This window comes from Sulfoacidibacillus ferrooxidans (assembly GCF_022606465.1).
GTDB lineage: Bacteria > Bacillota > Bacilli > Alicyclobacillales > SLC66 > Sulfoacidibacillus > Sulfoacidibacillus ferrooxidans.
The window spans coordinates 692,057-922,742 of the sequence record NZ_JALBUF010000001.1; the positions used below are offsets into that span (position 1 = coordinate 692,057).

Annotated in this window: 228 protein-coding genes, 7 tRNA genes, 1 other RNA gene and 4 pseudogenes (1 of these 240 only partly in view); 49 read left to right on the forward strand and 191 right to left on the reverse strand. The window is 44.4% G+C overall.

The annotated features are described in order from the left end of the window. Positions 1 to 46 precede the first annotated feature (46 nt). The 32 genes from MM817_RS03405 to MM817_RS03560 all read right to left on the reverse strand — a co-directional run bounded on the left by MM817_RS03405 (position 47) and on the right by MM817_RS03560 (position 35,623). A tRNA-Leu gene (locus MM817_RS03405) sits at positions 47 to 131 on the reverse strand. Positions 132 to 243: 112 nt separating this feature from the next. Further along, positions 244 to 819, reverse strand: coding sequence for a lytic transglycosylase domain-containing protein (locus MM817_RS03410; RefSeq protein WP_241712025.1), 576 nt, complete (start codon positions 817 to 819; stop codon positions 244 to 246). A 52-nt stretch (positions 820 to 871) separates the two neighbouring features. Next, a complete protein-coding gene (gene coaE, locus MM817_RS03415) occupies positions 872 to 1,543 on the reverse strand; it encodes a dephospho-CoA kinase (RefSeq protein WP_241712026.1) in 672 nt (223 codons plus the stop codon). Positions 1,544 to 1,800: 257 nt separating this feature from the next. Next, positions 1,801 to 2,643, reverse strand: a complete 843-nt coding sequence (gene mutM / locus MM817_RS03420) for a DNA-formamidopyrimidine glycosylase (protein WP_241712027.1) — start codon at positions 2,641 to 2,643, stop codon at positions 1,801 to 1,803. A gap of 18 nt (positions 2,644 to 2,661) precedes the next feature. Further along, entirely contained in the window at positions 2,662 to 5,370 is a 2,709-nt protein-coding gene (polA, locus tag MM817_RS03425; RefSeq protein WP_241712028.1) for a DNA polymerase I, read from the reverse strand. Positions 5,371 to 5,575: 205 nt separating this feature from the next. Beyond that, entirely contained in the window at positions 5,576 to 6,847 is a 1,272-nt protein-coding gene (gene icd, locus MM817_RS03430) for an NADP-dependent isocitrate dehydrogenase (protein WP_419723366.1), read from the reverse strand. 150 nt (positions 6,848 to 6,997) lie between these two features. Beyond that, positions 6,998 to 7,900: a DMT family transporter gene (locus MM817_RS03435; RefSeq protein WP_241712030.1), complete on the reverse strand. Its 903-nt coding sequence runs from the start codon at positions 7,898 to 7,900 to the stop codon at positions 6,998 to 7,000. A gap of 38 nt (positions 7,901 to 7,938) precedes the next feature. Then, positions 7,939 to 8,358 carry an acyl-CoA thioesterase gene (locus MM817_RS03440; protein ID WP_241712031.1) on the reverse strand — a complete coding sequence of 140 codons (420 nt, stop codon included), beginning with the start codon at positions 8,356 to 8,358 and terminating at the stop codon, positions 7,939 to 7,941. An 81-nt stretch (positions 8,359 to 8,439) separates the two neighbouring features. Then, positions 8,440 to 10,191: a pyruvate kinase gene (pyk, locus tag MM817_RS03445; protein WP_272879610.1), complete on the reverse strand. Its 1,752-nt coding sequence runs from the start codon at positions 10,189 to 10,191 to the stop codon at positions 8,440 to 8,442. 39 nt (positions 10,192 to 10,230) lie between these two features. Beyond that, positions 10,231 to 11,190 carry a 6-phosphofructokinase gene (gene pfkA, locus MM817_RS03450; protein ID WP_241712274.1) on the reverse strand — a complete coding sequence of 320 codons (960 nt, stop codon included), beginning with the start codon at positions 11,188 to 11,190 and terminating at the stop codon, positions 10,231 to 10,233. Between the two features lie 141 nt (positions 11,191 to 11,331). Continuing rightward, positions 11,332 to 12,366 carry an acetyl-CoA carboxylase carboxyltransferase subunit alpha gene (locus tag MM817_RS03455; RefSeq protein ID WP_241712032.1) on the reverse strand — a complete coding sequence of 345 codons (1,035 nt, stop codon included), beginning with the start codon at positions 12,364 to 12,366 and terminating at the stop codon, positions 11,332 to 11,334. Beyond that, positions 12,356 to 13,225, reverse strand: a complete 870-nt coding sequence (gene accD / locus MM817_RS03460; protein WP_241712033.1) for an acetyl-CoA carboxylase, carboxyltransferase subunit beta — start codon at positions 13,223 to 13,225, stop codon at positions 12,356 to 12,358. Before accD ends, MM817_RS03455 begins: the two co-directional genes overlap by 11 nt. A gap of 26 nt (positions 13,226 to 13,251) precedes the next feature. Beyond that, a complete protein-coding gene (locus tag MM817_RS03465; RefSeq protein ID WP_241712034.1) occupies positions 13,252 to 13,452 on the reverse strand; it encodes a glutamate decarboxylase in 201 nt (66 codons plus the stop codon). A 79-nt stretch (positions 13,453 to 13,531) separates the two neighbouring features. Next, complete coding sequence (locus MM817_RS03470) at positions 13,532 to 14,761, reverse strand: NAD(P)-dependent malic enzyme (protein ID WP_241712035.1); 1,230 nt, start codon at positions 14,759 to 14,761, stop codon at positions 13,532 to 13,534. 115 nt (positions 14,762 to 14,876) lie between these two features. Continuing rightward, positions 14,877 to 18,320 (reverse strand): DNA polymerase III subunit alpha, encoded by a 3,444-nt coding sequence (gene dnaE / locus MM817_RS03475; protein ID WP_241712036.1) that lies wholly within the window; start codon positions 18,318 to 18,320, stop codon positions 14,877 to 14,879. Further along, a complete protein-coding gene (locus tag MM817_RS03480; protein ID WP_241712037.1) occupies positions 18,320 to 19,714 on the reverse strand; it encodes a sensor histidine kinase in 1,395 nt (464 codons plus the stop codon). The genes dnaE and MM817_RS03480 overlap by 1 nt, the downstream gene beginning before the upstream one ends. Further along, positions 19,711 to 20,394: a response regulator transcription factor gene (locus tag MM817_RS03485; RefSeq protein ID WP_336605144.1), complete on the reverse strand. Its 684-nt coding sequence runs from the start codon at positions 20,392 to 20,394 to the stop codon at positions 19,711 to 19,713. Before MM817_RS03485 ends, MM817_RS03480 begins: the two co-directional genes overlap by 4 nt. A gap of 16 nt (positions 20,395 to 20,410) precedes the next feature. Then, positions 20,411 to 21,715 carry a DRTGG domain-containing protein gene (locus tag MM817_RS03490; RefSeq protein ID WP_241712038.1) on the reverse strand — a complete coding sequence of 435 codons (1,305 nt, stop codon included), beginning with the start codon at positions 21,713 to 21,715 and terminating at the stop codon, positions 20,411 to 20,413. Between the two features lie 88 nt (positions 21,716 to 21,803). After that, positions 21,804 to 23,675, reverse strand: a complete 1,872-nt coding sequence (locus MM817_RS03495) for a bifunctional homocysteine S-methyltransferase/methylenetetrahydrofolate reductase (protein ID WP_241712039.1) — start codon at positions 23,673 to 23,675, stop codon at positions 21,804 to 21,806. Between the two features lie 46 nt (positions 23,676 to 23,721). Beyond that, positions 23,722 to 24,486 carry a TSUP family transporter gene (locus MM817_RS03500; RefSeq protein ID WP_241712040.1) on the reverse strand — a complete coding sequence of 255 codons (765 nt, stop codon included), beginning with the start codon at positions 24,484 to 24,486 and terminating at the stop codon, positions 23,722 to 23,724. A 66-nt stretch (positions 24,487 to 24,552) separates the two neighbouring features. Then, the gene (locus tag MM817_RS03505) at positions 24,553 to 25,032 is read right to left on the reverse strand and encodes a hypothetical protein (protein WP_241712041.1); all 480 of its coding nucleotides are present in this window, start codon (positions 25,030 to 25,032) and stop codon (positions 24,553 to 24,555) included. A 14-nt stretch (positions 25,033 to 25,046) separates the two neighbouring features. Next, positions 25,047 to 25,514 (reverse strand): helix-turn-helix domain-containing protein, encoded by a 468-nt coding sequence (locus MM817_RS03510; RefSeq protein ID WP_241712042.1) that lies wholly within the window; start codon positions 25,512 to 25,514, stop codon positions 25,047 to 25,049. 128 nt (positions 25,515 to 25,642) lie between these two features. Beyond that, positions 25,643 to 27,370, reverse strand: a complete 1,728-nt coding sequence (locus MM817_RS03515) for a phospho-sugar mutase (protein WP_241712043.1) — start codon at positions 27,368 to 27,370, stop codon at positions 25,643 to 25,645. Between the two features lie 31 nt (positions 27,371 to 27,401). Continuing rightward, positions 27,402 to 28,790, reverse strand: coding sequence for an amidase (locus MM817_RS03520; RefSeq protein WP_241712044.1), 1,389 nt, complete (start codon positions 28,788 to 28,790; stop codon positions 27,402 to 27,404). Positions 28,791 to 28,914: 124 nt separating this feature from the next. Then, positions 28,915 to 30,132, reverse strand: coding sequence for an aspartate kinase (locus MM817_RS03525; protein ID WP_241712045.1), 1,218 nt, complete (start codon positions 30,130 to 30,132; stop codon positions 28,915 to 28,917). Positions 30,133 to 30,316: 184 nt separating this feature from the next. Then, positions 30,317 to 30,925 carry a PspA/IM30 family protein gene (locus tag MM817_RS03530; RefSeq protein ID WP_241712046.1) on the reverse strand — a complete coding sequence of 203 codons (609 nt, stop codon included), beginning with the start codon at positions 30,923 to 30,925 and terminating at the stop codon, positions 30,317 to 30,319. 47 nt (positions 30,926 to 30,972) lie between these two features. Next, a complete protein-coding gene (locus MM817_RS03535) occupies positions 30,973 to 31,788 on the reverse strand; it encodes a heavy metal-binding domain-containing protein (protein WP_241712047.1) in 816 nt (271 codons plus the stop codon). 35 nt (positions 31,789 to 31,823) lie between these two features. Continuing rightward, complete coding sequence (locus tag MM817_RS03540) at positions 31,824 to 32,822, reverse strand: heavy metal-binding domain-containing protein (protein WP_241712048.1); 999 nt, start codon at positions 32,820 to 32,822, stop codon at positions 31,824 to 31,826. A gap of 42 nt (positions 32,823 to 32,864) precedes the next feature. Continuing rightward, positions 32,865 to 33,245, reverse strand: a complete 381-nt coding sequence (locus tag MM817_RS03545; protein ID WP_241712049.1) for a hypothetical protein — start codon at positions 33,243 to 33,245, stop codon at positions 32,865 to 32,867. 70 nt (positions 33,246 to 33,315) lie between these two features. Continuing rightward, positions 33,316 to 34,140: a hypothetical protein gene (locus MM817_RS03550; protein WP_241712050.1), complete on the reverse strand. Its 825-nt coding sequence runs from the start codon at positions 34,138 to 34,140 to the stop codon at positions 33,316 to 33,318. A 170-nt stretch (positions 34,141 to 34,310) separates the two neighbouring features. Further along, positions 34,311 to 35,150, reverse strand: a complete 840-nt coding sequence (locus tag MM817_RS03555) for a ferritin-like domain-containing protein (protein WP_241712051.1) — start codon at positions 35,148 to 35,150, stop codon at positions 34,311 to 34,313. Between the two features lie 170 nt (positions 35,151 to 35,320). Next, the gene (locus MM817_RS03560) at positions 35,321 to 35,623 is read right to left on the reverse strand and encodes a cbb3-type cytochrome c oxidase subunit I (protein WP_241712052.1); all 303 of its coding nucleotides are present in this window, start codon (positions 35,621 to 35,623) and stop codon (positions 35,321 to 35,323) included. A gap of 184 nt (positions 35,624 to 35,807) precedes the next feature. On the opposite strand from MM817_RS03560, the gene MM817_RS03565 reads away from it, so the two are divergent. Next, on the forward strand, positions 35,808 to 36,122 hold the full coding sequence (locus tag MM817_RS03565) for a DUF3243 domain-containing protein (RefSeq protein WP_241712053.1): 315 nt from the start codon (positions 35,808 to 35,810) through the stop codon (positions 36,120 to 36,122). A gap of 107 nt (positions 36,123 to 36,229) precedes the next feature. Here the strand turns inward: MM817_RS03565 and MM817_RS03570 are convergent, their stop codons facing one another. Both MM817_RS03570 and MM817_RS03575 read right to left on the reverse strand, forming a co-directional pair. Then, positions 36,230 to 36,913 carry a metal-dependent hydrolase gene (locus tag MM817_RS03570; protein WP_241712054.1) on the reverse strand — a complete coding sequence of 228 codons (684 nt, stop codon included), beginning with the start codon at positions 36,911 to 36,913 and terminating at the stop codon, positions 36,230 to 36,232. A gap of 2 nt (positions 36,914 to 36,915) precedes the next feature. After that, entirely contained in the window at positions 36,916 to 37,278 is a 363-nt protein-coding gene (locus MM817_RS03575) for a YlbF/YmcA family competence regulator (protein WP_241712055.1), read from the reverse strand. Between the two features lie 367 nt (positions 37,279 to 37,645). Here MM817_RS03575 and tkt point away from each other — a divergent pair, with 367 nt between their 5' ends. Both tkt and tal read left to right on the forward strand, forming a co-directional pair. After that, positions 37,646 to 39,676, forward strand: a complete 2,031-nt coding sequence (gene tkt, locus MM817_RS03580) for a transketolase (protein WP_241712056.1) — start codon at positions 37,646 to 37,648, stop codon at positions 39,674 to 39,676. Continuing rightward, the gene (gene tal, locus MM817_RS03585) at positions 39,676 to 40,773 is read left to right on the forward strand and encodes a transaldolase (protein WP_241712057.1); all 1,098 of its coding nucleotides are present in this window, start codon (positions 39,676 to 39,678) and stop codon (positions 40,771 to 40,773) included. The genes tkt and tal overlap by 1 nt, the downstream gene beginning before the upstream one ends. A 132-nt stretch (positions 40,774 to 40,905) precedes the next feature. Here tal and MM817_RS03590 read toward each other — a convergent pair whose 3' ends face one another. Continuing rightward, positions 40,906 to 42,312: a purine-cytosine permease family protein gene (locus tag MM817_RS03590; RefSeq protein WP_241712058.1), complete on the reverse strand. Its 1,407-nt coding sequence runs from the start codon at positions 42,310 to 42,312 to the stop codon at positions 40,906 to 40,908. 245 nt (positions 42,313 to 42,557) lie between these two features. On the opposite strand from MM817_RS03590, the gene MM817_RS03595 reads away from it, so the two are divergent. Continuing rightward, on the forward strand, positions 42,558 to 42,734 hold the full coding sequence (locus tag MM817_RS03595; RefSeq protein ID WP_241712059.1) for a DUF1540 domain-containing protein: 177 nt from the start codon (positions 42,558 to 42,560) through the stop codon (positions 42,732 to 42,734). A 56-nt stretch (positions 42,735 to 42,790) separates the two neighbouring features. Here the strand turns inward: MM817_RS03595 and MM817_RS03600 are convergent. From MM817_RS03600 to MM817_RS03655, 13 genes and pseudogenes are all read right to left on the reverse strand, one after another. Further along, positions 42,791 to 43,429: pseudogene (locus MM817_RS03600) on the reverse strand (SpoVR family protein); the annotation flags it as partial. Between the two features lie 59 nt (positions 43,430 to 43,488). Continuing rightward, positions 43,489 to 44,709: an NAD(P)/FAD-dependent oxidoreductase gene (locus tag MM817_RS03605; protein ID WP_241712060.1), complete on the reverse strand. Its 1,221-nt coding sequence runs from the start codon at positions 44,707 to 44,709 to the stop codon at positions 43,489 to 43,491. Between the two features lie 95 nt (positions 44,710 to 44,804). After that, positions 44,805 to 45,551 (reverse strand): sulfite exporter TauE/SafE family protein, encoded by a 747-nt coding sequence (locus MM817_RS03610; protein ID WP_241712061.1) that lies wholly within the window; start codon positions 45,549 to 45,551, stop codon positions 44,805 to 44,807. Positions 45,552 to 45,560: 9 nt separating this feature from the next. Beyond that, a complete protein-coding gene (locus MM817_RS17385; RefSeq protein ID WP_419723358.1) occupies positions 45,561 to 45,671 on the reverse strand; it encodes a TraR/DksA C4-type zinc finger protein in 111 nt (36 codons plus the stop codon). 1 nt (position 45,672) lies between these two features. Next, positions 45,673 to 46,062, reverse strand: a complete 390-nt coding sequence (locus MM817_RS03615; protein ID WP_241712062.1) for an ArsR/SmtB family transcription factor — start codon at positions 46,060 to 46,062, stop codon at positions 45,673 to 45,675. Between the two features lie 206 nt (positions 46,063 to 46,268). Beyond that, positions 46,269 to 46,688 carry an arsenate reductase (thioredoxin) gene (gene arsC / locus MM817_RS03620; protein ID WP_241712063.1) on the reverse strand — a complete coding sequence of 140 codons (420 nt, stop codon included), beginning with the start codon at positions 46,686 to 46,688 and terminating at the stop codon, positions 46,269 to 46,271. Positions 46,689 to 46,795: 107 nt separating this feature from the next. Beyond that, entirely contained in the window at positions 46,796 to 48,088 is a 1,293-nt protein-coding gene (locus MM817_RS03625; RefSeq protein ID WP_241712064.1) for an arsenic transporter, read from the reverse strand. 19 nt (positions 48,089 to 48,107) lie between these two features. Beyond that, a complete protein-coding gene (locus MM817_RS03630; protein ID WP_241712065.1) occupies positions 48,108 to 48,440 on the reverse strand; it encodes an ArsR/SmtB family transcription factor in 333 nt (110 codons plus the stop codon). Beyond that, positions 48,437 to 49,375 carry an ArsA family ATPase gene (locus tag MM817_RS03635; RefSeq protein WP_241712066.1) on the reverse strand — a complete coding sequence of 313 codons (939 nt, stop codon included), beginning with the start codon at positions 49,373 to 49,375 and terminating at the stop codon, positions 48,437 to 48,439. The genes MM817_RS03630 and MM817_RS03635 overlap by 4 nt, the downstream gene beginning before the upstream one ends. Further along, complete coding sequence (locus tag MM817_RS03640) at positions 49,359 to 50,234, reverse strand: ArsA family ATPase (protein ID WP_241712067.1); 876 nt, start codon at positions 50,232 to 50,234, stop codon at positions 49,359 to 49,361. The genes MM817_RS03635 and MM817_RS03640 overlap by 17 nt, the downstream gene beginning before the upstream one ends. 4 nt (positions 50,235 to 50,238) lie before the next feature. Beyond that, positions 50,239 to 50,538 (reverse strand): arsenite efflux transporter metallochaperone ArsD, encoded by a 300-nt coding sequence (arsD, locus tag MM817_RS03645; protein ID WP_241712068.1) that lies wholly within the window; start codon positions 50,536 to 50,538, stop codon positions 50,239 to 50,241. A gap of 20 nt (positions 50,539 to 50,558) precedes the next feature. Then, positions 50,559 to 50,831: a carboxymuconolactone decarboxylase family protein gene (locus tag MM817_RS03650; RefSeq protein ID WP_241712069.1), complete on the reverse strand. Its 273-nt coding sequence runs from the start codon at positions 50,829 to 50,831 to the stop codon at positions 50,559 to 50,561. A gap of 245 nt (positions 50,832 to 51,076) precedes the next feature. Beyond that, entirely contained in the window at positions 51,077 to 52,534 is a 1,458-nt protein-coding gene (locus MM817_RS03655; RefSeq protein ID WP_241712070.1) for a recombinase family protein, read from the reverse strand. 114 nt (positions 52,535 to 52,648) lie between these two features. Here MM817_RS03655 and MM817_RS03660 point away from each other — a divergent pair, with 114 nt between their 5' ends. Further along, complete coding sequence (locus MM817_RS03660) at positions 52,649 to 52,861, forward strand: hypothetical protein (protein ID WP_241712071.1); 213 nt, start codon at positions 52,649 to 52,651, stop codon at positions 52,859 to 52,861. Between the two features lie 65 nt (positions 52,862 to 52,926). Here the strand turns inward: MM817_RS03660 and MM817_RS03665 are convergent. The 7 genes and pseudogenes from MM817_RS03665 to MM817_RS03690 all read right to left on the reverse strand — a co-directional run. Beyond that, positions 52,927 to 53,745: pseudogene (locus MM817_RS03665) on the reverse strand (SpoVR family protein); the annotation flags it as partial. Next, positions 53,742 to 53,906, reverse strand: a pseudogene (locus MM817_RS17390) (sporulation protein YhbH); the annotation flags it as partial. The pseudogenes MM817_RS03665 and MM817_RS17390, both read right to left, overlap by 4 nt. Positions 53,907 to 53,920: 14 nt before the next feature. Beyond that, complete coding sequence (locus MM817_RS03670) at positions 53,921 to 56,056, reverse strand: penicillin-binding transpeptidase domain-containing protein (RefSeq protein ID WP_241712072.1); 2,136 nt, start codon at positions 56,054 to 56,056, stop codon at positions 53,921 to 53,923. A gap of 167 nt (positions 56,057 to 56,223) precedes the next feature. Beyond that, positions 56,224 to 57,561, reverse strand: coding sequence for a bifunctional folylpolyglutamate synthase/dihydrofolate synthase (locus MM817_RS03675; protein ID WP_241712073.1), 1,338 nt, complete (start codon positions 57,559 to 57,561; stop codon positions 56,224 to 56,226). 13 nt (positions 57,562 to 57,574) lie between these two features. After that, positions 57,575 to 59,473, reverse strand: coding sequence for a penicillin-binding transpeptidase domain-containing protein (locus tag MM817_RS03680; protein ID WP_241712074.1), 1,899 nt, complete (start codon positions 59,471 to 59,473; stop codon positions 57,575 to 57,577). A 144-nt stretch (positions 59,474 to 59,617) separates the two neighbouring features. Continuing rightward, complete coding sequence (locus MM817_RS03685) at positions 59,618 to 60,799, reverse strand: MFS transporter (protein WP_241712075.1); 1,182 nt, start codon at positions 60,797 to 60,799, stop codon at positions 59,618 to 59,620. A 61-nt stretch (positions 60,800 to 60,860) separates the two neighbouring features. Further along, positions 60,861 to 61,061: a hypothetical protein gene (locus MM817_RS03690; RefSeq protein WP_241712076.1), complete on the reverse strand. Its 201-nt coding sequence runs from the start codon at positions 61,059 to 61,061 to the stop codon at positions 60,861 to 60,863. A 105-nt stretch (positions 61,062 to 61,166) separates the two neighbouring features. On the opposite strand from MM817_RS03690, the gene MM817_RS03695 reads away from it, so the two are divergent. After that, positions 61,167 to 62,711 (forward strand): recombinase family protein, encoded by a 1,545-nt coding sequence (locus tag MM817_RS03695; RefSeq protein ID WP_241712077.1) that lies wholly within the window; start codon positions 61,167 to 61,169, stop codon positions 62,709 to 62,711. Between the two features lie 21 nt (positions 62,712 to 62,732). Here MM817_RS03695 and yhbH read toward each other — a convergent pair whose 3' ends face one another. Together yhbH and MM817_RS03705 are read right to left on the reverse strand one after the other, a co-directional pair. Then, positions 62,733 to 63,755 carry a sporulation protein YhbH gene (gene yhbH, locus MM817_RS03700; RefSeq protein ID WP_241712276.1) on the reverse strand — a complete coding sequence of 341 codons (1,023 nt, stop codon included), beginning with the start codon at positions 63,753 to 63,755 and terminating at the stop codon, positions 62,733 to 62,735. Positions 63,756 to 63,889: 134 nt separating this feature from the next. Continuing rightward, positions 63,890 to 65,788 (reverse strand): PrkA family serine protein kinase, encoded by a 1,899-nt coding sequence (locus tag MM817_RS03705; protein WP_241712078.1) that lies wholly within the window; start codon positions 65,786 to 65,788, stop codon positions 63,890 to 63,892. A 205-nt stretch (positions 65,789 to 65,993) separates the two neighbouring features. On the opposite strand from MM817_RS03705, the gene MM817_RS03710 reads away from it, so the two are divergent. Further along, positions 65,994 to 66,584, forward strand: coding sequence for a TetR/AcrR family transcriptional regulator (locus MM817_RS03710; RefSeq protein WP_241712079.1), 591 nt, complete (start codon positions 65,994 to 65,996; stop codon positions 66,582 to 66,584). A 35-nt stretch (positions 66,585 to 66,619) separates the two neighbouring features. On the opposite strand, the gene trmL is transcribed toward MM817_RS03710, so the two are convergent. Together trmL and MM817_RS03720 are read right to left on the reverse strand one after the other, a co-directional pair. After that, positions 66,620 to 67,090 (reverse strand): tRNA (uridine(34)/cytosine(34)/5-carboxymethylaminomethyluridine(34)-2'-O)-methyltransferase TrmL, encoded by a 471-nt coding sequence (gene trmL / locus MM817_RS03715; RefSeq protein ID WP_241712277.1) that lies wholly within the window; start codon positions 67,088 to 67,090, stop codon positions 66,620 to 66,622. A 14-nt stretch (positions 67,091 to 67,104) separates the two neighbouring features. Next, complete coding sequence (locus MM817_RS03720) at positions 67,105 to 68,049, reverse strand: amidase domain-containing protein (RefSeq protein ID WP_241712080.1); 945 nt, start codon at positions 68,047 to 68,049, stop codon at positions 67,105 to 67,107. A 148-nt stretch (positions 68,050 to 68,197) separates the two neighbouring features. Between MM817_RS03720 and MM817_RS03725 the strand changes: the two genes are divergently transcribed. Both MM817_RS03725 and MM817_RS03730 read left to right on the forward strand, forming a co-directional pair. Beyond that, complete coding sequence (locus MM817_RS03725; protein WP_241712081.1) at positions 68,198 to 68,968, forward strand: IclR family transcriptional regulator; 771 nt, start codon at positions 68,198 to 68,200, stop codon at positions 68,966 to 68,968. Between the two features lie 97 nt (positions 68,969 to 69,065). Continuing rightward, a complete protein-coding gene (locus tag MM817_RS03730) occupies positions 69,066 to 70,526 on the forward strand; it encodes a CotS family spore coat protein (RefSeq protein WP_241712082.1) in 1,461 nt (486 codons plus the stop codon). A 168-nt stretch (positions 70,527 to 70,694) separates the two neighbouring features. Here MM817_RS03730 and queG read toward each other — a convergent pair whose 3' ends face one another. Beyond that, on the reverse strand, positions 70,695 to 71,843 hold the full coding sequence (queG, locus tag MM817_RS03735) for a tRNA epoxyqueuosine(34) reductase QueG (protein WP_241712083.1): 1,149 nt from the start codon (positions 71,841 to 71,843) through the stop codon (positions 70,695 to 70,697). A gap of 17 nt (positions 71,844 to 71,860) precedes the next feature. After that, the gene (rnhA, locus tag MM817_RS03740; protein ID WP_241712084.1) at positions 71,861 to 72,304 is read right to left on the reverse strand and encodes a ribonuclease HI; all 444 of its coding nucleotides are present in this window, start codon (positions 72,302 to 72,304) and stop codon (positions 71,861 to 71,863) included. Between the two features lie 181 nt (positions 72,305 to 72,485). Between rnhA and MM817_RS03745 the strand changes: the two genes are divergently transcribed. Then, positions 72,486 to 73,226 carry a polysaccharide deacetylase family protein gene (locus MM817_RS03745; RefSeq protein ID WP_241712085.1) on the forward strand — a complete coding sequence of 247 codons (741 nt, stop codon included), beginning with the start codon at positions 72,486 to 72,488 and terminating at the stop codon, positions 73,224 to 73,226. A gap of 208 nt (positions 73,227 to 73,434) precedes the next feature. Here the strand turns inward: MM817_RS03745 and MM817_RS03750 are convergent, their stop codons facing one another. The 8 genes from MM817_RS03750 to bioB form a co-directional block, all read right to left on the reverse strand. Next, entirely contained in the window at positions 73,435 to 74,634 is a 1,200-nt protein-coding gene (locus MM817_RS03750) for a GerAB/ArcD/ProY family transporter (RefSeq protein ID WP_241712086.1), read from the reverse strand. A 43-nt stretch (positions 74,635 to 74,677) separates the two neighbouring features. Beyond that, positions 74,678 to 76,540: a spore germination protein gene (locus MM817_RS03755; protein ID WP_241712087.1), complete on the reverse strand. Its 1,863-nt coding sequence runs from the start codon at positions 76,538 to 76,540 to the stop codon at positions 74,678 to 74,680. A gap of 114 nt (positions 76,541 to 76,654) precedes the next feature. After that, positions 76,655 to 77,374 carry an endonuclease III gene (gene nth, locus MM817_RS03760; RefSeq protein ID WP_241712088.1) on the reverse strand — a complete coding sequence of 240 codons (720 nt, stop codon included), beginning with the start codon at positions 77,372 to 77,374 and terminating at the stop codon, positions 76,655 to 76,657. A gap of 12 nt (positions 77,375 to 77,386) precedes the next feature. Continuing rightward, positions 77,387 to 78,838: a bifunctional metallophosphatase/5'-nucleotidase gene (locus tag MM817_RS17205; protein ID WP_241712089.1), complete on the reverse strand. Its 1,452-nt coding sequence runs from the start codon at positions 78,836 to 78,838 to the stop codon at positions 77,387 to 77,389. A 30-nt stretch (positions 78,839 to 78,868) separates the two neighbouring features. After that, positions 78,869 to 79,444 carry an HD domain-containing protein gene (locus MM817_RS03770; protein ID WP_241712090.1) on the reverse strand — a complete coding sequence of 192 codons (576 nt, stop codon included), beginning with the start codon at positions 79,442 to 79,444 and terminating at the stop codon, positions 78,869 to 78,871. Between the two features lie 14 nt (positions 79,445 to 79,458). Then, entirely contained in the window at positions 79,459 to 80,124 is a 666-nt protein-coding gene (locus MM817_RS03775) for a DUF1054 family protein (RefSeq protein ID WP_241712091.1), read from the reverse strand. 10 nt (positions 80,125 to 80,134) lie between these two features. Continuing rightward, positions 80,135 to 80,503 carry a type I phosphoribosyltransferase gene (locus tag MM817_RS03780; RefSeq protein ID WP_241712092.1) on the reverse strand — a complete coding sequence of 123 codons (369 nt, stop codon included), beginning with the start codon at positions 80,501 to 80,503 and terminating at the stop codon, positions 80,135 to 80,137. A 63-nt stretch (positions 80,504 to 80,566) separates the two neighbouring features. Beyond that, a complete protein-coding gene (gene bioB, locus MM817_RS03785) occupies positions 80,567 to 81,562 on the reverse strand; it encodes a biotin synthase BioB (RefSeq protein WP_272879615.1) in 996 nt (331 codons plus the stop codon). Between the two features lie 113 nt (positions 81,563 to 81,675). On the opposite strand from bioB, the gene MM817_RS03790 reads away from it, so the two are divergent. After that, positions 81,676 to 81,975: a Dabb family protein gene (locus tag MM817_RS03790; protein ID WP_241712094.1), complete on the forward strand. Its 300-nt coding sequence runs from the start codon at positions 81,676 to 81,678 to the stop codon at positions 81,973 to 81,975. Between the two features lie 100 nt (positions 81,976 to 82,075). On the opposite strand, the gene MM817_RS03795 is transcribed toward MM817_RS03790, so the two are convergent. Beyond that, positions 82,076 to 82,903, reverse strand: a complete 828-nt coding sequence (locus tag MM817_RS03795) for an HAD family hydrolase (protein WP_241712095.1) — start codon at positions 82,901 to 82,903, stop codon at positions 82,076 to 82,078. A gap of 135 nt (positions 82,904 to 83,038) precedes the next feature. Here MM817_RS03795 and MM817_RS03800 point away from each other — a divergent pair, with 135 nt between their 5' ends. Next, the gene (locus MM817_RS03800; protein WP_241712096.1) at positions 83,039 to 83,659 is read left to right on the forward strand and encodes an RsfA family transcriptional regulator; all 621 of its coding nucleotides are present in this window, start codon (positions 83,039 to 83,041) and stop codon (positions 83,657 to 83,659) included. Positions 83,660 to 83,715: 56 nt separating this feature from the next. On the opposite strand, the gene MM817_RS03805 is transcribed toward MM817_RS03800, so the two are convergent. From MM817_RS03805 to mutY, 9 genes are all read right to left on the reverse strand, one after another. After that, positions 83,716 to 84,240, reverse strand: coding sequence for a DUF402 domain-containing protein (locus tag MM817_RS03805; RefSeq protein WP_241712097.1), 525 nt, complete (start codon positions 84,238 to 84,240; stop codon positions 83,716 to 83,718). Positions 84,241 to 84,283: 43 nt separating this feature from the next. Continuing rightward, complete coding sequence (gene ytvI, locus MM817_RS03810) at positions 84,284 to 85,408, reverse strand: sporulation integral membrane protein YtvI (RefSeq protein ID WP_241712098.1); 1,125 nt, start codon at positions 85,406 to 85,408, stop codon at positions 84,284 to 84,286. A gap of 14 nt (positions 85,409 to 85,422) precedes the next feature. After that, positions 85,423 to 86,886, reverse strand: a complete 1,464-nt coding sequence (locus tag MM817_RS17210; RefSeq protein ID WP_241712099.1) for a sensor histidine kinase — start codon at positions 86,884 to 86,886, stop codon at positions 85,423 to 85,425. 6 nt (positions 86,887 to 86,892) lie between these two features. Continuing rightward, a complete protein-coding gene (locus tag MM817_RS03820; protein ID WP_241712100.1) occupies positions 86,893 to 87,603 on the reverse strand; it encodes a response regulator transcription factor in 711 nt (236 codons plus the stop codon). 51 nt (positions 87,604 to 87,654) lie between these two features. Next, positions 87,655 to 87,834 carry a hypothetical protein gene (locus MM817_RS03825; protein WP_241712101.1) on the reverse strand — a complete coding sequence of 60 codons (180 nt, stop codon included), beginning with the start codon at positions 87,832 to 87,834 and terminating at the stop codon, positions 87,655 to 87,657. After that, positions 87,831 to 88,577: a FadR/GntR family transcriptional regulator gene (locus MM817_RS03830; protein ID WP_241712102.1), complete on the reverse strand. Its 747-nt coding sequence runs from the start codon at positions 88,575 to 88,577 to the stop codon at positions 87,831 to 87,833. Before MM817_RS03830 ends, MM817_RS03825 begins: the two co-directional genes overlap by 4 nt. Positions 88,578 to 88,589: 12 nt before the next feature. Further along, positions 88,590 to 89,243 carry a Bax inhibitor-1/YccA family protein gene (locus MM817_RS03835; protein WP_241712103.1) on the reverse strand — a complete coding sequence of 218 codons (654 nt, stop codon included), beginning with the start codon at positions 89,241 to 89,243 and terminating at the stop codon, positions 88,590 to 88,592. A gap of 259 nt (positions 89,244 to 89,502) precedes the next feature. Then, positions 89,503 to 89,679 carry a hypothetical protein gene (locus tag MM817_RS03840; protein WP_241712104.1) on the reverse strand — a complete coding sequence of 59 codons (177 nt, stop codon included), beginning with the start codon at positions 89,677 to 89,679 and terminating at the stop codon, positions 89,503 to 89,505. Between the two features lie 170 nt (positions 89,680 to 89,849). Further along, entirely contained in the window at positions 89,850 to 90,935 is a 1,086-nt protein-coding gene (gene mutY, locus MM817_RS03845) for an A/G-specific adenine glycosylase (protein ID WP_241712105.1), read from the reverse strand. A gap of 99 nt (positions 90,936 to 91,034) precedes the next feature. On the opposite strand from mutY, the gene MM817_RS03850 reads away from it, so the two are divergent. Beyond that, positions 91,035 to 91,214 (forward strand): hypothetical protein, encoded by a 180-nt coding sequence (locus MM817_RS03850; RefSeq protein ID WP_241712106.1) that lies wholly within the window; start codon positions 91,035 to 91,037, stop codon positions 91,212 to 91,214. Between the two features lie 63 nt (positions 91,215 to 91,277). Here the strand turns inward: MM817_RS03850 and MM817_RS03855 are convergent, their stop codons facing one another. Next, positions 91,278 to 92,399: an aminopeptidase gene (locus MM817_RS03855; RefSeq protein ID WP_241712107.1), complete on the reverse strand. Its 1,122-nt coding sequence runs from the start codon at positions 92,397 to 92,399 to the stop codon at positions 91,278 to 91,280. A 355-nt stretch (positions 92,400 to 92,754) separates the two neighbouring features. Between MM817_RS03855 and MM817_RS03860 the strand changes: the two genes are divergently transcribed. From MM817_RS03860 to MM817_RS03890, 6 genes are all read left to right on the forward strand, one after another. Then, the gene (locus tag MM817_RS03860) at positions 92,755 to 93,666 is read left to right on the forward strand and encodes a hypothetical protein (protein WP_241712108.1); all 912 of its coding nucleotides are present in this window, start codon (positions 92,755 to 92,757) and stop codon (positions 93,664 to 93,666) included. Between the two features lie 741 nt (positions 93,667 to 94,407). Beyond that, on the forward strand, positions 94,408 to 94,707 hold the full coding sequence (locus MM817_RS03865; RefSeq protein WP_241712109.1) for a hypothetical protein: 300 nt from the start codon (positions 94,408 to 94,410) through the stop codon (positions 94,705 to 94,707). Positions 94,708 to 94,872: 165 nt separating this feature from the next. Further along, on the forward strand, positions 94,873 to 95,601 hold the full coding sequence (locus tag MM817_RS16865; RefSeq protein ID WP_272879720.1) for a GntR family transcriptional regulator: 729 nt from the start codon (positions 94,873 to 94,875) through the stop codon (positions 95,599 to 95,601). A 51-nt stretch (positions 95,602 to 95,652) separates the two neighbouring features. Further along, positions 95,653 to 97,137 carry an MFS transporter gene (locus MM817_RS03880; protein WP_241712110.1) on the forward strand — a complete coding sequence of 495 codons (1,485 nt, stop codon included), beginning with the start codon at positions 95,653 to 95,655 and terminating at the stop codon, positions 97,135 to 97,137. A gap of 134 nt (positions 97,138 to 97,271) precedes the next feature. Continuing rightward, entirely contained in the window at positions 97,272 to 98,198 is a 927-nt protein-coding gene (locus MM817_RS03885; RefSeq protein WP_241712111.1) for a mechanosensitive ion channel family protein, read from the forward strand. Positions 98,199 to 98,265: 67 nt separating this feature from the next. Continuing rightward, the gene (locus tag MM817_RS03890; RefSeq protein ID WP_241712112.1) at positions 98,266 to 99,492 is read left to right on the forward strand and encodes a phospholipase D-like domain-containing protein; all 1,227 of its coding nucleotides are present in this window, start codon (positions 98,266 to 98,268) and stop codon (positions 99,490 to 99,492) included. A 10-nt stretch (positions 99,493 to 99,502) separates the two neighbouring features. On the opposite strand, the gene MM817_RS03895 is transcribed toward MM817_RS03890, so the two are convergent. The 3 genes from MM817_RS03895 to MM817_RS03905 all read right to left on the reverse strand — a co-directional run bounded on the left by MM817_RS03895 (position 99,503) and on the right by MM817_RS03905 (position 103,322). Further along, on the reverse strand, positions 99,503 to 101,020 hold the full coding sequence (locus MM817_RS03895; RefSeq protein WP_241712113.1) for a FumA C-terminus/TtdB family hydratase beta subunit: 1,518 nt from the start codon (positions 101,018 to 101,020) through the stop codon (positions 99,503 to 99,505). Between the two features lie 166 nt (positions 101,021 to 101,186). Beyond that, positions 101,187 to 101,723, reverse strand: a complete 537-nt coding sequence (locus MM817_RS03900) for a chromate transporter (RefSeq protein WP_241712114.1) — start codon at positions 101,721 to 101,723, stop codon at positions 101,187 to 101,189. A gap of 111 nt (positions 101,724 to 101,834) precedes the next feature. Further along, the gene (locus MM817_RS03905; RefSeq protein WP_241712115.1) at positions 101,835 to 103,322 is read right to left on the reverse strand and encodes a spore germination protein; all 1,488 of its coding nucleotides are present in this window, start codon (positions 103,320 to 103,322) and stop codon (positions 101,835 to 101,837) included. A 177-nt stretch (positions 103,323 to 103,499) separates the two neighbouring features. On the opposite strand from MM817_RS03905, the gene cysC reads away from it, so the two are divergent. Genes cysC through MM817_RS03925 form a run of 4 tightly spaced genes read left to right on the forward strand, consistent with a single transcriptional unit; the run spans position 103,500 to position 107,322 of the window. Then, positions 103,500 to 104,147 carry an adenylyl-sulfate kinase gene (gene cysC, locus MM817_RS03910; RefSeq protein WP_241712116.1) on the forward strand — a complete coding sequence of 216 codons (648 nt, stop codon included), beginning with the start codon at positions 103,500 to 103,502 and terminating at the stop codon, positions 104,145 to 104,147. A gap of 29 nt (positions 104,148 to 104,176) precedes the next feature. Next, on the forward strand, positions 104,177 to 105,349 hold the full coding sequence (sat, locus tag MM817_RS03915; RefSeq protein ID WP_241712117.1) for a sulfate adenylyltransferase: 1,173 nt from the start codon (positions 104,177 to 104,179) through the stop codon (positions 105,347 to 105,349). Positions 105,350 to 105,371: 22 nt separating this feature from the next. Beyond that, on the forward strand, positions 105,372 to 106,388 hold the full coding sequence (locus MM817_RS03920; RefSeq protein WP_241712118.1) for a DHH family phosphoesterase: 1,017 nt from the start codon (positions 105,372 to 105,374) through the stop codon (positions 106,386 to 106,388). Positions 106,389 to 106,431: 43 nt separating this feature from the next. Then, the gene (locus MM817_RS03925; RefSeq protein ID WP_241712119.1) at positions 106,432 to 107,322 is read left to right on the forward strand and encodes a sulfotransferase family protein; all 891 of its coding nucleotides are present in this window, start codon (positions 106,432 to 106,434) and stop codon (positions 107,320 to 107,322) included. On the opposite strand, the gene MM817_RS03930 is transcribed toward MM817_RS03925, so the two are convergent. From MM817_RS03930 to MM817_RS03970, 9 genes are all read right to left on the reverse strand, one after another. Further along, on the reverse strand, positions 107,319 to 107,744 hold the full coding sequence (locus MM817_RS03930; RefSeq protein WP_241712120.1) for an SCP2 sterol-binding domain-containing protein: 426 nt from the start codon (positions 107,742 to 107,744) through the stop codon (positions 107,319 to 107,321). The two genes, MM817_RS03925 and MM817_RS03930, sit on opposite strands and share 4 nt — an antisense overlap. A gap of 47 nt (positions 107,745 to 107,791) precedes the next feature. Next, positions 107,792 to 109,222, reverse strand: a complete 1,431-nt coding sequence (locus MM817_RS03935; RefSeq protein ID WP_241712121.1) for an aldehyde dehydrogenase family protein — start codon at positions 109,220 to 109,222, stop codon at positions 107,792 to 107,794. A gap of 83 nt (positions 109,223 to 109,305) precedes the next feature. Continuing rightward, positions 109,306 to 110,481: an iron-containing alcohol dehydrogenase gene (locus MM817_RS03940; RefSeq protein WP_241712122.1), complete on the reverse strand. Its 1,176-nt coding sequence runs from the start codon at positions 110,479 to 110,481 to the stop codon at positions 109,306 to 109,308. 17 nt (positions 110,482 to 110,498) lie between these two features. Next, complete coding sequence (locus MM817_RS03945) at positions 110,499 to 112,067, reverse strand: FGGY-family carbohydrate kinase (RefSeq protein WP_241712123.1); 1,569 nt, start codon at positions 112,065 to 112,067, stop codon at positions 110,499 to 110,501. Continuing rightward, positions 112,067 to 113,668 carry a glycerol-3-phosphate dehydrogenase/oxidase gene (locus MM817_RS03950; protein WP_241712124.1) on the reverse strand — a complete coding sequence of 534 codons (1,602 nt, stop codon included), beginning with the start codon at positions 113,666 to 113,668 and terminating at the stop codon, positions 112,067 to 112,069. The genes MM817_RS03945 and MM817_RS03950 overlap by 1 nt, the downstream gene beginning before the upstream one ends. Before the next feature lie 5 nt (positions 113,669 to 113,673). Beyond that, positions 113,674 to 115,281 carry an FAD-binding oxidoreductase gene (locus tag MM817_RS03955; protein ID WP_241712125.1) on the reverse strand — a complete coding sequence of 536 codons (1,608 nt, stop codon included), beginning with the start codon at positions 115,279 to 115,281 and terminating at the stop codon, positions 113,674 to 113,676. A 15-nt stretch (positions 115,282 to 115,296) separates the two neighbouring features. Then, complete coding sequence (locus tag MM817_RS03960; protein ID WP_241712126.1) at positions 115,297 to 115,941, reverse strand: GntR family transcriptional regulator; 645 nt, start codon at positions 115,939 to 115,941, stop codon at positions 115,297 to 115,299. Positions 115,942 to 116,295: 354 nt separating this feature from the next. Continuing rightward, positions 116,296 to 116,928, reverse strand: coding sequence for a DUF47 domain-containing protein (locus tag MM817_RS03965; protein WP_241712127.1), 633 nt, complete (start codon positions 116,926 to 116,928; stop codon positions 116,296 to 116,298). A 38-nt stretch (positions 116,929 to 116,966) separates the two neighbouring features. Beyond that, positions 116,967 to 117,944 carry an inorganic phosphate transporter gene (locus tag MM817_RS03970; protein ID WP_241712128.1) on the reverse strand — a complete coding sequence of 326 codons (978 nt, stop codon included), beginning with the start codon at positions 117,942 to 117,944 and terminating at the stop codon, positions 116,967 to 116,969. Between the two features lie 326 nt (positions 117,945 to 118,270). On the opposite strand from MM817_RS03970, the gene MM817_RS03975 reads away from it, so the two are divergent. The 5 genes from MM817_RS03975 to rbsK all read left to right on the forward strand — a co-directional run bounded on the left by MM817_RS03975 (position 118,271) and on the right by rbsK (position 123,026). Continuing rightward, positions 118,271 to 119,614 (forward strand): MFS transporter, encoded by a 1,344-nt coding sequence (locus MM817_RS03975; protein ID WP_241712129.1) that lies wholly within the window; start codon positions 118,271 to 118,273, stop codon positions 119,612 to 119,614. Positions 119,615 to 119,772: 158 nt separating this feature from the next. Beyond that, positions 119,773 to 120,645 carry a damage-control phosphatase ARMT1 family protein gene (locus tag MM817_RS03980; protein ID WP_241712130.1) on the forward strand — a complete coding sequence of 291 codons (873 nt, stop codon included), beginning with the start codon at positions 119,773 to 119,775 and terminating at the stop codon, positions 120,643 to 120,645. Position 120,646: 1 nt separating this feature from the next. Further along, positions 120,647 to 121,639 (forward strand): LacI family DNA-binding transcriptional regulator, encoded by a 993-nt coding sequence (locus tag MM817_RS03985; protein WP_241712131.1) that lies wholly within the window; start codon positions 120,647 to 120,649, stop codon positions 121,637 to 121,639. A gap of 28 nt (positions 121,640 to 121,667) precedes the next feature. Continuing rightward, positions 121,668 to 122,060, forward strand: a complete 393-nt coding sequence (gene rbsD, locus MM817_RS03990; RefSeq protein WP_241712132.1) for a D-ribose pyranase — start codon at positions 121,668 to 121,670, stop codon at positions 122,058 to 122,060. Positions 122,061 to 122,081: 21 nt separating this feature from the next. After that, positions 122,082 to 123,026, forward strand: coding sequence for a ribokinase (gene rbsK, locus MM817_RS03995; RefSeq protein ID WP_241712133.1), 945 nt, complete (start codon positions 122,082 to 122,084; stop codon positions 123,024 to 123,026). Between the two features lie 496 nt (positions 123,027 to 123,522). Here the strand turns inward: rbsK and MM817_RS04000 are convergent, their stop codons facing one another. The 7 genes from MM817_RS04000 to MM817_RS04030 form a co-directional block, all read right to left on the reverse strand. Then, complete coding sequence (locus tag MM817_RS04000; RefSeq protein WP_241712134.1) at positions 123,523 to 124,296, reverse strand: COG4705 family protein; 774 nt, start codon at positions 124,294 to 124,296, stop codon at positions 123,523 to 123,525. A gap of 363 nt (positions 124,297 to 124,659) precedes the next feature. After that, positions 124,660 to 126,078, reverse strand: coding sequence for a 23S rRNA (uracil(1939)-C(5))-methyltransferase RlmD (rlmD, locus tag MM817_RS04005; protein WP_241712135.1), 1,419 nt, complete (start codon positions 126,076 to 126,078; stop codon positions 124,660 to 124,662). Positions 126,079 to 126,102: 24 nt separating this feature from the next. Further along, entirely contained in the window at positions 126,103 to 127,002 is a 900-nt protein-coding gene (locus tag MM817_RS04010; protein ID WP_241712136.1) for a YegS/Rv2252/BmrU family lipid kinase, read from the reverse strand. 12 nt (positions 127,003 to 127,014) lie between these two features. After that, positions 127,015 to 128,448, reverse strand: a complete 1,434-nt coding sequence (gatB, locus tag MM817_RS04015) for an Asp-tRNA(Asn)/Glu-tRNA(Gln) amidotransferase subunit GatB (RefSeq protein WP_241712137.1) — start codon at positions 128,446 to 128,448, stop codon at positions 127,015 to 127,017. Next, entirely contained in the window at positions 128,448 to 129,860 is a 1,413-nt protein-coding gene (gene gatA / locus MM817_RS04020; RefSeq protein ID WP_241712279.1) for an Asp-tRNA(Asn)/Glu-tRNA(Gln) amidotransferase subunit GatA, read from the reverse strand. The genes gatB and gatA overlap by 1 nt, the downstream gene beginning before the upstream one ends. A gap of 44 nt (positions 129,861 to 129,904) precedes the next feature. Beyond that, positions 129,905 to 130,195, reverse strand: a complete 291-nt coding sequence (gene gatC / locus MM817_RS04025) for an Asp-tRNA(Asn)/Glu-tRNA(Gln) amidotransferase subunit GatC (protein WP_241712138.1) — start codon at positions 130,193 to 130,195, stop codon at positions 129,905 to 129,907. A gap of 49 nt (positions 130,196 to 130,244) precedes the next feature. Beyond that, entirely contained in the window at positions 130,245 to 131,204 is a 960-nt protein-coding gene (locus MM817_RS04030) for an MraY family glycosyltransferase (protein WP_241712139.1), read from the reverse strand. A gap of 167 nt (positions 131,205 to 131,371) precedes the next feature. On the opposite strand from MM817_RS04030, the gene MM817_RS04035 reads away from it, so the two are divergent. Further along, complete coding sequence (locus tag MM817_RS04035; RefSeq protein ID WP_241712140.1) at positions 131,372 to 131,509, forward strand: hypothetical protein; 138 nt, start codon at positions 131,372 to 131,374, stop codon at positions 131,507 to 131,509. On the opposite strand, the gene ligA is transcribed toward MM817_RS04035, so the two are convergent. The 6 genes from ligA to MM817_RS04065 form a co-directional block, all read right to left on the reverse strand. Next, a complete protein-coding gene (gene ligA, locus MM817_RS04040) occupies positions 131,493 to 133,535 on the reverse strand; it encodes an NAD-dependent DNA ligase LigA (RefSeq protein ID WP_241712141.1) in 2,043 nt (680 codons plus the stop codon). The genes MM817_RS04035 and ligA overlap by 17 nt on opposite strands. Beyond that, on the reverse strand, positions 133,532 to 135,736 hold the full coding sequence (gene pcrA, locus MM817_RS04045; protein WP_241712142.1) for a DNA helicase PcrA: 2,205 nt from the start codon (positions 135,734 to 135,736) through the stop codon (positions 133,532 to 133,534). The genes ligA and pcrA overlap by 4 nt, the downstream gene beginning before the upstream one ends. 63 nt (positions 135,737 to 135,799) lie before the next feature. After that, positions 135,800 to 136,252, reverse strand: a complete 453-nt coding sequence (locus MM817_RS04050) for a hypothetical protein (protein ID WP_241712143.1) — start codon at positions 136,250 to 136,252, stop codon at positions 135,800 to 135,802. Continuing rightward, positions 136,245 to 137,417, reverse strand: a complete 1,173-nt coding sequence (locus MM817_RS04055) for a 5-(carboxyamino)imidazole ribonucleotide synthase (RefSeq protein WP_241712144.1) — start codon at positions 137,415 to 137,417, stop codon at positions 136,245 to 136,247. The genes MM817_RS04050 and MM817_RS04055 overlap by 8 nt, the downstream gene beginning before the upstream one ends. A gap of 15 nt (positions 137,418 to 137,432) precedes the next feature. Next, entirely contained in the window at positions 137,433 to 137,942 is a 510-nt protein-coding gene (purE, locus tag MM817_RS04060; protein WP_241712145.1) for a 5-(carboxyamino)imidazole ribonucleotide mutase, read from the reverse strand. Positions 137,943 to 138,195: 253 nt separating this feature from the next. After that, a tRNA-Pro gene (locus tag MM817_RS04065) sits at positions 138,196 to 138,272 on the reverse strand. 167 nt (positions 138,273 to 138,439) lie between these two features. Between MM817_RS04065 and MM817_RS04070 the strand changes: the two genes are divergently transcribed. Beyond that, positions 138,440 to 139,201: an HAD family hydrolase gene (locus MM817_RS04070; protein ID WP_241712146.1), complete on the forward strand. Its 762-nt coding sequence runs from the start codon at positions 138,440 to 138,442 to the stop codon at positions 139,199 to 139,201. 19 nt (positions 139,202 to 139,220) lie between these two features. On the opposite strand, the gene MM817_RS04075 is transcribed toward MM817_RS04070, so the two are convergent. The 9 genes from MM817_RS04075 to MM817_RS04115 form a co-directional block, all read right to left on the reverse strand. After that, entirely contained in the window at positions 139,221 to 140,006 is a 786-nt protein-coding gene (locus MM817_RS04075; RefSeq protein ID WP_241712147.1) for an SIMPL domain-containing protein, read from the reverse strand. Positions 140,007 to 140,102: 96 nt separating this feature from the next. After that, positions 140,103 to 140,393, reverse strand: coding sequence for a YerC/YecD family TrpR-related protein (locus tag MM817_RS04080; RefSeq protein ID WP_241712148.1), 291 nt, complete (start codon positions 140,391 to 140,393; stop codon positions 140,103 to 140,105). 36 nt (positions 140,394 to 140,429) lie between these two features. Continuing rightward, positions 140,430 to 140,852, reverse strand: a complete 423-nt coding sequence (locus MM817_RS04085; RefSeq protein ID WP_241712149.1) for a Fur family transcriptional regulator — start codon at positions 140,850 to 140,852, stop codon at positions 140,430 to 140,432. A gap of 163 nt (positions 140,853 to 141,015) precedes the next feature. Beyond that, the gene (locus MM817_RS04090) at positions 141,016 to 142,302 is read right to left on the reverse strand and encodes a dihydrolipoamide acetyltransferase family protein (RefSeq protein ID WP_241712150.1); all 1,287 of its coding nucleotides are present in this window, start codon (positions 142,300 to 142,302) and stop codon (positions 141,016 to 141,018) included. A gap of 17 nt (positions 142,303 to 142,319) precedes the next feature. Beyond that, positions 142,320 to 143,324 carry an alpha-ketoacid dehydrogenase subunit beta gene (locus tag MM817_RS04095; RefSeq protein ID WP_419723359.1) on the reverse strand — a complete coding sequence of 335 codons (1,005 nt, stop codon included), beginning with the start codon at positions 143,322 to 143,324 and terminating at the stop codon, positions 142,320 to 142,322. After that, the gene (gene pdhA, locus MM817_RS04100; RefSeq protein WP_241712152.1) at positions 143,311 to 144,354 is read right to left on the reverse strand and encodes a pyruvate dehydrogenase (acetyl-transferring) E1 component subunit alpha; all 1,044 of its coding nucleotides are present in this window, start codon (positions 144,352 to 144,354) and stop codon (positions 143,311 to 143,313) included. The genes MM817_RS04095 and pdhA overlap by 14 nt, the downstream gene beginning before the upstream one ends. A 22-nt stretch (positions 144,355 to 144,376) precedes the next feature. After that, the gene (locus tag MM817_RS04105; RefSeq protein ID WP_241712153.1) at positions 144,377 to 145,156 is read right to left on the reverse strand and encodes an enoyl-CoA hydratase/isomerase family protein; all 780 of its coding nucleotides are present in this window, start codon (positions 145,154 to 145,156) and stop codon (positions 144,377 to 144,379) included. Between the two features lie 13 nt (positions 145,157 to 145,169). Then, entirely contained in the window at positions 145,170 to 145,475 is a 306-nt protein-coding gene (locus MM817_RS04110; protein WP_241712154.1) for an EthD family reductase, read from the reverse strand. Between the two features lie 174 nt (positions 145,476 to 145,649). Next, the gene (locus tag MM817_RS04115) at positions 145,650 to 145,856 is read right to left on the reverse strand and encodes a helix-turn-helix transcriptional regulator (protein ID WP_241712155.1); all 207 of its coding nucleotides are present in this window, start codon (positions 145,854 to 145,856) and stop codon (positions 145,650 to 145,652) included. A 72-nt stretch (positions 145,857 to 145,928) separates the two neighbouring features. Here MM817_RS04115 and MM817_RS04120 point away from each other — a divergent pair, with 72 nt between their 5' ends. The 3 genes from MM817_RS04120 to MM817_RS04130 all read left to right on the forward strand — a co-directional run bounded on the left by MM817_RS04120 (position 145,929) and on the right by MM817_RS04130 (position 148,809). Then, positions 145,929 to 146,504, forward strand: a complete 576-nt coding sequence (locus tag MM817_RS04120) for a GNAT family N-acetyltransferase (protein WP_241712156.1) — start codon at positions 145,929 to 145,931, stop codon at positions 146,502 to 146,504. Positions 146,505 to 146,640: 136 nt separating this feature from the next. After that, a complete protein-coding gene (gene proS, locus MM817_RS04125; protein WP_241712157.1) occupies positions 146,641 to 148,089 on the forward strand; it encodes a proline--tRNA ligase in 1,449 nt (482 codons plus the stop codon). Between the two features lie 177 nt (positions 148,090 to 148,266). Further along, positions 148,267 to 148,809: a helix-turn-helix domain-containing protein gene (locus MM817_RS04130; RefSeq protein WP_241712158.1), complete on the forward strand. Its 543-nt coding sequence runs from the start codon at positions 148,267 to 148,269 to the stop codon at positions 148,807 to 148,809. On the opposite strand, the gene pepF is transcribed toward MM817_RS04130, so the two are convergent. Continuing rightward, positions 148,793 to 150,598 (reverse strand): oligoendopeptidase F, encoded by a 1,806-nt coding sequence (pepF, locus tag MM817_RS04135; RefSeq protein WP_241712159.1) that lies wholly within the window; start codon positions 150,596 to 150,598, stop codon positions 148,793 to 148,795. The genes MM817_RS04130 and pepF overlap by 17 nt on opposite strands. Before the next feature lie 194 nt (positions 150,599 to 150,792). On the opposite strand from pepF, the gene MM817_RS04140 reads away from it, so the two are divergent. Further along, a complete protein-coding gene (locus MM817_RS04140; protein WP_241712160.1) occupies positions 150,793 to 151,575 on the forward strand; it encodes a cobalamin-binding protein in 783 nt (260 codons plus the stop codon). Between the two features lie 143 nt (positions 151,576 to 151,718). Here MM817_RS04140 and MM817_RS04145 read toward each other — a convergent pair whose 3' ends face one another. From MM817_RS04145 to MM817_RS04155, 3 genes are all read right to left on the reverse strand, one after another. Continuing rightward, positions 151,719 to 152,948: an aminopeptidase gene (locus MM817_RS04145; RefSeq protein ID WP_272879621.1), complete on the reverse strand. Its 1,230-nt coding sequence runs from the start codon at positions 152,946 to 152,948 to the stop codon at positions 151,719 to 151,721. A 98-nt stretch (positions 152,949 to 153,046) separates the two neighbouring features. After that, the gene (locus tag MM817_RS04150; RefSeq protein ID WP_241712161.1) at positions 153,047 to 153,523 is read right to left on the reverse strand and encodes a flavin reductase family protein; all 477 of its coding nucleotides are present in this window, start codon (positions 153,521 to 153,523) and stop codon (positions 153,047 to 153,049) included. Between the two features lie 95 nt (positions 153,524 to 153,618). Further along, the gene (locus MM817_RS04155) at positions 153,619 to 155,031 is read right to left on the reverse strand and encodes a hypothetical protein (RefSeq protein ID WP_241712162.1); all 1,413 of its coding nucleotides are present in this window, start codon (positions 155,029 to 155,031) and stop codon (positions 153,619 to 153,621) included. Positions 155,032 to 155,219: 188 nt separating this feature from the next. Here MM817_RS04155 and MM817_RS04160 point away from each other — a divergent pair. The 3 genes and pseudogenes from MM817_RS04160 to MM817_RS04170 all read left to right on the forward strand — a co-directional run bounded on the left by MM817_RS04160 (position 155,220) and on the right by MM817_RS04170 (position 158,615). Next, positions 155,220 to 156,214, forward strand: a pseudogene (locus tag MM817_RS04160) (asparaginase). Positions 156,215 to 156,262: 48 nt separating this feature from the next. Next, the gene (kynU, locus tag MM817_RS04165; protein ID WP_241712163.1) at positions 156,263 to 157,543 is read left to right on the forward strand and encodes a kynureninase; all 1,281 of its coding nucleotides are present in this window, start codon (positions 156,263 to 156,265) and stop codon (positions 157,541 to 157,543) included. A gap of 181 nt (positions 157,544 to 157,724) precedes the next feature. Then, complete coding sequence (locus tag MM817_RS04170) at positions 157,725 to 158,615, forward strand: diguanylate cyclase domain-containing protein (RefSeq protein ID WP_241712164.1); 891 nt, start codon at positions 157,725 to 157,727, stop codon at positions 158,613 to 158,615. Positions 158,616 to 158,650: 35 nt separating this feature from the next. Here the strand turns inward: MM817_RS04170 and MM817_RS04175 are convergent, their stop codons facing one another. The 22 genes from MM817_RS04175 to spoIIE all read right to left on the reverse strand — a co-directional run bounded on the left by MM817_RS04175 (position 158,651) and on the right by spoIIE (position 177,733). Continuing rightward, positions 158,651 to 159,562, reverse strand: coding sequence for a DMT family transporter (locus MM817_RS04175; protein WP_241712165.1), 912 nt, complete (start codon positions 159,560 to 159,562; stop codon positions 158,651 to 158,653). 48 nt (positions 159,563 to 159,610) lie between these two features. Beyond that, positions 159,611 to 160,513, reverse strand: a complete 903-nt coding sequence (gene trhO / locus MM817_RS04180; protein ID WP_241712166.1) for an oxygen-dependent tRNA uridine(34) hydroxylase TrhO — start codon at positions 160,511 to 160,513, stop codon at positions 159,611 to 159,613. Positions 160,514 to 160,712: 199 nt separating this feature from the next. Continuing rightward, positions 160,713 to 160,786 (reverse strand) — tRNA-Gly (locus MM817_RS04185). A gap of 43 nt (positions 160,787 to 160,829) precedes the next feature. Next, positions 160,830 to 160,906 (reverse strand) — tRNA-Arg (locus tag MM817_RS04190). A 12-nt stretch (positions 160,907 to 160,918) separates the two neighbouring features. Continuing rightward, positions 160,919 to 160,995, reverse strand: a tRNA-Ile gene (locus MM817_RS04195). An 8-nt stretch (positions 160,996 to 161,003) separates the two neighbouring features. Then, positions 161,004 to 161,078, reverse strand: a tRNA-Gly gene (locus MM817_RS04200). Positions 161,079 to 161,266: 188 nt separating this feature from the next. Beyond that, positions 161,267 to 162,751 (reverse strand): lysine--tRNA ligase, encoded by a 1,485-nt coding sequence (gene lysS, locus MM817_RS04205; RefSeq protein ID WP_241712281.1) that lies wholly within the window; start codon positions 162,749 to 162,751, stop codon positions 161,267 to 161,269. Positions 162,752 to 162,836: 85 nt separating this feature from the next. Then, positions 162,837 to 163,313 carry a transcription elongation factor GreA gene (greA, locus tag MM817_RS04210; RefSeq protein WP_241712167.1) on the reverse strand — a complete coding sequence of 159 codons (477 nt, stop codon included), beginning with the start codon at positions 163,311 to 163,313 and terminating at the stop codon, positions 162,837 to 162,839. 267 nt (positions 163,314 to 163,580) lie between these two features. Further along, a complete protein-coding gene (gene dusB / locus MM817_RS04215) occupies positions 163,581 to 164,549 on the reverse strand; it encodes a tRNA dihydrouridine synthase DusB (RefSeq protein WP_241712282.1) in 969 nt (322 codons plus the stop codon). A 47-nt stretch (positions 164,550 to 164,596) separates the two neighbouring features. Further along, positions 164,597 to 164,797, reverse strand: coding sequence for a helix-turn-helix domain-containing protein (locus MM817_RS04220; protein WP_241712168.1), 201 nt, complete (start codon positions 164,795 to 164,797; stop codon positions 164,597 to 164,599). Then, positions 164,752 to 165,279 (reverse strand): 2-amino-4-hydroxy-6-hydroxymethyldihydropteridine diphosphokinase, encoded by a 528-nt coding sequence (gene folK / locus MM817_RS04225; RefSeq protein ID WP_241712169.1) that lies wholly within the window; start codon positions 165,277 to 165,279, stop codon positions 164,752 to 164,754. Before folK ends, MM817_RS04220 begins: the two co-directional genes overlap by 46 nt. Before the next feature lies 1 nt (position 165,280). Next, positions 165,281 to 166,123, reverse strand: coding sequence for a dihydropteroate synthase (gene folP / locus MM817_RS04230; protein WP_336605145.1), 843 nt, complete (start codon positions 166,121 to 166,123; stop codon positions 165,281 to 165,283). An 18-nt stretch (positions 166,124 to 166,141) separates the two neighbouring features. Further along, entirely contained in the window at positions 166,142 to 167,068 is a 927-nt protein-coding gene (cysK, locus tag MM817_RS04235) for a cysteine synthase A (protein ID WP_241712170.1), read from the reverse strand. A gap of 36 nt (positions 167,069 to 167,104) precedes the next feature. Further along, a complete protein-coding gene (hslO, locus tag MM817_RS04240) occupies positions 167,105 to 167,998 on the reverse strand; it encodes an Hsp33 family molecular chaperone HslO (protein ID WP_419723367.1) in 894 nt (297 codons plus the stop codon). Positions 167,999 to 168,108: 110 nt separating this feature from the next. Next, positions 168,109 to 169,992, reverse strand: coding sequence for an ATP-dependent zinc metalloprotease FtsH (gene ftsH, locus MM817_RS04245; protein WP_241712171.1), 1,884 nt, complete (start codon positions 169,990 to 169,992; stop codon positions 168,109 to 168,111). 107 nt (positions 169,993 to 170,099) lie between these two features. After that, positions 170,100 to 170,642, reverse strand: coding sequence for a hypoxanthine phosphoribosyltransferase (gene hpt / locus MM817_RS04250; RefSeq protein ID WP_241712172.1), 543 nt, complete (start codon positions 170,640 to 170,642; stop codon positions 170,100 to 170,102). Between the two features lie 54 nt (positions 170,643 to 170,696). Next, the gene (gene tilS / locus MM817_RS04255) at positions 170,697 to 172,097 is read right to left on the reverse strand and encodes a tRNA lysidine(34) synthetase TilS (RefSeq protein ID WP_241712173.1); all 1,401 of its coding nucleotides are present in this window, start codon (positions 172,095 to 172,097) and stop codon (positions 170,697 to 170,699) included. After that, entirely contained in the window at positions 172,087 to 172,515 is a 429-nt protein-coding gene (locus tag MM817_RS04260) for a threonine/serine exporter family protein (RefSeq protein WP_241712174.1), read from the reverse strand. Before MM817_RS04260 ends, tilS begins: the two co-directional genes overlap by 11 nt. Before the next feature lie 40 nt (positions 172,516 to 172,555). Continuing rightward, the gene (locus tag MM817_RS04265) at positions 172,556 to 173,320 is read right to left on the reverse strand and encodes a threonine/serine exporter family protein (protein WP_241712175.1); all 765 of its coding nucleotides are present in this window, start codon (positions 173,318 to 173,320) and stop codon (positions 172,556 to 172,558) included. A 58-nt stretch (positions 173,321 to 173,378) separates the two neighbouring features. Further along, positions 173,379 to 174,362 (reverse strand): protein kinase domain-containing protein, encoded by a 984-nt coding sequence (locus MM817_RS04270; RefSeq protein WP_241712176.1) that lies wholly within the window; start codon positions 174,360 to 174,362, stop codon positions 173,379 to 173,381. Continuing rightward, positions 174,352 to 175,098, reverse strand: coding sequence for a vWA domain-containing protein (locus tag MM817_RS04275; protein WP_241712177.1), 747 nt, complete (start codon positions 175,096 to 175,098; stop codon positions 174,352 to 174,354). The genes MM817_RS04270 and MM817_RS04275 overlap by 11 nt, the downstream gene beginning before the upstream one ends. A gap of 64 nt (positions 175,099 to 175,162) precedes the next feature. Further along, positions 175,163 to 177,733 carry a stage II sporulation protein E gene (gene spoIIE, locus MM817_RS04280; RefSeq protein WP_241712178.1) on the reverse strand — a complete coding sequence of 857 codons (2,571 nt, stop codon included), beginning with the start codon at positions 177,731 to 177,733 and terminating at the stop codon, positions 175,163 to 175,165. 235 nt (positions 177,734 to 177,968) lie between these two features. Between spoIIE and MM817_RS04285 the strand changes: the two genes are divergently transcribed. Together MM817_RS04285 and cmpA are read left to right on the forward strand one after the other, a co-directional pair. Then, positions 177,969 to 178,409: a ComE operon protein 2 gene (locus MM817_RS04285; RefSeq protein ID WP_241712179.1), complete on the forward strand. Its 441-nt coding sequence runs from the start codon at positions 177,969 to 177,971 to the stop codon at positions 178,407 to 178,409. 34 nt (positions 178,410 to 178,443) lie between these two features. Next, positions 178,444 to 178,578, forward strand: a complete 135-nt coding sequence (gene cmpA, locus MM817_RS04290; protein WP_241712180.1) for a cortex morphogenetic protein CmpA — start codon at positions 178,444 to 178,446, stop codon at positions 178,576 to 178,578. 163 nt (positions 178,579 to 178,741) lie between these two features. On the opposite strand, the gene MM817_RS04295 is transcribed toward cmpA, so the two are convergent. From MM817_RS04295 to sigK, 30 genes are all read right to left on the reverse strand, one after another. After that, complete coding sequence (locus MM817_RS04295) at positions 178,742 to 179,149, reverse strand: S1 domain-containing RNA-binding protein (protein ID WP_241712181.1); 408 nt, start codon at positions 179,147 to 179,149, stop codon at positions 178,742 to 178,744. A gap of 80 nt (positions 179,150 to 179,229) precedes the next feature. Beyond that, a complete protein-coding gene (locus MM817_RS04300; RefSeq protein ID WP_241712182.1) occupies positions 179,230 to 179,565 on the reverse strand; it encodes an FtsB family cell division protein in 336 nt (111 codons plus the stop codon). 11 nt (positions 179,566 to 179,576) lie between these two features. After that, on the reverse strand, positions 179,577 to 180,209 hold the full coding sequence (gene yabQ / locus MM817_RS04305) for a spore cortex biosynthesis protein YabQ (protein ID WP_241712183.1): 633 nt from the start codon (positions 180,207 to 180,209) through the stop codon (positions 179,577 to 179,579). 12 nt (positions 180,210 to 180,221) lie between these two features. Beyond that, positions 180,222 to 180,518, reverse strand: coding sequence for a sporulation protein YabP (gene yabP / locus MM817_RS04310; protein ID WP_241712184.1), 297 nt, complete (start codon positions 180,516 to 180,518; stop codon positions 180,222 to 180,224). Positions 180,519 to 180,608: 90 nt separating this feature from the next. After that, positions 180,609 to 180,914 carry an RNA-binding S4 domain-containing protein gene (locus MM817_RS04315; protein WP_241712185.1) on the reverse strand — a complete coding sequence of 102 codons (306 nt, stop codon included), beginning with the start codon at positions 180,912 to 180,914 and terminating at the stop codon, positions 180,609 to 180,611. After that, positions 180,915 to 181,187, reverse strand: coding sequence for an HU family DNA-binding protein (locus MM817_RS04320; RefSeq protein WP_241712186.1), 273 nt, complete (start codon positions 181,185 to 181,187; stop codon positions 180,915 to 180,917). Positions 181,188 to 181,258: 71 nt separating this feature from the next. Next, on the reverse strand, positions 181,259 to 182,725 hold the full coding sequence (yabN, locus tag MM817_RS17215; RefSeq protein WP_241712187.1) for a bifunctional methyltransferase/pyrophosphohydrolase YabN: 1,467 nt from the start codon (positions 182,723 to 182,725) through the stop codon (positions 181,259 to 181,261). Positions 182,726 to 182,739: 14 nt separating this feature from the next. Beyond that, positions 182,740 to 184,383, reverse strand: a complete 1,644-nt coding sequence (locus MM817_RS04330) for a putative polysaccharide biosynthesis protein (RefSeq protein ID WP_241712188.1) — start codon at positions 184,381 to 184,383, stop codon at positions 182,740 to 182,742. A gap of 148 nt (positions 184,384 to 184,531) precedes the next feature. Beyond that, positions 184,532 to 185,074, reverse strand: a complete 543-nt coding sequence (gene spoVT, locus MM817_RS04335) for a stage V sporulation protein T (RefSeq protein ID WP_241712189.1) — start codon at positions 185,072 to 185,074, stop codon at positions 184,532 to 184,534. 163 nt (positions 185,075 to 185,237) lie between these two features. Next, positions 185,238 to 186,191 carry a peptidylprolyl isomerase gene (locus MM817_RS04340; protein WP_241712190.1) on the reverse strand — a complete coding sequence of 318 codons (954 nt, stop codon included), beginning with the start codon at positions 186,189 to 186,191 and terminating at the stop codon, positions 185,238 to 185,240. Next, entirely contained in the window at positions 186,181 to 189,711 is a 3,531-nt protein-coding gene (gene mfd, locus MM817_RS04345) for a transcription-repair coupling factor (RefSeq protein ID WP_241712191.1), read from the reverse strand. The genes MM817_RS04340 and mfd overlap by 11 nt, the downstream gene beginning before the upstream one ends. A gap of 175 nt (positions 189,712 to 189,886) precedes the next feature. Beyond that, entirely contained in the window at positions 189,887 to 190,114 is a 228-nt protein-coding gene (locus tag MM817_RS04350; protein ID WP_241712285.1) for an anti-sigma-F factor Fin, read from the reverse strand. 59 nt (positions 190,115 to 190,173) lie between these two features. Beyond that, positions 190,174 to 190,740 carry an aminoacyl-tRNA hydrolase gene (pth, locus tag MM817_RS04355; RefSeq protein ID WP_336605146.1) on the reverse strand — a complete coding sequence of 189 codons (567 nt, stop codon included), beginning with the start codon at positions 190,738 to 190,740 and terminating at the stop codon, positions 190,174 to 190,176. Between the two features lie 10 nt (positions 190,741 to 190,750). Next, positions 190,751 to 191,698, reverse strand: coding sequence for a ribose-phosphate diphosphokinase (locus MM817_RS04360; RefSeq protein WP_241712286.1), 948 nt, complete (start codon positions 191,696 to 191,698; stop codon positions 190,751 to 190,753). 5 nt (positions 191,699 to 191,703) lie between these two features. Beyond that, a complete protein-coding gene (glmU, locus tag MM817_RS04365; protein ID WP_241712193.1) occupies positions 191,704 to 193,107 on the reverse strand; it encodes a bifunctional UDP-N-acetylglucosamine diphosphorylase/glucosamine-1-phosphate N-acetyltransferase GlmU in 1,404 nt (467 codons plus the stop codon). 172 nt (positions 193,108 to 193,279) lie between these two features. Then, positions 193,280 to 193,564, reverse strand: a complete 285-nt coding sequence (gene spoVG / locus MM817_RS04370; RefSeq protein WP_241712194.1) for a septation regulator SpoVG — start codon at positions 193,562 to 193,564, stop codon at positions 193,280 to 193,282. A gap of 327 nt (positions 193,565 to 193,891) precedes the next feature. Next, positions 193,892 to 194,278 carry a RidA family protein gene (locus MM817_RS04375; protein ID WP_241712195.1) on the reverse strand — a complete coding sequence of 129 codons (387 nt, stop codon included), beginning with the start codon at positions 194,276 to 194,278 and terminating at the stop codon, positions 193,892 to 193,894. Positions 194,279 to 194,327: 49 nt separating this feature from the next. Next, positions 194,328 to 195,149, reverse strand: a complete 822-nt coding sequence (purR, locus tag MM817_RS04380) for a pur operon repressor (RefSeq protein ID WP_241712196.1) — start codon at positions 195,147 to 195,149, stop codon at positions 194,328 to 194,330. A 99-nt stretch (positions 195,150 to 195,248) separates the two neighbouring features. Continuing rightward, positions 195,249 to 196,097: a 4-(cytidine 5'-diphospho)-2-C-methyl-D-erythritol kinase gene (gene ispE / locus MM817_RS04385; protein WP_241712197.1), complete on the reverse strand. Its 849-nt coding sequence runs from the start codon at positions 196,095 to 196,097 to the stop codon at positions 195,249 to 195,251. An 89-nt stretch (positions 196,098 to 196,186) separates the two neighbouring features. Continuing rightward, a complete protein-coding gene (gene cphA / locus MM817_RS04390) occupies positions 196,187 to 198,835 on the reverse strand; it encodes a cyanophycin synthetase (protein ID WP_241712198.1) in 2,649 nt (882 codons plus the stop codon). After that, positions 198,832 to 199,656, reverse strand: coding sequence for a cyanophycinase (locus MM817_RS04395; RefSeq protein ID WP_241712199.1), 825 nt, complete (start codon positions 199,654 to 199,656; stop codon positions 198,832 to 198,834). Before MM817_RS04395 ends, cphA begins: the two co-directional genes overlap by 4 nt. Before the next feature lie 103 nt (positions 199,657 to 199,759). Continuing rightward, positions 199,760 to 199,942: a small, acid-soluble spore protein, alpha/beta type gene (locus MM817_RS04400; RefSeq protein ID WP_241712200.1), complete on the reverse strand. Its 183-nt coding sequence runs from the start codon at positions 199,940 to 199,942 to the stop codon at positions 199,760 to 199,762. 142 nt (positions 199,943 to 200,084) lie between these two features. Further along, positions 200,085 to 200,363, reverse strand: coding sequence for a biofilm formation stimulator Veg (gene veg, locus MM817_RS04405; protein ID WP_241712201.1), 279 nt, complete (start codon positions 200,361 to 200,363; stop codon positions 200,085 to 200,087). 150 nt (positions 200,364 to 200,513) lie between these two features. After that, complete coding sequence (yabG, locus tag MM817_RS04410) at positions 200,514 to 201,377, reverse strand: sporulation peptidase YabG (RefSeq protein WP_241712202.1); 864 nt, start codon at positions 201,375 to 201,377, stop codon at positions 200,514 to 200,516. 79 nt (positions 201,378 to 201,456) lie between these two features. Continuing rightward, complete coding sequence (locus MM817_RS04415) at positions 201,457 to 201,936, reverse strand: ribonuclease H-like YkuK family protein (protein ID WP_241712203.1); 480 nt, start codon at positions 201,934 to 201,936, stop codon at positions 201,457 to 201,459. After that, positions 201,893 to 202,834, reverse strand: a complete 942-nt coding sequence (rsmA, locus tag MM817_RS04420) for a 16S rRNA (adenine(1518)-N(6)/adenine(1519)-N(6))-dimethyltransferase RsmA (RefSeq protein ID WP_241712204.1) — start codon at positions 202,832 to 202,834, stop codon at positions 201,893 to 201,895. Before rsmA ends, MM817_RS04415 begins: the two co-directional genes overlap by 44 nt. Continuing rightward, complete coding sequence (rnmV, locus tag MM817_RS04425; protein WP_241712205.1) at positions 202,831 to 203,385, reverse strand: ribonuclease M5; 555 nt, start codon at positions 203,383 to 203,385, stop codon at positions 202,831 to 202,833. The genes rsmA and rnmV overlap by 4 nt, the downstream gene beginning before the upstream one ends. A 13-nt stretch (positions 203,386 to 203,398) precedes the next feature. Next, positions 203,399 to 204,169 carry a TatD family hydrolase gene (locus MM817_RS04430; protein WP_241712287.1) on the reverse strand — a complete coding sequence of 257 codons (771 nt, stop codon included), beginning with the start codon at positions 204,167 to 204,169 and terminating at the stop codon, positions 203,399 to 203,401. A gap of 5 nt (positions 204,170 to 204,174) precedes the next feature. After that, a complete protein-coding gene (gene metG / locus MM817_RS04435; protein ID WP_241712206.1) occupies positions 204,175 to 206,202 on the reverse strand; it encodes a methionine--tRNA ligase in 2,028 nt (675 codons plus the stop codon). A gap of 223 nt (positions 206,203 to 206,425) precedes the next feature. Then, positions 206,426 to 207,166: an RNA polymerase sporulation sigma factor SigK gene (sigK, locus tag MM817_RS04440; protein ID WP_241712207.1), complete on the reverse strand. Its 741-nt coding sequence runs from the start codon at positions 207,164 to 207,166 to the stop codon at positions 206,426 to 206,428. A gap of 255 nt (positions 207,167 to 207,421) precedes the next feature. On the opposite strand from sigK, the gene MM817_RS04445 reads away from it, so the two are divergent. Further along, positions 207,422 to 207,670: an AbrB/MazE/SpoVT family DNA-binding domain-containing protein gene (locus MM817_RS04445; RefSeq protein WP_272879623.1), complete on the forward strand. Its 249-nt coding sequence runs from the start codon at positions 207,422 to 207,424 to the stop codon at positions 207,668 to 207,670. A 28-nt stretch (positions 207,671 to 207,698) separates the two neighbouring features. Here the strand turns inward: MM817_RS04445 and rsmI are convergent, their stop codons facing one another. The 8 genes from rsmI to MM817_RS04485 form a co-directional block, all read right to left on the reverse strand. Continuing rightward, entirely contained in the window at positions 207,699 to 208,580 is an 882-nt protein-coding gene (gene rsmI / locus MM817_RS04450) for a 16S rRNA (cytidine(1402)-2'-O)-methyltransferase (protein WP_241712208.1), read from the reverse strand. Positions 208,581 to 208,613: 33 nt separating this feature from the next. Next, positions 208,614 to 208,928, reverse strand: a complete 315-nt coding sequence (locus MM817_RS04455) for an initiation-control protein YabA (RefSeq protein ID WP_419723360.1) — start codon at positions 208,926 to 208,928, stop codon at positions 208,614 to 208,616. Positions 208,929 to 208,956: 28 nt separating this feature from the next. After that, positions 208,957 to 209,904, reverse strand: a complete 948-nt coding sequence (locus MM817_RS04460; protein ID WP_241712209.1) for a hypothetical protein — start codon at positions 209,902 to 209,904, stop codon at positions 208,957 to 208,959. A gap of 20 nt (positions 209,905 to 209,924) precedes the next feature. Next, positions 209,925 to 210,371 (reverse strand): YaaR family protein, encoded by a 447-nt coding sequence (locus MM817_RS04465; protein WP_241712210.1) that lies wholly within the window; start codon positions 210,369 to 210,371, stop codon positions 209,925 to 209,927. A 21-nt stretch (positions 210,372 to 210,392) separates the two neighbouring features. Next, positions 210,393 to 210,722, reverse strand: a complete 330-nt coding sequence (locus tag MM817_RS04470; protein ID WP_241712211.1) for a cyclic-di-AMP receptor — start codon at positions 210,720 to 210,722, stop codon at positions 210,393 to 210,395. Next, on the reverse strand, positions 210,713 to 211,363 hold the full coding sequence (gene tmk / locus MM817_RS04475; protein ID WP_272879624.1) for a dTMP kinase: 651 nt from the start codon (positions 211,361 to 211,363) through the stop codon (positions 210,713 to 210,715). The genes MM817_RS04470 and tmk overlap by 10 nt, the downstream gene beginning before the upstream one ends. Before the next feature lie 8 nt (positions 211,364 to 211,371). Beyond that, positions 211,372 to 212,844 carry an aminotransferase class I/II-fold pyridoxal phosphate-dependent enzyme gene (locus tag MM817_RS04480; protein ID WP_241712213.1) on the reverse strand — a complete coding sequence of 491 codons (1,473 nt, stop codon included), beginning with the start codon at positions 212,842 to 212,844 and terminating at the stop codon, positions 211,372 to 211,374. A gap of 83 nt (positions 212,845 to 212,927) precedes the next feature. Next, positions 212,928 to 213,137: a sigma factor G inhibitor Gin gene (locus tag MM817_RS04485; RefSeq protein WP_241712290.1), complete on the reverse strand. Its 210-nt coding sequence runs from the start codon at positions 213,135 to 213,137 to the stop codon at positions 212,928 to 212,930. Between the two features lie 190 nt (positions 213,138 to 213,327). Between MM817_RS04485 and MM817_RS04490 the strand changes: the two genes are divergently transcribed. Next, positions 213,328 to 214,968 (forward strand): putative polysaccharide biosynthesis protein, encoded by a 1,641-nt coding sequence (locus MM817_RS04490; RefSeq protein ID WP_241712214.1) that lies wholly within the window; start codon positions 213,328 to 213,330, stop codon positions 214,966 to 214,968. 175 nt (positions 214,969 to 215,143) lie between these two features. Here MM817_RS04490 and MM817_RS04495 read toward each other — a convergent pair whose 3' ends face one another. The 9 genes from MM817_RS04495 to tadA all read right to left on the reverse strand — a co-directional run bounded on the left by MM817_RS04495 (position 215,144) and on the right by tadA (position 220,455). Next, entirely contained in the window at positions 215,144 to 215,413 is a 270-nt protein-coding gene (locus MM817_RS04495) for a pro-sigmaK processing inhibitor BofA family protein (RefSeq protein ID WP_241712291.1), read from the reverse strand. Between the two features lie 37 nt (positions 215,414 to 215,450). Further along, the gene (locus MM817_RS04500; RefSeq protein WP_241712215.1) at positions 215,451 to 215,756 is read right to left on the reverse strand and encodes a DUF2508 family protein; all 306 of its coding nucleotides are present in this window, start codon (positions 215,754 to 215,756) and stop codon (positions 215,451 to 215,453) included. A gap of 67 nt (positions 215,757 to 215,823) precedes the next feature. After that, complete coding sequence (gene recR, locus MM817_RS04505) at positions 215,824 to 216,426, reverse strand: recombination mediator RecR (RefSeq protein ID WP_241712216.1); 603 nt, start codon at positions 216,424 to 216,426, stop codon at positions 215,824 to 215,826. After that, positions 216,426 to 216,737 (reverse strand): YbaB/EbfC family nucleoid-associated protein, encoded by a 312-nt coding sequence (locus tag MM817_RS04510; RefSeq protein ID WP_241712217.1) that lies wholly within the window; start codon positions 216,735 to 216,737, stop codon positions 216,426 to 216,428. The genes recR and MM817_RS04510 overlap by 1 nt, the downstream gene beginning before the upstream one ends. A gap of 17 nt (positions 216,738 to 216,754) precedes the next feature. Then, entirely contained in the window at positions 216,755 to 218,530 is a 1,776-nt protein-coding gene (gene dnaX, locus MM817_RS04515) for a DNA polymerase III subunit gamma/tau (protein WP_241712218.1), read from the reverse strand. 5 nt (positions 218,531 to 218,535) lie between these two features. Next, entirely contained in the window at positions 218,536 to 219,666 is a 1,131-nt protein-coding gene (locus MM817_RS04520; RefSeq protein ID WP_241712219.1) for a two-component system sensor histidine kinase NtrB, read from the reverse strand. A gap of 69 nt (positions 219,667 to 219,735) precedes the next feature. Continuing rightward, positions 219,736 to 219,835, reverse strand: an RNA gene (gene ffs, locus MM817_RS04525) — signal recognition particle sRNA small type. A 34-nt stretch (positions 219,836 to 219,869) separates the two neighbouring features. Then, positions 219,870 to 219,959: transfer RNA gene (locus tag MM817_RS04530), tRNA-Ser, on the reverse strand. Between the two features lie 28 nt (positions 219,960 to 219,987). Next, entirely contained in the window at positions 219,988 to 220,455 is a 468-nt protein-coding gene (tadA, locus tag MM817_RS04535; protein WP_241712220.1) for a tRNA adenosine(34) deaminase TadA, read from the reverse strand. Positions 220,456 to 220,589: 134 nt separating this feature from the next. Between tadA and asnB the strand changes: the two genes are divergently transcribed. Continuing rightward, the gene (asnB, locus tag MM817_RS04540) at positions 220,590 to 222,440 is read left to right on the forward strand and encodes an asparagine synthase (glutamine-hydrolyzing) (RefSeq protein WP_241712221.1); all 1,851 of its coding nucleotides are present in this window, start codon (positions 220,590 to 220,592) and stop codon (positions 222,438 to 222,440) included. Between the two features lie 115 nt (positions 222,441 to 222,555). On the opposite strand, the gene gmk is transcribed toward asnB, so the two are convergent. The 3 genes from gmk to MM817_RS04555 form a co-directional block, all read right to left on the reverse strand. After that, the gene (gene gmk / locus MM817_RS04545; RefSeq protein ID WP_241712222.1) at positions 222,556 to 223,188 is read right to left on the reverse strand and encodes a guanylate kinase; all 633 of its coding nucleotides are present in this window, start codon (positions 223,186 to 223,188) and stop codon (positions 222,556 to 222,558) included. 133 nt (positions 223,189 to 223,321) lie between these two features. Then, a complete protein-coding gene (locus MM817_RS04550; protein WP_241712223.1) occupies positions 223,322 to 223,546 on the reverse strand; it encodes a hypothetical protein in 225 nt (74 codons plus the stop codon). A 179-nt stretch (positions 223,547 to 223,725) separates the two neighbouring features. Further along, entirely contained in the window at positions 223,726 to 224,220 is a 495-nt protein-coding gene (locus tag MM817_RS04555) for a PaaI family thioesterase (protein ID WP_241712224.1), read from the reverse strand. Positions 224,221 to 224,440: 220 nt separating this feature from the next. On the opposite strand from MM817_RS04555, the gene MM817_RS16880 reads away from it, so the two are divergent. The 7 genes from MM817_RS16880 to MM817_RS04585 all read left to right on the forward strand — a co-directional run bounded on the left by MM817_RS16880 (position 224,441) and on the right by MM817_RS04585 (position 230,086). Beyond that, complete coding sequence (locus MM817_RS16880) at positions 224,441 to 224,566, forward strand: hypothetical protein (protein WP_272879625.1); 126 nt, start codon at positions 224,441 to 224,443, stop codon at positions 224,564 to 224,566. A gap of 132 nt (positions 224,567 to 224,698) precedes the next feature. Next, positions 224,699 to 224,851 (forward strand): hypothetical protein, encoded by a 153-nt coding sequence (locus MM817_RS04560; RefSeq protein ID WP_241712225.1) that lies wholly within the window; start codon positions 224,699 to 224,701, stop codon positions 224,849 to 224,851. 49 nt (positions 224,852 to 224,900) lie between these two features. Further along, positions 224,901 to 225,803, forward strand: a complete 903-nt coding sequence (locus tag MM817_RS04565; protein ID WP_241712226.1) for a ubiquinol oxidase subunit II — start codon at positions 224,901 to 224,903, stop codon at positions 225,801 to 225,803. A gap of 47 nt (positions 225,804 to 225,850) precedes the next feature. Further along, positions 225,851 to 227,821 carry a cbb3-type cytochrome c oxidase subunit I gene (locus MM817_RS04570; protein WP_241712227.1) on the forward strand — a complete coding sequence of 657 codons (1,971 nt, stop codon included), beginning with the start codon at positions 225,851 to 225,853 and terminating at the stop codon, positions 227,819 to 227,821. Positions 227,822 to 227,824: 3 nt separating this feature from the next. Further along, positions 227,825 to 228,451 (forward strand): cytochrome (ubi)quinol oxidase subunit III, encoded by a 627-nt coding sequence (locus tag MM817_RS04575; RefSeq protein WP_241712228.1) that lies wholly within the window; start codon positions 227,825 to 227,827, stop codon positions 228,449 to 228,451. A gap of 1 nt (position 228,452) precedes the next feature. Next, entirely contained in the window at positions 228,453 to 228,818 is a 366-nt protein-coding gene (locus MM817_RS04580) for a cytochrome o ubiquinol oxidase subunit IV (RefSeq protein WP_241712229.1), read from the forward strand. A 95-nt stretch (positions 228,819 to 228,913) separates the two neighbouring features. Further along, the gene (locus tag MM817_RS04585; RefSeq protein ID WP_241712230.1) at positions 228,914 to 230,086 is read left to right on the forward strand and encodes an alpha-hydroxy-acid oxidizing protein; all 1,173 of its coding nucleotides are present in this window, start codon (positions 228,914 to 228,916) and stop codon (positions 230,084 to 230,086) included. Positions 230,087 to 230,167: 81 nt separating this feature from the next. On the opposite strand, the gene MM817_RS04590 is transcribed toward MM817_RS04585, so the two are convergent. Then, positions 230,168 to 230,686 carry the 3' portion of a histidine kinase gene (locus MM817_RS04590; protein WP_241712231.1) on the reverse strand. Its footprint extends 1,812 nt past the window's final position, so 519 of the gene's 2,331 nt are visible here — the last part of the coding sequence; its start codon lies off the right edge, out of view — the gene reads right to left on this strand; it ends in the stop codon at positions 230,168 to 230,170.

Sequence of the window (230,686 nt, forward strand, 5' to 3'; positions counted from 1 at the left end):
TGCGCAGGAACACCAATATCTTCTAAATATTACTGTTAGACTTTTTTGGTGTCGAGAGCGGGACTTGAACCCGCACGGGTTACCCCACACGCCCCTCAAACGTGCGCGTCTGCCAATTCCGCCATCCCGACATGGATGATTGCATCAACGTTGATAATATATACGATTTCACCACAATTGTCAAGTAATGAGCCACCAGCAAAACGGCCATTGTCCATGTTGGTCTTATGCAAAATGAGTAGTTTAACTGCCGTAGAAACGGGTAAATGTTTCAAATGTATAGAGGACACGCGCGACGAAGTGCCTCGTTTCACGAACGGGGATGTCGTTGATAGTCATCTCTTCACCTGACCATGTTCCATTGCGAAGCCATCGGCGTACTCGATTCGGCCCTGCATTGTATGCCGCAACTGCTTCCGGCAGGTTGCCGTGAAACGTGCGAATCAAATACATCACATACCACGACCCCAATCGCACATTGACACTTGGCGTTGCGAGATCGGCTCGGGAATACCTCTTCATCCCAATCCGTTGTGCAATCCACGATGCCGTATCAGGCATCAATTGCATAAGACCGATGGCACCCGCATGGGAAATATCATCTTCGCGAAAGTGACTCTCCACTCGTACCAACGATGCAACGAGAAATGGATCGACATGCACAGTCCTTGCTTCATGTTGAATAACCGGATAGTAATAGATAGGATATACAAGAGTCCAAAATGACGGAATATACGTCATACCCATGACACATACGAGGAGAATTGCCGCCACAAGTGAACGCATTCGAATAGCCAGAATGATATTGCGTCCCTTCACCAGTTTGTCGTCTCCTCTCTATGATAAGCTTGTTAGATGTCTATACGTCCGTCTATTGTATAACAAATGGCCGCACAACGCTTCTATCAAATGTTCCATCTGAGCGAGCCCCATCTCGCGCCAGATTCTTCAAATATTCGTAGAGTTCACAAGCTAAACGCGTGACCTCACTCTCATTGCCACTATTGTCGACGATCACATCTGACTGTGCTCGTTTCTCTTCCATTGAAAGTTGTGCCGCGATGCGTCTTTGCGCTTCCTCTTCATCAAATCCATTACGCTTCATCAAACGAGAGAGCTGCGCGTGTTGTGGGGCAAATACTAACACGGTCACATCGACCAATCGATGCGTCCCCCCCTCAATCAATAGGGGAACATCCAGAATGGCTATGCGTGATGCATCTTGCTTCACATAGTGATGCGCTTGACGCCACATTTCCTCGCGCACAAGCGGATGCACAATCCCATTGAGTTGCAGACGCGCTGTCTTGTGTTGAAAAATATATTGTCCCAATCGCTCGCGGTTTAGCTGTCCATCAGCCTGTAGATATTCTTCCCCAAACGCCTCCACAACGGCACGCAATCCGCGCGTACCTGGCTGCACAACTTCTCTTGCAATCACATCTGCATCTACAAGAAACGCACCCAGTTGTACAAGCGCAGTAGACATCGAACTCTTCCCTGAAGCAATGCCACCTGTTAGTCCAACAATCACAAGGCTCACTCTCTTTCCACTTCAACCAATCATCAGCTACATTTGAGTAATAGATGCTTTATCTCTCACAATCTACTTGTGCACACTCATTTCCAAGCATTGCTTATCTTATGACTTCATGTTCTGACTACAATAGCATATAGAGGTATCTTCAGGCTTGTATCCCCTATAAGTCAATCTATGCGACATGTGTATATGAAAGCCCATTAGCTCTACTATGACATTGCCATGATCTACTCCCAATCATGTGCCATAGCCCAATCCACTCATCTTCGCGTTTTTCGAGGCAGCTTTTGACATATAGGACATACGTGCGTTCCACGACCTGCAACCCGACTTTTTACAATCTCACTTCCACAAACCACACAGGCTTGTCCTGTACGTCCATAGACATTAAGCGAAAACTGATATTGCCCTGGTTCCCCAAATCCATTGACATAAGACTTCACAGAACTCCCCCCGTGCACAATCGCATCAGCGATCACCTCTTGCGTGGAGGCCACGATCCGCCGCAAAGCTTGCATCGATAGCGACTGCGCACTTTGTGTCGGATGTATCTTGGCCCGAAACAAGATTTCGTCGACATAAATATTGCCAAGACCAGCAATAATCGTCTGATCCAGTAAAGTAGCTTTAATGGAAGTTGTACGTTTTTTAAACACATCGCGCAGATAGGTAGGAGTGAAATTCTCCTGCAAGGGTTCTGGTCCAAGCAAGTGCAAAGGAGCAAAGTGAGGAATGTGATCGCTTAGCAGTAGATCCATCGTTCCAAACTGTCGTACATCCTGATAGCGCAATTCTTGTCCCCCAAGCAAGTGAAAGATCACATGCGTATGCGGCAATAGCGGTTCCGATGCCAAAAATACACCATAGTGTCCTTCCATGCGAAGATGTGAGACAAGCGTCCGCTCTCCAAGGTCGAGCAATAGATACTTGCCCCGCCTGCGCACTTCGACGATCCTTGCGTTCTGTAACTCATGCACAAACTCATCGACACTCGGTGAGCGAATAATGCGTGGCAACCGCACGTCCACCCACTCGATCACCTGTCCTGCCACTAAACTTTGCAGACCGCGCCGCACCGTTTCCACCTCTGGCAATTCAGGCACGCAATCACCCTCCTGTAGCTATTTTGCATCATACCAAGACGTACCCGAGTGGACATCCACTTTTAGCGGTACAGACATCACGGCTGCACCTTCCATTTGTTGGCGCACCAACTGTGTGAGCGATTCAAGTTCCGCAGTAGGACATTCAAAAATAAGTTCGTCATGAACTTGAAGTAGCATCTTTCCGGTAAACTGCTTCTTTTTTAGATCTTCCCGCAAGCGCACCATAGCCACTTTAATCACATCTGCTGCTGTCCCTTGAATCGGCGTATTCATCGCTGTCCGTTCTGCAAAACTGCGATCATTAAAATTGCGACTGTGAATCTCTGGCAAGTACCGTTTACGCCCAAGCAACGTCTCTGTATATCCGAGATCGCGTGCCTTTTGCACAGACTCTGCCATATAGAGCTTAACACCAGGAAATTTTGCAAAGTACTGCTCAATAAATTGTGCCGCTTGCGCTCGCGAAATATTTAAATTCTGCGATAATCCGTAGTCACTTATGCCGTAAACAATACCAAAGTTGACCGCTTTTGCTTGTCTGCGCATGAGTGATGTCACTTCCTCAGGCGCAACCTCAAATACATCGCTTGCCGTGCGCGTATGGATGTCCATATCCGCTAAAAATGCCTCAATCAACGCCTCATCTTGTGACAAATGAGCAAGAATGCGCAGCTCCACTTGTGAGTAGTCGGCAGACAGCATCACCCACTCCGGATCCGTTGGAACGAATGCCATCCGCAACCGTCTTCCCTCCTCCATCCGAATGGGGATGTTCTGAAGATTGGGATCTGCACTAGACAATCTCCCAGTCGCTGTCATCGCCTGATGAAACGAGGTATGCACCCGAGATTCCGGTTGCCGCACTACGCGCAACAACCCTTCCACATACGTCGATTGTAGCTTAGCCAATTGGCGATATTGCAAAATGTGCGTCACAATCTCACTGTGTGGCGCCAATTTTTCTAAAACATCAGCGCTAGTCGAATAGCCTGTCTTTGTCTTTTTCACAGGTGGTAGACCCATCTTATCAAATAAAATTTCACCTAATTGTTTGGGTGAATTTATATTGAACTGCACTCCTGCCAGTTCGTAAATCTCACCTGTCAATCGCTCCAGTCCCTGCGCCAGTTCTGATCCAATCACTTGCAAGCGCGGTACATCCACTTTTACACCATATAACTCCAAATCAGCCAATACTGCCGCCAGTGGTAGCTCCAGTTGCACATATAGATTTTCCAGTTGAAAGCGCACAAGATTCGCTTGCAATCTCTCATAACCTGCATAGAGTCGTAAAGCACAGTGAACCAATGCAGCCGGCCGCATACTTCCCCCTTTTTCAATACCAGTCTTCACCCATTCTGGCGTTTCAATATCTCCATCTGCTTTTTCAATCACATCAATAAGACTTGGTTCTCCCTCTGATGTGTAAATGAGATACGTGACAAGTAGCGTATCGAAAACTGGAGCAATGACTTGTTCCACATCATCTGACAACCCGTAAGAAACACCGCGAACCATGATCGCCTTCGCATCGTATACAATTTTAATCACTTGGTCATTTTGCAAAAATGCTCGAATGTGCTTTTTAGCCTTTTCTGTCTGAAGTTGTTCTTCAGACAGCGGAACATAAAATGCCCCTTGCGGTCCAGCCACTGTGAAGCCATTCCACTTGCCCGTTTGATACTCGCCTTCCACATCAAACAATACCGCACATCGTTCACCAAGTGAACCGAGGTGTTCTGCAAGCTCGTCCAACTCCATCTTTACATATGCACCGTTTGTACTCTGTTCCTTAGCATCAAGAGGTGCACTCCCTGTCGCTGCAGACTCCCCGGATTCTGTTAGAGCAGCACTCTCTTCTTTGCCAAGCCGAGTCAGCAAAGAACGAAACTCATAGGTTCTAAACACTTCTCGCAAATTGACTGAATCATACCCATGATACACGAGGTCATCGATCGAAACGGTAAGTGGAACGGCACGATCAATGGTTGCTAACTTCTTTGACAACAAGGCTAGATCGTGATGCTCGCGCAAGCGCTCTTGTAACTTTGCACCCGAGACATCTCCTGCATGTGCTAAAACATCTTCAACCGTGCCATACTGAGTCAATAACTTAATCGCAGTTTTTTCACCTACTCCAGGTACACCTGGAATATTGTCAGACGTATCGCCCATCAGTGCTTTTAAGTCAATGATTTGAGTGGGGGCTAAGCCATATCTCTCCATCACCGCTGCTGGATCATACCTCACCACATCCGTTGTTCCTTTGCGCGTCATCCCAGCTGTGATCCGCTCTGACACAAGTTGAAAGAGGTCTTTATCTCCTGAGACCACAAAGACCTCATACCCATCTTCGTCCGCTTTTGTAGCAAGCGTACCGATGATATCATCTGCTTCATACGATTCAAGTTCAAGCGACGGAATATTGAAATGAACCAATAGATCTCGCGCAAGTGGGAATTGACCGATGAGTTCTGGTGGCGTACTCTGTCTTTTTCCTTTATATTCGGGGAAATACGCGTGACGAAAAGTCATTTTGCCTTTATCAAATGCCACGGCAACATGACTTGGTTGTTCTGCCTGAAGCAAGTTTAGCAACATCATAGAAAACCCATAAATGGCATTGGTATAGATCCCTGATGATGTCGATAACAGGGGAACTCCATAAAATGCACGATACAATACACTGTTACCATCGATTAATAATAGCTTTTTACTTCTCATCCGCTTGTCCTCTTGGGTCAAGATTTACCACTCCATTCTCATCTTGCACGTCCGTTCGATCTATCTTTAATCATTTTACCACAATCGTTTTACACCTCGAATACATAAATAATGGGCACACAGCGTAACTTTCTCGCCATGCACCCACCATATCGTTGGTATGCTACTTTCTATACCCTTACGTCACATAGATCTTGATTGCAAATTACAAATTGCGAATTACGGCATCCGCAAATTGCGAAGTTTTCACTTCTGTTGCCCCATCCATCAAACGTGCAAAGTCATACGTAACAACCTTTTGTTCAATCGTCTTTTGCAATGCTGTAACGATCGCATCTGCAGCTTCTTGCCAGCCAAGATGTTCTAGCATCATTACACCGGAGAGAATCACTGATCCTGGATTAACTTTATCAAGATCAGCATATTTGGGTGCTGTACCATGAGTAGCTTCAAATACTGCATGCCCAGTCAAATAGTTGATGTTTGCACCAGGTGCAATTCCGATCCCACCAACTTGTGCCGCTAATGCATCGGAGAAAAAGTCTCCATTTAAGTTCATCGTGGCGACTACTTCAAACTCCGCAGGTCGTGTCAATACTTGCTGCAAGAAGATGTCTGCAATTGCATCTTTCACGATGATCTTGCCAGCCGCTTCTGCAGCCTTTTGCGCCTTATCAGCTTCTGCCGCACCAGACTTCCCTTTAATGCGATCATATTCAGACCACGTAAATGTCTGCTCCGGAAATTCCCGCTCTGCAAGTGCATAACCCCAGTTTTTAAAGGCACCTTCTGTAAACTTCATGATGTTACCCTTATGCACCAAGGTGACGCTTTTGCGGTTATGCGCAATCGCATACTCAATGGCTGAACGCACCAGTCGTTCTGATCCCTCTTTTGATACAGGCTTAATGCCGATACCGGATGTTTCAGGGAAGCGAATTTTCTTGACGCCCATTTCATTTTGTAAGAAATGAATTAGCTTGTGTACTTCCGGCGTGCCTTCGGCCCACTCGATCCCCGCGTAGATATCTTCCGAATTTTCCCGGAAAATAACCATATCCACCAACTCAGGATGTTTTACAGGTGAAGGTACTCCATCGAAATACCGCACAGGGCGCAAGCACACGTAAAGATCTAACTCTTGGCGCAATGCGACATTTAAACTCCGAATACCCCCACCAATCGGTGTCGTCAACGGTCCTTTAATACTCACTAAATACTCTCTCAATGCGACGAGCGTATCGTTTGGCAACCACTCACCAAATTTGTTATACGCTTTTTCCCCTGCATACACTTCAAACCACTCAATTTTACGCTTACCGCCATAAAGTTTTTCCACAGCTGCATCAAGAACACGAACAGATGCACGCCAAATATCGGGTCCCGTTCCATCTCCCTCAATAAAAGGAATGACTGGATGATCAGGCACCTGTAAACCTGCACTACTCATCCCAATCTTATCGCCGCTATGTGGCATCTCCAATTTTTCGAATAAAGACATCCAAAACAACCCCTTCCTATATGATCAATATCATCGAGTTATAACTATCCGCCGTCCTCATCAAATCCATTGACTATCATAGCACACAGAAACACACCCGGCAACGGAATTTTTCATACTACGAACCTATGTTTCACTTAGCGAAACATTCGTATGATAAGCCGATCGCAGAAATAAAAGGATTCCACTACTGACTACTATTGCTCCAACAAACCAAATCCAAGGAATCGTCGCATGAAAAAACACATACGCCAACAAAGTAGCACCGATCGGTTCACCCACAATACTCATCGCAATGGTTGAAGCAGGAAGATACTTTAACAGTGTATTGAACAACGTATGTCCAAACACAGTTGGAACGAGTGTTAATAGTACAAACAGTTCCCAATCAGAGCGGGGATAATCCACGAGTGAATGCCCGCGCATTAGACTGTAAAGCATCAACAAAAATCCGGTAATCACATATACGAGAAAGCTATAGTGTACAGAGGATAGTGTGTGCCGCAAATTTTTACCAGACAACAGATATGCAGCAGCAGCGATTGTCCCAACTAGCGACATAAAGTCACCTAATAGCGCAGTTTTACCAGCATGAATATCATGCCAACCGATCACCACAGTCCCCGCGATCGCAATTAACGCGTACAGCCATGTCATTGCGCCAACGCGTTCTTTAAAGAAGAGTGTCTCACCCATCAACACGAAGATGGGCTGTAAGGCGAGCATCAAAGTCGAACTCGCCACAGACGTAAAAAAGAGTGAGTGAATCCAAAAAATAAAATGCAGTGAAAGCGCAAGCCCACTTACAGTGAGGATCAGCCGTTCACGATTCGACAGTTTGCGTATAGCCGTTACTATGCCCCGCGCAGCAAAGGGACTGAGTAGAACAGCTGTCATCAGCATCCGATACATAGCGGTGATCGATGCAGGCGCTGTCGTCATCTTAATAAAAATAGCAGAAAATGAAATGGCAACAATGCCAACACCTAGCCAACCGTAAGCACCTATTGGACGTCTAAAGGATGTCATCCACTATATCCCCAAAACCACATGGTTCTACATACCATCTACTCATCTCCAAGCAATAAGCGATGAATATGCGGAGCACTGCGCACAAGGCGTATGGGTTTTAAACTGCGATCAGTAAACACATGCTCGGTTTCTCCAGTAGCTAGTAGCTTTTCGCCATCTGCTAACAAAACAGAATAACTAAACGTCAGGCGCAACCCATTGTATTCCTTGATCATTGCATCCACGTATAGAAGATCGTCGTAATGTGCTGAATGTAGATACTCACATCCCACGCGTAACACAGGAAGCATAATCCCCCCGTCTTCCAAATCGCGATAGGATAAGTTTTCCATGCGTAACCAGTCTGTACGTGCTACTTCAAACCACTGAACATAATTTCCATGCCATGCCACACTCATCTGGTCGGTTTCTTGATAACGCACACGAATGGTTGATCGCGACTTTGTCATATTCATCAGCTTGTCCCCTCCGACTGCTATTTTAGCATGCGGCAGGATCCTTGTAGTAACTAAATATGCAGTTCTATTGATAGCAGATTATAATACTTGAGTTTTTCCGCGATACAAGAATCCACGAACGGTATCTACCGTGATCACTTCGCCATCTGTTACCACTTGTGTAGCACCTATGGCACCTACAATGACGGGAATGCCCAGTGATAATCCTACTACTGCGGCATGAGAAGTAAGTCCACCTTCTTCTGTAATGACTGCTGCGACCTTTTCAAATGCAGGCATCATATCACGATCCGTCATGACAGTCACTAAGATATCTCCAGCCTTAACTCTTTCTAGAATATCGCTCGACTTTTTAGCAACGATCGCTCGTCCAACTACACTTTTCATCCCCACGCCCGTTCCCCGCGCTAACACATCACCGATCGTATGAATCTTAAGTAAATTAGTAGTTCCAGCTTCACCAACAGGTACCCCCGCTGTGATGACAATCAAATCTCCGCTGCTCACAAGTCCACTTGCAAGAGCTCCGTCTACCGCAACCGCAAGCATTTCATCCGTAGACTCGATCGATTTGACGAGCACAGGATAGATACCCCAGCAAAGTGTGAGACGTCTCGCCACGTCTGCATGTGGAGTCACTGCAATGATGACACTTTGTGGGCGATGCTTCGCAACCATACGCGCTGTAAATCCACTCTCTGTAGACGTTACAATCGCTCTTGCCTCTAGATCCTCTGCAATACTGCGCACTGCATTGCTAATAGCATCCGTTTGCGTTCGCTCGACACCTTCACGATGACGGCCTGTCACTTCATGCGTTCTAAGCGCCTCTTCCGCGCGCATCGCAATGATTGACATCGTTTCGACAGCTTCTACAGGGTATTTGCCAGCAGCTGTTTCGCCACTTAACATAATCGCATCCGTACCATCAAAAATGGCATTGGCCACATCCGTTGCTTCTGCTCTTGTAGGCCTTGGATTCCTCTGCATAGAATCGAGCATTTGCGTAGCTGTAATGACCATTTTACCAGCTTTGTTGCAACGCTCAATCAATAATTTCTGAGCAATCGGCACTTCCTCCGTCGGGATCTCAACACCTAAATCGCCACGAGCAACCATCAATCCATCAGAAACCAAAAGAATCTCATCGATGAGATCAAGTCCCTCTTGCGCTTCGATTTTCGAGATGATATCACACTGCACATGATGATCTTCTAGCAACTTGCGAATCTCTAAGACATCAGATGCTTTGCGAACGAAAGAAGCTGCAATGATATCTACACCTTGCTCAATACCAAAAAGAATATCCTCAACATCCTTCTCCGTTACTCCTGGTAAACGCAATTTCACACCTGGTGCGTTGATTCCCTTGCGATTTTTCAGCATGCCACCGTTTGTGACGACACAATAAATTTCTCGATTGTCCACTTTCTCTACGCGCATACCAATGAGACCATCATCAATTCGTATAATTGATCCTACAATTACATCTTCTGGTAGCCCATCATAACTAATAGAAATGCGTTCTTTAGTACCTAGCACCTCTTCAGTCGTCAAAATAATATGATCGCCATCATTAAGTTCGACACCGTCATTTTCGATAAGCCCTGTTCGAATCTTAGGCCCTTTAATGTCGAGCATGATGCCGACAATTTTTCGTTCTAAACGCGCTGCTTCACGAATTGTTTCAATCATTTTGCGATGATCGTCATGTGTTCCATGCGAAAAATTCAACCGTGCAACGTCCATCCCCGCTCGAACAATCATTCGCATTTTCTGTAATTCGCTCGTTGCTGGTCCCATGGTACAAACAATCTTTGTTTTCCTCATTTTATCCGCTCCCTTTTTACGATCAAACGCCCCACACAACTAAATCGACAAAATACCCGCAAGTTCGTAAATTGATAAGTCCACTTCACGCATACTATCAAGTGCCGCATCAATATCTGTTGCAATCATCTTCTTACCCTTAATCCCAACCATCATGCTAGTCTCACCTTGAATCAACAAATCGACAGCCATCGCACCCATACGTGACGCTAACGCGCGGTCAAAAGCTGTTGGCGAGCCGCCACGCTGCAAATGCCCGAGTACGGTCACGCGCACTTCCCATCCCGTGCGCTGTCCAATTAGTTCGCCGATCTTCATACCTTTACCCACACCTTCAGCAACCAATATGATACTATGGCGCTTCCCGCGTTCCACACCACGTTCTAATTTGTCAATGATTTGGTCCATATCATAGGGAGCTTCCGGAATAAGAATAGATTCAGCCCCACCTGCTAATCCAGATATCACAGCAATATCGCCAGCGTTTCTACCCATAACCTCGATGACGAAGGTGCGCTCGTGTGAAGTCGCTGTATCTCGAATCTTATCGATCGCATCAATCGCTGTATTAATCGCTGTGTCAAAACCAATAGTATAGTCTGTGCAAGGTAGATCATTATCAATCGTACCAGGCACCCCTATGGTTCGAACTCCGCGATGCGATAATGCCCGCGCCCCACGAAACGATCCATCCCCTCCGATCACTACAAGCGCATCGATATCATGCTTTTGCAGCATGGCAACACCTAACTCTTGCCCTTGGTCTGTGAGAAATTCAGGGCTTCTTGCAGTGTATAATTTGGTTCCACCACGCTGAATAATATCTGCTACCGATCCGAGGTCCATCTCCTCGATCTCTCCTGCCATCAGCCCTGCATAGCCATGTCTAATCCCAGACACTCTAAGTCCGTGATACACGCTCTTGCGCACGACAGCCCGAATAGCAGCATTCATACCTGGTGCATCTCCGCCACTTGTCAAGACACCAATATGTTTCACTGGGCTTTGCAACCGTAGCGCATCCTTTTCATTCACCATACATTCCCCCATCATCTATGGGCCATTCATATTTAGACCCTTATGGACATTTAACGTCCCGCATCGGGCACACTCACTACAAACATGTAGTGAGTGAACTCGTTAACTCGATAGATTCTGTAAAGTAACGTCCTCTTCTATAGCTTCCACCGTAGCGACTTCCTCCGCTACTCTTGTTTTTTTCACTTCTGTATACACGCCCATCTTGCGATACTTCTCGTAACGTGATGATGGTAAATCTTTAAATGGCACTTGATGGAGTTCAACTAAGGCGCGCCATACTGCATCCTTCACTGTCGCGATCATCGTTAAAGGTTCTCGTTGTGCACCACCGAATGGTTCAAGCAAAATTTCATCCACGATGCCAAAGCGAGATAAATCCTGGGCGGTAATGCACATCGCATCTGCCGCACGCTGTCCCTGTGTGGCATCTTTCCACAACAAGGCAGCCGCTGACTCAGGTGCAATGACGGAATAATATGCATGCTCCAACATCAAAATCTTATCACCCACTCCGAGACCCAGAGCTCCACCGCTTCCACCTTCACCAGTCACCACGCAAACAACAGGAACTGTAAGTGCGGCCATCTCAATGAGATTGCGTGCGATGGCTTCGCCTTGTCCACGTTCCTCTGCCGCTGCTCCAGGGTATGCTCCTGCAGTATCGATAAACGTCACAATAGGGCGTCCAAACTTTTCAGCCTGTTTCATGAGACGAAGGGCTTTGCGGTACCCTTCTGGATGGGCCATACCAAAGTTGCGAAAGATATTTTCCTTGGTGTCACGACCCTTTTGTGTACCTATTAAAGTCACTGCCATGCCCTCAAGGCGTCCAATACCACCGACAATTGCTGCATCATCACGAAATGATCGATCTCCGTGTAATTCAATAAAATCGTCACACATACCACGGATGTAATCAAGCGTTGTAGGGCGTTCAGGGTGGCGAGCAATTTGCACCTTTTGCCAAGGTGTAAGATCGCGATAAATCGCTTCCGCTAATGCCTTGGCTTTTGTTTCAAGCGTCAATACTTCGGCGCTCATATCAATGCCCTTCTCTTCAGTAAAACGTTTTAACTCCTCGATTTTCAGACGCAATTCGATGAGCGGCTTCTCAAAGGGCAGTTCAACGGCCACTCCATTCTCCCCCTTTATCATGTAGCGAAACAAGCGTTCCTAGCACCGCTCGCAAATCCTTGCGATGGACTACTTGATCAATCATCCCATGTTCCATCACAAATTCGGCCGTTTGAAATTCATCAGGTAGCTTTTGGCGAATCGTCTGTTCGATAATTCTACGCCCTGCAAATCCAATCGTTGCGCCAGGCTCTGCAAGATTGACATCTCCCTGCATGGCAAAACTCGCCGTTACTCCCCCTGTCGTAGGATGTGTCAGCACTGAAATGTAAAGCAAACCCAAGGCATCAAGACGTGCTAGTGCAGTCGACACTTTTGCCATCTGCATAAGGGAGAAAATACCCTCTTGCATACGAGCCCCACCTGAAACAGAAAAAATGATCATTGGAGCCGCATCCGCAATCGCTTGCTCGATCGCACGAGTCAATTTTTCACCTACCACTGAGCCCATACTCCCCATAATAAAGCGAGAATCCATGGCAGCGATCACCACTTTATAGCCAATAATCGTGCCTGTACCTGTGAGCACAGCATCAGTAAGGCCTGTTGCTTGTCTACTGCGCTCTACTCGAGCTGGATAGTCTGGGAAGTGCAGTGGGTCGCCCGACAAAAGATCGTCATCAAACTCCACAAATGATCCTTCATCAAGCGTCAATTGAATGCGCTCTGGTGCAGATAATGTAAAATGATATCCACAATGCGGACATGTCTTTACCTGCTTTTCTAACTCCTTAGCAAACAGGATCTGTCCACACTGCTTGCATTTCTCCATCAAACCTTCTGGCACCTTATCGCGAGCACTTGTATTCGATGCCACTGTTGCATAACGCTTTTTTTTAGGAAATAGGTCCTTTAACACTCTGTCACCTCAGGGTTTCTAAAACTTCAATCAGACAGCGAAGCATGCACGATATCGTTTAACGATTCTCGCACATCTTCAAGTTCATACTCAGGCACTAAAATCTCAAATTGCTGTTTGGAAGCACTAATCTGTCTACGCTTTACCAAAAAGCCTTCTGCCATTAGCCTTTTACATATATTTTCCGCTAGCCGCAAACTAGGCGTTATGTAGATTACTGTCCACATATCGTCAACAACCTCCTAGTTGGCCCCCATTTCATTTCATTTATCTTACCACTAAAAATTGAATAGGTGCAACCAAACGCTAATCTTGAATATGTGCCAATCGGCGTGTTCGTAAGGCGATCTCTTTAGGATCTACCCGCACTCTGGCAACCCCGCTCACCATGGCAGCTTCTGCTACTGCTTGCGCAACACGTGGCGCGACACGTGTATCAAAAGGCTTCGGAATCACGTAGTCAGGTTGGAGTTCCTCTTCTTCGATCAAATTAGCTATGGCATATGCAGCAGCTACTTTCATCGGTTCATTAATAGTCGTTGCACGCGTATCTAGCGCTCCTCTAAAAATCCCCGGAAAAGCTAGTACATTATTGACCTGGTTAGGATAATCGGACCGTCCCGTCCCAACGATCTTGGCTCCAGCAGCCTTCGCGTCAATAGGTGTGATTTCCGGATCAGGATTGGCCATCGCGAAAATAATGGGATCGACAGCCATCTCACGAACCATATCTTGCGTAACCGTATTGCCAACTGACACTCCGATAAACACATCTGCTCCTTGCATCATCTCTGCAAGCGTCCCTTTACGCTGTTCAAAGTTTGTATTTTTTGCAATCAGATCTTTCAATGGATTCATATGCTCGCGACCTTCGTATATTGCACCTTTCGTATCACACATGACGACATCGCGCACGCCACAAGAAAGTAACAACTTCACTGTAGCAATACCTGCAGCTCCAGCCCCACTCACAACTATCCTAATATCTTGAAGACTCTTATGGACGACCTTGATTGCATTAAGGAGTGCTGCAAGCGTCACGATAGCCGTGCCGTGTTGATCATCGTGGAAAACAGGAATGGATAACTCGCGCTTGAGTCGCTCCTCAATCTCAAAACAAGCTGGTGAGGCAATATCTTCTAGATTGATTCCGCCAAATGTTGGAGCAACCATCTTCACGAAATCCACGACTCGATCAACTTCTGTTGCCGCGATGCATAACGGCCACGCATCCACTCCAGCAAAACTTTTGAATAAAACAGCTTTTCCCTCCATGACAGGCAATCCTGCCGTTGGCCCAATGTTGCCAAGTCCCAAAACTGCCGTTCCATTAGAAACGACAGCAACCGTATTGCCTTTAGCCGTATACTCATAGGCCAGTTCCTCATCGCGATATATCTCTTTACAAGGTTCAGCTACTCCTGGAGAATACGCTAAACTCAAATCTTTGGCATTAGCGACGGCTACTTTAGCCTGTAACGCAATCTTTCCTTTGTGTTCTCTATGTAACTGCAGTGCCTCTTCGTACAAATCCACGTATCTCATCCTTCCATAGTACGGGGTTTGCGATCTCCGTTTTCGAATTTGTGTGTATTTTATCATTATATCATGGCGTTCTTACAGCGGTAGAGATAATTTCACACTCACTGCTTTAGCGAATGCGTACGTTGCCCTCTCCAACAATCTGTTGCAAGGCCACTATGAGTTCATCCGATAGAGCTACACGCACCACATCGAGTAGTCGCTGTTTGCCACTCTCATAAACAAGTATTACAGATAGTGGACCACTATGCGCAACTAAAAGCGCACGCAAAGCGAGGAGACTCTTAGCATCCTGTTCAAGCTTCTTATCAACGCGAATATAAACCCGCTGTGGCGCATGATGCACTGCTTGCTTTTCATCGATTGGCATGGGTTGATTTGCTTGCGTCATCTCGTGTAACTTGACGGCAATCCACCCTTTTCCTTTGCTGGCATCTCGTTTTACTGTGACACTCATCATCTCATCCACTTGTATCTTTGTTGCCCATTGACGAAATAGAAGTGGAAACACGACCACTTCCATTCTCGCCGTTCGATCTTCAAGTGTGATAAATGCCATCATTTCACCTTTTTTTGTACTCACAGAACGAATAGTCGCCACTTTCCCAAGTACATGTGCCACTTCATTGACTGGTATATTTTTCGCATCAACATGCTCACTTACTTCCTGTAGCGTCTGCACATGTAATCGTTGCTGTGCTGCAGTGATAGCCTCATAGGGATCAAACGACACAGAGAAGCCAATGAGCTCGCGCTCCCATTGCGCGCATTGTTTAGGATCGTCTGGTAGGTTGCCTATCCCCTTAGCACGTACATTTTCTTGCGCGTCTTCTACAAGACCATGCAGTGTCATTTGTCCAACATGCACAGTCGATCTTCCTCCACTCGTTGCACGCTCTATCTCTAGTAAAAGCTGTCTGCGGGAAATGCCAAATGAGTCACATGCACCACTTTGCACTAAGCTCTCCAGCACGCGACGCGTCAGTGCACGAGAATCTATACGTGTAATGATGTCTTGCCATGATTGAAATGCGCCCTCTTGCTCGCGCACCTTTACGAGTTGCAAAATGGCCGATACCCCGACATGTTTCACTGCAGATAGCCCTAAGCGAATCGCAATCTCCCCATCTGCAAGTAACTCCGGCACACAGGCATCTTCACTACGGTTTACATCTGGACCTAAAACGCGAATCCCCACTCGCGTACATGCAGTTGCATATTGCTCCAATTTTTCCGGTCGAGACACCACATCGGTCATGAGCGCCGCCATAAATTCTGCGCGAAAATTGGCCTTTAGATAGGCTGTTCGGTGCGCAAGAACCGCGTAGGCCGCCGCGTGTGATCGATTAAATCCATAGTCTGCAAAACGCACAATTAAGTCGTACACATCATCTCCGATTTTTTTTGTGTGCCCGCGCGCGATGCATCCCGCAACAAACGCCGCTCGTTCTGCATCAAGTACATCGCGCTGTTTTTTGCTTACCGCGCGACGCAATACGTCAGCTTCACCTAGTGAAAAACCTGCCATCGCAGCGGCAATTTGCATAATTTGCTCTTGATATACGATAATGCCGTATGTGGATTGCAAAATAGATTCTAATTCCGGAACTTCATATAGAACAGGGATGTCACCCCGTCGCGCCTGAATAAACGTCCCAATTTGCTCCATTGGACCAGGTCGATAAAGAGAAATGACCGCAATGAGGTCTTCCAACGTTGTAGGTCGCAAGTCGCGCAATACACGCTTTACTCCTGTCGATTCCAACTGAAAACACCCATCCGTATCGCCTTGTGCCAATAACTCGAGTGTCTGCTCATCCATCGGCAAGCCCGAAAATTGCACATCTACGCCACGCGTACGCAAAATATACGCTTTTGCACGATCACAGATCGTTAGCGTTCGCAGTCCGAGAAAGTCCATTTTCAGCAACCCAATCGCCGCAATATCATCCATTCCGTACTGGGTAGCTACGACATATTCCCCACCGCGCATCAGTGGCACAAGATCAGAAAGAGGGTCACGACTTATAACGATCCCTGCAGCGTGTAAAGAAGCATGCCGAGGTAACCCTTCAATTCTTAGAGCGAGATTCACAAGCCGCTGCAAAGATGGCATGTGCAATAATACCTTTTGCATCTCTTCCTGTGTATCGATCGCACCTTGTAGTGTGATGCCAGGAGCAGTAGGGATCGCGCGTGCCAAACGGTCGATGTCTACTTGAGGTGTTTGTAATACGCGACCCACATCACGAACAGCTGCCCGCGCCGCAAACGTGCCGAGCGTTCCAATGTGTCCGACATGATCCCGCCCATACTTTTGCGCTACATAGGCAATGACTTCGTGCCGCCTCTCGGCCTCAAAATCAATGTCAATATCCGGCCAAGACACGCGCTCCGGATTGAGAAAGCGCTCAAACAATAGATTTTCTGCAATCGGGTCTACGTCTGTAATGGCAAGCGCATAGGATACAAGACTACCGGCAGCAGATCCTCTACCAGGGCCCGTAGATATGCCTTGCTCATGCGCATAGTGCATAAAATCCCACACAATCAGGAAATATCCTGAAAACCCCATGGAAATAATCACATCTAACTCTCTTTTCAGTCGTTGCTGATACCGCTCATCGTCCGCCACTTTGCGCCATATCAGCCCTCGTTGCGCCTGATATACAAGTTCATCCGCTTCTGATCGGCCTTGTGGCAATGGAAAGTAGGGCATGGACCACTGTTCAAGGGGCAATGAAAATTTGGCTTTACGAGCAATCTCTGCCGTAGCGCGTAGTGCTTCTGGATAATTTGCGAAAAGTGACTGCATCTCCTTTGTCGAACGAAAGTAAGATGTGGCACCTTGTTCACGATATGCGCTCGCAGCTTCTATATCGACCCCTTCGCGAATACCCGCCAAAATATCCACGACTTGTAAGTCTGCTTTATCTAGATATCGCACTTCACTTGTCGCAACGATCGGTATTTGCATGGATTTTGCTAATTCAGCAAAGAACAGGTGTTCTTCCTCTTCGCGCATAAGTCCTTGACTTTGCAATTCAACGTAGATGTGACCTTCTCCGTAAATGCGCATTAAATGCTGCAAGATGCGCTGTCCACTTTCTATATCTTTGGTTCGTAACGCGAACTCAAGCGGTCCTTTTGCTCCGCCTGTGAGACACAATAATCCTGTCGCATACTCCGTTAGTTCCGTCCATGTATTAAACATCGTTCCATCACCATCGCGCAGTGCAGCCACTGAAGCAAGCTTAGTTAAGGACTGATACCCTTCCATCGAAGTGGCAATCAAGACGATTTCAGAGCGTTCCTGGGATTTTCGCGAGGAACGTTCCGACGTGACGACTATGGTTTGCCCCATAATAGGCGTCAATCCCGCATGTAAAATGTCTCGATAACAACTCAGCGCTCCATACATTCCGCCGCGATCAGACACGCCAAGAGCGCTCATTCCCTCTTCTTTAGCACGTTCTATCACTTGATCTATGCGCGCTGAACTATACAATAAACTGTATTGTGAGCAAACGCGTAGATGTACGATCGGATCCATCACGTTGACTCCTTTTCTATATCCATTGCAGGAAAGATCATTTCCACCTTTGTTCCTTGTCTTGTTTGAGCATCACCTAATAAAAAGATTCCATCGTAGTGCTCAACGATTTCTCGACAAATAGCAAGCCCTAATCCAACTCCTCCCTCCTGTCGACTTCTCGCCTTATCGGCTCGATAAAAACGTTCTGTCACATAAGGTAAATCCTCTGGAGGAATACCCTCCCCTTCATCACAGATCACGATATGTACCTGAGAATCTACCTGAGTAACAACGACTTCGATCGAGTTCCCTTTTGGCGTATACTTGCACGCATTATCTAACAATGCTCGAATGACTTGCTCTAGCCTCACTTCATCGATGCGAACAAAGGAATTCTGTTCCGCATCAATAGAGACTACCCATGCATACTGTTCAAATAGCCGCTGCCATTTATGAACTACACGTTTGACAATAGGAGCCACTGCTATCGCACGACAACTATGTATAGACTCTTGATCGATGGCCGCAAGAGTCAGTAACTGATTGGTCATGTTGTGTAAATGTCTAACTTCCTCTTCAATCGCCACCACTGCCTCGTGACGCACTTCCTCATCTTCCCATCCCCATCGTCGCAACAAATGAACATAGCCATCCAATACTGACAGCGGCGTACGAAGTTCGTGTGAAGCATCTGCAATAAATTGGCGTTCACGTGAGAAAGCCAAAAAAATGCGATCCAGCATCGCATTATACGTGTTTGCAAGTTCAGTTAATTCATCTTTTCGACGTGGCACTTCAATTCGACTACTTAGATCACCAGGTGTAATAGCTCGCGCTGTTGCGATCATCTCACGAATCGGAAGTAATGAATAGCGCGCCAAAAAATAGCTAGACACAGCCGCTAGCGCGAGGCCACCAATAGACCCAGTAAGTAACAGGTAGAATACAAAGGCAATACTATGATCCAGTGAGGCGACATTTTCTAACCACTGCAATGTCACATTGCCCTCTTTCACATGTATAAGTACACTCGCTACAAGTATGCGATGATTCTTATAATCGTACAACACGACACCATGCCCAAGCATCTGACTTGCTGCCAATCCTGATGGCACCCACTGTTTTGGGAAATAAGTTGCTGTGGATGTTACTACTTTCCCATTGGGTGTGAGTAAGCGAACCATTTGCCGTGGATCTGGAACAATCTGTCTAACTTCTTCTACTGCATGAGCAAGAGTTCCCTTATCCATCCTCCGATCTAGATCAGCAAGACGAGTGACAACGATTTGACGTTCATTATCAATCGTCACATTCATAAACTCTAAGTACACAAATGCATTAAAAAGAAAAAAAATAATCGCCACAACAAGTGTAGATAGCGCCACAAAGCGAGTCGTAATCGTCAGTTTCATGGCTTGCGCAACACGTAGCCAACGCCGCGGATGGTGTGAATCAGTGGCGTAGTAAATGGTTCATCCACTTTCATTCGCAAATAGCGAATATACACATCAACTACGTTTGTCTCCCCCTCAAAGTCATATCCCCAGACACGACGTAAGATCACATCGCGAGATAATACTTTATCCATATGGATCAATAAAAAGTGTAAAAGATCAAACTCACGTGTGGTTAATTCAAGCTTTTGCCCAGCTCGAACTACGCGCCGCTCCTCAGGAAACAGTTGCAAATCACTTGCCACTAGTTCCTCCCGTGCCATTCCTTTTCGAAACGCAGCACGCACCCGCGCCAATAATTCATCCGTCACAAACGGCTTTGTTACATAATCGTCCGCTCCCGCATCAAGGCCAGCCACTTTATCCCCTGTACTATCGCGCGCAGTTAAAATAATAATCGGTGTTCGTTTTTGTTTCCGTAGCATTCTGCAGACCTCAAGCCCGCTCATGCCAGGGAGCATGAGATCGAGCAAAATCACACCAAAATCCTTTTCCAAGGCACGGCGCAACCCAGTCGTTCCATCAAATGCAATTTCAACCTGAAAACCTTCGTGAACCAGTTCTAATTCTATTAAACGCGCGATACGCCGCTCGTCTTCTACGACAAGCACCGAAGACTCAGATCCAGCCCCGTTCACGCTTGCCACTCCCCTCTTAGCGCTCCAGCACTTGGATAGTAACAAGCGCTTTCCCTACAAGCTCTTGCCCACGAAATAGCTCCACGTCCACTTTGCCCATTTTTCTACCCGAATCAATCACACGCGCACGTGCATCCACTTGTTGATCAATTTGCACCGGTTTCAGAAAATATAAGGTGCTATTTTCAATTAACATATTGGCATCTCGCACTTTTTTTAGCGCCTGCATTGCCGCTTCCGAAATGATCATAGTAAATGCACCAACTGATAACGACCCGTGTGGCGTAGACATCTGCGGTGTCACTTCACCTGAAAGCTGATAGACTTTATCTTCTACATGTGCAACAAACCGCCCAAGTACGATATCTTCGATCGTATCTCCCATCTGCGGCTGCTTTTGATTATATTGCAATGCTTTAATGACGTCCTGTCGACTAATTACTCCAATGAGCCGTTTAAATTCAATCACTGGAAGTAACTCTAGCCCTTCCCACACCATCATATGAGCCGCCGCTGCCACCGATGTTTTCGCTGTGACGGAGATCGGTTGCTTTGTCATGACCTTGTCCATCAATGTTGTGGATTCTTGTCCATATATGTCTCGTGCAGCTACGACACCAACTAATTTGCCATCACTTTGCAACACAGGAAAGCGCGAATGTCCCGTCTGTGTCACAAGCTGTCGATAGTCAGCAACCGTGCTTTCCGCCGTCAAAATAGCCGGTGGATCTTGACCAAGTAAATCTTCGACAAGCAATACTTCTTTTTTAATCAAGCGGTCATAAATAGCACGATTGATCAGTGAAGCGACAGAAAAAGTATCATATGCTGATGAAATGATCGGCAGATCTAGCCGATCGGCCAAATGAATGACAGCTGCATTGGTAGTAAAGCCACCAGTAATGAGTACAGCCGCCCCATGTTCTATAGACGCCATGTGCACCGCTTCGCGATTGCCTACAATCACAAGTGCACCTGGATCCACATACTTCACCATATCTTGAATCTCCATCGCCGCTATCACGAATTTTTGTAGCGATTTGTGAAGACCCCCGCGTCCACCAAGTACCGATCCATCAATAATATTGACAACCTCAGCAAAGGTAAGCCTATCGATATCTCGTCGCTGTTTCTTTTCTATGCGTACAGTGCCTACTCGTTCAATGGTTGTAACTAATCCTTGACCTTCAGCTTCCTTAATCGCTCGATACGCTGTACCTTCACTAACTTCTAGTTGTTTCGCCACTTGTCGCACAGAAATCTTATGCCCAATCGGCAATTCTTCAATGTGTTTTAGGATTTGATCATGTTTTGTCGACATACTGTTCCTCGCCCTCAGATCACTGTACCTATTATACAACAGGCACAAAAAAAGTGTCCTTTTCTTATAAGAAAGGACACTTCACTATCTATTGGGGTGATGTTTTTGCTTTTACATAACTTGTTAGCTGCGCTGTCATTTCATAGCGTAATAGCGGAGTGATCAGATAAATGCCTTTAAATTGTTCGATTGCAGCATCGAGTAACTCCTGTGCAATTGCAATCCCCTCTTCTCGTGCTCTCGCGCCTTTGTGCAGCGCCATGCGTTCTCGAACATCATCGGTTAGAAAAATGCCCGGAACTTCATTGTGCAAAAACTCTGCATTGCGTTGACTTAATAACGGCATAATCCCAACAAATAAGGGCACTGGAAGATGCTTTGTAGCATCGCGCAAGACTGCAAAAAAGCGTGGATCATAGATAGGCTGAGTCATAATAAAGTCTGCGCCTGCCTCCACCTTGCGTTCTAAGCGTTTAATCGCTTTATCAAAATGGCGAACATGCGGATTAAAGGCCGCTCCCACAACAAATGTAGACGGCACATCCATCGTTTTACCTGAGAAACCCGTTCCTTGATTAAGTTGTTTAATCATCTTAATCATATCAAAAGATGAAACATCAAATACAGACGTTGCACCAGGCAAATCACCAAAGCGGGAAGGATCCCCAGTCACAACTAAAATTTGCGAAATCCCAAGTGCGTGCAATCCCATTAAGTGAGACTGTTGTCCTATAAGATTGCGGTCGCGACAAGAAATGTGTAACAGCGGTTCAACGCCTTGTTGCTTCATCAGTGCACCGAGTGCCATATTGCTCATGCGAATCATGGCAAGGGAATTGTCAGCAAGCGTGACTGCATCAGCCCCAGCAGACTGTAATGCTTTTGCCCCTTCCAAAAATGCAGTCGCATTCAGATCTTTCGGTGGATCTAATTCAACGATCACCGTATGCGTATGGAGTACCTTTTCATGGATAGGTTCTTGACTAGCTTCCATTTCACCTGCATTTTTCTCCAACACAGCACGCATCGCAGAAGATCTCACTACAATTGCAGACTCAGCTTTTTGTCTGTGTTTGATTTCTATGGGGGGTAAATTGCCTACAGCATGAGCCATCGCAGCTACATGGGCTGGTGTTGTACCGCAGCATCCCCCAATAATGCGCACGCCAAGCTCGCGAAAATCAAGTGCTGCCGCCGCGAAATATTCCGGTTCAGATGGATACGCATAGTGACCATCTGTCATGCTAAGCAATCCAGCATTAGGATACACAGAAAGTGCCGCATGTTTAGGAATTTCAATCCCTTGTAACACTCGCTGCATATCTGCTGGACCAAAGCGACAGTTCAGCCCAATGACATCTGCTCCTTCATCAAACAAGATCCGAAACGCATCTTGCACAGGCTCGCCATCACGCGTAACCGCCAGGTCAAGAAGAGCAAGTTGTGCTATGACGGGTTTGTCTGTGAGTTTTCTCACCACTTGTAAGGCTAGTCGCAGCTCTGCAAGATCAAGAAAAGTCTCAAGTAAAATAGCATCTGGTCCCTCATTCAATAGGGCCATGGCCTGTTCTGCATAGGCATTTGTAAGGTCAATGGGGGGTGCCAACTGTCTTTTAGCACCTGTGATTGCTCCGATCGTGCCAGCTACGTATACTCCGTCTCTCGCTTCTTGCCTTGCAAGACGAACCGCAGCGCCGTTGATCTCTTCCACTTGTCCTTCTAATCCATAGCGTGCTAATCCAGCTCGATGCGCACCAAATGTATTGGTTTCAAGTAACATAGCACCTGCCTCTACATAGGAACGATGGACAGAGGCTACAACCTCCGATTTTGACACGCACAGTTCCTCATAGCACACTCCTACAGGCACACCCATTCCGTATAGTTGGGTCGCCATCGCACCATCACCTATGATGATACGTTCTTTGATCACATCCAATAACCCTTGTCTCTCTTGCATGCTTCCCTTTCCCCCTACTAAAACCCCAATCTATTTCTTCTTATCTTCAGTGGAATACAGTAATCCCCATCTGAATCGAGAGTACGACTGCCGCAATAAGGAATAAGGGTCGAATCAATCGTGCTCCCCGTTTCACAGCAATGCGGGAGCCCACACGCGCTCCAATCATCATGGCAATTCCCATAGGCAATCCGAGCGTATAGACCACTTTCCCACGTACTGCAAACAATAACAAGGCTGCCACATTACTTGTAAAATTTAAAACCCGTCCATTTCCTGCCGCTTCAAGAAAGTCAAAACGAAAGACAGAGAGAAAAGCAAACAATAAAAAGGAACCTGTGCCTGGCCCAACAAAGCCATCATAAAACCCCAAAACAGCCGCCACGCACATAGCCAAGACAATGACTCCCAAACGGATACCCCTAAATGCGTTAGTCTTACCCAGATGACGCTTCCAAAGGGTAATCACCGTGATTGAGACAATAGCTATAAATATAATCATCTTAAGATATCGTTCGTTCACGTTTAAAACGGTATCTGCACCAATAAGAGCTCCAATAAAAGTAAAAGGAATCATCCACTTTAATAGCGGAAAATATAGTTTTTTCGATCGGAAATACGTAAATGAACTGGTCGAAGAGGCAAATGTTCCTGCCAACTTATTGGTTCCAAGAGCAAGATAGGGTGGCATCCCTGTCCACAGCAGAGTAGGCAGAGTAATCACACCTCCTCCTCCAACAACAGAGTCGAACAGCCCAGCAATAAATCCTCCAACGATTAATGCAAGTAAAACAATCAACGTATGATGCACAAGATCACCCCTGTATCCGCGTATTTGTCACTCGTACCTCTCTATAGATTGCGGATACGTGAGTCGTCAATGAAACTCAATCATCACATCTTCACCAGTCAGTGTCACATACCCATCTCCTAATGTGAGGCTCGCTGCGTTCATTAAAAATAAGGGCCGCAAGACTTCGCTCATATCAATGAGCACAACCGTGCCGACTGACACTACTCCTGTAGCCATTTGAGAAGTGACACGTTGTAACATGTGGGCAAGTAACCGGCGTGGTACGCGAACATACTTCGAAACATCAACAGTAAAAGCAACGACACTTTCACTCATGCTCTCTCTTGCACGGGAGATGGCTCCATCGTCACGGTCAATTGGATCGCTTAGATTGATCATTTTGACCGTGACATCTACAGGAGTCCATGGGGTTTGTAATGTGGCAAATATCCCATGCGTCATTACATGTACATTGGATAGCGAGTATCCATGATCCAGGTGTTCATTTACTGCAGATTGCACTTCATCTTGACTCATCGATAGCTGGACAGAGTGGAACCTCAACTTGATCCTCCCGACTATTGGTGTAGCAGTTTTTCACGTATCTCTTTGAGTTCGCTAATACCTAATTCTAATTTTTCTTTTTGATCCAAGATCAACTGTAAATTTTCCTGCAAACTACTCATGCTTTTATCAATCTCGTCAATCATAACAGACAATTCATCAGCGCCTACAGTTTCAATACCAGACAATACTTTATATAGTTTAAGCCCTGACAGCGCAGCAGACGTTGCAATATTGGAAGCTGCAAAAGCAACACCCGGTGCTGCTGCCCGAACGCCTGCACCACCAATACTAGCAAGCCAACTCACAGCTTTTCCAGTACGCGAACTGCGACGATTTAAGAATGCTTGTAAATCTTCCTCTTTCACGAGATATTTGCCACTTGTGTCATCTGCTTTCAATTGTCCTGTGCGAATCCAACGACGAACCGTTTCCTCTGAAACATTCAACCGATAAGCGATTTCATACGTAGTAAATTCCATCATCACATCACCCTTTATCGTAGAATAGACGATGTGGGTGTGTCATGTACATGTGCACAACACCCACGTGTTCGTGCACATATTATACCACACAGCGTTTGTGCGCACATACGTACACGTGCGCATATTTATCTTAAAAAAGGAGTAATCCGCTGTTGTACTGCCTGAACAAGAGCAACTCGCTTTTCCTCAGCCTCATGCTTTGTACTCGCTGTGACCCCAATGTATACTTTTAATTTTGGTTCTGTTCCAGATGGTCGTATGGCAATCCAATGGCCCTTGGCAAAACGAAAAATGAGAACGTCCGATGATGGAAGGTGTAACTGCGTCGTACTCCCATCTTGAACATGTGTACAGATAAGAGAACGGTAATCTTCTATCGATTCTAAATGAAATCCGGAAACCTGTAACCCATCTTCTCTAAACGTTTCCATGAGAGCCTTCATTCTCTTCGTTCCCTGTAATCCCGTAAACAGGTAGCCACTAAGATCATCTGTAAAGTACCCAAACTGTTCATAAAGCTGTTCTAACTGTTCACTCACACCACCTGACTCGCGCTTACAAGAGACGACCATGTTGGCAATAGCAACAGCCGTTTGTACTGCATCCTTGTCTCGCACAAACGGTAACACTAGATATCCGACGCTCTCTTCATACCCAAATACAAACGCACGTTCTCCAGATTTTTCATACTGACCAATCTTATCTCCAATATATTTAAACCCCGTCAGCACGCGTTCAGTAAGTACCCCGAAACTCTTGGCGACTACTTCTCCAAATCCAGACGAAACAATGGTTGTAATCGCCGTAGATCCTGCACGAAGCTCACCGTTGCTACGGTTTTTCAAGAGATCGTAGAGTAGCAACCCTCCAACCTCGTTACCCGTTAATAACGTGTACTCGCCACTTGCAGTACGTACCATCAGACCCACTCTGTCCGCGTCTGGATCGGTGGCCAGAATGATATCTGCGGATACCGACTTTGCAAGTGCTATCGCCTCCACATAGGCGGATGCATCTTCTGGATTAGGACTTTGCACATGCGTAAATGCGGAGTCTAAAGGCATTTGCGATTCCACACATATAACTTGTTGATAGCCTGCTTGATGCAGTGCTGCAACGACTGGTTGCGCACCTGTGCCATGTAATGGCGTATAAACAATCGTTACCTTGCGTTTCTCCGCATCTGGCTCAGCGTGAAATAGTGATGATATCTGCTGATAATAAGCTGTTTCGATCTGAACACCGATATCATGTACAAGATTGGCGACTTGCATGTCGTCTATCGAAAGCCTAGGAATGGAAAATAAATCACCGCAACCCTCCATCTCAGAGATGATTTGCCGTGCGTCTGCTTCTAGCACTTGCCCTCCGTCGCTTCCATAGACTTTATAGCCGTTATAAGCAGGTGGATTGTGACTCGCCGTAACCATCACACCACCACCACAACCGAGTTCCCTCACAGCAAACGATAGAAACGGTGTTGGACGCGCCTCTGTAAAAACATAACTATGTACTCCAAAAGCAGCTACTACGCAAGCCACTTCTTGTGCAAAACGTTTAGAATCGCGACGACCATCATAACCAATAGCTAACTTCCACATATGTTTTGGACGATGATGCACAATCCATTGCGCTACTCCATAAGAAGCCTTACGTACAGTATAAACATTCATGCGATTGGTTCCAGGTCCCATCTTTTCACGCATGCCACCAGTGCCAAACTGCAAATCCTGCATAAAACACTCTTGTAATTCTGTCTCTCGTCCATCTTCAATCATCTGTTCTAACTCTTGTCGCAGTGCAAGATCAAGTGTCTCTTGTTGTAGCCATGCAGACCATCTGTACTCGTTCAAGCAGATCCCCCTCATGCAGTTATGCTCATCCTCAATCAAAAAGCGGTGGTATTCTCGTGGGGTATCCCTGCTCAATCCACGCTCCAACTTGTAGTAACAGCGCTTCAGAAAATGGCTTTCCAACCACTTGAACTCCGATTGGCAAACCTTCTTTTGAATACCCACAAGGTATCGATAGAGCAGGAAGGCCACATAGATTGAACGGATTGGTAAAGCGTGTTAGATTCGATCGAATAGGCTGCATCACATCGCAAACAGCTACCTCTCGATCGCCTATAGGCGTCGCCAGGAAAGGAATGGTTGGTGAAATCAATACGTCAATATGAGAAAACAACTCTTCCCATACTCGTTGTAAATGCAACCGTACATCAAGTGCATGCGCATAATCTACACCCGTATATTGGCTTCCTGAGGCCAATCGCTTATATACATCTGCTCCGTAGCGTTCTGGTGTCTCAGCCATCCACTCTTTGTGCAAATAAAGTGCTTCTGATGCAATCACCACATTTTGTGCAAATGCCCCATCAGACAAATTAGAAATTTCTACAGATTCTACTTGTGCGCCGAGCTCCGAACAGAACGTAAGAACCTCTCGCGTTCGCTCCTCTATTTGTGGATCAGTTTGTGCAAAGAAAAAGGATTCGTTATATCCAATACGCAACCCAGACAATGAGTTCCCTATCATGCGATCATACTGCTCATTTTGACTGCGTACACTCGTCGAATCTTGCGGATCATAGCCTGCAATCAGTTGCAACAACAACGCTGCATCGCGCACCGAACGAGTTATCGGCCCTACATGGTCAAGTGAAAATGCAAGCGGAACGACACCCTGTTTACTCACTAACCCAAAGGTCGGTTTTAATCCGACGACACCTGAACAAGCGGCAGGAATGCGAATCGACCCACCCGTATCCGTCCCTAATGATGCCGGAGCCAACTCAGCCGCTACTGCCGCTGCACTTCCTCCGCTTGATCCTCCTGCAATGCGCATGAGATCCCACGGATTATGCGTTGCACCATAATGTGGATTTTCCGTTGTCGTACCATACGCAAATTCGTGCATATTAGTCTTCCCTAGCAAAAGCGCTCCGGCGTGCTTTAAACGCGTCCATACATGTGCATCCGTTGTTGGAACATCATTTTCTAATTGTTTGGAACCAGCTGTCGTTCGTACACCTTGCGTCCAAAATACATCTTTCAGAGCAAAGGGTATCCCATGTAACACACCTGTCGCCCTGCCCAATGCCATATCATGATCTGCTACCTGTGCAGCTTTTACAACTTCTTCCGAACACACTGTAATAAAAGAGTTAAGTACACCATCATACATCTCAATTCGGTCTAAGTACCGCCTAGTGACCTCTTCACTCGACACCTGTTTTGCATAGATTAGCGAACTTAATTCTGTCAAGTCCATGCTCGTTTCACCATCCTACACAATCATCAGTTTACACACTGCATGGCCACTTTCGACATTCATTACGCATCTAGCATACTGCAAAACTAGTCAGGCAACCACTAGTGAATGACTTATATCATGATCACTCCAGCGCATCAAGTGCAAATGTCTGATGTACCTGATTGACCACTTCAGATAAAAAGCGGCTTGGTATCACGCAAGACACTTTAATTTCAGATGTACTGACCATTTTAATCTCTGCACCTGCTGCCTCGATTGCCGCAAACATCTGTGCGGCCACACCAGGATTTGTAATCATTCCTGCCCCAACAATGGATACTTTAGATAATCCTAACTCCTGCAAAATCTCACGGTATCCTAGCACTGACTGTAAGCTTTCGCACATGCGAATCGCGTGTGTGGCATCCGCTTCTGCTACAGTAAAGGAGACATCCACCTCTCCGGTTTTGACAACGCTTTGCACAATCACATCGACATTGACCTGCTCTTGTGCGAGTGCCTGAAACATTGCACTTAAATGATGTTTCGATATTTGTATGCCAAGCACTGCAATACGCGCTACTTCTTTTTCCACTGCAACACCTGTTACCATCCTCATGCCTTCCATCGAGCCCATCTCTTTAATCACCGTTCCCTCCGCTTCTGAAAAGCTAGATCGCACTACAAGTTGTACGCCATGTTGTTTAGCTGTCTCGACCGCTCGCGGATGCAATACTTGCGAACCAAGAGTTGCTAATTCCAACATCTCCTCGTAAGAAATTGCAGATAACTTTGAAGCCTTTGCTACGATCCTGGGGTCTGCTGTATATACACCATCTACATCTGTATAAATTTCGCAGCTCTGCGCATGAATCGATGCAGCTACTGCTACTGCAGTCGTATCAGAACCTCCCCGGCCAAGCGTTGTGACATCTGTACCATGAATTCCTTGAAAACCTGCGATCACAGGTATGATGCCGTTGTCTAATAATTGCTCGATGCGCCTCTGATCAATCGACTCGATGCGCGCTGCACCATGAACTGCTTCAGTATTAATTCCCGCTTGCCATCCTGTCAGCGACTGAGCATGGACTCCACGTGCAAGTAATGCCATCGCAACAAGAGCAATCGAGACCTGTTCACCCGTGGCTAATAACACGTCCATTTCTCGTTGACTTCGCACAGGAGCTATCTCATTCGCCAAATTCACAAGACGATCTGTCGAGTGACCCATGGCAGATACAACAATCACACAACGAGTTCCATCTTGAACTGTCGCGGCAATGCGATCAGCCACTGCACCTATACGTTCTGCCGTTCCAACAGACGTACCTCCATACTTTTGTACAATCACTGCCATGATTCCACTCCTATCTCTCTTTCACAAAACTGCATAGTTATGCAAGACATCCTACCACATTTCTACGTGCACGCTACACCATTCCACGTAAGAATTTGAACAATATACAAAAATCCGAGCTGCCCTAAAGAGATCTAGGCAACACGGATCAGATTACCTTTCAGATACGATTGTATCCACTATACTAGTGATCATCCTTTGTCTCGCGCAATAACCGTTCAAATTCTTGATCGATAGACTGTGTTAATTCTGTCTTCGCCTCAGCCACGCGCGCCTCATCTTGAACTGCAGTGAGTGCATGATCTTTCGCGTCCTGTGCTAATGTCATCGCTTTTTGAACAGCGAGTACACCTTGTGCTGATGCTAAACGAGTTTGTGCATCATCTCTTGCATCGCGAAAATCTTTTACGTGTTCACTGAGCTCTTCTTGCGCATCCTTCAGGTGCTCTAGCTTACCCCGTAATTCTTTCTCGTGCTGACGCAAACCTTCTATCTTTTCCTTGACCTGTTGCCGTTTTTGCAAACGTTCACGCGCTCGAGTTTCATCGCCTTGTACAAGAGCTTCTTTTGCTTGTGTTTCATAATCAGCTAGTTTAGCCTCAAGTTGTTCAATTTGCCGCTGCAATCGCAACACTGCAGCTGCAATCTCACCGACCATGCGCTTCACTTCACCAACTTGCACAACCATCTCTTGAAACGTCATTTGTAGCTCGGCATGCGGATCTTTATGTTGTTCCTTATAATCTTCCGCATGTGCCTGCACAATTTTTGCGGCGCGTTTAAAAATCCCCATGCTGTCCGCCTCCTTGCATTGTCATCCAGCATACTTCATGATGAATGTCAGTCGTTTAGCGATAGCACAATTTGCGGCGTAGGAATCGTATGATCACTTGATGTAGGTACAACCGCTGTTCCTACAGCAAAAAATTCAATCACATGACTGCCCCAACCATGACTTTTTTCGTGTAAATTGACACCCACAATGCCTTCTGCCTTCACCGTGTGCGCTTCCATCTGCATCCGTTCCATCGCAAGCTCCCGAGCATCGTACAGCGCCTGTGTAAAATTGGTCATCTCACAGTTTTGACCAGCTGTGCGCAAGAACTGACGGAATCCTTGGTGCGCCACATGATACACACAACTTCCCATGACAAGCGAGAGCGGTCGATACCCTGCGCGCAACAGCGCCCAAAAATCTTGACCTGATAAATCACTCGTGAATGGCTTCCCATTAGCCATTTTATAGTTTCCTTTATTGCGTGCAGCCACAGCCGTTCCAATTGCGATAAATTCCGCCAGATCTTCGCCCCACTCATAACGACCAACCTCTAGTCGAACGCCGACAATACCATCTGCGCCAAGTGCCTGTGCCTCTTCTTCCATACGAGACATCGCCAGTTCGCGCGCGTGATACATCGCCTGACTAAGCACCTGTAATTCTTCATTGTTACGGTAACTAGCTTGTTGAAACCCAATATGATAAATAGAACTACCTACCACCATGCCAATCGGTTCAAAGCCTGCTTCCCGCACAAGTAAAAATTCATTAACTGTTAAATCACTTGTGAAAACCCCACCTGGATGATTGGCATCGCGCAACCCTGCAAGTCGTTCAAGTGCGTGTTTAGGTAAATCATTAAACTGCTGATCTGCCATGGATCAAACCCCCTTATGTACTTACATCGTCATTGCTAGGAATTTAAATCAAATACTGATTCAATAGTTAACCGCTCAGATGAATGTGGTTCCACTTGTAATACTGCGGTCCCCATCATTACCACTTCAAGAATATGATCGATGATCTCTTCGCCCTCTTCAGTTGCCTCACCGCGCGATGTTTCTTCTACACGCATTGTAAAGTCAGCGCCTACAACTCCTGTTGCTTTCATCTTCCCCATGTCCTCACGCAATTTGCGCACAGCGAGGTGTCTCGCTTGATACACACCTTGCGTAAATCCTTGCATTTCTTGGTTATACCAACTGCGCTCTTGGCTCATATCATACCAATCAGTTTGCAGATAATAGACTGTAGCACCTAGTGCTAATCCTACAGGCAATTGACCTGCCGCAATCAGTCGCACAAAATCTTGCCCAGATACAGAACACACAATCGGCGTCTCAGATTTCGGCAAATCTTCCACACGCACTGCCGTTCCATAACACACAAATTCTATCAAACCGTCTTTCGGTTCATAACCTTTTTCATCCATACGAAAACCGACCACTGCGTTAGCGCCAAGCATAGTCGCTTCTTGCAATAATCTAGCAATCGCTCGTTTGCGTCCCTCATACAGCGCTTGAGTCGGAGCCTGAAGTTCTCTCGATGCAGAAAAATATCCGCCAAACCCAGAAGCGTTAGGTGTACGCACGTAACCAATCTGATAATACGTACTCCCCATGACCTGCCCTAAAGGATGCAACTTATACCGCTTAAGCGACAACCATTCATTCACACTAAGATCACTTGTCCACGGTAATTGTCCTTTTCCCTGATCCGTTAATCTCGCAATGACATTGGGTGGCAATTGTCCATGCTCAAGCGCTTGTAGGGATCGTTCAGATCGCGCAATCCCTTCTTGCCGTAATCTTTGCAAATCTAACTTAGGCGGAAGAGAAGCACTGGAAGACATCGTTCCTGCTGATTGATCCTCTTTTTTCCCAGACAAAAATCCGAAGCGAAAACGAAACATCGACTCACCTCCATACATTCCACCGGATGTCTTTCATCGCCATTACAGTAAGAAATCTTCAAGCGATTGTCTCGTCTCCTCGTGTTCGCTCGCATAAACCCCAATGGCACGAGACACTTCGTCAAGCCATGCTTTCATTGTTAACGTTTCACTAGACAATACGATTCCCCGCACTGCTTTAGCCTTTGTAGCAACGATACGCGCACCATCAAGTGTTAGAATATAGCTATCCGTCCCTAATTGTAATTCGATTTTTGCCACATGATGTACCTTACTAAATAGTTTTTTTTGACGGGTAACTACTACTAGATCCGGAAGCGATTGTTCTAGACGAACTGCGAGTGCCTCGATGTATGCCAGTTCATCATCGTGACTATGGCGCCATGATGCGGAATTTAAATCAAACTGAAGATCGTCCTCCATCGTCGTCCTCACCACCCTAAAAGCAACTGCATACATGCTACTTTACATACGCATAATACGCCAAAAAGTTTCATCGTTTCTTTTTTGCATCTTTATCTTGACGCAGTTTTTTTTGTTTTCGCAGATAATCGATCGCACCATCAACGTCATCCCATGAGTTTTGAAAGACTGCTGTATAGCGAATAGCTTCAGATTCATCGCCTGGAAGCGCTTCTCGAGGCATCTTTTGAGGTAGCTGACGCACATTCAAAAGATAATCCAGCACGAAAACATTATGTCTGCGAGCCGCTAAAAATGCAGATCGCGACATCAATGAATCGCCCTGCAATGCAAAAATAGCTAATAATCGTCCGTAAAGAAACACAGTCGATTGCTCGTTATCGTAGCTATCAATCAAATCATAGGCATCTTGAAAGCGGTGATCATCGAGCATAGCTTTTAATAAAATATATCGTATTCCTTGTGGATCTGTGCGATTTAATTCTAGAGATTCGCGAAATATGCGCACGGCCTCATCTCGCTCGCCGATCTCCCAAAGGATTTGCGCATATGCCGATCGCGCTTGCATATAAGGCCGAGTTTCAGGTATATCCCAAAACTTCCCTTTCCATTCTTCCATTCGTAACGCAAATAACCGATTCCCAGCTTCTACTGCTTGATTCAAATATTCTTTACTCTGTTCAAAATTTTCTGCTGCATCTTGCGCCAACATCAGCCATGCCTCGATACAATTACGAGAGATGACCAGTGCCTGTTGCGCAATATCCGCTCTCCGTTTTGGATCAGACTCTCCAATCGTTGTTTGCAATACATCATATGCTTCTGTTAATAAAGCCTTCTCATCGTCTTGCCCTGTTTCTAAAGTTTCTGCTTTAGATGGTGCTTTTTTTACCACAGATTTTCCTCCTACCGTCCGACATCTCTACATTTCATTGCACATACATGCGAACCCATGTCAGACCACTTCCTCTTATCGTACGTATCTTTCTGTATCTTACCCTTTCTATCTGTCATGACACAAGAAAACTCTCCATGCACAAGCACGAAGAGTATCAGAAATACTGATTATTCATTTGACAACAATATTTCCTCATCAGACACAGCCATGAGCGCCAAATGTTCCCGTTCTTCCTCTTCGCGCAAGGCTGCTTCCCGTTCATCTTGATCCAACCCCATGACATGAACTTTTTTCTCAACGTCATGAGTTAGTTCTTGCAAAATTTCATACCCATCAATCCCTACAACACCCGCTTCATCCTGCAATTTGTGCAACATCTCATGCATAATAAACAATAGATCATCACGCATAGAAAGCAGGCGGTCGCGCACCTCATGTGGCATCTCATCACGCATAGCGCCAATGTAATGCTCAGCAAAAGCCTGATGTCGAGCTTCGTCCAGTATAATTCGCGTAGATAACTTCCCAAATAACGTATGAGGGAATGTTTTGCGAAATGCACCATAAAAGTTTTTGGCAAATAAATCGCTAATCAGAATACCAAATAACCAATCAAGGCGATTTTTGGATTTTAACAAACGATAATGATACCGAAACATCTCTCTTAGATTCCGTACCTCTAATGGCCTTCTGTCTAATAACCGGTATACTTTCGTCAGCATCTCAAAATGGCGCGCCTCATCTAACATAAACGTAGTAATATACAACTGTGCACTCGTCTCATGGGCCTCTGCAAAGTGCGGCAAAATCGTCGATGCTCCGAGCATTGCTGTTTGTTCACCAAGATATACAGGAGTTAAGATGTGGGCAAATGCAGTTGCTTCTGCTTCATCTAGATGGAAAGGTAGCTCCCAATCAAAGTCATTTGAAGACCACTGACCTTTCACACCTTTATGAAACAACTGTAAAATTGGGTCGTTTTCTTTGAGATCAGGATATATCCGCAACGTAATCGCCCCCTCGCGCGAACCTCTATTGTATCATTTTACTCCGTGAACAGGGGACAGACAACATTCACACATGATCTGACTCAAAATACACACATACCCCTATCGCCTGTAGTCCACATGAAGATCTGTGAGAATCGATTACGCGATCTTCATCTCCTAATGAACACCTATCCTCTCATCTGTCGTTTTTGTTTTGGCCTCTCTCCTTCACCAGGAGTAGCTACGACTTGTCGTACTGGCAAGAACGTTTTAGACCGACTCGCCCTCCGTTCCTTATCTGCACCTACTAAAAACCACAAATTAGCTCCCATGACTAACAATGCAAACCCTATCCACAAGATCATAAAAGCCCCAGATTGATTCCACATAAAACGAGGTAGTCGAGGAATCATGAGATACAACATACCTAGCACAGCGATCACATAAGCCAAAGATACACTTTTTTTTGCATGTTTAGTCGGTCGAAACACAGTACGCCCCCCATTTCTTCATAAGACAAGTTCTCTGGCTGATACATATGCAACACCTTTGTGATTTTAGACTTCATTTGTTCACATGTGATCATTCGTACAACAATCATCATGCATAAAGGGCATTACTGGGGCAAACAATAGCACAGAAATCAATGATTATGAAGTCCAAGGAGGTAACGAGATGAATCAAACCCCAGAAAGTAGTATTAAAAACTCCGTGGAGCGAGCAGTCAACTCAGGCGAGGTCCTTGATGACTTTAGCAGATGGCGTGAGTTCCTTGGAGCACAGGTGCAACGCGCAGAGGGCATGGGTGTGTCTGAACAGCACATTGACGATGCCGCCTTTAAACTAGGGGATTATCTTGCGGATAAAATTGATCCAAAAAATCCACAAGAACGACTTCTAAAGGAAATGTGGGACTGCAGCCCAAAAGAAGACCAACGTGCACTTGCACGCATCATGGTTAACATGGCATCAAGTCACACGACCCATTAAAAGACATACGCTCGATCAAACTAATTGCGTTAAAAACAGTAAGAGCAAAGATGATCGGCACGATCGTGCTGATCATCTTTGCTCCTTTATCACATGTATGTCGGGGATTAAACAGTGAATGATTCCCCTGGCTTTAACACTTTTCCGTCGATACCCTTATCTGCAAGTTGGTGCACAAAAGATGCTGCATCTTGTGCGATCAATGGAAATGTATCATAGTGCATAGGAATCACAGTCTTTGCCTTCACCCACTGCGCAGCAATCAAGGCATCCTCTGGACCCATCGTAAAATTATCTCCAATGGGCAAAGCTGCAACGTCGATGTCATTGAGTTCACCAATCCATTTCATATCCCCAAATAACGCCGTATCCCCTGAGTGATAAAACGTCTTACCTTCTGCTGTAAATAAAATTCCAGCTGGGTTCCCTCCATAGATCATGCCCGATTCGGTTTCAATGGCTGAACCATGGAAGGCTAATGTCAATTTAACACGACCAAACGGAAAAACATGCGATCCACCTAAATGCATCGGATGTGTCTTCACACCTTGTGCTGCTAGCCATGCAGCTAGCTCATACACAGCAACAACAGTTGCTCCTGTGCGCTTTGCAATAGCAACTGTATCTCCCACATGGTCGGCATGAGCATGTGTCAATAAGATGGCATCTGCCTTTACTTCATCAGCTGCAATCGACGAATTAGGATTACCCGATAAAAATGGATCGATCAACAGATGATGAGACTTTGTTTCAATCGCAAAACTGGCATGCCCCAAGTATGTAAGTTTCATTGTCATACACTTCCTTCTGTCAGTTCTGGCATGATCGTTATTTCTTCAAGCGCATCAGAAAGGATTTTTTGAATGTCTTGAATAATCATCCCGAATTGATACTCTGCGCGCAAATAATCGCGAACGGCAGTGTGCAGTTGTAAAACGTCGTAAAGTTTCTGTAAATCTTCTTGATCTTCTTGCGTTGGCTCTTGACCCAATAACCGGTTGCGTTCAAATTCCAACTGCTTCATATGAAAATCGGTAATCATTCGTTTAGCTTGATCATCACCAGAAACTTGGTCTACTGATTGTTTCATCGTTCTGTATTCTTCTGATTCGCGTAGTGCACGTACTAACTCATGTGCTTTATCGTAAGGATTCATCGAATGCCCCCCACACGTCTTCATTCTCATTCTTTATAAGTATAATCCATGTTTTCGCAACAACAAAGTTAAACATATCGACCGTTGTTTCACTCATTCCATAATCATTTTTATAGAGGTTGTTCAAAAAGGGATCAGAACTCCCCGGCGCATTGCAGCGTCAGCGCCAAGAACGCTCCCTCACGTACCCAAAACGTACGCTCAGTCCACATTCTTGGCTCGCTTCCTTGCACTGCGCGGGTCTTACCTGCCCCCTTTTTGAACAGGCTTTTAAAATAAAGAAAAAGTTTCTTTGTCCACGTCTTTATTTCTGGCATAATAGAGTCATTATGGTGAAGTAATATCTCGAGGAGGACGACCCCACTTTATGCAAGATCATTCTGTGATGACAGCATTAGATGAATTGACGATTACTACTTTGCGTACACTGTGTATCGACAGTGTTGAACGAGCAAACTCTGGTCATCCTGGCCTTCCTATGGGAGCCGCCCCGATGGCATACACGTTGTGGCATTCCTTTTTACGGCACAATCCTAAAAATCCTTCATTCGTCAACCGGGATCGCTTTGTCTTATCTGCAGGCCATGGCTCTACCCTCCTGTATAGTCTTCTCCATTTATTTGGATACGATCTATCCATTGATGATTTAAAACAGTTTCGTCAATGGGGGAGTAAAACACCTGGGCATCCAGAACGCGGCCATACACCTGGCGTAGAGACCACTACTGGACCATTAGGACAAGGAATTGCAAATGCAGTGGGAATGGCCATGGTCGAACGGTTTCTTGCCGCTACATACAATCGCAAAGACTTTCCCTTATTTGATCATCACACCTACGCTCTTGTTGGAGACGGCGACCTCATGGAAGGGATCTCCTATGAGGCTGTTTCATTGGCAGGACACCTTGCTTTAGATAAGCTCATCGTCCTCTACGATTCGAATGACATCTCCTTAGACGGACCAACAGATAAAGCATTTACAGAAGATGTTCGCGCTCGATTTATAGCTGCACAGTGGAATGTTTTACGCGTTGATGATGGAAACGATGTAGTGGCTATAGAACAAGCATTACATACTGCACAGGCGCAAACTGGCCACCCAACCTTAATTGAAGTGCGAACCACCATTGGTTTTGGTAGCCCTGCACGCCAAGGCACTTCAAAGGCACATGGTATGCCACTTGGTAGTGACGAGGCGCTTCTAACAAAAAAAGCATACGGATGGAACTATACAGAAAGTCATACAGTTCCAGACGAAGTGCGCCAATATCTTGCACCATCCATTGCAAAAGGCATTCAACTTGAACGCGAATGGAATGAACTACTGCAACGTTATACCGTACAGTACAGCGATTTGGCACGCGAAATTGAACTTATCGTCCATGGTCGTCTTCCAGAAAACTGGGATGCCGATCTTCCTACCTACACGAAAGATTCATCGGAATTAGCTACGCGTCAAGCATCTGGTCAAGCCATTAACGCTCTTGCAAAACACATACCTAACTTATGTGGAGGTTCTGCCGACTTAGCCTCTTCCAATGAGACGACCATGAAAGAGGAGACTGTGTTCTCACCGGAAAACTACGGTGGACGCAATATTTGGTTTGGCGTGCGCGAACATGCGATGGGGGCTATTTTAAACGGGATGGCTGCACATGGCGGCGTACGCGTTTATGGTGCCACCTTTCTTGTCTTTTCTGACTATCTACGCCCTGCTATTCGTTTAGCTGGCTTGATGAAATTACCCGTAACTTACGTTTTTACTCATGATAGCATCGGTGTAGGCGAGGATGGACCGACACATCAACCGATCGAACAACTTGCATCATTGCGTATGATACCAAATGTCATTCTTATTCGCCCAGCTGATGCCAATGAAACCATTGCGGCTTGGCGCTATACGATGAGTCAACAAGAACATCCAGTTGCGCTTGCACTAACACGTCAAAAGTTGCCGATTCTCCCTGGCACCGATCAATCTGCAACAGATGGTGTCGCACGAGGAGCCTATATCATCAGTCCTGAGCATAAAGAACACATTGATGTCATTCTCATCGCTTCTGGATCAGAAGTAAGCCTTGCCTTGGAAGCAAAAAAACAATTAGAACAACAAGACGTATCTGTTCGCCTTGTAAGTATTCCCTCCTTTCAACTCTTTGAGATGCAAGAACAGGCGTATCGAGAATCTATTTTGCCAACACAAGTCACTGCTCGAGTTGGCATCGAGATGGCACATCCTTTTGGCTGGGATCGCTATGTTGGTTCAACGGGTGAAATCATTGCCATTGATCATTTTGGCGCTTCGGCCCCGTTACCTGAATTGATGAAGCACTTTGGTTTTACAAAAGAGGCAGTCATACAGGCTGCGCTTCGCAGTATGGAAAGGGGTAAAGCATAGTGGCTTCTTCTACACGCTTGCAAGAACTGATCGCTCTTGGACAGAGTCCTTGGCTTGACTACATTCGTAAAGACATGTTGCACAATGGAGAATTGCAACAACAAATTGCACAAGGACTCTGTGGAGTAACGTCCAATCCGTCCATTTTCGAAAATGCCATTGCAAAAAGTGAATTGTACAAAGAAGATATTCAGCAACTTGCACAGTCTGGTGCCACTTCTATTGACATTTACGATTCCTTAGTAAAGGCAGATATTTCTCTTGCGGCAGATAGTTTACGCCCTGTATACGATGCATCAAAAGGCGCAGACGGTTATGTAAGCTTAGAAGTACCACCGGATTTATGTGATGACCATGAGCGAACAGTTGCTGAAGCAAAACGATTATGGCAGTGGATCGACAAACCCAATTTGATGATTAAGGTCCCTGCTACTTCGCAAGGATTATTAGCCATCGAAGAACTCATTGGCGAGGGCATTCCCATCAATGTCACGTTGCTCTTTACGATGAATGATTATCGACAAGTAGCGAGTGCCTATTTGCGAGGATTAGAACGACGTGCTGCAAGTGGTCAAGAACTCCACTCCGTAGCATCTGTTGCAAGTATTTTTGTGAGCCGTTTAGACACTGCCATTGAAGGATTGGCAGCGGAAAAGGACGTCGCGGACTTAATTGGCAAGGTTGCTGTGGCCAATAGCCGAGCCATCTACAGAGAATTTTCTCGGATGTTTTCCAGTCATCGTTTTGCAAAGTTACAAGCACTTGGCGCACATGTGCAACGTCCGTTGTGGGCATCTACCGGTACGAAAAACCAAGCATTATCAGATGTACTTTATATCAATGAACTTATTGGACCAAACACAGTCAATACGATGCCCCCCGCAACATTAGCCGCATTTTTAGATCATGGTGTAGCTAAGCTAGAAGTGGATCAACATGCTTCTGAGGATGTCGGAGTGCTTGCACAATGTGAAAAAGCAGGCATCGATATCGAAAGTCTAGGACAAGAACTAAAGCAAAAAGGACTTGTTCAATTTAAAGATTCATTTACTCATCTCATGGCTGCAATTGAAGAGGCTATGGCTAAACATAGCTAATGTCCTACACTTAGATTGTCTTGGCATGGCATCAATACTATAGAAAAAGAGTAGCAGTTTCGCCTATCTTGTGCGAAACTGCTGCTCTTTTTGCATCTCTACTTTAGAAAGCACATCGTGTACTACAACGAATTATGCTACTTTTGCCGTGCGATCCACTTGTGGTCTTTTTCCTAGCTTTGAAAATGCCATATATAGAACAGCGGCAACAACAAAACCTACATAGTAAGAAATATCACCGAGTTGAGGTAATTTTGAAGCAATCAAACCTGTAAATAACGTTTGATTAAAGAAGAGACTAGAAACGGCAATCGCAATAATAAACGACCACAATCCCGCTCGCACCCGCCCACTGCCTTCGTAAAAGTCACGAATATTGTGGCTGTTCTTTCTGTGCATAACATAGTCGACAATCACAATAGCAAGCCAAGGGCTGACCCAATAACCGAGCAATAACAAAAAGTTATTATAACTGTTGTAGTAACCTTCTGCCCCTGCGAGATATGAGAGAACGCCTCCAAAAACACCGAGTAATAAGGCCGCAACCCAGCGTTTTGGAGCAATCGCACGCACCCACTTCACGTCGATGGCAAGCAGCGATAATGATCCAGAATAAATATTGAGGACATTGGCAGTTACTGTACCTAAGATAATGGCGAGCATCGCTAGAACTACTAAGAAATGAGGCATCAACCCAGTAACCAAATCTGTTGGTGTTGTAATATTTTTCACGGTAGCTAAGCCAGCACCTAAAAACTCAAGCCATACTGCTGGAATCACATTACCCCAAAAAGCAGAGTGAAATGCTTTTGCAGATGATGTATTTTGGGGAAGATAGCGACTATAGTCAGAGCTAAAGGTTAACCACCCCATCATATACGACAACGAACTACCAATTGCTAATACAAATGATCCAAATAAACCACTATAGAGCGGAGCTTTCACATTTACAGGAATCGAAAAATGAATATGTCCCATTGCATATGCAGTCACTACGATAAATATAACGGCTAGAAATAGGGCGGATATACGCTCCACAAAATGAATAAGATTATGTCCATATACACTTACGACCGCTTGAATAATAATCATGATCAGCAAATCAGGTGCAAACCCAATCGGGAGCAGCCACTGCAATGCAAATACCCCTAATACAGTATTGACAGCATACCAACCAATTCCGGAAATAAAATTAAGTAATGAGGGAAGAAAATTACCGTAAAATCCAAAAGCACCTCGAGACTGAATCAACTGAGGAATGCCCCACTTATAGCCAAATGTAGTGAGAAATCCAATGGCTGCAGCGCCAACCATGGTGCCTACAATAATTGAAATGGCCGCCTGTGCCAAATTCAAACCAAACAGACCTACAGACAATGCACCTAAAGTTAAGGTCGCGAATTCTAAATTGGCGCTAAACCACAGCGTAAACAGGTTACGCGCTTTGCCATGTCGTTCATTTGAAGCAATCGGATCAATGCCATGGGGCTCTACATGCAGGACTTCTTCTCCATAATAGTTCTCATTTACTGACTCCATGGGAACCTCCCTCATTTTATAAAGATCTTTATTTGTCGCTACTTATTATGATACGGATCTATTGGATTCAGTCAATAGAAAACACGAACATATCCAGATAAAATTTAATAATCGTTCGTATAAATATTAGATTCCTTATAAAAAATATGAAATTATACCTTAATAAGGATTAAATTTACTTTTATGAGTTCCGCATATTGTTACATCCTTTTACACAATCTATTTTTACGGGAGGTGGTTCAGCTATGCTGAGTGGAGTAAAGTGTACCGTGGATCAATGCGTATATAACCAATCCCTACATTGTACAGCTGCATCGATTCTCATTAAAATTCAAGGAAACGATGTAGTAGGGACAAGTCGTGGAACATTGTGCGATACTTTCTCCTATCGGAATCCTGATCACCATAATACCCATACGTAACCACTATACGCCGGAAGGGTATTTACCCCTCCGGCGTATAGTTTATAAACCGAACCTCATAAAAACTTGCGCGACATTTTTTTGCCGTCATACGTAAAGAGTACAGCTCTTCCTTCAACAACTGTCTCTAAATGAATGGGTCTGCCCCATAATCGATAAATATAGGGCAATGTTTTCTCTGTATATTTCACATCAAGTTCCATTCCCTCATACGCATGATGCAAATACAATTCTCCTGACAACTGATAGTCTCCATTTTTCACTAAAATTACTGGATACCCACCATTGACACGAGAAGCACTGAGTTTATCCCGTATTTTTTCCCAATCCTTTTCAACGACTCTCCATTCGCTGCCTACCTTCTGGTAAAGATACAGATCAAGTTCTTCGACTAATTCTCGTGTCAAGTAATTGCGTATAAACGAAGCGTCATTTTCAGTTTCCCGAACCTCAAACATTTTTGCTCGACCTTGACCTTTTTTTCTGCCAAATCGTTTTTGTTCTTCTTCTGTTGGGGAATCATATCGTTTTTCAATATCTTCCCATATTTTTACTCCAAGCAGATAGGGATTGACACTCGTTCTAGATGGCAGAACCACGCCAGAATGCGTATGTGCAAAATCAAGCCCCTCTGCATCAGTTAATTCTATTTCTCGCATAATGCGCAAGTGCCAGTACGTCGCCCAGCCTTCGTTATGCAAATATGCTTACAGAATCCCCTGATGCATGAGCGCCGTAGATCTGTAGTTGTTTTCTATTCCTGCAACCGACCAAGATAGAGATTGAGCCATTTTTGCATAATCTCTGGCGGCATCTTGCCTTTAAAACGAAGTAAGAAATCATCAAACGCAGTTTTCATATAACTGGATATAGCCCCGTAATATGCAATATCCATTGTTCCTCCATATAAAGTATTCGACCGGATCAACATCGCCTTACGTTTACCCATGTTCATAATACAAAAAATTTCTGGTTCATACGACGTAATCTTACCACTACCTGTTATTTCTGCGCGAATGATACTTGCAACTGTATCACCTTGCGCTACAGCTAAATGTCCAAGTTTTGGAACTGTACGTGCAGCTCCATCCCCGATAGCAAAGATATTCGGGTAGTCTAGATGGCGAAAGTTTTCATCCGTGGGGACAAAGCCAACTTCATCACCCAATTCACTTTCTACAATCACATCAGCTCCGCGATAAGATGGAATTAATACCGTCAAAGCAGATGGCAATGAACTACCGTCTGTAAACATTACTTTGTCAACTTCTAAATGATCAATCGTTTTTTTAGTTACGACACCCACTTCATGCTTCTTGGCAAGTGCCCCAAATGCCTCATGAACTTTGTCTCCAACATCGTCAAAAAAGATTTCGGCTGGACTAAAGCAAGTAATCGTCGACTGCTCGCGAAGCCCACGTTTACGAAGTTCTACGTCGATCATAAACGCAATTTCCCCAAGTGGACCCTCACACGCAGCTTCTAAGAAGGGGACATCCGGTGTGCGCGTTCCTTGCACCATCGGAGCAGAACCCAGAACAACATCTCCGCCTTTAAAGTTTTCAATGGCAGTATATAATTGCGGAGCCAAGATATCGGTGCACATGGAGTATCCGTATTCTGTGAAACCTTCAATGCTTGAAAAATCTTTCTTACCTCCTAAAGCGATAATCAGCGTATCATAGGCAACCACTGCTGCATCCTCAAGGTACACCCGTTGCGCTTTTGCATCAATCCGATGTACGCGACCTCGAATAAACTTCCCGTAGGATTCAATCACTTTTCGCAAGGGAAAAACTACATCTCGCACCGATTTTTCACCGAGCGCAACCTCTGGTAATGATGGCTTAAGTAAAAAGGTTTCTCTTTCATCAATGACCGTAATGTGAACATCATGAGACGATGCCCATGTGGCCAAATGATGAAAAACGGTCATGCCGCCAAACCCGGAACCCAAAATTACAATTTGATGCATAGGGTAACATTCCTTTCTATATCATGAACTTTCTTATCTAAAGAAAGTATCTTCAAGTTGGCATGATGCGATGCGATAAAGCTTGTTCTAATAAACTACATTATTGGAAGAAGAAGTTTTATGCCAACTCCTATGAGTAACACGCTGTAAGCGTATTTGACCCACTGTGGTTTTGCCTTTTTAGCCATGAGCGTACTTCCGATAAAAGCTGCAACAATGACTGCTACCGATAGAACGCATATAGTAACCCACGATGTATCTACATGTCCGATTCTTGCTACAAAACCTGATGCACTGGACAGCGTCACAATGAATGCAGATGTGCCGACTGCACGCTTTGTAGGATATCCCAGCCACATCAATAATGGACTAATGAATGTTCCTCCACCAAGTCCTAACATAGCGCCCACAAAAGCAGCAATCCCAGCAACAAAGATACCGATTAAACGATGCTTGGTTGTCAGAGTATACGCCTTAGGCTCTATCTTTTTGGCACTGATCAATGTGCGAATGCTTGCAAAAAATATCATGAGGACAAGTAAAAAAATTAACAACTGATCATCTACCCTATGCGCTACTATGCTACCAAGTGGTGCAAGAATCAGTGCCGCTAATGACATGGGCCAACTCCCACGCCAATCCACCAGCTTATTGCGCGCATACGTGATCAGTGCAACGAGTGTTGTCAGCCCATTTAACAAGATCCCTATCGGTTGCGCCACTGTCTTTAGAGGGTAGCCAAACCACAACAGGATGGGGACATGAAGCATCCCCCCGCCCATCCCAAGCATGGCAAAAAGTGCTGACACGATAAAAATGAGAGAAGTGGCATAAACCAGCATCTACAATCACTATCCTCTGCGGTTGACGTGAGCACGAAAGCATGTGTCGCAATACAACTGGCCGTCAAGTTCTTTCTCGTATCCCTTAACAACCATTTCTCCACAATCGGAGCATTGCACATCATTTGTCTATCTTCTGAATCTGTCCTGAAAATGGAAGATAACTTAGGATATCGCGCTGACATTGATAGATAGTAAACTTACCCTCACGCCGACCTTGTATGACGCCTCCTTTGACAAGCACCTGTAAATGATGATTCATGGTTGAAGTCGGTACATCTAACCCGTCAACCAATTCGCAAAGACACAGATCGCGAATCAGCAGAAGTGCGATAATCTTCAAGCGCGTCTCATCACCGAGTGCCTTATACATAAGCGCCAAGCGATGAAGGTCTGAAGTATCGTGTGAAGACAGATACGTTTCCTGTGCTTCTTGCACAAGCAGAGACATCTCTTCTCCCAGTACAGGGCAAAAGCTTTGGGATATATCGTTCTCTTTGGATGTCATCATTCATCGCTCCCTACTTCATTACTATACAACTATATTTCTAGTTTTATAGTGTTATTACAGTGAAGAAACCATGGCTAAAGCTTGTCGATAGCCTCTTGTTATCTATCACTTTTCACACAACAGACGCAGATCTACATCACGTTGGTCCTAGTAAAGGCGCTAAGCAGCATTCTGCTAGCGCCTTTATCTATTCAACACATGCTCTTTTATATAAATTCAATCAGAAATTCCTGAAGTTGCTTTGCGATAGCATCGCGCACTTCGCGAAACTTAGCAGCAATCTCCTCTTGCGAACCAGTGGCGCGTGCTGGATCTTCAAAACCCCAGTGTAGCCGTCTCACATGTGGGGGAGTCATGGGGCACCGATCATTGGCATCACCACATAGTGTGATCACAACATCAGCGCGATTGAGCAGTTCATCATCAATTAATTTTGATGTATAGTGTGAGATATCGATGCCTATTTCATTCATGGTAGCCACTGCCAGCGGATTCAATCCGTGTGCTTCGATTCCTGCACTAAAAATCTCCGCTTTTCCTTGTGCGATATTCTTTGCTAATCCCTCGGCGATTTGGCTGCGACAGGAGTTCCCTGTGCATAAAAAGTAAATGATAGGCATACTCATATTCTTTATCTCCTTTTATCAGCTACAGATTATGGATCTACGAAGAGGCAAACCATCAACAACTTCATCACATCGCACAGTACTGGACACTCTAAGCTAAGCACTTGTTATCCGATGATCGTCATCCAAAGATATAATCCAGATAATGTGATGAACAATGTCGGTATCGTCAAGAGAATACCCGTTTTAAAATACCTGCCCCACGTGATCGTAATGCCTTTTTTACGCAACACATGCAACCATAACAGTGTCGCTAACGATCCAATCGGTGTAATTTTGGGTCCTAAGTCGCACCCGATGATATTGGCATATACAAGCGCTTGATGAAGCACACCTGTAGCAGACGTAGAATGAATGGCCAACGCATCAATCATCACAGTCGGCATATTGTTCATCACACTAGAGAGACCCGCCGCAATCAATCCAGTCGCCACTGTCCCCGCGAAGATCCCGCCATGTGACGCACCTTGTATGACATGTCCTAACAGAACAGTTAATCCTGCGTTACGCAACCCGTATACGACAACATACATACCAATGGAGAAGACTACAATGGCCCATGGCGCTTCTCGAATGATATTCCACGGTTTAATCACATCCGTTTTTTTACCAGCTATGAGAAATACAATCGCGATCGTTCCTGCCACAAAGGATACTGGAATGTGCAAAATCTCTGTAAAAATATAGCCAACTAGTAACACAGCAAGGACAATCCAAGAAAAGCGAAATAATCCTTTATGGATAATGGCAGATGAGGCGTCAGGTACATCCTTTGGATCATACCGCCTAGGTATATCGCGTCGAAAATAGAGGTAAAGCACAGCGATACTCGCAATGAGTGAAAATAAATCAGGTACAATCATATGTACCGCATACCCAATAAATCCAATGTGGAAATAATCAGCAGACACAATATTGACCAAATTACTAACAATGAGTGGAAGTGACGTGGTGTCTGCAATAAAACCACTCGCCATAATAAATGGCAACATTTTTTTCGCATCAAACTTGAGAAGCTTTACTTTCTCAAGCACAATTGGCGTGAGAATAAGCGCCGCACCATCATTGGCAAAAAAGGCCGACACCATGGCTCCAAGTACAATGACATAAAGAAACACTTTGTGTCCATCACCTTTTGCAGCGTGCGCCATTTTTAGCGCCGCCCACTCGAAAAAACCGATCTTATCAAGAATGGTTGACGTAATGATGATAGCTACAAAGGTAAGCGTAGCATCCCATACAATGGTCGTAACGGTCCACACATCGCTAAAGGTGACTACATGAAACAGGAGTGCAAGGACTGCTCCGCCAAGTGCACTCCACCCAATCGATAACCCTTTAGGCTGCCATATAACAAAAACTAACGTGACTAAGAAAATCCCAATTGCAAGTTCTGCCATCTCATGTCTCCTCACTCATTTACAGGTGACACTGTACACGCAGTCCCTGTGTTTGTAACCTGGCGATTTCCTCTGACACATCTGGTAACTCGCCAATGAGTTCCTTCATCATAGGAAATGTCGATTCGTCAAGTGCATAAAATACCCACTGTGCCGTTTTTCTTTCTGTGACAAGTCCTGCTTGGCGCAACTTGCGAAGATGTTGTGAAATACTTGGTTGCGACATATCAAACACTGCAACGAGTTCACATACACATAGCTCTTCTTTAGCTAAGAGAGCCAATATGTGCAACCGAGTCTTATCAGCTAACGCTTTATACACATCTGCCATCTCTTCAAAAGGGTCAGTCATCTCTGCACATACCCCTCTATCTTCTCATCGCCAATCATGTTCATGCCAAACTCCCGTAACAACTGGGGTCCTATCACTTCTTCATCCTGTAACGGGGCAATAGCCAGTGCAACTCCCTGATGACGCAAGCGAAGTTGTGTGATCTGTTTCTGTTGCTGTAAAAGTCTTTTCCCAAATAGTCGACTACTTTGCGCTTCAGGTGGAAGCACCTGATTGACAATGATCGCCTGTGTGGGCACATCCGTGCGATTCAGATCTGCAATGGCTCGCTCCATTTCTGCAATCGGCGTTGTTTCCGCCAATGTGACAAACATAATCCCTGTCTCTTCAGGGTTTTGCAGAGTAGCAATCGCCGCTCGCATGCGCGCTAACTGTGCTTCATCAAGTGCGGCTGTTTCTGCCGTAAACGCTTCTTTGCGCTCCAAATCGGCTTCATAGTCAAACGACAACTGTAACAGTCGAATGGTATGACCAGTCGGTGCCGTATCAAACACAGTCACGTCAAATTCCTTCTGTAACAGGTAGTCTAAAAACTCTTGAAAAACCGCTACTTCTTCCGTACAGGGGGAGTTCAACTCCTCCCCCACACGCAACACCGTTTGCTCATCGCCAAACTGCTCTTTCACCGAATGCAACACTTGCTGTTTATAAGTGTCAAAAGCAGCTTTTGGATCAATGCGAGCCAGCCACAACGTCGATTCTGAAAAACGCGTAGGCGTTGACGTGACGGGCATTCCAAATAACTGCCCTGTGTGTGCAGCAGGATCGGTCGTCACAAGAAGCGTATGATATCCCTGTTCGGCCAAAAACATCGCGGTAGTTGACGCTACCGTAGTTTTCCCGACGCCACCTTTCCCGGCAAAAAATATCCTTCGCTGTCTTCCCTTTTGAGGTGCAATCAATGCTACCGGAAGTTTGTCATAAGATAATAGCATGGTGTAGATCCTCCGAAACTTGGTGTAACATCGTTAATCCTTTTACCTCATCTGCATAAAGCGGCATCTGCCCAATGGGTCCTTCAAAGCGCTTCCTGACGTCCACTAGATATGGAATTTGTTTTTCGTATCTGCGCCCTGAATACGGATGTGAACGTTCATCTTCTGGAATCACGCCGTTAATAATCACTTGTTGATTGACGATACCAAGCCGATGTATCTCCTCCGAGGAACGCAGCATTTCCTCGACAGACAGTTTAGCAGCCTGTGTTACAAAGACAAACGTAGTGCTATCTGGATCTTGCAAAGTCTGTACAGCGTGATCATATTGCGCTTTCGAGGCCATCAATGAATCGGCACTTCCAATGCAGGTCTGACCGCTCCCCTTTGCACTCTCCTCAATATGAATACTCCAACTCCCAGGCAATTCTAATAGGCGAAGCGTATGACCTGTAGGTGCCGTATCAAACACGACATAGTCATAATCAGGTTCATTCATCCGCGCAATAAATTGATCAAACGTTGCAATCTCCTCTGTGCATGGGCCACTCATTTTTTCTTCCATAGAACGCAGCACTGCTTCCGGAAAGCGTCCTGCAAGTGGTGCTAATGCACGGTCCTTATAAGCGCGCAACGCATCTTCAGGGTTAATCTCTTGTAAAAATAGATGGTTTACCCCAGCCACTGGTTGCGCTTCTGCCCCTATGGATTGTTCAAAAACATCCCCAAGATTGGAAGCCGGATCGGTTGTCACAAGCAAAGTTCGCGCACCATCCGAAGCGAGCATCAGCGCTGTGGCACATGAAAGGGACGTTTTCCCAACACCGCCTTTGCCCGAAAATAAGATAAACTTTGTCATGACCTCAGGACTCCTTAACGGCTATGATCTCATCAAGCGTGGGATACCTACCACTACTATACAGTTCTCCATCTACAGTCACGATCGGCAAACATGCCATACCTTCTTGTAGCACCCGTTTGTAGACCTGTTCCTGTTGTGTAAATTGCTCGGGATTTCGGCTGAGCATATACCTTACTACCTCGTGTCCATGTTGCTTTAACCACTCTACCATCTCACCCACACGAATTAACTCCGGATCAGGAGATGCACCACAAACACCTGTTTGGCAACACATTTCTGGATCGTACAATTCAATGTTCATCCTTATCACCCTTCCCAACATTAGCAATTGCCTGATCCACAACCGCAAGAAGATCCTTGTACTTCGATGACCTCTAATTCCTCTACTTGCTGGCGAACCATCTTCGTTGCAAGCTCATCGAATGTCAACGTCGCTGTAAGTTTAACTCCGCGCACTGTTGTCAATACTTCTTGCAATTCATGCTCTGAAATGCCTACCTGTTTCGCCGCGGCGATTTGTTTTTCTAGGCAAGATTCACATCCCAAGGCAAATGCTGCCGCCACTTGTAGTAACACTTTCGTATGTTCATTCATCGAACTCTCTCCTTCATATTATTATATAATTACATACTTATATAATAATGCGCAGCCCCCAGGCTGTCAATCACCATTTTCACTTCTCTATTTTTTCACGTTATGATATTTCCATCCTCGTTTTTTGCATTCTTTCTACACTATGAACAACAAGTGAAGAACAACAAATTCCGCCATTTGTTTGGCTGCTACCTATAATCATCGGTCTACTCTTATGATCAATTAAAGACCGCGGCAAATCGTCTCTACAACCGCAGACGGATTTCAATGTTTTCATACGCCAGTATGACGACACGGTCAATCAACGTTTGCAATTTTGCTTTTGCATCGGCAATCGGAAGACCTTCGACTGCACTGGCTACATCTTGCGCAGATGTCATTGCTTCACGTTCGATCGCTGCATACTGAAGATCTTGCAACGGCTGCTCTGGAACTTTATCGCTCACAATCATTGCTTGCTCTAGTGCCTCTTTTTCTTTTGCCAAGTCACCGAGCTCAATGAGTCCTGCTGTATACGCTTCAACCTGCCGATGATACCGCCTTTTCGCAGCTTCCATCCGCCTTTCATTGTCCTGTTTTGCAGTCATCGCAAGGTGCAATTCAACCTGAAGCGCTGTGTTGTCAATCGCCTCAAATAATTGTATGAGCCCCTGCATAAACCACGCCTCCACGTCATCCGCTCGATAGGGCTTACTCTGACAAGTCCCCTTGTTCGTATAACCCGAACACCGGTATACACGATGGCGTTTGGGCCATCCAGACCACCCTATGGACATCGTTGCTCCACATTGCCCACATCGAAGCAATCCACCTAACAAATGCGGACTAGTCTTTGCTCGAGGCGCAGTCGTCCGTACTTTATTTACCCGCTGTTGCACTTGATCCCATACATCTTGATCGATAATGGCTGGGTGCGAGTGTGGAATGACAATCCACTCTTCCTCGTCTCGCACTCTTCTTTTTTTCGTGCTTGAATCTACCCTATTCCATACGAGCGTCCCGCAATAGGCAGGATTAGTCAACAACAACTTGACTGCACGCAGTGACCATTCTTTATTCTGACGAGAAGGGATGTTTTGATCATTTAACCATTTTGCAATCGCAAAATAACCCAACCCCTGATCTACAAATAACGCAAAAATCCTTCGCACAATGAGCGCTTCTGGTTCATACACGACTAATTGTTTTTGCTCTAAACGGTAGCCGTATGGATGCTGTGTCAACCACTTCCCTGACTTTGAAGCGTGCAACATATTTTCAACTACGCGCTCCCGTATGCGCTCTCGCTCGAATTCTGCGACAGCACCTAGTACTTGTAATGTCAATCGACCAGACGGAGTATCTGTATCAAATGCTTCGCTTGTAGAAACAAAGGCGATGTGATGATGGTGAAACAGCTCAATCAAGGTAAGCAAATCAAGCAAACGCCTACTCAATCGATCTAACTTAGTTACCATTAATTTTGAAATCATGCCGTTCTTAACATCGCAAAGTAATCGTGCTAAAGCTGGACGTTGCATATTTTTCGCTGAATAACCATCATCGATATACTCGACAATCTCTACTGTCCATCCCATCGCCACGCAGTAGGCAGTTAACCGCGTCCGCTGCTCGTCCAGAGAAACCCCTTCTTTTGCTTGTTCATCTGTCGAAACGCGACAATAAATCGCAACCCGTTTGTGTGCGCTCTCTTGCTCTGCCAACGGATGCCCCTCCCGATCAACTACACTCCTCTCTCATGTATATGTTTTAGTTTTTCTGGGATTTACGAAAGCCAGGATAAAAACGTTCATAGGATCTATGGGAGGGGATCACGAGTGAGTGTAACGATTCGCTATACAGTCGTGTGGGATTCGGAGGAAACTTCATTTACTTCACTGGAATGTATCGAGGACACAAAACTTCATCAGTCACTACAAAGTCATTTATTCGCCTTTAGTCAATCCATACGAGCACTCGCTGTGCGCTCACTGATTGCCAAACAAACAGATCAGCACACAGCAGAATCCGCACGTATCTCTTTTTATTAAGGCATGGTCTTTTTAGCGCTCTCAACACTTTTTACGCGATATACCTGGTCTTAAGCATCTTTGCGATACGAGGGCCAGCCTTCGTTCATGATCTTAGTTTCAACTTGTGGCCAAAAGTATAGCATTTCCTCGCGAATGACAGTCAGGATGTCGCGTTGCCAGTCATCCAGTACCTTACTGTGGTTAATGAGGAATAAAACTAGATCTTTATTTAATTCCATCTCCGTCAATTTAGAGGATTGACTAGGTACAACAACAGGTTCACCCGAAAGCACTCGAAGGCGCTCATCTAATGCGAACATATCCTCGAAAGGGGATGTCTTTGGCGTTTTCTCTGATGCTTCTATTTTTTGATCCCGCAGACGTTGCCGACGAAGCGCTGTGCGTGAGGCATCCACATGCTCTTGAATGGCCAGTGCGGCATCTAGTACTTGTTCTACAGCTTCTTTTCCGTGCTCCATCTCATACTCGCGAAATCTTTCCGCACTAGCTGCCATCGAGTTCACCACATTGCGGGCTGTGTTTGAAAACATCGCATTGTTTTTGAAAAAATCACAGTGCGCAAGCACATGCGCACTGACTAATTTATTTTGTACAAGTGTATTGTTGTCGAGCAAAAAAGCATAACAAGGATCTGAGTTAATGACAAGTTCATAGATGCGACTCAGACCCAAGTCATAATCCATTTTCATCCTATGATAGGCCTTTCCAAACGTCCAGTGTGAAAAACGGGTCGGCATCCCCTGATAGGCACCAAATGTGTATAACACATCTGCTGGGACAATTTCAAAACGCATATCGTAGAAATCTAATCCAAATTCTTTCGCCATCGCGGTCATTTGCTCGATCGAACGTTCTAATTCTTTTACTTCATCTTCAGTCACGCAGATTCACCGCCTTCACGACCAACTTCGGCGCTAAAGAATGTCCGCAATGCCTTATAGACCTCACTCTTCTCATGGATCAGGGCGTTGCGAAAACGCGGGGTATGAAAATGCCGATACGCAGTCATCAACGTGGAGCTACGATTGTATTGATAGAGTTGCACACCCTATCCACTTATCCATTCGCTGTAGTTGAAAAGTCCACCTTAATTGTCGACCCAATCGGAACTGAGCGGCTCGCAGGGATACTTTGACTTGTCGCAAAGCCAAACCCAGAAGGTACCAGATGCAAACCAAGTGATGAACACACGCGCATTGCTTCTGTCATCAACATTCCTTTAAAATTTGGCACAATAATCGTCGACATATCTGCTCGCTTTACTTCAATCTCAACTGTCGATCCATCTGTCACTCGCATTCCTGCACGCGGCCACTGATCTACGATCATACCAGTACCGCCAATCACCGTGCCTTGTAATCCTAGATCGCTTAACTTGTGCAATGATTGACTTGAAAGTAAACCCACCACATTTGGAACAGACACGTACTGTATCGCATGCTGTGATGTCTGTGTCTGTTGCTGCTTCTTCTGTGCAGTGGTCAAATGCGGAGGAATAGCTAGATACTTGAGTGTTCGCGATATGACGTACTTAGCCGCTGGCGTCGCGACCCAGTCACCCCACTGTGCTGTATGTAGCGGTTCATTGACAGACACGTATATTTCAAATTGTGGATGATGCGCTGGCACAAACCCTAAAAATGATAAATTATATAGGTTTGCATAGTATCCCCCACCTGGTTTAGGAATCTGGGCAGTTCCTGTCTTCCCGGCAATATTATATCCGGGAATCTCTCCAACATTTCCTTGCGGATCATCGTCTACTACCTTAATCATTGCATTCGTAACTTTGGTCATAATCGAACGTGGCGCCACATCTCGTACGACATGAACGTGATGTGTAAAAATAACTTTACCATCTGGCGCGACAATCTTTTGTACAAGATAGGGTGTCAATAAATCCCCGCCATTTGCAATAGCTCCAATGGCCGCCACTTGTTGAATCGGTGTCACTGCAAGTCCTTGACCAAACGTCATTGTCGCAAAGTCAACCGGATTTAAATTTTTCTCAGGAAAAATAATGGAGTGACCTTCCCCTGGAAGATCTATGCCTGTCCGATGATTGAAGCCAAATAACCGCCAATAATCATAGAAGTTTTTTACACCTTCTGCTTGTCCAATATGAATAAGACCTACGTTACTTGAGTAGATCAATGCTTGCTCATAAGTAAGACGACCCCATCCATATATATTCCAGTCATGGATAGGTACACCATTTACGTAATCCACCCCAGACATATACGTTTGATTCATGCGTATGCTGTGCGTCGCTAACGCTCCAACGAAAACCTCCGGCTTAAACGTTGATCCAGGTTCAAATGGATCGCTAATAGCCCAGTTCGTATAGAGCGTTGACGCAGGATACTCCCAGTATTCATTTGGATTAAATGTAGGTAAATCAGCCATGGCAAGAATGGCTCCGGTATTAGGATTGGATACAATAATCGTTGCGTGCTGTGGAGTAAATCGCTTTTCAATCGTCGCGAGTGCCTTTTCAGCATAGCGTTCAATGACTGGATTCAACGTCAAATATACATTGTCCCCATTTTGCACTGGTTTTGTAGTCGTGGGGTAAAACGGAATGGGATTCCCAAAAGTATCTTGAGTAAACTCGCTATATCCAGGTTTGCCAGCCAGATACTTATTGTAGGAGAGTTCAATCCCAGCGGCACCTGTGCCATGTTCATTGAGAAATCCAATCACATGCGAGGCCAGTGTTTGATTGGGATATTGCCGAAGATACGCTTTATAGACGGTCAAATCATTGCTAAGATCCAATTGATCAAATAGCTTTTCGACCTTATCTTTCGTAAAGAGCGACACATGAATCAGATAGGGATACAATTGTAACCAAGTAACGCCGGGTCGGTTAATCGCAGACAACATCGTAGTTGGACTTACATGGACGATGCTTGCTAAGCCATTGGCCACCGCATCTAGTTTGTCCTTTTTGCGAATGGCGTGAAGGTCAATATCAATCGTATATGCTGCTGCACTATACGCTAAAATACCTCCTGTTGAATCATAAATCGTTCCTCGAACGGGTTGAATGACATCATCTGCATCCCACTCTGCTTTTGCACGTTGATAAAGAAACGTATCCGCCGTTTGCACATACCCAATTCTTGCAAGAACGATCACAACAGCGACTACAAAACCAACTTGTAAACTTCGTACGCGGAACTTCTGCACTGCACATCTTCCCTGTCAACTTGTATTTGGGCGCATAAAAAGCCCAGCATACGTCAACTATAGGACACATAAACTCATATTGTCCATAAAGTACTTTATCATAAATGAACTTTAGCGGAATGATAAATTTGTATATGCAGTAACATAGTCACTTATATTACACATTACTACAAATCTCGTGTGTTCACTCCAAAATACATGAGTGCTTCCCCAACCAGTGATTGCGTTCCCACAATGGCAACAAGACCATCTGAGCCAACTGTTTTGGAAGCTTGTTCAATGGCCTCTTTCACATGCTGCACCTCATGTGTCGTTACAAATAAAGAACCTATCTCTCGCGCATCTTTTGGAAAAGCTAGATGCGGATTATGGACGGTAGTGATCCATAACTCCTGACATAGTGGCGCAAGAACGTGCAGTACCCCCTGGTAATCCTTATCTTGCGGAACTGCAACGATCAGATGCAAGCGCGAGTAGCGGAGTGTATGAAGTACCTCACGTACATACTCGGCACTTTCTCGATTAATCGCACCATCAATCAGCACTTTAGGAGTGCTATCTAACATTTGACATCTGCCGGGAATAGCCACTTGCATCAAGGCATTTTTTACATTTTGCACATCGAGTGCACCACCCACAAACCACTCGACCACAGTAATCGCAACAGCTGCATTATCTGCCTGATGCCTTCCTAATAACGGCACTTGCACATCTTTATATTCTTCATGCTTGGTATGTACATCAAAGATGGTAGCATATCCTGTTGTCTGAACATGGACGACATCCATATCTGATCCCAGAGCTTGCAATGGCACTCCGTTACGGGAACTTTCAGTACGCAAAATGGAATCGGCAATATTCACCTGTCGACCAATCACCACACCAGATAATTCGGGCGTTATAATGCCTGCCTTATTATGTGCGATGTCATCTAATAACGGACCTAATTGTTCTGGATGTTCATACATAATGGGAGTAACTACTGCAAATTCTCCCTGCACCATATTGACATCATCATAGCGTGCACCACGCCCCAGTTCGATCACATTGACATCAGTGTGACACTCTGCAAAATAGAGCATCGCAACAACAGCAGTGAGACCCACAGGACCAAAGTACTCATGCGGTTGCATGTGCTGTAGCATGCGTTCTATCGGTTCCTCTATATCTGATAGTAAGCGCATAAAGTCTGCTTCTGGGATTGCTTTACGATCGATGCGAATACGCTCAGTGAAATCGATTAAATGGGGGCTTGTAAAAAGTCCAACACGATAGCCTTGCTCCTCGAGCAACTGCGCAATCATGCGAGAAGTTGAGCCTTTCCCTTTACTGCCGGTCACTTTAATATTGCGTTGTACTCGATCAGGACTACCCACCGCATCTAACAATAGTCTCGTATGCTGTGGATTGCGTGTGTCTCGGTCTAAACCATCAACACGATATGGTTTAGACCGAGAATAACTTGAAAAAACATACGATACGGCATCGTAAAACCGCGTGAACACGATGTGTAACCCCTTATGAATGTGTGGATTTTGCCTTTGCTGCAAGTTGTGCCTGCTGTGCAAAATAAGCATCGATGACTGTTTTCGCCATTGGAGTTGCTGCTCTAAAACCTTCACCAGTCACGTTTGGAATAACAGCTGCAACTGCAATCTCTGGATTATTATACGGTGCAAAACCAATAAATACAGAGTTATTACGCCCGGGAATCCCGCTCTCAGCAGTCCCAGTTTTTGCTGCCACATTAATTGGATCGTTGCCAAAAAAGTATGTGGCTGTCCCAAGTGAGCCATGTGTTGCAAGTTCCATTCCCTGTTTAATGAGATTGATATACTTTTGATCCACATCCACTTTATCAATCAAATGTGGTTGATACACTTTGACCACATGTCCTGTGGACGAGGTGATCTCGTGCACCATCTCTGGTTGATACCGGTACCCACCGTTTGCAATCGCTGCAACATACGTGGCTAGTCCGATCGTAGAATACGCTTCTTCCTGACCGATAGCAGCAGCTGGAAGATCGTATAACGTAGGTGGATTCGCAATGGTAACGTAGCCAGTCGCCTCATCTGGAAGATCAATACCAGTTGGGCTTGTTAGTCCAAACTGCTTGCCCATCGAAGAGATTTGCTTCAGTGCAGCAACCCGCGGTCCTGTCAACCAAGACTCCATATTTTGTGGTGGATTATTGACATTAAAATGGCCCATGTCAAGCCCTACTTGATAAAAATACGTGTCATCTGACACTTCTAGCGCTTCACGCAATCCAATAACACCAAAACCAGCCTGGTTCCAGTTCTTCATATAGTATGTCCCGATTTGCAAACCACCCGTGTCATCTACCTTTAAGGTAGGTGAGATCTCATGATTCATCAGGGCTGCAAATGCTGTTAGCGGTTTTTCACAAGAACCTGGCATATAAAGTCCAGACACTGCAGTATTTAACCCTGCATCATTTTGTAGATATTCCTGATAATGCTGTGGAGATATCCCGCCCATCCACCACTCTGGTTTATATGTCGGGTAACTGGCCATAGCAAGTACAGCACCAGTATGCACATTTAATACCACAATCGTACCGGAGTATACATTAGGTTCACCCAATGTATGCAGATAATTAATTCGATCGATCAAAGCCTTCTCAGCTACTTTTTCAAGTGGCCCATCGAGATTTAGTACAATATTATCCCCTGCATGCGCTGGTAAATGAATTGTACCTCCAGCTAATGGCACACCAGCTGGATCCACGGGGATCTTTTCAGCACCAGCTTTTCCACGCAGTACGCTCTGATACTGCTCTTCTAAACCAGATAAGCCCACCAAAGAATTAGGATCATATCCTTCGCTTGCATACTGTGCAGCATCTTGTTGTGGGATTGGGCCAATATACCCGATCTCATGTGCCGCTTCATAGCCTTTTGGATACACGCGTACAGGAGTTGTAATCATGGTCACGCCAGGCAATGAATTGCGATGCTCTGCCACATAGGCTAGCTCTACCGGCGATGCATTTTGGACAAGCGTCACTGTTGCAAATCCAGGTTTGGAAGTCGTCATATCATATAGCAACGTGTTTGCAGGCGTTTTTAATACAGGTGACAATCGTTTTGCAATCAATGATGCAGACGCCAGATCATTTGGATAACGGATAAATACGATATTGAAATCTGCTTTATCAGCAGCTAGTACATTACCTTCGCTATCATAGATCCAACCACGCGGTCCAGGAATTGGAATGGTATCGTAGTTTTGCGTAGAGACCTGTGATTGAAATAGTTGGTTTTCTGTGATCTGCATATAACCTAAACGAACCAATAGCGCACCACTTGCCAACACGGTTGCGAGAAACATACCTTGAATTCGCCTTGGCATACGGCGTTTCACCGGACGTTCTTCGCGCCTTACACTCACTCGATTATCCCCCTTGGCAACACTTATATAGCCTGATCCATACATTCTACCGTAACTCTACGAGACTGTCATGGAACTATCCTATAGTTTACCTTTGAAAGATGTAGCAAGTATGTGACAACATGTTGTGCAGCATGTCAACCATTAGCTATGGCGCACATTGACGATGACATTTGCCACAGCAATTCCCAAAATAGCCACCGTAACGATACCAAATATAGCGGGCATTACAATCACGAGCGGACCAAGTACAGGCGGTAAAATCGCAACTCCCACATTAGAAGCCATGCTAAACCCTGCCGTTTGCACACCAGCACCGCGTGTCTCTCGTGCCGCTTCGGCAGTCGCACTGAGCGATAGTGCGTAGCATCCATTCCCAAATACTCCGAGCAAGAGAAAAATAAGTTGTATAGCAGCTACCGAGACGACCCATACTCCTGTAAATTCAAGAACTACGAGCAAAGTCAGCAATGTCGTCAAAGCAATAAGTACTACTTGCCAAACACCAGAACGTCCCATAAAGTCAGCTAGCAGAGGGAAGAGAATGGCCCCAATCCCCGACCCTAGGAACGTTAATGCAGTCAATGTAGCGCCTAGTCGTGGTGCATTGGCTACGTGCAGATGCAGTAGCGCACTCACGGCAATGCCACCAAACATAACACTTGTCGCAGCAATGGCGAGTCCCACCCACCACCACCGCGGCGAACCAAATACGATTCGCATCGGTTCCGACGCAGGCTCTTCAAACCTTGGCAAATGATTGAGGGACACAAATAAGAAAAGTCCAACAATAGCATTGACAAGCCATACGACGACGAGAACTCCTGTATATCCAAAAAGGGCATGCAAGGTAGGACCCATATAGGCACCAGCTGCCATCCCAAAAAACAGCATGCCAATCGTAAGTCCTGTGACTGTCTTAACGTGCGTCATATGAGCTTGCCGCACCACAGCACCTACTGGAGAAATGAGTAGTGGATAAGCAATCGCTGCGATCGCTTGCGCGACGAGGTACCAACTATACGATGGAGCAAAGATACGTCCACCTAACCCGACAAATGAAAGAACAATAGCCGCACGCAACACAGGTGCAATTCCGTCTTTGCGCGCCCACCAAGCAGCTGGCATACTAAATACAATCATAGCGAACCCATAGAGTGATAAAAACATGAGCACAGAGCTCAAGGAAGAGTGCAGATGCCCGATCAGTTCTGGAACAATCGGAGCCATAATAAACCAAGCAGATCCTATAGTAAAAGCAAATAACACGTACGCAACCACAAATATAACAGGAGAAGATCCCCGTTCATCGTTCAACGTTGCCACTTGTCCGTACCCCCTTACACTCTTTTATTTGATGACAATACCATGAAAACACTGAAAAATACTAGTCTTCTGACCTATCTTCAACACTCCCTTCTAAAAGAATGCACTTTGCAAGGTCCACAAATTCTTCGATCCACAGTGCGCCACTCTGTGCTTCGTGCGCCGTCCATGCCAATTGCTCATCAAACGTATGTGCAACTAGCGACCCATGCACTGTTATCACAGTATTTCCAATACAATGCTGCCGTTTTGGCATCTCCATTCTAGATACCCCCTACTATTGTAGTGTATGAGACAAGTTCCTCTTGTTGAATAGAGAAATAATCCTTCAATGGATCGCGTACAGTGTCAAGAAGGAGTGATGCAGGTGGCAAACTATCCAATCAATCTGCATGCTGTAGCCCTTTATTTGCGTAAATCACGTGCCGATCTGGAGGCTGAGAAACGCGGAGAGGGTGAAACTCTATCGAAACACAGACGGGCATTGTATACTCTTGCAGCAAAGTATAACTATCCAATTGTAGACACTTTCGAGGAAATTGTCTCAGGTGAACGCATCATTGACCGTCCAGAAATGCAACTACTACTCCATGAAGTCGAGCAGAATCGTTATCAAGCCGTCCTATGCATGGATATTGACCGCTTAGGACGTGGAAATATGATGGATCAAGGCATGATTCAAGATCTCTTTAAACGCACACAAACACTCATCATCACGCCGCGTAAAGTCTACGATTTGCAAAATGAGATGGATGAAGAGTGGAGTGAATTTGAAGCATTTATGGCTCGTCGTGAGCTAAAAATGATTACGCGCAGAATGCAGCGTGGAAGACGTCAAAGTGCCCTTGAAGGAAAGAGCGTGAGTCGCAAACCACCCTATGGTTATCTGCGTGACGCTACTCTACATCTTGTACCAGATCCAGTTACTGCGCCAATTGTGCAGATGATCTATTCACTTGCAGTAGATGGGCACGGCGCCCAATATATCAGCAACCATTTAACGAAACTGGGCATCAAATCCCCCAATGGCCATGATCATTGGGATCGTTCCACCATTTATTCCATCTTAAATAATCCGGTCTATCAAGGACATATTCGTTGGGGACACTATCGTCACCAGAAAAACACGAAAAGGAATACTGGTTATGTGCGCACACTTGCAGATGAGCAAACTAGAGTCATGACCTATCACGCACATGAGCCGCTAGTCGATTCGCAAATGTATAGTCGATACTTAGAAAAGCGCAGCAAGCAGCCTAGCGTCCCCCTTAGTAAGACGCTAACAAACCCATTAGCAGGACTGGTCATTTGCGCACTGTGTGGTCGTACCATGATGAGAAAAAAAACATACAACCGTCCGCACAATCGTCTGCTTTGTGCAACTCCAGGGTGCAAGACTCGCGGCACCCATTTCGAATGGGTAGAACAACGCGTCTTACAAACGGTACAAGAGATGCTTTCTGGAATGCAATTAGCGCCAGACATCCTACTAACAACGAGCCACTCAAAGCAACCGGAGTTTACGTGGTTTGATCATCACATTCATCAACTTCGTGCTATGATCACACAAACTCAAAAACAGTTAGTACACCTTCACGATCTTCTGGAACAAGGAGTATATGATTCTTCTACTTTTGAGTCTAGACAAACGTTATTACAACAGCGGTTGTTACTTCTAGAACATGATCTAGTCATTGCCACGGACGAGCGCGAACAGGTCGTACACGCAGATACGCTACCACTTACCCACAATCTACAAGACTTAAACCCATGGACACTGTACCAAATGACACCTTCTTGCGAATTCAAAAACAAACTCCTCAAACTTTTTATTACACGCATCACCTATACACGAGAAAAAACGTGGAAAGAACCTGATCACTTTCACCTAGACATCTTTTCAAGATGGTAACGATCCATGTGGTGTACCTGTTTACTTGTATTGATTGATTTCACCGTACCCAAACACATTACACACGTCCATCAATTCCGTAACAAGTTTTACACAGCGTTCATTGTCAGATGATAAATTGTCTCCATCCGAAAAATGAACCGGATAAATATTGTATAGCTGCGGTGAGTAGCGATCGGCAATCAGATTCAGTGCTAACTGATAGGCTGAGGAGCAGATCGTTCCACCGCTTTCCCCTTTAGTAAAAAACTCGTGTTCGGTCACCAGTTTCGCCTCTGTATGATGAGCGATAAATTCGATGCCTACATGCTCGTATTTCGTGCGCAAAAACCTCACCATCCAAAAGTAAAATGTGCGCGCGATATATTTCTCAAACGTACCCATGGAACCGGATGTGTCCATCATCGCGATGACGATCGCTTGCGATCGTGGAATCTGTACATCATCCCATGTTTTATAACGCAAATCTTCAGGAGTGATGGGATGCAATCCGGGATTTCCTACACGTGCATTGCGTTTCAATGTCTCTAATATGGTTCGTTTCTTATCGATGTTACTTTGCAGTCCTTTTTTACGCACGTCGCGAAATTCAACATCCTCAACGACCATTTGATCTTGAGCCTTTTGCACAAGATAGGGCAATTCCAATTCAGCAAATAAAACGTCTTGAATTTCATCCACAGATACTTCAGCCTCATAATAATCCACACCTGGCTGATCACCGGCTCCATCACCTTGACCAGGCCCTTTTTGTGCACCTGGTTGCGGATCTCGTGCTACCACATCCCCAACAGCTGCATCACCATCGCCTTGTCCTGTCTGTTGACTTTTATTGTAATTAAATCGAAAGCGATACTCATCGAGGGAGCGAATAGGCACTTTCACAATTTGCTTACCATCCGTCATGATAATACTTTCCTCACTGACGATATCGGATAAATTATTGCGGATGGCTTCTCTTACTTTTTGCTTATGTCGCGCCTGATCCTGCTGCCCCTTACGGTGAAGGGACCAGTCGTCCTGACTTAGTGTAAATAACCCCATGTCTCTCACCTCTTCAGATTTTTGCGCAGGTATTGGAGATACGAGCAGGGCGTGAGTCATTCGACGCACCCCCTACAAACTCATATGACATGACATACTTTCATTTCGCTACTCTGTATTGCCCTTCATCATGACTAGCGGTTGAGCAGACTTCCAGTGTATTGCAGTAATTCATTTGCACACGAAGCGCAATATCCATGTTCCTCCATTAATCGTTTGCTTACTTCATTGATTTTCTTCAACTGATTAGAATCAGGAGTTTTCGTCGATGTAGTAATTTTTACAACATCTTTTAGATCATCAAATAGCTTTTTCTCAATGGCCTCACGTAAACGCTCGTGTGAATGATAATCAAAACGCTTGCCCCGCCTTGCATAGGTAGAGATCCGGATGAGTATCTCCTCACGAAATGCTCGTTTTGCATTTTCAGATATCCCAATTTGTTCCTCAATGGAACGCATTAATTTTTCATCTGGATCCATTTCTTCACCCGTAATCGGATCTTTCATTCGTTGCCAATTACAATACGCTTCGACATTATCTAAATAATTATCAAGTAATGTCTTCGCTGATTCTTCGTACGAATATACAAAAGCTTTTTGTACTTCCTTTTTAGCCATTTCATCGTATTCTTTTCGTGCAATCGCTATAAAATTCAGTAATTTTTCTCGATCCTCCTTACTAATCGATGCGTGTTGATCAAGCCCCTCTTTCATTGCACGCAATACATGTAATGCGTTAATGCAACTTGTATTTTGCCTGATCAACGCACTAGAAATCCGGTTAATGACATAGCGAGGATCGATCCCTGACATCCCTTCATCAGGGGATTCTGTGCGTAATTCATCCACATCTTTATCCTTGAAACCTTCCACATTGCGACCATCATATAGATACAATTTTTTGAGTAAATCCATCCCTTGCTTTTTAGACTCCTTAAGTCGTGTCAGCACTGAAAAAATGGATGCGGTCATCAATGCGTGTGGGGCGATATGCACATCTCTCAAGTCGCTTTGCTGAACTAACTTTTCGTAAATCTTGACCTCATCCGTAATTCGAAGATTATACGGAATGGGCATGACAATCATCCTGGATTGGAGTGCCTCGTTCCGCTTATTGCCGACAAATGCGCGATACTCCGTCTCATTGGTATGAGCAATAACCATTTCATCTGCTGAAATTAAGGCAAACCTTCCTGCCTTAAAGTTACCCTCTTGCGTTAATGACAACAGATGCCACAAAAATTTTTCGTCACATTTCAACATTTCCTGAAATTCCATCAGACCTCTATTGGCTTTATTTAACTCTCCATCAAAGCGATAGGCTCGCGGATCACTCTCTGACCCGTATTCAGAGATCGTAGAAAAATCAATACTTCCTGTTAGATCTGCAATATCTTGAGACTTTGGATCAGATGGGCTAAACGTACCAATGCCAATCCGCTCATCTTCAGACAACAAGATGCGCTCAACAATCACATCCTCAATTCGCCCGCCATATTGAGAGTCTAGTTTCATACGGCAACTTGGACACAGATTTCCTTCTATACGCACTCCAAACTCAGTTTCAAAATCAGAGCGCAACTCTAGAGGAATGAGGTGTAAGGGCTCCTCATGCATCGGGCATCCCTTAATTCCATACAGTGCACCTTCATCAGTCCGTGAATAGCTCTCTAAGCCGCGTTTCAATGCTGTGACAAGTGTCGATTTACCCCCGCTAACAGGTCCCATGAGCAACAAAATCCGCTTGCGTACATCCAGGCGCTTGGCCGCAGAATGAAAATACTCTTCCACTAAGCGTTCTAGAGATAAATCAAGCCCAAAGATTTCATTGGAAAAAAAGAGATAGTTCTTATGCCCGTGATCATCGACGGTTACACCAGCTGATTCAATCATGCGATAGACGCGCGAGTGAGCTGATTCAGCGATAATCGGCTGTTTTCTCACAAGTTCCATATAAGCTAGGAAGTCACCTTCCCAGGTTAACTCTTCTTCCCTCGCGCGATATGCAGCCAACCGGTTAAGAATATCCACACGTTTTCCTCCCTCTTCTAGGCACCGATCAATGGATGCCGACTTTCTATACGTTTCATCGTCTACATGCGGCAAACATACAAGCGCGGTAATTTGCGCTGTAGTGTGTTACTATGCTTATGCGATAGTCAAGCTGTGGTTGCTCTAAAGTTTATGACAGTCTCACACCCGCGCAAGAGTTACACAAAGGCAGGTATCAAATCAGATGAATTCGTCAAAAACCAGAATGATTTTTGAGGCAGCCATAGATATTTTTTGTGAACGAGGCTTTGAAAAGGCTACAATGGATGATATTGCCACAAAGGCCAATGTAGCAAAGGGAACTATTTATTACCATTTTAAAAGTAAAGAAGAGTTGTTTGTCTTCCTAGTTGAGGAAGGAACCAACCTTCTCCGCGAACACGTTCTCGAAAGATTATCGGATCAAATGACTCCTACCGATAAAATTCGCGCCATTATCCATGAACAATTAACTTTCTTTAAAGATTATAGAGATTTGTGCATTATTATTCTTCGCGAAGCGTGGGGAGAAGAGCAACGTCAACTACAATTTCGTAGAATGCTTGTCCATTATGTGCGAGCCATTGAGGAAATCGTCATTTCAGGGATTCAAACTGGGGAATTTGCGGAAATCGATAGCCAAACTGCGGCATGGTCTATTTTTGGTGGGTTAAGCATTACAGCACTTAACCACCTATATGCAGATCCAAGCTTTAACTTACCAATGCTTGCACCATCTTTTGAGCAAATGTTATTCCATGGGCTAACAGGACGACATGAACCAATAGACGAGTAACACTACATGACGAGGATGGCTTAGAGCCATCTCCGTTATGTAAGACCAGGAAATTTCAGTTGACGAAGTGCTTCATACAAAGCAATAGCCACTGTATTGGACAGGTTTAAGGATCTCATAGCTTGTCCCATAGGTAACCGCAAACACGACGAAGCATAGGATTCGTGCACAAAAGAAGGTAATCCAGTGGTTTCTTTACCAAATACTAAATAATCATCGGTTTGATAAGCTATATCCGTATAGTGATGTGTGGCGAATTTCGTAAAAAAATACATATTTGCACCCGCTTGTTTGGCCTCATCAATCACCTCTTGTAAATGATCATGTAACCGAGTATCCACTAGGTGCCAATAATCTAGTCCCGCCCTACGCAAAGAACTGTCATCGATTTTAAATCCTAGTGGCTGTACGAGATGCAATACAGTCCCTGTTGCAGCACATGTTCGTGCGATATTCCCTGTGTTGGGTGGGATTTGTGGTTCAAATAAAACGATATGCATGTCTATTCCTCCATCGTTCCTTAATCATCTACATGCAAAAACAAGTAGCGCGTTTGTTCCGTCCAAGCGTGACTGTCTTCATAGGAATAGTGACGCATGCGGCTATTCACCGTATGAGCATTGACTAGCGGATCACCGTTTCCATCGAAACCCGTAACGACAGTCATATGATGGTATGTTCCAGAGCCACGCCAATCGTAACTAATCATATCCCCAAGTTGCAGTTGTTTTGGATCATGTACTTCAGATGCATGAACGTACTGAGATGTTTTACGCAAATAATTCACTAACGCATGTGTCACTGACCAAGAATAACTCCAATTCGGCTTTGGCTCTGCGCGAAACCACCAACCTGTCTCTCTTTTTTCTGTGACGTGCATGGGGATATTCCCAGAATATAATACTTGAGAAACAAAATTGGTACAATCCTCATGGAATCCTAGATAATCAGGATTCACTCGATCCCACCATAACTCTGCATAGCGAGTAGCTAACGTGCGCTGATAAGGAACTCGTGGGCGATGATCTCTATATGCCCTAAAATTCAGAGTGTCATGCCCATCGTCTAAAGATTCAAAAGCTGTCACTGCTTCTGCCCGATGGCGATGAGCGATCAACTCCACTTTACCAGGCGATACATGCCAAGTTAGCACATGATCTATGACGCGCTGTTCATATTCAAGTGTACCACGCAACTCGTAAATAAATCGTATCGATTCACGAGCTAAAACCTCATAATCATGTGTACTTTGACCCAGGGTTCGCACTTCGAAAATATCGACATCTGTAATTGTTTTTTTATCTACTGCATTACGTTTAGAAAACAACTCAAATCGTCGATCCATCTCTTCAACAACCGGTTGAATGCCATGCACTGTATACAATAATTCATAATCACGTGCTATCCAATTATCATTTCTGCGCCAAAACCATTCCTTCGTAGCGTTCACAATGTGATCTTTCACGTTGCACCCCCGATGATCTAGAGTATTCATAGATAAACAGTATGCATAGAAACGTTCACTTAGCGATGTTTGGCAAGCCCATTTTCTATGATAAACTAAGCAGATAGCGTATCTCGAAATGAAATAGACTTATCTAGAGGTGACACACATGGACCATTTGCCTGCAAAGGAACAAGCTACTGACCGCAATACAGTCCGTGCAGTCGAGCGTGCGCTGGATATTCTATTATGCTTTGGCACAGATCGAGATCTAGGTCTGACTGAAATCTCAAGTCGTGTGTCTCTTCACAAAAGCACGGTACATCGCCTTCTTGCCTCGCTTGAAGCAAAAGGGTTCGTAGAACGCCATCAACAGAGCGATCGTTATCGACTAGGATGGGGCGTATTGGAATTAGCAAGCCAAATGTTTCAATCGGATGATTTAGTCTCTCGTGTACTTCCAGAAATGACAGCATTGCGCGACAGTATTGGTGAAACGATCAGTCTGTATGTGCGTTCAGGAATTGAAAGGATTCGCATTCAAGCGATTGAAGGCGTTCATCCCGTACGAAGAGTAGCTAATATAGGGAAACGATTCCCGCTCTATGTGGGCGCATCAGGTAAAGTCCTTCTTGCATTTTCTTCTGACAACGTACTAGAAGAGCTTCGAACATTAGGTGCCTTCCCAGAGGAACTCGATATATCAGAGCTTAAACTTCAGTGTGATCACATTCGTCAAGTGGGGTATGCAGTAAGTATTGAAGAGCGTGAAGTTGGAGCTGCAGCAGTAGCTGCACCGATTTTTGATCGACAGCATAAGTGTATAGCGGCTCTCTCCGTTTCTGGACCTGTGGATCGGTATACTCCTTCTGAAGTCATTCACTTTGCAAAGTCTTGTATGGATACATCGGAAGCGATCTCACGCTATCTTGGGCTGTGAGGAGCGTTCTTTACACACAAAGATGTCAGTTCAAGAATAGAATACCTCAGAGAAGATAGGCGCTAGGAATCGCGCTTTTTCTTTGGAGGTGAAAACAATGGATAAACATTCACTACCACCATGGCTAAGACAAGTGTGGGACGAACTAACGAAGCCACCTGCTGTCTTAAATAAATCGACTATGACTACGCGAAAACCGCGACAAGAGACTCAACAAGAAGAAGTGGATGAAGATGACTCTTATTACGACAGTCCAACAGACCCTCCGCTAACAAGAAAAGCGCCAAAAGGAACGGCTCAAACGGCTGCGAGAGCATCTCGCAAATATTTTGTACCACGTAAATCGCAAAGTCATCGCACAATGACTAAACCGCGTCCACGCAAACCACTAAAAACACAAAAGCGCGCACAGACATTACCTTTATCAGACAATATTATTCAGGTTGGACAAACAAGGCAACCACCTCTTCAATCAATAACCGCTCAAAAAGCATTACCCCATTCAGAACGTACGATTCGAACAAGCCAGGACATGACATCAAAAGCAGAGACCAAAACAGCAAAACGTTATTTTGAACAAATATACAATGTTGAATCTACAAACGGCATTTGGAAAATCACTTCTTCAGATGGTAAACAATATGCATTAAAGGCCACTCAACTGCCTATAGAGCGCATCACTTTTATGGCGGAGGCACTCGATGAGCTTCGTCGTCGGGGGTTTACTCGCGCCGCCCGTATCATACGTACGACAGAAAGCAAAAAACCCTATGTGATCGATGCTGGGCAAACGTATTATGTATCCGAATGGCTACCCGGTCTACCTGTACAACTAGCGTCTATACGTCAATTAAATGCAACTGCAAAAACGCTTGCAAGGTTCCATGAGCGATCGGTCAATTATGAATATGCTTCATTTCAACCCCCACACGCCTTTCGCGTTTTTGAACATTTATTAAGTCGCAAACAAGACTTACAACGCCTCTATCAAAGCATTGAAAAACGCCCAGAAAAGAATGCGTTTGATGAACTATGTTTGCAGTATTTTGCAAAAGCAGATAAGCAAGCCACAGAATCACTATCTCTTTGCAAGCTTCCCGAAGTAGAGGCTCATATCAAGCAATCTCTAGAGCATCCAGGGCTGTGCCATTTAGATGTCACTCGCTCCAATCTCATCGTTCATCCTGCCGGTTTTGTTCAATTGATTGATTTTGATACCATGACATTTGGTCCAAGGGTAATTGATCTTGCTCACTTACTAAGACGTGCCATGCAAGCACAAGGTAGCTGGTCTAACGAAACTGCCCTCGTTCCACTAATCGCCTATAACCGCGTACAACCACTTGTACAAGGAGAGTACTTACTTCTTGAATCACTATTGACATTTCCTCATCGGTATTGGCGTATCGCACATACGTACTACACAGCTCCACCAAAACAAGCACAAGCCTATCAAATAATGCTAAAAAATCTACAGGAATCGATTGCTCTGGAGGATCAACGCGAAAAATTTTTACAATCTTTTTCCCGCCAAGTCACACGAAGAACTCGCTCTTAAAAAGCCTGTTCAAAAAGGGGGCAGGTAAGACCCGCGCAGTGCAAGGAAGCAAGCCAAGAATGTGGACTGAGCATACGTTTTGGGTACGTGAAGGAGCGTTCTTGGCGCTGACGCTGCAATGCGCCGGGGAGTTCTACCCCTTTTTGAACAACCTCTTAAACGGAGAAATTAGAGCGAAGTATGATCATCACATGCCCATTGCATCTCAGATTTCACGTATGGATCTGATTCCATAGAATATGCTTTTGCAACGATCTCCCTAACTATTTCTGGAGCAATCCGCGAAAGCGCCCAAGCCGTCATTGCGCGGATCTCCTCACGGGGATCCGTTAGGAAGGGGACTAGCTGCCAGATAGCTTCTTTTGCGCGCAAATTGCCTAGAGCCATAATGGCATTGCGCCGCCATACATAATAACCTCTCCACGCAGTTGCAGTATGCCCAAATTCGCGCATAAAAGCACGCCTTGAGAGGCTCAAGATGTGTAATAGTTCTGGAAAACTAAGATCTGCCACAGGTGCAAAAGATGAATCACTGCCAAGCAGTGTTACGTTATTTTTGGGACACACATTTTGACATACGTCACAGCCCCATAGTCGCTTCCCTATGGGTTCCCGATATTCCTCGGGAATGATGCCCTTACTTTGTGTTAAGTATGATATACAGCGTTGTCCATCTAAAATGTAGGGATCCACTAACGCCCCCGTTGGACAGGCAGTGATACACAGCGTGCACGTCCCACAAGAATCGAGTTGTTCCACTGTACTTTGTGGTTCAATCAAAAGATCTGTTAACAATGATCCAAGAAATACCCATGATCCATATGCTTTCGTAATCAACATTCCATTTTTCCCAATCCATCCTAGGCCTGCGCGTACAGCCACCGCCCGGTCTACTAACGGGGAAGTATCCACACCCATTTGATAGTCAATCTCCCGCCCTACATACTCAGTGAGCAACAGCACAAGGGATTGTAATTTTTTCTTCAATACACGATGGTAGTCATGACCAAAAGCATACATCGACACACTTCCACGAAGTCCCTTAGGCCGTCTAAGCCGCATGGTTTCTTCGATTCGATATGGTACAGCAATGGCAACAATGCTCTTTGCACTAGGAAGGTTTGCCACAGGATCCACTCGTTGTTGAGAATAGGGATGTTCAAATCCAGTCTGACGTCCTTCCGCATAATACCGTTGTAATTGCGGAACTACATCATGAAATACATCTGCAGTGGTTACACCAACTACTTCAATACCTGCTCTGACTGCCAATTGTTGCAAGACGTGGAAAGGCACATCATATCCTGTGCAACTCATGTGTTGATTCCCAGTACTCATCTTTTTACAGCAGCACGTGCCAATGCATCGCAACGCTCATTATAGTGGTGCCCACTGTGTCCTTTTACTTTACCAAATTGCACATCATGAAGGTCTAATTGCTCGATGAGCAGCTCCCAGAGATCGCGATTCTTGACAGGTTGATTGCTACTATTCACCCATCCGGTCCGCTGCCATTTGACATACCATTTCTGTGTAAAACAGTTAACTACATAAGCCGAATCGCTATAGACTGTCACTTTACATGGTCTTTTTAGTCCGCGCAGTCCTTCAACTACTGCTTGAATCTCCATCCGTTGATTAGTGGTATGCGATTCTCCACCTGATAATTCTAGTTCACGTTCACCCCATACAAGGATGGCAGCCCAACCACCCGGACCTGGATTGCCACTACACGCCCCATCTGTATAGATGGAAACTGCGGTTAATTCATCTTCCACGTTTATTTCCCCCGAAGTAAAGACATCTTAAGTATTATCTGTTACTTAGTCACTTACACGCAAGCGCAAATTTATACAACTGCAGTCAGTTATTAAGCGGATGTTAGCAAAGGATGGTGTAGCACATGTTCACATCTAATTTCACTAGCTACCTTATGAGTCGTCCGTGGGGACTGAATTAATGGGGAATTTCTTTCTCGTTGGGCTACTCACCACGCTTGCTTTAGGCCCTCTTGCACATGTTACAACTCCCGTGCATGGTCATCAATACTGGGAAAAACGATCTCCCGGTCACATTGTTTACTCAGTGGCGACCACAAAAAAATGGGTTGCTCTCACTTTTGACGATGGACCGAACCCTAAATACACGATGCGAATCATGGATACACTTAATCACTACCATGCTCATGCAACATTCTTTGTGCTCGGTCATTTAGTGCGTGAGCACCCGGCGATTATTCAACAACTCGCTGCTCATGGTCAAGAAATTGGTAATCACACTGATCAGCATTTAAAAATGGATCACCTCACAGTGACTGATGTGACAGCTTGTGACCAGGCGATCATGCAGGTTATTGGAAAACGCCCATTGTTCTTGCGTCCACCTGGCGGAGGATTATCTGAACATCTTGTGCAAGTGGCCGAACAAACCAAACATATAGTCATTATGTGGTCATGGGATGTTGATTCAAAGGACTGGTCACAACCTGGTGTCCAAAAAATTGTGGATCGCGTCATCCATCATGTGAAGCCAGGAACCATCATTATTCTGCATGATGGCGGTGGAAAAAGAGAGCAAACGGTGACTGCATTAAACGAGATTCTTAACCAACTAACGAAACAAGGATACCAATTTGTTACGATCAGTCAATTGCTCACTCAGTGGAAACCATATCTTCCATATCCCTCGTCAAGTCATTGACGTGTTTATGTATTTAGGACATCATCTTATAAGTAAAATAAGTAAGAGTGCCTCCGCATGACACAATTAACAACAACATTACTCCGGCGGCACCCAAACGACGGTGCTGCCTCCACAACCATTTCATAAAGCTAATGAGATACACTGTAACCAGTATTGGAGCAACGAACGTAACTAATACATTAATCGTATTCATATTCTCATCCCTTCATCGAACAAGTGCGCGCCTGCGGAAACGAAAGCGTCCAAAACCTTTTTTTACAGCTTGCTCATCTTTGGCGTCCACTTTTTTCTTACCTCCCCGATGAGAAAAATAGTCTTTGCCAGCAGCAAGGAGCGCTAAAATCACTGGTAAGGCCACGCTTATAGTCCAGCCATATGGTTCAAATACTTGCGCAGAGATCGCGAGAACGCTAGGAAAATCAGGTGGTAAAAACGAGAGGACATAAAGTAGTAAAGCTAGTGGCGCTAACAAGGGACGATATACTGGCATATTGAACGCCTGTGCATACAAGTAGGCTGCCAACCAAAGTCCAAACCCCATTTTAATCACAGCTGCAGCAACCCAGAGGAAAACAAAGATAGATTCTAATCGTTGTACAAATCTCCCTACATAAATCACACGAGCCAATTGATACATAGGAAACGGAACTCTACCAAGTGGAGCCACAGCAAATGTTCCGATAAACACGATCAAAACAATACTAAAGATTAGCGAAGCAAGGATAATACTTACGACTCCAATGTATTTAAACTGCTCCCTATTACGAATGGCAGGATACATAATGGACAATATGAGCACATTGCAAAAAAGACTTGTATTAATGGATCCAAACCACAGCGTATGCATGATCCCTTGTCCAAAAAAGGGAAGTAATAAGCTTGCATTAAACCAGGACAATGGCAACAAGAGCAAAATAGCTAGACCTGTTAAAAAAAGGTAAGAAAAAATCATCGCTGTCCGCGTTAAGCCTTCAAGCCCTTTGTGCGCGTAATAAATAACAACAACTAAAAAAGATAGAGTCACCACTGCAGTTGGCGTAGCAGGCAACACGGTTGTCACGACTGTCTCAGTAAATTCCCTCATCACAAGAGCTGTTTGTGTGATGAAAAATAAAACGAAAAGGAGCGCAACAGGTACTGTTACATATCGACTAAATAAACGCGTCATGACTTGTAATACATTTTCCCCCGGAAATCGTTTAAAGCACATGTGTACAATGAAAAAAGCAAGCAAAACAATTGCACCCGATATGAGTGGGATTGCCCACGCCATACTTTTGCCTTCCGCAGCGACACGTGAAGGGAAGCTCAAAAATACATCTGTCGCAGTATAAATCGTCAAAAGTGCTGTAAGTTCAATCACACCTACGCGTCCGATATTGATCTCTTTTAGCTGTTTAGCCATCTTTTATTACCCCCAACAGAAAAATCATCACACTACAAAAGACTTATTTTTTTAATTTTCGCATCGAACGGACTCGTGGACTCCATGGTCGCGTTATATCTTCTTGACGTTTTGTATCCTGTGATCCAAAGGCAGCAGGACGTGTCTCCATAGTAAATACTTTTCCACGCGCTATGACATCAGGTGAAGATCGCTGCCATGGTGCAATAGGGGATAGAATGGGTACACCAAAGCTACGAATGCTCACAGCATGCATGATAAGTACCATAACGGCGAGGGCCACTCCATAAAAACCAAAGAAAGCAGCTGCCAAGATAAATCCAAATCGCAAAACGCGAATAGAAAATGATAGATTATAATTTGGCATTGTAAATGACGCGAGTGCTGTTACAGCCACCACGATAATTAACAGCGGGCTAATAATGCCTGCCGCTACCGCAGCTTGACCTAGAATTAAGGCACCAACAATCCCAATAGTAGGTCCTATCACTGATGGGATTCGAATACCTGCTTCACGAATTAATTCAAGCGAAAACTCCATGACTAAAATTTCAAAAACAACAGGAAATGGCACGCGTTCACGTGATGCTGCAACGGCTAACATGAGATCTGTGGGGATCATCTCTGGATGATAATTGGCCACTGAAATGTATAATGCAGGGAACAAGAGGCCTATGATGACTGAAATCATGCGAATCGATCGCACAAATGTACCAAAAGGCCAACGCAAATATGCATCCTCTGAGGTATGCAGTAGTGACCAAAACAGAACAGGGGCAAGAATCGCGTATGGACTTTGCCCAACAAATATAGCTACTTGCCCTTCTGTTAGTCCAAATGCTACACGATCTGGACGTTCCGTCGATAAAAATTTAGGAAATACGCTAATTGGGTCATCTTCCATGAACTGTTCTAGCAGTCCGCTATCAGGCATATAATCAATTTTTATACTTTTTAAACGTTTCTTCACTTCTGCAATCAATCGCGGATTAGCTAGTCCATCAATATACATAATGGCAATATCTGTACTAGCCAATTCTCCTAACTGCCTCATCTCCGTGATTAACCTTGTCGATCGTAGTCTGGCTCTTACAAGACCTGTATTTGCCCGAAAATTCTCAGTGAATGCATCGTGCGGCCCGCGCACAACTGCTTCAGTTTGGCTGATCCCCACTGTCCGATGTTCCCAGCCCTTGGTCTCTACAGATAACCCTATAGCCATCCCCTCAAAGAAAATAACCGTACTTCCGGCCAGAATATTTTCTGTTGCATCCTTCCATGTTTTGATCTCCATCACTTGGTTGCCAGGTAATAACGTCTCTTTAATCCAATTCATGATGACTGTTTCAGATGCACTTGCATCAAATGAGGACAAAATCATAAGCGGTTCAAGAATATGATTATTAATAATGATCTTATCTGCTAATCCATCCATAAACACAGCGAACGCTTCTATTTGTGGTGATCCACCTACTTTAAAGGTTCTCACTACTACATCTGCATTCTTTGGCATATGAAACGTTTTCTCAAGAATTTTTCTATTGCCACTCAAATCATACTGTATTCTAGTTGGTAGCTCAGCTTGCCACGCGTCATTGACTTTTCGATTCTGCGCTCGATCATTAGCACGCGCACGTAATGTTGCCATGGTCACAGAGCGAATAGAGCGTTTTCCAAACACTTGTGCATTGACTTTATTTTTCTTTGAATCTGGATAATGTTCGCCATAAAAAGAATAGGTGGCCTTTAAACGCCACCGCGATCGTTGTCCTCGTCTAACATGTACTTGATCCTCATTGTCCTTATTCTGTTCTTCGTCAGCCATATTTTCTGGAGTTAAAATAAACTGTTTATCAAGAAGTGAATCGTCGACCGTTAACCAACGCCATAGTCGCCGTATTTGCATCATCGCACACTCCCACTAGAGTCGTTCTTTCACAGAATAAGGTTCCCTTTTCTTTCCTCATTATGCAAAAAAGACAGCCCATGATGAGCTGTCTTTTTGCCTATACATATTCCATTAGGAATGGTTTCCTACACCTGAAGAATCATCAGCATAGATAGAAACTGCTTTAGCTCTACTTCGCGCTTTTCCGCGAAGTTTTACTTGTGTCTTAAAATACCGGCAAAAAGGAGCAAGCGTACAAATTTCACATTTGGGGCTACGCGCCATGCATACCTGTCGTCCATGATAAATGAGCCAGTGATGCGCATCAGACCAACGATCCATCGGAATGCGTTTCATCAACTGCTGCTCTGTCTCAAGTACATGTTCGCTTTGCGCTAAACCAAGCCGATTCGACACGCGTTGAACATGAGTATCTACCGCAATGGCAGGAACTCCAAATGCATTAGACAGCACCACATTCGCAGTTTTTCTCCCCACACCAGGTAAAGAAATTAATTGTTCCATTTGATTAGGAACGATCGATTGATATTCTTCTACCAGACGTTGACTTGTCCCTATAATATTTTTTGCTTTCGTTTTAAATAATCCACACTCCATAATCAATGTTTCCACTTCAGCAACATCTGCCTGTGCTAACGCCAACGGAGTGGGAAATTTCAAAAATAGTCGCGGCGTGATCTCATTGACACGTTTATCTGTGCACTGTGCAGACAAAATGGTCGCGATGAGCAACTCAAACGGATTTGTATGATGCAGTGCACACTTTGCATCTGGGTATAATTCCTCCAAAGTCCGCAAAACATCAGCCGTTGCAATGCGTGGCAACGTCATATCTCCATCCCCTTAGTTTGCATCATCATTGATCCACCGGTACCTTTGCTTATGTGCTCCTTCTACGAGATTACCATTGCCTAAAGCACGGCCTAAAAAGGTACGAATGAGTGGTTCACAGTAGACATATTCATATCCATGTAGTGATTTATACATAGGAGATAATGCTATGTATTCGGAGGTAACCACTGTATACATACGCATGGGATCAAGCTGCTGCATACCAATAAGAACACGCACAATAGTAGCCGTCTCTCCGCTCTCCCTGGAGTCCATCTCTGCAATCGTGACGTGTGCCCCAGATACATGTAAGCGACCGACGAAGTGCCCGCGAAATCCAAATCCAAACCCTTGTCTTCTAATTAATTGCTCCTGATTGCCCTCGCTAATTAACTGTAACAATGCATGTCCTGGAACATTCATCTTCACAGGACGCATCGGAGTTCCGCAAATAGCTAACAGATCCTTCTGCCGTATCGTACCTGCAAGATACCCCGCAGTAATCACACCACCATTTAGAAAAGCGAGCTGTGCGGATAATTCAATTCGCAATTCATCACATAACAAATTAACGAGTTGAGACTCTCCAAATAGCGAATGACTCAATGGCACTGATATAGTTGCTACTGGACTCTGAAGCCACTCTATGGCTTTATCGTGCAAAGATGTTATAGCTGTCTCTACCTTCTCATCTGGATCCCCTGTAAAATCTGTATATTCGAGTGATGAAGTAACATTCGTTACATGGTGGTTCTCATCGACATGCAATACAGCGTGACCAAATGCATATGCATGCTTACCGGCCTGTAAAATCCATATTCCTGATCGCAAGTCCCCACCATCGAGAAAATGATGCGTATGTGCACCGATAATGACATCAACGGGCAACCCTTGATCCGCCAATAACTGGTCCATATGGTATCCTAAATGGGAAAGCAAGATGACAATCTCTGCTCCATGTTCGCGCATCTCACTAGCCATTTGAAAAGCCACTGCAACAGGGTCTTCCGCTTTTATGCCCAGTGTAGCAAACGACTTTTCATACTTCACAGTAACGCCAAATACGCCTATCTTCACTCCATCTATCTCATAATACTGGCCATGCACAAGATTACCCTGCTCGTCTTGGTTCAATCCTGGCACAGTTAAATTAGAGCAAAACAGTGGGACGTTCGCCAAACGGATAAGATGAGCCCACTCTGATTGATCTATAGTAAGAGTTTCATTATTTCCAAATACCCATCCATCATAGGGAAGTGTTTGCAAAATACGCGCATTCACATGTCCTGCAGTGGCGTAAGAAAGAGGGTTTGACATATCTATGTGATCGCCTAATTCAAAACACAGGACCGGCTGTTCCCGATCCCGTAGCTCATCATAGCGAGCACGTAAGTGTTTTGCCAAATAGGAAAACCGCTCAAGTTCACTGTGTACATCATTGGTATGAAGGATGTGAAGTTCCACTAGTTACAACCTCCATCCACTAAAATCAACTTATCCTTCTATTCCTCGCAGTTCAAGAACATCAGCTGCCTGCTGTAGTGCTTGGATCACAAAGGCAATATGCTCATCTAATTCAATGCCGAGCTCCTGTGCACCTTGATAAACATCTTCACGGTTCACTCCTTTTGCAAATGCTTTATCCTTTAACTTCTTTTTCACACTTGCAACATCTACGTCAAAAACGCTTTTGGTCGGCCTTACCAATGAAACAGCAGTGACAAATCCACTCAATTCATCACAAGCAAAAAGGCATCGCTCCAATAATGATTGCCGCTCAATTCCATTATAGTCCGCATGCGCTTGAATCGCACGAATGATATGTGGTGGATATCCTTCATCTGCGAGAATCTTCGCACCAATAATGGTATGTTCCTCTGGGGTGGGATAGCGCTCATAGTCAAAGTCATGCAATAATCCGACGACCCCAAATTCTTCGACGTCCTCATGATACTTTACCGCATATGCACGCATTGACGCCTCTACGGATAGGGCGTGCTTAAGTAAACTCTTGTTTTGTGTATACTCAGTCAATAGTTGATACGCCTTTTCTCGATTGCGAAAATCCAATTGGAACTTGCCTCCTATAATTGCGCTACTGTAAGCACATATAATTTTGCTAAGGGAATCATCGCAGTCTTCAATTGATCTAGTAACTCTTCCCCAGACATCTGTAACACTTCTTCTCTCATCAAAGAAATGCCAAATAACAAATCCGCATTCTTCTTCTCTATCACACGTGTGGCTATGTGTTCAAACTGGTCACTCGATAACTGATCCAGCGCTACCCCTTCTGGTTTCATATGATCAGGGTACATTCGATAGTTACTCGGCAATAATTCAAGAACACGCTTGGATTCCGTTAAAATAGCGCGCCCAAAATCCGCCTTATAAGGCGATTCGTAAATGACGCCAAATTGCACGAATACATGTGTCTGCCAAGCTCCGATCATAAAAGTTGGCCACTTCTTATATCCTCTTTGATTGAATGAAAATGCAACCCACGAATCATTGGGTGGATTGGTTTTTCTTCGTGCATGTTTTGCCACATGAGCATAAAATGGCTTCTCAATCCATTCCGACAAGAGGGGAGCCATATACTCCCCAATCCCTGTCAGTTTCGGGCGTAAATGTGCCTTTAGCGCTTCCATTCTCATCTCTAAGCCAGGTACTGCAAACACATCAAAATCAGCTTCATCTATACCTGTAAATGGCGCTGTTAATGTGTCTGACGTGATATCAACGACCATATCGTTCACCTCAGTCTATCTTACTGGATAACCACTTAGCTAAAATGGACTCTATATCCATTTTAAATGCAGCACTTGAATATACCTGATCACAACCCTCGTGTTCTGCCATAACAAATAAATCACCCTGTGCGTGCGGAGCAAAAGCTACGACCTTACTACCACTTTGCCGACAGAGGGACACAATGTTAGAAATCTCGCCACCCACTGCTACTAGATCCAGAATCACTAATGCGGGTAATACCTGCTGTAGGCGAGACTGAAAATCCTGTATGTTGGATGTAAATGCAACCGATCCATTTTGCTTAGCTACGGCTTCACGCAATTGGACAGAAAACATTGAATCAGGAACGAACGCAAAAACTGCTTGCCCAGCCATCCTAATCCCTCCATATGGCATTCTATTTAGCGTAGTGTATCACAATTTTAACGTAGAAACAGATCATTGTGCATATTCTTCAATCTCAAATCCAAGATCCTCAATCATCTTCCAATCAGATGTAGGCTCCTGTCCCTGCGTGGTTAAATAGTCTCCTACAAATATCGAGTTCGCAGCATACAATGAAAGTGGTTGTAAACTACGCAAATTCACTTCGCGACCTCCTGAAACTCGAATCTCCTTTGTAGGATTGACATATCTAAACAATGCTAACGCTTTTAAACAATATCTTGGATCCAATTCTTTTAATCCTGCAAGAGGAGTCCCATCAATTGAATTTAAAAAATTAACAGGAATCGAGTCAACATCCATCTCGCGTAATGCAAAAGCTACATCAACAACATCCTCATGCGCCTCACCCATACCAATAATCACCCCAGAACACGGTGACATCCCTGCTTGTTTCGCATATGTAACCGTGTTCACTCGATCCTGATACGAATGCGTATGACAAATTTCTTCATACCTATGTTCACTAGTATTTAAGTTATGATTAAAACGCTGTACCCCAGCTTCAGCCAACTCATGTGCATCTTCTTGAGAAATTAAACCTAAACAAGCACAAATTTTTAAAGACGTCGTTTCCCTGATCGTTCTTACTGCAGACGCTACATCAGCAACTTCTCTCTTACTTGGTTTCCGGCCAGACATCACGATACAGTAAGTTCCTGCCTTTCTTTGCAATGCCTCTTTAGCACCATCAATTAACTGATCTCGATCGAGCAAAGCATACTTTTCTACAGGTGCTTCAGACACAATAGACTGAGAGCAATAACCGCAATCTTCTGGGCAAAGGCCACTCTTAGCATTAATGATCATGTTGAGTTTTACTTTATTACCAAAATATGATTTCCTAATTCGATAAGCGCCTGCCAATAGTTCAAGTAATTCATCATCTGGAGTGTTCAGCAATAAAAGAGCCTCTTCTTTACTAATTAATTTACCCCTTAACACCTCGCCTGCTAATAAACTATATTCTAGATGAGATTGACTTATCATCATTTGCCTCCTCACAAAGCGTATATACCAAATACCACAATTACCTGTAACTCATTTCTTGTTATACTATACTAGAATAGCTTAAAATGCTTAGGATGGGGGGAGTATCATATATGATCGAACATATCATTATTTTTAAATGGAAAAGCAATATACCCGATGAGGAGAAGCAGGACATTCTCACATCCTTACTTAGTCTAAAAAACACAATTGAAGGTATCTTAGAGCTGAGAGTTGGCCACAACTTCTCAACGCGCAGTAAAGGTTACGATGGCGGATTAGTCGTTACTTTTGCTGACCAAAAGAGTTTAGATGATTATGGACCGCACCCATTGCACCAAGAAGTCGCAAAACGACTAAATGCAGCCATTGATGATTTGCTAGCCCTAGACTTTAAGCCTATTGTGGACTAACTGAACTTTCATTGAATACACTGTAGGCCAGTGTCTACGTCTGGCCTACTCCTCATCACACGTCCTCGGAAAGAGAGGCATCCATTTTGTAAGTACACTTCTATCCCTTTGAAATGACACTTTTCCCATCTAGCACATGCTGTTCTAAAAATATAGCAATCCCATCTTGATCACATGATTCTGTCACAAAGTCAGCCATATTTTTTACAACCTCACGAGCATTCCCCATAGCAACACTTGTTCCCGCATATAACAGCATATCTAGATCATTTAATTCGTCTCCAAATGCGATAATTTGTTCTTTTTCATAGCCCAAATGGCGTGCAACAAATTCTACTCCAGATGCTTTAGAAGCCTTTTTATTTAAAATCTCAATCGTCCTTTGCGGATCTCCCCAATCGCGAACTGTCAGCAAGTGAGAAAAGTTATTTTGTAACTCATCGAATAACCGCTGTGCATGTGTAAGACGAGGGTGAATTGTGAAACTAGTGACATCCGTTTGAATCAGTTGTCTTAAATCTCCAATGGCTACAGCAGATAATCCATCGACATCAAGTGCCATATTCATTTTCCCTTGTTTGTGCATATAAAAATCGTGTCTGACTTCCGCCAGAACATTCTCAATTCCTAGGTCATAGCAGATTGCGAGAACCTCATTTGCAGTTTGTTGTGAAATTGGGAGATGTTGTTCCCTAGTCTCTTCATAAGGATCATGTACAATTGCACCATTTAAATTAATAAGAGGAGTCTGCAATTCTAACTCTTTAAAATAACTTAGACTAGTACGTTTAGGTCTACCAGTAGCAATGACTACATCATTTCCAAGTTGTATCATACTTTGCAAGGTTAGCTTTGTACGATTAGAAATTTTTTTTTGCGTAGTAAGAAGCGTGCCATCTAGATCAACGGCAATTAGGTAATGGTTCATGCCACATCTCCTCTCACGTATGCACCAGTTGGGTCTATAAACATACCATATCTTATCGAAGTTAACTGTGCCATGTATCTTTCTTCCAAAAATCGGACATAAAGATACTATCAAGGTTTGGAGGGATTACTCGAAATGGAACTAATGGAAAGGTGGGCATCTCGTTCAGACGCATGGACTCCTGAAGATGATGTCACTCTAGCAGAACTCGTTTTAAAGCATATTCGTGAAGGTAGCACGCAACTTGTTGCTTTTGATGAAGCTGCTAGTCTTCTAGGGCGCACCTCTGCAGCCTGTGGTTATCGTTGGAATGGCGTAGTACGCAGACACTACGAAGATACCATACGCGAAGCAAAGCAAATTCGCCGCAGAACACTAGAAGATCGGCGTAACAGGCGACCAAATCGCACCCAAATCACACTCGGAGCTGGCGACGATCACGAATTCACCCTTGATCTATTAATCCGAGGACTTCGCGACTTTGAACGTCGTTATCATGAATTACAAGATACCATCACAGTTTTGGGTGATCAAAAACGACTTTTAGAGGAACAACTAGATCAAATTAGATTTAAAACTGTTCGCGAGCATGCTCCAATGCCTGCGACACCCGAACAAATCGAAGAAGATTCACGCATGTTACTAGCTATTATGGAACGCGCACGAAAAATTATTGAGGCTGAAGGCGAGTCCCCTAAAGCCAGATTTCGCATGGACACAGAAGGTAATGTAGAGCGTATTATGCAACAGGAATGAATGGCCACAAAAAGTTAATCGGCAGCGTCGCGGGATGATCATCTATTCCTACGACGCTATTCGTATGCTTTATGCGAAAATACACCTAGTCGATTGCTTGCCATTTTCTGAAGATCGTCAAGATCTCGCAAAACACCATCCACCATAGCAGCTGGATACTGATAGTGAAACTTATTGTCCTCGAATTCTTGTTGATCTACCACCCTCATAGCCCCAGAAGCATCTACTAATAAATCTACATCCAAATCCACAAAATTCACTTCCCGCTCTATCTCATCAATCTTGGCAATGGTGCAGGAATTACAATAATATTCAGTGCCGCCCTCTTTTAGAAGAACCATCACTTGATAATACTTTTCAGCAAAAAAGCACGCTATCACATCGTATGGGCTGCTCCAATTCTTACCGCTTGCTTCAACTACTTTTGTACGGGCTGGAATAAGCAAGGAAAGATGAGGCATAAACTCATTAGAAAATAACGAATTCATCTGTTGTGGATAAGCGCATGTCCAGAGGCGATGAAAACTCCCATCATACTTCTTACTACAAATCCTCCACCGATGTTCTTGATCAAAGAGCACCACACCACCTCCCACTATCACTCATAACGTTTAGGATGGATCATCACTTTATGTCTTGATCGCGCTGACGAAAGGACTGACCAACCATACGCTCCGGGAAAAAATCAATGAACATTCGCACGCGAAGCAATGATCGAATGGCAATTAAGGCGATGGGTCCAAGCAGTAATCCAATAAATCCAATGCTTGTAAGCCCAACATACATGCCAAACAAAGTAGGAAAAGTGCCTAACCCCATGTTGGATGCAAGAATTTTAGGCTCGATCGTATGTCTTACTAACGATGCAATAGCTTGTAAGAGTATCACTTTAATAGCAACTACCACATTGCCAAGCGCAAATGCCCCGATAGCCCAGGGGATTGTAATAATGCCCGATCCTAAGATAGGAACCCAGCCAGTAAGCCCAATAGCAATCCCTAGAATTAATGCATAATGAACATGCATAATCGTCAGACCAACCACACAAATCATACTTGTCACAGCGATTAATACAAGTTGCGCACGTAATAAACCAGCCAACGCATTGCCGACGTCTTTTGCCACTACTTCCAGTTTGATACCCCAACCTGGGGGAAGCAATATACGCAACCAATTTAAAAGAAGAGTTCGTTCTGCCATAAAGAAATATGCCGCAATTACAGAAATTACAATTACAAAAACGAGGTCTGGTAAAACAGTCACCCCACCAATGAATGCACTTAAAGCAGACAACGCTAGCTCTCTACTCTGTGCGATAACTGATCCTACTGATGACTGTAAGGGACTTACCATTTTAGGTGGCAGATGTGCGTATACAATAGCACTTTGATCAATGAGATTTTCTGCCCAAGCTCGCCACGAAACAAAGTACTGTGGAATCACTTGATAAAGACTGGTCGCTTCCTCTGCTCCTTGAATGACTAAAAATAGAAGTAAAGATAGCAGTCCACCTAAAATGACGACAAGTGTTGCCACAATGGCTGAACGTCTTGGCATACCTTGATGTTCCAGAAATCGCGCAATCGGCAGTAAACTAACAGCAATTAAAAATCCTATTACAAAAGGCAGAATATAATTTAAAATACGTAAAAATATGTATGTGCTAACCACTAGAAATAGTAATAATACTGCAACCTCAAGTAGATGAGCCAGATATGCTTGCAGATCTTTACGGGAGTTCATTGGCATCCGTTCAATCTCCTCTATCGCGGCAACTCAATGATAAATCTAGCGCCACGTTCATCTGCTTTTTGCACATAAATTCTTCCATGATGCTTCTCAACAATTGCTTTTGCAATGGGTAATCCTAATCCCGTATCGCCCTTAGCCCCATGAAAAAAACGTTCAAATACACGCTCATACTCTCCATCTGCAAGACCATCCCCGTCATCTTCTACAATGATCACATAGCATTCTTCCACCCGTAAACGGATAAATACTTGTCGTCTAGCATGTCGCACAGCATTGGCTACCAAGTTAATCAATGCCTGTACCATTTTATCTCGATCAACTGTTGTTATAGCTGACTCATCTGGAATATCACAAAGTAAGCGAACACCTTTTTTTTGAGCTAATGGATGTATTCTTTCAAGGGTTTGATAAATTAAATTAGATAAGTCCACTTCTGAAAATGCATATACATCTTCAAGTGTCTCCAATTTTGATAAGTAAATTAATTCATCCACTAGATTTTTTAGACGTACACTTTCTGAAGCAACAATATCTAAAATTCGCGAAGCTTCTTCAGGAGCAAACACACCATCACGCAATCCTTCAGCATACCCTCGAATAGCCATAAGTGGGGTCTTTAATTCATGTGATGCATTTTGTAAAAACCGCTTTTGCCCTTCATCAAATGCACGTAGCGACTGTACCATCCGTTCAAAAGCATGTGCTATATCTTCGAGCTCATCACCCGTTTTAATTTGAATTTTCGTGTGAAAATCTCTGTTTTCTACTTGACCAATCGCCTCTTTCAATTCACCGAATGGTCTTACAATACGCCTCATCATCACGAGTCCAACGATGGCTGCAACAAGACTTGCTATAATTAATCCTTGTGCTACTGCCAGCCAAATTTGCGATGTAATTCTCTGCAAATCAGAAATGCGAGCAAAAAGTACAATGACTTTTGTGTTTACACCATTTGAAATAATTCCACCAGGAATGGAGATTACCTGTGGTCCACTGCCATGAATGACTTGAGGAGTAAAGTTATTTGTAGGGAGTGTGAAGGGAATAGCTGCAAACTCAAAAACAGGATCACCTGCTGGATATGTTCCTGTTGCCGCATGTCCCTGCAGTGCCAATGCAATTACATTAGGTATATGATGCAACAGCGGATAATCTGCTCGAGAGAACGTGTCCCATAGGACCGTTCCTGAAGGGTTTACCACCACATATTCTCTCGCAACACTGCCAGCCGCTACTGAAAATACGCGTGGTGCAGAAAAATTCTTCTTTACATTACCTCGTTCTTCAAATTTCTCTTCTCGCTGTATACTCGCAATGAGATGGTGTCCATCCCGCATGAGGCTTTCTCGAGTCGATTTTAAGACGTAGTCTTTAATGGCTCCATTTGCTAGTAGTCCATTTAATCCAAGTGACCCAACAACAACAATTAAGTACACAAAAACAACTTTTACAGCTATAGAAGTTTTGATCACATATGCTTACTCCTCACCCTCTAGCTTATAACCAAATCCCCACACCGTTACGATTTCTGCTCGAGAATTGGCCATCGCCAACTTTTTACGCAACCGTTTTACCAGATCATCGATCGCACGTTCATCACTAATAAATTCGTATCCCCATACCTGTGTTAACAATTGTTCACGAGTAAATGCCTGGTGTTTATGCAAAATTAGATGAGAAAGTAACTCATATTCCTTTGCAGTCAAAGTTAAATCATGTTGATCAGACACGATGCGATGCTCACTATTGCGTAACACAAGTCCACCGCATGTTGGCAAAGAAGGAACTTCCTTAACGTCATTTGCAGGAGTAACTGCGGGGCGCATACGACGAAAGACAGTTCGTACACGAGCCACCAATTCTCGTGGTGAAAATGGTTTTGCCAAATAATCATCTGAACCTAGTTCAAGTCCCAAAATGCGATCTACTTCCTCATCGCGAGCAGAAACCATAATGATTGGCAAATCACTACGGGCTCTGATCCATTTGCAAAACTCGTACCCATTCATATCAGGTAACATGACATCTAATATGATCATGTCTGGAAGTTCATTTTCCATAGTCTTTAGCGCTTCTTCCGCAGCAGGAAAAACTCTCACGATGAATCCTTCACGAATTAAGTACCGATCAACGACCATTCGCACATTCTCATCATCATCGACCACATAGATTAGTTTACGTGGTTCCAACAGTTCCCTGCCCCCCCAAAATGCTCACATACCAAACCATTTTCGGGTATCTTAATTGGTTCGCAAAACTCTTGCTTTAATGACAAAACCAACGACCGCTAGAGCACAACCTAACCCTACGACAATAAGCCCCTCAGTCATATTCAAAGCCATTAGCAGTGATCCTCCTGCAAGTATAGCCATAACCACTAATGCCAAAAAAAAGAATCCAATTTTCGCCCGTTTACTCATGATCCTATCACTCCCAATGATTGAATGTCACTATTTACTGGAACGTCCCGTAACTGCGATGCGCGATCTTGTAATGTACGCCTATAGATCTCAATTTGCCTTGCTGCAGCTTGTGCATCCATGTTTAAAATACTGCCGTACAGTGCACGATGTGTCGAGATCATTATATCTTGAATCGGTTCGTTTTTCCCTAGCAACAATAAAATACTAGACAAGGGATGATAAAGAATTCGCAGTAAATTGCTAGCCATCGCATTTCCTGCAGCATCTACCATCCCCATGTGAAACATGCGCTCTCCTTCAACCACAAGTTCCATATTACCGCGCCCAGATTCCATATAAAACAAAGATTCTGCGAGAGCTTCACAATCTCTTTCAGATCTTTTCATCGCAGCTGAAGCTGCAATTCCTTGCTCCAGCCACAAACCAACTTCGAGCAAGGCTCGCAAATCAGACTGAGCTAAAAGTAATGCGGCATGCACAGGACGCAATACACTATCGAGTGTTAACGTTTTTACATATGTACCGTCGCCATGACGCAATTCGAGAAGTCCTGCACCTACCATGACACTACAGGCCTCCCGAATGACTGCTTTGGAAACGCCAAAACGCGTGGCTAGATGTGAGAGCGGAGGAAGTTTCTGCCCCGGTGTCCATTCACCACGCATAATCGACGTTTCAAGTTGCTGTGCAATATCAAGATACAAAACTACTTTCCCTGTGTGTTCTTTGTCTTTATTCATCTGCTGTTCACGCTAATCTCTGCTTGAACGAGCAGCATTTAGCCCGAATAAACGCAAGATAAAAAGAAATAGATTAACGAAATCCAAATACAATTGAAGAACGACCATAGGCACTTGTTCAGGTGAAACTCCGTAACGAGTAAGCCTGTTGACATCAAACAACATATACCCTACAAACACAGCTATTCCAAGATACGTGAATCCAAATGAAAAGCTTGTAGAGAAGGGAACAAAAATATTTACCAGTGATAGTCCAACCAGCACTAGAATACCAGCAAACAAAAACTGACCAAGCCAACTAAAATCTAATGACTTACGCGACGCAATAAATGACGTTACTGCAAATGTGGCAGCTGTGATCAAAAAAGCTTCTTGTACGATGTGCACACCAAGCATTTGTGTGTAATTGTAAAGAATCGGCGTAAGTGTCATTCCTGAGATAAACGTAAATCCCAGAACAAATCCCCACCCTGCCATCTTTCTTCTTCTCACCATCGATGCAGCAAACAGCATCACAAATTCAATAATAACAAGTGGCATGTAAAAAACGGGAGGTATAAACTGACCTACGTATGTCCCCACGCTAGCTGCCAACAATGTTACAAATAACCCGAGCATAACCCGACTCTTTACGAGGCGGTGCTCAACACTTGGATATCCATACATCAATTACGCCCCCTTTGCATGGCAAAGTTATTATAGAGGTTGTTCAAAAAGGGGTCAGAACTCCCCGGCACATGGCAGCTTCAGCGCCAAGAACGCTCCCTCACGTACCCAAAACGTACGCTCAGTCCGCATTCTTGGCTTGCTTCCTTGCACTGCGCGGGTCTTACCTGCCCCCTTTTTGAACAGGCTCTTATAGTTGCATTGTACATGTTTTAGGACAACCTGTCACTTCTTGTGTTACAATAAAATCAAACTTTGTTTAACACTGACTATCGCCAGCACCTTCACTATGAATAGCAAAGCTGTCCTCATACTCATCATATTCAACAATCAGCGGTTCTTGCGCAAGAGATGCTGTAAATGGGTCAAGAATAATAGGAACTCCATGAATAACAAGTACTTCGTCACGTTCCGATCGCTCATCCAGAGCCATCATAAAGCGCATACCACCTCAGCCAGGGGCTGCTGATATGCGAATGTCAAATGCCTCTGCATTCTCTTCCTGACGAATATCAAGTATACGCTGCGCAACTTTTTCTTCCATAAGTACTTTTGCCATAACCAATAACACCGTCCTCTCTACCCGTACGCTAGAATCCATCCACATCAACTAAGATCAGTAAATATCTTATTAAATACCTGTCCAAACGTATACTTTTGTTGCTGATCTACTTCCATCCATGTATAAGGAGATTGCGCTGTCCATGTTACAGGCTCATCTACCGAGAAAAGTGACATATTCCAAACCACATGAGAAAATACGTGATGATAATCGCTCACAAAGGACATTTGCGTAGCTTCAAACCCAGTGATCTCTTCAATCGCTTGTAAAACTTCAGTTTGTTGCACTGCCATTGACTGCAAAGACTCTGTCTGCATCGGGGCCATATTGCGTTTTAACACGTGCGGCAATTCCCACAACCCTGCCAATAGCCCTGTGGTTGGACGCTGCCTAATCAAGATACTCCCTTTTATATCGCGCACAAGCAAAACTATACGCTCTTCTATACGAGGTGCCTTTTTACTTTGTTTATGCGGTAATTCAGATTCTCTACCATCCTGATGTGCTTGACAAAAGTTCACAACAGGGCATTGTATACACTTAGGGGTACGAGGAACACAAACGGTTGCGCCAAGCTCCATCAGTGCCTGATTAAAATCACCGGCACCCTCTGTAGGAATAAAAGTAGACACTATGTTTTCAACCATTGTCTTGGTACGCGCACTACCGATGTCCTCTTCAATAGTACATAGTCGGGCGAATACTCGAAGCACATTTCCATCTACCGCAGGGATCGGTAAATCATAAGCAATCGATAGCACAGCGCCAACAGTATAGGATCCCACCCCTGGAAGTTGAAGCATTTCCTCAACCGTTCTAGGAACTTCTCCACCGTATTTTTGTTCAACTTCTCGAACTGCAGCGTGTAGACGCCTCACTCGAGAATAATACCCCAGTCCTTCCCAATATTTAAGTACATCTTGCTCCTCCGCTTTCGCTAGCTCAGCTACTGTAGGATAACGCGTCATAAATCGTTCAAAATAAGGAATGACAGTCTCTACTCGTGTTTGTTGTAACATGACTTCAGATACCCATATAGGGTAAGGATCATGGTTTTTACGCCAGGGTAAATCTCGCTGTATTGCGCGATACCAATCCAGTAACGCCATGACAAACGCTTGTTTATCCATACGTTCTCCTCTAAGGCGTGTGCCGTGATTCATATGAAGTATAGAATGCTCTTCAAAATGTCATACTGGTAGATAATTCTAAACAGGAGGAATTCATTATTGAACCCATATACAGACTATAAAACAGCCCTACTCTCTGCGCAAACCCTGTCCGCCCTTAAACATATTGAACAGGATCTTTCTGCGCAAGAAGGACAGCCCATTGTTCTTGTAGCATATACTCAAGATGAGTTTAAAAAAGATTCTATCCAGTCTTTACATGCTGTTGAACAGCAATAACATGGACAAATGCGTGTCCAATAGGACAGAATTGCACCCTTTTGGACACGCATGTACCGAAGCTCAGGATTGTAAGTGCTCAGGATTTAGTTGATCTAATTCCGGAATAACAAACCGACCATCTTTGCGAATCAAACGATCATCAAAGTAAATTTCACCACCACCATACTCCGGTCTTTGAATACACACCAAATCCCAATGTATGGATGAATGGTTTCCATTATAAGCCTCATCATAACAATTTCCAGGAGTAAAATGGAAACTGCCGTCTATTTTTTCATCAAATAAAATGTCTTTCATGGGTTCTTTAATATACGGGTTAAGTCCAAAACTAAATTCTCCCACATAACGTGCACCTTCATCTGCATCAAAAATGTGATTGATTCGCTTTGTATCATTTGCTTCAGCCTTTATTATCTTTCCATTTTCAAATGTTAATCGGATATTTTCAAACACATACCCACGATAAGGCGATGGTGTATTGAATTCGATGACTCCATTGACTGATTCGCGGACAGGAGCTGTAAATACTTCGCCATCCGGTATGTTCAATTCTCCTGCGCAAGGGACGGCTGGAATTCCCTTTATGCTAAAACGCAAGTCCGTTGCACCAGGACCGACAATATGAACCTTATCCGTTTGTTCCATAAGTTGCTTTAAGGAGTTCATGGCTACTTTCATCCGACTATAATCAAGCGTACATACCTGATAATAAAAATCCTCGAATGCTTCTACACTCATATTGGCAAGCTGAGCCATTGAAGCGTTAGGATAACGTAGCACACACCATCTGGTTCCTTTTACTCTTGCCTCACTATGAACAGGCGTTCCATAAAACGTATCAAATAACGCCATTTTATCACTTGGTACATCTGCATATTCATTGATGTTTTCACTTCCGCGAAGTCCTACATAGCAATCCATCTTCTCCATCAATGCTCGATCTACCTCTGACGCAATATGTAACTGTTCCTCAGTAATTTCCATTAACCAATCTCGCCATACACGTTGCTCTCGAATGTGTACAAAAGGCAACCCGCCCGCTTGATAAGTAGCTTTTACAATTTCTTTTCCTAGATCAGTGGATGGTCCGAACATTTCAATCAATATTTTTTCACCGGGTTTTACAGCACAAGAATATTCAACAATTAATTTTGCAAGTTTTTGCGCTCTCGCATCTGCCATTTAAAATTGCCTCCCCACATCACACTCATCATTACACTTGTAATGCTACGTATTGTACCATAAGCCACCTCTGAACATGAGCGATTCCATAATCCTCCTTAGCTATGAATAGCCTCTCGGCATTGGATTTTTATTGATTCCTCAAGAGATTTCAAACTTGAGGTTTTTCTATTTCCTCCACTTAAAAGGCGCTCACCTTCGCTTGCGTCCGTAGGAAATTGGAAAAAGTCATATTTGGATGGGTAAAAATCATGGTCAAATTCCTGCAAATAACACTTGACATTTAAAAACTACCCCAATAATCGCGACGGAGAGCTCACAAACTCTATCCTCGACGAAAGGGGTAGTCCCCCTCATGTTACCTGTAATTCGCACGCACGACCAGTACCAATCTTTCGTTCTCGAACAATTACGTACCCATTACTCTGGCGGCATTCTCATGCTTGTCGCCAAAGACTGGACATTCATCGAGAAGTTCTGGCTACTCGACCTCTCCGGCACTTCATCTTTATTGAATAGTCAGTACGCCACTCGGGGCATTCAAGCCACTGACCCCGCCGATCTGCTACGCGCTTACCTGCTCATGGTACAAGTCGGTCAGACCTCCATCACGGCTTGGGTTGACGAATTGCGACGGGTGCCGCTTTACGCCATCATCAGTGGTTTTAAGCCCGGTCATACACCTGGTGTCGGTACCTTTTATAACCTCTTCGCTCGTTTTTGGCCCCTAACTAGCTCTCATATCTCTGGCCAAATCAAACCAAAACGCAATAAGAAGCCAGTCAAAGGCAAGAAGGGTGAAAAAGCACCAACGACTACACCCAAAAAGGTAGAACGATTGGTCAATCGACTCCTTGTGCGCCGCCCTGCACCCAGAGCGTTACCTACCGACATCCTTATGTCGTTATTTCGCGAGCAGTTTGTAGAAGTCTCCGCAAAACTTGGACTCATCGGTGATGTGTCGGCGCTCTCGGTCGCTGGAGATGGAACACCGATTCGGACGGCTGCCTTTCCTCGCAGGAAGCGCATTTGCTCCTGTCGGGTGCAAGGAATCCAGGATTGCACCTGCAATCGCCTCTATTCACAACCCGATTGCACTATCGGCTGGGATAGCCATCGCAACTGCCATTACTTTGGCTACCATCTCTACATGTTCACCGCTTCCGACAGCCACGCAGACCTGCCACTGTACCCGAGACTTGGACCAGCCTCCCGCCATGACTCGGTCTCACTGGTCGTTGGCATCAAGGAGTTTGAACAGTATTAACCAGACTGGCATTGGAAGAGGGTATTACTCGACGCTGCACATGATGCCATGCCCTTTTACCGCTATTTTGAGTCCAAGGGTACCATCCCTTTCATCGACCTAAACAAGCGCCAAACGGGTAACAAGAAATACAAAGACAACATCTCAGTTTCCTCTTCGGGCGTACCCATTTGCCAAAAGGGTCTGGCCATGAAAGACAATGGCTACGACCGCAGTCGTGGGCGACGCAAGTACCGTTGCCCCTTGATGCAAAAGGGCGTCTGTACTTGTGATGCACCTTGTTCCAACTCGTCTTATGGTCGCTGCGTGTACACCTACACCAAGGACAATCCGCGTTTGTTTCCACCTGTGGCACGTGACAGCGACATGTGGAAGGATGTCTACAAACGTAGAACGTCCGTTGAGCGTTCCAACAAGCGGGAAAAGGTAGACTATAGACTTGAAGCCGCCAGGCATCGCAGTACCAAAATGTGGATCACACGAATCTTCGGGATCATGATGTGTCAGCACCTGGATGCTTGGCATCAGGAGATTGACATCGATCTGAAGTCGACTCTTTTGGTAGCCTGAGCCACACAAAAATCCCGGAGCAGCCACGCTGACCTTTTCAAAAAAGATTCGAGCCGTGGCTTATTTGCCATGCCCAATTCCCTATGGAAACCAGCCCGACATCCCCGGGGCACCCCATTTCCAGTAAACAACTTGCATAATTACCGTCATTGCTCATTTAGGAACGTCTCAATGCCGAGAGGCTATATTGGTATAACAGCACACTTCTGGTATAACCCTCCTTCCCTCACGATGCATGAGCACAAGCGCTCTGCACAAGCTATTGGTGGAGGTGTTGCGACCATGTGGGATATGATGCAAAACGTAAAACGTCAAATGACGAAACCACCCAAACGGCAGTCGTCGATGGGCACACTACCAGCCTTACTCCTTGGAGCGGGGGTTGGCATCGCCACTTGGGAACTTGTTCGACGGCGCAATCTAACAACACCAGAATACGATGTTACTCCTATGAGCGCCCATATGGAGTAGCCCTTTGACCATGATAGACCCGTATACGGGTCTATCATTTCATAAATTGTTCAAAACTAACATTCAACTAGAATCCTTTATACGATTACAATAAGGTATAAACGTCATAACAATACGATGTTGTATCTAATTTGCTTTTACGAAAGGTGGGGAAGTTGCTTGGTCATGGCGCGCGCCGGATACCCGCTGTATTTGCAGCTTAAATCCTGGCTTATAGAGCGCATTTCATCTGGAGAATGGCCAGAGGGAACCATGATTCCAACTGAACAAGAATTAATGTTGGAGCATGGTGTTTCCCGTACAACAGTTCGTCAAGCTGTGCTCGATCTCGTTTCATCTGGTGATTTGATTCGTCGTCAAGGAAAAGGAACCTATGTTGCTCGACCCGATCACATTTTCACTTCTTCACCTCTTTATGGATTTAAAGAAGAATTTGATTATTTAGGACGCCATGTAGATATTCTATCTCTACAGATCGATCTCGTCCCTGCAGACATCGCTATTGCCACACACTTACGAGTAAGCATCGGGACGCCAGTCATTCATGTTGGCCGTATTGTCAGTGAAGCAGGCGATCCCATCTTTGCTGATGAAAGCTACTTACCAGAGTCTTTACGCCATGTCTGTTCTGAAGAACAATTACGTCATGGATCGATCTTCTCTGCTTTAGAGGCACACGGTATCGCGATTGCTTCTGGAGAACAAATAATTAGTGCAGAAAATGCAAGTACTGAAACTGCTCAAAAATTGCATTGCGCCGTCGGAGATGCAGTCATTCATATTATGAGAACCACAAAAAATGGTGGTGGGCAACCCATTGAATATTCTATCGCCCGTTATCGTGCAGATGCCTATGAGTACCGCATTCGCCTTGCCCGCACACTAAAAATGTAACGTACGTATTAGAGAGGAGGCCAAAGCTGTGAGACAGCTTTGGGTGAAGCGATGACAGACAATTCAACAGAAGCAACGCCTAGGTTTCCATTAAAGTTTTTTACTTCTAGGCCAAACTATCACTGGTATGTTGTCGCAACCGTATGTATCGGTGCGTTTATGGCAGCTCTTGATGGAAGTATTATCACAGTAGCACTTCCTACCATTGATAGAGAATTTAACGTAAATGTAAGCGAGAGCGCTTGGGTAGCGCTTGCCTATTTACTTACACTAACAGCACTTCTCGCCATGTTTGGTCGAATCGCAGATATTGTTGGAAGACGACCTTTATATACGATTGGATTTAGCATATTTATTATCGGCTCGGCGCTGTGTGGTGCATCACCCACACTCAGCCTACTCATCGGTTTTCGGGTTTTACAAGGAATTGGTGCTACCATGCTACAAGCAAACAGCGTAGCTATTGTTACTGCGGCCGTACCTCAAAAAGTACGAGGGAAAGCCATTGGCATTCAGGGATCCGCTCTTGCTGTAGGTCTTTCTCTTGGCCCTGCCATCGGAGGGCTGCTCATCGGTTTTTTTGGATGGCGCTCTATTTTTTATGTAAACGTGCCTGTAGGTATTATCGGAACCGCACTTGCAGCCATGATTTTGCCAATAGACTTGCATAAAGACGCAAGTGCAAAGTCAAACTTCGATTTTCTAGGCGCTTTTTTACTGGCTGTTAGCCTTATTGCCTTTTTACTTGGATTAAATCAGGGCAATGATGACGGCTGGGGCTCTCCTATTATCATTGGTTACTTTGTAGCGACAGTTCTTTTTGCCGTCCTTTTCTACTTTCAAGAAAAAAGGCATACTTCTCCACTCATTGACTTAGGGTTATTTAAAATTGAGCAACTTACCTGGGGTAACATTACTGGCTCCTTATCTTACGGTGTCATGTATGGAGTTTTATATATTGTTCCCTACTTTTTTGAAGATGTTCTCCACAAACCGTCATCGGCATCCGGCTTACTCACTACACCGTTGCCTATTGGCATGATGCTGCTAGCTCCTGTTGCAGGCAAAATTGCAGATAAATTCGGATCAAAATTGCCTACTGTCACTGGTATGGGGATTGCTACTCTAGGTACTATAGCGCTTATCTTTGTAGATGATAAAACAAACCTATTATTTATCATCATTGCACTATTTTTTGTTGGGGTCGGCATGGGGGTATTTACGCCGCCTAATAACAGCTCTGTGATGGGAAGCACGCCTCCCAATCGTCTTGGCGTTTCATCTGGCATGCTCAACATGTCGAGATCGCTAGGACAGAGTGTAGGAATTGCCTATGCGTTTGCTATTTTCCAGGGAGTTATTTTGATTTATCACTTTACTCCCAAAAATGCACCCGTAGGCCCACTTATTGCGGGATTTAAGTGGACGTTCATCGGTGTTGCTATCTTTGGTGCCGTTGCACTCTTTATCTCTCTCTTTAGAGGAAATGTAGAGAAGGTTGCTTTACCAGAAGAAGCGCATATCATTGAACTATAATGATCATCATAAAAATGGCGGGCGCCGAAAGGTTGCCCGCCATTTTTATCCTTTGAGTCAACTTTCAACAAAAATCATGATATGCTAGGCATGACTTATCCCTTTTAGTTATACCCTGAAAGGAGAGCATAGACATGCCTCGTCACAAAAATAGCACGCAATCACTCAATGTAAATTGGAAACGCACGGTCATCTGGATGATTGCATTGATCATTTTAGGTGTCTTTCTCACCATCTTACTTAGTCCAAACTCAGGGCTTTTAAAAACGGTTCCCACTGGATTCAAAGATATATTTCGTTTGATTATCGTCCTAGTCATCGGGGCTCTCGTCACAACATTCTTTGAACGTCATATTTTTCGCTTGTCTGTAGATCGATTGGGTTCGCAATCAGCAACATCGATTCGTTATGCCGCGCGCTTAATGATTTATATTATTATTGCATTATCCGCGTTAGGTGCAGTCGGTGTCGGCCTAACAAGCGTAGTATTTGGCGGAGCCTTTCTAACAGTCATCATAGGACTTGCAGGTCAAACCATGTTCTCTAATTTAATAGCGGGCATATGGATTATTGTGTTTCACCCCTTTCAAGTGGGCGAATTTATCACATTCATTACATGGCAATATCCTGTACTGATGCCTAGCTTTCCACATGAATCACTAAAACCTATGTATACCGGTTATGTAAAAGATATCAATCTAATGTACACTCTCATAGAAACACAAGAAGGTTATCCACAGGTCATTCCAAATGGCATTCTCGTTCAGGCTGCCATTGAAAATCGTTCAAGCACTGTGATGCATACAGCGCGTATACGCTTTGACGTTTCATACGATGTGGAGGCAGCCGTTCTGATCGATCGCTTACGTGAACGATTGCAACCATCACTTGCACATTCTTGGGTCGTCACTCCACAAGTTATGGTTGCAGATCTATATCCAACAAGCTACTCTGTCTTAATTAAGGTGCAAACTGACGAACGCGATGATGATGTGCGAAGTGCTGTTTTAATGGAAGCTTCAAAGGTCCTCGCATCTCTAAAAGTACACAGCCTCTCTTAGTGAAAGCACAGTACAAGCAATCATGGTAAACTGTAAACGTTTGGTTACGTAATAAGGAGCGATGAGCATGTCTCTCACTACGCACCTTGAAGATGGTTTTTTTATGGCGATTGGCATCATTATTATCTTACAAGTGATCGTAATCGTAAGTTCTGCGATCAGTACCCGCTTTCGCCGTCGCCGCCGAGCGGTCTCACTTGGCCGATTACATCTTCCTGAAATTCTCGTTAAGGAGAATCGCGTTCAAATTTATACCTATGGCATGACTCTGTATGAAGCGATGCTCGAAGATATTCAAGCAGCAAAGCAAAGCATTTGTATTGAGTCATTTATCTGGAAAGGTGATCGCATAGGATCTGCATTTAAGCAGGCTGTTTGCAAAAAAGCGCGCGAAGGCGTCGATGTTTATGTCATATTCGACAGCTTTGCTAACATGGTAGTTCCTGCGGAATTTAAACGATTCCCACATAATGTTCATCTTTTGCAATACAAAGCTTGGAGAAGACTTTGGGATGTGTTTGACCCTCGCAGATTAGCACGTGACCACCGCAAATTACTGGTCATCGATCAGCAAATTGGCTATGTCGGAGGCTATAATATTGGAGATTTATATGGAGCTAAGTGGCGAGATACCCATGTAAGAATAAAGGGAGAAGCAGCTAAAAACCTGTATTCATCATTTGTGGATTTTTGGAATACTCATGCATCTACCGATCAACATATCGAAAAAGAAACAGCATCCCTTTTTCCGTATATTCGTTTGTACGCAAACGATGCAACTAGGCTAATGTTTCCTATTCGCTCTATGTATATTGAAGCGATTGATCTAGCGAAGGACCGAATTCTTTTAACAACACCATACTTTATACCTGATCGTTATGTATTAAACTCCTTGATTCGCGCTGCTACAAGAGGTGTCGATGTGCGACTTATGGTTCCTCTGCAATCAAATCATTTACTTGCAGACTGGCTTGCGCACACTTACTTTACAGAATGCCTCCGTAAAGGCGTTCGCATCTTCCTATACCAAGGCGCTATGATTCACGCTAAAACAGCAACGATTGACGGAACTTGGTCAACCGTTGGAACAGCCAATCTGGATCGCCTTAGTTTACTAGGTAATTTTGAACTCAATATCGAATTTCTTAACCCTGAAGTAGCTGAACAAATGGACATCGTTTTTGTTTCTGACTTACAACACTGCAAGGAACTACATTTAGAAGAATGGGTACAACGCTCGATTCTACACAAATTGGGAGAGCTTGTGCTCTCCCCCTTATGGCCATTTTTATAATTGCAAAGACTTACTGATAGACAGGTGCTGCAAATGCCTCTAACTTTTTCATTGAGTCATTTGCAATATCTGCATGTAGACTATTGCCATGTGCGTCCATTGTTACAATAGCTGGGAATGCCTTCACTTGCAGATGCCACATGGCTTCTGGAATCCCAAATTGATCAAGAAAATCTACTCCATCCACTCCTGTAACTGTGCGCGCATAGTACTGGGCAGCTCCACCAATGGCATTTAAATAGACTGCACCTTGCTTTTGCAAACCTTGTAGCGTTTTAGGTCCCATACCACCTTTGCCAATCACCGCGCGAATCCCGAATTTTTCAATAATGTCCGCCTGATAGGGTTCTTCTCGAGAACTCGTTGTCGGTCCTGCGGCCTTCACATGCCATCCTGATTCATCTTCTAACATTACTGGACCACAATGATAGAGAACTCCACCATTCATATCTACTGGCGATTCATGCTCCATTAGATACTTATGAAGCGCATCTCGTCCAGTATGCATGGTACCATCTATTAATACGACATCCCCAACTTTTAGCTTACGAATCTGCTCTTCGCTAATCGGTGCCTTTAGCACAACTGCATGATCAGTGGAGATACCCCCGCGATTGGCAAAGGTTGCTGAACCTTCTTTGTACAACCACGAAGTGATCTTGCCGGTTGTGGCATTCAAATGGACACCTTGGCGGCGAAATGCCCAACAATTATAGGCAACCGAAACAAAAAAGCTAGCAGGAAGACGGTTCTGCACGCCAATCTTGCAACCAAGTAGTGTGACTCGACCACCAAAACCCATGGTTCCAATACCAAGCTGATTGGCCTTATCCATGACGTACTCTTCTAATTCTTTCAATTCTGGAATGGAGTTCTCGTCTTCAAGAGAGCGAAAAAGCTGTTCTTTTGCATGCTGATATCCACTTGTACGGTCTCCACCAATCGATACACCGACTACTCCAGCGCTACAGCCCTGTCCCTGCGCCTGATATACAGCATGTAGTATACATTTACGTACACCATCTAAATCACGACCTGCTTTACCTAATCCTTCGATTTCCATCGGTAAGCTGTATTGAATATTTTTATTTTCACAGCCGCCACCCTTTAAAATCAACTTCACTTCAACATCATCGCGCTCCCACTGATGAAAATGGATCACTGGAGTCCCAGGGCCAAGATTATCTCCCGTGTTTTTCCCAGTCAGTGAGTCAACCGAATTGGTTCGTAACTTCCCAAGTCGTGTTGCTTCGGCGACTGCTGCTTTAATTTCTCGTTCCATGACGATCTGATTAGCACCAACTGGCGTATGCACTTCAAATGTAGGCATACCTGTATCTTGGCAAATAGGGCCTTGATCAGATTCAGCAGTCCCTACATTGTCTACAATCGTGTCAAGTGCAAGTGCTGCCCGGCTTCCCATTTCTTCACGTAACTGCGCCCGAGCCAGTGCCCTTCTTACATCAGGCGGCAAATTGGTCGATGTATCTACGATCAATTCTAAAATACTCTGTTGGAAATATTCCATTTCTCTACACCTACCTCAATTTGTACCCTGCCATGCTACCTATCTATTATACTCCAAGCAGCATCGCTCATCGAGATCAATAAATTACATGATATTGAAAATAATAAGAGAAGCGATAGAGCATCCAACTTTTCTTGGACCATCTATAGCTTCTCTTATTATGCCTTCACTTTGCCGGTACAAGTACAAATGCTCCAACAATCATCGCTGTTAGGATTACGAGTGGTGCTGAGAATCGAAATACAAAGAGTGCTAATGCAGCAAGTACCGCTACGGCAAACATTCTCCAATCAGGAAAGGAACCCTTAGATGACATCCATGCAGTCTGTAGTAGGAGCACAACGACTACTGGTCGCACACCTGCAATGAGTCCAGCTAAATGAGGATTGCCCTTCAACAATCCTAAAAGATTGACTAGCAAAACAATTCCGATTGAAGTAGGACCCACCATTCCAACTAATGCCACAAATCCTCCTAAAAGACCACCAGTTTGATAGCCAATAAAGGTAGCTAGTTTTGTAGCTATGGGACCAGGCAACGTATTTGCCAGTGCTAACGCATCTGTAAATTGTTGCTGTGTCATAAAGTGATAGCCTTCAACCACCTGCGATTGAATAATAGGAATGGATGCAGGACCACCACCGTATCCAAGTAATCCCGACTTTAACATCGCAAAAAATAGGTTCCAAATTGTTTTCCCCATGTCGCCCCCCCACCCTGCTAACTCTTATCTACTATTTTACTTGGAAACCTCTACAATCGACAAGAGTTTTCCACCATAGAAGGGAGACAAAGAGGGGGCTGCTGCTACTAGCTAGTCCTTGGGATTAAATACAGATGCCTTTTTCTTTACTTTATATAATGGAGGACGAATCAGCAGTCCTTTAACGCCTTTCCAATTAAATGGGAATAAAGGCCATAAATAGGGTATGCCTAACGCTCGTGTCCGCCCTAGCAAAACGATAATGAACACAATGCCTATCAAAAAACCAATACCACCAAATATCCAAGATAACACGATTAACAACAGACGCATAAGTCGATTTGCAGAAGAAAGTTCTCGTGAAGATGTTGCGAACTGAGCAATTGCCGCACCGCCCATAAACACAAGTACTTCTGGTGATACCAGATTCATCATTGTAGCAAATTGGCCAAATACTAAGCCTGCAACAATACCTATTGACGACGCGAGTGTTGCTGGTGTATTGATAACAGCCCGCTCAAATAAATCGACACCAAGTTGAGCTAATAAAAATTGAAATCCTAGTGAAAACGGTAATGGTTTGGGTGTACCTAAAAACGAAATGGCTTTTGGCAAATGATTATGTTCTGCTGCTAAGACAATAAATACACCTGGTGCTAATACAGAGATCAGACTTGCCAATATAATTCCAACCCGCAGATACATCCCTACTGCAGGATAAGAGTGATAATCTTCAGGATGATGCAAATGATGAAACACAGTAGTAGGACCTACAATAACCTCAGGCGTAGTATCGACAATCACCACTACTTGCCCTTCGAGCAGACCTGTAGTAGCTACATCGGGCCGCTCAGTATAGCGGACGATCGGAAAAGGATTCCACCCGATCTTACCAAGCCATTCGGTAACAGGTTGCTCTCCCATCGCGACCATATCATTTGGAATCGTTTTTAATGCATGTCGAAAACGCTCCACTAACTCGTCGTTCGTCACATCCTGTAGATACATCAGACTCACATCTGTTTGCGATCGGGATCCAATCTGTAATAATTCTACTCGCAACCTCGGATCGCGTAACCGCCGACGAATTAACGCAACATTCATCAGCATCGTTTCCACAAAACCATCTCGCGGTCCGCGTACTACGCGTTCTACTGCAGGCTCATCAATCCCACGCATGGGATAAATCCGCGTATCTATGATGAGGACATCGGCGTAGCCTTCTAAAAATATGACAAGCGGCCCAGAAAGTATAAACCGTACTGCATCCGCCATTTTTTTTACGATTTGAACCTGAACAAAACTAATGGTTACATTTAAATGGTTCACAAGTTCATCTAGCGTAAATGATCCTTGTGGATGCTGCGCCACAAATTCTTTAATCGACATCTCTAAGTTCTCCACGATCAAAACCATGTCAATCGTTAAAAAATAACCATTCGCAGTATAGGCTGTCATTTTAATATCTTCAAACACAAATGCTTTTGCAATTAAATCCCAACTTACACCTATCCCTAATAATTCTTTTAAAAACGCATCATTTTCCTCTAAACGAGAAGAAATTGGTACGTCTTGAAGTGATTCCATAGCCGTTGTCATCGCTTTCACTCCTCCACAAGAAGTATGCGAAATTGGCAGGAACACTATACACATTCATATTTTGTAATCCTATCTCTTCAAAAATTAATACGTTTGTAAAACAAATTTAATCAGAATTACAGTTACATCGCTTAACATGGACATTAATGAGTCCATACTGCAAAGATAAGGGAGGTATTGACCATCGACGAGAATGTAATGTGGCAAAAAACAAAGGTAAACCGTGTAGCACGTGAAAATTTGCACGAACACAAAGGTGCTGTCGTTTGGTTTACAGGACTCTCCGGTTCAGGAAAATCAACGATTGCTGCAGAATTGGAATGGCATCTGTATCGACAAGGTATCCACACCTACCTATTAGATGGAGACAATGTCAGACTCGGATTGAATGAAGACTTGGGTTTCTCCATGCGAGATCGCGAAGAGAACATTCGACGTGTCGGTCATCTCGCAAAATTATTTGTCGATGCAGGCATGGTCGTCATTGTAGCTATGATATCCCCCCTGCGCAAAGATCGCGAATGGGTACGCAGTCTCTTTGCACAAGGAGAATTCATCGAGACATTTATCGACTGTCCCCTTGATATCTGCATCGAAAGAGACCCTAAAGGATTGTATAAGAAAGCTCTTGCTGGATCGATCCCTGACTTCACAGGCATTAGCTCACCTTATGAACATCCGATCCACGCGGATTTAACCATCCGTACTAACCAAGTGCGTATCAGTGAAGCGGTGTCTACGATTGAGACCCATCTTGTTGCACAGATCATTCCTGAACGAAGTTCGCAAACATTACAAAAGACACATGTACTTCATCAACGCTAACCAACCATCATGATTCAGGAGTGAACGCAGTGACTGCTTTATCCCCACACGGTGGAGTACTTGTTCATCGACGCATCGGTCCATATACAGACGAATCGTATTCAAACAACCTACAGCGCGTCATCATCGACGATGTTGCCATCAGCGATCTTGAACAAATGGGTATGGGAGCCTTTTCTCCGCTTGTTGGATTCATGGATGAAATGGACTACCATTCCGTTGTCACGCAGATGCGACTGGCCAATGGCATCGTATGGCCATTGCCCATTGCTCTTCCCATCTCTGCCGATCAAGCACAACTAATTACACTTGGTGAAACAGTGCTTTTGATCGATGAGCATGGTACACCACACGCTACCATGGTTGTCACAAGTAAGTATCAGGTAAACTTGAATCATGTAGTGAACCATCTTTATCAAACCAATGATTCTGCACACCCAGGAGTCATGCGAACATTGGAACGAGGAAGCGTTCATCTGGGCGGTCCAGTGTCTGTGTTTACAACAACCACACAGGATCATTATGCCAGCTATCTACGCACGCCACAGGAAACGCGACAGCTGTTTGAAAAAAAGGGTTGGAAAACGATTGTCGGATTTCAAACACGCAATCCTATTCATCGAGCGCATGAATACATTCAAAAATGCGCGTTAGAAACGATGGATGGTTTGTTTATTCATCCTCTGGTTGGGCCTACGAAAGCGGATGATGTTCCAGCACCACTGCGCATGCGTGCATATGAGACAGTCATTGAACACTACTATCCTAAAAACCGCGTTGCACTGGGTATCTTTACTGCTGCGATGCGCTATGCTGGGCCACGCGAAGCCATCTTACATGCATTGGTTCGAAAAAATTTTGGTTGTACACATTTTATTGTAGGTCGCGATCACGCTGGAGTAGGCAACTATTACGGTACGTACGACGCTCAAAAAATATTCTCGCTATTTACTCCTGAGGAGATTGGCATCTCGCCCATGTTCTTTGATCATGCCTTCTATTGTAAGGAGTGTGGAGGTATGGCCACGGAAAAAACGTGTCCTCACGATGAAAAGGCACACGTGTTTCTCTCTGGCACCAAAGTTCGCACCATGCTTAAAGCGGGAATCGTGCCTCCTGAAGAATTTACACGCCGCGAAACTGCACGTGTATTAATGGAGTTTTATGAAGAGGCTGTTTTGCCAATCGCATCTGAAAACTAAATTATAGTGGGGGTTAACACATTTGAGATGCTCACATCTTCTCACTCCTTTACTTGAGGCACAGGAAGTTCACATATACACACATTTGCGTGGCGATCCTGACTCTGCTAGTGCCTTTGCTTTAGCTGAAGCATTGCGTCAACTTGGAAAAGTCGTGAGTGTTGCACATGATTTACCCGAATATCTGGATTGGCTCATCCCTGAATTTCCTTACACTAGCACGCATTCACCACATGCACTAAAAGTCGCTGTAGACACGGGCAATTACGCTAGACTAGCGTTTGCGCAGCCTATCTTAGAACGCATTTCGCAACAAATATTGCGTTATGGATCTGAATCGTCTATTCCTACAGATGACTTATGGTCCATCGAGTCGATCGATGTAGTTATTGATCACCATGAAAGTAATCGTGGGTATGGGAAGATCAATTGGGTTGTACCCGAAGCGAGTTCAACAGCAGAATTACTGACTGAATTAATCCAAGAGTTAGAACAGGTGACAGGACGTACTCTCTTTTCGAAGGAAGTCTGTAGGCAACTCTACACAGGGATCATCTCAGACACACAGTGGTTTAAAAGAGACGTCACGGCGCATACCTACGCGATGGCAAGCATGCTTGAGCAACGGGCACTTATCGATAAAGTTGCTCTATATGAGCAACTTGAGCAGCGTTCCATATCGTATTTCCGCATGGGTGAGATGTTGCGTGCAAACTTTAAACAATACGACGATGTTCTTGTCTCCTTTTTAGACTTACCCACCATCTCACAATTGGGTATTTCAAGTGAAGAGGCTGCGCAGACCATGGAAGAATTAGAACGTCTACCCGGTCGTATTTTTTTACTATTTATCGAACTACCTTCTGGAGATATTCGCGTGCGTCTACGAGGTAAAGGAATTCCAATCCTCCCGCTAGCGAAACAATTTGATGGTGGTGGGCATGAATTTCGCGCGGGTGCAACGATTCACTCTTTTTCTCAGATGGAAGATGTCATTACTGCCGCTAAACATGTGCTTACAGAAGCTATCTCTGTCTAGCAAATCACGTGAATATTCACATATCAAGGAGAGATGATCTACTTTGTTACCCCATTTTTTACTTGTAGGAGCCGCTAAATCTGGGACAAGTTCACTAGATCGCTACTTAGCAGAACATCCTCAAATCTATATACCACCTAAAAAAGAAGCTCATTATTTTAGTACCCCAAGTTTCCCTCCGCAATTTAAAGGGAAAGGCGACGAAGGCATGAATACGGAGACCATCCGGCAACGCGAGCAATATGAGCGGCTATTTGCTGCAGCACATGAAAGCCAAATTGTTGGAGAATCGTCTGCATTTTATCTCTATTTTCCTGACACGGCTGAACGCATCGCTGCTGACAACCCTCATATGAAGATCATCATTACTTTGCGCAATCCAGTCGATCGCGCCTATTCTGCATACATGTACCTCCGCCGCGACGAGCGCGAGGAGCTTCCATTTGAAGCAGCGCTCGAAGCGGAAGAAAAGAGAAAAATGCAGGATTATGAACCCATGTGGCTATATAAAGAATTGAGCCTTTACCACTCTCAAATCAAACGTTATTTTCAAGTATTTCCTAAAGAACAAGTCAAAGTTATTCTTTTTGAAGATTTTACATCTGATACAAGACAAACCATGCGAGACGTGTATAGCTTCTTAGGTGTTGATCCTACATTTACAGCAGATACCTCCATACACTATAACGAATCAGGGCTACCAAAGTCTCGTGCATTATTTAATTTTATTTCTCAACCAAATGGCTTAAAAGAGTTAGTCAAACCCTTGATTCCAAGTGCTCTTCGCGAGAGGCTGGGTAATCGAGCAAAATCTATGTTACTTGAAAAAGTGAGTATGAATCCAGATACGCGTACTGCCTTACGCGATTATTTTCATGATGATGTTATGAAACTACAAGACTTGCTTAAGCGTGATCTTGGCGCATGGCTCTAATTAAGAATTTCTGTGCGCCCATCTGTGCGCAGGAATTCTGCATACATAGCATACGATGGCTTAATCGCAGGTAGTAACTTTAATGCTTTGGGAATTGGACCTTTCGCTACAATTTGCCTTCGTGAAAGTGCAGATAGCAAATTGACTTTTCCCAACCAAAATTGATGTGCAACATCTGCCTTCATCGTCATAAAGATTTCCGGCTTAATCTCTGTAGGTCCGAGAATAACCGAAAAATATCCGCCATCAGGATCTTTTTGCGTTGCATCAATCGTAACAATACCCTCTGGGTCAGAATATTCCCATTGAACGATAATGTGTGAACTTTGAATCTGTTGACCCATCTCTGACTCAAACTTTATTTGATTAAAAAAGCGCCCAAACACATCATAGAGTTCATCTGAATTTTTAAATACACTCATCCTGTGCACACTCCCTCAATGTAGTTACACCTAGACCTTGCTATGCACTAATCGTACAAATACAAAATTTCGTCTTCTAATTCAACGTACACATTTTTTACTTGCGTGTAATCTAATAGTCCTTCTATCCCGAGTTCTCGACCCATACCAGATTGTTTATATCCACCAAACGGCGCTTCTACGCGTAACATGCTATAATTATTGATCCACACAGTACCTAGCTGTAAACGGCGCGCCATGCGAAGCCCTTTTTTTATATCCTGTGTCCACACTCCGCCTGCCAATCCATACTTCGATTGATTGGCTAGAGCAACTGCCTCTGCCTCCCCAGAAAACGGTAAAATAACAATAACTGGGCCGAATATCTCCTCTTGACAAATGTCTGCATCTGCTGGTACATCAATAAATACTGTGGGCTCATAGAAAAAACCCGCGGCAAGCTCTGGATCAGTTGGGCGTTTGCCACCACACAATAGGTGTCCGCCTTGAGCAATTCCACGCGAAACAAAGTACTCTACTTTATCCAGTTGCTGCTGTGAAATAAGCGACCCCATGTTTGTATCCCAAGATAGTGGATGGCCTACTTTTAGTTTTTTCACGCGTGTAAGAAATTGAGATACAAATTGATCCCAAATAGGACGCTCCACATATACTCTCGTTCCTGCAATGCACACTTCTCCTTGATTCATAAAAGCTCCAGTCATCACTCCGCTGACAGCCTGATCTAGATTACAATCTGCAAAGACGATATTAGGTCCTTTACCACCTAATTCTAACGTAACTTTTTTTAGTGTTTTTGCACATAGCTCCATAATTCGCTGTCCTGTGGCTGTTGATCCTGTAAAAGACACTTTATCTACTTCAGTATGTTGGACAAGCGCCTCTCCGGCATCTTTTCCAAATCCTGTAATAACATTCAATACCCCATCCGGAATGCCAATGCGATTACAAATATGAGCCAATTCAAGAACCGTCAGTGGCGTATATTCTGATGGTTTTAAAACGATTGTGTTTCCCGCCGCAAGTGCTGGTGCCACTTTAAAGGAAGCAAGCAATAAAGGAAAATTGAAGGGTACAATCATCCCTATCACGCCAATCGGTTCACGCAGGGTAAAATCCAGCACCTGCTGTGCAAGTGGTACTTGTCTGCCTCCAATGTGTGAAGCTAGATCCGCATAGTAAGAAAAACAATCAGCTGCTAGATGGATGTCAATCATACTAGTTTCCATGATCGGTTTACCAGATGAGAGCGATTCTAACTCCGCCAAACGATCCACTTCTTCGTGTAAGATGGTCGCTATTTTACGTAGATAATCCGCGCGAATGGGTGCATTTAAGTAACTGGACCATTCATCTTTATCAAACGCTTTACGCGCAGCTTGCACAGCTACATCTACATCATCACTATTAGCTTTTGCTACTGTTGCCACTAAGCTCTGATCAGCAGGGCAACGTACCTCCATCGTTTCTTCGCTCACCGAGTGGACCCATTGTCCGTCGATGAACATGTCATATACTAACGCCAATTGCCTCACGCTCCACATCACTCATGTTGTAATAATCACTTCATCATGTGTTCATACATCTTCAAAAGGTCATTCTCTTCGGCCATTCTGGGATTATATAATAAGCTTCCATCTTCACTAGCACGCTCCACAAGAAGGGGTATCTGCTCATAAGAGACACCTGCTGCAGACAATGTAGAGGCAATCCCGCTTTTCGCGCAGACATCTGCTCGCAACTGTGCAATAGCTACAATAGACGCTTTTGCTGTAGCTTGAACATCATTTTGGACATCGACAAATCCTGCACGCACGCCTATTTCTGCGATCCTTTCAGGTACTTCCTCCATATTAAATTGAAGGCCTTCGACAAGCATTAAACTATTGGCTACACCATGGGGCACTCGTGACACTCCTCCAAGCGCATGTGCAAGTGCATGAACAATGCCAACCATACTATGATTAAAAGCAATACCTGCCATCGTGGCCGCCATTTGCAAATGAGTTCGTGCCTCTTCGTAACCATGATCATCAAGTGCACACAACAGCTGTTCGCGAATGATCCTAGCCGCCTCAACAGCGTACAGATCACTAAACGGTGAATGCTCTACATCAATAAACGCTTCTATTGCGTGGGTTAAAGCATCCATTGCAGTCGCTGCCACCAAGCTTTTTGGCAAGCTAAACGTCACTGCTGGATCGAGTACAGCTAGTGTTGGTGCTAGTCGATAATCCACGAAGGTTAGTTTCCTATGATCTGTCGCATCAGCAATAACAGAAACCATCGTCACTTCTGACCCAGTCCCTACTGTTGTCGGTATAACAATAAGAGGAAGTAAAGGTTCGGTAAGTATATGTGCCCCCTGATACTCCAGTAGATCGCCTGCGTGAGTCAGTACAATATTTACCGCTTTTGCAGTATCCATGACACTTCCTCCACCTATAGCAATGAGCAGTTCACATTCCATGGGACGTAAAGCATCGCGCACAGTATGTACAACTTGCACATCACTATCTTGCGGAACACTTTGATAACTGGCTACGACTTGGATGTTTGACTCCTCTAAGCTCGTAAGCATCTGCTGATAAGCGGGTAATGTACATATGACCGCATCAGTAATGACTGCTGCGCGCATCCCAGTAAAAGCTGCTAATTCTGGTGCCATGGTTTGTAGAAAGCCTGGCTCCCCACCAACAATTCGCGTAGGCACTTGGAACTGAAAGAAATCCATCATCAGGATCCGTTCTCCTTTTAACTTTCTTTTTTTTGCAACCCTGACATTGCGCGATACAATGGTCGCAATCTACTGTACATGCGACGATACTGATGCCTATATACTTGATCGTACACTTGTACTTGTTGCTTACGCGGTTCAAATGACTCGCCCTGACCAGTCATCGCTCTTACCGCTATGTGTAAGTCTGCATGCCATCCAACACCAACTGTCGCAAGAATCGCTGCCCCTAACCCTGATGCTTCATGAATTTTTGTTCGAACAACGGGCATACCTAACACATCTGCCGTAATTTGCATCATCTGATCGCTTTGCGAACCGCCACCGCATATAAACATCTTCGTTAATAGAGTGCCGGTTTTACGCTCGATGCGTTCTTTCCCTTCTCGCATACTGTAAGCAAGTCCTTCAAGGAGTGCCTTATATAGATGTGCCTTTGTATGACCTGCATGGAATCCAATGACTGCTCCACGTGCTTCAAGCCCAGGATAGCGAACTCCTGCAGACCAATAGGGTTGGAGCAATAACCCGTCAGCCCCTGCCTTCACGTCAGCAATCTCCCGATCTAACCATGCCTCTACCGGAATTCCACGTTCTTTTGCCATTCTCTGCTCTTCTTTTGCAAATTCATCTTTAAACCAGGACACTAACCAAAAGCCGCGAAAAATTTGAATTTCCATTTGATACTGACCTGCAGCTGCACTCGGATAAGCTGGTTGTAAAAAGACAGGCTCTTTATAACGAGCAACATTCACGTTAATCGTAGCTGTCGTACCATATCCAATGCATCCTTGACTTTCATGGAGGCACCCTGCACCAAGCGTTTCACACGCTTTATCAGATGCGGCTGCAATCACTGGCAATCCAACAACTAATCCAGTGCACGCTGCAGCTTCTACTGTTACATAACCTAAGATGCCACCTGGCTGTACTAATGTGGGTAACCATTCTCTTTTAATAGGGATCGCTCGCCACATCCAGTGTGAGGCACGCGGCCAAGTTTGCGCTTGATAATCAAATGGGATGTACCCCACTTGACATGCTGTCGAATCCTTGAACTCTCCCGTCAATTTATAGGTTACATACCCAGATAAAAAAATGTATTTTTTGATCTTTGCCCACAGATCAGGTTCATGGAGTAGCAACCAGTTGGCTTGTGCGCTTGCTTGCAGCGCACGCACACTTTTTCGTAGTCGGGTAAAAAAAAGCAATGCTTCCATAGTTGCACCGACAGTTGGAACAAGCTCTGCTTTGCGCTGATCCAGCCACAACATCGCTTTGCGAAGCGGAACGCCGTGTTCATCCAAAGGGACAATCGTTGCACGTTGCGTTGTCACAGCAACACCTGCAATTTCATGTGCCAAAACATCTCCTGTTTTCCATAACTGCTGACATGCATCTGCTATATACCGCCAAAAATAATCTGCATCCTGTTCTGCAAACCCTGGTTTAGCACTTTCGTACGGCTGGTCATAATGCAATTGTACGCCCGCTATAAGATTTCCCAGTGCATCAAATGCAAGCGCCCGCACACTTTGCGTCCCCACATCAATAGCGAGCACTTTGTCTGCAATCACTGCTTTCATCACCCTTTTTCATGTGATTGTACAGAGAGTAGGCGTGGACTATAGGCACTTTGCCATAGATTCTGATATCGCGTTACCTCTGCTGTCCACATCTCTTCTCCCCACCCTAACATCGATGCAATCGGTTGTTTAAGTTCAGGAAGGAGCCCTACTCCACCCTCGTGAACGATCAACCCTAGCCTTGTTCGTCGCCACAATAAATCGTCTAAATGAACCACCTGTTCAGAGCGAGCTGCATACATCAGTTCGGCGAGGGAAATCCCAGTGCCTGCAAGACTCTCTTGTGCCTCCAACGATGTATTCCCCCATATTTCCCTTACAACGTCATCCTCATAGCGTTGCATGAGACGATGAACACTTTGTAGTTGCCCATGTCCATCTATTTTTTCTAAGGGTGGTATCTTAATTTCCTGCACATTGCTTTTGCGAGCTACACCATAGCTACCTCTCAACCACAACTTTGCTGCATGCAAAACAGCAACTGCAAGCTGGCGATACGTAGTCAACTTTCCACCTGTCACAGATACAAAGCCAGAATCAGCCCAAATAGCATGCTCCCGCGACTCCTCCGATGGGTTTTCCTTCCCAGTGTCAATCACGGAACGCACTCCTGAATATACGGAGAGTACATCTTCCACGCGAAGCTTTGCATGAGGGAATTGTGCTGTAAGTGCTTCAAATAAATAGGTTCCTTCAACACCCGTCATGTGTGGTTCAGTATCAAGAGACTGCATATGCTCAATGTCTGTTGTACCGAACAAGATGACACCTTCCCATGGATATGCATACACAGGACGCGAATCTCGTGGATGAAAAAAACTGACAGCCCCTTGAAGTGGTAATCGATGCTGTTGAAGAAGCAAATGACTACCGCGTAACTTACGCAATGGCGGACCATTTTGAACAGCAAATGGTGGTTGATCAGTCCATATACCCGTACAATTAATGACAAGCGACGATTTTATCTCTGCGTATTGGCCAGAACATTCATCGCAAACCGTGACACCTAGAATTTGGCCTTGTCGATCTCGCATTAACTCTGTCACTTTTGCATAATTGACACTACTTCCACCATGTTGCTGACCTTCTTCAATCACCCGCAAAACCAGTCGTGCATCATCTGTCTTTGCATCTTCAAATTGATAACCGCCAAAACAAGAAACGCTCTCCATACCAGGAATCTCTCGTAACACTTGTTCTGCTGTGCGAAAATGGTGCGTTCTTCGTCCAGCCATCAAATCATACAAGGACAACCCTGTCTTTAACGTGATACGCGATGACACAGAAGCAGATGCAAGCGGCATTAAAAAAGGCAGTCGTTCAACCATGCCAGGGTACCGCGCAAGCAAATGCTCACGTTCACGCACAGACTGAAGTGTCAGTTTGATCTGCCCCTGTTTTAAATAACGCAGTCCACCATGGACTAATTTGCCCGATCGACTGGACGTCCCCGATGCATAATCTCGTTGCTCAAGTAATAAACAACGCAATCCACGACGCGACGCCTCAGCAAATACACCAGCACCTGTTATCCCTCCCCCAATGACAATAAGATCCCATGACTGTTGCAATTGACTCCATACCTCTTGACGCTGCCTCATAGGCCTCACTCCATCAATTTGCCTGGGTTCATTAATCCTTTTGGATCGACTGTCTTTGCAACTGCACGGAGCATCTGCAACCACAGTTCCCCTTTTTCCACTTCTAGATATGGCCTGTGGTCTAACCCGACTCCATGTTGATGACTAATCGTGCCACCTTGCTCCACAATCGCCTGACTAGCAGCTGACTTCAAGGTTTGCCATCGAGCAAGCGTGGCATCAGCCGTATCGGCTAAACGAAAAACATACGTGGTGTAAATGCTCGAACCCACCGCGTAGACATGTGACACATGTGTAAATACATGTACTTGTTCCTGTTGAAGGCGCGCGGCATTCTTTAGCGCATCTTCAATCGCAGCAATAGTCGTTTTCACTTTTGACCAGATGACAGAAGTCTCCAATGTATCAATGGCATACCCTGCTTCCCATAACGTATTGCGCAGATACGGTGATTGAAAGCGTGCCTTTTTCCACTCTTCACCAAATTTTTGCCCTACAAAAATGCCACCCTGCTGTTTTATGATCCTGCGAGCACTTAGCAATCCTTGTGATACAGCATCTGTCGACCCGGCTACTCCGTAGAGTAAGAGGCATTTTTGATCCTTGACACCCCATAATGACAATCCCAGCTTCACAAAGGACAGCACCTTTTGGTGTGACGCCAATGCAAGGGTAGTTTCCGTTTCAGCTGCTAAACTAAGCCGTATCATCGTCATATGCAGATCGGCTTGTGCCAATTCACGAACAGCTGTAAGTGCCGTTTCCGCATCTTTAAAAAATGCTGCATGTACACGCTCCTGTTTAGGGAGTCTTGATACTTTCACGGTACATTCTGTTATAATCCCAAGTCGTCCCTCTGAACCCAGAACAGTCTGGCGAAGATCAGGTCCTGCCGCTGATGCGGGTATAGGTTTTAACACAAAGGAACCTGCCGGCGTCTCCAATCTCCCTCCAACAAATAAAGAATCCATGCGTCCATATCCTAGTGAATACTGTCCTGCAGAACGTGTGGCTACCCATCCACCCAGTGTTGAATACTCAAAAGATTGGGGATAATGGCCAAGTGTATATCCCCTTGCTTGTAAACAATCCTCAATCTCTGGACCGCTTATCCCAGCTTCAAATGTGGCTAATTGCTCCATTGGATCAAAATGAAGAAGCTGATTCATCCTGCGCATATCCACTGTGACTACTGGTTGTAATGAATCTGGCACAGTGAGATGACCAACTACACTTGTCCCTCCACCGTATGGGATCAATCGAATATCATGTTCACTCGCCAAGTCCAATAATGTCCGTATTTCTTGTGCACTTTTGGGATACGCCACCGCATCTGGAAATCGCTCAATAAGTCCCATACGCAACCCAATCCAATCAGGCAAACTTTGACCTACTGCGTGTAATGCTCTATCTTTTGCATCACATGTCATGTCACAGCAAGCTAATAACTCATGCTGTGTAAGTCGAGAAGAGGGAACGAGTGCTATTAGTTCGTCAAATGTGAGTGAATGGCTTGTTTTGGCTAATCCTACATGCGCTTGCAAGTATTCAAATGCTATCGGATTAACTTTTTGGAAAACGCTTTCTTCTCCCCACCCATTCCACCTTCGCATATCACCACCTCCTTCTTACTTCATCAATCGCAAAAAACGTAAGGCACTTTCCTCCATCACAACACGAACTAGTTGTTCCGCGTCATTAGCCCTTCCCTCACTCACCGTTTGAAGAAGCTGACGATAAAACTGTGAAGAATACTGACGTTGATCGCGTAAAGAAAAATAATAATTGCCATGTGCCTGATAAACAGCAGCCAAACTATTGACTAAAAACAGATAGATAGGGTTTCCCGACCCTTCTGCTAACACTTTTTGAAGTTGAAAATCATATAGAGCATATGTGCCCGCATCATCGTGTAATAACGATGAAGAACGAAGAAAATCTTCCAATTCATCCGTGTTACGTCTCATGAGATTGCTAATCCAGAGAGGTGCTAGTTGACTTCTTATCTCTAAAAAATACTCAATAAAACTAGAAGATAGCTGCTCGCCAAGCTGCACAAGTTGCACCAATGTGGCAAGATTCCCGGTTTTTCTATAGTCTAGTACAAGGGCTGGCTGGCCTTTGCGCGTTTGCACAAACCCATCGCACGCCATTCTTTGTAAAGTTTCACGTACAGTAGAACGCGATACTCCAAGCAATAGAGCTAACTCACGTTCTGGAGGTAACACTGTACCTACTTCCAGTTCTCCATCAGCAATTTGACGAATGAACATCGACTCTAAGCGATCAGATGCTGATCCTTCATGTATGTATTGTAAAATCTAGGGATCCCCCTTTTGCTTCAATCACATTTCCGTTGTTTTGTGGTCTGACCACCACACTATATGAAATTTTCAAAATTGTAAAGATGATTTTTAGAAAGCATAATTACATTGTCGCCCGATACACATGTCCCGTTCATGTGATACCCACATCGCTTGAGCTTCTCTATGTACGTGTTCCCCCCACATACCAAAAGGGTCGTGTATGGTTCACAGGGAGAGAACACACTTCTCACTACCCCCCTTGAACAACACACGACCTAGCACTACCATCACCGATTTTTTGTAATCCGTTCATCAAAAAACTCAAGCAAATGATTTTTTAATGACAATCGAGTTCATAATATTAGCTACTGCATCAACGCGATCGGCGGCATTACTCAAGTGTCTATACACTTCGCGAATCTTGATCATATAAGGAATATCTAACTCGTTAGACAGGTGTGCAATTGCCTTTCGATAGATACCTTCAATTTTGTTTTCAAGAGACTTAGCCTCCATACTTGCTACATTACAACCTCGATTGTCTTGCCCCAATAAACGCGATGCTTCCAGTAACTTACCAACCGATTTGTGCAGATGATCTACCATATCCGTTACATAGATATCCGGTTTAATTTCATAAACAGAGATTTCTTTGATGGTATTCTCGCTATAATCACAAATGTCATCAATGGCGCAGGATAGATGATTGATATCTTCACGATCAAATGGCGTGACGAAAGTCTGAACCAACCGATCCACGAGTGCTTGTCGAATATCATCCGCCTCGTGCTCTAAATCAGATGCTTTTTCTTTGATGCCAGCTTCCTCACCAGATCCATGAATATGAACATAATCGCGAAGTAACGCAGTCATCTCATGGGTTAACTCCAATTGACGGATTAATAAATCTTGAAAAACAGTTGATGATCCAGTAAGTAAATTTTTCCAATTCATGCTGCTCACCTCGATAAAAAGATTCTAAAACCCATGTATTACATGAAAAGTAGAAGATCAGTACTTAGCCATCCTACAATCAATGCAAGCGGCAAAGTCAATGCCCATATCTTTACGATCTTTATGGATGTTGCCCAGTTAACCGCATAGGGGTTACGGGCAGTTCCCATCCCAAATAAACTCCCATTGGTTGTCTGTGTTGTGCTCACTACTAAGCCAAATACAGATGCTGCACTTACAGACAAAGCCACTGCTGTCTGTGCACTAAGCGCGTTAATAGGTCCGAGCTTGACGACTCCCTCACCTAGCGTACGTGCAATTCTAGAACCGCCTACAACTAATCCAATCGACCAAAAAATTAGCGGGAAAAGAATAGCAATAAACGACACATGATATCCAGTCGTATGAAAAACAAGTGCAATAGCTACAGCCATTAATCCAATGGCCTTCTCTTGGTCATTAGCTCCATACGCCAAACCCTGAAAAAAAGCAGTGACATATTGCCCATAACGCAAGCGTCTCATCCACGTCATCGACATACGTGAGAAAAGTATCCACAGTACTTTAGTCAACAAATATGCTACGATAAATCCTACAAAAACGGAGCCGATAAATCCCGTAAATACTTTGACTACGCCGATCCAATGAATGGATGATATACCGTAGTGTGCTAATGCCGAGCCAACTGCCCCACCAACCAATGCAATCGTTGTACTCGTAGGTATTTTTAATCGCCACGTGATCAATAGCGTCAACAAGGAAGCAAATAGAGCTGTACAAAGAAGTTGTAACCCCATACGATGAAAATCCACAATTTCCACGGCTATGGTATGCGATACTGCCGTACCAAACACGAGTGGTCCAAGACCTACGCTGATGATCAAAAGGGGTACAATCAGCCTGGCAGGCAGAACACCAGAAACTAAAAAACTTGCAATAATGCTCCCACCATCATTAAACCCTGACACTAAAGCGAAAAGAGCAATAAGAATAAATACACTCACAGAAAGAAGCATCTGCACCCCCCTCTGTCTCATCTGCCTTTGTTTTCTGTATCTCACTTATGGATATCAACTATCTCGCACGTCAGTGTAATAAACCAACGATCCTTTACAATTCCTTTACATTAACTTTAGAAGAACTTAACATAGATTCGCCATTTTATCAACGTATGTTTGCGGATATTGATCCATTCTTCTACCCTATTACTGTTCAAAATATATTGACAGATCTATTCTTAGCTCATTACAATGTGCATGTGGAAACCTTTCCACATGAAAGCCCTTACTTATATTAAGTTTACCATTTGTACCTATTTACCATTTTGAGGAGGTGTATCTGATTGAATGAAGTAGTAGCAGGTAAGAGCAGAATACGCTGGATGATGATGGGCATGGTTTTTTTGATTGTCGTTGTCAACTATCTGGATCGTGCAAACATTGGTGTAGCAGAACCACTCATTACTTCTGCTTTGCACTTTAGCCCACTACAGATGGGAGTCATTTTTAGTGCTACTGTGTGGGGATTGTTTTTAGGTGAATTACCTGGTGGCATTATGGCATCTGTTTGGGGGCCACGCAAACTCTATACATTTGCTCTCATTGGTTGGTCAATCTTCATGGTTCTTCCTCTTCTAACCACATCTTTCACTGGATGGATGTGGATTCGTGTAGGATTTGGATTTTTTGAAGGTATGACTTGGGGTATAGCCTCCATGGTTGGTGTGCGTTGGTTCCCTACAAAAGAACGAGGGAAAGCAATGGCATTACAAAACATGGGTTTAGCAGTAGGTTCGGCCATTGGGGCTCCACTCATTACATTACTCATGCTCGTTTTATCTTGGCAATGGGCTTTTGTCATTATTGCCGCACTCGGTATCATTATGGCACTTGTCTGGTGGAATCTCGCATCTGACTTTCCCACAGACTCTACAAAAGTTAATCATGCAGAGTTAGAATATATTATTCAAGGACAAGAAAAAGTTGAAGATCAAGGTCAAAAACCTGCAGTTCTAAAAACACTACAATATGTAGTAAAAAAGCCTTCACTCTGGGCACTAGTAGTAGCAAATTGGACACTAGCATACTTTTTATTTACATTAACTTCATGGCTACCAGCTTATCTCCATACTGCGCGGGGACTTAGTTTACCCAAAACAGGTCTTGTAGCAGCTCTACCGTGGATCTTAGCTGCCATTAGCATTCCTTTTAGTGGCTGGCTAACAGACCATCTATTAGCACGCTATGGTAGCTATCGTTGGGCTCGGGCAATCCCCACATCGGGCGGGTTATTTGTTGGCGGTATCTTGCTATTTCCAGCCATTTCGGTCCACTCTGTTGCACTTGGAGTTGCCTTATTATCTATTAGTTTTGCATTTGTATTGATGCAACTTGGACCAGTGTGGACCATTCCGACAGATGTCGGTGGTACATTTGGCGCAGGTATTGCAGCAGGCTTCGCAAATACGCTTATCCAAACAGGTGGCATTATCGCGCCATTACTCATGGGCTATTTAGTGCAGACCACAAACAGTTATAGTTTAGGTTTTGAAATTACTGGTGCTATTGTTTTTGTTTCAGGAATATTGTTTCCTATTCTTTACAGAGGCCCAATTGATTTTCACGAGGGACATCCAGCTCGCATAGCACTCTCGATCGATACTCCCACGAGTATTTCAAGATCCTGAATCCAACCATTACCCATTGATTTAGAGTGTGATTCTATCCATCGTATGTGGAGTTTGTTTGGGGGATGTGGAAACGTTTCCCGAACAAACTCGTCACGATCTATAAAAAATACACTTTTTTCGCTATCATCATCTTATTAAATAAAAGGAGGATCAGCATGAAAATTGCTAAAGAATGCTCACAATGTTTTGAACAACAACTATCCCGTACCCTAGCCAAACGAGCAGCTGATAACGAATGCAAACAACTACACAAAACCATTTTGGCATCCATACAGGCCTATTCTTCATCTGATAGTCCTGCCCTACCATTGACTACTCTATATGATTCGGTGCAAAAAGAATTACAAGATGGTGATCCGTATGAAGAAGAAAAGAAATCTGCCAATCAGTTTGCAGAAACTTACCTACTCACTCTGGATCATACAAAATCCATGACTATTTCAGATTGGCTCTTACTTGCAACCGCCGCTAATATGATCGATGTTGGTCTAGAATCTGATTCTGAAGTCATGATACAAGGCTTTTTAAAAGCAAGTGCCCAGGGATTTATGCGCAATGACCTTTCTATGTTAGAGATTTCTCCACAAAAGCCTATGAAGATCGTCTATCTGCTAGACAACTGTGGGGAGGCCGTATTTGATCGCGAAGCTATTCGTTTACTCGTACAACAGGGTCATCAGGTCACTGCTGTAGTCAAAAGTTTTCCTTTTCTTAATGATGTTACATTAAAAGAAGCGCAATCTATTGGATTATTTGATACAGGGGCTACAGTCATAGAAAATGGACTTTCAGGAGTTGGTATGTTACCTACTGTAGCTCCTCAGCATATCTTAAATCTTTTCGAAGATGCCGACCTAATCATTGCAAAAGGGATTGCACACCTCGAAAGTGTGACTGAGTTTTCTCTAGGGATACCCATCATTTTCCTCTATCGTACAAAATGCATGCCAAGTGCGCGATTCGCTGATGTGCCCTTTGGAGAGAATGTAGCATACTTACTACAACCCTCTCTAGTAGGCAGGACCTGAGATGACCCACACGATTAAAGATGTCGCAAAACTAGCTGGCGTAGGAATTGCAACAGTCTCGAGAGTCATTAATCAAAATGGATATGTTAGTCCAGATACAGCAAAGCGTGTTATGAAAGCTATGGCAGAGCTTGACTTTACTCCAAGTCCACTAGCTCGCGGACTGGTTAGCCGCAAGACAGCTACGATCGGACTTGTTATTCCAGATGTCGCAAACCCTTTTTTTGCTGAGGTAGCACGTGGTACTGAAGATGCAGCGATCGCCAAAGGGTTTACAGTCATTCTTTGCAACTCAGATTGGAAAGCGGAGCGAGAGAAAATGTATAGTAAGTTACTTCGTCAAAAATGGGCTGAAGGTGTAATTGCTGTTGGTAGTCGTAGTTCTGAATCATCCTTAAGAGAGTTAATTGATCCATTGCCCATGGTATTTGTAGATCGTTTCACCATGCTTCCTGGGAGTGACTCTGTATGGAGCGACAATAAAAAGGGTGGTTTACTAGCTACCCAACACTTGATAGATATGGGATGTAGAAAACTAGCCCATATCTCTGGGCCAACACATTCCCCTGCCTCTATTGCTAGACAAAAGGGATTTCTTTTAGGGATCAAAGAGGCTAACGTCAGTTGGGAAATAGTAAAAGGTGATTTTCGCTATCGTTCTGGGTATGATGCGGGAATGGAACTCCTTACTCGAGATGTTCCTCCAGATGGGATCTTTGCAGGTAACGATCTCATGGCAGTAGGGATCTTACAAGCCGCCGCTTCACTGCATATCCGTATTCCAGATGATCTTTTAGTGATTGGTTACGACAATATTGCCATGGCAGAGTATGTTGCACCACCACTAAGTACAGTTGACCAACCTGCTTATGAGATGGGACGTATTGCTTTCGATATGCTTCATAAAAAAATGCAAGATGAGACGAGAGAGTCTCGCAACGTAAGAGAGTTTGAACCACTCCTTATTTTGAGAGAATCTACGAATAGAAAGTAATATAACGAGATAAAGGAAGTAGATGAATGTGAAACGTAGTGGCCTACTGCATGGCGAATTATCAAAAATTGTAGCACGGTTAGGTCATGGTCAATCTATCGCTATAGCTGATTACGGACTACCTATCCCAACTCACATACCTGTCATTGATTTAGCGGTTGCACCAAATATGCCACCACTACTTTCAGTACTTCAAGCGATATCTAGTGAACTCGACGTGGAATCACTCATTGTAGCTGAAGAATTGGCCAATACACTTCCTCAATTCCTTGAAGAGATCGTACATATCTTTCCTACTAATATGGTAAAAGTACCTCATGACATGCTTAAGCAGAAGCTACATGATGTCGTTGCTGTTGTGCGCACAGGTGAATGGACTCCTTATGCAAATGTCATTCTTACAGCGGGTGTGGTATTTTAATCATAGCTAAGGAGGATTTACATGGCTCATATTTTAGTTGTAGGTAGTATCAATATGGATGTCGTTTTGCGTGTCGCGCAACTTCCTTTCGCAGGGGAAACCGTAAGATCAGCGGAGATCGGGTATGTTTGCGGTGGAAAAGGAGCCAATCAGGCCATAGCTTCTGCACGCGCAGGGGCGCGTGTTACCATGGTTGGTGCAGTGGGCCATGATGAGATGGGCCAAACCCTTTTGAGTAAACTTTCTGCAAATGGAATCGATGTTTCCCATATCGAACAAAAGCAAAGTTCCACAGGGCTTGCATTTATTAGTGTCAATGAATCAGGTGAAAATACCATTGTGTTACATGAAGGTGCCAATGCAGAACTATCTGTACGCGATGCGCATCTCCATCAAGCATTTGATAGTAAGCCGGACGTTCTCATCGTTCAAAATGAAATTCCATTAGATGTTACTAAAGCGGTTATGCAACAGGCGCACCAACTTGGCATACCAGTATGCTTCAATCCAGCACCTGCTCAGGACATCCCAAAAGATATTTTTGAGTGGGTGGATATCCTCATTGTAAATCAAGGTGAAGCATCCTTATTAAGCGGGCTAACTCTCGTTCAAGGCAAGGACATCTCATTAGCCGCCAAGCATTTTATCGACCTTGGTGTCCATGAGGTTATGATTACACTTGGAAACAAAGGCGTCTTTTTTGTCAACGATAAGGGGCTATCTCGAAAAATTGATGCTCATAGGATTGATGTAGTCGACTCGACAGGAGCAGGCGATACATTTGTGGGATTTTATGTTGCACTTAGGGCCGCATTATATCCGCCACAGCACGCATTATGCTATGCAAATGCCGCTGCAGCACTGAGTGTTACACGAAGTGGTGCAGAACCTTCGATCCCTTCATTCTCTGAAGTAACCACGTTTTTAAGTGAGCAACAGTGGATGAACTGTAAAAACGTCGAATGATGAGCCACTTGAATACCCACACGCAAAAAAGATAGGATTAACGATAATCACGTCACTGCATGCTACTCCTGTCTCAACTGCCCCCAATCGACGTAGAAGTGTAAGTACTTGCTCCACCGTATCCATGTTCGTACTGGCTTACTATCGAATTCCTGCTTCATTGGCACTTCGCACAACAGTGTACATGTGGAGGTTAAGTCATCCGCTTCGACAAGCAAGTAGAATACATGATCAGGATGCCCTGCTAGAGCAAAATGAACTTTCACGCCTAACTCCTGGCAACGATTTGGCATGGTTTGCAAAAATTCTTGTAACCCGTGCCTCACCTCGTCGTTATACATTCCACAGTTATCCATGTCGTGTCATGCCGTTACATGGAACAGCAAACACCACACCTCCTGTCGTAAGTGAGCTTTACTCTCCATGCTCATACCCCAACAATTTACTTTCCTCAGTCATGAGCGACCGAACTCGTCCTGTACCCATGTCTTTCCTCTTAACGCTGGACATCCCTTTTACTAACCGTCAAATAGCCCACGGAAATTACGATCAACACAGTGAATACTGCCGCAACAATCCCGTCTCCATATCCCAACCCTGTGATACTCTGCGGCTTGCTGAACCAATCTGCGAATGAAGCTCCAAGTGGTCGCGTGATGACGTAGGCAAACCAGAATGCAAAGATCGGATTGAGGCGGAACAGAAAGTAACCGATTCCTGGTAGCAGGAACAACACGATAAACAGAATTCCCGAAAGAAAATAGCCCAGATGGAATGTCGTCGCAGTCATATCACCAGTTGCGGTTCCCATCGCAAAAGTTGCCAACACAGCCGCCCAGTAAAACATTTCCCTACGACGAGTATAAATACTGTGGATGGATAACGTCCCCTCCACCTTGTACCAAACCGTGAAAACTACGGTCAGGATGATGGCAAACGCTGTCGTCGAGGCGTAGTATGGCACTCCCAGAACAATGTGCGTCACATCTGCAACCATCGTGCCAAAAATCGCAACCATAACGACTAAGAGCCAGTAAATCCACGCTATGTATTTCTTAACGGAAAACTGTAGGATGAGCACAATCACAAAGCCAACGAAACCGAGCATCACCGCAACATACGGATTGATGTGATAAACCAGATAATCTGAAGTCGCTTCACCCATGGCAGTTGACAGCAATTTTACAATCCAGAAGTATATCGTGATTTCTGGAACCTTTGTTAAGAGGCGTTTCCCTCGATTTTGGGTTATGGAATAAGACTGATTCATAGATGCATTTGTTCCTCTCATGCGGTGTGCTGTAGCTTTTTAAGACTACCATATAGTCACGATCATGACAGAAAAGGAGCCTTTCCCTTCACCCTTCTGTAACCTTTTCCTTATTCTGATTTTGAAATTTGCAAATTAGCCTTTTTACATTTCTACCTATGTTCCCATCAAATAATCCCTTGCTTTTTCCCCGCTTTCAGTCTGGCAAGACTTTATTCTTGATCAAATAAAGTTCGGGGAAAAGAGAAGGGAAAAGGTCTTGAGGAATGGGAATTTCTCCATTTTGCCTCACGCACTTTTCCCGCTTGAATCAGGTATTTATTATGTCTGGGGCAGATAATTATTCGAGATTGCTGGAGATTGTTATTGGGCTACATCGTGTAGCAACAAGGACGCGATCACTTCCACATGTGCTGTCTGTGGAAACATGTCAACTGGTTGAATGCTTGTCATCACATACCCACCATCAACCAAATGACGCAAATCACGTGCCAGCGTTGCTGGATTGCAAGAGATATAGACAATCCGTTGTGGTGCAAGATCTATTAGAGCCGTTAACACTTGTGCGGCACATCCTGCACGTGGAGGATCAAGCAAAACAACATCTGGACATATGCGATCAGAGACTAATTGTGGCACGATATCTTCGACAAAACCCGAGAGAAACTGCGTATTCGTCAGACCATTATTCTTCGCATTAAACGTTGCATCCTCTGTCGCCGCCCGTATACTTTCCACCCCATAGACCGCTTTCGCCTGCCTAGCAGCTAACAGTGAGAGAGTCCCAACACCCGAAAAGAGGTCAAATACAACATCTGTTTTAGTTAGCTTTGCAGAGGCCAGTGCCTTTTCATAAAGCACAAGTGTCTGAATGGGATTCACTTGCAAAAACGCTGATGCAGAGATACGAAATGTAAGACCCGCAATCTCTTCTTGCATATAGGGAGATCCAAAGAGCACCCGCTCTTTAATGAATTGACCTTCTGTTGAATCAGCTGCAATACTATGTTTTTGTTGGATCACACTCACCAAGCGATATCCTTCAGGCATGCGTTCTGCAAGTACTTTGCAGAACAACTCAGCGCGTGGTAGCTCACGTCCCTGTGTGATCATAACGATCATGACTTCATTGGCGTTATTGGAGCGAATCACTAGTTGCCGCACATCACCACGGCGATTCTTTTCATCATAAGGACGAATCCCAAGTTCGGTAAAGTTTGTAGTAATCGTATGTAACAGCTCATCATACGCTTTAGGCCGTATCATGCATGTCTGTGCTTCTATCGGTTCATGCGTTCCCTCTTCCACAAAACCTGCTACAAAGCGACCCGAACGAGCGGTTGCCATCAAACTTACTTTATTGCGATAGCGCCACGGATCGCTTTGCAACAGCGTGTCCAAAACCAACGTTCTCACCACTTCGGAATCGAATTTCCCGATTCTCTCCAAAGCATCTTTCACAGTTTGCTGTTTAAATTGCAGTTGTGCATCGTAGGATACGTGTTGTAATTGACACCCACCGCACAGGTCAAATACCTCACAAGGAGGTGTCTCACGTTGTGGAGATGTGCGAATAATGGAAAGTATCTTTCCTACTGCAAATGTACGCATGACTTTACTAATCTGCACTTTAACCAATTCACCAGCTAAAGCTCCATCGATAAAAACAGTAAATCCGTTATACCGCGCCACACCTTCTCCACGATAACCTAGCCGTAGCACATCCACGGTTATCTGGTCGAGTACAGCAACCGGTGGTGCCATCAATTGATCTTTACCCACTCCACGTAGCCCCTATCTAGTTCTCTATTTCTTCTCCATGACAATTACAGATAGATGTTGCGGCATGACACTCACGTGTTGTGGTAGTTTTCCACCAAATTCCCCATCGATATTGAGATCTACTTCTTCATTTGATGATAGAGAAATATCGCTACTGTGAAAATACATGACACGTTCATCTTTCGTATGCTCACCCCGTAACGCTGAACTCACGATCCGAATCATATCACCAAGGTTAGTAGGCTTCACAATTAGCACATCCAACAAACCATCATGTACGAGCGCATTGGGCGCAAGATGTTCAAAGCCACCAACGGAACGGGAGTTGGTAATTAGACATAACATCGCTTTGCCATCGTAAACAACATCCCCCGCTTGAACGTGCAAATGAATCGGGCGCAAGCCTGGCAGACGCTCTAGCCCCTTCATGTAGTATGCTAATTGCCCTAGTATAGTCTTTAACTTACTGGGTACATCGTAAGTAATCTCCGCTAATCGACCACATGCTGCAATGTTAACAAAATATCGATTTGCACCAATTAAGCCCAAATCAAGTGGCATCGTATTGCGTCGTGCTACAATCTTTGCAGCCTGTTGAATATGGAAAGGAATACCTAAAGCACGTGCTAAATCATTAGTCGTACCAGAAGGAATAATCCCAAGAATAGGGCGCTGCTTGCATTGCGCTAGTCCGTTAACCACTTCGTGCACCGTACCATCTCCGCCACACGCAACGACATAGGAAAATCCATCACGTGCAGCTTCAATCGCAGCCTTGGTCGCATCTCCCGCTTGTTTAGTTGCGTGACAAGACGCTTCCATCCCGCCGACTTCTTCGAGAATGGAAAGGACGTCTGCAAGAGAGTGCTTAAAAGCTTCTTTCCCGGCCGTTGGGTTATAGATGACTCGAACCCGCTCACGCATGCGCTTCACTCCCTAGCGAGAAATCAAATCAAGAATGATTTGATTAACCAGTTGAGGGTTTGCTTTCCCTTTTGTCTCTTTCATCATTTGCCCAACCAGTGATCCTATTGCCTTTTCCTTACCTGCTTTAAAATCTTCAACAGACTTTGGATTAGCAGCAATGACCCGCGCCGCAATTTCGCGCAGTTCTCCTTCATCAGAAATCTGAACAAGTCCTTGCTCTGCAATTACACTCTTCGCATCTTTACCTGACTCTAACATTGTTTTTAATACATCTTTAGCCATTTTTGATGAAATCGTTCCTTCATCAATCAATCCAATCAGTGCAGCGAGTTGCTCAGGTGAAACTTTTATCTGTTCTATCTCTAAAGAGTTTGCTTTTACATATGCGAGTAAATCACCCATAATCCAATTACTCGCGATTTTTGGATCTCGGACACGACTTGCTGTTCCATCAAAATACTCAGAGAGCACTCGCGTTGCCGTCAGAACTTCGGCATCATAAGCAGGCAATCCATACTCCTCGATAAAACGTTTGCGACGCGCCGCAGGTAATTCGGGAATCTCCGCACGTCGCTCTTCAATGTACTCTGCACTAAGGTAAATTCGCGGCAAGTCTGGTTCCGGAAAGTAGCGATAATCATGTGCATCTTCCTTCGAACGCATCGCAACTGTCACACCTGTTTCTTCTTGAAAGCGCATGGTCTCCTGTACGATATCTTCTCCACGCAAAAGCAACTTTGTCTGACGCTGTTCCTCATATTCCAGCCCACGTTGAACGTTTCTAAAGCTATTCATGTTTTTAATCTCTGTCTTTGTCCCCAATGCCTCTTGGCCGACAGGGCGCAACGAAATATTGGCATCACAACGCAAAGATCCTTCTTCCATCTTGCACTCTGAGATCCCACAAAACTGCATAATTGATTTTAATTCTTCAAGATATAATCGCGCTTCTTCCGCCGTGCGTATATCTGGCTCACTCACAATCTCAATCAGAGGTATACCTACTCTGTTCAAGTCAACAAGTGATGCATTACCAAAGGGCGAATGAGTCAGTTTTCCCGCGTCTTCCTCAAGATGCACTCGTGTAATCCCAATCCGCTTTTTTTCTCCCTGAACCGTGATCTCAATATATCCATGTTCCCCAACGGGTTCATCGTATTGAGAAATTTGATACGCCTTGGGGCTATCCGGATAAAAATAGTTTTTACGATCAAATTTACTTTGTTGCGAAACTGTGCAATGTAACGCAAGTGATGCGCGAATAGCTAACTTTAGCGCATCCTCATTCAGTACAGGAAGAGCACCTGGACTACCGAGACACACAGGGCATACATGTGTATTGGGCGCGGCACCAAATTCCACCGCACAATCACAAAATATCTTCGTCTTTGTCCCTAATTCCACATGAACCTCTAACCCGATCACCGTTTCGAAATGAGACATTATGCGTGCACCCCCAATGCAGGTCTCATCGGAGCAAATCCTGCAGCTTGTTCATAGGCATGTGCTGTTTTGAGTAAAGTTGCTTCATCATACATGCGCCCAATTAACTGCATCCCCACAGGAAGACCGTCAGATAATCCACACGGCACACTAATCGCTGGAAGGCCTGCCAAGTTAACTGGGATCGTACAAATATCATTCATATACATGGTCAAAGGGTCCTTTGTCTTCTCTCCAAAGCGAAAGGCCGTAGTCGGAGTCGTAGGTGACACAATGACATCGACATCATGAAAAGCTGCATCAAAATCCATCGCAATCAAGGTCCGTACCTGCTGTGCTCGCTTATAATACGCATCGTAATATCCTGATGAGAGAGCGTATGTTCCAACCAATATACGGCGCTTTACTTCTGCACCAAATCCAATACTTCGCGTTTTGCGGTACATATCTAAAAGATTCTCTACACCCTCCGCTCTATAACCATAACGCACACCATCATATCGCGCTAAGTTAGACGAAGCTTCCGCCGGTGCAATGAGATAATACGCCGATAATGCATACGCCGTATGTGGCAAACTCACTTCAACAATTGTTGCACCGAGTCTTTGCATTTGCAAAATGGCAGCTTCTACTGCTGTCCGCACACCTTCCTCAATCGCTGGAGAAAAGTACTCCTTGGCCACACCTATACGTAATCCGCGTATATCCCCTGTGAGACCTGCTATGTAATCAGGTACTTCTCGCTCCACAGAAGTGGAGTCGCGACGATCTTTCCCCGCAATTTCCTGCAAAACAATAGCCGCATCTTCTACCGTGTGAGTAATCGGACCAATCTGATCAAGTGAAGAAGCAAATGCCACAAGACCAAACCTCGACACCCGTCCATAACTCGGTTTTAACCCAACTACACCGCAAAATGCCGCTGGTTGGCGAATCGATCCACCCGTATCAGAACCTAGTGCATACGGCACCATACCTGCTGCAACGGCCGCTGCCGATCCACCACTCGATCCACCAGGAACGCAATCATAATCCCATGGATTATGTGTTTTCATCAGTGCAGAATTTTCCGTCGAAGAACCCATAGCAAATTCATCCATATTTAACTTACCAACAAGTATCCCCTCTGCAGCTTCTAGTTTCCTTGCAGCTGTAGCAGAATAAGGCGGTATATATCCTTTCAATATACGACTAGCACAAGTGGTCTCTACCCCTTGCGTGCACATATTGTCTTTTAGCGCAAATGGAATTCCAGCTAGTAACCCTTCTGATCTGCGCACATCTAACTTCGCAGCTTGTGATTTTGCCAACTCATCGGTCACAGTAACAAAAGCTTGCACTTGAGAATCAACCGCTTCTATCTGTTCTAAACTAAAATGAACTAAATCAGAAGATGTCATTTCCCCTGACATTAATCCTTGATGTAACTTACGCAATCCACTATAAAAATCCACGACTATCCCTCCAACACTGCCGGAACGCGAAATTGTTGTTCTTCTACATCAGGGCCATTGGCCAAAGCTTCGTCATCTGAAAGCGATGAACCCACAACATCTGGTCGGGTCACCGTTTGTAACATCCCCACATAACTCATAGGTAGCACACCCGTAAGATCAAGTTGTTGCAATTCTTCAGCATACTCTAAAATACTTGTCAAATCACTTACCAAGGACTCCATCTCTGCTTCATTCACTTCTAACCTTGCCAACGAGGCAACATGAAGCACATCTTGTCTACTTAAACTCACGACTCATTCCTCCACGCTCACAGCATATCGATCCTAGTACCCTATACCATCAAGAAGGTTTATTTCCCACAAGTAAGATAACGATAGACACAAGCGAAAAACATATGCCTAACAAATATAAAAAAGTGACAGTTTGCTTTTGCGACAATCCAGACTTCATGAGGTAATGAAAGGTGTGGCCCTTATCTGCTATATAGATAGGACGATTTTCACGAAATCGTTTAAAAATCACATAAAAAGCATCCATAATTGGAACTCCAAGTGCAAGTACTGGAATTAACATGGAAACCAGCGTAGCTGATTTAAATGCTCCACCAACCGCAATAGCTGCCAATACATAACCTAAGAACGTAGCACCTGCATCACCCATAAAAATACGTGCCGGGTGAAAATTGTGTCGTAAAAATCCAAGCGATGTACCAATGAGTATGATAGATAATAGGGCCATGGCTTCATGACCTTTCAGTAAAGCGATAAAAAAGAGCGTCGTTGCGGAAATCGCAGCAATACCTGCAGCTAATCCATCCACTCCATCTAGAAAATTCATCATATTGGTGATCGCAACAACCCATATCACTGTGGTGAAGACTCTTAGCCACAGCGGAAAAAGGATAAATCCATATTCTAAAAAAGGGATATGAATCCCCTGAATGCTAACACCAAAGATAGGGAGAATGCAGGCAGCTATAATTTGCACCAGAAACTTTGGTAAAGCAGATAGATCTCGCTTACGCGTTTTATAAAAATCATCAACAATTCCAAGAAGAAAAATCATTAGCCCACCTAACGTAATCCCCCAAAATTCAGGCGCACGGTGAGTAAAAATCGCTGCAGTGATGACAAATCCACAATAAATAGCCAATCCACCCAATAATGGAATAGGCGCCTTGTGAATTTTTCGCTGATTAGGCATGTCCACAAACCCTGTTTTCAATGCCAGCTTTTGCACATAAGGTACTGAAAAGTATACCAGTACAAAACTGAATACCAACGCTACGATGTAATACATCGAACCAGGAGCCCCCCTAAGAATTCAAACCCGCTGCTAGTATACCAAATAAGTATGTCGTGCGAAAAGAGAGCCGGAGCTTATGCAAAACAAGCTCCGTTCTTATTCTATACACGCAAAAGAATACATATCCTAGAAAGAGACAGTACGGAGAAAGAGGGATGGTCATGGATTGGTATTTAATTGGGGAAGTTGTCACAGTCCCACTCGCCTTTGCTATTGGGCGTTATTCTAGACGGTATCGATTTATTCGCGTCAAACGGCGCTATCGCCAAGATATCGGCGAATTCATTCGAGGTCGCTAATTCCTTTTTCTGTTGCAAAAAGTAATGCAACAAAATCTCGCTCGTTTAGAATCGTCAACGGCAGTTCAGGATTTGCGCGGATCAACTCTTGGGCCTTACTAAGTTTTGATCCTGCGCTTTCTCCTGCCACGACGTAATCCGTTTTACGACTAACCGTTCCCGTTACCTTTCCACCTCGCTCTTCAACCAACGCCTGTGCTTGCTGGCGAGAAAATTCCAAGAATGTCCCTGTTAATACAATAGTCTTCCCAAAAAAGATATGCCGGTTCACGTCAACCTGGTTTACTTGTAGATCTGTGTCAAACCGTAGTCCATACGACCGTAACCGCTCAAGCCGCTCCATATTCTCCGAGTTTGTGAAGTATAAAACAATACTCTCTGCCATCTTAGGCCCAATATCAGGAATATCTTGCAATTCTTCTTTTGTTACTGTAACCAATCGGTCTAACGTTCTAAAGTGCCTCGCCAATGTTTGTGCAGCCTTTTCCCCAACAAGTCGAATCCCTAATCCAAATAATAAACGTTCAAACGGCTGTTGGCGACTCCTATCGATTGCCTGTAAAAGATTTGTTGCAGATTTTTCACCCATTCGTTCCACACGCAACAACTGTTCTTTTGAAAGACCGTAGAAGTCGGCTACATCTTGGACAAGATCTGCTTTTACAAGTGCCTCTACCATCATGACACCTAATCCATCAATATTCATCGCTCCACGCGATGCAAAGTGGATCAAGGCCTCCATCCGCTTTGCTTTGCAGTTTGGATTGACGCAACGAAGTACAACTTCACCCTGCGCACGTACAAGTGGCATATGACATGCAGGGCAAATCGTAGGCATAAGATAAGGTTCTTCACTACCGGTTCTACTCTCAACCACAACACGCACAATTTCAGGAATAATGTCGCCAGCTTTTTGTACGACAACGACATCGCCAATACGAACGTCTTTCTCGCGAATAAAATCTTCGTTGTGCAGTGTTGCACGACTCACTGTTGTTCCGGCCAATAATACAGGATCGATCACAGCAGTAGGCGTTACCGCCCCTGTTCGCCCAACACTCAGTTCAATATCCTTTACGCGGCTTTCCGCCTGTTGCGCAGTGAACTTATAGGCGATGGCAAAACGCGGGCTCTTTGCCGTAAAACCTAGGCGCTGCTGCATATCAAATGAATCGACTTTTATGACCACACCGTCGATATCGTATGGTAATGTTTCGCGAATTTCTTGCGCATGTTGAATATACTCAAAAACCTCCGCCATGGAGGTGCATCGCTGGTAATGTGGATTGATCGGTAGCCCCCACATCTTCATCTGTTCTAGTGCTTCCAGTTGAGTCGATGCATTTCCAGCAGTTGTTACAAGTGTATACGCAAAAAATGCAAGCCTGCGCGCAGCGGTCACCGTCGTATCAAGTTGTCGCAAAGACCCTGCAGCGGCATTGCGAGGATTTGCAAAAAGTGGTTCAGACGTCAGTGCACGCTCTTTATTTAAGCGAATAAACTCAGCGCGTGGCAAGTAGGACTCTCCACGTACGACGATATTTTTAGGCTCAGTCAACCGCTGTGGTAAAACCTCAATCGTCCGCAAATTGAGCGTGATATCCTCCCCAGTCACGCCATCCCCGCGCGTGGCACCGCGAATAAATACACCTTGTTCATACTCTAACGACGTAGCAAGACCATCAATTTTAAATTCGCATACGTAAGAAACGTTATCACCTACCACTTGCTTGACGCGCGTTTCAAAATCTAAAAGATCTCCCTCTGAAAATGCATTGGATAAAGACATCATCGGAGTCTGATGAACAACCTTCCCAAACCCTTCAATGACTTCTCCCCCGACGCGCTGAGTAGGTGAATCCTCCAAACGGTACTCCGGATACTGTTCTTCTAATTGTGTGAGTTCATGCAATAATCGATCGTACAAAACATCTTCGATCAGTGGTTGATCGAGTACATGATAATGATAATCATACTCTTTTAGTTTTTTACGAAGATCTTCCATATGACGGCGTATATCGGTCATGACTCAGCACTCACCTTCACAATCGGTGCATATTTTACCATCAATTTTTTCGCTCCAATAGGTGCTGGAAATTCAATGGTGAGTTCTAACCCTTCCCCAGAACCTGAATTCTCAAGAATCACACCTTCTCCCCATTTGCGATGCATAACAAAGTCACCCACGTCCCACTGAACAGACAAATCGCCTCCAAAATTTTTAGGCACCTGTTCCATAGCACTCCCTACTCGTGTGGTACGCAGAGCAGATGATTTTGTAGCTCCCCTATCATCCATAACATCGCCAGGGATTTCCTTCAAAAATCTTGATGGCGGATTCGACTTTGTCTGTCCAAACAGCATCCGCATGTTCGCACACGTCATGTATAACTCTTTACGTGCCCGCGTAATGCCGACATAACATAGACGGCGTTCTTCCTCTAATTCTTGTTCATCCATCGCGGAACGAGCGTGAGGAAAAATCCCCTCTTCTAACCCCACAAGAAAAACAATAGGGAACTCTAAACCCTTTGCACTATGCAATGTCATCAAAGTGAGTCCATCACCTGTGCCACCTTCTTGATCTGCATCTGCAATGAGTGCCACGTCTGTCAGAAATCCAATTAGTCCACCTGTGGGATTGCGTTGCTCATACTCTTTGGTCACTGACAGGAATTCTTCCACGTTTTCGAGTCGAGCCTGTCCTTCGATCGTATGATCTGCCTTTAGCATCTCACGGTATCCACTTCGCTCTAACAGTTCTTCTGTCAATTCTGTAACTGTCAAATACTCTTGCTGTGCAGCAAGCTGCCTTACAAGAGATCCGAATCCTTCAACAGCACTCACAAACCGACCAGCAATACCGAGCATATCCATCTGCGAAGTAATTGCAAAAAGAGTACTTTCCTGTTTAGCCGCCAGTTCGACCATGCGTGCAATCGTGGTATCACCAATGCCACGCCTGGGGACATTAACTACTCGCACAAACGCAAGATCATCTGCTGGATTAGCAATCAATCGCAAATAGCCAAGTAAATCTTTAATTTCTTTGCGCTCGTAGAACTTAATCCCACCAAATACGCGATAGGGCACACCAGATTTTAAACACATTTCTTCAATTGCACGCGACTGTGCATTGGTTCTGTACAATACGGCAACATCGCTATAGGTAAGTTGCCCTGCCTGTTTACGTCGATGAACTTCATCGACAATAAACCGCGCCTCATCGCGCTCATCCATCGCCCGATAAACATGCAGTTGTTCACCATCATCATTAGATGTCCATAGTGTCTTCTTTGGCCGCTGTGCATTATGTTCAATCACGCCATTTGCCGCGAGTAATATTCTCTTCGTAGAGCGATAATTTTGTTCTAATTTAATGACTTTTGCATCAGGATAATCCGTTTCAAACGATAAAATATTGCCAATATCTGCTCCCCGCCATTTGTAAATCGATTGATCTGAATCTCCAACAACACACAAATTGCGGTAACGATCGGCCAAAAGTCTTATCAAACGATATTGGCTATGATTAGTATCCTGATACTCATCCACGTGGATATATTGAAACTTTGCCTGATAATAATCTAATACTGCTGGGAACTGTTCAAATAATTGCACCGTGTTCATGATCAAATCATCAAAGTCTAACGAATTTTGGGCACGCAATTTCCTCTGATAGGCCTTGTACACTTCTGCCACAACCTCTTCCATCACAGTACCTGCACGTATCCGAGCAGTATGTGGTTCGATGAGGAGATTTTTTAGCCCACTAATAGCTGCTGCGAGAGAACGGGGTTCGAACTTTTTGGGGTCATAATTTAACTCTTCACAACAACGTTTCACCGCAGATAACTGATCACCAGAATCGAGAATAGTAAATTGCCCTGTATAACCAAGTTTATCGATCTCACGACGCAAAATCCGCACACACATCGAGTGAAATGTAGATACCCACATTTCCTGTGCTTGCGGACCCACTAATTGTGACACGCGTTCGCGCATCTCCTTTGCCGCTTTATTGGTAAATGTTAACGCCAGAATACTCCACGGCGCCACATGTTCTTGCTGTAACAAATAAGCAATGCGTCTCGTAAGTACACTTGTTTTGCCACTACCTGCGCCAGCCACGATCAATAAGGGACCTCTTGTACACGTCACTGCTTCTTGTTGTGGTTCATTTAAACCACTCAGCAAAGTCTCTACATCATTTGCATGGAATTCCATCGCTAAGATCACCTTTTTTATGTCATTCAATGCCTTATTACAACCATCAAAAGAAGACGCATATCACTCCATGGATTGTTGTAGAAGTACGATCGTATCCATACACGAAGAAATCCCATACTCCACCACTTTGCAAGCTATGCCAAGCGGAGTCTCCCACCACTGTTCTGGAATAGCCGGCATCTTAACCATGGGTGATGTAAATAACGTCCGATAAATTACGTCTAAATAATGCGATTGTAACTGCCGATCTGATTCGTCGCCACCATCTCGTGCAACACGAAACACAAACTGCATCGCCTGCCACAAATGATCGCCAGGAATGTGGTGGAATTCTTTAAACAAAGCCAAGCGTTCTGCTGTTTTTTCTTCATCTAACGTAGCCTCAAGCCCCAGTGCTGCAAGTAAATCTCTCACTTTTCGCTCCATACTAACGATCACTCGCATACGCTCTTGTTTCATCACATCATCAGACAGTGCCTCACGCAAGATCTCATATGCTTCTGTTTCAGTCACGACACACATCATCCTCTCGCAAGACGTAGCCTGCATAAATCCGTTGTGCTTTTGCCGTAGCGTCTTGTACATTCTCTCCAACTGCAATGATATGCCCAAGCTTGCGACCCACACGAGCCTCCTGTTTGCCATAGAAAAAAACATTTTGCTCTTCTTTATCGTGTGGATCAACAAATCCAACATGCTGATAGATAGGATGACTAGTTGATTGTTGTAAAAAAAGATCACCCAACAGATTAATCATTGCAGCTGGTTTTGTCGTCACATCTCCAAGTTCTAACCCTGTAATAGCTCGTATTAATTGTTCGAATTGACTTGTCACTGTAGACAACTGTGTGTGGTGACCGGAATTGTGCGGTCTTGGTGCTAATTCATTCACAAGTACTCGTCCGTCTTTCGTATAAAACATCTCAATTGTCAAAAGTCCTATCAAATGCAGTGAATGCGCAATGAAAATGGCAATTTGCTCTGCTCTACTTTGAATTTCTACAGGTAACTGTGACGGAACAGATGACTGATGTAAAATATGATTCTGATGTTCGTTGTCAATAACCGGGAATGCAGCCATCCCATGAGCCTCAGAGCCTGCGACGATAACAGACATTTCGAGAGGGTTATCTAGCCATTCTTCCAGTACGCAAGGAACCCTGCCTAAAAACTCCCACGCTTCTATTGCCTCATCTGGCCTTGTGATTTTCCTTTGCCCTTTTCCATCATATCCTTGCTCGACTGTCTTTAGGACGGCAGGTACCCCTACTTGATCCACAGCAGATGCAATATCCTCATGTGTATGGACGAAGGCAATACGTGGCATTGTAATGCCTTGGTCGCGCAAGAAAAGCCGCTCTCGTTCTCTATGTTGCGCAATCCATAAAATATCTGGATTAGGATATACTTTTGCAAACTGTGCTACATAGGATACGGCATCCATAGGTAGTAACTCCGTATCAAACGTAATAACGGAAACAGACTCTGCAAACTGTTGGAGCTGCTCGTAGTCTGTCAGATCCCCAACCCATGTTCGATCAGCCACAAATGTAGCTGGTTCCTGCGCGTGATTAGCATAAACATGCATGTCAAAGCCAAGTGCTCGTCCTGCTTCACACGTCATTTGAGCGAGTTGGCCTGCACCTAGAATACCAATAGCCATCTTCTCTTTAGTCATGAAACCCCAACTTTCTTAGGTATGAAATATAGTTGGTAATGCATCTTGCAATACACTATTTGTCTGCTCTTGTCGAAAATCCTGTAATTGATCCATCCACGCCTCATTGCCCAGTCCTAAAATAGATAAAGTAAGCAATGCAGCATTTTTTGCTCCTGCCACGCCTATCGCCACAGTCGCTACTGGCACTCCAGCTGGCATCTGCACAATCGATAGCAAAGAATCGAGTCCTTGTAATGCTTTTGATTGTATTGGCACTCCAATCACCGGAATGGTCGTCATCGAAGCCACCATCCCCGGTAAGTGCGCCGCACCACCTGCACCTGCAATGATTACCTGCAATCCTCGTTCACGCGCAGTTTTGGCATAATCATATAGTCGCTCTGGCGTACGATGCGCTGAAACAATCTGCGCTTCATACGGTACTTGAAAGCGATCGAGCAATTCAGTTGCAGCACGCATGGTCTCATAATCCGATTTGCTTCCCATAATGACACCGACTACTATCCGATCTTCATGTTTCATCTTGAACTATTCACCTCGTAGTGATCCTACCCTACACCAAGCCTCACTGAGTATGATCTCTTATTATCATTCACTATACATGACGTTCCTCATGAACGCGAGAGCATGTAACGTTGAACATCGAGCAATACTTTCTACAGTTTCTTGTGTGGCTATCGAGGAAATAAAAAAGGAAAAGGGAGGCAACTATCTTGCCATCCCTTTTCCCATAAACCCATACGATTTCCTTCTACAATGCTTCAATACATCTTCTTGGTAGGAATGACAGGATTCGAACCTGCGGCCTCACGGTCCCGAACCGTGCGCTCTACCAAGCTGAGCTACATTCCTTTAACATCAGACAATATACCATTTTTATCGCACATTCGTCAAACGCATACAGTCGCCTATGGTATAGCGTATGATAGATCTAGTTAGTCTATAGAGGATGTTCACTTGATTTCTTATACCACATTAGGAGAAGATAAAGCATAGAAGAAAGAGGAGGATACTTAGCGATGAAACATTACGATCTCGTGTTATTTGACTTTGACGGTACACTTTATGACTCCGAAGATCACTTCAATACCTATGTTGATATGATCTGCACCCATCTAGACAAATCGCAGGCAGAGCAATTGCGCAATAATTACACACATACACGAGAAGGTCAAGGCACTCTTCACGTGGGAGAATGGTACGATCCCACCACCAAAACTTCAAAACCATTTGATGGCAGTAAACCTACTGATGTTAAGTACTACTTAGGAGACTATTGGTGGATCGTTCATACACTCGGACACACGCTCGGCGCCACAGATCAACAACTGGCTGATAGCTTCCTTCGCACGCGCGAATACATGATGACCCACACCGATGAAATTCGACTTGTATTAGGTCTAAAGGAATGGTTGCAAACTGCACATGAAAAGAAAGATCCAATCACGATCCTCGCTACAAATAGTCCAGAAGTCGATAGTGTATCGATTTTAAAACAATTGGAAGTTCATTCTTACTTTTCAGAAGTTATTTGCAACTCTCGAAAACCGACTCACATGCGTGAAATTTTAGAACATGTCAGCACTACATACGATGTATCTCCAGAACGCATGCTTTGTGTCGGTGATCACTACTACAACGATATTGAACCTGCCGTTTTATTTGGTGCAGACACCTTATTTATCAATCGCCATCATGTATCTCACCCACGCAAATCTACTTATGAAGTCAGTACAAGTGAAGCACTAATTGTGCAATTAAATCAAATTCACTCCTCTTAAGCTACGTGGATTCGGCCAATTAACCAGATATGCTATGCGACTTCAAAGGTGGCAATAGCTGATAAGTAACAGTCACTGAACTAACGATAGCATCTGTACCCACATCATCACTTGGCATGACTTGAACGCCGCCGATTACGTTTGAGGCGGCGTCTAATTCTTGCTGTGAATTGGCAGTAGCATGAACGAATGTGCGCATGTTTACCACCGCACCTACTCTCTCATCTGCCTCCTGTGCTAATTGTTGAGCTTGTTCTCTTGCATCTGCAAAAGCTTCATGAAGCATGTGAGATTGCAGGGATTGAGTTGGGATGGCTACCTGTTGTACATGATCCTCAAAAGTAAGTGTGGGAGAAAGAGGAGTGGTCCATTGATCTGCGACAGTTAGTGCTTGTAAACATTCTTGCATCGTGGCTGTAGTGATCGATATTTGAAGTGAGGCGTTATACAGATGATTTTGTTGCGACCATATCGTTAAGCTATGCAGTCGAATGGCACTTTGGGCGATGTGGTGCTGCACCCAAGCCGAATCAATTACCTTAGCAACCTTTTCAAGTTGTTGCGCTAGCTGTGCAATAGAAGATCGTTGTTCATTGATACTAATCGTCAAGCGTTCATTTGAAACAGGGAGATACTCTCGTGCTAGCCCAGTGACCGTCACTGTGCGATCCGTTCCCTGCATCGCTTTTTTCTCCGTTGCAACTTTAGCATGTGCGGCGCTCATGCCAACCATCCCTACGACTAGAGTCGTAAGCACGATGGTTGCAAATAACGTCCATGGCCACACTTTATTTCTTGTTAACACAGAAAAACGCCCCCCTATTCCATAAGGTCACTGTCATGTGCCAGAGGCAATCACAATCATCTCTGTTGGAATAGACGACGTTGTAGTAAAAAAGTTTCAGCGTTTTAACCGATCAAGTACAAGATTATAGCCATCTGATCCATAATTCAAACATCTTTTCACACGACTAATCGTTGCAGTGCTTGCTCCAGTCTCTCCCTCAATATGGCTATAGGTCATCCTTTGTCTCAACATCCGCGCAACTTCCATACGTTGAGCGAGAGATTGAACTTCACCTACAGTGCAGAGATCATCAAAAAAGTGATAACACTCCTCTACCGTCTCCAACTGTAAAATCGCTTCAAATAATTGATCGACGAGATGATCACGCAATTTGTCTAATTGCACTCGACTGACCCCCTTTACTATGATCGCTACGTGATTTTATGATTGCATTTCATGTTGGCACTGCGCACAATAACCCAATACCTCAAAGCGATGTTGTAACACGTGAAATCCATCAGGAACCGTTAGCTCTGGCATCGGACAATGTTCAATAACCATGGTCCTTCCACAGTGAATACAAATATAATGATGATGATGCCCTGTTTGACATACGATGCGATACTTCGTCTCGTTATCTTCAAATCGCGACTCTTCAATCATACCTTCGTCCCGCAGGGTTTTTAAATTGCGATAGACTGTTTCATAGCTCATCGTTGGATATTTTTCTTTCATATATTCAATGAGTTCACGCGCGCTAATATACCGATTATGAAGCAATAGAAAATCAAGGATTTCCTTGCGTTTCCCTGTCAATCGGTACCCCCGATCTTTCAGTTCATGCATGTATTCCTCTGTTCTCATGGATACCACCTCAACTCCATTGTAGTCTGCCATGATCATAAGTTGCAAATCAATCTATTTGGAACCTTATGGTGTTTGTTCACAGGGAAAAGGATCATGATCCGTTCTCCTATTTCCCTGCTTATTGAAATAATAAGTTATTCTCCAAGTTTATTGTATCATGTCAATACAGTGTCAATAATTCAGGAGACTCAATCCATTTCTTGACTTCATTCATAAAGCGCACACCTTTTGCACCATCAATTACACGATGATCGAAGGACATGGACATCGTCATCATGTCCCGAATCACAATGTGTCCATCGCGAACAACAGCTCGCTGCTCCATTTTATGCATCCCCAAAATAGCCACCTCAGGATAATTCAAAATAGGAGTCGCATACGTTCCACCGATTGCTCCCACATTGGTAATGGTAAATGTACTACCCTTTAGCTCATTGGCTGAAGATTTTCGAGTGCGGGCGCGGTCAATGAGCCCGTTTAGATCACTTTGCATGCGAGAAAGTGTCAATCCCTCAGGCTTTTTGAGAACCGGGACGAGTAGCCCATCATCTGTATCGACTGCCACTCCAATATGCGGCTCTTTATAAATCACTAATTCCTGTTTTTCCTCATCCATATGTGCGTTACATTCAGGGAAAGCCTTAAGTGCAGCAATGACTGCCTTAATGAAAAATGGTAAGTATGTCAATCTCGCCTGAGGATCTACCTTTCGCATTTGGACAAGCAATCGCTTGCGCAATGCGACTAGCTCAGTCACATCGCAATCGTCAAATGCACTGACGTGAGGAGCCGTGAATGCGGCCTTTACCATGTGATCTGCAATGGCTCTACGCAATCCACGCAATGGTACACGTAAAACATCGGGAGTACTCTCTGGCGATTCATGTGTTTGTTGCTCGGTTAGTATGTTTTGCTCTAGCACACGATCCGCTGCATGGACATCAGCTACATGAGGGGTAGTTTGCGCGTGTTGTACATCTTGTCTTGTAATTCTACCCTTTGGCCCAGTTCCAACGATCAGCGTCAAATCCACCCCATGTTGACGCGCATATTTGCGCGTAGCTGGGGCAGCTAATACTCGACTAGCATTTCCATTGGACGATTCAAGTGCGGCCGTTCCATGTTTGTCATTGGCTATCGCTTCATCATAATCTGCCTGTCCACTTGGCAATGCCTGCGATTTGACTTCAACCACCTGGGTCTTACTTGTCCCTGCCTCATAGCGTACCAACATATCGCCTACGTGCACGATCATGCCCACGTCACCACAACGCTCCACAATCTTCCCTTGATGAGGAGATGATAGTTCCACAATTGCTTTATCCGTCTGTACCTCAAGTAAAGGTTGAAAAGCTTCCACTTGATCTCCAACGTCTACCAGCCATCTTACAATCTCTGCCTCATGTATGCCTTCGCCAACATCTGACAAGCAAAAGGTATCACTCATCCTGGATGTCCCCCGCTCTATAGCCTTGCGCCGATTTCATACTGTATCGCCTGCATAATGCCTTCCATCACGCGCAATGCATCCGGCATATACGCATCTTCTAAAGCAAATAAAGGGTAAGGTGTATCATATCCAGTCACCCTCACAACAGGTGCCATCAAAGCATCCAGTGCAAGATCGTTTATAGTAGCCACAATTTCCGCTCCAAAACCCGCATTTCTAGGTGCTTCATGGAGAACCACAGCCCTCCCTGTCTTGATGACACTCGCTGCAATTGCCTCTCGATCAAGTGGTGATAATGTCCGCAAATCAATCACTTCTATGGAGAGTCCGTGTTGTTTACTCACCAGCTCCGCTCCTTGCATCGCAACTGGAACCATAGCCCCCCATGCAAATAACGAACAGTCTGTCCCACTTTGCACAATCCTTGCTTTGCCAATCGGCACCGTGTAATACTCTTCCGGAACCTCCTCGCGAAAAGAGCGATAGATCCGCATCGGCTCAAAAAATAACACGGGATCTGGATCTGCAATAGCTGCTAAAAGTAACCCTTTTGCATCGTACGGTGTAGAAGGTACAACCACTTTAAGACCAGGAACGTGAGCAAAGATAACTTCTGGACTGTCACAATGCAGTTCTGGTGCTCTGATTCCTCCACCATATGGTGCGCGAACAACAAGTGGTGCAGTAAAGCGACCTTGTGAACGCATGCGTATTCGCGAGACATGAGAAACCAATTGTTCATAAGCAGGATAAATAAACGCTAAAAACTGAATCTCCGCAATGGGAATCATCCCATTGACAGCAAGTCCAACGGAAGCACCGATAATCGCTGATTCAGCAAGAGGTGTATCCATGACTCGCGCTTCGCCAAACTCATCCTGCAGTCCTTCCGTAGCACGAAAAACGCCACCATTCGTACCCACGTCTTCGCCAAGAATCATCACGCGTTCATCTTGTTGCAGGGCAATTCGCAAAGCATCTGTGATCGCTCCAACGATGGTCGTATTAGCCACGTCCATCCACTCCCTTTGTCTGTCGCAAAACAGCAGCTTTCTTTTGCATCGCTAATTCTTGTGGCATGTCTTGATAGACATGGTCAAATAACTGATCTAACGTTGCCGGGGGCTCACTTTGCATCTCAGCCATGGCGTCTGCAACAACTTGTTCTGCTCGTTTTTGAATGTCATGTGCCACAGCATCAGTAAGGAGTTTATGTTCATTCAACAGCTTTTCCAAGCGCGCAATCGGATCGCGCCCCTTCCACATTTCTACTTCACTTGCCTCACGATAACGACTAGCATCATCTGCTGTCGTATGAGAACCTATGCGATAAGTAACTGCCTCAACAAGAGTCGGTCCGTCACCACGTGCCGCTTTTTCCACAGCAGCACGCATCGCCAGATAGACTTCTACAACATCATTACCGTCAACCGTTACACCTTCCATCCCATATGCTGCTGCCTTTTGTGCAATTTGTTGTACCTTCATTTGCTTGCGAAGCGGGACACTGATCGCATATCCGTTGTTTTGACAAAAAAACACCATAGGTAACTCTGCTACAGAAGCAAAATTCATCGCTTCATGAAAATCCCCTTCAGACGTAGCTCCATCCCCAAAATAAGACACAGCAATCTGGTCCACTTTACGCAACTTAGCAGCAAGTGCCGCTCCTGTTGCGTGGGGAATTTGCGTTGCAATAGGCACTGAAACGGGAAACAAATTGACACCATCCGGTGGGATACATCCATCGTAACGCCCATTCCAATATAATAAAATGCGCTTTAATGGCATCCCATGAATATATGCCACACCGTGTTCTCGATACGATGGGAAGATGAAATCCTGTGGTCGAAGTGCAAGTGCGCTACCAACTTGAGCTGCCTCTTGTCCCTCAAGAGGTGCATAAGTACCAAGACGCCCCTGCCGTTGCAAAGCAACTGCGCGTCGATCCATGTGCCGTATCGTCCACATAAGTTCATACATGTGCAAAAGCACATCCACTGGCACTTGCAATTCTTTTTGTGATGGCGCAACGGAATCGATGCTCATCTCATACACCTCCGGCACTCTACTAACACCCTTTGTATTGTGGGGAGCGTTTATCTAAAAACGCTTGAACCCCTTCTTTAAAGTCTTCCGATTCAGAAGCAAGTTGTTGATACAGTGCTTCTCGCTCTAGCGCATCTGTTAGTGCACCTGTAGCACCTTCATACATCGCACGCTTTGTAAGACCTAGCGCAACTGTCGGACCTGCTGCAAGACGTAGGGCAAATGCCTCCGTCTCTTCATCAAGTGCATCCACTGGTACAACCTTACTCACAAGTCCAAGTGCAAGTGCCTGATCTGCATTCACAGATCCACCTAACATAGAAAATTCTAACGCCCGTGCAACTCCGATAATCCTCGGCAGATAGTAGCTTGCACCACTATCTGGCGCAAGACCAATGCCGCTAAACCCATACACAAAACGAGCATTAGCCGCCGCTATACGCAAATCTGCAGCCAATGCTAAGCTCATACCAGCACCTGCTGCCACGCCACCCACGCTTGCAATAATGGGCTTTGGTAAATCTCGCATCGCTTGAATGAGTGGATTGTACATTTCCCGCACGATATCCCGAATCCTACCTGCTCTTTCATCTAGTGCAACAGACAAGTCTTGTCCAGAGCAAAATCCCCTACCTCTACCGCGAATCACTACAACGCGAATCTGTATGTCAGTCATCGCGCGTCGTATGCCTTCTGTCAGACCATTTGCCAAATCGCGATTAAATGCATTTAATACCTCAGGGCGATTGAGCCATAAGGTCAGAACACCATCTTTATACTCCTGAATAACGACCGAATCCAACATACATCCTCCTCTATGCCTCTATTACCTCTGCAAAATGAAAGGTCGCAAGACCTGATGCAAAAGATTGTAATTGTGCACCTGCAGCTTTTGACTCAGGGGATTTCAATGCGAAAAGAAGTGCATCGCGATCTGCAAAATACACTTCAGCCATCACGTAATATTCTGTTTGACCACCACGAAGATCAAAAAAACGAGAAATTTCACTGCGCACAATCCCTGGTGTCATTGCATTTAACTCCAAATGTTCGCCAAAATACTTTTCATCAAATAATTCGCTGTTCTCCGGTTGTTTATAAAGTACCACCATCTTAACCATCGAGATGCCTCCCTTTATCTGGACAAATATAGCACACAAATGAAAGCGGTTACGCCATCGCATAAACCGCTACTTTCATCTTTGCAATTTGTATATTACACTAGAATTGTGGAAATACAATGGAATTGTATATAGTTCATGCAGACACCAGAGCAAAAAGGGGTCGCCATCAAGTTATTGATCAGTCGGCCATAGTTCATTCACTGTCGTCTCTAACGCACGCGCAACGCGTGACAGTTTTTCGATATGGGAGCCACGGATACCCGACTCTATAGCATAGATATAACTAGCGGAGACCTGTGCTTTTATTGCAAGCTCTTGCACAGATAGTCCTAACTTTAACCGACGTTCGCGCACACGTACTCCCAAAGCCTCTTTCATGTATGCACCCTCCCTATTTCCTCTATTGTATAACATATTTATTCTATAGAGAAATACAAGGATGTGAGATTCTTGGAAAACTCATCAATTCAGTTACGCTGCTACGCATCTGATGACTGTTCATATCTGGTTGATCGATGTTGCATATACCATGCCCATGAACAAACAGATACCTGGCGACGCAGAGAATGGCCTTTTGCCTCTATGATTGCCGCTCATGAACAATGGATGGCTCTTTCTCTTCAATCTATAGATGATCAAACACCTTGTGCATATAGCATCATTGATACATCAACACACGGGGATACAGTGGTTGGTATGATTGCTGTGACACACTATGACGAACATCTACACTGCGGGTTACTAGGAACCTACATTACGCCCGATCGGCGGGGAGAAGGCATTCAAAAATTGGCAAAAGAATGCCTTTTTCAACTCCTCCCTTCTTCCGTCCACATGCTTTATGCGATCATCGCAGTTCATAATCAAGCTTCCTTACATGCGATGGCTAAGCTCACATCAAAACGTCTGCTTTCTGCTGACGAAATCCGCTCATTACCATTATGGATCACCTTAGAATTATGGAAAGCGGGCGAAACAGCTCATGTGTTTCACATTGACCTCGCCCAATACCGTGGCACACAGTAACTGTATGTTAACCTCTTATCACCTGTACATTGGCGATGTATCAGATAGAGCAGAATTGAGCAGAAGACGATCTATTCATGTATAATTCAGTTCAAGATAGCGATACGCTAGATAAGCATTTAATCAGGAGGAACATATGGCAAAAGAAAAAGATTTCGTGAAAGATATCACTTCTCAAAGTGAGGATTTCTCCCGTTGGTATATTGATACAATCACAAAAGCTGATTTAATGGACTACTCCCCCGTTCGTGGATGTATCGTTTTTAAACCAGATGGTTATGAGTTGTGGGAAGCCGTTGTTCGTGAATTAGATCGCAGATTTAAGGAAACTGGCCACCGCAACGCTTATTTCCCACTCTTTATTCCAGAAAGTTTCTTTGAGAAGGAAAAAGAGCATGTCAAAGGATTTAATCCAGAGTTGCCGTGGGTTACAGAAGTTGGCGATGAGAAACTCGAAGAGCGATTAGCCGTGCGCCCTACATCTGAAACAATGATCGGTTATATGTATAGCCAGTGGATTCAATCCTATCGTGACTTACCATTACTCATCAATCAGTGGGCTAATGTCGTGCGCTGGGAAAAACGCACTCTCCCTTTTATCCGCACCAGTGAGTTTTTATGGCAAGAAGGACACACTGCGCATGCAACTCCAGAAGAAGCAGAGCAGGAGACGCGTCAGATGTTAGATGTCTATACGGACTTTGTCGAAAATGAGCTGAGCATTCCTATCTTGCGCGGCAAAAAAACACCTTCTGAAAAGTTCCCTGGTGCCGTTGCTACATACTCTATCGAAGCCATGATGAAAGATGGAAAAGCCCTTCAAGCAGGCACATCCCATTATCTTGGCGATAAGTTTGCCCGCGCTTTCGATATCAAGTTTCTAGATCGCGATAATGAACGAAAGTTTGTGTATACAACCTCTTGGGGCATGACCACACGCATCATTGGCGCTTTGATTATGGTGCATGGCGATGATCGCGGTCTACAAATCCCACCGCGCATCGCACCAACGCAAGTCATCATGATTCCCATCGGACCTGCGAAAACACGTGAGCGCGTACTAGCTGCGTCAGATGATGTTTTTGCACAGCTAAAGCAAGCTGGTATACGGGTGCGCGTCGATGATCGCGAGGATTTGAGTCCAGGTTGGAAGTTCAATGAATACGAGATGCGTGGTATTCCTGTGCGCCTAGAACTAGGCCCACGTGATCTAGATGCAGAGCAAGCTGTCCTTGTTCGCCGTGATACCGGTGAAAAAGAAACAGTTGCATTGTCAGCGCTCACCGAACGCATACAAACACTGCTCACGGAGATTCAGCAATCGATGTTTGATCGGGCATTGGCATTTCGCACAGAACATTCCCATCCGGTTACAAGCCTTGACCAACTACATGACGTAGTGCGCAATCAACATGGTTTTGCCCTAGCTGGGTGGTGTGGTGAAGATGCCTGTGAAGCCAAAGTGAAAGAAGAGACAGGTGCCACAAGCCGAAATATTCCATTTGACCCACCACAGCAAATGACACATTGTGTGGCCTGCGGGAAAGAGTCTGCACATACTGTTTGGTTTGCCAGAGCCTATTAATCTTCACGCCGTTCACACTGAGTAACCTATCATTGTCATGAACCCTTCGCCTATAGATGCGAAGGGTTCTTTTTAATCTATCCATCCGTCATTGCATTCACATATGGATATGCTCTTTACACATTTGTATAATACGGAGTACAATGAGAAAAATATCTCATCGGATGGAGTGCCGCTATGATCCGGGTTACACGATTTAATGGAGCCAAGATTCGCGAATTACGCAGGATACGTGGATGGTCACTAGAGGAACTATCACAACGATCTGGTCTTTCCATTAGCCATTTGTCTGCTCTCGAAACGGGAAACCGCAAGAGCCCTTCAGTGGATTTAGTCTATGACTTAGCAGAAGCGCTGCATGTGTCGATGTACTATTTTATCAACCAAGATACCACAACACAGATGAATATTGACATGTTTACATATCCTACAGAGACAAAGGCAACACCTAGTGACGAGTTCACTAGAAACTCGTCACTACCTACTGCTGATGAACACATGCTTCACTGGACTCGTACTCTGCGTCCAGAAACGCTGTCTTTTATGCTCCATGAAGAAGCAGAATCCTATCTTACCTTTGCACACGACTTATATGAACACAGGCATTCAAGTGCACAACTGGTGCAACTCATGAATGAATTTATCCAAAAAGCAAATCAATCCCAGATACAAGAAAAGGAAGATAGTGATTCTACGAACTCATCTACTTCACCTTTGTAAGCAATTCCTCAAGTTCATCCACAAGCTGTCCAAAGATGGTTAGTGCTTGTGTGACAACCTGTGGATCCGTCATATCAAGACCGGCTTCATTGAGAACAGCTAGTGGGTAATCTTTCGATCCACTACGCAAGAAACCCAAGTATTTTTGTGCAGCAGATTCTCCTTGTTTGCGAATACGATCTGCAAACACCAGTGCCGCACTCATCCCCGTCGCATACTGATATACATAGAATGCGCGATAAAAATGTGGAATACGCGACCATTCTGCAGTAGAACGCTCATCCTCCGCATACGCTGATCCATGATAAAATGTATTGAGCGTAGAGTACATTTCTGACAAGGAGTCATGCGTTAACGCTTGCCCTTCTTCTACTACGCGATGTGCATTTTGCTCAAACTCCGCAAACATAGTTTGTCGATAGATCGTTGCACCTAAATTATCTAACTGCTGATTGATCAACGTCGCGCGGGCAAGCGGATCCTTTGTCATATCTAACAGATGATTGACAAGCAAAGTCTCATTGACTGTGCTTGCGATTTCGGCAAGAAAAATCGAGTAATGCGAGTACTGTGGAAGCTGTGTTTTGCCTGCCAGATACGTATGCGCACTATGTCCTAATTCATGCGCCAACGTCGACACACTATTATAGTTTCCCTGATAATTGAGTAAGACATATGGACGCGTTGCGTAAAACCCTGTTGAATACGCTCCACTGCGTTTTCCCGGAGTCTCAAATACATCAATCCAACGATCATCTACTGCTTTCTTTAAAATTTCCTGGTATTCATCACCAAGTGCCCGCAATCCCTCTTGCACAAGTGAAAATCCCTGTTCAAATGAATACTCATCGAAACTCGACTCTGCCAGTGGCACATATTTATCGTAGAGTCGCACGTGATCAAGTGAGAGTACCTTCCTACGCAACTCTATGTATCGATGCTGATGCCCAATATTATCGCGAACCCCTTTGATCAAGGCGTCATACACTGTGGTAGGAATGTGATTTGAAAAAAGCGCCATTTCCCTTGCAGTTGAAAATTTCCTCACGCGAGCCATGCGAACATCAGCCTTAACACTGTTCGCATACAATGATCCAATGGCATTTTTATGGTGCAAATAGGTGTCGTACACGTGCTCATAGGCAAGTTTGCGCACAGTCCGATGAGTATCTCGCAACAACAATCCAAGGCGTCCTTCTGTTACTATGTATTCTTTCCCATCAACTGTAAATGCTCCATGCTGAAAATCCGCATTTGTGAGCTGGCTAAATACTTGACCCGATGAACCTAGCACATCGTGTAGAGATGCGAGCGCTTCTTCTGTCTCATCAGACAACACATGTGGTTTATTGCGAATCAAATTATCTAATACATGCTGATAATCCCGAAGTTTCTCATCATGTACATATCCATCTAGTTGATCCACAGGTAGACTTAGTAGTTCTGGTTCAAAAAAGCTATCTTTTTGTGCAAATTCTGCCCCAAGCATCTGAATACGGCTTTGCATCGCTTGATAAAAAGAGGTGCGCGTGTCTTGATCCGCCAAGATATGAGCATAAATTTGTAGCTTCCCTAACCTCTCACCAAGCGACTCTGCAGTCTGGAAATACTGCAATAATCTTTCAGGCCCTTCATGCAAATGCCCACGATACGATGCAAATGGATCTTCCTCCACGCTTTTTCGAATCGCCTTATATTCCTCTTCCCATGCGTCATTCGTTTCAAATAACGCCTCCGTAGCCCACTTATATTGCGTCTCGATCTGATCTCTTTCGCGTAAATCATCCATCGTGATACCTCCTCAACATCTCCTGGTGATCACTTCCTATTTTACACGATCCAACTGACAATATTGCATCTGATTCCATAAAAAATCCGACCCGCTTTTCTACAAGAAGATCACAAGAGGTATACTATACTGGCGATTGAATCATAGACCAAGCATTCATTGATGACACAAATTACACGTAAGGAGTCCCAACCATGTCTGCATCACGTATTGTTTGCTTAGCCGCGGAAATCCCTGAAATTTTATTCCATCTTGGCGCACTAGATCAAGTAGTAGGTATCTCCGCATACACGACACGGCCACAAGAAGTACTTGATCGCCCAAAAGTTAGCGGTTTTCAGCACGGTAGTGTTGACCGCATCTTGGCCACGCGACCAGATGTCGTCATTCTCACCTCCGATGTACAAAAGCCACTTGCCGCGGCGTTACAGGAGCGTGGTGTTGATATTGTGCACTTCTTCCCGCATCGTTTAGATGATGTGTTCAAAGAAATTTTAACGCTTGGAGATCTTCTCGAAAAACCTTCACAAGCTGAACAACTCAATGAACGATTACAGAATCAAATCAATGACATCGCGGCATCAGCATCCAGCTTTGCCCATCGTCCGACTGTGTATTTTGAAGAGTGGATGGATCCCCTCCTATGTGGAACAGGATGGGTTAGTGATCTCATTGACATTGCCGGTGGAAAAGATGTATTTCGCGAACGCTCTATTCATGGTAAAAAATCAGCACAACGCGTAGTTTTACCAGAAGAGGTAATCGCCCATGCACCCGAGGTCATCCTTGCCTCATGGTGTGGTAAACCATTTAAGTATGATGAATTTTCTTCGCGACTTGGATTTAGCGATCTACCTGCCGTTCGCAACCATCAAGTATTTGAAATGGATAGCTCCATTTTACAATGTGGCCCTATGCTCATCGATAGCCTACGTCAATTACATCAGTTACTGCGAGATGCTGCAGTAACCTCGTAACTTCCTTCATACTTTTTATCGGGCTATTGTTTACCAAAAAGAGGTTGTTTAAAAAGAAGATGACTGCATGCAGGTTATGTGAATACCATCATGCAGTCATCGTTTAGCTGAAGTGTGCTATTCTTAGCACACTTCGACTCATTCTATACCCAATTGCCATTTCTAAAGACTGCTATCCATTCTCCACTCGCTGTCTGCCCATCAATATCGAGATCCTTCGAACCAATCATAAAATCAACATGTTCGACACTTTGATTGACACCATGACGTGCCAGTTCTGCCTCATCCATCTCTGTCCCGTTTTTTATACAGACAGGATAAGCAGAACCAATAGCTACATGGCAAGCTGCATTTTCATCAAACAACGTATTGAAAAAGAGCGTGTTCAAATTCGAGATGGGCGAATCATGTGGCACCAACGCCACTTCACCAAGATAATGTGATCCCTCATCCGTATCTACCAATCCCTTAATCGCTTCATAACCCTGCTTTGCAGAAAAATCGATAATCCGACCTTTTTCAAATGTAACAGATAGTTCCTCGACCAAAACCCCATTGTAATGAAGCGGCATCGTACTTCGAACAGTCCCATTGACACCATCGCGTTTTGGCATCGTGAATACCTCTTCTGTGGGCATATTGGGAACAAACATAACCCCTTGATCATTGGTCGATTCAGCGCTAATCCAGATATGTCCTTCTGGAAATTCAATCGTCAGATCCGTACCAGGTGCTTGATAATGCAATTTGCGAAAGTTGTGTTCATTTAAAAAAGCTGCGCGTTTTTGCAATGCTTGAATGTGTTGTTTCCATGCGGCAACAGGATCTTCGAGGTCAACGCGCGTCGTCTTAAAAATATACTCCCACAGCTTATCAATCTGTTGTTCCGGAGTCATCTGTGGGAAAACTTTTGCCGCCCATGCTTTTGTTGGAATCGATACGATAAGCCAACTAATGCGCATATTTTGAATATACTCACGCATTTTTGCAAGTGCAGTCAACCGAGTTTTTTGATTCGTTGCTACACGTTTTGGATCAGCCTCTTGCAATAAATCCGGATCACTTGCATAAACGGATAAAAAGGCCGCTCCTTCCTCAACTAGTTGATCTGCTTGTTGAACCCTCCACTTAGGGAACTCGGTAAATGCTTCCTCTGGTGCATGCAGATACTTTAGTAATTCAAGTTGCTCATCGTGCCATTCTACATAAACATGCTTTGCACCTACTTCATACGCCTGTTTTGTCACGGAGCGTACATAGTCGACTGCCTCTAGTGGTGCATTGACAAATAACGTCTGACCTTTTTGTATATTCAATCCAATTTGCACCGTAATTTCTGCATACTTCATTAATTGTTCATCAAACTGTTCCAAACCCGCTCCCCCTATATGTAGCGACTACGTGTCGATAGAAAGCTGATCCAATCCACACGCAGTCAGCTGAGAAATGTTTATTGATCGGTATCTAACGCTTATCCCCCATAAAAGAGACCTGTCTCTTTTAATGTCAATGGCTCTCCAGTTTTATGTACACCTGCATCAACCACTTCACCAACAAAGATGATATGATCTCCTCGTTCCACTACGTCGACTACCTTGCATTCAAACCAAGAAAGGGAGGCTGTGAGAATAGGACTTCCTGTTGTAGATGTATAAAACTCTACATCGCCAAACTTATTGCCAACACGCGAGACAGGCTTAAAAAAGGAAAATGCCAGATCCTTTTGCCCAGCCTCAAGTACATTCACTGAAAACACGCCGCTCTCGCGAATCCCGCCACAAGAAACGGTGTCATTTTTCACCCCAATGACAACAAGCGGTGGAGTAAATGACGCCTGCGTTACCCAATTTCCTGTAAACGCATTCACTTCATCTCCTACTTTAGTACCGATCACATACAGACCATATGTGATCCCGCGTAGTGCAGTTTTCTTCGCTTGATCATCCACGTCGCGATGTACCCCCTTCTCCTGATATCAACCAATAAGGATGCCTGCAAAATAGCGGACACCCTTATCATAGCCAATCCCCCCAAAAATTTCACCTAGTTTCCGTAATCTTGTCCTGCAATCGCTTTGATCACTTTCCATACGCTACTTGAAGGATCCTGCAGTGGTAGATTGCCCACTGTCACAGTTGTCCATCTGCCCATGATTTGCGTGTCCTTGACTACGATTTTTTTACCATGCGAAGTGTAAAAGTCCATTGTCGCTACTTGATCATCAGTAACCATCACTCCCGCAGTAGCCAAACCGCCACCACTCGTGATGCCTAAGGGTACAATCTCTTGCAACGCATTGACTGCATGAACGAGTCGAGCAATGACCGCTTGATTGGTGATCAAATGCTGCCATATGACATCGTTCGTTGGCCTCTCATGATCAATCGTCATCTTTACTTGAGTGATATCTGTAGGAAGATAAGAAGACTGCGGCCGTGCTGGCAAGACTACATCGGTAACATGATATTCAACAAGTGTTTTACCACCTGCAAGAGACATGAAATCCATATTCACCTGAAGCTGTTGATTGTACACGGCATGCGTGGGCTGAAAGGACATCGTATCGATGTGGAGTCCTGTTTTAAGATTGTCCATTTGCCCATTCCCTGAATCTGAATATCCAGCATGCTTCAATGCGCTAAGATAACCTTGTTCAATGTCTGCCAAATTGCCATTCACAATATAGGTCGCATGTCCCGTCTGCACAAAATCCTCCATTGGGATGGAACCTCCGCCCATAGGAAACCGGCGTGTGGTTGCCACTGCATGACTTGGCAAAGGAAGAACTACTGTTACAGGAGCAGCAGGGGCAATCGGTGCAACGGGGATACCTAGTTCATTAGCTGTGTCATTTTGTAAATGTATAGCCACTGAATGATCAAAATGCCCAATTGCCTGTATGTCTTTAGCAGCATTAGGCAACTGTCCGTTGATCCTCCAAACACGCCCATTCCACCGTGACTGAAGATGTAAAACACGAAATGCCTGCATCACATAATAAATGGGAATGCGGACTTGAAAACTCTCCTCTTGTGCTTGACTTTGTACCTGCACAGGACCATATTCGACTGTCTCCGCATTGATCACCACGCTAAATTGCCCTTTGTGTAGAGGATGAACTGGAACGTCCACAGTTGGTGACATATAGCCCAGTGGCATCATCAAAATCAGTTGTCCCGCCACCCATTCAGACCGAATACCCATGTTTAAAAGTACAGATTGTATAGCGTTTACAGTAACCCAACTGGTCATCTTGCCTGTGTAGGGATCTTTGGCAATAAGATGAGGAAATGAAGAAACTTTTTTACCATTTATCAATAGATCTGTTGCTATTTCTTCATGTGCAGACAACACCTGCTGTGCATTCCCATCTGTTGCAGCAAATGCTGGCGCACCCATGCCTAACATCAATAAACTGCTCACCACAAGTGTAGATAGGCTGTTGGTTACCTTCATATATATCTCTCTCCCTTCTCTATCTGCATCATCTTGCAATCGTTCTCAGTTCAAGTTAACGATCTATACATACTTTGACGTCCATTATTTCATAAGGTTACATGATCACGGATGATTAGTTTGCAAATATTCTATAGTACAATATGAGTGCACAAATCAAGAAACACTATGATGATTGGAGAAAAGCGATGAACCGCATTCTTCTCATTGCCACAGGCGGCACTATCGCCTCTGTGCAAAGTCAGTATGGCCTGACTCCTGGACTTTCGCCAGAGCAACTTGCCACTTATATTGAAACAGATCCACAGGCTACTTTTACTGTTGACTATCTACAATTATTTAACCTTGATAGTACCAACATGCAACCCGAACATTGGGTCGATATCGCACAGTGTGTTGCCAATCACTATGAGCAATTTGATGGATTTGTCATCACACACGGAACCGATACGATGGCTTATACAGCAGCAGCCTTGTCTTATCTGTTGCAGCATGTATCGAAACCAATTGTTGTTCCGGATCCCAGGTACCCATCCAAGAGCACAAAACGGATGCGCAAAAAAATGTAATGGATGCGCTTCACTTTGCCTCAGAAGGAGTCGGTGGCGTATATGTGGTGTTCAATGGCCGTGTCATCGTTGGAACACGTGCCGTCAAGATGCGCACAAAAAGTTTCGATGCCTTTGAAAGTATTAACTTTCCAGATCTCGCAAGTCGACAGGACTCGTCATGGATCTATCACTGGCTACCCTTACCAGATAAAAGACGACCACTTCAACTAACGACCGCGTTAGATCCTGATATATTTTTAATGAAATTATATCCTGGGACAAAACCGGAGATCTTCGACCACTTATCACCTTTATATCGAGGCGTAATTATTGAAAGTTTTGGAAACGGAGGAGTTCCTTCTTTGCGGCGCAATCTCTTGCCTACAATCGAAGCATTAGCAGACGCAGGAATGGCTATTGTCATTACAACACAGTGCCTGCAAGAAGGCGAAGATCTCACTCTGTATGAAGTTGGACGAAGAGTTGCCCAAAACAATCAATTGATCCTATCCTACGATATGAATACAGAGGCGATTGTTCCAAAATTAATGTGGGCGTTAGGACAGTCTCGTGATCTCCAAACCGTAAAACAGCTTATGGAAACTCCAATTGCCTTTGACCTTGTACGTTAGTATGGTTGAATATTCTATATATCGTGGAAAAGTGGGGATTACATTCAAATGAGCAAACAACTATTTTCTAAAGATGACGCCCTACAATATGATCGACAAGATCCACTTGCAAGATTTCGGGAAGAGTTTTATCTCCAACCTGGGAAGATCTATCTGGATGGCAATTCTCTTGGACTGCTCTCAAAACGAGCAGAAAAATCCCTTCTTCAAGCATTAGCTAGCTGGCGTGAGAATGGCATTGATGGCTGGACAGAAGGATTACACCCATGGTTTTATGCGGCAGAAAAGGTGGGTGCAATGACTGCCCCATTACTTGGAGCCACTCCTTCCGAGGTCATTGCAACCGGCTCTACAACGTCAAACTTACATCAATTAATGGCAACCTTCTACAAGCCTGTAGTTGGTAAATCAAAAGTATTGGCAGATGCACTCAATTTCCCATCGGACATCTATGCATTGCAAAGTCAGATCGCTCTACATGACCTTGATCCACATGAACACTTGATCCGCGTAGAAAGCCGAGATGGATTGACTTTATCAGAAGAAGAACTGATAGGTGCGATGTCAGATGACGTAGCGATCGCCGTGCTTCCATCTGTCCTCTACCGCAGTGGCCAATTGCTCGACATGGAGCGCCTTACCGCCGCAGCACACGAGAAACACATCATCATCGGATTTGATGTAAGCCATTCAATCGGCGCGATACCTCATGAACTGGCTAGATGGAACGTGGACTTTGCCTTCTGGTGCAATTATAAGTATTTAAATGGAGGGCCTGGTGCAGTAGGTGGGTTATTTGTCCACCACAAGCATTTACCACAGGTTCCCGGTCTAGCTGGTTGGTTTAGTTCTAATAAAGAGAGTCAATTTGACATGTCCCACCATCTCACTGCAGCTATTGATGCCGGCGCATTTCAAATGGGAACCCCACACATGCTTAGCATGGCACCTCTTATCGGATCACTTGAACTCTTTCAGGAAGCTACTATGCCCGCATTGCGCCTGAAGTCTCTACAATTGACGCGTTTTATGATGGACTTGATTGAAAGCGAACTAGCAGGGATGGATGTTACGATCGCAAACCCAACGCTCGATCAAAAGCGTGGTGGTCACGTCAGTATCCTACACGAGGAGGCCGTCCGCATTGGTAAGGCTTTAAAGAATCGCGATGTGATCCCAGACTTTCGTCCACCAAACATCATCCGATTAGCACCGATGGCTCTCTATACGTCATTTCTCGATGTTTTTGAAGCTGTGCATCGATTAAAAGAAATCATGGTCAACAAAGAGTACACACACTTCGAAAAAAAACGCAGCGTCGTATCTTAATTGATTCAACCTATTTTTCCATTGTGATGGATGTGCAGCTCTTTATGTACGCCCTGCCCATCCATCCGATCGAGAACGTTTGTTTAACTTACATGCTTGACACAAACGCATAGATTCCATTGCAGAAATCTGTGTTATAATAGATTGACTTTTTAATAATGGATATATAAGGAGTATTTAGATGATCATTAGGGAAATGGATGGCGTTACTACACTACGCATCTTTCAACAGATGACTGATTTAGTGTTTGTCATGTCTGTTCACGAAGATCGTGAATTTCGTTACTCGTTCTTAAATGATTCCGCCATGAAAGTTTCCGGATTACATCAAGATGCTTATGGCGCAAGTTTTTTTGACGTAGTGAAGCCAAATGAAGCCACATTTCTCCATAACCAATACGCTCGAGCTATGGCAACAAAGAGTCCCCTCAGGTTTATGATGAACCATGAGGGACAGGTCGGCGAATCCTTAGTTACACCTATTATGAATCCTATTGGGCAATGTACACATGTCATAGGAACTGTCAGAGATATAACAGAACGCTATCAAAAAGAACAGTATCTAGAATCGATTGCGTTTCATGATCAACTTACAGGTATTTTGAACCGTCGTGCCTTTTATACACAATTAGAACACACAGTTGCATCCGCAACCGAGAGTGGACAACTGCTTGGAGTCCTTCTCTTAGATTGCGATAACCTCAAACCGATCAATGATCGATATGGTCACATCGTGGGCGATTTAATGCTTAAAAAAATAGCGCAGCGCATGGAACATGCTGTACCTTCGTCTCTTTTAGCTCGTATTGGCGGAGATGAATTTTTAATGGTTGTTCCTTTACAAGCAGAGATCGAGCTTGTCATGGTTGCAGAACGGATTTTACATGATCTTAGGAAACCTTGGACATACGATGAATTCACATTTTACATTTCGATGAGCATTGGAACAGCCACTTACCCAATTGCTGCAAGTGATATCCATGAAGTCATTCGTGCCGCAGATCAAGCCATGTATAAAGCAAAAAAACGCGGTGGCAATAAGTATTGGTTTGAAAGAAACTTATCCATGTAGATAACCATACAAACGATTCCTTCTCGCCGTTCAATTTATGCGCCAAATTCTTTCCTCTCACCAGTAGAAAGGGAAGTTTTTGAAGTTCTATTGACGAGATAAATACTTGTAGCAATGAAGACAAGTCCAAATAACAAGGATATGGTGACTTCTTCGTGTAAAAACAGGAAACCAAGTACAACCGCCAATAAAGGGACTAAAAATGTAAAGGAAGCAACTTTGCTAACATCCCCAGCACGAACGAGTGTATAAAATACAGCCCATGATATAGGTATCCCAAAAATGGAGCCGTACATCAACCCAGTCAAATACTGTTGATTCCAAATAATGCTAGACCAATGCTCTGTTCCAAGGCCTATGGCAGTCATTGCAAGTCCTCCAATGATGCACTGAATCGCCACTAACCAAAAAGCATCTACCTGATTACCCACCTTTTTCACGTACACGGTACCTATTGCCCAACTAATCGCCGACCCTAGCGCTAACACAATACCAATGGCTGATATGTGACCAGAAAGACCCGTGATACTAATCACGGTTACACCCGCAAATCCGAGTAGTAGTCCAATCATTTTTTGGACCGTCAATCGTTCCCCAAGCCACAGCCACGCCAGAACACCAATAAGTACAGGTTGCAAATAGACAATCACTGTAAATAATCCTTCTGGCACATACCATAGCCCTACCGTTTGCAGACCATAAAATAAAAACGTATTGAATAATGCAGAAATTAGATAAATCCGCCACATTTGTTTCAAACGAATCTCTCGATACCTTGGAAATATAACTGCAGCCATCAACACCCCACCGATGAATGTACGCATGCCCCCAAATAAAATAGGTGGGGTATAACTCAGCGCTATTTTATAAATGGGCCAACTCATACCCCACATCGTGATCAATGCAATAAGTAACAGTGTCGATCGTCTGGGCGATAGTTCCTTCATGCCGTACTCTCCCCTTTTGTAGCCCTGCAGTAGTGCTCGAAGAGCACATTATGCATCGAGTCGACGGCATTCCTCCGAGCAGTAACCGCTATGTTCAATTTCACACTCTTCACATACGATATGTTGATCGTGGCATGACAAATAACTACAATTGATATACCTATCTTCCGGCTTGCCACAGTGATGACAATGTCCAACGATGACATCGTCAATCTGGTTTACTGGCACTGAAATACGTTCATCAAACACATAGCATTTCCCATCGAATAAGTCTCCACGTACGTCAGGATCCTTTCCATAGGTTACGATCCCTCCGTGCAACTGAGAAACGTCACGAAAGCCTTCCTGTATGAGAAAGCCTGACAACTTTTCACAACGAATTCCGCCGGTACAATAAGCTAGGATCTTTTTATCTTTGTATTCACTGAGATTTTCACGTATCCATTCAGGAAATTCTCGAAACGCCTTCACATCAGGGCGAATTGCGTTACGAAAGTGTCCAATTTCATATTCGTAATCGTTCCGTCCATCAATCACAATCACATCATCCTTAGGTAACTGCTCATGAAACTCCTTTGGGGACAGACGTTTTCCAGTCACCTCAGTAGGGTTTATATCTTTTTCCAGCTTGAGTCTAACAATTTCAGGTTTAATACGGACCACCATTTTTTTAAACGCATGCTGCCGATAATCATCCTGTTTAAACTCCATATCGGCAAAACGTGCATCCATTCTCATAGCATGAATATAGGCATCCGTTTGCTCATATGTGCCAGACACTGTCCCGTTGATACCTTCTTCTGCTACAATAATGCGGCCTTTTAAGCCAATATCGTTGCACAGTTGCCGATGATCTACAGCAAATTGTTCGATATTGATGATTTGAACATACTTGTAGTACAACAAAATTCTATATTGTCCATCCGCATTTATGTTTGTCTCGATCTTCATTCGCCTCACCTACATGTATTGTTGTATACGAATTCACTATCCATAGTACCAAAATTCCGGATGTCTTGATACATTACCCAACTTTTCTCGAAACGATATGAATAACTGCATAGTCCGAACCCTTAATCTTCTATGGTCGTGACATAAAAACGGATCGACTCAGTCAAAAAGTCCCGAGTCAATCCGTTTCATTTTCTTGTGGAGCGGGTGATGGGAATCGAACCCACGCTATCAGCTTGGAAGGCTGGAGTTCTACCATTGAACTACACCCGCATGTATGAGTAACCTTTTACCTACATGATATCATAAATAGAAATGGTGTGCCCGGAGAGATTCGAACTCCCGACCTTTTGATTCGTAGTCAAACACTCTATCCAGCTGAGCTACGGGCACATCTTACTCATATGGTGGGCCCACCAGGACTCGAACCTGGGACCAACCGGTTATGAGCCGGCCGCTCTAACCAACTGAGCTATAGGCCCTTATGATATGGAGCGGAAGACGGGATTCGAACCCGCGACCCTCGCCTTGGCAAGGCGATGCTCTACCCCTGAGCCACTTCCGCAAGACACTTTGTATTATATATGGTGGTTAGCTAAAATGCAAGCCGGTTAACTCAAAAATCCAAAGTCCCCATATTCAGAAAAATATTTGGCTTATAGATTTTATCTACATGCTAGAGAAGGAAGTACATACGTTGTACACAAACGACTCTCTAGCATGTATTGTACATTCACTTCAAGAAAACAATTTCTATTCGATCGTGCGCATGAGCGGGAAGAGTAGAACATCGCGAATCGATGGTTGGTTTGTCAGTAGCATGACTAACCGATCGACACCAATACCTAGTCCACCTGTTGGTGGCATCCCATATTCAAGCGCTTGTACAAAGTCCTCATCCATCTCATGCGCCTCATCATTGCCCTGTTCTCGTTCACGCAACTGTGCTTTGAACCTCTCACGCTGATCAATAGGATCATTTAACTCACTAAATGCATTGGCATATTCGCGTCCGCCAATAAATAACTCGAAGCGATCTGTAAACCGTGGATCTTCTGTATTTTTTTTAGCTAATGGTGAAATCTCGACCGGATGACCATATACAAATGTGGGATCTACGATGGTATCTTCCACCTTTTGTTCAAAAAATTCATTAATAATATGACCAAACTCCATGGTATCTGTAATAGCCACACCATGCGTATGTGCGACTTTACGAGCTTGTTCAGTTGTCTGCAAGTCAAAGAAATTCACGCCAGTGAGTTCAGCAATCATATCGACCATATGCACTCTTCGCCATGGAGTGCGCAAATGAATCAATCGCTCTCCGTACTCGATGTCCGTCGTACCTCGTACATCAATAGCAATTTGTTCAATCAATTCTTCCGTTAATTTCATCATGTCCTCAAAATCCATATATGCAGCGTACAGTTCCATCATCGTAAACTCAGGATTATGGCGAGTAGATACGCCCTCATTGCGATAAACGCGCCCAATCTCATATACGCGTTCAAGTCCACCAACAATCAAGCGTTTCAAATGCAACTCTAGTGCTATACGCATAACTAAGGGCATATCTAACGCGTTGTGATGTGTATGAAATGGACGAGCAGCAGCACCACCTGCAATGGAGTGCAGTGTCGGTGTCTCTACTTCTAAAAATCCTTGTGCTTCCAGATGCCTACGCATCGATTGAATGATCCGACTGCGCAAAATAAATGTTTCACGTACATCTGTATTCATAATCAAATCAACGTAGCGCCTGCGATAACGCGTCTCTACATCACGCAACCCATGCCATTTCTCAGGGAGAGGTAGCAACGATTTCGATAGCAGTGTTAATTTCTCTACATGAATCGTTACTTCACCGTGATTAGATTTAAATACATGACCTTCTACGCCGATAATATCACCTATATCTAGCGCTTTAAATTCCTGATAATGATCTTCTCCAAGCACATCAATCCGCGCATAGATTTGAATCATACCTTCGACATCTAAAATATGACCAAATGCAGCTTTCCCATGCCCACGACGAGACATTAGACGACCTGCGATACTCACATGTATCTTATGCTCGTCCAACTCTTCACGAGTCAAAGATTCTACTTTGCGGATAATGTCCGAAGAACGATGCGTAATGTCAAACTTCCCACCAAAAGGATCAATTCCCCGTTGGCGCCAAAAATCAAGTTTGGCGCGTCGAACAGCAAAGAGATCTTCTGTATTTTCATCCATGTCCTGTACTTCCGGGTGATCTATCCGTTCCATCAGATGAACTCCTTAATTGCAACAATCGCCGACATTGTCGGCGAGTTCCAGGCTATTTTCTAATCGTCAGTACCTCATACCGAATCGTCCCTGCTGGAACGCTCACATCCACTGTTGATCCAATTGATTTTCCAAGAAGAGCCCGGCCAACCGGTGATTCATTAGAAATTTTATTGTCTGAAGGATCTGATTCAGCAGATCCAACAATCAAAAATTCCAATTCATCTTTAAACTCTACATCGCGCACACGCACTGTCGATCCAATGCTAACTACGCCAGTATCGACTTCTTCTTCATTAATAATACGTGCATTACGCAACATTTTTTCTAAAGTGATAATTCGTCCTTCAACAAATGCTTGCTCGTTCTTTGCATCTTCATACTCCGAATTCTCACTAATATCTCCATAACCAATAGCCACTTTAATCCGTTCAGCAACTTCTCGTCGCTTTACAGACTTTAAACTTTCCAATTCCTCCTCCAACTTCTTTAGACCTGCTGGGGTGAGGAGAACTTCCTTTTCTGACATGCGATTCGCTCCTTTAAACTCTGTCCGCAAACTACAAAAATATCGTGACTAGGTCAAATAACTGTCAGGGCTTAGCCCGACAGTGGCTTAAAAGTCATAGACTCAGAATCTGCGGTTATTATAGGTCATCCCTTGAAGACTGTCAACGTATTCCTACTATTATGAAGAAAATTCACTTCATCACTAAGCAACCAGTCCCGTTATAAAAAGTACATGGTTCCTTTCATAGCCACTGTAGTTTGCTCTTTCCCATGTATAATATGCACATTATTCCATGATAGAACGAAGTAGATTCTCCATAGCTTGCGCATCTTCTTGAGTGTTAATCAAATCTCGTAGCTGAGCAGAATTTGGAATGCCTTTCACGTACCATCCGGCATGTTTACGCATTTCTCGCACACCTGTATACTCGCCCTTATCTGCTACAAGCAAATATAAATGTTCAATCGCTATTTCGATTCGTTCGCGTACTGAGATTGCAGGTAGCCTTTCACCCGTGTCCAAATAATGTGCAACTTCCTTAAAAATCCATGGATTACCAAGCGCTCCGCGACCTATCATCACGCCATCACATCCAGTTTGGATGATCATCTGCACCGCATCTTCTGGTGTTAAAACATCGCCATTTCCAATTACAGGTATAGATACAGCTTCTTTCACTTCTCGAATGATCGACCAATCCGCCTTGCCTGAATACATTTGCCTAGCGGTTCGTCCGTGAACAGTAACTGCCTGCGCACCTGCCGCCTCCACTGCTTTGGCGACCTCTACAGCGTTGATATTGCCGTCATCCCAGCCTTTGCGAAATTTCACCGTTACCGGTTTATCGACTCGTTTAACGACAGCTGCCACAATCTCCGCAGCATATTGTGGATCACGTGCCAAAGCGGCACCAGAACCATTTTTATAGATTTTGAGCACAGGGCAACCCATATTGATATCAATTATATCTGCATTTGTCCCATGCGCCACCATCTCTGCAGCTTGCACCATCGTCTCTTTATCGTATCCGACAATTTGCAAGCTCACTGGGTGTTCATCTGGGACAATTTGCAACATCCGCTTTGTACGCTCGTTGTGATGCACGAGCGCCTTATCGCTTACCATTTCAGCACATACCATCCCTGCCCCAAGACGTTTGGCAAGTGTCCGAAATGGCGGATTACAAACTCCTGCCATAGGTGCGAGCACTACAGGATTATCGATCTTTACCCCACCAATCGTCAATGGAGCCATATCAACCTTTACTTGTTCCACACAGATCACCTCCTATACACATCGCTTTACTCTAAACCCAGATCAGCACTTGTGACCTGAAGAATCGTTTCAATCTTCCTGATCAGTCCCGGATCGGGAGTTCGAGTCCCTCGCTCCAGTCCTCCTACTATCGCCACTGATACACCGAGTGCTTGCGCAAATTCGTATTGTGTCATTTGCTTTAGCTTTCTGTATGCGCGCAATCGTTTTGCAAATAACTCGGACAAAGCTTGACACCCTCTTTTCCTTCTACCCGTCCATGTAGCTCTGAAACCGTTAGTTGCATGACAGGGTGCAACCAATTTGACGCAATGTCCATCATGGGAACAAGAACAAATGCACGTTCATGTAAACGAGGATGAGGTATTTGAAGCTCAGTGGTTTGTATCACTGAATCATCATAAAATAGCATGTCCAGATCAATCACTCGTGGCCCATAACGCAATGAACGTACACGTCCCATATGTTGCTCAATGTTTAGAAATTCGAATAATAATTGCTCTGGTGTAAGTGCTGTCGTTATTTTTAATATACCATTTAAAAAGGATGGCTGATCCACATAATCTACAGGATCCGTTTCGTATATTCGCGACCATTCATCTATCTGTGTATGTGAAAGTGCTGCAATTTCACAAAAAGCAACTTGCAAGTTAGATTCACGGTGGCCGATATTTGAACCAAGAGAAACAAAACTCGTGTGTTTCTCCATCCTAACGCACCAATGAATCGGTCATCATCGCCACGCGTTTTAATTCTTTAACATCATGTACGCGTACGATATCTGCACCGCGACTAATCGCGATGGCAACGGTAGCTGCTGTACCTTCAACACGCTCTTGTACGGGTAGATCGAGCACTGTTCCAATCATTGATTTGCGTGAAGTACCTATAAGTAGGGGTCTTTTAAGCGGTAGGAACCGGTCTAACTGATTAATGAGCGTCAAGTTTTGTTGAAGTGTTTTACCAAAACCAATCCCAGGATCCAGAAAGATCTGTTCCAACTCCACACCAGCCTCCTGTGCCTTATCTAGCTGTTCAGTAAACCATCGGTATACAAAGTCTACAATATCACCCTCAATAAGCGGTAACCCCATTTGATTATGCATTAAAATATACGGAACGCCCGTTTGTGCTACAACAGAAAACATTTCCGGGTCATAGGCTCCACCCCAGACATCATTGATCACCGTAGCACCTGCTTGTACAGCCCGAAAAGCTACCTCTGCTTTATAGGTGTCAATGGATAAAGGAACGTTTACAGTCTCCCTTAACGCGGGGATGATCTCTTTTACCCGATCCCACTCTTCCATTGCAGAGACTGGAGTATGCATGGGTCTCGTCGACTCTGCGCCAAGGTCAATGAGATCCGCTCCGGCTTCTACCATCTCTTTTGCATGATCCATCGCACGATCTAATTGATTATATTTACCACCATCAGAAAATGAGTCCGGTGTTACATTTAAAATGCCCATGATGATCGTTCGTTTCCCTAGATCACAAAATGGATTCATGTGCAACATAGCCATCTTATTTGATTGTATCATCTGTGTCATTCTTATAGCCTCACTCATTTAACCTTCTTGGAATAATGGTGTACTTAAATACCGTTCTCCGTTAGATGCAGATATCGTCAAGACTTTATGACCTTTCCCTAGCTCTTTTGCAATGTGAAGTGCTGCGCTGACAGCTGCTCCCGAACTAATACCCACTAGCAGACCCTCTTCACGAGCTAATCTACGTGCAGTAATAAATGATTCTTCATCAGTAACAAGCATAATGCGGTCCATCAATTCACGTTGTAAGATAGATGGTACAAACCCTGCGCCAATTCCTTGAATCTTATGTGGACCAGCCTGACCTCCAGATAACACAGGTGATGTCGCTGGTTCCACCGCAATCAACTTACACCCTGGAATTCGTTCGCGCAATACCGTTCCTATGCCAGTAAGTGTCCCGCCGGTTCCAACTGCAGACACAAATGCATCTAACGTTCCATCCATTTGTTCTACGATTTCAGGACCAGTGGTCAATCGGTGTGCAGCTACATTTGCTGGATTGTCAAACTGTTGTGGCATATAATAACGCAAAGGATCTTGTTCCACAATCTCTCCAGCCTTTTCAATGGCACCACGCATGCCCAGTGCCCCTGGAGTTAGCATCAAATCCGCACCATAGGCGCGCAATAGACTACGCCTTTCCACGCTCATTGTCTCTGGCATGACAAGTAGTACTTTATATCCTTTTGCAGCCCCAACCAGTGCCAAACCAATCCCTGTATTGCCACTTGTAGGTTCAACGATGATCTTTCCTGCCGTCAGCAGACCGGCTTTTTCCGCTGCCTCCACCATACTTAGCGCTACACGGTCTTTGATACTTCCCCCTGGATTAAACCACTCTAATTTTACAAATACATCTGCACTATCATCATCCACAAGATGTTGCAACTGCACAATAGGCGTTTTTCCAATAAGTTGTAAAATATTTTTCGTGCCAATCACACTAGCCCCTCCTCACCATAATTCTTTCACAACCTTCTACTTTGCCTGATCACGAAACCCTTCTAATTCCTTATAATCAAATAGATACTTTTCCCCACAAAAGTGACACACTAACTCCGCTTGTCCTTGTTCTTCTAGCATCTCCGTTAACTCCTGTTTACCTAAGGAAACTAAAATCTTACCCAATCTTTCTTTGCCACATGTGCATTCAAAAACTACCGGGTATTCTGAAAGAATCTTAACGTCGTCACCCAAGATGCGCACAAGAAGATCCTCCGGTTTTTCACCAGCATGTAAAAGTGATGTCACTTGAGGTAACTCCGTAATTTTTTTCTCCACTTCTGCAATATCTTCTGGTGTAGCATCGGGTAACATCTGCACAATGATTCCACCTGCTGCTAGTACAGATAAGTCCGGAGCAACGAGTACACCTACTGCAACAGCAGATGGGATTTGTTCAGACACAGCAAAATAATATGCGAAATCTTCGCCGATCTCCCCTGACACAAGCGGCACACTTCCACGATAAGGTTCTCTTAATCCTAGATCCTTGATCACATACAGTGCCCCTTCTTGGCCCACTGCACCACTCACATCTAGTTTACCAAACGGATTAGTCGGTAGGTCAACAAACGGATTATCCACATAACCTCGTACTGTACCCGTACCCGTCGCCACTACGACTATTTTTCCTGCAGGACCATCCCCATGAATTTGAAGTGTCACTTGATGGTCATCATTCTTCAATGTGGCAGTTAGCAATGCACCGATTGTGGCAACACGACCAAGTGCCGCAGTAACCACTGGCCATGTTTGATGTCTTCGTTGTAATTCTCCAACGATCGCTCGTGTATACGCTGCATAGGCAAGCACTCTGCCATCATGACCAGTAGCGACAAGAACATAATCACCAATATCAGACAATCCCATCACTCCTCATACGCCATTACCTGCCCTACAATATGGATAATAGGTATACAAGACGCATCAGACAGCCGCCCTGTATACCTATTTTATCGAAACATAGTCACTTCACATCATTAGGAAAGGCTAGGAGTGGGATCATCGCCAAATCCACGTCCTCCAATTTTAATCTTTGGACCGCCATCTTCCCCTTCATCAACCAAACGTCCGTACTCCATCAACTGACGAATTTGTTCGCCATCTAATGTTTCTTTTTCAAGTAAGGTGTGCGCTAAGAGGTCTAACTGTGCCCTGTGTTCAGTGAGTAACGTACGCGTACGTTCGTAAGATTCATCAACCAATCGGCGCATCTCTTGATCGATCTCATAAGCGATCGCGTCGCTATAGTTCTGCTCACTAGAGAAATCACGTCCTAAAAATACCTGTCCTTGTCGGTGACCAAACTGCATGGGTCCAAGTTTTGTACTCATCCCAAATTCAGTAATCATACGACGAACAACAGACGTCACGCGCTCTAAATCATTGGATGCACCAGTGCTGATTTCGCCAAGAACAATCTCCTCAGCCACTCGCCCGCCCAGTAGTTCTACTACCTGATCAAGTATATCTTCTCTCGTCATAAAACTGCGGTCTTCCTTAGGTAGAGATACGGTATATCCACCAGCCATCCCACGAGGAATGATCGTCACTTTATGAACCATATTGCCGGATTTCAGGAAGTACCCCGCTACGGCGTGTCCACCTTCATGAAAAGCAACCAATCTCTTTTCTTTGTCGCTGATCACTTTGCTCCGTTTTTCAGGTCCTGCAATCACCCTGTCAATAGCCTCGTCTACTTCTACCATTTCGACCACTGTTTTATCTTTTCGAGCAGTAAGTAGTGCTGCTTCATTGAGGACATTTTCAAGATCTGCCCCTGTAAATCCAGGTGTACGCTTAGCTACAATATCTAATGCCACGTCTTTACTTAGGGGTTTGTTCCGAGAATGAACTCGCAAAATTTGCTCTCGCCCACGAACATCTGGCCGATCAACCGTGATTTGCCGATCAAACCGTCCTGGACGCAATAAAGCAGGATCGAGAATATCTGGTCGGTTGGTTGCGGCAATCATAATAATACCTTCATTGCCTGCAAACCCATCCATTTCAACAAGTAACTGATTTAATGTTTGCTCGCGTTCATCGTGTCCACCACCAAGACCGGCGCCACGCTGGCGTCCAACTGCATCGATTTCATCGATAAAGATAATACACGGCGCATTCTTTTTTGCTGTTTCGAATAAATCTCGAACACGCGAAGCCCCTACGCCTACGAACATCTCTACAAAGTCTGATCCACTAATACTAAAGAAGGGAACCCCAGCTTCACCTGCTACAGCCCGTGCCAGCAACGTCTTTCCTGTTCCTGGTGGACCAACAAGCAAAACACCTTTTGGTATTCGTGCACCAACCGCTGTAAACTTGCGTGGATCTCGTAAAAAGTCAACTACTTCTACAAGTTCTGCTTTCTCTTCATCTGCTCCTGCCACATCATTAAACGTTACGCGCTTCTTCTCTTCTGAGTATAACCTCGCTTTGCTCTTCCCAAAATTCATGACGCGATTGCCGCCGCCTTGACCTTGGTTGAACAAAAAGAAAATTAACACAAACACTAACAAGAACGGAACAATCGTACTCAAGAAACTTAGCCAAGATGATTCCTTTGGTGGCGCACTAATCGTCACATTAGGTAACTGGCTAATTTGCGATACGATTTGATCGCTATATAACGCCCGAGAGGTAAACTGGGTGTTGTCTGTTAGCGTGCCATCCAATTGCAATGTGGCGCCATCCGCCGTCACATACAGGCTACGAATCTCATGATTATGCACATCTGAAACAAACTGACTCCATGTCAGTTGTGTCTTCTGCTGCGTCCCCGACATGATATATTGCAAAACGCCAATAATGACTAACAGGATGAGCACATAGAAGATTGCGCTTTGATAAAAGCGTCTCATTCCTAACCTCCTCTCGGTTAAGGCGGGAATATTGTAACATACTCACTGCCAAAAAAGCACCTATACGCGACATGAGTCAAAGCTCTGACACGTTTTTATCGTTCACTTTAATTCTTTTCATATACTGCAGGCTTTAGAACTCCCACATAAGGTAGGTTGCGATAGCGTTCTGCATAATCAAGGCCGTATCCTACAATAAAGCGATTAGGCACTACAAATCCACTGTAATCAGGCGTAATATCCACCGTACGACCGTCCGGCTTGTCAAAGGCAGTTGCAATCTTCACCGACAGTGCATTTCTACGCAAAAGTGAATCGCGGAGGTAACTTAACGTCAACCCACTATCGACAATGTCCTCAACAATCAACACATGGCGATCTTCCACTGAGCGATCTAAATCCTTCAAGATGCGAACGACACCAGACGACTTAGTAGATGCACCATAACTAGATGTTGCGATAAAATCAATCTCCAGCGGAATGTCCATATATCGAATCAAATCTGCCATAAATAATACTGCACCTTTTAGAACGCATACTGCAATAGGATTTTCCCCTTGATAATCCTTTGCAATTTGTTCTCCCATCTGTTTTACACGCGCTTGAATTTGTTCTTCGGAAAACAAAAGTTCTTGAAGATCCTCCCTCAATATCCTTCCTCCCTAGCGTCTTACAATACACTGTTTTCTATTTAGCGAAAAATCCTACTTGCTAAGAACAACATGTAAAACAAGTGACGACTTCTGATTCACCAACAGGCTTCGACTACGACTGAGTCCAGGTACCCATAACACTTCATTAGCAGCCGTTGTCAACAAGGGGTACATCGATCGAACTTCTCTCATTACTTTCCCCTCGACAAATAGATCTGAGACAAGTTTACTCCCTTTCATCCCTAGCGGCTCTATGCGATCACCTTGCACAAAAGGGCGGAAAATAAATCGATCCTCCTCATCAAATGCAAAGAATGCCTCCCAATGCGTAGCGGGAAACGCACCCGGTCGTTCCATCACTCTCGCTTCAACTTGCCAATAAAAATGGCGAAAGGAAAAAACAGCGGGATAATCCACGATAAATGGATTCCACGAAAATTCCTTTGACTCGCTTTGGGACATCAATCGTCCAATATGTAGAATATCAAACGCGGAAGAAGCAATCCAGCCATGCGCAAGCACGGTACGACTCTTGCGTTGCGAGTGAACCAAAGCCAGAATAGCCTCAATATCCGCAAAGTGCCATGCAACATGTTCATCTATACCCTCTAATACTAATTTAATGACACGTCGTTGTAAAGCGAATGGTATCCGTTGCAATCCACTAAGAGAAATTGATACGCCTTCCATTTCACGATAAGCGAGAGCTAATGCATGATCCCGTGCGACATTTGTTAGATATTGATCCTCCTCAGCAACAATATTGCCCAACTGCACAAGCGTTCGATCAATCTGCGGATTGAACGATGCACGAAGATAAGGAAGTAATTCTTGCCGAATTCGATTGCGTTTAAAGCGAACATCTCGATTAGTGGAATCTTCGACATACTCAATACGTCTCATATTCGCATAGTTCATTAAGTCGTCCTTATATATTGTAAGCAACGGACGTACTAAGATATGCCTACCTAATTTACGTGTTTCTCGCATACCACGTAGTCCAGAAGGGCCTGTACCACGCAATAACCGATCCAACAGTGTTTCTGCTTGATCATTGGCATGATGTGCAGTGACAATCATGCATCGGCCATATGCATTTGCAACCTGTTGAAATGCATCGTAGCGCAATCGTCGCGCTGCCATTTCAACAGATTCTCCCGCTTGTCTTGACGAAGGTACCTCAACATATTCTATCGTAACCGGAAGGTCTCTTTTTTCTGCAAATTCCTTAACCATCTGTGCATCTCGATCTGCTTCTTCTCCTCGCAACCCATGATGTACATGACAGATAACAAGGGGGAAGGGCTTTGTACTTCGCAAACAATCCAATACATCGCACAGAACCATGGAGTCCACCCCACCACTTATTCCTGCGATCACAGCGTCAAACGGCCCACAAGAACTGTCGAGCAACAACCGTAGTACTTTCCCTACCTGCTCTTCAATGGACATGGTTACGTGGCCTCCAAACAGAGCGAGCAAGCACTCCCACCATGACAAGCCCTGAAGCAAGCGCACCTGCAATAAGTGCGGTCTCCGTTCCCATGGCGATTCCTGAAATATAGTGATGTGTCACAAAGTCCTTCATAGTTTGATAGGCATTCATACCGGGTACTAGCACGATAATCCCTGGGACTGCAAAAATAGTAACAGGCATTCGCAATGTTCGTGCAAACCCCTCACTTAGAAGTGATATCGTCAAACTAGCAGCAAAACTTGCAGCAACTTCTCCGACATGTTCCTTTTGAGCACCTATCATAAATAGTTCTGCAACCATACCTAGTATGCCAACTGGGATGATTGCCTTGCGTGGAATTTGATATAAAATCGAGAATGCTATCGTCGCCACGATACTCAATAATACATCCATTCTACACCGCCCTCCACGTCCATCTTCTTCTCGTCATCTTTTAAGTGATGCGAGGGCTAATTCCAATTGCTATCGCCACAGCAATAGCAATTGCCACAGAGGTAAAAAGCGCCTCTGCACCGCGCGCGACACCAGACAAAAGATCTCCTGCAAGTAGATCGCGAATCGAATTGGTCACAGCTAGGCCCGGAAGCAATGGCAAAATAGCTCCAATAATGATGGCCCCTTCATCGTGTGCAAAGCCCATAGCACTACTAAAAACAGCAATTAATGCTCCTAACAAAGACGCCAGTAAGACAGAAAAAAATCGCGGAGCATACCGCGTTAACCATCGAGTGGTTTCCTGTGCCAAAAAACCACCCAGTGCCCCCCACAGAAAATCTGTTCCTGTACCGCCTAAGATAACAGTAAAACTGCCACTAGACAATGCAGCTGCAATCATTTGTACCCAGTGGCGGTATACAGAAGGTGCCTGTTCGATGCGCACAAGTTCTGCAAATGCCTGATCGACTGTACAGGCACCACGCTGAAATCGACGGGACAAATCATTTAAGAGTGTCACTTTGTCGAGATTCATACTAGCAGGTCCTATCACGCGGGTTAAGTGTGTAAACGTCCCTTTATCAGTTGTAATCGATATAAATATTCCCGTGGGAGTAACAAAACTTTGTACACTGTCTGGCGGAGCACCTGCACCTCTAGCCATATGTGCCATCGTTTCCTCGACACGGGATGTCTCTCCACCATAACGAAGCAAGAGATGCCCTGTCTGCATACATAATCGGAGTACACGTTCTTCATCCACAGCTGGTCCTCCCATCCGGGATTAATTTCTAGTACACCGACATTATAAATGATATAAGTTATAAAGTGCCAATCCACCATAAGGTACACATGGCCAGTGTAAAGGCCAATACCGACACCAATAGCCCCCAATCCGTTGCATCAAATCGCCTTCGTCTATTCAATCTTCCATCATGAATTGCAACTCTTTCTGTTTTTGTGGGATGTGCAGTGCGCTGTAATAAGGGGGCAAGTGCAATGCGCAAGGAAGCTAAACGTGCAGTTCCACTTAGTGCAGGTTGCAGAGCTATACGCAAGTCATCTTGCTTCCAAGTGGTGTGTAGACGTTGATCTAGAAATGCACTGCGCTCATTAGGACTTTTCTTTTGCAATCGTTCCAACTCTCCCTTCGAAATGGGACAAGCTAACTGCATACCAAGCATGGCGCAAGCAAATGTATCATAAGCTACGTCCGCCTTGCGCGATCCTCGCCCCCACCAAGCGCGATCGTACATCTCTGTGAATTCTCGAACAGCTTGTCCGATAGGTGTAACCCCACCAAAATCAACAAGGCGAGGTTCTGCAGACTGAAGGTCAAAGAGGAGATTACCAGGTTTTATATCACAAAAAACGAAACCCTGTTGATGAAGGGTATCAATGAGGCGAATGATTTTCCATAAGCAGACGGCAACCCATAGATCTCCGCGTTGTAATACAAACTGTTCAACATCTACGCCATCAATCCACTCCATGACGAGTACTGGATAGGTGACTCCATGTACAACAACATCTTCTAATTCAAATAATTCAGGAACGACTCCTGCGTTATTTATTTTTTCAGCAATCTCTCGTAAATGCTCATATTCAAGTGCAATAGCGGTTGCATCAACACCTATTTTAAGCGCAACTCTACTTTGTCTACGCCAAACTAGATAGACCTTTCCATTGGCTCCGGTGCCCAAGTGTTGAATGATGCGATAGGTTTCGCCACTCCACCGTCCATTCAATACGCTGTTTTTTTGTATATCGGGCGGATCCGTTTCCGCCCGCATATTAAACGACATAATGTCTCATGCGTCCTTCCTCATCCTCTGCAGAATTTCGCTTTATACGCGATTGATTTTGTAGAGGAAGATCTTGCATGGCTCGCACTGCGAGTAACAAGGCAGGACCTGTAGGGGTGTTTCCTCCTGCACGCATCGCACCTACAGCGTCAGCTACACTAGATCCTTCAAAACGCAACACTTGAGCGTCTTCACCTGACAAGCCAGGATAGGTTACTACCACTACATGATGTTTGCCGCCTCTAGCTAATAACCCAAATTCCAGATCCCTGATCGCTTCTCGTACAGATGGCATTTTATTTGTCATACTGGCCGAAACATCGACCACAAGAGCAATATGAAGATCCACCTCTTCTGTTCCTGTCTCCACCATCCGAGCGACCTTTGTTCGAACATCTGGAGGTAACGCATCTTGATCATGCCCCATAATCTGCCGCAGTTCCTTATTGACCACCTGCTGTAAAGTAAGTTGCATCGTACGCTGCGTGACCATTTGCATCGTGTGTGATAGATCAGAGGTACGAACAATGCGGCACATTCCGCCCCCTGCTTGTGCGATGTTTTCCGCTTCTCGTCGACCTTGTTCTCCCAGTGCACCATCATCCAAAATGCCAATCACACTGACCGTGATCCCTTGTTCATGTGCCGTCTGCGCCACATAGACTGGATCTGTTCCTATATTTGAACAACCATCTGTAATTAACAATATTTGCCTAAGCATAACATCTGTCCACACTAGCGATCACTCCTCGCAAAACGGGTTAACTGCTAGTGTTCCCCTTTTATGAGGAGTGTATTCCCTATACTTGAACTAATTGCCTTGGCGGCTCAGGTGTTTTTGCTCGCGCACGCCCCTTGCGATTTCGAATGGTGGGTAAATCGGGCAAGTGTATGGTTGCCCACTCTGGTTTGAATGTTTCAATTTTAGCGCAAAGAATCGTCATATCATCCTTAATTAGCCCTCCAGCCGCTCGTACAGATGACTCTAACAGTAAATCTGCAATGATTTGCGGATCATCTGAATCAAACCGTTCTAGTTGTCGAGCAATCCAGTGATCAGGATCCTGTAAATGCGATACAGCCTCTAAAATGCCATCTGACATAAAGACCACCATATCTCCTTCTGAAAGAGGAATCCGCTCTGTCTGAACCTCAATTTGCGACAAAATTCCTATAGGTAAACTATGCCCATGTAATGCACTCACAAACTTCCCTTGCTTAATATAACTTGGTACAGATCCTACTTTAAGAAATTCCGTTTGAGCCGTATAGAGATCGATCACGGCTAAGTCAAGAGTTGCATACATTTCTTGATCAGACCGCAAGAGCAAAGCTGAATTGACCGTTTTGATCGCTAGACTCTCGTCGAACCCAGCCTTTAAAAGCTGCTGCACAATCGTGACAGCGGCACTCGATTCACTATGCGCTCGCTCACCATTGCCCATCCCATCACTAAGTGCTAGTGCATACCGTCCGTTCCCAACATCGACGACATTAAAGAAATCCCCACTTTGCAAAGTTCCATCTTTAGCAGCACTAGCAAATCCTGAGCTCACTTGAAACCGCTTCGCGGATGCTAGTGTAACGACCTGATAAGAACCATCTGGAGATGGCTCTGCCTTCTTCACAGTAATCGTTTCTCCTAGCACTTCAGACAACAACGGTGCAACTAATTTTCCACACTCATTATGGCCTGAAGGATGCATTTCGAGTATTTCAATCTCCACCTTCCCCTCTTCCAATGAAACGATGTCTATGCCCTGTACCTCGAGCCCAAGTTTGGCAAGGGCGGCCATAATCTGAGACTCTTGTTTACGGCTCGCCCCTTCTTCACGTTCGATCTCACTCGCTAAATCACGCATGATGACACCTACACCAGCCAATTGAGATGCGACTAACTTGCGACTTTCTCGCACTTGGCGCAGCAGCGTGTGCTCTCTGGTTGAAGATATCTCTGCGCGTTGTAGCGCAGGTAAAAGTCGTTCTAATTTGATACATCGACTATATAACTCTTTTGGAACATTTTGTAATGTCAATTCCTCATCTACTGTAAGTTGATGCAACGCTGCCTTAAAATCTGCCGCTGTATGCTCCTCCTCTCTTTTCCAGCATCGCTCAAACCGTCGGCAAGATGCACATATTTCACTTTTAGTAAATTCAATTGCATGATCTGTCACATCTTGTGTACGATAAGGGGTTTCCACTGCACTAGAAAAAGAAGCTCCAAGTTCTGAAAATACAGTAGCTACCTCTTCAATTCGTTTGGTCATCATCGACTTAATGCGGCGGACGTGCTCTTGTTGACGCAATGTGTGATTCGTCGTGCCTGGAGTGACCCGCGCTAACGCTTCAAACATGCGTTTAGGTGTGATATAAAAGAGGGCCACGGCAATAGCTGATAAGATCAAACTTTGCTGTGCGCTGGCAGGATGAGAAGAATAGAGAGCTAATATAGCAGAACCAACAAGAAATCCAATTCCAATTAAAAACCGCTTTCCCTCACGCAGCATTCCTGCTAAAACACCTGCGAATCCAAGAATGCCAATTAAAGGGCTCATGGTTAATGCACCAAGAGAGAGGATAACTCCCGTGACAATACCCACTGTCCCCGCTATCCCAGCTCCACCTACAGCTGCAAAAACGACTACTAGGTAGCGCGCAAATACACCTTCAAGGGATATCCCATGAATAGACACGCCTTTTAACCCAGTCATCAATGAGGCGAGTAATATGACCATGCCAATCACTTCATCCGTTTGCCACTGTTTTTGAACCCGAGCAGAACTAAGCAACGGGGGGAGTTGTAAAAACATTAGTGTGAGAAGAAAGGAAAGAATGCCATCTACCACAGCCATTCCGACTGTATACAGTGTCAAATGTGGTGTTGGCAGTACAAACCCGATGCGAAATCCAGCATCCACTGCAAACACCAAAAATGGTATAGCATGAACATCGATGCGATCCACACGTGTGAAAAAGTAAATTAAAAGTCGATAACTCACCAGCATAGCCAGTAATAATAAGGGATTTGCACCTGCCGACATGGCTGAGATGGATCCTAGTAGCAACCCAGTTCCAACCCAAACAGATGTACCCTTGCGAAGATTGAGTGATACAGCATACCCAGCAAGAGCAAACGGTGTTAGCGAATCAAGAATCACCGCTCGTCCCATTAAATAACCGACGACAAGCGCGATGAGCATAAAGCGAATACGCACCAAATGTTGATTCAATCGTTTGGGCTCTGCTTGCGAAAAATCTGTCTGCGGGGGAAGTGTATGAGCCCGAGACTCAGATGTGGCAGATACCAAATGAATAGGCGGACGCATACCATATATGCCCTTGCCCTTTTGTTTGCTTTTCGAATGCATAAAATCGCACCACCCGATCATAGGATAATAGAATAGCTTTATTGTAGATGGACGAGCAAGCGAACTTTGTCAAAGCCTGTATATAAACACAACAAATTTACCGACAAAATCATCGGCAATTCGCGTCAAATAATCAGATTGCCCGACAAATTCACTTATCCATTGCACCTGCTGTCGTTTGAGGTGATACTAAGAATCGACATGTTGTCAATTTACAGAGTAAAGGATCGATTGTATGCGAAAACCATGGGATGCATATTTTATAGAAATGGCTTCACTAGTAGCGACTCGGAGCACGTGTAATCGCAAACAAGTAGGGGCTGTGATTGTACGTGAAAAGCGAACCATCGCCTCTGGGTATAATGGCAGTGTTGCAGGGGATGTTCATTGTATCGATGTAGGTTGTAAAGTCGTGGATGGCCACTGTATTCGCACAGTCCATGCTGAGAGCAACGCTATCTTACAGTGTGCAAAGTTTGGGGTTAGTACGCGCGATGCAGATCTTTACGTCACTCATTTTCCTTGTCTACAGTGCACAAAACAGATTATTCAAGCTGGCATTGCAAAAGTGATTTATGCGGAGGAATATCATATCGATCCATATGCACTTGAACTATTCGCGCAAGCAAACGTTACCCTTGTCTATTTGGGGCAATTGCGCAGCACTAGCGTATAGTAGGGTATCCATGGTTAACGAGGGGATGCTCATCATGCCGAATTGGCTTAAAAACCAACTCCTGCGGGCGTTTCGAGATGGGGATAAACGTTCTGTGCTCATGTTAAACCGCGTGTATTATAAATATCGGCGAACGACGCAGGTAGATGGGTTGGATCAGATCAATTAACTATAAGAGGTTGTTCAAAAAGGCACTATAAAGGAACGCGCCGACCAATGTGTGAGTCGGCGCGTTCCTTTATATCTCGATCATGTAAAATGAAATAAAGTGCTACAGCTCTTTTGCAAGTCCATAAAGTTGGGCCTGTTAGCATGCCGAGGCTACCTTTAAACTAACTTCTTCGACCGCCTCTGCCGCCTCTTTTTGATTCGCTACGTTTGAGCGCTTGCAATCGATCTTCACTATCTTTCATAAATCTCAACATCTTATCTTCAAAAGTTTGCCTTCCAACCGGACGTTCATTATTCCTTGGTCTTTGAGGCCTTTGCGGTCTTTGCGGTACAGGATTATCCGCAGCTTGACGAATGGACAATCCAATCTTGCCATTGTCAACATTGATGACCTTTACAGTAACTGGATCATTAACCTTCAAATGTTCATTAATGTCCCGTACGTATGAATCGGCAATTTCTGAGATGTGAACGAGACCTGTTTCTCCACTTGGCAATAAAATAAATGCACCAAAATGTGTAATGCCCGTCACTTTACCTTCCAATTTGCTGCCCAGTTCAATCGACATAAAAGCGAAAGAGCCCCCTCTTAACATCACATCTATATTACAGATTATAGCGGAGGATTGAAAAATGTGTCAAGGAGAACTCAATTCGCCTCTGGCGGAGTTGTCGTGAACAATATATCCCCATGTTGAATTAAATTGTACTTGCGCTCAGCTAACTGCGCAATGTACTGGTTGGAGTGTAGTGCAGTTACTTCTTGTGCAAGCTGCTGTGACTCTTGTGTGGCAGCACTCACCTGATCAGCAACCTTTGCCTTTGTCATCGCTTCTTGCTCCAATAATGGGCGTTGTACAAACAGATATGTATAGGCGCCCCAAACTACAAATGCAAGTACAATTACATGACGCAGTTTAATGGGGAATTTCCGTTTAGATGGCTTCTCCATGCGTACAACTTTCGTTGCGAGTTCTCGTTCCATGTTACCTGCCCCTATGTCTCGTCTTCGTCATCCCGATCTTCATCGTTTGGTCGACTAGGCTGTAACCAACCTACGATGATTGTCTTATATTGATTCGCCATGCGCATGCCGTTATCCTTCCCTTTTTTCCACCAAGGTAGAACAATTTTTTGAATACCTCGATTTGTGAGCAGTAGCCCATCGCCCGTCTTGATCACAGGCCACACAATGATAGGTTCTACCATCAACAAAACGCCGTCCAACACATGCAAGACATAGACAAACACCTTAAACACGTAGACTAAAGGCATAACAAACACGATAACAAACATCCGATATATAAACCGTATTACCTGATACAATACGCGAACAACAAGGCGGGTACTAGCTACTACGAGTGCATGTGCAGTGTAGTAATACACGAGCCAACCTAGCGAGAGCAAAACAAACACAACAATCCGCACATCTCCATCATTTGCACCTAGCAATAATGTAAATACAAATAGTACCGCAAATCCCCAAAATGATAAGTCAAGCAGCGACGAATATATTCGTAAAAAACGCCATTCTTTTATGCAGGTTCGATACATGTCATACACTGCTCCGAGCGTCGCCCCAGCGACGCTCATCAATATGGCCGTGGCATATTGCGCTTGAAGTTCCATACTCATCCCCGGTTACTTAAATATTTTTCCAAGCAAGCCTTTTGCCTTTTGAGCCGTGCTTGACCCCTCGTCAAAATAGGCAAAGTCAAACATTGTCCCTTCAATGGACACCAACCCATTCTCCAGGCTAAGTGCTTTAATGTGTAAATTTTCCCCGCGAATAGCAAGCATGCCACTCGTCGTTTGTAGTACAAATTCTCTCACATCAAACGATTCAATATTGATGACTCCCGTCACCTCTGCATACTTACGGTTCACGACGAGAACCTGATGTTTTTCTACTTCTCTACGCTGCCGTTCATCTGGCACCTTGTTGCCACCTCCTGTGGTACGTCAGAGCCTGTACGACTTAGATACATCACCATATGGTTTTTCTCGCCAAAATAGAACAAAGACGATCTAGTCATCTAGATCGTCTTCGTCATCGTCATATGCTCCATTGCCCGAGCCTGGTCGTTTTTCATCTTTTACCACAGTATACAGTTCAAGCACATTTTCTTTACGGATCTGCTCTACTATTTTATCGATCGAAACGGTTAGAATGCGTTGGCCAAAGCGTATCATGAGTTGATCTCCCACGTTCACCTCAGTACCCGCCTTAGCCGTTCTCCCATTGACTTCAACTCGACCACTATCACATATTTCTTTAGCTAAGGTACGGCGTTTAATAAGCCGTGATACCTTAAGGAACTTATCTACTCGCATTTACTTAGTCACGTCTTTGAGTTTATTCCCGGGTTTAAATGCAGGCACTAGTGATTCTGGAATGGAGATTACTTCTCCTGTTTGTGGATTGCGCCCACTACGCGCTGCGCGCTTACGCGTTTCAAAAGTACCAAAACCAATTAATTGCACTTTATCTCCCTCTGCTAAAGCTTCTGAGATCGATTCAAGCATGGCATTGATCGCTACTTCAATGTCCTTTTTCTTTAATTGTGTTTTATCTGTTACCTTGTTAATCAAGTCCACTTTATTCATAAAACCGTATGCCCCTTTCAAAGGCGGTATTTTCATTGGTCACTATTCGTGAAGTAATAAGAGAACTCCTGCTACAATGTCTCCCTTTCTTTCGCATTTTGCCAAAATTCCTCGAGAATATCAAGGGTAGAATCGGAAAACGACCAATTTTTCTCCGCTAACTGATGTTCGACCTCCTGAAATCTCGTCCTAAATTTCTTGTTTGCCGCCTGTAATGCCACTTCTGGATCGATGGAAAGATGCCTTGCGACATTAATGACCGAGAATAACAGATCACCAATCTCTTCTTTCTGTTGTACTACAGATGCGGCTTCAATCACCTCATCTAATTCCTCGCGTAATTTACATAAAGCTCCCTGTATATCAGGCCAATCAAACCCAACTTCAGCTGCTTTTTGTTGTAATTTGACACTCTCGCGAAGCGGCGGTTGTGCATATTTAACTTGATCCAAAATCGATACCAATTGTTTAGATTGATCATCGCTTTTTTCTAAACTCTTCATGTATTCCCAGTTCTCAATAGCCGTTCCAACATCTTTTGCCTCATCTTGCCCGAATACATGTGGATGTCGAAAAATGAGTTTTGTAGACACAGCCCGTATGATATCGCGCATTGTAAAATACCCTTCTTCAGTGCCGATCTGACCGTGCAAAGCAACTTGCAGCAGTAGATCTCCTAACTCTTTCATCACACCATCCATATCGCCTTTTTGAATCGAATCAACCACTTCATACGCTTCTTCTAACACATACGGGATCAATGATTCATGAGTTTGCTCCATATCCCATGGACAACCTTCAGGGGAGCGCAGATGTGCGACTATCTCAAGCAGAGCAGAAAACTCGCCTAGCTCCTCCAGATGTTCGACTACAGGTGGGACATATACGGTGGTCAAATGATCTATACTTGCAACACGATCGAGTTGATAGAGTGGCAACTGCACGACTTCTTCATCTTCTAGCCCCACCGCACGAACGACCGTAACTACATATTCATCCCCATATACTTCTGATAATGCAATCTTTACATCTGCTGCCTTTTCGCGATTATACATTTGCACAATCATCGTATGCATACGCGGATTGAGATGCGCAGAATCCGTATCACTTGCATCAATGAAGACAAGCCCCTCGATTGGATCTATGCCAAGTCTCAGCAACACATCATCTAGAAAACTATGCCCTTGTCCAAATACAACTTGATGTCCATGCTCGCTCGCCTGTTGTACTAACAGACTCACTGTCCGCTCCGCAATGGCCGGATGACCTGGAACTGCATACATCAATTGACCTACACTATCCACTTGATGTAACAGATGCTCCACAATCGACTCATATACTTTTGCAAATGTCTCTGCTTGTTCATAAAAATAATCTAACGCCTCATAGGGAATTCCTTGCTCATCAAGAAACGACACCACTGGGTGCCGCGCTGTTCGTAAATATACAGGCATACCTGACTTCAACCGCTGTAACGTCCCATAAGGTAGTCCTTCTACCGATCCAGGACCAAGCCCCACAATAGTGATAACACCCACACGAATCCCCCATATCACGCAATCATGCCCATGCGACGAAAGAACCGCACTAAAGGTACTCCAACCTTTGGCATTGCACTTAGCTCTGTTGCCGTTACTGAACCTGCAACAACTAACATGAATACATAGACGACAATGCCCACACTCACTCCGACAGCAGTCACCAAAAATGCGTCTATGCGAGGGTCAACTGACAAGCCAAGATGATCCCATTGACGATAGACAGCAAAAGTAAATGCGCCCATAACAAAAGTCGCAAATGCTGGTTTCCATAACATCTTAGTCATCGAAATCGAAGGACCCACAAGCCTCCTAAGACTCATGAAATTCATCGCTGCAGCTACAGTATAACTGACCGTAGTCGCGATTGCCGCCCCATCAATACCGAAATGCGGAACTAATAGAAAGTTTAACGCAACTTTTAGTATCGTGCCAACTAGTAAACTACGTAACGGAATATAAACAGCACCCAATCCTTGCAAACTAGCAGCAAGTGCTATTTGTACACTACTAAAAAATGTAGCCGCACCAAGAATCTCAATACTATGATAACCTGCAGAATTTTGAAATAATGCAATATCAATTGGTTTGCCGAGGATGAATAGTCCAACTGCAGCGGGGAGTGAGAATAGTATGGCTACACGCATGCCAAGAAGAATGCGCGTTGACGTGTCTTGCTCTTGCCGTAAAGCGTTCGCCTGCGAGACAGATGGCATAAGCGCAGTACCAATAGAGCCGGCTAATGCAGCAGGTAACATCATCAGTTTAAAAGCCCGTCCCGCAAGCAACCCAAAATCACGCGTCGCAGCAAGTTGGGATAACCCCTCTTGCTTCAAGAGATTCGTAACGGTCAACGCATCCACATTACTTGTAAGAGGAATGACAAGTGCACCTAAGCTTACCGGTATCGCATAGTACAGTAAACGCTTTAATATCTGCACAGTACTTAGTGGCACATGAACTTTTGTGACTTGTTTTGTTTGAAATCGCTTAGAGCCGCCGTCCTCCGCTTTTTTGCGATAACGCCAGAAATAATAGGCCATCACGAGAAATCCAGCAATTCCACCACTTACAGCACCAAAAGCAGCTGCAGCCGCCGCAAATGCATCGCCAAACCCAAAGTGTAAAACTACATACGCACCGATGAGGATTGTAGCTACACGTACAAACTGCTCGACCACCTGCGATACGGCAGTTGGATTCATCATCTGCCATCCTTGAAAGTAGCCGCGCATCGTGCTCATAGCAGGAACCACAAATAATGCTGGGGCAATCGCCTGAATCGCGTAAATGGCCTTAGGATCACCTGAAATCCGTGCAAAGAAGCCTGCAGATAGGTACAAGCTCACTGCGCAAAGAAATCCTACTACGGACAATAAAGCAAAGGAAACGTGGTAAATTTTTTTCGCTGATGCTACATCGCCAAGCGCAGTATACTCACTCACGTATTTTGATACTGCAACGGGAAACCCTGCAGTTGATATGACAAGCAATGTAGCATAGATGGGATAAGCCATCTGGTATAACCCCATGCCACTATCGCCAATCACGTTTTGCAACAACACGGTATATACCGATCCCAGCATTTTCGATATCATGGCAGCAATTGCTAATACCAACGCACCGCGCAGGAATGTTTTACTTGAGGTAGAAGACACGTCAAAATCCGCTCCTGTCCAAGAACTGATATATGACGAGTATACTGGGACAGGGTCTGAGTTATACGAGTTTTAGATAAACAAAGAAGGAGCATTACATTCATGCTCCTAAGTAATAAGTCCTAATGCCACTTACCGACGATCCAATTTATTGATCCATTTGCTTAGAAAGGAACCCAGCTGCTGTTTCCGCCAATTTTTGCTCGATTTCACCCATTTTAGTTACTTCATCGCGAGCTACTAATGCAACACTTCCGATAGGATCTCCATTAAAAATAATGGGGACAATCACATGCGACCCTACATGTTCCCATTTATCCCTTACAATTTGTACGTCTCCCGACGTGATCGACATGATCATCTTGCGATCTTCCATCACTTTTTCTAAATCAGGACCAACAGGCTTCTCTAAGTATTCTTTCTTAGAAGGTCCGGCTGTCGCTATAATCGTATCGCGATCTGAGATAATCGCAATATGTCCTAATGTTTCATTGAGCGACTCCGCATACTCCTTAGCAAATTCACCAAGTTCTCCAATTGGTGAATACTTTTTCAAAATGACCTCCCCGTCACGATCCACAAAAATCTCAAGTGGATCCCCTTCACGGATGCGCAATGTTCGACGAATCTCTTTAGGAATGACAACCCGCCCTAAGTCATCAATCCTTCTTACGATACCAGTAGCTTTCAAATGGACACGCCTCACTTTCTGTTAAGACGGTTGCTTCTTACGCCTGACCTTATCTTGTCCGATTCCGCGGAAATTTACCAAATTACACGCCGTTATATAATGGAAAAAAGGACCCCTGAAGATTCATCCCCAGAAGTCCCATTCTCCATACAATATACCAACTTTACAAGGTAACTTTGATATTCGCCTTGTTTTGCATATCTGACAAAAGGGGAGGTAACACCTTTTGTTCTTGTTGCGTAGTCAATTGTTGTGCAATAGCCGATTGCACTTGGCTAAAGGGCTCTGTTTTACGAGAAATAACCTCCATGACATGGTATCCATAACGAGATTTAAACGGACTCCCAATCTCGCCAATCGGCTGGGTCATAGCGTGATGTGCAAACGAAGGAACCCAATTGGCGGGACTTTGATTCTGATACAATCCACCGTCATTTTTTGATCCTGTATCGATCGAATACTCTTTAGCGAGTTTGTCCCAATTGCCGCCATTACGCAACTCTTGGTAAATTTTTTGAGCAAGCGGTAATGTCTTCACAAGAATGTGACGCAAGGTCACAGTCGTAAACTGTTCAATATTTTGTTTGTAATATTGCTGCTGATCGGTAAGAGGAACTGTTTTAACAAGCGTGCCTGCATACTTGTCCAATAATAGCCCCGCCTTAATAAATTCAGCCAAATCGGCATCAGTTAAGTTGAGTTGCTGCATCTTAGCATCAAAGGATGTAGAAGAACCACTATATTGTGACTGAATCCAATACTGTTTAGCTGCCAATACTTGTTGTGATACTTCATTTTGAGGGACCGTAATACCCGCCTGCTGCTCCTTTTGAGCAAGCAACTTAAAATACAATACATACTGCTGAATAATTTGCGTCTTGACGGTCTTTGTAATGGTCAGTTTAGGATTCGTTAATTCCTCAATCTTGATCTGCTTGTCCATCTGGGAAGCTGTTACAGTCCCCCCATTGTATGTTGCTACAACTGTGGAGCCACTTGGATTACTCGTTGAGTTGGTCGCTGATTGCGTTCCGCACCCAGCGAGCGTAGCAACAAAAGCCACAGATGTAAGTGCAAGCATTGCTCGTTTAATACCTGATTTATTATTACTGGACATTTTGCAATTCCTCCTGTTTATCCATCAATTTGCCTAAGTGCTCTAAAATTCGCAGAACCATCTGCAATACATCCTGTTCACCTATGCCGCGACCTTCGACCATTAAGAGATATAATCCGTTATTTGACTTCATTCCCATTCGCTTAGGGAATAACTTAATCAACTCAAGGACAGATTCCCCTGTAATCCCTTTTTTAGAGTCAGGACGTATGGAGATATGAATGTCTGTGCCCTTTTTTACTACGGATGCTAAATCATATTGAATGGCATATGCACGAATTTTTGCTACAGAAAGTAAATTTTCCACTTGCTCTGGCATAGTACCAAAACGATCTTCTATTTCATCGCGAAGATCTGCTACTTCGTCAAGCGTACGACAAGCAATCATTTTCTTATACAACTCTACTTTCTGCGAAGGTTCAGCAACATACGTCTCTGGCAAAAAGGCATCTACCGTGATCTCAACGATCGGATCAGCCTTCTCCTCCACTACTTCACCGCGCAACTCGCGCACTGCCTCTGCGAGCATCTCTGTGTACATATCGAAACCCACTGCCCCAATATGGCCGTGTTGCTCTGCTCCAAGAATATTACCTGCACCACGGATAGCCAAATCTCGCATAGCAATTTTAAATCCACTTCCTAGTTCAGTGAACTCTTTGATTGCTTGCAACCGTTTTTCTGCCACCTCAGATAGTACCTTATCTGGTTGGTAAGTGAAGTACGCATATGCAATTCGATTAGATCGTCCCACGCGTCCGCGCAACTGATACAATTGAGATAATCCCATACGATTTGCATGAAAAACGATCAACGTGTTGACATTTGGAATATCCAAGCCAGTTTCAATAATGGTCGTCGACACAAGAACGTCTGTTTCACCCTGTAAAAAGTCCAACATGGCGCGTTCTAGCTCATCCTCAGCCATTTGCCCATGACCAATCCCAACTCGTGCTTCTGGCACAAGTCGTGCAACTCGATCTGCGATCGACTGAATATTATTTACCTGATTGTACAATACGTACACTTGACCGCCCCGACCAATTTCTCGCTCGATCGCTTCACGAAGTAAAGCATCGTTATATTCTACCACATAGGTCTGAACAGGAAAACGATTCTCTGGTGGCGTTTCAATGACAGATAAATCTCTAACGCCAACCATTGACATATGCAGCGTCCTTGGAATCGGTGTTGCAGTCAACGTCAAACAATCGACATTAGCTCGCAATTGCTTTAATTTTTCTTTGTGCGTTACACCAAAACGTTGCTCCTCATCAACGATAAGAAGTCCTAGATCTTTAAATTTTATATTTTTTTGCAATAAGCGATGAGTGCCAATGACGATATCGACAATACCTTTTTCGATCCCTTCAAGTACCTTTGTCGTTTCACCCTTTGTGCGAAACCGACTGAGAACTTCAATCGTGACAGGAAACCCCGCAAAACGTTCCCGGAATGTCTCATAATGCTGTTGTGCCAAGATGGTTGTAGGAACGAGCACAGCCACCTGTTTTCCATCAAATACAGCCTTTGACGCCGCGCGAATAGCTACTTCTGTTTTGCCGTATCCGACATCACCACAAAGCAATCGATCCATTGGCCTTGATTTTTCCATATCTTTTTTGATGTCCTCGATAGCTCGTAACTGATCAGGAGTCTCCTCGTAAGCAAACATCGACTCAAAATCTCTTTGCCACTCTGTGTCTGATTTGAATGCATAGCCTGGCGCTGATTCCCTCTTTGCGTACAACTTGATTAAATCTTGAGCAATATCTCGAACCGTTTTTTGTACCTTGCTTTTTGTGCGCGTCCAGTCTGAGCCACCTAAGTGATGAACACGCGGCTCTTTTTCTTCACTTCCTAAATATTTTTGAATGAGGTGAATTTGATCAATAGGCACGTACAATTTGTCATTTCCAGCGTAACGCAAATTGAGATAATCCCGATGTACTCCGCCAATTTCCAGTGTTTCAATCCCCATGTACTCAGCTATTCCGTGACTGGAGTGAACAACGAAGTCTCCGATATTTAGGTCTTGATAACTTTTAATGCGCGTTGCTTCAGAAGCATCTGAACGCACCTTACGAGCTCGTCTGCGGTTTACAAAAATCTCATTTTCTGTAATGATTACAAGACGTGCTGCAGGCAATTCAAAACCGCTGGATATTCCCCCGATCATAAGCGTCGGACATTCTGCCCTCGAATCAAAGTGAGTTCTTCGCTCAACATCGATTGAAAAATCCTCTAAAACGTGTAATAGCCGTTCTGCACGCTCCTCATTGCCCGCTAAAAAGACTACATGTTGATGTGTTTTTTGGAAACGCCCTAGCTCTGTTTTTAATAGGGGCAACTGCCCATGAAATAAAGGCATCGAGCGCACCGTAAAGTTGACCATAGAAGCACCAGATGCACCAGGAATCTGCCTAGGGAGCAAGGTGACAAACACCTGTCGCTGTGAACTTCCATGAAACAGCGAATCAACGTAAATCTCATCAATCAATCCAGGTAACATCTCGCCATGTTCCAGCGCTGCAGTAGTCCACTCCATTTCTTCTCGCGAAATGCGCTCCATCGTCTCTCGCAAACGTGATGGTTCATCGTAAATCATGACTGCGTCCTGTGAAATATAGTCCTGAAATGCATAATGTTCGTGATAAAACCGATTCGCATAACGTATAAGTCCTGGAAAGTGAATTCCTTCTCGCATGCGTGCGATGTCATGCCCTACATGCTTTTGTACATTTTCCGCAACATCAGCCGCATCGAGTTTCGACACATAGGTATTCATTTCCGCTTCCATGCGATCTGCAACGGCAGTCATCTGTGACAAACTGGCAATCAATTCACGAACAGGCCAAATTGTCACTTCTTTAATTTGATCACTTGAGCGTTGCGTTTCTGCGTCAAAGTATCGAATAGAATCAATTTCATCATCAAACCACTCAAGTCGCGTCGCTTGGCCAAACAGCGGATACACATCGACAATGCCGCCACGAACGCTAAATTGGCCACGTGTCTCCACCATATCCGCTCTTTCATATCCAAGGGATACTAATGTGTGTAAAATATGTTGTAGTGCTACCTGTTGCCCGAGAACAACATGCAACAAATGCTCATGGAGTGCAGACTTTGGGAGTGTTGCTTGCCGCAGTGCCCGAATCGTAGTCACAACTACTTTTGCAGTCCCCATATGGAGTGCAGCCAATGTTTCCATACGTAAAGCTGCAAGTTCTGGACTATATGCGACAAAATCGCTATGAGACAATTCACGTTCAGGAAATAAGTAAATCGGCCAATCTCCTAGCCATTCTCCCACTTCCGCCACAATGGTTTCAGCCACTTGCATCGAATGTGTCACAATGACAATTTGACCTTCCGTTAGTGCAAGCGATGCGTACAATAAATGTCTAGCAGAAGAGTCAAGACCTACAACCACTTGTTGTGCACCTTTTTTAACAAGTCCTTTACGCAGCATCATCACATCGTCAATTTCAGAAAAATAGTGGACAATTTCTTGCAAATGATATCACCCCGGTTACACAAACTACAAAAATGAGACGCACAAAGAGGCCTTTGCATCAAGCAAAAGGCCTGTATAAATAGCACTGTCATATTTGCCGTTATTTATGATCTTAGCAACTGTTACGTCGATTGGATTCATCAATTGTTTACCATCCGCATCGAGCGAACCACCTTTACTGCAATGGAGTATGGGAAAGGATTAACTCTGGATTATATCGTAGCGCAGCTTCACAATGTTCACATACCGTCTTTACATACGTAGTTTGCAATGCTTCATCTACGGTCATCATATCCGCTTTTTCGTCATCCGTTAAAATCGAAAAACCTAATTGCTCAACCATTGCATGGTGTGCATCAATTTGACCCAACACAGAATGACAATACTTACAAAGATACACCATTTTCAATACGGACACCCCACAATCAATGTTTTCTCTCCGTATTATGGGGTGTTACCGCATTAATTAAACGCATTCATGACAAGAGGAAATGGCGTTTTACAAAATTCTATAGCTGCTTCTGCACTGCGTACTACTGCATCACCGACTAATGGTAACTCTGCTTTTGCAAAACGCGACAAGACATAATCAACAATTGGAACATCTCCAGAAGGATGCCCAACACCAATTCGAATTCTCGGAAATTCTTGTGTTCCTAGGTGTGAAATAATCGACTTTATGCCATTATGCCCCCCCGAACTTCCTTTTTCGCGCAGGCGAATTTTCCCCACGGGAAGATCCATATCGTCATAGATCACAAGTAATTGTTCGTTGGGTCGATCTAATTTCAAAAAATCCATCGCGGCTCTGACTGCTTCGCCACTTACATTCATATATGTTAATGGACGAACCAAATAGACGCGTTCTCCATGTACCATACTCTCCGAGACTAGAGATCGCCACTTTTCTTTTGGTGTAGCTACATGAAGTTCCTCTGAAATCTGTTCAATTGACCAAAAACCAACGTTATGTCTGGTTTTTTGATATTCTTTACCTGGATTCCCTAGGCCAACAATCAATTTGGCCAACTTCCCCACCTCAATCAAATAATTCGCTAATAGAGCGCATCTCATTCACACGCAAAATGGCTTCAGCCATAATCTTTGCCACCGAGAGAACCACAAGTTTATCAATTTTTTGTTCATCTTTAAGAGCAATCGTATTAGTTACAACGACCTCTTTAATAGGAGATTGCGCAAGCCTTTCAATCGCAGGAGAAGATAACACAGGATGAGTACAGCACGCATATACTTCCTTTGCTCCACGTTCCAATAATGCTTCTGCTCCAAGTGTAATTGTACCAGCTGTATCAATCATATCATCAATTAAGATGGCTGTGCGCCCTTCAATATCGCCAATAATATTCATCACTTCTGCCACATTTGGTTCAGGGCGGCGTTTGTCGATAATAGCGATCGTAGCACCTAGTCGCTCGGCAAATTGGCGCGCACGTGTAACGCCTCCTAAATCTGGTGAAACCACGACGACATCATGAAGATTTTTCTTGATGAAGTAAGAGGCTAAAATCGGCATTCCAAACAAGTGATCTAGTGGAACATTAAAGAATCCTTGGATTTGACCTGCGTGAAGATCCATACATATCACGCGCGAAACACCTGCAGTCTGGATTAAATCTGCGATGAGCTTCGCTGTAATCGGATCTCGTGGCCGCGCCTTACGATCTTGACGCGCATACCCGTAGTATGGAATTACGACATTGATACTCTGTGCAGAAGCTCTTTTTAACGCATCTACGATAATCAATAATTCCATTAAATGCTCATTTACCGGTGCAGATGTAGGCTGAATGACATATACTTGGCACCCGCGTACACTTTCCCCTAGTTTCACCTGTACTTCTCCATCGCGAAACCGGGTAACTTGGCATAATCCAAGATCAATTCCAATCTCAGTTGCAATTTCCTGTGCTAATTGCGGATTGGCATTACCGCTAATTACTTTTAATTTTGGATCTGGATACTCCACGTTTGTCACCGTCCGTCCCTCATTGCTTCTTCATCATGTAGCCGTTTTAATTTGACACGCAACCCTTTTGCATATCCAGGTTTAGTCGTCTGTCTTGCACGAGCAATAGCAAAGTCATCATCTGCCACATCATCAGTAATGGTTGAGCCTGTCGCTATATAGGCGCCTTTCCCTATATTCACAGGCGCAATGATATTGACGTTAGAACCGATAAAGCTATCATCCCCAACCATCGTCTTATGTTTTCTAAATCCATCATAATTAACCGTCACTACACCACAGCCGACGTTAACCCGTTGCCCAATCTCACTATCTCCGACATAAGCTAAATGGCTAACCTTCGAACCGGTACCTACTATGGAATTTTTAATTTCAACAAAGTCCCCCACTTTTACATGAGACCCAATGTGACTACCCGGGCGAATATACGCAAATGGACCAACACTCACGTGATCGCCAAGCTCACTTTCTAGTACAACAGAAGAAGCAATATGTGTGGCATCTCCTATAACGGTATCTACCAAACGGACATGTGGACCGACCACGCAATCTTCTCCGATCACTGTTCTCCCTTCCAGCGTACATCCTGGTTGCAAAATGCTATCGCGTCCAATCAACACATCCGATTCTACATAGGTGTTTGCTGGATCAATAATAGTTACACCATTTTTCATGTGTCGGGTCAGTATCCTGCGTCGCATTCGCGCTTCAACACTTGCTAGTTGAATGCGATCGTTAACATTTGCGATATCATCCGGATCAGCCACAACGACAGAGCGCACGATTCCTTGATCTGCGCGAATGTGTTGTACACAATCGGTGAGTAAATACTCCCCCTGTGCATTATCTGCAGTCAACTTTTGAAGAGCTCTTTGTAACTCCCCTGTCTGAAACGCATAAATACCACTGTTCACTTCAGAGATGGACTGTTCATCACATGTTGCATCTTTTTCCTCAACAATGCGCAATACATTAGCCTCTGCGTCTTGAATGATACGTCCATAGCCATATGGATCATCCACCACAGCCGTTAAGACAGTCGTAGCATGTGCTGAAACAGCTTCATCAATCAGTCTTTCAACTTCTTCATGCCGCAATAATGGGCAATCCCCATATAGAACGACCGTGATACTATCTGCATTTAGTTGTGGTGCAACTTGTTGTACTGCATGCCCCGTTCCTAATTGTTCGCTTTGCTTTACATACGTAACGGAATCCCCTAGTACTTCGCGAACTTGATCTTCTAGCCTACCAACTACAACAAAGAGACGATCAAATCCAACAACCTGCATTTGTTCAACAATATGTACAATCATGGGTTTTCCACATACATGATGAACCACTTTATGACGTTTTGAATTCATACGTTTTCCTAAACCCGCCGCCAAGATAATACCGACTTTTTCCATGACGTAAACCTCCCGTCACCCTTTTTCCTAGGGATGCGTAAAGCGTGCGTAATCACTATACATGAAACAGACAGACGCTTTCAATCATCGCGTATAAAATAGCTGCTCATAATAAAGCCGCCACCCCTTGTAATCAGAAGTGACGGCCCACAATATATACCATGATATCCAATTAGTCAGCTGCCGCTGCAATAACAGGTGGCTCCTCTAATCGGTTATACTGATCTAATACAGCTTCTTGAATTCGTTGTCTCACAACCGATGAAATGGGGTGAGCTATATCGCGGAATTCACCATCTGGAGTTCTTTTACTAGGCATAGCTACAAACATGCCGGCGTTTCCATCGATGATCCGGATGTCATGAATGACAAACTCATCATCAAATGTAATCGAGGCAATGGCTTTCATTCTTCCTTCCGCCGACACTTTGCGTACCCTAACATCTGTAATCTGCACCCTTATCACCCCGCAGAATTCTCGTGAGTTTACTGATCGAACAGCGCACGTATCGCTATTCGCTCATATTCTCACATATAGAGGTTGTTCAAAAAGGGGTCAGAACTCCCCGGCGCATGGCAGCGTCAGCGCCAAGAACGCTCGCTCACGTACCTAAAACGTACGCTCAGTCCACATTCTTAGCTTGCTTCCTTGCACTGCGCGGGTCTTACCTGCCCCTTTTTTGAACAGGCTCATATAGTATCTGACAGAGTTATTCCACATATTTTGTCTAATTCCTGCTTAATCAAGCGAAAATTTTAGAATTTAGCAAAGACATTCACATTTTCAGTCTTCTAAACTAGCGATCACTTCAATCTCTACTTTAGCATCTCGTGGCAATCGCGCCACCTGAACGGTAGAACGCGCTGGGCGATGCAAACCAAATGCTTCCGCATATACTTCATTAATCGTGCCAAAATCATTTAGATCACTTACAAAAACAGTCGTTTTTACCACACGGCTCAATGATGTTCCTGCAGCCGCAAGAACAGCCCGAAGATTTTCAAAAACTTGCCGAGTTTGCGTTGCAGCATCGTTTTCCACAAGCTCTCCCTCAGCAGTTAATGGAATCTGTCCCGATGTATATACTGTATTTCCTACTTTAATGGCCTGAGCATATGGTCCTATCGCAGCTGGTGCCCTATCGGTTTGAATGACTTGTAATTCTTTCACGATTCATCTTTCCCTTCTGTCTAGTTTGCAACAAGATGCACGATCCTGCTTAAGTGGTCTCCCGCAAATAATTACCTGGTGCAATCGTAATACATTGCCTTGCCTCATCGACCTCAGCCAATGTCAGAAGCGATACATAGTTTGACACGAGTTTTTTTCCCTCAGGTTCCGTCGTCTCCATAAAGACCCCAGTCCCCACAACGTCTGCATCAAACTCATTTAACAACGCAGTCATTGCTTTCACCGTTCCGCCGGCTTTCATGAAATCATCGATAATTAATACGCGAGCACCCTGCTTAATAGAGCGCTTAGACAAAGACATTGTTTGAATACGACGATCAGATCCAGAAACATAATTGACGCTAACAGAAGATCCTTCTGTTACACGGTGATCTCTGCGAGCAATCACAAAGGGCCGATGTAAGTACTGAGCTGTCATCACGGTTAACGGAATACCCTTAGTTTCTACGGTCAACACAATGTCTGGAGCAACTGACGCAAAGATCTTCGCGAACATTTTCCCGACCATTCGCAAGACGTCTGGTTCTGCTAAAACATCACTCATATATAAATACCCACCAGGTAAAATACGATCGCCCTGACGTAGACGCACAATCGCACGCTCCAAAAACTCTTGTGCTTTCGTCCATGCAACATCCACTTCAAATAGAACTCCACCTGATGCACCCATCTGAGTACGCAGAGTTCCCTCACCATCTTCGTCCATGACATCGCGTATAATGGCTAAATCCTCACTTAACGAGGACTTAGCTGCATCAAGCTGATCCGCCATATCAGTTAAAGAGAGCGGTTCTCCGGGGTGATTCATGAGCGTACGGGTCAGTCGAACAATCCGTTCACTTCTGCGCATATCCGCTCTCCCCTATCTATCATCATCATGTCATACACCTTTATCGACTATATCACTCATGTGAAAGTACCCGCAACCATTCTACGGAATTCATCTCAACTAACAGGTTTGACATAAGTATACTTCTTTCAATGTTGTCCGCATTGTATTGTACACTCGGCGGGCACGTTGCTCTCGTTCAAATAATCCAAAGACAGTGGGCCCACTCCCAGACATCAGTGTTACCTGTGATCCCAGTCGAACTAACTGTTCCTTTACTCTGATGGTTTCCGGATATAGCGCGAAACAAACAGGTTCTAACACGTTCCCCGCTGCATCTGCAACAGCTTGCACATCCCCACTTTGCAACGCCAAGATCATATTGTTTGCACGTGGATGTAGATCGACACTACTCACATCTAGAGCACCATATATTTCAGCCGTAGAAACAGCCAATGGCGGTTTAGCGAGCACTACCCAAAAAGCAGGGCGTATCGGTACGGGTTCGACAATCTCACCACGACCTCGCACGACTGCCGTCCCTCCATATATACAAAAAGGAACATCGGATCCAACTTCTTCACCAATTTGGCTGAGTTCTTTTAAAGACAAATGCAACTGCCAGAGATGGTTAAGTCCCCGCAAAACAGCAGCAGCATCCGTAGATCCACCCGCTAGTCCTGCAGCCACTGGAATTCGCTTATCAATATCAATCTCGACACCCCGAAAAATCCCCATGTGCATTCTGAGTACGTGAGCGGCCTTATAAGCAAGGTTGCGTTCATCCGTTGGAATATACGGCACATTTGCTCGAATGACAATTTGATTGTCAAGACGCGGCGTAAGAGAAATATAGTCACAAAAATCTACAGATTGCATAACCATCTCTACATCGTGATATCCATCTGGACGTTTAGCTAGCACATCAAGTGTTAAGTTAATTTTCGCACGGGCCTTCTCAAATACCATCGCACAATCGCCCCCACAATACTATAACACGAAATGCCCCGCGTTTTCCGCAGGGCATGAAGTATTGCGTTCCCATTTTACCAAAAACTCTACATAGCAGAAAAGGCAGCTACTGGCTTTACCTCAGGTAAAGCGTAAACTTCCTTCCCACCAAGTCCAACTAAAAACTCTCGAATATGATCTAAGTTCTCATGAAACATGAGAATAAATGGCTCATCTCCATGTGCTATCAATGCCTTGCGCAATGCCTCAAGCTCATCTAGCTCCACCAATATACAGGCTTCAGGTGCAACTTTGCGTATTTCCTGTGCAAGAAGAGCTGCTACTTCCCCTGGTTTTCTACCCCTTTTATCTTCATCTTCTTTAATAAACAATGGTTCAAAGTATTGCACAGCTACATGTGCTGATTGGCAAATGACAGAATCGTCTCTATCCCCAGGAAATCCCACGATAGCGGGAATTCGTTTTCCAGTGATTCGCTGTGCCATCTCACCTACCACCCGAATACCATCTGGATTGTGACCATAGTCGCAAATGACATGCGTTCCAGAAGGTAAGCGAAAAATATTAATACGTCCAGAATTGTGTAAATCTGAACGAAATTGTGTGAGCGCCATAGCACAACGTTTGCGAGATATACCTAAATGCCGCGCTGCTGCGATAGCGCACAGTGCATTGGCCACATGAAACATTGCGGTCGCCTGCAGAGTAATTGGCAATTCATCTGCTCTTACGATTTTCCATTCAAGCGCGCCTGCCGCTTCTATTAACCAACCGTCTCGAAAATAGAAGGCATGCATTCCTCGAGCAAGATGGCGCGTAACAATTGGGTTATTTTCCTCTATGCTCACATATACGACGTTTTGCTTCAGTTTTTGAGCAAGTGCAACAAGTGTGGGATCATCTGCAGAAAGAATCACTGCACCATCGATCCTCTTGACACATTCAGCAACCAATGCCTTTACATTCACAAGATCATCAAGTGAAGTAATCCCATCCTGGCCAATATGATCTAGTGCTATATTGGTTATAATACCCACATCAGCCACGTCGTACGCTAATCCCCCGCGCATGATGCCCCCACGTGCCGTTTCTAACACAGCAACATCCACTGTAGGATCCGTTAACACAACTTGTGCACTTTGTGGCCCTGTGGTATCGCCCGATAGCACTTTGTGATCTCCAATATAGACACCCTCCGTTGAGGTCATGCCAACATTGTAACCAGAGAACTGTAAAATGTGCCGAATCATTCTCGTAGTTGTCGTTTTCCCATTCGTTCCAGTGATACTCACGATCGGAATCCTAGAAGCTGCACCTAAAGGATATAAAGATTCAAGGATGGCCGCTCCTACATCGTGAGATTTCCCTAGACTCGGGTAATGGTGCATGCGAATCCCAGGTGCCGCGTTGACTTCAATGACAACAGCTTGATCGAGATTCTTTGCATCGCAAATATTTGGTGCAATGATATCCACTCCACACACATCGAGCCCTATTGTTCTTGCCGCACGAACAGCCAATTGAGCAAATGCTGGATCGATTTGCTCCGTACAATCAACAGCAATACCACCTGTACTCAAATTTGCACTGTCGCGCAAAAGAACCATTTGTCCATGCTCTGGTATATCTTCGACATTCCAATTTTGTAATGTCAAATAACGCTGTACCATCTCATCTACGACGATTTTTGTCAATGGTTTTTCATGATCATCGCCACGCTCAGGTTGCTCATTGATGAGCATAATAAGTTCGTTAATTGTATGCATCCCATCCCCTATCACGTGTGCAGGAATGCGTTCAGCCGCCGCCACTAGCCGTTCTGAAACGACAAGCAATCGGTACTGCTTCCCTTTTGCATACTCTTCTATAATAACTGAAGGAGAAAATTTGACTGCAAATGAATAAGCATCAGCCAACATTTCCTCATTTGAAATATTAGTCGATACACCGCGCCCCTGACATCCATCAAAAGGCTTAATCACTACATTACTACCAAGTTGATAAAAAACACGCACTGCTTCTTCTAGCGTTTGAACAACAGCCCCATGCGGGACGCGAATTCCTGATTGTTCTAGCAAATGTTTGGTCAGTGCCTTATCACTTGCTATATCGACTGCAATTCCAGATGTATGGTGCGTCATCGTAGCTTGTACATACTTGCGATAGCGTCCTGTCCCAAGACGCACAAGACTGCGCCCCATACGCTGCACAGGAATATGACGTCGCAAAGCAGCATCTACAATAGCTTGCGTACTTGGACCTAAATCGTACACTTTGCGTAACTGTCGCGCTTCTTCTATCACTTCCTGCAAGGGAAAATCGATACCCTTTGCACAGGCATCTACAAACATTACAGCCTGCATCAATAAATAACGTGCTGGCTCTTCCGTTTCAAATTCAATCACTACGTCATACAAACCAGGTTGACCTGCGCTTCTTGTCTTCCCAAAGTTAGTCTTATAGCCGATTTGCGTCAATAGTTCGAGTGTCACATGTTCGATCACATGGCCTAGATATGTGCCTCCATACAGGCGCTCTACAAATCCTCCTCTACGCCCCATGCCACAATAGTGCTCATAAAGTCCTGGACACATCTGAAGCAGACGCGATGTCAATTCGGGGAATTCATAGCTTTCCCGATCCGTATACTCCTCCAAATCAAGCCTCATGATTAAAACTGGCTTATAAATGTATACGTTCGGGCCATGGATCGCCCTTAGATGGACGACTTTCACTCATTTCCACTCCTCGTAAGACGTTCTAGATTCGGTTTGCGTTCACGCAAAGAAAATTGATACCCAGCCGGTAAAATATGCAGTTTCACTCCACATAGAGCTAACGCATCATTGTTTTGTAAATCTCCCAAATTTGAAAATGTCAATGATCCTGCGTCTACTACAGATACTGCGCCACGTCCAATGACTTCAAATTCTGTATTACGCACGATAACTGCTGTGTCTTCATCAATGCCAAGACCAAGATGATGTGGGTATTGTGCTACTGCAGACAATAACCGCCCTAAGCGTCCTCTTTGTGCAAAATGCTGATCAATCACGATTCCATCGATAAATTCCATCCCAGGTGCCATATGGACGATTCCAACGCGTGGATTAGTGTCCCCTACTCCTTCAACAATCATCGTGCTACTCATCATGGATGCCCCCGCGCTAGTACCCGCTAAGACAACCCCTCGTTCATGCGCTGTATGCAAAGCAGAATCCACTTGTGTGCCACCTAATAATGTTGTAATACGCAATTGCTCCCCACCAGTAAAAAATACTCCAGTAGCTTTTTCGATTGCCCTACACGCACTATCTCGATCTGCTGCTTCTCTTGCTGAAACATCAAATGTACGAACATCTTCGACACCTATTTTTTCAAATACATCAATATAATCTGCACCCACTTCTAACGGCAACTCTGTAGCTACTGTCATTACGACGATGCGAGCATGAGTTCCACCTGCTAAGCGAACAAACTCACGCAAAATCGTCATATTGCCACGTTTGTCTTCGGCACCCCCGATTATGACTAAGGCACCTCGCTGCTCGCTCATTCTTCGCCTCCATTCTTTTTCAAATTATCCCCATATTTATAATCATCTATGCTGAGAGACGGCTGACTTGACAGCCGCCTCGGTCGCTCATCTCCAGGTTCAACTACCGGTCTTCGCGATCCGCGAGCGACTGTTCTGCAATTTCAATAGCCCGCTTGACCATGTTTCCAGCATCCCGAGTGGTAATGCCACCCCATCCTTCTCGTTGAAGAGTGGGGTAAAAGCCTAGATCCTTTGCGAGTTCATACTTAAATTGCTCGGACATTACGCCACGCCTGCGCCCCATGTAGTTTTACCCCCTTTGAGTTCTGCGTCCAAAACTAGTTTTCCCACCATCTAGTTAGCTATGCCATATACATAAAAATAAAAGCCGTTAAACGAAGAAATCTCGTTCAACGGCTCTGTTGATTACTGTATAAAAATATAAGTTACTCATCAAATTCTGCAATCGCAATAGGTGCATCTCCATGATACACGGTTAACTCTACTGTTTCGGTCAAAATGTCAGCGTAGCTATAAGATACGCGCTTGAAAGAATTCTCTGCTTGATCCAATTTTACAATAAACACAGATGGATATGTTTCTTCTAAGATGCCCGTACGTTCAACTGTTTTGCGCCGACCACCATTTGCGCGCAAAAGAATCTTCTCTCCTACAAGCCCTTCTAAGTTTCGTTTAATGTCGCTCAAAACGTTGTTTGCAGCCACACACTCCACCTCTTTCTACAACAAGAGTATAACACAACCTCTTCTGTTGTGTCAAATGTGGCCGAATATTATATCAGGATGCCTTTTTCTTTGTCAATGATCTAAATCATTGAAACAGTTAATTTACCCTCCATACCATCTTTTTATGATTCAATATCTGGAACGAGGCAATCCTATTCTGTATTTACCTCGCGACTCAATGCCCCCTAATCCTTCCGTTCCAGTAATAGTAGACTTGACCACCTGGAAAATATCGATGGTTTCACTTATCGGAGTAAAGGCAATTTGTTCGGCAAGGAAAACCGGATCAAGTGCATGAATCAGAATTCGCTCAGGTGAACTCGCAAAATTAGCTCCAGATTCCAATAAAGCCTCATAATGAGACTGGCACGCACCAGCAAAAATAATTAGTTCATCGAGACTACGCTCGTATTTGCGAGCTGCTTTTACAGCCCGTATAAAGTGATCTGAGTTTCGATAATTATCAATACGCAATGCATCTTCAGCTTTGGCACTACGCAAAACACTATCATGCCCCGTGATAATTAAAATGTCTGGATCATACTCTACTAGCAAATCTGTCATCACAGATGCCATGCTTGATTCCGGAATGTTTTTCCCGACCGCGTGAATTCCTAGATGGCGATATACCTCTAAACACTTCTCCAAGTACATTCCATCGCCATCTAAATGTAGGACGCGGCCGGGTAATTCAAAAAAATCATGGCCCTGTTTTCTTCGCTCAGAACGATATCCAAGTTTATCTTTCTCCACTTGGCGACGTAGTTGAACAAGACGAAGTGTCTCATGTTCGAGTTTAGCTTGAGCAACTTGATAAGACTTCCAATCCGTCTCCGTAAGTGCCGCTAAATCTTCAAATGGCGCATCAGCAATTAACCGCAGATCCAACCCTTTAAGAATAGCTACACCTGCACCTACATCTACACCTACAATCATAAAACAAATATCTCTACCATAAGAAGGGCGTACCACTAAATCTCCGACTTTCCACACAAAATCCCCTCCCAGTACATTCTTCCTAGAAGGTATCTTATGTACAGGAGCGGAGATCGGTGAATACCTCCATTCTTCATTATGATTTACTATAGCGATCAGCCACTTTAGATGCTCCAAAGGACTCCGGTTTAATTTTTGTCATATACCCACTCTGAGTAACCCACCCGACGAGCTCTTTAATCAACGTCTTTGTTTCTCCATCTTCACCGATATCAAGATGTACTTCAATGGGTAAACGAATCTCCTGTTGTTCGAGAACTTGCTCTAATTCATGCGCAATTTCAAGAGCCATAGACGCCTCCATAAAGATGCGCTGACGAAGTCGTATGGGGTGCTTGTAGGGCCGTTTCAGAATATAAAAACGCGCACCCTTCCCTACCCTATGAATAACGATTGCCGTTACAAACAAAGTGGATTGGTGCGCAAGATGTGGTTGTGAGTCAGAGCCAACGATCAGTCGAAATCGATCTGATGTCCCTTCATCAAGGTATTGCCTAATATCTACAGCTACCTCATTGATCGTCATACTGCCTTTTGTTGGACTCATGAACTTCATATGTTGTCACCTTCCTATCGGATGAAGAGACAAACTGTTCAAAGTGCTTAGAAAGTAACGCAAACTCCTGTAAGCTTAGTGTTTCCCCTCGACGCATCCCATCAATACCTGCTGTTTGAAGCCAAGTACGTACTACTGGTTTAGCTAGGCCAAATTCCATCGCCAGCGTGTTTTCAAGCGTCTTTCTGCGCTTAGCAAAGGCACCGCGTACGACGCGAAAAAAAGCTACTTGATCACAATCAAAGCCGTGGTCTATCCGCTCCAGAGAAATGACCGCAGACTCTACATCTGGCTTTGGCATAAAGCAAGTACCAGGTACTACAGTCACTATCTTTGCCTGACAATAGTATTGCACAGCTACACTCAAAGCACCATAGTCTTTTCCCCCAGGCCTTGCCACCATGCGTTCCGCCACTTCTTTTTGAACCATAACGACAATCCTTGAAAAAGGCAAACGATACTCTACAACATGCATAATTAACGGTGTCGTGATGTAATAAGGAAGATTAGCTGCAAAACAGATGGTTGCATCCTTTGGCAATTGGCTAAATAGATGTTCAAAATCAAACTGCAATGCATCTTCAAAGCGAATGTCAACTTCCTCGTAATCGCCAAGCGTCTCTTGTAACAATGGTTGCAGGCGTTTGTCCTTCTCAATCGTGATGACTCGATCAAACCCACCCTTAACCAACGCTTGTGTCAATGTCCCAATCCCAGGCCCAATCTCAATGGCAATTTTCGTCCCTTGTGAAGGTGCACCTTCCAATGCCGCATCAACTATCGAATCCAGTATATGCCCATCCACCAGAAAATTTTGTCCAAGTGATTTTTTAATCACAAAGCTGTGTCGCTTCAGCAGTTCACTTACGATACGTGGTTGATAAAGCGGCTGTTTCACTGCTTCTCCTCCGCTTCAATGCGCGCTACCGCCTCTTTAAACTCATCATGTGTTACATTTAGTGTGTTCAATCGTTGATAAAAAGTTTTAGCATTTGCATACCCAATATGCAAGATGGCTCCTACTCGTTCTCTCCGATGTGCCGCCTGTCGTAAGCCTACAAGCCCGGCCTGCTGCATCTCACTCCAAGACACTACTTGATCAGGAGGTTGCTCCCATACTGTTCGCACCTTTTGTAGTGCCTCTACAATAGCCTGTGACGTTGCATTTTCTACACCGATATCTCCTCTTTTAACAGCCCTACCACGCTCAATATGTGCATGTTTAGCCTGTGGAAATCGCTCCGTAATCTTTCTTCGAATCTGATTTCCTGCAAAATCTGGATCTGTCAGTACGATAATCCCGCGTTCATTGGCTACTCGTTCTATTCGATCAAATACTGCTTTTTCAATGTGCGATCCACCCGTAACAAGCACATCCGCAGATACTGCCTGCAAGACTCGATCACGATCGTGTAATCCTTCCACAATAATCACTTCTTTTACCTGCATGCCTAAAGCCCCTTCACTCTTCAATGCCAAAAATGCGATTTGCATTCGCATAGGTCAATTGTGCCATTTCCTCTAGTGGCAAACCACGCAATTGAGCCAATTTTTCCGCTACAAAACGGACATTTGCAGGCTCATTTTGCTTTCCTCGATACGGTTCTGGCGTTAGATATGGCGCATCTGTTTCAATTAGCATCCGATCAAGCGGCACATGCATGGCTACTTCTTGTGGACGCTTGGCATTTTTAAATGTGACCGTACCAGCAAATGAAAGATAAAAGTTCAGATGAAGACACTCTACAGCCATCTCAACACTGCCAGAAAAACAGTGCATGATTCCTCCGACAGTTTTTGCGTCTTCCTCTTTTAGTATTTTCAAAATATCCCCATGAGCATCGCGGTCATGAATAACGATTGGCTTTTGTACCTTTTTGGCAATAGCGATTTGACGTCGAAATACAGCTGCCTGAATGTCGCGAGCTGGCTCATCGTAGTGATAATCAAGCCCAATTTCCCCAATACCAACTACTTTAGGTTGCCCCATCCAGTCTTCTAGATCTGCAAAGTCTTGCTCTGTTACATGTGCAGCATCCTGTGGATGAAATCCAACGACTGCGTATACCCAATCATACTTTGACGCAAGCTCCATGGCCCGTAGAGACGACTGTCGATCATATCCTGGGATCACTAAACGCGCCACTCCAATTGCCTTTGCGCGCTCCAATACTTCGTTTGCTTCCACATAGAGTGCATCGTCATTGAGATGTGTGTGTGTATCAAACAACAAGGGGGTCACTTGACCTTTGCTCCAAGCGAAATCTCTCCAGAAACGGTTGCTAAGACGAGCTTATCTCCTGCTGATGCAGCTAAAATCATGCCATTTGACTCCACCCCGCGCAGTTTCACCGGCAAAAGATTAGATACAAGGATGACGATTTGCCCAATTAATTGCTCTGGTGAATAGTGCTTAGCAATCCCAGAAACCACTTGTCGCTGCTCGCTCCCAAGATCTAATTGTAGTTTGATCAATTTATCTGCCTTTGGAACAGCTTCCGCATGGACTACCCGCGCAACACGCAAATCCACTTTTGTGAAATCGTCGATTTGAATAAAACTAACAACACCAGTCTCTTCAGAGTCCTTATCTTTTCCTGCCCCCACTGGCTCTTGCACTTGCAAAGACGCTACGTCTATGTCTTTCGTTACCTTGTCTTCATCCATACTGATATGCTCCTTATGCCCCGTCATGATTTGATCTAACATGTCTACTTCTGCCCGCACATCCAAGCGAGGGAAAATCGGCTCACCTTTTTGTGCCACTGTCCCACCTGGCAATAGACCAAAGACCTTGGCGCTTTGCCAAGTGGTGATCTCACCTTGTTCAATCCCCATCTGATTCCACATTTTTTGAGGAGTTTTCGGCATAAATGGCTGTAACAACACACTGATAATGCGAAGAGCCTCAAACACAGTATAGAGAACTGTAGACAGGCGCTCTGTTTCTCCTTTTTTGGATAAAGCCCAAGGAGCAGTTTCATCAATGTACCGATTGCCACGCCGCACGATATTCCACACCGCTGTTAAGGCGAGGGAAAAGTCATAGCGATCTAATGCCGTTTCAACCTGTGTAACCGTTTCTTTAGCAAGCAAAGCAAATTCTTCTTCAAGTGCAGTAAGCGGCCCAGATGATGGAATAACGCCTTGACAAAACTGTCCTAACATAGAGAGTGAGCGATGTAACAAATTGCCTAAATCATTGGCTAAATCAAAGTTTAGCCGCTCCATTAATGCTTCTGTAGTGAATACCCCATCTTGTCCAAACGGAATTTCACGCAACAAAAAATAACGGAGAGCATCAGACCCATAGCGATCGATTAAAATATTTGGATCGATGACATTGCCTTTAGATTTTGACATTTTACCATCTTTCATCAAGAGCCATCCATGTGCAACAATCTGCTTAGGCAATGGCAAGTCCAGAGCCATGAGAAAAATCGGCCAATAGATGGCATGAAAACGGACTATTTCCTTCGCCATCACATGGACGTTCGCAGGCCAATACCGCATAAATCGTTCTTCCATCGCCGCATCATCCGATTGATACCCTAATGCAGTAATATAATTGGTCAGGGCATCTAACCACACATATACTACGTGTTGAGGATCCTCATTAACTGGAATACCCCAGCTAAAACTGGTTCGAGATACGCAAAGATCTTCTAATCCTGGTTGTAGAAAATTATTGATCATTTCATGTTTTCGCGATTCAGGCAAAATAAACTCAGGATGTGCCTCGTAATAAGCAAGTAAGCGATCTGCATACTTACTCATCCGAAAGAAGTAACTCGGCTCACGCACTAATTCAACTTCCCGCCCGCAATCCGGGCAATGCCCATCTTTTAATTGGCGCTCTGTCCAAAATGACTCGCATGGAGTACAGTACCAGCCTTCGTATTCTCCTAAATAGATATCCTCTTGTTCCACAAGACGAGCAAAAATCTTTTGCACGATCTTTTTGTGACGCGGTTCTGTTGTGCGAATGAAATCGTCATAAGAGATATCAAGGCGTCCCCACAATGCTTGAATCCAATCGATTATCTCATCGATATACGTCTGTGGATCTTTTCCTGCATCTTGTGCTTTGCGCTGTATTTTTTGTCCATGCTCGTCCGTGCCGGTTAGATAAAAAACATCATATCCCTGCAAGCGCTTATAGCGTGCAAGCGTATCTGCAACGGTCGTGGAATAAGCATGTCCGATATGTAGTTTGTCATTTGGATAATAGATAGGGGTAGTAATATAAAAGGTTGGCTCGCTCACGTCATAATCCTCCGTTTTCATCAAGTGATCTTGGCACTCAATCGATGCGCCTTATCCCTTGAATGACCAAATGTTTCTTGCCGATCATCGTATCAATAAAAAAGGTCGACTGTCAATTCGAACACTCCATCTACTTTTTAAAAAGAAGAAAAGATGAACTCCCCTGAAAATTTCTTTACTTGCTCAGCAGTGGAGTTCACCTTCCCTAGATCTATTTTTACACTTACCTCGGAGCAGGGCGCGTCGTCCGCATCGACTGCGGTACTCGTTTAGGTCGCGGATGCAGCGCATGTTGGAGTTTGGTTAACGCTCGCGCTTCAATTCGCGATACATACGATCGCGAGATGCCCATCTGTTCCGCTATTTGATTTTGCGTCCATTCCACTCCATCGATCAGTCCATATCGCAAACAAACCACTTTACGTTCTCGTACATCTAAGATAGGCAAAAACGAACGTAGCCGTTCCTCCTCTAACCGTTCCCCCACAAACTGCTCAAGTTCATCAGAATCTGATCCAAGAACATCACGTAGAGTAAGGTCATTACCTTCTTTATCTGTACCGATCGACTCATCCATTGAAATATCACGACTTGATTTCTTTCTAGAACGCAGGTGCATGAGCATTTCATTTTCAATACAGCGTGCTGCATACGTTGCAAACTTTGTCCCTGCATCTTGTCGAAAACTTTTAACCGCTTTAATTAATCCGATCGTACCAAGTGAAATCATATCATCTTCATCGACACCTGAATCGCGAAACTTTTTGGCAATGTAGGCCACAAGCCGTAAGTTGTGTTCAATCAAACGATTGTAAGCCGCTTCATTCCCCTGTTGCAATTGCAAAAGACACTCTTTCTCATCCTGTTCATTAAGCGGTTGCGGAAAAGCCTGGTTTTTTACATAGGAAACGAGTGACACCGTTTCCTTCACACATAGGGTGATGAGTGAAATGATCTCTGGCACTCCATGTCCCTCCTGCTATCGTGGCGGCATCGAACCATCATACGCCATGGTAACTAGGAGTGTTCCATCCATTTGCCCATCTTTTAATCAAAAAAGTAAAAAAAACTATTGCATCCCTATGGTTGAAGTGGTAGACTTTCACTAGTAAATAAGTGGGTGAAGCTTAATAAAGTTTGCAAGTATGTGAACCACTTAGATACGCGGATCATGTTTACTTAGTTTGTATATTTACACTTTTAGAGGAGGAATATCACGATGATGAAGTCTACAGGTATTGTACGCAAAGTTGACGAATTAGGACGTGTCGTCATACCGATTGAACTGCGCCGCACCTTAAGTATTGGTGAGAAAGATGCTCTAGAAATCTACGTAGATGGCGATCGAATTGTTTTGAAAAAATATGAGCCTGCCTGTATCTTTTGCGGTCAAGCAGACCAGATCGTACATTTCAAAGGTAAAAATATTTGCCCTAGTTGCATCGCTGAAATGGGACAACAACAATAGTTTTTCTAACACCTTACCCATTCATCATTTACTTATGGTTCAATAGTATTTGATAGACATCCCGCCGCGATATGCTGCGGGCTTTTGCTACTTCCCGCATCGCTTCTTTTCTTGTCATACCTTTTGCAACTAGCTCTTCTACATGATCTGGTATCGTTAAAGATAATTTTTTGTCTATAAATTCATCATTCAATGGTACTTGATGACTCCACTGTGGATCAGCCTCTACAAGCACGACCATTTCACCGCGCTTTATCTCTTGTGGCAATAAGTGCTCATACTCTGATAAACGTCCCCTAACATATCGCTCATTTCGCTTGGTAAGCTCTTTTGCGATGACTACAGGACAGTCACCTAACCCTTCGTAAAGATCGGCCAACAATTTATCTATACGATGAGGTGCTTCATAAAATATAAATGTTTCAGTACGACCGCGCAGTTTTAAAATAATCTCAAGACGATCCTTATGATCTCTAGGTAAGAACCCATGAAATGAGAAACGTCCAGTCGATAGCCCAGATCCCACCAATGCTGTGATCACAGCGCTAGGTCCTGGTAAAACAACAAACGGCAAATCAGCTTCTATTAATTGTGCAATAAGATCGTATCCTGGATCAGACACGGCAGGCATACCAGCATCAGAAATCAGCGCACCAGATAACCCCGACTGTAAAAGGTCGATCACCGTGTCACCTGACGTTCGTATATTATGTTCATGATAGGAGAATAGGCGCTTTGGATGAATGTCGAAGTGCGTTAGCAATTTTCTGGAGTGTCGGGTGTCTTCTGCAGCAATAAAATCTACCTCTTGTAATATTCGTAATGCACGAAAAGTCATATCCTCAAGGTTTCCAATAGGAGTAGGCACAACGTATAGAGTCCCTGGAAGTACAGCTTGTTCCTTACTCATGTAGAATCATCCCTTGATCGTAGACTATCTGGTTTACACACGCTGTAAACTCTGTAAACAAAACAAACATTCCCCTTTGCGCAAACTGCCATAGTTCACATTGCAAATATGAAATCCATCCTCGTACAATTGGCCTAAATAACGGGCCGCTTCCCCATGTACGGGCGACTTCTCTTCCGCATAAAGATGTGCACGTTCTCGCAAATTTACATTTTCTAGTGCCAGTTGTCCGTTTTCCTCCATCAAATCGTTAATCAGCAACTTTAATTCACCAAGTTCCTGATAAAATTCTCCGATCCGATCTTGTAGTTGCTCGATCTGCCGCAACATGGCTTGTTTGTCGATCACGAGATTTCACTCCCCACTACCACAAGCATCACGCCAGTTCTCTCTGAATTCTAAGAACAACCGCCTCTAAAGCAGTGATCATCTGTACATGACTTGCCAATAGCTTACGTAAATTCCCTATCTCAAGTGCACAGCGAGCATACAGCGACACGCGATCACTCTGTGCCACCTTCTTTAATTGATCCGTTTGATTAGTAAAATACACGATCGGTGACGCACAAGTCACTGCGATAAGATCACGAAAATAGGCAATGAGTAAATCCACAACAGCATAGGATTCAGGTGGTGAGTAATTCATTTTGGCAAACCGTTCAGCAATTACATGCCACCCTTGCACTTCTTTTCTCGCCATAGATTGTCCCAATTCTAGCACTAGAGATACCGTATCAGCAAACCGAACCTCACTCTTCTCCTTGTCATCCCCATCGTCTACTTCGCTCCACAGAGTGAATAATGGATTTTTGGACATTTCAAAGACTGCAGCTGAATCTCGACGATCTATACGCAAAACCGCACAACGAGAGCGTAATGTGGGTAATATAGCCGATAACGATACTGTTAAAAACAAGAAAAGGCGATTGAGTCCCGGTTCTTCTACCCATTTCAAAATTGCGTTAGTAGCCTCTGGAGTTAACTTATGCGCATCTTCTATTACAATGATACGCATTTTCACGCCGTTTGCTTTTCTCGTATCTGCAGATAACGCGGTGCGCATCTGCGCTATTTTCAATGAGGCTCCATCTGGCCTTATCCAGTAAACGCCCATATGATTATCTGAATTCAAGCGCAAACAATCATCGCATACTCCACACGCCTCACCTTCTGGCGTGATATGTTCACAAAATAACATATGAGTCATTTGTTTTGCTGTTTCTACGAGAAGTGAGGAATGTTCTCCAAGTAAAAGATAGGCATGCCCTAGGCGATTCACATCGTATAAGTAACGCATTCTCTTAGCTGTTTCACTTATAAGCATATCTACTAAAGCCTCATTCCTTACAGATGCAAACTGATAAGTAAACCCTTAATTTCACCCACAATTTTCAGAAGATCTATGGACCCTTGTTGCTGATGAAGAACTTGTTCCATGAGCTCGATCAGTTGTTGGTTGATTTGTTCTACTTGTAAAAACACCTTCTGTTTACCTTGTCGACCTCTTGTTTTTGCTTCATGAATAGTCAAGCCACTATGAACAGCACGTTGTACCAATTCTACAACTGCATCGCGATAAGCATGTGCTGCATCGACTGAGGGATGCTGTACTAAACGATCACCTAAACGCTCTACAACAGCAGTCAAACGCTCCCACTCTTGCTCTTGTTGAACTTGTCCAGATGCTATCAGCTGTTCTTGGAACCCCAATACTCCCTTTTGCCCATTTGCATTCGTCGATGCTACGTAGGCTGAGTCCAGTCCATTTGACCGCTCCATCTTTACTTTCAAGTAAAACGCCCCCGCAACTCATCAAAACTGTTCAAAGCGATCCACTTTCACGATAAAAACAGTTGCGCCACCTACTTGCACAGACACCGGATAAGACACAAAAGATTCAACTTGATTGCCAAGTGGAGTAAGAGGTGTCACTAATTGATCACGAGAACGGCAGCTTTGTTTGATATGTTCAAGTGCCTCTTCTACGCGAGAATCATCTACACCGATCATAAAAGTTGTATTGCCCGCACGCAAAAAGCCCCCTGTAGATGCAAGCTTAGTTGCGCGAATGCCTGCTTTAACAAGTCTTTCTGAGAGACGAACCACGTCTTTATCTTGAACGACCGCAAAGATCAATTGCATGGAGAGCCCTCCACCCGATTTATCAATTGAGATACTAAATGCCACACCTTTTGTTCCACTACAACAGGTGATTCCGTAGCATCAATCCACTGTATGCGAGATGGTTCTTGCTCGTAAATCTTACGCAATCCCTCTCGTACACGAGAAAAAAATTCAATGCCGCGCAATTCAATTCTATCTTTATTAACAGCTCCACTTCGCAAAAGCAATCGCTTTTCTGCAAGTTCTGGAGCCACATCTAAGACGATGGTTAAGTCTGGCGTAATCTCTTGCAACGCTACCTGATTCACCGTCTGCACAAGTTCTGGCGTCACTAAAGAAGATGCTAACCCATACCCCTGATAAACGATACTTGCATCTACAAAACGATCACACACAACCACCTGACCAGATTGTAACGCTGGTATAATCACACGTTGTACATGTTCCGCTCGAGCAGCTGCGTACAGATAGACTTCTGTAATCGGGGTCATCGTTGATTTTGGATCCAATAGTAAGCTACGAATGGCATCCCCTACGGGTGTACCACCAGGTTCTCTTGTGCGAATATGATCAATTCCATCATTCAAAAGACGTGAACAGAGCTGTTCAACTTGCGTTGTTTTTCCTGAACCGTCCATCCCCTCAAAGGTGATAAACAACCCATGCTTTAGGATACCGCCTCGCCTCCCTGCTCTTTCACTACATCTACATAATACCGTATAGACGGCGGATCCTCATCTAAAAGTCCATCGATTCTCTGATTCCAAGCATGAAACTCTAATAAAAGTTGCACAGTCTCCGCTGTAAGTACTTCACCTGGTAACACATATGGAATACCGGGGGGATATGGAATCAAAGATTCCGCTACGATATGCCCAACTGCTTCTTCAAGTGTCCCCTTCACTATATGTGATACCTGTTGTGAAAGATTGTATAAGGCAATAGGACTACCTGCTACTTTTTGTTTGTACTCACCCTGATAGATGGGGACATCTTCGATTGGCGATTCTTTCACCACTTGCAACAGTGCTTCCACTACAAGGTCTATATCTCGCTGTGTCGAAGCATACGTCCATACAAATAACACATGTCGCTCAGTAGCCAATTCTGCATATATACCAAAGCGCTCCCGCAGTAAACTTTCAAGTAAAAACCCTGTCTTGTGTATACGCGTAGCATCCAATACCCACTTAAATGGATCTTGAAATGCAGGCTGTATGGGAGTGACAAGCAGATCTGAAACAGCCAGTGCTACTCGTTCTTTTGCATGCTGTAAAGCAACCATAACAAAAGAGAGTAGTTGTTTCCCTTCAATCGCCATCTGCTGGCGCGCGCTATCCACAGAAGCCAGTAACAAGTAAGAAGGTGAACTTGATTGTAACGTACGAAGCCATTTTCGCACCTGATCCCGATCTACTCTTGGACCATTTACATGTAACAACCCAGACTGCGTAAAAGACGCTAACATTTTATGAGCACTATGAATAATTAAATCTGCACCAACCTGTACTGCTGAAGGAGGGAGATCGGAATGAAACGCTAAATGTGCACCATGCGCTTCATCCACTATCACTACTATATTGTTTTTATGAGCAAGGTCCACAATTGACACTAAATCTGAGGCTGTTCCAAAATAAGTAGGACTCGTCAAAATGAGCACCTTACACGTAGGATAGCGTTGCAAAGCATGTTGAATAGTGGAGAATGCTACAGGACCTGCAAGTCCAGATTCCACTTCGGGGAATACAGGCACAATCTTTGCACCCGCCAACTCTAGACCAGACCATACAGACTGATGAGCATTCCTTGCCACAACAACAAGATCACCAGGTCGTACGGCAGTCAAAATTGCAACTAGATTACCAACTGTACTGCCTCCAACGAGAAAATGAGTCTCCTCTACACCCCAAGCTGCAGCTGCCAATTGCTCTGCTTCTAAGATAGGACCCGTTGGATGATGCAGATCATCGACTCCTTGTAACTCGGTTACATCCAATCGTCCCATATGTCTAGCATATGCACCTATCTCTGAGCCAAGCCCTTGTCCAGCCTTATGACCCGGAACGTGAAGAGATACTCTTTCCAAAGCTTGATGTGCTCGCACAGCTTCCAGTATAGGTATTTTCTTTTGATCAACCATCACAACTCACCTTATGAATACAATTTCGCGATGAAACCGTAGAATCCTTCTGCTACATGTGGAATGTGAGTTACCATTTCACATTATGTCGATCCATTTTGTTCAGGATCCAATGTCATCATCTCGCCCCACAACGAGCGCAATCTGCTAACAAAATAGTCATACAGATCGTCTTCCACTTCAGTCCGACACATATCTTGTTCACATTCTGTACAGATAAATTGAGATAAAATATGAATCCCATCCGAGCAATCGCGCTCACACATCATACAAACCCAATGATTTGTCTCCATATTCACCACTGTCCTCTATTTATTTCAATCCTAGCAATCAGTATACCTCTCGTTGGTTGTTGTTATACGAGAGAGTCATATTGACTTGCGTGTGCACAGCCACCCTATGCAAAATGAAGTGAAATGGTGCCTGTATATGCTATACTTACGTGCAGTGTGCGCAAGGATTGAGCAAGGGAGGAGTAGCGAGTTGTCTTCAGAATCGCAAAGCAGGTTTGGACGTGGCGCCTCATCAATGGTAAGTGCTGTTTTTATCTCTAAAATTCTCGGACTGCTTTTTATCATACCTTTACAAAATATGATTGGCGGCTACTCTTACGGACTCTATTATCTTGCATATCCACTTTATACAATCATGCTCACGTTGTCGACTGCAGGCTTCCCACTAGCTCTCTCAAAGTCCATCAGCGACTTATCAGCGCGCGGGCGCCATAGAGAAGCAACAGCCACTTTTCAGATCGTCGGACGCGCTATGCTTATCTTTGGGTTGGTATCCTTTTTGCTCATGTGGTTTTTAGGACCTCTCTATTTAAAATTTACCATTCCAGCAAATCAGCATACTCTTCAACGCGATGCGTTACCGGCTATCCGCGCATTGGCGCCAGCACTCTTGCTCTTGCCACTTATGAGTGCAATGCGGGGTTATCTACAGGGATATTTACGATTACAACCATCCGGCACATCCCAAGTCGTAGAACAAATTGTACGTGTGGTTTTTATCCTAGCAGGTGCTTTCATTGTGATTCAGTTAGGATATGGACCGCGAGTCACAGCAGCTATTGCTACATTTGGTGCAGTAGCAGGTGCGGTTCCTGCCTTTATCGTTTTGCGGCGCGCTGTCATTAAGACAAGACGAGAACATGTACGCAAGACGCGCACTACAGAAATTCCTAAAATAAAAGCTCGCTCTGTCCTCTGGAAATTATTCGTCTATTCCTTACCTATTGCTATGGGAACACTCGTGCTCCCCTTATCACAACAGGTTGATGCATGGACAGTACCTCGTGAGCTCATTGCAAGTGGCTTTAGTATTGTTGCAGCTACTGTTCAATATGGAATTTATAGCGGTGAGGCACTTAAGCTCATTCAATTACCACTTTCTTTTGCAAATGCAATTGGCGCCTCAGTCATGCCTGCTATTACAGAAGCCATGGCGCGAAAAGATCGCAATCTTGGTGAAACTCGTCTCTTACTGACCTTACGTATGACGGGTTTTATAACACTACCTGGGGCCATGATTTTGAGTGTACTGGCTTTACCCATCAATCTTGCGCTATTTAAAAGCACAGCCGGCACAGACGCGATTGCGCTGGCCGGCGTGATGAGTATATTTAGTGCTATTGAATTAGTTTCAACATACATTCTTCAGGGGTATGATCGCTTTTATACTCCTGTATGGCACATGGGCGTTGGTCTACTTCTAAAGCTAGTTTTTAATCTATTGCTCATCCCATTGTTAGGGATAGATGGTGCTGCCATCGCCGGTATTATTGGATACTTTGTTTCCTCGTGGCTTAACATGTCTGCCCTTCGCAAAACAACTGGATTGCGTATCTATTTTTTCCGCCTTACGTGGAGAACGTGGATCTCCACTGCCATTCTAGGAATATGTACATACGGCATTTTACGTCTCTATGAATACATGACGACTTGGATGCCGATATTCCACGCCTCTCGGTTACTAGCATTAGGTGCAGTCATTGCCGGTTTAGTGTTAGGAGGACCTATCTATATCGCAGTGTCCATCATTTTGCGAGCCGTGGACCAAGAAGAGTTACTTCACATGCCCATGATAGGACCATTACTCACTCGGCTGTCAAGATCATTTTAAAACACACCTGAACTTTATAGAGGTTGTTCAAAAAGGGGTCAGAACTCCCCTGCACATGGCAGCGTCAGCGCCAAGAACGCTCTCTCACGTACCCAAAACGTACGCTCAGTACACATTCTTGGCTTGCTTCCTTGCACTGTGCGTGTCTTACCTGCCCCCCTTTTTGAACAGGCTCTTATAGAATAAAGTGTTGCACAACAGCTAGTGCTGCAACGCCAGGGAGTCCTAATAAGCTGGCTACACCTGCCGTTTGTAGATTGAATGGCACGTGTAGCCCAATGCCCTTGCCAAGGTAATCAATCACTGCAAGACCCATCACGCCAAAAACTAAGTTGCGTAACAAAACACCAAAAAAGGACATGGGATTGCGTAAGATTCGCCCCATCACAATGAATAACGCAATGATACCAACTGCAATCCATAATGCATCTTTACTACTGATCATCACAATTCCCTCCCCCCTTATCTCCATCCTTACATTTCTAGAGAGATGAACCGCGTGTAAAAGAAGAATTTACACGCGGGGAATTATGACGATCAGACATATGAGAATGAAGATTGAGTCCGTGGTTTACACCGACTACGATGCGCAACCTCCGTGCAATGCGCATTAACCCCTCAAAGCGCATCTCAGCGGCATTTAATAGATAAATTGCATCATCGATCACACCTACATCCATTGCGTTATTAAATTGCTGTAAAGCAAGCATCCAATCTGCATGAGCCTTTGAAATCTGTTCAAGCAATTCCGCGCGTTGCTCGTCCGAAAATTCATCATAGTCTTCCATATGCCGACCCTCTACTTTCCACTTGATTAGTAGATTATAGTTAGTCGGCCACCCATTTATGACGAAATTACATAGGACGTCTATACTCCATTGCGCGCTTTAATGTCATTTCATCAGCAAATTCAAGATCTCCACCCACTGGAATGCCATGAGCAATGCGCGTGACTTTAAGTTGTCCAAAGCTGTTAGCAAGTCGAGCAATGTACAGAGCCGTTGCTTCTCCCTCGACGGAAGAATTGGTTGCAAGGATCACTTCTTCAACCTTCTCGTCAACAATCCGCTGTAATAATTCGCGAAAGTGAAGTTGATCAGGGCCAATGCCATCCATCGGAGAGATCGCGCCACCTAGCACATGGTATAAGCCGTCATAGGACTTCATCCGTTCGATGGCTATCATATCCCTCGTATCTTGTACTACACAGATCATTCTTTGATCCCGCAGAGGATCCCCACACACGTTGCAAGGGCTACGGTCGCTAATCGCACAGCAGGATTCGCAGATCATTAGCTCTTGATGGATCGTAAGCAGAGCTTGCGCAAATTCCTGCACATGTTCTTGTGTCATAGTAGTCACAAAAAAGGCTAAGCGCTGCGCTGATTTTGGCCCAATACCTGGGAGCCTTTCAAACTGTGTAATAAGTCGTTCAATAGGCTCCGGAAGTTGGCTCATTAAAATAACCCTGGGATATTTAATCCCCTCGTATATTTACCCATCTGTTCTTCAATGAGTACTTCGATTTTTTGATTAGCATCATTTAATGCAGTTAAAATCAGATCTTCCAACATCTCAACATCATCTGGATTCACTACATCTTGTTTTATTTTTACACTTTCTACTTTGCGATGACCATTCATTTCTATTGTGACTGCATCCCCGCTTGCTGTTCCAATAACAGTCATCGTGCCTAGCGACTCCTGCGCCTTGCCCATATCTTCTTGTAATTTTTTAGCTTGTTTCATCAATTGATTCATGTTTTTCATGTTGTTTTCCCCTTTACTTATTCATCTATGACACGAACACGATCTTCACCCAGTAATTCTATCACTTTTCCTACCCAAGGCTCACTCACTTTGCCTACATTTTGATCTGAATCACCGTTTATCATGTGATTTTTAACTCGCTCCCACTCCTCTTCTAGGATCGTTGCAATCACCACGGGGCGCTGTAATCTCTGTTGTAGAACCTCTTCAATGAGTTCCCTGTGCGGGCTTTTTATTACCGTTTCAGCATGTAAAGATGATTTAAAGGCAATGACCAAATGATGACCAAAGACCCCTACCGGACGACCTGCATAAAGCCATGCACGTGTTTGGATACTTGTTCTTTTCATTTCCTCCAGTAGAGGTACCCATCTTTGTTCTAAAGTAGTAAGTAACTCTTGATCTTGTGCATTCATTTGTTTCCCTTGCCATGCATGGCGTCCTTTACTTTGCATGGGAGACACAGAAGTCGACTGTCGAACGAGTGGAGTTTCTTGTACTGGATTCCTTATCTGTCTTTCCGGAGCTTCTTCAGTCGCCTCTTGTGTCCGTTGCTCCGCAATCTGTCTATTTTCCACCCATTGTTTGCGTTCCAGTAATTCTATCCTCTGAACTAATTGTTGTAACTCTTGACGCATGATCAGTAGATCTTCGGATGGAACACCTTGTTTGGATGGTTCTAGAACAGGTTTTTGATCGACAACCGGGTCCATCTGGTCAATGAGCGCAAGCAAACTCACTTCAATATACAACCTTGCCTGCGATTGGAATCGCATCTCTGCCTGTAGATGTCCCATTCGTTCTGCAATTTGAAGTAATATACTTGGTTGCACATGGGAAATTACCACTGCAAAGGTTGGATCATACTGCACGCGATCACTTTTATCGATCTCTACCCCACCACATTTTTGCACAATCGCATCACGTAAATAGGAGAGCGTCTCTACAATCAACTGTGATGGATCCACTCCACGTTCCCAAAAAGCAGAAAGAAGAGAAAGTAACCCCCCGTGGTCATGCGCAAACACAAGGCTACATAGTTCTCCAATCTTTTCACTGGAAACTCCACCAGTCACCTCAGCTACCTGCTCCACGCCAATATGGTCACTTGAGAAAGCTACTACTTGATCTAGCAAAGATAAAGCATCTCGCAGTCCGCCTTCTGTAAGCCTTGCAATAAGCCATAACGCTGACTCTTCTACAGCTACAGATAGCGTTGCCGCAACTTCCTGTAATCGTTGTACAACGCGTTCTACTTTAACCCTGCCAAATGAAAAACGCTGACATCGCGAAGCGATGGTAGCTGGTACCTTATGTAATTCTGTCGTCGCCAATACAAACAAACAATAATTGGGTGGCTCTTCAAGTGTTTTAAGCAAGGCATTAAACGCTTCCGGTGTCAACATGTGTACTTCATCGATAATATATACTTTTTTCTTAACCTCAGTTGGTACATAACGTACTTGTTCCAATAATCCCCTAATCTCATCAATTCCTCGATTGGAGGCTGCATCCATTTCGACAACATCCATGACTGCGCCTGCGTTAATTCCTGTACACGCTGGACAGACATTACATGGTTCAATTCCCTCTGGCTGCTCGCAATTGACAGCCTTAGCCAATATTTTAGCTAAGCTTGTTTTCCCTGTTCCCCGCGGCCCAGCAAATAAGTACGCATGTGCGAGACGATTCATCTCCAATGCATGAATGAGCGTTGTAACGACATGCTCTTGACCTACTACATCCGAAAAACGCTGAGGTCTCCATGCACGATACAATGCCACATAAGACATGGTGTTCACTCCTTGACAGAAGGCAAGATAATCGAAAATGTAGTGCCAAATCCCTTGGAAAAGACGCGTATCTCACCGCCAAACTCCGTTACAAGACGTTGACAGATAGCCAGACCAAGACCTGTTCCATGTTCCTTCATTGTAAAAAATGCGTCAAAAATTCGATCGATCATATACGATGGAATACCTGGACCTGTATCAGACACATCAATGTGAACATTGTGATTCGACACATCGTCATAAGCTGCAATCACAAGCGTGCCTGCACCACTATCTTCCATTGCATCCAAAGCGTTACTCACTAAATTCAGTATTACCTGTTTTAAATGGTTGCGATCAACACATACCAGCGATGTTGTTTCTAAAGCAAATCGACACGTTACATTGCGCAATAGTGCATCAGATTGAACAATCGATGCAATGCTCTCAATGACATCTCTTGGAGTCACAATTTCCAATATCAAATCAGCCGGCTTTGCAAGTAAAAGCATTTGATTGACCAATTGGTTGACTCGATCAATTTCAGATAGCATAAGTTGAATATATACTTGTTCCTTCTGTAATCCAACCGCTGTCAAATCTCGTTCAAGCACCTGCAAAAAACCGCGGATGGATGTCAGCGGATTGCGAATCTCATGTGCAATCCCAGCCGCCATTTTCCCCGCAGTCGCTAATTTATCATGGCGCAATACCTGCGCCTCAATCATCATCAAGTTATCAATCTCACGACAAGCAAATACCCACCCATAAACAAGTTGGTCTCGTTTTACCATATGGGCGTCTACAAGTACATGCATCAATTTATCTTTCCGTTCAAAGTGAACTAGCAAAGACCGATATTCGATCTTTTCACTAAGTGTCTTCTCAAATAAAGAAACCAGTGGTGGAAACTCTCTTAACGCTACAATAAGCGGTTGGGGCGTTTCTACAATAGATAATCCAACCAGTTCTGCAAAGGTATGATTAAATTCCACCATAAATTCGTTCGCATCTGTATATATATATACTATTGGCAATATTGACAATATCCATTTAGTGGCGCTCAATATCGGAATGGGGTCAGATGAATCGCCACATTCCGCATCTAATTCAAAAGTTTTAAACAGACTTGAGAGTTCGGACTGAGGTTTGCACATTCGAATGTTCCCCTTGCTGTAGGACGAGCAGCAAATCATTTCTTCTGTTTAGCCGAACTCTCAGCGCCACCTAGTCAGGCGGGACTGCGGCACCCGCCTGACATCCCTTAGTGCTGCTTCCGTCAGGACCTGACACAGTTCGAGAGCAAGCGTCGCGCAGGACCCAACTAGATGCGCGCTGAGACTTCGGCTAACTATAAAAATGGCGGAGAGAGTGGGATTCGAACCCACGAGCCCCGTCAGGGACTACTCGCTTTCGAGGCGAGCTCCTTCGACCACTCGGACATCTCTCCGCAGGTCGCGTCTATACACAAACGTATATCAACGTAAGCGTCTTTCGCGAAAGAAATCTTGCATTATCATACCACAACTATCAGCAAGAATGCCACCTGTAACAACAGGATAATGGTTTAGCCGTTCAAACGCATAGGCGTCACCAGATGATCCCAAAGCTCCACCCTTTGGGTTCTCTGCTCCATAGATAACATGTGCAATCCTACTTAGTTGGATGGCACCTGCACACATCATACACGGTTCAACTGTAACATACAAGCTACAGTCACTGAGGCGCCAATGTCGCCTTTTGGCTGCGGCAGATTGAATTGCGATGACTTCCGCATGGGCTGTCGGATCCCCTCTCCATTCACGCATATTATACCCATTGCCAAGCAATTCCCCACCACTTGACACCACGACTGCCCCAATGGGCACCTCGCCTAGCTCATAGGCACGTCTTGCCTCTTGTAAAGCAAGTCGCATAAAATACTCGTGATTTTTACCATTCATCATGTTAAATAGACCCCTTTATAACCGTTGACATCTAGTTGCACCACTTTTCACTTCCCTGCATACGCTGTGTAAGACCTGGGCGCATGAATCCCTAACCACCATTGTTGACCATAGGGAACAAGGAGGAATCAAGCATGTGTGGAATTGCCGGATATATCGATTGGGAAACGACAAAACAAGCACAAGATAACACGATACAGCGCATGGGCTTGACTTTAATCTGCCGCGGTCCAGACGCTGATGGCACCTGGAGTGACGGACCGGTCGCCTTTGCTCATCGGCGGCTCATCGTTATTGATCCTGTGGGTGGTACACAGCCTATGGTACGCCATGTATTGGGGCATACCTATGCCATTACTTATAACGGTGAACTATATAATATGAACGAGTTGCGAGAAGAGCTGGAGCTTTGTGGACATACTTTTGAATCTCGTTCTGATACAGAACTTCTTTTACTCTCCTACATCCAATGGGGACCACAGTGCGTTGAAAAATTAAATGGCATTTTCGCCTTTGGCATATGGAGCGAAGCGGATCAAACGCTATTTTTAGCCCGCGATCGTCTAGGCGTTAAACCCCTATTTTATACGGAAAGAGACCACCTTTTTGTCTTTGGATCAGAATTAAAAGCACTACTGGCACATCCTTCCGTTCCGTCAGAAGTAGATCTAGAAGGACTGGCAGAATTGCTTTTGATTGGACCTGCTCGTACTCCAGGGCATGCCGTATTTAAAGGCATTAAAGAACTACGCCCAGGTTATTCATTGCTCTACTCACAGTCTGGTATGACTCTCACGCAATACTGGCACCTAGAAAGTCACGAACACGAAGATGATCTAGAGACCACAGCTAGTACTGTAAGGCAATTATTGCGCGATGCAGTATCTCGCCAATTAGTATCAGACGTACCGGTAGTCACTTTTTTATCTGGTGGACTAGACTCAAGTGCAGTCAGTGCGTTAGCTTCAGAAGAATTTGCTGCTTCATCTCGCGGTCCACTCCATACCTACTCTGTAGACTTTGCCAATATGGACGAATACTTTGAAGCAAACGCATTCCAGACCGGACGGGATACACCATGGGCGCGCCGAGTTTCAGAGTATCTAGGCACAGTTCATCATGAAATTGTATTTGACACACCAGAGCTCATCGATCATTTGACACGACCACTGGCTGCACGTGATTTACCTGGCATGGCAGATATTGATATTTCACTTTATCTTTTTTGCAGAGAGATAAAAAAAGATGCCACAGTTGCACTATCAGGCGAAGCGGCTGATGAGGTCTTTGGTGGATATCCCTGGTTTCACCGCGAAGACGCCTTACAAGCAGACACATTCCCATGGTCGTTACAACTTCAAGAGCGGGTTCGTCTCTTATCTCCCGATTTCCTCGCAAAGCTTAACCCAAAAGATTACGTTGGAGATCGCTACCATGATGCATTGGCAGAAATTCCTCGATTGCAGGGAGAAGAACGTTCAGAAGCAAGACTACGGGAAATATCGTATTTAAATCTCACCCGTTTTTTACCTACCTTACTAGAACGTAAGGACCGTATGAGCATGGCCACAGGTCTCGAAGTTCGCGTTCCCTTCTGTGATCATCGTTTAGTTGAATATGTATGGAACATTCCATGGAGCATGAAACGATTTGATGGCAATGCAAAGGGAATCTTGCGCAAGGCAATCCTTGGAACTTTGCCAGATGATGTCGTCTATCGCCGCAAAAGTCCTTACCCATCTACAGCCAATCCAGAGTATCTTGTCGCTGTTCGAACTTGGATAGAGGAAATTCTCGACGATAAAACACAACCCATTCACGCACTCATTAACGAGTCTGCCGTACGTGACTTAATCCAGTCTAGTTATCATAAACTAGACCATCGCCCTTGGTTTGGTCAAATCATGGCTATTCCACAAATGTTCGACTACTTGATCCAAATAAATACCTGGTTAAAAGATTACGATGTCCACTTGACATGGTAAAAGGATACGAAGATAAGGGTGTATGAATGCCCACTGGCAATGACAACTTCGCTATATAAGATAATAGGTTGTCCGAAATGGGGGCGTACGATCTCCCCATTTCGGACAGATAGGATTAGAAGCGAGAACAAAACTCCTTACTACTTCTCACTTGTTCTATAATTTCTCGCAGACGCTTTGCGCTATCCTGCAGATCGTCGTTTACTACCACAAAGTCATATTGATCTTTATGTTTCATCTCTAGCTCCACACGGCTCAAGCGAGTCTGTATATTGCTGACATCAGAGTCCCGACCGTATAACCGCTGTGACAATTCATCTATAGAGGGTGGCGTAATAAAAATAGTGCAAATATGATCAGGAAAAGCCTTGACCGCATCTGCACATCCGAGCACATCCATATCTGTTATGATGTCGTAGCCTTGTGCAATCGCATACTGAATAGAAGGTAGATGTGTCCCATAATAGTCATTGGTATGGATCTTTTTCCATTCCAGGAATTGTCCAGATTGAATCATCGCCTCAAACTCTTCAATCTGTAAAAAGACATACGGATTCAGTTGGCTCTCTCCTGTCCGCATGGGCCGAGTAGTTGCAGAGGGCATATAATAGACCCCTTTTAAACCCTGTAAAACAATCCCTAGCAACGTGTTTTTCCCTACACCAGACGGGCCTGATAAAATAAAAAAATAACCTGGCCGATCCTGCTTGTCTTCTGTCCGAAATGGAATAAAGATCTCCGGAGCCATCCCCATCCCCCTTGTGTGACTGCCCCTCATGAAAAAGTCCAATGCACGGCAGTTGCTTTACCACATTATGATGGGTATTTGGGAACTCTGTCAACGCCACTTCTCACGGTTTTTTGTGATGAATAGATATTGACTACCCTGCAGCCAAAACTTTTGCTTCTAACTCAGGCATAATGAAAAAGAAGGCCAACAAAATAAAGGTAATTCCCCACCCAGTCCACGCAGCCCCCACTTTTAATTGATCCTTTGCTGGAACTGACGAATTATAGAGTTCAATGAGAATAAAGAACAAAAGGAACACTACTACACCATGGCGGGCAGTCGATTCAGCCACCATTTCCTTACGAAGATCAGGCACTATTTTAACCCCCTACTATCGCAACCTCTTGCTTATACATAATGTAGCTTAGTTCGCACTTGCCAATGGCACCTGCCTGATTGATGTTCAATAATCCTTGCAGAAAGACGATAATGGATGAACAGTGCTGAGCTCAAATAGCACGGATCTTTAACCCATATATAGGTGCTGCTACTCGATCATTTATGATAAAAGGAGCCTGTAGCAGTAGCCATAATCTGTCCCTCTTCATCCATGACATCACAGGTCGTTACATTGATGCGACCACCTGATGAGACTACTTTTGCATTAGCTGTAGCAAATGCTCCACGAATCGGACGATGATAGCGAACATGGAGATCAAGCGTTACTCCAGGACGATGTTTATCCATATAACTGGCTAAGCCCATCGCATTATCACACAAAAGAGCAGTTACGCCTCCATGTAACATATTGGCTGGATTTTTAACTAATTCATTAACAGGTAAACGAATAGAAGTTATGCCCTTATCCACCTCCACTTGTTCCTCTTTAAGAAAATGATGTAGAAAATACAAGCCTGATTGATTTCGATTATCATGTGATGCTTGTGCCGCATGTAAAGCAATCATCAAGTCTTCCATATCAAATGAGGATAACTTCTCCAACAACTCTTGCTTCTTTTCATCAAGGTTGAACTGCTCGTCATTTCTCACTATATCAACTCCCATTTGCTTACTCTGATTAGTTTATTTTACCACACTAAGATCTTCTTCGCAGGAGTGTACCCGCTTACATATAGACCTTTTATTTACTTGGATTGTATTGGTTAATTTCCCGATTATCCACACATACTAGCTCCAATTCAACCGGTTTCCTTTGCACAGCAATCGTTTACACAAAGTTTCAGTTGAACCATAAGAGGGAGGGAGAATATTGAAACAAAATGCAAATGAGGGTTTGAATAAAACCTTTTGGGTCGTATCCATTATTTTTATTTTATTTTTTGCTATGGGTGCCATCCTATGGTGGTTTGATGCCAGTTTAATGCATTCCAAATAAAGGAATATTTTTTGTTTATTAGGGAATCTTGTAAGGTGCACATGATCCTTTGTCTTTAATACAAATGAAACCTACAAAATACCCGTTGGATCACCACTGCTCCTATTGTCACATGAACATGGAGGTAGAACGATGAAGAATAGAACTGGGCCACCACCTACACCGACAAGACAAACACGGCGAAATTTTGCAGCTGGTATGACACTCTTTATGCTGTTTATCATTATAGTCCTGCTATGGGAGTTCAAAGGTTATGTATATCAATTTTTCACAGGTACGCTGTAAAGAAAGGCGGCATAACAGACATGATTAAGCACAGTAGGATGATCAATCAATGAAGCATACACGAATGAGTACATATGCATGGATTGCTGCCCTTAGTGGCACTACCCTCTTATTGCCTGGGTGTGGCGAGCAAGTATTAGTCTTTAATCCTGTGGGGCCTGTCGGAATGATTGAAAAACAGATGATCATTTTGTCTATTATCATGATTTCCATCGTAGTCATTCCTGTCATCGTCTTACTTGCGATGATCATCACTCGCTATCGCGATAAACCAAACAATACATCTCCATATCGACCCGAATGGTCTGAAAATCGCACATTAGAAATTATTTGGTGGGCCGTCCCCATTGCCATTGTAGGCGTCTTAGGTACTTTTACAGTGCAAAGAACATTTGCACTCGTTCGTCCACCTGGCAATACGGATAATCCATTAACGATTCAGGTTACTTCAATGGATTGGAAATGGCTATTTCAATACCCTGATCAAAAAATAGCGACTGTAAACTATTGTGAAATCCCATCCAATCGGCCGATCCAATTTGTTCTCACATCCAATGCTCCAATGAATTCATTTTGGGTGCCTCAATTAGGTGGACAGGAATACACCATGCCAGGAATGGCCATGAAACTGTGGTTAGAAGCCAATAGGCCCGGTGTCTATTATGGATCAGGTGCTAATTTTAGTGGTGAGGGCTTTGCACATATGCACTTTAATGTCGTTGCTCGTCCACAGGGGGAGTTTGATCAATGGGTGCAAAACGTTAAAGCTTCTGCTCCGCCATTGACCGATCGCCAATACGCAACGCTTGCACAACGAACGATTGTACAGCCAATGACATTTTCTACAAATCAACCTGGATTATTTGAAAAAATCGTCTACCAAGATGGTGGTATGTACATGCGACGCGATCTTATGAAAGGGAAAATACACACTCATTCTGGAACGGATTGATTAAAGATAAATTCTATAAATAACCATATTGGGAAAGAAGGTACGACATGCTGCAGAATGTCGAGAATTTTGCAAGTCATTTCTTTGTATTAGGTGACCCGATGATTTACGGCGCTGATGTATCCATCGTCTTAGCAAGTGCAGCCATCGTATTTGTACTCACTTATTACAAAAAATGGGGTTACTTGTGGCGCGAGTGGTTAACAACTGTTGATCACAAGAAAATTGGGATTATGTATATGATTGCTACACTCCTTATGCTATTTCGGGGTGGTGTGGATGCCATGTTGATGCGCACACAGTTGATCATGCCCGGTATGCCTTTTTTAAAGGCACAACATTATAATGAGATATTTACAACGCACGGTACAATTATGATCCTCTTCATGGCCATGCCAGGAGTATTCGCTCTAATGAATATTGCAGTTCCACTGCAAATTGGCGCTCGCGATGTGGCATTCCCATATCTCAATGCAATTAGCTTTTGGATGTTCTTTTTTGCTGCGATGTTGCTCAACCTGTCGTTCGTCATTGGCGGATCACCAGATGCTGGTTGGACCAGCTATGCTCCACTTGCAGGGCTCACTTTTGATAAAGGTCCGGGGGAAAACTTTTATCTACTGGCTCTTGAAATTACCGGTATAGGAAGTATGGCGACTGGAATTAATTTCTTTGTAACCATCATGAAATTACGAGCTCCTGGCATGACATTGATGCGCATGCCCTTATTTACCTGGTCAATTGTAGCTACTACAGTAATTATTATTTTCGCTTTCCCTCCACTTACTGTGGACCTTGGGCTGTTATTATTTGACCGTTTAGCAAGTTCTCACTTCTTTACAATCTTTGATGGTGGCAATCCAATGATGTATGTCAATATGTTCTGGATGTGGGGACATCCAGAAGTATATATTGTCGTTCTCCCTGCATTTGGCGTCTTTTCTGAGGTCGTCGCTACATTTTCAAAAAAGCGTACATTTGGTTATGCATCGATGGTCGCCTCCTTACTTGCGATAGCAGTAATTAGCTTTTTTACGTGGGTTCACCACTTTTTCACCATGGGTGCAGGACCTGGAGTCAATAGTTTTTTTGCGGTTGCTACTATGATTATCGCCATTCCGACTGGAGTGAAAGTATTCAACTGGCTCTTTACCATGTACCAAGGACGCATTCGGATGAACTTACCCATGTTATGGGCAGTGGCATTTATTCCAAATTTCGCAATTGGCGGAGCCACAGGCGTCATGCTATCCGTTGCACCTGCGGACTATCAGTTTCACAACAGTTATTTCCTTATTGCGCACTTTCACCAAGTACTCATCGGTGGAACCCTATTTGGAATACTCGCTGGCATGTATTACTGGTGGCCTAAGATGTTTGGTGTCATTTTAGATGAAAAAATTGGTCGATGGGCATTTTGGTTCTTTAACATTGGATTTTACGTCTGCTTCCTCCCTCAATACTGGCTAGGTTGGATGGGTATGACTCGTAGGATGTACACCTATCTCCCTGGTATGGGGTGGACGATGTGGAACTTTATATCGACGATGGGTGCCTACATGATGGGAACTGGATTTATCCTCATCGTCATACAAATCATCTACAGTATTCTATACGGAGAACGCGATCTTACTGGTGATCCATGGGATGGCCGGACATTAGAATGGTCCCTACCGTCGCCTGCTCCACATTACAATTTTGCTCGAATTCCTACAATTACAGGTCGCGATGCTTGGTGGACGATGAAGGAAGAACAACGAAAAGGAATTACGCATTCGGAAGAAGAAGCGCCACTTAAACCAATTCATATGCCAAATGATTCGGGGCGCCCATTTGTCCTATCTGTTCTATTCTTTATTGCAGGTTTTGCGCTTGTATTTACATGGTATCCTCTGGCGTTTGTTGCTTTTATCGGCATACTCGCGTCACTCGTCATGCGATCATTCGAGTATGACACAGACCATACCATTTCAGTTGAAGAACTACGTCATTCAGAAGCGGCTTATGGGAGGGTGTAACCAATGGCAATGGTAGATTCCTTTATAAAGGCACCATCTACACATCGAATACCGCTTGAATACACGCATGAAGAAGATGCATTGCGGATCTTTGGTTTTTGGATCTTTCTTGCAACAGACTTGCTCCTTTTTGCGAGTCTGTTTGCAACCTACTCCGTGTTATACCGGCATGTTGGACACGGACCCGGGCCATTACAAATTTTTGACGTGACTGGCTTTTCTGCAGAGACGTTTATTTTACTCACTAGTAGCTTTACGTGTGGGTTGTCTACCTATTCCATGCACCGTGGACAGAAAGGCTGGATGATGGCATGGATGGCCGTTACCATTCTTCTTGGCATCTCCTTCATCAGCTTTGAACTCACAGAATTTGTAGGTGACGTAGCACAAGGTGCAACCCTGCAAACAAGTGCTTTTTTATCAGCCTTCTTTACTTTAGTTGGCACACATGGTGCACACGTATCCCTTGGAATCGGCTGGATGACTTTGATTTTTATCCAACTTGCTGTCCATGGTCTAACAGCAACTACCGCTCGAAAAGCTTTTATCGTGAGCCTGTACTGGCATTTCCTTGATGTTGTTTGGATATTTATCTTCACCATTGTGTATTTACTAGGGGAGATGAGTTGACATGTCTAGCGTAGAGCACAGTTTTGACGAACACAACGGTTCAATTAACGGTGGACCACCCGCCGTTGACGATAGTCATGGGCCTTGGAAACACATCATTGGATATGCTATTTCACTTGTTCTCACTGCAGTTGCCTTGTGGATGGTCGTATCCCACGTCGCACTTGCTTCTTCACTCTTTGCCATTATCGTCATACTTGCTGTATTGCAGGCGTTTGTGCAGTTGTTTTTCTTTATGCACATCAATGAAAGCCATGCACCACAATGGCCTTTTCACGTATGGATGCTCACACTCGGATTACTTTTCACCATTACCGTCATTGTTGGATCTATTTGGATTATGAGTTTTGGTTCAGAATCCTATTAACAACAAGAAAGAGCTTGTATCACTCATTTGGCGGTTCCCTAGGCTTCGAAACTATGTTAAATTAGGGAAAACATCGACTGCAAAGGAGAACCGCCATGACTACATATGGATTAGATACCCAATTTAAAATATACGCATCCGGTCTCATGGGTGCCAACTCGTCTCTTCCCGTCTCCTTTTCTGACTGGGAGCAAGCTGCGCGATCCGTTTTGGCAGATGGACCTTTTGGCTACGTTGCAGGTGGTGCAGGCGCAGAGGATACGATGAAGGCCAATCGCGATGCATTTTCTGGTTATGCGATCCGCCCGCGCATGTTGAATGATGTATCAGATCGCGACCTAACAACAACTATACTAGGACAGCCATTCTCCATTCCTTTGGCTTTAGCACCTATTGGCGTGCAATCGATTATTCATCCAGATGCAGAACGGGCACCTGCTCGAGCTGCAGCTGATCTCGACGTTCCTTTTATCCTGAGTACGGTTTCTTCAGTTTCTATTGAAGACATTGCAAAAGAAATGAATCATGCAACGAGATGGTTTCAACTCTATCCAGGTAAAGATCCTGAAGTGATCGATAGTATGATTGCTCGTGCACAACAATCAGGTTACTCAGCAATCGTCGTCACGGTGGATACCACGATGCTCGCGTGGCGGGAATTAGATCTTAAAAATGCATATCTTCCTTTTCTTCAAGGTGAAGGTATAGCCAACTATGTGTCAGACCCTGTCTTTATAAGCCGTCTTAAAGAGTCTCCTAAGGTAAACCCAAGCGCTGCCATTGAACTGTTTTTAAAGATTTATGTAAACCCGGGCTTTACATGGGCCGATCTCAAGCAATTGCGTGACAAAGTAACACTGCCTATGTTTATTAAGGGAATCACTCATCCCGATGATGCAAAACGGGCGCTCGAAATTGGGATGGATGGAATCATTGTTTCTAACCATGGCGGACGCCAGGTAGATGGGGCCATCTCTGCTCTCTCAGGACTCGTAGAGATTCGCAAAGTTGTACAAGATGATGTGCCACTGCTTTTCGATAGTGGCATCCGTCATGCGGCTGACATCGTGAAAGCACTAGCACTGGGTGCTAAAGCTGTTTTACTTGGAAGACCCTACGCCTATGCCATGGCAACAGCAGGTGAACAAGGTGTCCACAGACTCTTAACTCATCTACGTGCCGAATTAGACTTGCAGCTGTCGTTAGCTGGGGTGCGCTCTGTCGCAGATATTAATGAATCACACATTACATCCATTTCACCTAGATAGTCTCATATGATCATTTAGCACACGCGTATGTCTCTCATAGAGATACATACGCGTGTGCTAGTTAATAGATCTATGACCCAACTAATTGTCCCTCGAATTTGCAATAATGTACAAATCCACAAAATCGGCATGTGCTAACACATAATCGATTGGATTGCCCTGCATTCTCTTCAGTAAATTGATAGGTGGTAAAGGTTGGCCGGTTACAAATTGCGAGATTCCAAGCTCTTCAGCCACAGCGACAATGGTAGCGCCCACTCCCTGATCCAATGCCTTACGGGTAATAAAGGTGGCTTCAAATTGCTCGCTTAACTTCTGTATGCGTTCCAAATCTCTTCTATCCTCATCTGACATCGCCTCTTGCGAGAGAACAACGAGTACCCATAACTGCGCCTGTAGCCGATCGGCTAATCGCCATCCTCTTCGAATTAATTTTTCCGAATGTGGACGATGGTTAACAGCCACAAGAATTCGCTCTGTTTTATTTCCTTCAGGGTCATTTTTCTCTAATTCACGATCTAACCGTTGATCCACATCATCTGCAACCTCAAGTAAAGCAACCTCACGCAGTGCAGCCAAATTGCCAATTTGAAAAAAATT

Coding starts and splice junctions, on each gene's coding strand:
- polA (WP_241712028.1), bottom strand. CDS start 5,370: ATGAGAAGTAAAAAGCTATTATTAATCGATGGTAACAGTGTATTGTAT.
- icd (WP_419723366.1), bottom strand. CDS start 6,847: ATGCCACATAGCGGCGATAAGATTGGGATGAGTAGTGCAGGTTTACAG.
- MM817_RS03435 (WP_241712030.1), bottom strand. CDS start 7,900: ATGACATCCTTTAGACGTCCAATAGGTGCTTACGGTTGGCTAGGTGTT.
- MM817_RS03440 (WP_241712031.1), bottom strand. CDS start 8,358: ATGAATATGACAAAGTCGCGATCAACCATTCGTGTGCGTTATCAAGAA.
- pyk (WP_272879610.1), bottom strand. CDS start 10,191: ATGAGGAAAACAAAGATTGTTTGTACCATGGGACCAGCAACGAGCGAA.
- MM817_RS03465 (WP_241712034.1), bottom strand. CDS start 13,452: ATGTGGACAGTAATCTACATAACGCCTAGTTTGCGGCTAGCGGAAAAT.
- dnaE (WP_241712036.1), bottom strand. CDS start 18,320: ATGGATCCGATCGTACATCTACGCGTTTGCTCACAATACAGTTTATTG.
- MM817_RS03480 (WP_241712037.1), bottom strand. CDS start 19,714: ATGAAACTGACGATTACGACTCGCTTTGTGGCGCTATCTACACTTGTT.
- MM817_RS03490 (WP_241712038.1), bottom strand. CDS start 21,715: ATGTCGACAAAACATGATCAAATCCTAAAACACATTGAAGAATTGCCG.
- MM817_RS03495 (WP_241712039.1), bottom strand. CDS start 23,675: ATGCAAGAGAGACAAGGGTTATTGGATGTGATCAAAGAACGTATCATC.
- MM817_RS03510 (WP_241712042.1), bottom strand. CDS start 25,514: ATGGAATTTACTACGTATGAAATCGCTTATCGGTTGAATGTTTCAGAG.
- MM817_RS03520 (WP_241712044.1), bottom strand. CDS start 28,790: ATGGACTTGACAGAATTAAGTTCGCTAATCTATGCAAAACAGGTGTCG.
- MM817_RS03525 (WP_241712045.1), bottom strand. CDS start 30,132: ATGGCAGTGATTGTACAAAAGTATGGAGGTACGTCTGTTGGAACGGCA.
- MM817_RS03530 (WP_241712046.1), bottom strand. CDS start 30,925: ATGGGGATTTTTAAACGCGCCGCAAAAATTGTGCAGGCACATGCGGAA.
- MM817_RS03535 (WP_241712047.1), bottom strand. CDS start 31,788: ATGGCAGATCAGCAGTTTAATGATTTACCTAAACACGCACTTGAACGA.
- MM817_RS03540 (WP_241712048.1), bottom strand. CDS start 32,822: ATGTTTCGTTTTCGCTTCGGATTTTTGTCTGGGAAAAAAGAGGATCAA.
- MM817_RS03545 (WP_241712049.1), bottom strand. CDS start 33,245: ATGGAGGACGATCTTCAGTTTGATTTAAATTCCGCATCATGGCGCCAT.
- MM817_RS03565 (WP_241712053.1), top strand. CDS start 35,808: ATGAATCAAACCCCAGAAAGTAGTATTAAAAACTCCGTGGAGCGAGCA.
- MM817_RS03570 (WP_241712054.1), bottom strand. CDS start 36,913: ATGAAACTTACATACTTGGGGCATGCCAGTTTTGCGATTGAAACAAAG.
- MM817_RS03575 (WP_241712055.1), bottom strand. CDS start 37,278: ATGAATCCTTACGATAAAGCACATGAGTTAGTACGTGCACTACGCGAA.
- tkt (WP_241712056.1), top strand. CDS start 37,646: ATGCAAGATCATTCTGTGATGACAGCATTAGATGAATTGACGATTACT.
- MM817_RS03590 (WP_241712058.1), bottom strand. CDS start 42,312: ATGGAGTCAGTAAATGAGAACTATTATGGAGAAGAAGTCCTGCATGTA.
- MM817_RS03595 (WP_241712059.1), top strand. CDS start 42,558: ATGCTGAGTGGAGTAAAGTGTACCGTGGATCAATGCGTATATAACCAA.
- MM817_RS03605 (WP_241712060.1), bottom strand. CDS start 44,709: ATGCATCAAATTGTAATTTTGGGTTCCGGGTTTGGCGGCATGACCGTT.
- MM817_RS03610 (WP_241712061.1), bottom strand. CDS start 45,551: ATGCTGGTTTATGCCACTTCTCTCATTTTTATCGTGTCAGCACTTTTT.
- MM817_RS03615 (WP_241712062.1), bottom strand. CDS start 46,062: ATGATGACATCCAAAGAGAACGATATATCCCAAAGCTTTTGCCCTGTA.
- arsC (WP_241712063.1), bottom strand. CDS start 46,688: ATGAGTATGCCTATCATTTACTTTTTATGCACAGGGAACTCCTGTCGC.
- MM817_RS03625 (WP_241712064.1), bottom strand. CDS start 48,088: ATGGCAGAACTTGCAATTGGGATTTTCTTAGTCACGTTAGTTTTTGTT.
- MM817_RS03630 (WP_241712065.1), bottom strand. CDS start 48,440: ATGACTGACCCTTTTGAAGAGATGGCAGATGTGTATAAAGCGTTAGCT.
- MM817_RS03635 (WP_241712066.1), bottom strand. CDS start 49,375: ATGCTATTATCTTATGACAAACTTCCGGTAGCATTGATTGCACCTCAA.
- MM817_RS03640 (WP_241712067.1), bottom strand. CDS start 50,234: ATGACAAAGTTTATCTTATTTTCGGGCAAAGGCGGTGTTGGGAAAACG.
- arsD (WP_241712068.1), bottom strand. CDS start 50,538: ATGAACATTGAATTGTACGATCCAGAAATGTGTTGCCAAACAGGTGTT.
- MM817_RS03650 (WP_241712069.1), bottom strand. CDS start 50,831: ATGAATGAACATACGAAAGTGTTACTACAAGTGGCGGCAGCATTTGCC.
- MM817_RS03690 (WP_241712076.1), bottom strand. CDS start 61,061: ATGGAGATGCCAAAACGGCAGCATTGTATTGGAAATACTGTGATAACA.
- yhbH (WP_241712276.1), bottom strand. CDS start 63,755: ATGGGGTTATTTACACTAAGTCAGGACGACTGGTCCCTTCACCGTAAG.
- MM817_RS03710 (WP_241712079.1), top strand. CDS start 65,994: ATGAATTCGTCAAAAACCAGAATGATTTTTGAGGCAGCCATAGATATT.
- MM817_RS03725 (WP_241712081.1), top strand. CDS start 68,198: ATGGACCATTTGCCTGCAAAGGAACAAGCTACTGACCGCAATACAGTC.
- MM817_RS03730 (WP_241712082.1), top strand. CDS start 69,066: ATGGATAAACATTCACTACCACCATGGCTAAGACAAGTGTGGGACGAA.
- queG (WP_241712083.1), bottom strand. CDS start 71,843: ATGAGTTGCACAGGATATGATGTGCCTTTCCACGTCTTGCAACAATTG.
- MM817_RS03745 (WP_241712085.1), top strand. CDS start 72,486: ATGGGGAATTTCTTTCTCGTTGGGCTACTCACCACGCTTGCTTTAGGC.
- MM817_RS03750 (WP_241712086.1), bottom strand. CDS start 74,634: ATGGCTAAACAGCTAAAAGAGATCAATATCGGACGCGTAGGTGTGATT.
- MM817_RS03755 (WP_241712087.1), bottom strand. CDS start 76,540: ATGCAAATACGGCGACTATGGCGTTGGTTAACGGTCGACGATTCACTT.
- nth (WP_241712088.1), bottom strand. CDS start 77,374: ATGACGTTGCCACGCATTGCAACGGCTGATGTTTTGCGGACTTTGGAG.
- MM817_RS03775 (WP_241712091.1), bottom strand. CDS start 80,124: ATGGTCGTTGATATCACGTCAGACACATTAACAGCGCCATTTACAGGT.
- MM817_RS03780 (WP_241712092.1), bottom strand. CDS start 80,503: ATGGCTGGGCAAGCAGTTTTTGCGTTCGTTCCTGATTCAATGTTTTCT.
- bioB (WP_272879615.1), bottom strand. CDS start 81,562: ATGATAAGTCAATCTCATCTAGAATATAGTTTATTAGCAGGCGAGGTG.
- MM817_RS03790 (WP_241712094.1), top strand. CDS start 81,676: ATGATCGAACATATCATTATTTTTAAATGGAAAAGCAATATACCCGAT.
- MM817_RS03795 (WP_241712095.1), bottom strand. CDS start 82,903: ATGAACCATTACCTAATTGCCGTTGATCTAGATGGCACGCTTCTTACT.
- MM817_RS03800 (WP_241712096.1), top strand. CDS start 83,039: ATGGAACTAATGGAAAGGTGGGCATCTCGTTCAGACGCATGGACTCCT.
- ytvI (WP_241712098.1), bottom strand. CDS start 85,408: ATGCCAATGAACTCCCGTAAAGATCTGCAAGCATATCTGGCTCATCTA.
- MM817_RS03825 (WP_241712101.1), bottom strand. CDS start 87,834: ATGAGTAAACGGGCGAAAATTGGATTCTTTTTTTTGGCATTAGTGGTT.
- MM817_RS03830 (WP_241712102.1), bottom strand. CDS start 88,577: ATGAATAAAGACAAAGAACACACAGGGAAAGTAGTTTTGTATCTTGAT.
- MM817_RS03835 (WP_241712103.1), bottom strand. CDS start 89,243: ATGTATGGATATCCAAGTGTTGAGCACCGCCTCGTAAAGAGTCGGGTT.
- MM817_RS03840 (WP_241712104.1), bottom strand. CDS start 89,679: ATGATGGCTCTGGATGAGCGATCGGAACGTGACGAAGTACTTGTTATT.
- mutY (WP_241712105.1), bottom strand. CDS start 90,935: ATGGATAAACAAGCGTTTGTCATGGCGTTACTGGATTGGTATCGCGCA.
- MM817_RS03855 (WP_241712107.1), bottom strand. CDS start 92,399: ATGGCAGATGCGAGAGCGCAAAAACTTGCAAAATTAATTGTTGAATAT.
- MM817_RS03860 (WP_241712108.1), top strand. CDS start 92,755: ATGTTACCTGTAATTCGCACGCACGACCAGTACCAATCTTTCGTTCTC.
- MM817_RS03865 (WP_241712109.1), top strand. CDS start 94,408: ATGCCGAGAGGCTATATTGGTATAACAGCACACTTCTGGTATAACCCT.
- MM817_RS16865 (WP_272879720.1), top strand. CDS start 94,873: ATGGCGCGCGCCGGATACCCGCTGTATTTGCAGCTTAAATCCTGGCTT.
- MM817_RS03880 (WP_241712110.1), top strand. CDS start 95,653: ATGACAGACAATTCAACAGAAGCAACGCCTAGGTTTCCATTAAAGTTT.
- MM817_RS03885 (WP_241712111.1), top strand. CDS start 97,272: ATGCCTCGTCACAAAAATAGCACGCAATCACTCAATGTAAATTGGAAA.
- MM817_RS03890 (WP_241712112.1), top strand. CDS start 98,266: ATGTCTCTCACTACGCACCTTGAAGATGGTTTTTTTATGGCGATTGGC.
- MM817_RS03895 (WP_241712113.1), bottom strand. CDS start 101,020: ATGGAATATTTCCAACAGAGTATTTTAGAATTGATCGTAGATACATCG.
- MM817_RS03900 (WP_241712114.1), bottom strand. CDS start 101,723: ATGGGGAAAACAATTTGGAACCTATTTTTTGCGATGTTAAAGTCGGGA.
- MM817_RS03905 (WP_241712115.1), bottom strand. CDS start 103,322: ATGACAACGGCTATGGAATCACTTCAAGACGTACCAATTTCTTCTCGT.
- MM817_RS03930 (WP_241712120.1), bottom strand. CDS start 107,744: ATGAGTGTATTTAAAAATTCAGATGAACTCTATGATGTGTTTGGGCGC.
- MM817_RS03940 (WP_241712122.1), bottom strand. CDS start 110,481: ATGATGGATTTCTTTCAGTTCCAAGTGCCTACGCGAATTGTTGGTGGG.
- MM817_RS03945 (WP_241712123.1), bottom strand. CDS start 112,067: ATGAAAGCAGTGATTGCAGACAAAGTGCTCGCTATTGATGTGGGGACG.
- MM817_RS03950 (WP_241712124.1), bottom strand. CDS start 113,668: ATGAGGCAGCGTCAAGAGGTATGGAGTCAATTGCAACAGTCATGGGAT.
- MM817_RS03955 (WP_241712125.1), bottom strand. CDS start 115,281: ATGCGAAGGTGGAATGGGTGGGGAGAAGAAAGCGTTTTCCAAAAAGTT.
- MM817_RS03960 (WP_241712126.1), bottom strand. CDS start 115,941: ATGTTCATTCGTCAAATTGCTGATGGAGAACTGGAAGTAGGTACAGTG.
- MM817_RS03965 (WP_241712127.1), bottom strand. CDS start 116,928: ATGAATTGGAAAAATTTACTTACTGGATCATCAACTGTTTTTCAAGAT.
- MM817_RS03970 (WP_241712128.1), bottom strand. CDS start 117,944: ATGCTTCTTTCTGTGAGTGTATTTATTCTTATTGCTCTTTTCGCTTTA.
- MM817_RS03980 (WP_241712130.1), top strand. CDS start 119,773: ATGAAAATTGCTAAAGAATGCTCACAATGTTTTGAACAACAACTATCC.
- MM817_RS03985 (WP_241712131.1), top strand. CDS start 120,647: ATGACCCACACGATTAAAGATGTCGCAAAACTAGCTGGCGTAGGAATT.
- rbsK (WP_241712133.1), top strand. CDS start 122,082: ATGGCTCATATTTTAGTTGTAGGTAGTATCAATATGGATGTCGTTTTG.
- MM817_RS04000 (WP_241712134.1), bottom strand. CDS start 124,296: ATGAATCAGTCTTATTCCATAACCCAAAATCGAGGGAAACGCCTCTTA.
- MM817_RS04010 (WP_241712136.1), bottom strand. CDS start 127,002: ATGCGTGAGCGGGTTCGAGTCATCTATAACCCAACGGCCGGGAAAGAA.
- gatB (WP_241712137.1), bottom strand. CDS start 128,448: ATGTCTCATTTCGAAACGGTGATCGGGTTAGAGGTTCATGTGGAATTA.
- gatA (WP_241712279.1), bottom strand. CDS start 129,860: ATGTCAGGGGAAATGACATCTTCTGATTTAGTTCATTTTAGTTTAGAA.
- MM817_RS04030 (WP_241712139.1), bottom strand. CDS start 131,204: ATGTATTACATCGTAGCGTTGGTATTCAGTTTTGTACTGGTATACTTT.
- MM817_RS04035 (WP_241712140.1), top strand. CDS start 131,372: ATGGATTGGTATTTAATTGGGGAAGTTGTCACAGTCCCACTCGCCTTT.
- ligA (WP_241712141.1), bottom strand. CDS start 133,535: ATGACCGATATACGCCGTCATATGGAAGATCTTCGTAAAAAACTAAAA.
- pcrA (WP_241712142.1), bottom strand. CDS start 135,736: ATGGAATTCCATGCAAATGATGTAGAGACTTTGCTGAGTGGTTTAAAT.
- MM817_RS04055 (WP_241712144.1), bottom strand. CDS start 137,417: ATGACTAAAGAGAAGATGGCTATTGGTATTCTAGGTGCAGGCCAACTC.
- purE (WP_241712145.1), bottom strand. CDS start 137,942: ATGAAACATGAAGATCGGATAGTAGTCGGTGTCATTATGGGAAGCAAA.
- MM817_RS04070 (WP_241712146.1), top strand. CDS start 138,440: ATGAAACATTACGATCTCGTGTTATTTGACTTTGACGGTACACTTTAT.
- MM817_RS04085 (WP_241712149.1), bottom strand. CDS start 140,852: ATGAGAACAGAGGAATACATGCATGAACTGAAAGATCGGGGGTACCGA.
- MM817_RS04090 (WP_241712150.1), bottom strand. CDS start 142,302: ATGAGTGATACCTTTTGCTTGTCAGATGTTGGCGAAGGCATACATGAG.
- MM817_RS04095 (WP_419723359.1), bottom strand. CDS start 143,324: ATGGACGTGGCTAATACGACCATCGTTGGAGCGATCACAGATGCTTTG.
- pdhA (WP_241712152.1), bottom strand. CDS start 144,354: ATGAGCATCGATTCCGTTGCGCCATCACAAAAAGAATTGCAAGTGCCA.
- MM817_RS04110 (WP_241712154.1), bottom strand. CDS start 145,475: ATGGTTAAGATGGTGGTACTTTATAAACAACCGGAGAACAGCGAATTA.
- MM817_RS04115 (WP_241712155.1), bottom strand. CDS start 145,856: ATGAAAGAGGCTTTGGGAGTACGTGTGCGCGAACGTCGGTTAAAGTTA.
- proS (WP_241712157.1), top strand. CDS start 146,641: ATGGCAAAAGAAAAAGATTTCGTGAAAGATATCACTTCTCAAAGTGAG.
- MM817_RS04130 (WP_241712158.1), top strand. CDS start 148,267: ATGATCCGGGTTACACGATTTAATGGAGCCAAGATTCGCGAATTACGC.
- pepF (WP_241712159.1), bottom strand. CDS start 150,598: ATGGATGATTTACGCGAAAGAGATCAGATCGAGACGCAATATAAGTGG.
- MM817_RS04140 (WP_241712160.1), top strand. CDS start 150,793: ATGTCTGCATCACGTATTGTTTGCTTAGCCGCGGAAATCCCTGAAATT.
- MM817_RS04155 (WP_241712162.1), bottom strand. CDS start 155,031: ATGAAGGTAACCAACAGCCTATCTACACTTGTGGTGAGCAGTTTATTG.
- kynU (WP_241712163.1), top strand. CDS start 156,263: ATGAGCAAACAACTATTTTCTAAAGATGACGCCCTACAATATGATCGA.
- MM817_RS04170 (WP_241712164.1), top strand. CDS start 157,725: ATGATCATTAGGGAAATGGATGGCGTTACTACACTACGCATCTTTCAA.
- MM817_RS04175 (WP_241712165.1), bottom strand. CDS start 159,562: ATGAAGGAACTATCGCCCAGACGATCGACACTGTTACTTATTGCATTG.
- trhO (WP_241712166.1), bottom strand. CDS start 160,513: ATGAAGATCGAGACAAACATAAATGCGGATGGACAATATAGAATTTTG.
- lysS (WP_241712281.1), bottom strand. CDS start 162,751: ATGGATGAAAATACAGAAGATCTCTTTGCTGTTCGACGCGCCAAACTT.
- greA (WP_241712167.1), bottom strand. CDS start 163,313: ATGTCAGAAAAGGAAGTTCTCCTCACCCCAGCAGGTCTAAAGAAGTTG.
- dusB (WP_241712282.1), bottom strand. CDS start 164,549: ATGGCTCCATTGACGATTGGTGGGGTAAAGATCGATAATCCTGTAGTG.
- folK (WP_241712169.1), bottom strand. CDS start 165,279: ATGGAGAAACACACGAGTTTTGTTTCTCTTGGTTCAAATATCGGCCAC.
- folP (WP_336605145.1), bottom strand. CDS start 166,123: ATGACACAGATGATACAATCAAATAAGATGGCTATGTTGCACATGAAT.
- hslO (WP_419723367.1), bottom strand. CDS start 167,998: ATGGGATTGTCTGATATTGGTGATTATGTTCTTGTCGCTACTGGTCAT.
- ftsH (WP_241712171.1), bottom strand. CDS start 169,992: ATGAGACGCTTTTATCAAAGCGCAATCTTCTATGTGCTCATCCTGTTA.
- tilS (WP_241712173.1), bottom strand. CDS start 172,097: ATGTCCATTGAAGAGCAGGTAGGGAAAGTACTACGGTTGTTGCTCGAC.
- MM817_RS04260 (WP_241712174.1), bottom strand. CDS start 172,515: ATGGATGTATTATTGAGTATCGTGGCGACGATAGCATTCTCGATTTTA.
- MM817_RS04270 (WP_241712176.1), bottom strand. CDS start 174,362: ATGTCGTTTAATATGCGGGCGGAAACGGATCCGCCCGATATACAAAAA.
- spoIIE (WP_241712178.1), bottom strand. CDS start 177,733: ATGCATTCGAAAAGCAAACAAAAGGGCAAGGGCATATATGGTATGCGT.
- MM817_RS04285 (WP_241712179.1), top strand. CDS start 177,969: ATGCGAAAACCATGGGATGCATATTTTATAGAAATGGCTTCACTAGTA.
- cmpA (WP_241712180.1), top strand. CDS start 178,444: ATGCCGAATTGGCTTAAAAACCAACTCCTGCGGGCGTTTCGAGATGGG.
- MM817_RS04295 (WP_241712181.1), bottom strand. CDS start 179,149: ATGTCGATTGAACTGGGCAGCAAATTGGAAGGTAAAGTGACGGGCATT.
- MM817_RS04300 (WP_241712182.1), bottom strand. CDS start 179,565: ATGGAACGAGAACTCGCAACGAAAGTTGTACGCATGGAGAAGCCATCT.
- yabQ (WP_241712183.1), bottom strand. CDS start 180,209: ATGGAACTTCAAGCGCAATATGCCACGGCCATATTGATGAGCGTCGCT.
- MM817_RS04315 (WP_241712185.1), bottom strand. CDS start 180,914: ATGCGAGTAGATAAGTTCCTTAAGGTATCACGGCTTATTAAACGCCGT.
- MM817_RS04320 (WP_241712186.1), bottom strand. CDS start 181,187: ATGAATAAAGTGGACTTGATTAACAAGGTAACAGATAAAACACAATTA.
- MM817_RS04340 (WP_241712190.1), bottom strand. CDS start 186,191: ATGTCCAGTAATAATAAATCAGGTATTAAACGAGCAATGCTTGCACTT.
- MM817_RS04350 (WP_241712285.1), bottom strand. CDS start 190,114: ATGGTGTATCTTTGTAAGTATTGTCATTCTGTGTTGGGTCAAATTGAT.
- glmU (WP_241712193.1), bottom strand. CDS start 193,107: ATGGAAAAAGTCGGTATTATCTTGGCGGCGGGTTTAGGAAAACGTATG.
- purR (WP_241712196.1), bottom strand. CDS start 195,149: ATGCGCAGAAGTGAACGGATTGTTCGACTGACCCGTACGCTCATGAAT.
- ispE (WP_241712197.1), bottom strand. CDS start 196,097: ATGGTATTTGAGAAGGCCCGTGCGAAAATTAACTTAACACTTGATGTG.
- MM817_RS04395 (WP_241712199.1), bottom strand. CDS start 199,656: ATGAGCGAGCAGCGAGGTGCCTTAGTCATAATCGGGGGTGCCGAAGAC.
- MM817_RS04400 (WP_241712200.1), bottom strand. CDS start 199,942: ATGGGGCGCAGGCGTGGCGTAATGTCCGAGCAATTTAAGTATGAACTC.
- MM817_RS04415 (WP_241712203.1), bottom strand. CDS start 201,936: ATGAAGTTCATGAGTCCAACAAAAGGCAGTATGACGATCAATGAGGTA.
- rnmV (WP_241712205.1), bottom strand. CDS start 203,385: ATGCAGGTAAAAGAAGTGATTATTGTGGAAGGATTACACGATCGTGAT.
- MM817_RS04445 (WP_272879623.1), top strand. CDS start 207,422: ATGATGAAGTCTACAGGTATTGTACGCAAAGTTGACGAATTAGGACGT.
- rsmI (WP_241712208.1), bottom strand. CDS start 208,580: ATGAGTAAGGAACAAGCTGTACTTCCAGGGACTCTATACGTTGTGCCT.
- MM817_RS04460 (WP_241712209.1), bottom strand. CDS start 209,904: ATGCTTATAAGTGAAACAGCTAAGAGAATGCGTTACTTATACGATGTG.
- MM817_RS04470 (WP_241712211.1), bottom strand. CDS start 210,722: ATGCAATTGATCTTTGCGGTCGTTCAAGATAAAGACGTGGTTCGTCTC.
- MM817_RS04480 (WP_241712213.1), bottom strand. CDS start 212,844: ATGGTTGATCAAAAGAAAATACCTATACTGGAAGCTGTGCGAGCACAT.
- MM817_RS04485 (WP_241712290.1), bottom strand. CDS start 213,137: ATGGAGACAAATCATTGGGTTTGTATGATGTGTGAGCGCGATTGCTCG.
- MM817_RS04495 (WP_241712291.1), bottom strand. CDS start 215,413: ATGATCAGTAGTAAAGATGCATTATGGATTGCAGTTGGTATCATTGCG.
- MM817_RS04500 (WP_241712215.1), bottom strand. CDS start 215,756: ATGGAAGACTATGATGAATTTTCGGACGAGCAACGCGCGGAATTGCTT.
- recR (WP_241712216.1), bottom strand. CDS start 216,426: ATGAGCCAACTTCCGGAGCCTATTGAACGACTTATTACACAGTTTGAA.
- MM817_RS04510 (WP_241712217.1), bottom strand. CDS start 216,737: ATGAAAAACATGAATCAATTGATGAAACAAGCTAAAAAATTACAAGAA.
- dnaX (WP_241712218.1), bottom strand. CDS start 218,530: ATGTCTTATGTGGCATTGTATCGTGCATGGAGACCTCAGCGTTTTTCG.
- MM817_RS04520 (WP_241712219.1), bottom strand. CDS start 219,666: ATGTGCAAACCTCAGTCCGAACTCTCAAGTCTGTTTAAAACTTTTGAA.
- tadA (WP_241712220.1), bottom strand. CDS start 220,455: ATGATGAATGGTAAAAATCACGAGTATTTTATGCGACTTGCTTTACAA.
- asnB (WP_241712221.1), top strand. CDS start 220,590: ATGTGTGGAATTGCCGGATATATCGATTGGGAAACGACAAAACAAGCA.
- gmk (WP_241712222.1), bottom strand. CDS start 223,188: ATGGCTCCGGAGATCTTTATTCCATTTCGGACAGAAGACAAGCAGGAT.
- MM817_RS04560 (WP_241712225.1), top strand. CDS start 224,699: ATGAAGAATAGAACTGGGCCACCACCTACACCGACAAGACAAACACGG.
- MM817_RS04565 (WP_241712226.1), top strand. CDS start 224,901: ATGAAGCATACACGAATGAGTACATATGCATGGATTGCTGCCCTTAGT.
- MM817_RS04570 (WP_241712227.1), top strand. CDS start 225,851: ATGCTGCAGAATGTCGAGAATTTTGCAAGTCATTTCTTTGTATTAGGT.
- MM817_RS04575 (WP_241712228.1), top strand. CDS start 227,825: ATGGCAATGGTAGATTCCTTTATAAAGGCACCATCTACACATCGAATA.
- MM817_RS04580 (WP_241712229.1), top strand. CDS start 228,453: ATGTCTAGCGTAGAGCACAGTTTTGACGAACACAACGGTTCAATTAAC.
- MM817_RS04585 (WP_241712230.1), top strand. CDS start 228,914: ATGACTACATATGGATTAGATACCCAATTTAAAATATACGCATCCGGT.